This is a genomic window from Streptomyces nidicola, from assembly GCF_050106155.1.
In the GTDB taxonomy this organism is placed as follows: Bacteria; Actinomycetota; Actinomycetes; order Streptomycetales; family Streptomycetaceae; genus Streptomyces.
The window spans coordinates 7200757-7429574 of the sequence record NZ_JBNBPI010000001.1 but is presented as its reverse complement, the minus strand read 5'-3'; the positions used below and the strand labels follow the sequence as shown (position 1 = coordinate 7429574).

The window sequence follows — 228818 nt, the reverse complement described above, 5'->3', positions numbered from 1 at the left end:
TGGACCAGGGGCCCCACGCCCCGCACCGCGTCCTCGGGATCGGTGAGCGCCGGCTGCTCCTCGTACGCGATGTCGATCAGCGCCAGCGCCCTGCGGGCCGTCTCGGGGTGGTCGGCGGCCACGAGGGCCACCGGCTCCCCCTGGTAGCGGACGCGGTCTGCGGCGAGGACCGGCTGGTCGGAGACCTTCATACCGTACGTCGCCCGCCCCGGGACGTCCTCGTGGGTGAGCACCGCCAGTACCCCGGGCAGCCGCAGCGCCGCGGTCGTGTCGAGCCGGGCGATGCGGGCGCTCGGGTGCGGCGAGCGCAGGGTCGCGCCCCACACCATGCCCTCGGCCCGCAGGTCGGAGGAGTAGGCGAAGTCGCCCTTGACCTTCAGTCGGCCGTCGGGGCGCGCGGTGCTGGCGCCGACGCCGTCACGGACAGCGGTGGCGGTGCCGGTTGCGGTGCTCACGATCGTTCACTTCCCTTCTGGCTTGCGCTGAACGGGAGTCGATACGCGAACGCGGCCGTGGCCACGCCCGATGGAGCCGTGCTGCGGCGCTATTCGACGGGGCGTACGCGGCCGGGCTCGGAGGAGTCCGAGGGCCCCGGCGCGACGGCCTGCGAGAGGCGGATGCGGAGCTTGCGGATGTGGTCGCGGGCCGCGAGATCGGCGGCGTCCGGGTCGCCCGATGTCATCGCCTCGAAGATGCGGCGGTGTTCGGCGACGGCGAGCCGCGGTGCTTCCTGGCCGCGCCACAGCTGGTGCAGGGCGAGGTGGGCGCGGCCCTGGATGGTGTCGAGCGCCGCGGTGAGGTGGGGATTGGCGGCCACCTCGCGGATCATCCGGTGGTAGGCCATGTCCATCTCGATGTGCGTACGCTCGTCGACTCCGGTGCCGACCTCGCGCTCGTGCCGCTCAAGAAGGTCGCGCAGTTCGGCGACCCGGGAGGCGTCGAGCCGCTCGGTGGCCAGGCGGGCGGCGAGGCCCTCCATCACCTCACGGACGACGTACAGCTGCCGCACGTCCTCCACGTCCACTGTGGCGACCACGGCCCCCTTGTGCGGGACGTGCGTGGCGAGGCCGTCGTGGATGAGGCGCTGGACCGCCTCGCGCACCGGGCTGCGGCTGATGCTCAGCTGCGCGGCGAGGGCGGGCACGGAGAGCGCGTCACCGGGGCGCAGCCGGTTCGCCAGAACGGCGCCCTTCAGCTCCTCGTACGCCCGGTCCGCCAGGAGGCTGCCGGCCGCGACCGGATTGACCGCACGCTCTGCGCTCATCCCAACTCCCCCTCACTGCTTGGCCGTTGGAGATACATGTTGCATGTAATGTTCGGACGCGTCAATGGATCCGACAGCCTCCGAAGCCTTCTCCCGATGCTCACGCCGGCGCCCGAAGGGGACGCGCAGATGGTGGAAGAAGAGGTTCAGGAGCACCGCCGTGATCGTGCCGAGGATGATGCCGCTCTCGAAGAGCGCGTGCAGTTGCCGCCCGGGCATCTGCTCGGCGAACTGCGGGAACGCGGTGGGCAGAAAGCCGACACCCACGCTCGCGGCGACGAGGATCGTGTTGCGCTGGTCGGTCAGGTCGGCCTGGAAGAGGATCTGCACGCCGACGACCGCGATGGTGGAGAACAGCACGATCGTCGCGCCGCCGAGCACCGAGGCCGGCATCGCGGCGACGACCGCCCCGACCTTCGGTACGAGCCCGAGCACCATCATGATCACGCCGGAGGACGCGACGATCCACCGGGACCTGACCCTGGTCAGCCTGATCAGGCCGATGTTCTGCGAATAGACGGTGCTGGGAAAGGAGTTGAAGACCCCGGCGACCGCGGTGGCCAGGCCGTCGGCGCGCAGGGCGCGGGTCACGTGCCTGCCCTCGACCTTCCGGTCCACGATCTCGCCGACGGCGAAGAACTGCCCGATGGACTCGACCGCGATGATGACCATGACGAGGACGATCGAGAGCACCGCGACGACGTCGAACCGGGGCGCCCCGTAGTGCAGCGGGGCCGCCGTGCCCACCCAGGGCGTGGAGGCGATCCCCGAGAAGTCGGCGAACCCGGCGAACGCGGCCACGACCGTGCCGATGAACAGGCCGACCAGGACCGCCACCGTCGCGAGGAACCCCCGCGACAGCTTGTGCAGCAGCAGGATGACGACGAGCGTGACGGCGGCGAGCCCCAGGTGCTGCGGGGAGCCGAACGAGCCCTGGCTCGGGTCTCCCCCGCCCACCTGCCGCGCGGCGACGGCGAGCAGCGTGATCCCGACGATGGTCACGATCGTGCCGGTGACCAGCGGTGGGAAGAAGCGCACCAGCCTGCTGAAGACGGGCGCCACCACGAACAGCGCGAGCCCCGCCGCGATCACCGCCCCGAACACGGTCGGCAGGCCCGCCTTCGCCCCGCCCGCCGCGAGCCCCACGGACACCAGCGAGGGCACCGCGGTGGTGGACGTGCCCTGCACCACCGGCAGCCGGATGCCGATGCCCGGAAGGCCGGCGGACTGCAAGAGCGTGGCGAGGCCGCAGGTCAGCAGCGAGGCGTTGACGAGCAGGGCGATGTCGTCGCCCTTCATGCCGATGCCCTCGGCGACGAGCAGCGGCATCACGACGGCGCCCGCGTAGAAGGCGAGCACGTGCTGGAACCCGTAGACGACGAGGCGCCACGCCGCAGGCACGGAGTCGACCGCGTCCCTGCGAGGAGCCGCTGACGCGCCCGGCTCCCCCGTCCCGTCCTGAGTCCCGTCCTGAACTTCCTTCTCGGACATGTGCGTTACTCCCTCCACCCGGTGAGCCGGGTGTTGTCTCGTGCGCACTTACCGGGGCCGTGGACGGACGGCCGTGTCCTGTGGCTGTCTCAGTGCTGCCAGGGTGCGGTGAGCGGGCCGAAGCCGGCCCGGTGGACGAGGCGTTCGGCCCGTTCCTGGGCCTCCTCCAGCAGCGCCTCCTCGTCGACGAGGGTGCAGCGCCCCTCCTCGACGACGACGCGTCCGCCGACGACGGTCATCTCCACGTCGCCGCCGCGCGCGGAGTAGACGAGCGCGGCCACCGCGCGGTGCAGCGGGCGCAGGTGGGGGCGGTCGAGCGCCACCACGGCGAGGTCGGCGGGCGCGCCGGGCGCGAGCACCCCGGCGCCGTTGCCGACGTACCGGCCGCCTTCCCTGGTGGCGAGTTCCAGGGCCTCCTCGCAGCGCGCGACCGCCGGGTCGAGCGTGTCGAGGCGCTGGGCGAAGAGGGTCTGCTTCATGACCTCGAACATGTCCTGGCGGTGCCCCGCGCTCGGCCCGTCGGTGCCGAGCGCCACGACGGCCCCGGCGTCGCGCAGGCGGCGCAGCGGCATCACTCCGGAGGCGAGGTACGCGTTGGAGGCCGGGTTGTGGGCGACGGCGGCGCCGTGTTCCCCGACCGCCTTGGCCTCGGCGTCGTCGAGCCAGACGGCGTGCGCGAGGGTGGCGCGCTCGTCGAGCAGCCCTTCCGCGGCGAGCCAGCTCACGGGCCTGATCCCGTACGCGTCGAGGTAGCTCGCCGGGTCCTTGGCGCCCTCGCTGCAGTGCGTGTGCCACCGGACGCCGAACTCGTGGGCCAATCCGGCGGCGCCGCGCATCAGTTCCTGGTCGCCGTAGCTGAGGTTGAGCGGGGCGGGCCAGATCTCGACGGCGGATCCGGGCGGCCGGGCCCGCATGCAGTCCCGCGTGATGCCGAGTTCCTCGGCGACGGAGTAGCGGAACAGCTCGTCGGGCAGTCCGCGCGCGGCGGCGACGGCGGTCTTGTGCCCGATCATGCCGCGCGCGACGACACCGCGAAGCCCGGTCGCCTCGATCGCGTCCGCCACCGAGAGAACCGTTTCGGCGTCGGTCGGCGCGTAGTGGTTGTCGACGACCGTGGTGATGCCCGAGCGCAGCGCCTCCACCGCGCCGAGCGTCGCCGCGACCCGCGCGTCCTCGGCGTCCACGGCGATCGAGTACGGCCACATGAACTCGCACAGCCACGGCCAGATCGACTGCCCTTCGCCGAGCCCCCTGGCCAGCGCCTGGAAGAGGTGGCTGTGCCCGTCCACGAACCCCGGCAGCACCGCCCGGCCCCGGCAGTCCACCACCCGCGCGCCCCGCCACCCGGCCTCGATCTGCGCCGCCGGGCCCACCGCCACGATCCGGTCGCCCGTCACCGCGACGGCGCCGGGCTCGTACACGTTCCTGCCGTCGTCCACGGTGACCACGTGGCCTCCGGTGAACAAGAGGTCGCACTGCCGCACGGAGTCCATTGAGCCTCCAGGGTCCAGGGGGTCTCGGCCATCGGCCCGGCCATATTTCACATTGCATGCAACATATTCCGGCCACTGGAACTGTCAACCCCTCGCGCCCGTACGGGACTTACGCGACCAGGGGGACAGTCCGGGTGACGCTCAGTCCGCCAACTCGTACGCGTAGTCCGCCGTGAACGTCCCCGGCTCCCCCTTGCACCCGTCCGACTCCCCGGGCAGCTTCACCCACAGATACGCGTCGATCCCGGCCTCGCCGGTCCGCAGCGTCGGGGGCCGGCCCAGGGTGCGGCCGTCGGGGTCGCACCACTCGCCGTCGGCCGGGGCGCCGTTGCCGTTGCGGCTCGTGTCGATGACGGCGCCCAGGCCGCTCGGCCCGCCCATCGCGGCGAGCACCTTGCGGGCGTACGCGATCTCGTCCGACGTCCGGTGGAAGTTGGAGACGTTGGTGAACACTCCGTCGGACGACGCGGCCGATGCGGCGCCCGCCGCGCGAAGGCGCCCGGCCTGGGTGGCGGGCGGGTTCCAGGCGGAGTGTCCGGCGTCGTAGTAGACGCGGGCGCGCGGGTTCGCGGACTTGAGGGTCCGACCCGCGTGCGCCAACGCCTCGTAGCGGTCGGCCTGTTGGCCCTTGGAGAGGCACTCGGTCTGGGACAGCGCGTCGGGCTCCAGGATCACGATGACCTCGCGGGAGCCCAGTCCCCGCGCGAACCTCTCGATCCAGTCGCCGTACGCGTCCAGGTCGGGCGCCCCGCCCTCGGAGTGCCCGCCGCAGTCACGGTCGGGGACGGCGTAGGGCACGAGCACCGGCACCTGTCCCGCGCGCGCCCCGGCCGAGGTGACCGCGCGCACCCGTGCGGTGATCGTGGCGGGCGCGTAGTCGGCGAACCAGACGGCGGCCGGGCGGTTCGCTATCCGGGACTCGATGAGCGGGCGGCGCGGGTCGGAGCGGTTGGCCCGCACCCATTCGAGTACCTGAGAGTCGCCGTACCGGTACAGGCCGCTCGCGGCGGGCGGGGCGCTCGACGGCTCCGGCCGGGCGGGGGTCGCCTTCTTGGGCTTGGGCTTCGAACTCTTCGACGGTGAGGGCGAGTTGCTGGTCGCCGACGGGGTCGGAAGCGCGGGCAGCGGGCGCAGGCTGGGAGACCCACTCACCGTCGGGCGTGCCTCGTCGGCCTCGGCCCTGTCGCGGTCGAGGGCGGACATGAGGCCTGCCACGGTGCCGACCGCCACCACGGTCGAGGCCGCAGCGGCGAGTGCTCCGCGCACCGTCCTGCGGCGCTTCTGTGCCCGCCGTTCGGCCAGTCGCCGCGCGCGTAAGCCCGACACCGCACCCACCCTCCCCCTCCGGGTCCGCCGTTCCCTCGTTCTGGGGAAGCCCCCGGCCAGCCGACGTCCGCGTAAGGCTACGGCTGGGACGCTGCGTTCATGGCGCAGTTGGAGCGGTTCGCACAGGCCCGGGTCCCCGCTCAAGGGGTCGACATCGTGATCGCACGGATGCGCGCGCTCGGCGCGGATCTGCCACCGCGCGACGGCGTGGCCGTCTTCAACCGGGTCTATCTCTCCGTCACGGAGGAGGTCGGCCGGGCCATCGACGGAGGGCTCACCGGCGGCTTCCCTGACCGGGGAGCGGCGGTCACGCTGGACGTCCGGTTCGCCGAGCGCTATCTCGTGGCGGTCGACGCGGCGGCCCGCGGCGCGCGCCCGCCCGCCTGCTGGCGGCCCCTGTTCCAGCTCCGCCGACATCCTGGCGTACGCCCGTTGCAGTTCGCGCTCGCGGGCATCAATGCGCACATCGGGCACGACCTGGCGCTCGCCGTCGTGGACGCCTGTCGCACGCTGGGCTGCGAACCGGACGCACTGGAGGATGAGTTCGAGCGCGTGGGCGACCTCCTCGTCTCGCTGGAGGAGCGCATCCGCGAAGAGCTGATGCCGGGCCCCGACCTGCTCCAGGTCGCCGATCCGCTGACCCATCTGCTCGGCGCGTGGAGCCTGGAGCGCGCCCGCGACGGGGCGTGGGGAGCGGCCCGCGCCCTGTGGGCGCTGCGCGATCTGCCGTCCGTGGAGGCGGAGTTCGCGCACCGACTCGACGCGTCGGTGGGGCTGGTCGGCCGGATGCTGCTCACCCCGCTGCCCGACTGACCCGGCCGCCGCGCCGGGAACATCCGTACCGGGCAAGGACGTTGACACCACGACCCGCACTGGCGAGCAAAGGAGCACGCGCATGGCGACGACGACCCGACTCGGCCTCGGACTGCCCCAGATGAAGCAGTACGACATCGGCCGGGACGTCCCGGACGTGGCGCGCGCGGCGGAGGCCGTGGGCTACGAAAGCCTGTGGGTGTTCGAGCGGATCCTGTACCCCGAGCCCGCGACCCAGGGCCTGTACGGGGTTCCCGGTCTGCCCTGGCCGGATCAGTACCGCTCGGTCGCCGATCCGCTCGTCGCGCTCACCCTTGCGGCGTCCGCCACGTCCCGCGCGCGGCTCGGCACCAGCGTCCTCGTGGCGCCGCTGCACGTCCCCTTCCAACTCGCCCGCTCCCTCGCCTCGTTGGACGCGGCGAGCGGGGGCCGCGTCGTCGCGGGTCTCGGCACGGGCTGGTCGCACGACGAATACGCGGCGGCCGGCGTGGCGCCCTTCGAGCGGCGCGGCAAGGTGCTCGACGAGCTGATCGACGTGTGCCGCGCGGTGTGGGGCCCGGACCCGGTGTCGTACGAGGGTGAGCTGACGACGATCGCGCCGTCCGTGGTCGGCCCCAAGCCGGCCGGGCCGCTGCCGGTCCTGCTCCCGGCGAACAGCCCGCGGGCGGCCCGCCGCATGGTCGACAGGGCGGACGGCTGGATGCCCGCGGCGATGGGCGCCGAGGGCCTGAAGCAGCAGTGGGCCGACCTCCAGGCGCTCGCAGAGGAGCGCGGCCGCACCGCTCCCCTGCAGACCGTGCTGCGTGTCAACACGGTCCACACGCGCGAGCCGTACACCGGCGAGGACCGCAGGCCGTTCCAGGGCAGCGTCGACCAGATCGTCGAGGACCTGGTCGCGCACGACGAGGTGGGCCTGGAGGAGATCCTGATCGAGCTCCAGGGCCAGGCCCGGGACGCGGAGGAGCTCAAGGACGTCGCGGCGGAGCTGTACGAGAAGGCACGCGCCGCGGGCGTATGACGCCTGGTCAGTCCTCCGGGAGTGCCACCGGCGCGATCTCGTCGAACACATCGCCGGGGCCGGGGTTGGAGGCGTCCGTGCTGCCGCCCAGGTGGTGCATGACGCCCCACACCGCGTTCAGCGCGGTCTGCACAGCGCCCTCGGCCCACCCGGCCGTCCAAGAGATGTCGTCACCGGCGAGGAAGATGCCCCGCCGGTCCTCGGGCAGGGTCTCCTGCATGAAGTGCGTGAACAGGCGGCGCTGGTAGCGGTAGTGGCCGGGCAGGTTCGCCTTGAACGCGCCCATGAAGTACGGCTCGTTCTCCCAGGACACGGTCACCGGGTTGCCGATGATGTGCTTGCGGATGTCGACCTTCGGATAGATCTCGCCGAGCGACTTCAGCATCACTTCGAGGCGCTCGTTCGCCGACAGCGGCAGCCACTTGAGGCTGTCGTCGCACCAGGTGTAGGAGAGGCAGATCGTGGCGGGCTTGTCCGGCCCGTCGTCGAGCAGGTACGTACCGCGCGTCATCCGGTCGGTGAGCGTCATCGACATGACGTCACGCCCGGTGTCCTCATCCTTGTCCAGCCAGAACGGCCGGTCGACCGGCACGAACAGCTTCGAGCTCTCCATGTAGTGCGTGCGCTCGATCGCCGTCCAGTGGTCGATCGGGAACAGCTCGTCGTCGCAGTCCACCTTGGACAGCAGCATCCACGACTGCGCGGTGAAGATCGCCGTCTTGTACGTACGGATGTCGCCGTCGGCGTCCGTGACGGTGATGTGGTTGCCGGCGGTGCGGGACAGCCGGGTCACGGCCGGGCGCGGCTTGCCGTCCACGTGCAGGGTGGACAGCGAGGTCCCCTGCGCCCAGTGCACGATCTTCTCCGGCTCGCGCTCCCACAGGCGCAGCGGCAGCTGCTGCGAGCCGCCCTCGATGCCGCGGTGATGGTCGTCGGCCTCGGTGTAGACGACGCGCAGGATCTCCAGGATGGAGTTCGGGAAGTCGGTGTCCCAGCCACCCGTACCGAAGCCGACCTGGCCGAAGATCTCCCGGTGCCGGAAGGACTTGAACGCCTCGGACTCGCAGAGGAAACCGTAGAAGGTCTGGTTGTCGAGCTTCTCGACGAGCCTGCCCCAGATCTCGCGGATGCGCGGCACGTCGCGCTCGCGCATCGCCTGGTTCATGTCGGAGAAGTCGGCGCCCTCGTCGAGGCACTTGTTCCACGCCTCGGCGACGTCCCGGTACACCTGCGGCAGGTCGGCGATCGTCTCGGCGTAGTGGGACTCGCCCTTGAGGTCGACGACGGTCGAGGGCGTGGCCTCGGAGAGAGGGTTGGGGAACGCCCTCGTCTTCAGGTCGACCATGTCGATGTAGTGCTGCAGCGCCGTGGACGACGGCGGGAAGCGCATCGCGCCCATCTCGGCGGTCAGGTCCGAGGCCCCCGCCGGGGTGCCCTCGAAGCCGACCGTACGCAGCCGGCCGCCGATCTGGTCAGCCTCGTACACGACGGGCTTGAGGCCCATCTTCATCAGCTCGTACGCGGCGACGATGCCGGAGAGGCCGCCGCCGATGACCGCGACCTCGGTGCCGTGCTCGGTCGCGGGTATCTGGCCGAGGCCCGCCGGGTGGGCGAGGAAGTCGTCGTACGCGTACGGGAAGTCCGGCCCGAACATCGTGATGGGCGGCTGGCCCTCGGTGTGCTGGGCGGCGGTGGGCACCGTGGACGTCATGGGGTACGGACTCCTTGCGGGTACTGAAGTGCTGGGCAGGAAGCGGGAGTTGAGGCGGTGTCCCCCGGCCTCAGGAAGCGAGCGGGCCGTACAGCTCAGGACGGCGGTCGCTCAGATACGGGTTGGCCGCGCGGGAGGCGGCGAGGAAGTCGGGGTCGGCGTCGGCGAACACGAGCTCCTCGACACGCCCCGCGCGGGCGCGGGCCACCCCGTCCGGACCGGCGAGCGTGGAGAGCCCGACGAACTCGAACTCCCCTTCCGCGCCGACCCGGTTGACGTACGCGACGTACATCTGATTCTCGAAGGCGCGCACCGGCACGACCGATTCGGCGACGAACTGGAAGGGGTGCATCTGCGCCGTCGGCACGAGCAGCAGGTCGGTGCCGGCGAGGGCGTGGGCCCGTACGTTCTCCGGGAACTCGACGTCGTAGCAGATCATCAGGCCGACCCGCAGACCGTTCACCTCGGCCTGCACGACGGGCTGCTCGCCGGGCGTGAACTGCTCGCGCTCGAAGCAGCCGAAGAGGTGCGTCTTGCGGTAGTTCGCGAGGCGGGCGCCTTCGGCGGAGATCAGCTGTACGGAGTTGAAGACGGCGTCGCCCGCGCGCTCCGGGTAGCCGTAGGCGACAGCGACGCCGTGCCGGTGCGCGATCTCGGCGATCGCGTCGGCCGCGTCCCCGTCGGCGGGCTCGGCGAGCCGGGCCACGTCGTCCCCGATCGCGTACCCGGTCAGGAACATCTCCGAGGTCACGAGGATCCCGGCACCCGCGGCGGCGGCCCGGCCCGCGGCGGCGTCGAGAACCTTGAGGTTCGCGGCGGTCGAGCCGGGGTGTCCTGAGCTCTGGAGCAGGGCGGTGCGCATGCGTGTCCTCAACCGGTACGGGGAAGGCCTTGGGGTCACATAGAGTCTGCGGTCGCCCGTCGCCCCGGACAAGAAGCACCTGTTGCACGCTGCCGAGCTGTTCGTTGCGTGATTTTCCCGCCGAACGGCGATTCGTTGCGCGCCCGGTGTCCGCGACCCGCTACGCGGGCGATCCCGACGTGAAGCGCCGCATCAGCGGCGACAGCACCAGCACCGATTTCGTCCGCTCGACGAACGGCTCCCCCGCGATCCGCTCCAGGACCCGCTCGAAGTGCCGCATGTCGGAGGCGAAGACCTGCACGATCGCGTCCGCCTCACCGGTGACGGTGGAGGCGGACACGACCTCGGGATAGCGCTCCAGGCCCCGCCGGATCGCCTCCGGCGAGGTGTTGGAGCGGCAGTACATCTCGATGAACCCCTCGGTCTCCCAGCCGAGCGCGGCCGGATCGACGCGCACCGTGAACCCGGTGATCGCGCCGGTGGCCCGCAGCCGGTCCACGCGGCGCTTCACGGCGGGCGCGGACAGGCCGATCTGCTGGCCGATGTCGGCATAGGAGCGGCGGGCGTCCTCGGCGAGGGCGTGCACGATGCGTTCGTCGAGATCGTTCAGCAAGGCAGGAGGTTCACTTCTGTGCGGTTCAGTTCTCCGCGACTGCGGGGGCTGCGGGTGCGGCGAGACGGGAGCGGCGCACCCCGTAACTGAAGTAGAACACGAGACCGACGGCCATCCAGACACCGAAGACGATCCAGGTGATAGCGGACAGGCTGCCCATCATCCACACACAGAGCGCGAACCCGATGACCGGCAGGACCGGCGACAGCGGCACGCGGAACGTGCGCTTCATGTCGGGCCTGGTCCGGCGCAGCACGATCACGGCGATGTTGACCAGGGCGAAGGCGAAGAGCGTGCCGATGCTGGTGGCGTCGGCGAGCTGGCCGAGCGGGATCGCCGCGGCGAGGATGCCGCAGAACAGGGACACGATGATCGTGTTGGCGCGCGGCGCCCCGGTCTTCGGGTGCACCTTGGCGAACACCTTGGGCACGAGGCCGTCGCGGGACATCGCGAACAGCACGCGGGTCTGCCCGTAGAGCACGGTGAGCACGACGGACGCGATGGCGATGACGGCACCGGCGGCGAGCACCGTGCCCCAGAAGGGCTGCCCCGTGACGTCCTTCATGATCGCGGCGAGCGTCGCCTCGGAGTCGGTGAAGTGCGTCCAGCGGCGGGCGCCCACGGCGACCGCGGCCACGAGGACGTACAGCGCGGTGACGATGATCAGCGACAGCATGATGGCGCGCGGCAGGTCGCGCTGCGGGTTCTTCGCCTCCTCACCGGCGGTGGAGGCGGCGTCGAAGCCGATGTACGAGAAGAAGAGCGTGGCACCCGCGGCGCTCACGCCCGCCATGCCGAGCGGCATGAAGTCCTCGTAGTTGCCGGACTTGAAGCCCATGAAGCCGATGACACAGAAGAGGATCAGGGCCGCGATCTTCACGGCGACCATGATGGTGTTGGCCCGCGCGGACTCCTTGGCGCCGCCCAGCAGGAACACCATGGCGAGCAGCACCACGATGAGCGCGGGCAGGTTGAAGATCCCGCCGTCACCGGGCGGCGCGGACAGGGCGGCCGGGATGGTGACGCCTATCGTCCCGTCGAGCAGCTCGTTGAGGTACTCGCCCCAGCCGACGGCGACCGCGGCGACCGAGACCCCGTACTCCAGGACCAGACACCAGCCGCACACCCAGGCGAGAAGTTCGCCCATCGTTGCGTACGCATACGAGTAGGAGGAGCCGGCGACCGGGATGGTGCCGGCCAGTTCGGCGTACGAGAGCGCCGAGAAGAGCGCGGTGAGACCGGCGATCACGAAGGACAGCGTGACGGCGGGCCCCGCCTTGGGGACGGCCTCGCCGAGCACCACGAAGATGCCGGTGCCGAGCGTGGCGCCGATGCTGATCATGGTCAGCTGCCAGAGCCCGAGGGAGCGCCGCAGCGATCCGCCTTCGCCCTGGCCGCCCTCCGCGACCAGCAGATCTACCGGCTTGCGCCGCATCAGGCGGGCGCCGAGTCCCGCGGGCGCGGGAGCGGCTTGCGGGGTGCGCGGGGGTGCGCCGTGGTCGAGCACGGACTGGCTCCTTGATCGCTGCCGGGTGAGGTTGACCGCAGCGAGGGGGACGCGGCGGAGCACACCCGTCAAACGGGTCCCGCCGAGCAGGCCGAACCCCCGCCACGCAACGTACAGCGGATGACTCTAGAGGAGTTCTGTTCCCAGGAGTAATGCAGCAACCTTGCGCAGTCGCGCATGATCGTTGCGCTACCTTCCCGGACGCGGACGATCGTTGCGCGGTCCGTTTGGTCCGTTGCGTCGGGTGTGTTTGGTTCGGTCTCTCCATGAGGCGAAAACGACGAACCCCGCGCCCCTCCGAAGAGGGACGCGGGGTTCGCGATGCTTCGTGCTGCTCTAGCTCCAGCTGGCGTGCAGCGGCTTGCCCTCGGCGTAGCCGGCCGCGGACTGGATGCCGACGGTCGCCCGCTCCTCGAACTCGGCGAGCGAGTTGGCACCGGCGTACGTGCAGGAGGAGCGGACACCCGCGATGACCGAGTCGATCAGGTCCTCGACGCCCGGGCGCTCCGGGTCGAGGAACATCCGCGAGGTGGAGATGCCCTCCTCGAAGAGCGCCTTGCGGGCGCGGTCGTAGGCGGACTCGTCGCTCGTCCGGTTCTTCACGGCGCGGGCCGAGGCCATGCCGAAGGACTCCTTGTAGGCGCGGCCCTTGGCGTCGTGCTGGAGGTCGCCCGGGGACTCGTACGTACCGGCGAACCAGGAGCCGATCATCACGTTCGACGCACCGGCGGCGAGCGCCATGGCGACGTCGCGCGGGTGCCGCACGCCACCGTCGGCCCACACGTGCTTGCCGTACTTCTTGGCCTCGGCGGCGCACTCCAGGACGGCGGAGAACTGCGGCCGGCCGACGCCGGTCATCATGCGCGTGGTGCACATGGCGCCGGGTCCGACACCGACCTTGATGATGTCGGCGCCGGCCTCGATCAGGTCCTTGACGCCCTCGGCGGCCACGATGTTGCCCGCGACGATCGGCACCTGCGGGTCGAGCGCGCGGACCTTCTTGATCGCCTCGATCATCGACTCCTGGTGGCCGTGGGCCGTGTCGATGACGAGCGTGTCGGCGCCGGCGTCGAGCAGCTGCTTGGCCTTGCCCGCCACGTCGCCGTTGATGCCGACGGCGGCGGCGATGCGCAGCTTGCCGTTGGCATCGGTGGCCGGGGTGTACAGGGTCGCGCGCAGGGCTCCCGTGCGCGTCAGGATGCCGGCGAGACGGCCTTCCTTGTCGACGGCCGGGGCGTAGCGGCGGTTGGCGCCGTCCAGCTTGTTGAAGGCGTCGCGCGGGTCGATGTCCGCGTCGAGCAGCAGCAGGTCCTTGGACATGACCTCGGACAGCTGCGTGAAGCGGTCGACGCCGGTCAGGTCCTGGTCGGTGACGACACCGACGGGCCGCTGCTCGTCGTCCACGACGACACCGGCGTTGTGCGCGCGCTTGTTGAGCAGCGCGAGGGCGTCCGCGACGGTCTGCGTCGGCGCGAGGACGATCGGGGTGTCGAGCACCAGGTGGCGCGTCTTGACCCAGGAGATGACCTCGGTGACGACCTCGATCGGGATGTCCTGCGGAATGACGACAAGTCCACCGCGACGGGCGACGGTCTCGGCCATACGACGCCCGGCGATCGCGGTCATATTGGCGACGACCAGCGGGATCGTGGTGCCCGTGCCGTCCGGCGACGAAAGATCCACGGCCTGCCGGGAGCCGACCGCGCTCCGGCTCGGCACCATGAAGACGTCGTCGTACGTCAGGTCGTACGCGGGCTTGATGTCATTGAGGAAACGCACGTGCGGACATCCCAGTCGGTAGAAGGGGGCCCCAGAAGTCTGCTCCCGGGGCACAAAGCACGTACTTCATTTTCCCATGTCGGCCCGGGTCACGTCTTCGGGGCGAACATCCCAAGGCCGGACGGCCCAATTGGTCGATCACCCAAGATCGGCCGCTTCGACGCCACCCCTTGACAGCGGAAGTGCCCGAACGAAGACTGCGGAGTACGCAAACTACGTGCACGATATGGATGCCGCAGGCGGACAGTGCACGCGGACTGACAGAACACCGTCGGGCAGGCCGTCAATGGAGCGGTCGCCGCCAGGAAGGCACGTTCGATGTCGAAAGCTATGGATGTGAGCGACGAAGCCCCCGTCCCCACCGGCGCCGCGCAGGACTCACCCGGCGATCAGCAGCGCGGGGCCCGCCGCAGGGTGCTCGCCGCGGCCGGGGTCGGGCACTTCGTCGAGTGGTTCGACTTCGGCCTCTACGGCACGCTGGCCGTCGTGATCGGGAAGCACTTCTTCCCGTCCGACGATCCCCAGACCTCCCTGCTGGCCTCCTTCGCGGTGTTCGGCGCCAGCTTCGTCGTACGTCCCCTGGGTGGCCTGTTCTTCGGGCCGCTCGGCGACAGGATCGGCCGCCGGGCCGTGCTGTCCATGGTCGTGCTGCTCACCTCCGGCTCCACCTTCGTGATGGGGCTGCTGCCCACCTACTCGGCGATCGGGCTCATGGCGCCCGTGCTGCTGGTACTCGTCCGCCTCGTGCAGGGGTTCGCCGCCGGAGGCGAGAGCTCCGGTGCCACCGCGCTGCTCGCCGAGTACGCCACGCCCAAGCGCCGCGGCTACTTCTCCAGCTTCGTGGACACCTTCGGCTTCCTGGCCTTCGTCGCCGGTTCCGGTCTTGTCCTGCTGCTCACCAGCGTGCTGAGCGGGAACAGCATGGACACCTGGGGCTGGCGCCTGCCGTTCCTGCTCGCGGGCCCGCTCGGCCTGGTCGGCCTCTATATGCGGCGCAAGCTGGAGGACACCCCGGACTTCCGCAAGCTGGAGGAGACCGGCTCCGTCGAGAGCAGCCCGCTGCGCACCGCCCTGCGCACGGGTCGTGCGGCGATGCTCTTCTGCTGCGGCTTCGTGGTCATCAAGGCCGTCGGCCACTGGAGCCTGCAGAGCTTCATGCCCAGCTACCTGCAGTCGACGCTCGGCTTCTCCAGCACCGTCTCGTACGCCGTCACGACCGTCGGCCTGCTGGCGATCGCGATCGCCGTGCCTTTCATGGGGATGCTGTCGGACCGGGTGGGCCGCAAGCCCGTCATGCTCGTCGCCTGCGCGGGGATCGTGCTGCTCTCCTACCCGGCGTTCCTGCTCATGGCGCAGGGCGGCGCCTGGGGAGCGCTGGCAGCGATGCTCGTTCTCGGCTGTCTGATCGCCGCATTCGACGGGGCGTCCAGCGCGGCGATGGCGGAACTGTTCCCGACGTCGATCCGCTACGGCTCCATGGCCATCGCCTACAACCTGGCGGTCGCGGTCTTCGGCGGCGCCACCCCGTACTTCTCGACCTGGCTGATCGGCAGCACCGGCAACAACCTCGCGCCCGCCTTCTACATCTCGGTCTGCGCGCTGATCACCCTCATCACGGTCACCCGGGCACGGGAGACCGCGGGCACCTCGCTGCGCGACGTCTGAGCGAACAAGCCCTCTCCCCTCCTCGCCACAACGCCCCTCCCCGACAAGGACTGAACCCTCATGCACATCGCCGTCACCGGCGCCGCCGGCCGCGTCGGCCGGGCCGTCACCGCTCAACTCGTCCAGCGCGGACACCGGGTCACCGGCATCGACAGGGCCGAGCCCGCCGCACCGGTCCGTGGCGTCCGCTACGTCACCGCCGCGTTCTCCGAACTGGAACCCGGGGACGAACGCCTCGTCGGCATCGACGCCGTCGCCCACCTGGGCGCGATGATGTCGTGGCAGGACGCCGACGCGGCCGCGATGTTCGAGGCGAATGTCGTCGGCACCTTCCGGCTCATCGAAGCGGCGGCCCCGCACGGCGTACGCCGCCTCGTCCTGGCCAGCACCGGCGAGGTCTATCCGGAGAACGCCCCGGCCTACCTCCCGCTCGACGAGGCGCACCCCCGGCACGCGGCCACCCACTACGGGATGACCAAGGTGCTGAGCGAGGACCTGGCCGACTTCGCGGGCCGCAAGTACGGCATGGCGGTCACGACGCTGCGCTTCGCGCACACCCAGGACCCGGCCGAACTCCTCGACCCCGACAGCTTCTTCTCCGGCCCGCGGTTCTTCCTGCACCGCAGGCTGGAGAAGGAGCGGGCGGCCCAGAACACCGACGTGGTGCGGCAGTTGGAGGCGTGGGACGGCGGCGAGGCGCTGATCGCGCCCCGGCGGGCCGACGGCCGCCCCGTACGCATGGGAATTCTCGCCACCGAGGATCTCGCACACGGCGTCGTCCTCGCGCTGGAGGCCGACGCGTCCGTCGACGGCGTGTTCGGACTCGGCCCGGACGAGAGCACCGACCTGGCGGAGTTCGCCCGCGCCCTCGGCGAGGCGGCCGGACTGCCCGTCGTCGACGTGACCGTGCCGAACACCGCGGCCGACTACTGGACCCTCAACGCCCGGGCCCGCGAGCTCCTCGGGTTCCGACAGCGGATCGACACGGCCGCGATGATCGCGCAGGCCGTCGAGGCCCGTAAGCGGCGGCATGACGACGCCTGAGCACCGCTCGGCCCGCACCATCCGGACAACAGGGAACAACCTTCATGCGTGACGAACAGACCCAACACGACATCGCGGTGATCGGCGGCGGCCTCGCCGGCGTCTGCGCCGCCGTCTCCGCCGCCCGGCTCGGCCACCGCGTCGCCCTCGTGCACAACCGGCCCGTACTGGGCGGCAACAGCAGCAGTGAGGTACGGGTGTGGGTGTGCGGCGCCACCGCACACGGCGTGCACAGGTACGCCCGCGAGACCGGCATCATGGGCGAGCTCTACACCGAGAACCAGTACCGGAACCCGGAAGGCAATCCCTACTACTGGGACCAGGTCGTCCTGGACGCGGTGCTCGCCGAACCCCGCATCGACCTCTACCTCAACACCGACGTGCGCGAAGTTGAGGCCGAGGGCCCCGAGGACGAGCGTGCGGTCCGGTCCGTCACCGGCTGGATGATGGGCTCGGAGCGGCGGATCACCTTCCACGCGGAGCAGTTCCTCGACTGCACCGGAGACGGCCTCGTCGGCCACCTCGCCGGGGCCCGCCACCGCATCGGTCGGGAGGCGCGAGGCGAGTTCGACGAGCCGTGGGCCCCGCCGGAGGCGGACGGGGAGCTGCTCGGCTCGACGATCCTCTTCTACACGAAGGACGCGGGCCGCCCGGTCAAGTTCGTGCCGCCGTCCTACGCCAAGGACCTGTCGACCACGCCCATCCTGCGCAACCGCGTCCTGCGGACCGGGGACAACGGCTGCGACTACTGGTGGGTCGAATGGGGCGGCGAACTCGACACCGTCGAGGACAACGAGGCGATCCGCGACGAGCTGCACGCCGCCGTCATGGGCATCTGGGACCACATCAAGAACTCCGGCGAGTTCGACGCCGCCAACCTGACGCTGGAATGGGTCGGCAGCCTCCCAGGCAAGCGCGAGTACCGCCGCTTCGTCGGCGACCACGTCCTCACGCAGAACGACATCCTGAGCCAGCGCCAGTTCGAGGACCGGGTGGCGTTCGGCGGCTGGTCCGTCGACCTGCACCCCGTGCAAGGCATGTACGCGAACGAGCCGGGCGCCCGCCAGCGCTACGCGGACGGCGTCTTCCACATTCCGCTGCGCAGCCTGTACTCGGTCAACGTCCGCAATCTGTTCTTCGCCGGACGCAATATCTCCGCCACCCACATCGCCTTCGGCGCGACCCGGGTCATGGCGACGTGTGCCACGCTCGGCGAGGCCGCCGGAACCGCGGCCGCCCTGTGCGTGTCCGAGAAGACCGACCCGCGCACCCTGGCCACGGAGCGCACCGACCTGGTCCGGCGGGTGCTGCTGCGCCAGGACGCGTCCGTGATCGGCGTCCGCGACGCCGACCCGGCGGACCTCGCGCCGCGCGCCCGGCTCTCCGCCTCGAGCCACCTGCGGGCACTGGCGGCGGAGCCCACGGAGGGGCAGGCCGCGGAGCCGTACCCCCTCACGCGGGACGTGGGCCTGCTGCTGCCGGTCGACCCGTACCTGGAATCCGTGGATCTGCTGGCGTCCTCCGAGGCCGGCGGCGAGCTCACCGTGGAGCTCTGGGGCACCCGGCTGCCGGAGAACGGGGTGCCGCTCGACCACCTCGCGACCACGACGGTGACGGTGCCGGCCGGTGCCGCCACCTGGGTCACCGCACACCTCGACCACCGCCCGTCGGCGCCGGAAAACGTGGTCGTGATCGTCCGCCGGGCTCCCGAGGTCGCACTTCACCTGCTGCCGCAGCGCACCGACGGGGTGCTCGCCCTGCAGCGCAAGGCCGAGGGCGACGCCGCCGTCGACCACGACATCCCGGAGGAGGACGGCCAGTCGGTCATCGAGTGGTCGGCGCGGGAACTGCGCCGCCGCTCGTTCGCCTTCCGCGCCGCTCCGGCGACGACGGCGTTCGCACCGGACAAGACGGTGAACGGCTACCAACGCCCCTACGGGGGACCGCAGATGTGGTCCTCGGCCACGGCCGAGGACCCCGAGGACATGCACGAGCACCTGCAACTGACCTGGGACACCGAGCAGGACCTGCGGACCGTCCACCTGGTCCTCGACGACGATGTGGACGAATACCTGAACAACCTGCACCGCCACCGCACGCCCTTCGAGATCATGCCGGAGCTGGTGCGGGACTACCGGCTGCAGGCCCGTGCCGCGGACGGCGGGTGGCACACCCTCACGACGGTCACCGACAACCGGCGCCGCCATCGGGTGCACCGGTTCGAGAACGGGGAGCCGGTCCGTACGAGCGCGCTGCGTCTGCAGGTCGATGCCACGCACGGCGCCCCGCGCGCGCACGTCCACACGGTCCGCGTGTACGCCGACTGACCCGCTGTCTCCTGCGCACGAAAGCGGCCTGCGGCACCGAAGGTGAGCCGCAGGCCGCGTGCACGATGTGGACGTCAGTGGAAGTGATTCAGCGCGCCCCGAGTCCCTGGCTCACCGCGTCCGCCGCCTCGATGACCTGCCGTACCAGCGGCGCCCGGCTGTCCGGGGTCTCGCCGCCCGCGGGCAGGCCCAGCTCCGAGGCCGGTCCCCACAGCGAGATCGCGGCGACCACCTGGTCCTCGGCGTCACGCACCGGCGCGGCCAGCGAGGCCCGGCCCAGGGCGCGTTCCTCGGCCTCCACGGCGAACCCGTTGCGGCGCACCTCGTCGACGGCCGTGTCCAGGTCCTCGTGCTTGGTGAGGGTGAACTCGGTGTGCCCGGCCAGGGAATCGCCGAGCAGTTCGCGACGCTCCCGCGCGCCCATCCCGGCCAGCAGGCACTTGCCGATGCCGGTGGCATGCAGGGGGGCGGTGTGACCGGCCTGGGTCTGGGCCTTGGGCGTCTTGCCGCCCTCGAAGTTGCACAGGAACATCAGCTGGCCCCCGCGCCTTACGGCCACATTGGCACCGAGCCCGCTGGCCGCGGCCAGTTGCTGCAGGACCATGCGGGCGGCGCGGTGCACGGGGTGCCGGTTCACCGCGACAGCGGCGAGCGGCAGCGTGCCCAGGCCGAGCCGGTAGAGGTTGCTCACGGGGTCGCGCTCGACCAGATCGAGCTGTTCCAGGGTCGCGAGCAGCCGGGACGCCGTGGAAGCGCCGAGGCCCGCGGCCGCCGCGACGTCGGACACCCGCAGCTCCGGCCGCCCCTCCCCCAGGGCTCGCAGCACCGCCACCGCCCGCTCCACGCTCTGATTGGTCCCCGCATCCGCCGGCATCCGCGCCCTCCCTGTGCATGCTCTTTGCGCTCAGTGCACGACCCTACCGGGGATCGGGTCAGCGCAACGCCAGCAGGACGGTGAGCGCGGGCTCGGCGCCCCGGCGCCGGCCGACCGCGTCCTCGAACACGTCGAGCGCGGTCCGCCACACGTCGGGGCAGCGCCCCTCGAACGCCCGCCACTCGGAGACGACGACCACGAACCCCTTCTCGGACGCCGGCCACACTCCGGGATCGGACAGGCAGTCCGCCAACGCGTCCCAGTTCCGCCCGAACCACCCGGGCAGCTCCAGAGCGGCGGCGCACCGGTCCATGAAGCCGGTCTTGTCCGCGATCCCGTCGAGGTCGAGCGTGCGGAGGGTCCACTGGTCAAAGGAAGCGGGCAGCCCGCTCATCGAAGCACCGCCTTGAACGACTCGTAGTGGTCATCGGTGTAGTACGTCTCCCCGTCGCGGCCGGTGACGATACGCCGGGCGCCCCGGTCGTCCTCGCCCGGGGTGGGGACGGTGTACTCGTGGTAGTGGCCGCGCGGCTGCTTCGGCAGCTCACCCTCGAAGTTCCCGAAGACGCTGCCGTCCTTCTCGTACGGGAAGGGCCCGCCGGCGTCGATGAGGTCGAGCGTGCGCCGCGCCTCGGCGGGCAGCTCGGAGGCGGACACGGTGGCCATGCCCCGCGCCCAGGAGGGCGCGTCCCCGGACGACTCCCCAGCGCCCCCGCCACACCCCCCGACGAACAACACCAGACAGGCAAGCACCACACGGAGCAGAAGCCTCATACCCTGATGCTGCCATCAACCACGGACCGAGCCGATCAAGCCCCGCCGACGATTGAGGCGCGGGGCCCGGGGCAGAGCCCCGAGGCGTCGGCCCCGCCTCCGGCCTCACACCCCGTCGGGGTCCGCCCGCTGCAATGCCGGCTTGGGCGCGGACCCGGCCGCCAGCAAGAAGTCGGCCGCAGCCGTGTCCGTGACCAGGCTGGTCACGAGCCCCGACCGCAGCACCGCGTCGATGGCGGCAGCCTTCCGCTGGCCACCCGCGATCGCCACGACCTCCGGTATCCGCCGGAGGCGGTCCGCCTCGACGGTGATGCACCGCTCCCCGAGGTCCCGCCCGACCCGGCGGCCCTGCGCGTCGAAAAGGTGCGCGGACATCTCGGCGGCGACACCCAGGGACGCGTAGTGCGCGCGCTCCTCGTCGCTGAGCATGTCGTGCACGGTCGAGATGCCCGGCTCCCAGGAGCCGATGGACACGCACGCGACGGTGACCTTGTCGAAGTACTCGAAGGCGCGGGCGATCCCCGTCTGGTTGCGCAGCGCCGCCGCCGTCGCGGCGTCCGGCAGCAGCATCGGCGCGTAGATCGGGTGCGCGTCACCGCCCGACACCTGCGCCGCACGCCGCACGGCCTCCACGGAGCCGCGCTCCGCGGTCCCCGCGTCGTACACGCCCGTCAACTGCACCACGGTGCACGGCGGAAGCCGGTCGAGGGCGGCCGCCATGTGGATGGTGGAGCGGCCCCACGCGAGGCCGAGCACATCGCCCTCGGTGACCAGCTCGCCGAGCAGATCGGCGGCGACCTCGCCCAGGTTCTCCGGGTCGGAGGACTCGTCGATCTCGGCGGGCGACTCGACGACGACCGCGTGCCGCAGGCCGTAGCGGGCCCGCAGCGCGTCGGAGCGCTCCGCGTCCAGCTCGGCAGGGACCCGGATCTCGATGCGTACGAGATCCCGCTCGAGGGCGGTCTCGAGGACCCGCGCCACCTTGAAGCGGCTCACGCCGAACTCCTCGGCGATCTGGATCTTGGACTTGCCCTCGAGGTAGAAGCGACGGGCCATGGCCGCCGCCTGCACCAGCTCCGCGGGTCCCATCCGCAGGGCCGCCCGTCCCGCCGATGATGCGGACACGGCGTTCTCCTCACTTCTTTTACGTCACGAAACTTCTTTTACGTCATGAGATCGACTGCTGCTCACGAATCGGCTCACGGACCATCTGCCGTTCACAACCTGGATACGTCGTTCATCCTTGCAGATCCGACGCGGTTGATCAGCCCCGATGGACTCCGTTCACGTACCGGTGGCTCAGTGGTCGCACGCCCAGGCCGCGGACGCCGTGGCGCCTTCCGCCTGGGTGCGCAGTGCACGTACCGCCTCCGCCGGATCCTTCGCCCCGTAGACGGCCGAACCGGCTACGAAGACGTCGGCGCCCGCCTCGGCGCACCGCTCGATCGTCGCGGCGGACACTCCGCCGTCGACCTGCAGCCACAGCTCCAGACCGTGCTTCCCGATCAGCTCACGGGTGCGGCGGATCTTGGGCAGCATGATGTCCAGGAACGCCTGCCCGCCGAATCCCGGCTCAACCGTCATGATCAACAGCATGTCGAGTTCGGGGAGCAGGTCCTCGTACGGCTCGATCGGCGTCGCCGGCTTCAGGGCCATCGAGGCGCGGGCGCCCTTGGCGCGGATCTCACGCGCGAGCCGGACGGGGGCGGCGGCCGCCTCCGCGTGGAAGGTGACGGACCCGGCACCCGCTTCGACGTACTGAGGGGCCCAGCGATCGGGGTCCTCGATCATCAGATGGCAGTCCAGCGGGGTGTCCGTCGCCCGCGCCAGCGACTCTACGACCGGAACCCCGAGGGTCAGGTTCGGGACGAAGTGGTTGTCCATGACGTCGACATGGAGCCAATCGGCGCCTTCGGCGGCCTTTGCCTCGTCGGCAAGGCGGGCGAAGTCCGCGGACAGGATGCTGGGGTTGATCTGCACGGCCATGACCCAAGCGTGCCATGCCCGGCGCCGGTTGCCCGCCTCGGTCCGGACCAAGCCCCCAGACCGATACCGAGCCGTGCCCGCCCGTGCCATTGTGGGCGGCTCGCAGCGGGGGCCGGCGGTCGGCCCCCGGGAGTACCGCGCACGACGCAGCGGGGGACGCCATGGCGGACGTACGGAGCACGGTGAGCACGGCGCCCGGGCGCCGTGGAGTGGCGCGACTCGTGTGCGGGCGGCGCAGCAAGTGGCTGGTGCTCCTGCTGTGGCTCGTCGTCCTCGTGGGCAGCGCACCGCTCGCCCAGAAACTCACCGACGCACAGGACAACGACGCGCAGTCCTGGCTGCCCGGCTCCGCCGAGTCCACCCAAGTCCTCGACATCTCCAAGGACTTCAGGCCGGAGACCATCCCTGCAGTGGTGATCTACGCGCGCGAGGGCGGGCTCACCGTCGCGGACCGCGCCCGGATCGCCAAGGACGTCGCCCAGATCAAGCAGCTGAGCGCGCACGGGGTACGGGGCACGGAGACCCGCGGCCCCGTCCTCGACAAGCGGCCGGGCCCGTCGGCCGCCCAGGTCTACGTCCCGGTCACGATGGACGCCACGGGCTTCGAGCGGATCACCCCCGCCGTGGACTCCATCCGCGACGCGACCGGCACGTCCGTGGGCGATCTGAAGATCCACATCACGGGTCCCGGCGGCACGTCGGCGGACTTCTCCGAGGCCTTCTCGGGCATCGACTCGACGCTGCTGCTCTCGGCCCTCGGCATCGTCATCGTCATCCTGCTGTTCACGTACCGCAGCCCGTCCCTGCTGCTCGTACCGGTACTGAGCGTGGTGGCGGCACTCTTCACCGCGCAGGCGCTGATCTATCTCCTCGCGGAGAACGCGGGGCTCACCGTGAACGGGCAGAGCGCAGGCATCCTCACCGTCCTCGTGTTCGGCGCGGGGACGGACTACGCCCTGCTGCTCGTCGCCCGATACAGGGAAGAGCTCCGCCGCCACGAGGACCGGCACGAGGCGATGGCGCTCGCCCTGCACCGGGCGGGCCCGGCGGTCCTGGCCTCCGGCGCGACCGTGGTGCTCAGCATGCTGATGCTGCTCACCGCCGAGATGAACTCGACGCGGGGGCTCGGCCCGGTCGCCGCGATCGGGGTCGCCGTCGCCCTGCTCGCGATGCTGACCCTGTTCCCCGCCCTGCTCGTGATCTTCGGCCGCTGGATCTTCTGGCCGCTGATCCCGCACATGGGCAGCGCGGAGCCCACCGAGCGCGGCGTGTGGGCGCGCACCGGGCAGCGGATCGCGCGCCGCCCGCGCCTGATCTGGTGCGTGACGGCGGTGGCGCTCGCCCTGCTCTCGCTCGGCCTGATCCAGTTGAAGGCGGAGGGCATCAGCAACGCCGACTCGTTCACCGACAAACCCGACTCGATCGTGGGACAGGAGGTCTCGGCGGAGTACTTCCCCGCGGGCGCCGGCGACCCGCTCGTCATCGTCGCGGACCAGGGGCAGGGCCTGGAGGTGCGTCGCGCCGTCGCCGCTACGGACGGCGTCGTACGCGGCAGCATCGGCGTACCTCCGAACACGAAACCCCAGGCCGACGGCCGGGTCCTGTTCGAGGCGACGACGACCGCGCCCGCCGACAGCCAGGCCGCCAAGGACACCGTGGACCGGGTCCGCGAGGCGGTGCACGCCGTGGACGGGGCGGACGCCAAGGTGGGCGGCGGCACGGCGGCGCTGCTCGACATGGACCGGGCGACGGCGCACGACAACAAGCTGGTGATCCCACTCGTCCTGGTGGTCGTCCTGCTGATCCTGTGCCTGCTGCTACGGGCCCTGGTGGCACCCTTGTTGCTGATCGGGACGGTCGTCCTGTCCTTCGCGGCGGCCCTCGGCATCAGCGCGCTCGCCTTCCGCCACCTCTTCGACTACGCGGGCGAGTCGACGGACTTCCCGCTCTTCGTCTTCGTGTTCCTGGTGGCGCTCGGCATCGACTACAACATCTTCCTCACGACCCGCATCCGTGAGGAGGCCGCGCGCCAGGGCACACGCCCCGGCGTCGTCACGGGCCTGGCCGCGACCGGCGCGGTGATCACGTCGGCGGGCCTGGTCCTCGCGGGCACCTTCGCGGCCCTCGGCACGCTCCCCATGGTCGCCTTCGCGGAGATCGGCTTCGCGGTGGCGATCGGCGTGCTCCTGGACACATTCGTGGTCAGGTCCGTCCTGGTGACAGCCCTGTTCCTGGACGTGGGCCCAAAGGTCTGGTGGCCGCACAAGCTGTCCAAGGTGACCAAAAATAGCCCCGCCGGCGATTGAGGCGCGGGGCCCGGGGCAGAGCCCCGAGTCGTCAGCCCCGGTCACCCGCAACAAGACCTACGCGGTACGCCGAATCAACGCCAAATACATCGCGTCGGTCCCATGCAGATGCGGCCAGAGCTGCACATCCGGCCCCTCCCCGAGCCCCGGCACACCCTCCAACAGAGGCCGCGCATCAATGAGTTCGGCCCCGCCGACCCCCTTCAGCACGTCCTCGACGACCGCCCGCGTCTCCGCGAGATGCGGCGAGCACGTCGCGTACCCCACGACACCCCCGACCCGCACGGACTCGAGCGCCTTGCGCAGCAACCCCCGCTGCAGCGGAGCGAACCCCTCCAGGTCCTCGGGACGCCGCCGCCACCGCGCCTCCGGGCGCCGCCGCAGCGCGCCAAGTCCGGTGCAGGGCACGTCCATCAGGATCCGGTCGAACGTCCCGGGTCCCCACGGCGGCCGCGTGCCGTCCGCGGCGATCACCTGGTAGGGCCCCGGGTTCCCGGCCAGCGCCTTCGCGACGAGCCCGGCGCGGTGCGGCTGCTTCTCCGACGCGAGCAGCGTCGCGCCGCGCTCGGCGGCGAGCCCGGCGAGCATGGCCGCCTTGCCACCGGGACCCGCGCAACCGTCGAGCCACTTCTCGTCACGGCCCTCGACCGGAGCGTTCGCCAGCGCAATGGCCACCAGCTGGCTGCCCTCGTCCTGCACGCCGGCCCGCCCCGACTTCACGATGTCGAACGAGCCCGGCTCACCACCCTCGGCGAGCCGCACGGCGTACGGCGACCAGCGCCCCGGAAGCGCCGACTCCTCGCCCACCTCGGCGAGTACGGCCTCGGCGGTGGTCCGCCCGGGCCTCGCCACGAGCGTGACCTCGGGCCGCTCGTTGTCGGCCTCCAGCAGGTCCTCGATCCCGGCACGGCCACCGCCCAGCGAGTCCCACAAGGCGGAGACGACCCATCGCGGATGCGAATGCACCACGGCCAGATGGTCGTCGGGGTCCTCGTCGTACGGCGGCGCGACCCGCTCGACCCACGCGTCGAGATCGTGCTGCGAGACCTTCCGCAGCACGGCGTTGACGAACTTGGCCCGCCCGTCACCGAGCACGACGCGCGCCAGCTCGACCGACGCGGACACGGCGGCGTGCGTCGGGATCCGCGTCCCGAGCAGCTGATGCACGCCGAGGTTCAAGACGTCCAGAACGGGCGGATCGACCTCGCGCAGCGGCCGGTCGATACAGGCCGCCACGATCGCGTCGTACGTCCCCTGCCTGCGCAGCGTCCCGTACACGAGCTCGGTCGCGAGCGCCGCGTCGCGCCCGTCGAAGTCGCCCTTCTCGCGGGCCTTGCGCAGCAGCGGCGGCAGCACGAGGTTCGCGTACGCGTCCCGCTCGTCCACCGCGCGCAACGCCTCGAAGGCGAGGATGCGCACGGGGTCCTTCTTGGGACGACGGTGGGGCTTGCCGGGCTTACGAGGGGGCCGGCCGGGCTGGTCGCTCAAAGGTGCTCCGCTGCTGGGATCGTACGGGCGCTACGCACGGGTCGTACGCCGGGATGAACCCTCCCAGGGTACGTCCCGGCGCCGACAGCGGTCCTCGTGGGCCCGTCCGGCCCGGGCCCCGACCCGGCGTCAGCCCAGGGTCTCCCCCTCGGCGATCCGGGTGCCCCGCGCCCAGTCCGCCGCGGCCATCGGCTTCTTGCCCTGCGCCTGCACCCAGAGCAGCTCGACGGCGTGCGAACCGGTGCCTACGTAGAGGTTCTTCTTGCCGGCGCTGATCTCGCCCGGCGCCAGGTCGGTCCGGTCGGGCGCGAGGACGGCCGTGCGCACCTTGAGCCGCTCGCCGCGGAACTCGGTCCAGGCGCCCGGCGCGGGCGTGCAGCCACGGACGACCCGGTCGACCCGCAGGGCCGGCGCGCTCCAGTCGATCCGGGCGTCCTCCACGGTGATCTTCGGCGCGAGGGTGACGCCGTCGGCGGGCTGCGGCACGGCCTCGATCGTGCCGTCCTCGATCCCGTCCATCGTCGCGGAGAGCAGCCCGGCGCCCGCGAACGCGAGCCGCGTCAGCAGGTCGCCGCTGGTGTCGGTGGCACGGACCGCCTCGGTCACCGTCCCGTACACGGGCCCGGAGTCGAGCCCCTCCTCGATGAGGAACGTGGACGCGCCGGTGATCTCGTCACCCGCCATCACCGCGTGCTGCACGGGCGCGGCGCCCCGCCACGCGGGCAGCAGCGAGAAGTGCAGATTGACCCAGCCGTGGGCGGGCACGTCGAGCGCGGTCTTCGGGAGCAGCGCCCCGTACGCGACGACCGGGCAGCAGTCGGGAGCGATCTCCCGCAGCCTCGCCAGGAACTCCTCGTCGCGCGGCTTGGCCGGCTTGAGCACCTCGATGCCGGCCTCCTCGGCCCGCTGGGCGACCGGGCTCGCGACCAGTCGACGGCCGCGCCCCGCCGGTGCGTCGGGCCGGGTGACGACCGCGGCGACCTCGTGCCGGTCGGAGGCGATCAGGGCGTCCAGGGCGGGAACGGCGACCTCGGGGGTGCCTGCGAAGACGAGCTTCATCGGTGGCGTACAGCCTCTCGGGGCAGGGTCACGGGCAGCGCACCAGTCTATGGGCGCCGGGTGGCGGGCGCGTACGGGGCGCACGTCGTGACGTGCGCCCCTCGCATATGCGGATGCGCCCGAACAGCGTGACCCCACACCGGATGGCGCGTTGGTCAAGAAAGAGTTGACCAGTCATGGGCCGCAATCAGTCATCCGTCATCGCTCACTCGTCTTCGTCGGTGTCGCTTGACGCGAGCGTGGCCCGATCCTTTTTCATCGCCGGTTCGAGAGGCTTGTTCATGGCCGACCACGCAACCCACGACGCCCAGGCACGGGCCAGCCTGCATCTTCTTGTGCGGGACATCGAGCGGGTCCGCCGTCAGGTGGACGCACTGCGCACCCTCACCGCACAGCTGGGCAACGTCTACCGCCCGCGCCGCTCAGGCCCCTCCGCGGGGTTCGTCGTCTACGGGAGGGCGCCCGCCCCCACCGTCCGTCTCGCCCAGGAACTGCGCGACAGCGTCGAGACGTTGGTCACCGCAGCCGTGGACTTCGACCGTTCGCTGGGCTTCTCCTGGGACGCGGTGGGCTCCGCGCTCGGCGTCACCAAGCAGGCGGTCCACCGCAGGTACGGGGCGCGCAGGGCGGCCACCCAGGCGGCGGCCGAGGCCGAGCGCGGTGCGGAGGTCCCGGCGTCGCCGACGCCCGCCGTGCCGTCCCCGGCGGGGGCCACGCGTCCCGCCGTGCCGATGGGCGCGGGCCCGCTGTCGGCGGTCCCCGCCGCCCGCGCGCTGCCCGCCCAGCCGACCGCGAGCACCACGGGCCTGCGCGACGACGCGCGTCCCAGCGCCTTCCCCGGCCCGCGCCACGGCTGAGCCGCGACTGATCGCGGCGCCACATGCCGCTGCCTCCGCGTACGCCAGGTCGCGTACGGGGAGGCAGCGGCATGTGACTGCCACTTCGCTCGCGCCGCGCAACGGGGCGGACGGCGTCGACCGCCGCCCGCTCACCCGATGTCGAGCGGATCCACCCTGACCCGTACGGGCTCGCCCGCCCCCCGCGCCATCCGCGCCGCCTGCGCCTGCTTCAGGGCACGCGCGAGCACGGAGCCGCTGCCCGGCGGCACCCGCACCAGCACCCGCTCCCACTGCTCCCCGGCCGGCGGGCCCCCGCCCCGACGCCCGCCACCCGGTATCGCCTCGGGCACCGGCACGGGCCCCAACACCTCGGCGTCCCCCGGCAGTTCCACCGCCCCCATGAACCCGGCGACCGCCTCCGCCGTCCCCGTGACCGCCGCCATCCGTGACACGGGCGGAAACCCGAGCTCGGCCCGGTCCGCGAGCTCCCGCACCGCGTGCCCCACCGGGTCCCACCGCACCAGCGCCTGCACGGGCCGCAACGTCGGCTCGGCGACCACGACCACGGCGCCGCCCACCTCCTGCGGCCGCACCAGCGCGGACGCCGCGATCCACCGCCGCAGCGCCTCCTCCCCCGCCCGCAGATCGGCCCGCCCCAGCATCGCCCACCCGTCGAGCAGCAGCGCCGCCGCGTACCCGCCCTCGGCGACCGGCTCGGCCCCCGGCGTACTCACGACGAGCGCGGGCGTCCCCGGAACCGTGCCGAGCACCTGCTCACGCCCCGACGTCCGCACCGGCACCGTGGAGAACGCCCGCCCCAACTCCTCGGCGGTGCGCCGCGCCCCGACGACCTGCGCCCGCAACCGCGTCCCCCCGCACTCGGCGCACTGCCAGCGCCCCTCCTCGCGCCCGCACCACCCGCACGCGAGCACCCCGGTCGCCTCCCGCGCCTCCAACGGCCCCGCGCACTGCCGGCACCGGGCGGGCTCACGACACCGCTGACACGCGAGCCGCGGCACGTACCCCCGCCTCGGCACCTGCACCAGCACGGGCCCCTCGCGCAACGCGGTCCGCGCCACCTCCCACGCGAGACTCGGCAACCGGGCGGCCCGCGCCGCCTCGTCGCGCGCGACGTCCCGGTCCCCCACGGTGCGTACGAGCGGAGCGACCCGGCGTACGACGTCCCGCGGCGCGCTCACGGCGGCGGCCCAGCCGCTGCGCACCAGCTGGGCGGCCTCGACCGTGCAGCTCCAACTCCCCAGCAGGAACGCGCACTTGTCGCGCGTGGCCCGCAGCTCCAGGACCTCCCGCACATGCGGGAAGGGCGCGTGATCGTCGCTGTGGTGCTGGTCCCCGTCCTCCCACACGACGACGAGTCCCAGATCCCGTACGGGAGCGAACATGGCCGCCCGCGTCCCGACGACGGCCCGCACGGCCCCCCGCCGCACGGCGAGCCACTCGGAATACCGCCGCTGCTGCCCGGCATCGGCCGTCAGCAGAGCATGCTGCCCCTCCCCCAACTCCTCCCGCAGCGCGGCATCGACGCGCGCCGCGAGTCGCACGGTCGGCACGACGACCAGAGCCCCCCGCCCGGAAGCGAGCGTCGCCCGCACGGCCCGAGCGATCTCGTCGGCCCACTCGGGCCCGGGCAGCGCGGTCCACACGGCGCGCGGAGAGCCACCCGCGGCCAGCGAAGCCAGGAAGTCGGCCCCCCGCTCGTACCGCGCCCAGGAACCGGCCTCCGGAGCCGCCGGCGGCGCCGGAGGAGCAGCGAACTCCCGGGCCTCGGCCTTGGCATGCCGCGGCGGAATCGCGAGCTGAAGCACATCGGCGAGGCTCCCCGCATACCGGTCGGCGACGGCCCGGGTCAGTCCGAGCAACTCCGCATCGAGCACGGGCTCGGGCGACACGACCTGCGCGAGCGCGGCGAGCGGCCCCTGATATTCGGCCTCTGCCACCCGCTCGACAAGAAAACCGTCAATCAGCCCACCCCCTTCACGCCGGCCGTCCCGCACATTCCGGTTCCCCGCCCCGAAACGCACCCGCACCCGCACACCCGGCTGCGCGGCGGCGTCCAGCTCCTTCGGCACCGCGTACTCGAAGTACCGGTCGAGATGCAGCACCCCCTTGTCCACGAGCACCCGCGCCACCGGCAACTCCTCGGCCAGCGCCGCTCCCCGCCACGTCCGCGGCTTCGCCTTCGGCACCTTGGCAGCCCGCACGCTCTCCCGGATCAACGCAAGCTGCTCCGGCTCCCCGCCCTCGTCGCCCCTGTCGTTCTCGCTGCTCACACGTGCATTCCTACCAGAGGGGACTGACACCCGGCCCGCCCCGCGAAGGCCCGGGAACGCCGAAGGGCCCGGCCCTCCCCAAGGAGAACCGGGCCCTTCGGACCGATCAAAAAACCTGAGGCCTACAGGCCCGCGGCCTTGCGCAGCGCGTCCACGCGGTCGGTCTTCTCCCACGTGAAGTCGGGCAGCGCGCGCCCGAAGTGGCCGTACGCGGCCGTCTGGGAGTAGATCGGACGCAGCAGGTCGAGGTCGCGGATGATCGCGGCCGGGCGGAGGTCGAAGACCTCGGAGATCGCGGCCTCGATCTTGTCCGTGTCGATCGTCGCCGTACCGAAGGTCTCCACGAAGAGACCGACCGGCTCGGCCTTGCCGATCGCGTACGCGACCTGGACCTCGCAGCGCGCGGCGAGACCCGAGGCCACCACGTTCTTGGCGACCCAGCGCATCGCGTACGCGGCCGAGCGGTCGACCTTGGACGGGTCCTTGCCGGAGAAGGCGCCGCCACCGTGGCGGGCGTAGCCGCCGTAGGTGTCGATGATGATCTTGCGGCCGGTCAGACCGGCGTCGCCCATCGGGCCGCCGATCTCGAAGCGTCCGGTCGGGTTGACCAGCAGGCGGTAGTTCTCGGTCTCCAGCTTGATGCCGTCGTCGAGCAGCGCCTTCAGCTCCGGCTCCACCACGAACTCGCGGATGTCGGGGGCGAGGAGCGAGTCCAGGTCGATGTCGCTCGCGTGCTGCGAGGAGACCACGACCGTGTCCAGACGGACCGCCTTGTCGCCGTCGTACTCGATGGTGACCTGGGTCTTGCCGTCGGGGCGCAGGTAGGGGATCGTCCCGTTCTTGCGCACCTCGGAGAGGCGGCGCGAGAGGCGGTGCGCGAGGTGGATCGGGAGCGGCATGAGCTCCGGCGTCTCGTCGCACGCGTAGCCGAACATCAGGCCCTGGTCGCCCGCGCCCTGCTTGTCGAGCTCGTCCTCATCGCCTTCGACGCGCTTCTCGTACGCCGTGTCGACACCCTGCGCGATGTCGGGCGACTGCGAGCCGATGGAGACCGAGACGCCGCAGGAGGCGCCGTCGAAGCCCTTCTTCGACGAGTCGTAGCCGATCTCGAGGATCTTGTCGCGCACGAGCTGCGCGATCGGCGCGTACGCCTTCGTGGTCACCTCGCCGGCGACGTGCACGAGGCCAGTGGTGATCAGCGTCTCGACGGCGACGCGGGACGAGGGGTCCTCGCGCAGCAGCGCATCGAGAATGGTGTCGCTGATCTGGTCAGCGATCTTGTCGGGGTGACCCTCGGTCACGGACTCCGAGGTGAACAGGCGACGGGACACAACGCTCCCTGTGGTTGCAGCGGCTGCTGGCTGATCATTTGACGGTTGGTGCGGGGGGCTGCGCCCGGCACCGTCCGGGAACAGTTTATCGGTCGTACTCGGCCGCCGGGTCACGTGTCTCGCCCACTGGGAGTGCTGTGACCTGCGACACCGCATTCTGCGATACGACGATCGGTCTTCGGAAGGGTACTGCTCGCCCGAAATTGGCGTGTTTTCGGGCTTTCCTTGCGTCAGGAGTGCCGGATGTGAATTTCACGCACCGGTGCGGTTCCGCGCGTGTTACGCAAAGATTCAGCCGTTCGTCGCAGCTGCGAGACGGCGCGCCGTCTCGTCCCAGACGTGGTCGGCGAGCGCTTCCTTCGGGCCGTGGGGGACGGGCGTCTCGTGCCCGTCGGCGCCCAGGATCACGGCCTCGTTCTCCTCGGAGCCGAAGGTCTTGCGCTCCCCCACCTCGTTGACGACGAGCAGGTCGCAGCCCTTGCGGGCGAGCTTGGCGCGGCCGTTCGCGAGGACGTCGTCGGTCTCCGCCGCGAAGCCGACGACGATCTGGCCCGGTCGGGCCCGGTCGGCGGACAGCTCGGCGAGGATGTCCGGGTTGCGCACGAGGACGATCGGCGCCGGCTCCTCGCCGTCCTTCTTCTTGATCTTCCCGGTGGCGTACGCCTCCGGGCGGAAGTCGGCGACGGCCGCGGCCATGACCACCGCGTCGGCGTCGGCGGCCGCCTTGAGGGCCGCCTCGCGCAGCTGCACGGCCGTTCCTACGTGGACGACGTCGACGCCCGCCGGATCCGGCAGGTCCGCGTTCGCGGAGAGCAGCGTGACGCGGGCGCCGCGCGCCGCCGCCGTGCGGGCGAGCGCGTAGCCCTGCTTCCCGGAGGAGCGGTTGCCGAGGAAGCGGACCGGGTCGAGGGGCTCGCGGGTGCCGCCGGCGCTGACGACCACGTGGCGGCCGGCGAGGTCCTGCGGGGCGTCGCCGCGCGCGAGCACCCGGCGTGCGTACTCGAAGATCTCCGCCGGGTCGGGGAAGCGGCCCTTGCCGGTGTCGACGCCCGTGAGGCGGCCGACGGCCGGCTCGATGACGAGGGCGCCGCGGCGGCGCAGCGTGGCGACGTTCTCCTGGGTGGCCGGGTGCTCCCACATCTCGGTGTGCATCGCCGGGGCGAAGACGACCGGACATCGGGCGGTGAGGAGCGTGTTCGTCAGGAGGTCGTCGGCGAGCCCGTGGGCCGCCTTGGCGAGCATGTCGGCGGTGGCCGGCGCGACGATCACGAGGTCCGCGTGCTGGCCGATGCGTACGTGCGGCACCTCGTGGACCGAGTCCCAGACCTCTGTCGAGACCGGGTTGCCGGAGAGTGCCGACCAGGTCGCGGCGCCGACGAAGTGGAGCGCCGATTCGGTCGGCACGACGCGCACGTCGTGGCCGGACTCCGTCAGTCGACGCAGCAGCTCACACGCCTTGTAGGCGGCGATTCCGCCGCTGACCCCCAGAACGACCTTCGGCTTCGACGACACCGGTTCTCCCCTGACTCGAACACGTACGAACGAAAAGACGTACGACTCCATGACACACCACAGGCCCGACAGCTGTGCTGCCGGGCCTGAAGTACCGAAACTACGAGCTTTACTGAACCGGGCCCTCGATGGCCTCGGACGTCAGCAGACCCGCGTTGATCTCACGAAGAGCGATCGAGAGCGGCTTCTCGTGGACGTGCGTGTCCACCAGCGGGCCGACGTACTCGAGCAGGCCCTCACCGAGCTGCGAGTAGTACGCGTTGATCTGACGCGCGCGCTTGGCGGCGTAGATGACCAGGCTGTACTTCGAGTCGGTGGCCTCGAGGAGCTCATCAATCGGCGGGTTGATGATGCCCTCGGGCGCGGTGATGGTAGAGGACACTCTCTGCCTTCCGATGGGGTTAAAGATCAAAGAACTTTCATCAAGGCTAGCAGCTCACGGGCCACACCCTCGACGGAGGTATTGACAAGGGTGGTGTCGAACTCCGACTCGGCGGCGAGCTCCACCTTGGCTGCCGCGAGACGGCGCTCGATGACCTCCGGCGCCTCCGTACCGCGCCCGGTGAGCCGGCGGACCAGCTCTTCCCAGCTCGGAGGGGCCAGAAAGACCAGCTGCGCCTCGGGCATCGACTCCCGGACCAGGCGTGCACCCTGGAGGTCGATCTCGAGCAGCACCGGCTCCCCCGCCTCGAGGCGGTCGAGCACGGCCCGGCGCGGGGTGCCGTATCGGTTCCCCGCGAACTCGGCCCACTCGAGGAGCTCACCGTTGGCGATCAGCTTGTCCATTTCCTCGTCGGTGACGAAGAAGTACTGGACACCGTGCTGCTCGCCGGGGCGCGGCTTGCGGGTCGTGGCCGACACCGAGAGCCAGACCTCGGGGTGTTCCTTGCGCATATGGGCGACAACCGTGCTCTTGCCGACCCCCGAGGGGCCGGAGAGCACGGTCAGCCGCGGACGTTCACTCATGCAGCGATTATTCCAGTTGTTCCGGAGTGCCCGGACCAGCCCCGGGAATCACCCCGGGGCGGGCTCGGCCGCTCAGGCTCCGGTGCTGCCGAACTCGCGCTCCAGGGAGGCGATCTGGTTGGAACCGAGACCGCGCACCCGGCGGGATTCGGAGATCCCGAGCCGCTCCATGATCTGCTTGGCGCGGACCTTGCCCACGCCCGGCAGGGACTCCAGGAGGGCGGAGACCTTCATCTTTCCGATGACGTCGTTCTCCTGGCCCTGCTTGATGACCTCGTGGAGGGAGGCGCCGGAGTGCTTGAGTCGATTCTTGACCTCGGCCCGCTCCCGGCGAGCCGCGGCGGCCTTTTCGAGCGCGGCTGCGCGCTGTTCAGGGGTAAGGGGCGGAAGAGCCACGCCTACGTCACCTCGGATGTCGAACTGTCGGATACGGACCGGTGAGGAACCTAGTCGCCCCACACCTGGTGAGCAACGAACAACCCGCTGGCGTGCAGTTGACCGTTGACTCTCGACGGAGACTAGCGGGCATGGCCGCCAGAGTCAGCGAGAACAGACGAAAAGTCCTGGTCAGCCTCTGTCGAGCCGTACATTCTGGACAAATCGACCGCTAAACAGGACAGGATTCGGACGCAAAACCCAAGGTCGGCACGGAGTGCCACCTCTAAACCTCTCGCGTCAGGCCCCCGCGACGGCCTCGCGCACCTCGTCCGCGAACCGCACGGAGGCGTCCCGAAGGGCGGCGACCGAGGGCCCCGCCTTGAGAACTCCACGGCTCACATTCGGTACGACATTGCGCACGGCGGAGCCGAACACGGACGGGAGATCGGCCGCCGTGGCACCCTGCGCCCCGATGCCGGGGGCGAGGAGCGGGCCGTTGATGTCGAGCTCGTAGGAGGACAGATCGCCGAGCGTCGCGCCGACCACGGCTCCGAAGGAGCCCATGGGGTCCTCCCCCGCGTTCTCCTCGGCGAGGTGCGCGAGCATCGTCGCCCCTACGTTGCGCCCGTCGGCGCGGACCGCGTGCTGGACCTCGCCACCCTCGGGGTTCGAGGTGAGCGCGAGAACGAAGAGGCCCGCCCCGGACTCGCGCGCCAGGTCGACGGCCGGCTTCAGGGACCCGTAGCCGAGGTACGGCGAGACGGTCAGGGCGTCCACGAACAGCGGGGAGTCCTTGCGCAGGTAGGTCTCCGCGTACGCGGCCATGGTCGAGCCGATGTCGCCGCGCTTGGCGTCCATGACGACGAGGGTCCCGGCGGCGCGCAGGTCGGCGACCGCCTTCTCCAGGACCGCGACGCCCCGCGAGCCGAACCGCTCGAAGAACGCCATCTGCGGCTTCACCACGGCGACCGTGTCGGCCAGCGCCTCGACGCACGCGCGCGTGAAGGTCTCCAGGCCCGCGATGTCGTCGTTCAGGCCCCAGGAGGACAGCAGGGCGGCGTGCGGGTCGATGCCGACGCACAGCGGACCGCGCTCGTCCATGACGCGGCGCAGGCGTGCGCCGAAGGGGTCCATCGCACTCATGCGGAAGCCTTCTTCCTGACATCGGCGCCGATCGCGTCGGCGAGCGTGGCGTACGGGGAGTCGTTCAGGCGGGCGGCGAGTCCCTTGTGGATCGCGCGGGCATAGCAGGGGCCTTCGTAGATGAAGGCCGAGTAGCCCTGGACGAGCGTGGCACCGGCGAGGATGCGCTGCCAGGCGTCCTCGGCGTTCTCGATGCCCCCGACGCCCACGAGCGTGATCCGGTCGCCCACGCGCGCGTACAGGCGCCTCAGGACCTCCAGGGAACGCTCCTTGAGGGGCGCGCCGGACAGGCCGCCGGTCTCGTTCACGACGTCGCCCTTGGTGGCGAGGCCCTCGCGGGTGATCGTCGTGTTCGTGGCGATGATGCCGTCGAGGCCGAGCTCCACGGCCAGGTCGGCGACCGCGTCGATGTCCTCGTCGGCGAGGTCGGGCGCGATCTTCACGAGGAGGGGGACGCGGCGCGACTTCACGGTGCGGTCCGCCGCCTCGCGCACGGCGGTGAGCAGCGGCCGCAGCGCCTCGGTGGCCTGGAGGTTGCGCAGGCCCGGCGTGTTCGGCGAGGACACGTTCACGACGAGGTAGTCGGCGAACGCGGCGAGCCGCTCGGTCGACTTCACGTAGTCGGCGGCGGCCTCGGCCTCCGGCACGACCTTGGTCTTGCCGATGTTCACGCCGACCGTGGTCTTGAAGACGGGGTTGCGGGAGGCCAGGCGGGCCGCCACGGCCAGCGAACCCTCGTTGTTGAAGCCCATGCGGTTGATGAGCGCGCGGTCCTGCACGAGGCGGAACAGGCGCTTCTTGGGGTTGCCCGGCTGGGCCTCGCCCGTGACGGTGCCGATCTCGACGTGGTCGAAGCCGAGCATCGACATGCCGTCGATCGCGATGGCGTTCTTGTCGAAGCCGGCGGCCAGGCCGAAGGGGCCGTGCATACGAAGGCCCAGGGCTTCCGTACGCAGCTCCTTGTAGCGCGGCGCGAGATACGCGGCTACGAAGGTGCGCAGAACGGGCGTGCGGGCCGCGAGACGGATCCAGCGGAAGGCCAGGTAGTGGGCCTTCTCGGGGTCCATGCGCTTGAAGACGAGGTTGAAGAACAGCTTGTACATGCCTGAAGTCCTATAGGTCCTCATGAGGCGGTGGCCTCATGAAGAGGGGGACACCGTTGTGGTGTCCCCCTCTTGGGCTGCTGGAGCCTGTGCCGGGTCTTTTAGTCGCGGGCCGCCGTCAAGTGTTCCGCGTGTTCCTGCAGCGAGCGCACGCCCACGTCCCCGTGGCCCAGCGCCTCGATGCCCTGGACGGCCGCGGCGAGCGCCTGGACCGTGGTCAGGCACGGCACGGAGCGGGAGACCGCCGCCGTACGGATGTCGTAGCCGTCGAGGCGGCCGCCGGTGCCGTACGGGGTGTTGACGATCAGGTCGACGTCGCCGTCGTGGATCAGCTGGACGATCGTCTTCTCGCCGTTCGGGCCCTCGCCCTCGGACTGCTTGCGCACGACCGTGGCGTTGATGCCGTTGCGCTTGAGGACCTCGGCGGTGCCGGACGTGGCGAGCAGCTCGAAGCCGTGGGCGACCAGCTCGCGCGCCGGGAAGATCATCGAGCGCTTGTCGCGGTTGGCGACGGAGATGAACGCCCGGCCCTTCGTCGGCAGCGGACCGTAGGCGCCCGCCTGCGACTTGGCGTACGCCGTGCCGAAGACGGAGTCGATGCCCATGACCTCGCCGGTGGAGCGCATCTCCGGGCCGAGGACCGTGTCGACGCCGCGGCCGTGGATGTCGCGGAAGCGCGACCACGGCATGACGGCCTCCTTGACGGAGATCGGCGCGTCCATCGGCAGCGTGCCGCCGTCGCCGGTCTTCGGGAGCAGGCCCTCGGCGCGCAGCTCGGCGACGGTGGCGCCCAGCGAGATGCGGGCGGCGGCCTTCGCGAGCGGCACCGCGGTCGCCTTCGAGGTGAAGGGGACCGTGCGGGAGGCGCGCGGGTTGGCCTCCAGGACGTAGAGGATGTCCCCGGCCATGGCGAACTGGATGTTGATGAGGCCGCGGACGCCGACGCCCTTGGCGATGCCCTCCGTGGAGGCGCGCAGGCGCTTGATGTCGTAGCCGCCCAGCGTGATCGGGGGCAGGGCGCACGCCGAGTCGCCGGAGTGGATGCCGGCCTCCTCGATGTGCTCCATGACGCCGCCGAGGTAGAGCTCCTCGCCGTCGTAGAGCGCGTCGACGTCGATCTCGATCGCGTCGTCGAGGAAGCGGTCGACGAGGACCGGCCGCGAGGGGCTGATCTCCGTCGACTCCTCGATGTACGAGGAGAGGCGCTCCTCGTCGTAGACGATCTCCATGCCGCGGCCGCCGAGCACGTACGACGGGCGGACGAGGACCGGGTAGCCGATCTCGTCGGCGATCGTCTTCGCCTCCGCGAACGTCGTGGCGGTGCCGTGCTTCGGGGCCGGGAGACCTGCCTCCGCGAGCACGCGGCCGAAGGCGCCGCGGTCCTCGGCGGCGTGGATCGCCTCCGGGGGCGTGCCGACGACGGGCACTCCGTTGTCCTTGAGCGCCTGCGCGAGGCCCAGCGGGGTCTGGCCGCCGAGCTGCACGATGACGCCCGCGATCGGGCCCGCGAGCGACTCCGCGTGGACGATCTCCAGGACGTCCTCGAGGGTCAGCGGCTCGAAGTAGAGGCGGTCGGACGTGTCGTAGTCCGTGGAGACCGTCTCCGGGTTGCAGTTGACCATCACGGTCTCGTAGCCCGCGTCGCTGAGCGCGAAGGAGGCGTGGACGCAGGAGTAGTCGAACTCGATGCCCTGGCCGATGCGGTTCGGGCCGGAGCCGAGGATGATCACGGCGGGCTTCTCGCGCGGCGCGACCTCGCTCTCCTCGTCGTACGAGGAGTAGAAGTACGGCGTCTTGGCGGCGAACTCGGCGGCGCAGGTGTCGACCGTCTTGTAGACCGGGCGGACGCCGAGGGCGTGCCTGACCTCGCGGACGACGTCCTGGCGCAGGCCGCGGATCTCGGCGATCTGGCGGTCGGAGAAGCCGTGCCGCTTGGCCTCGGCGATCAGCTCGCGGGTCAGCTCGGGGGCGGCCGCGAGCTCGTCGGCGACCTCCTTGATGAGGAAGAGCTGGTCCACGAACCACGGGTCGATCTTCGTGTAGTCGAAGATCTCCTGGGGCGTGGCGCCGGCGCGGATCGCCTCCATGACGGTGTTGATGCGGCCGTCGGTCGGGCGGACGGCCTCTTCGAGGAGGGCGGTCTTGTCGCCGGTCTCGCCGACGAAGGAGAACTGCGAGCCCGCCTTCTCCAGCGAGCGCAGCGCCTTCTGGAACGCCTCGGTGAAGTTGCGGCCGATGGCCATGGCCTCGCCGACCGACTTCATGGTCGTGGTCAGCGTGGAGTCGGCGCTCGGGAACTTCTCGAAGGCGAAGCGCGGGGCCTTCACGACCACGTAGTCGAGCGTCGGCTCGAAGGAGGCCGGCGTCTTCTCGGTGATGTCGTTCGGGATCTCGTCCAGCGTGTAGCCCACGGCCAGCTTGGCGGCGATCTTCGCGATCGGGAAGCCGGTGGCCTTGGAGGCGAGGGCGGACGAGCGGGAGACGCGCGGGTTCATCTCGATGACGATGACGCGGCCGTCTTCGGGGTTGATCGCGAACTGGATGTTGCAGCCGCCGGTGTCGACGCCGACCTCGCGGATGATCGCGATGCCGATGTCGCGCAGCCGCTGGTACTCGCGGTCGGTGAGGGTCATCGACGGGGCGACGGTGATCGAGTCACCGGTGTGCACGCCCATCGGGTCGAAGTTCTCGATGGAGCAGACGACCACGACGTTGTCGTTCTTGTCGCGCATCAGCTCCAGCTCGTACTCCTTCCAGCCGAGGATGGACTCCTCCAGGAGCACCTCGGTGGTCGGGGAGAGCGTGAGGCCCTGACCGGCGATGCGGCGCAGCTCCTCCTCGTCGTGCGCGAAGCCGGAACCGGCGCCGCCCATGGTGAAGGAGGGGCGGACGACGACGGGGTAGCCGCCGAGCTCCTCGACGCCCTTCATGACGTCGTCCATGGAGTGGCAGATGTACGAGCGGGCGGACTCGCCGTGCCCGATCTTCTTCTTGACCTCTTCGACGACCTCCTTGAAGAGGTCGCGGTCCTCACCCTTGTTGATCGCCTCGACGTTGGCGCCGATCAGCTCGACGCCGTACTTCTCGAGGACGCCCTGGTCGTGCATCGAGATCGCGGTGTTGAGCGCGGTCTGGCCGCCGAGGGTGGGCAGGAGCGCGTCGGGGCGCTCCTTGGCGATGATCTTCTCGACGAACTCGGGGGTGATCGGCTCGACGTACGTGGCGTCGGCGATCTCCGGGTCGGTCATGATCGTCGCCGGGTTGGAGTTGACGAGGATGACCCGCAGGCCCTCCTTCTTCAGCACCCGGCAGGCCTGGGTGCCGGAGTAGTCGAACTCCGCGGCCTGGCCGATGACGATCGGGCCCGAGCCGATGACGAGTACGGACTTCAGGTCGTTGCGCTTAGGCACGGGCGGACTCCATCAGAGACACGAAGCGGTCGAACAGGTACGCGGCGTCGTGCGGACCGGCCGCCGCTTCGGGGTGGTACTGGACGGAGAAGCCCGGCTGGTCGAGCAGCTGGAGCCCCTCCACGACGTTGTCGTTGAGGCACACGTGGGAGACCTCGGCGCGGCCGAACTTGGTGTCGCTCACCTTGTCCAGCGGCGCGTCCACGGCGAAGCCGTGGTTGTGGGCGGTGACCTCGACCTTGCCGGTCGTGCGGTCCTGCACCGGCTGGTTGATGCCGCGGTGGCCGTACTTCAGCTTGAACGTGCCGAAGCCGAGGGCGCGGCCGAGGATCTGGTTGCCGAAGCAGATGCCGAACAGCGGCGTCTTGCGCTCCAGCACGGCGGTCATCAGCGCGACCGGGCCCTCTGCGGTGGCCGGGTCGCCCGGGCCGTTGGAGAAGAACACGCCGTCGGGGTTCACGGCGTACACGTCCTCGGGCGTCGCGGTGGCCGGCAGCACGTGCACCTCGATGCCGCGCTCGGCCATGCGGTGCGGGGTCATGCCCTTGATGCCGAGGTCGATGGCGGCGACGGTGAACTTCTTCTCACCGATGGCCTCGACGACGTACGCCTCCTTGGTGGCGACCTCTTCGTAGAGCGAGGCGCCCTTCATCTGGGGCTGCGCCTGGACCTTGGCGACGAGCTCGGCGTCGGCCGGGAGCGTCTCACCGGAGAAGATGCCGGAGCGCATGGAGCCGCTCTCGCGCAGGTGCCGGGTGAGGGCGCGGGTGTCGATGCCGGAGATTCCGACGATGTCCTGCGCGACCAGCTCGTCGTCCAGGCTGCGCTTGGCGCGCCAGTTGGACGGCACGCGCGCGGGGTCGCGCACGACGTAGCCGGAGACCCAGATGCGCTTCGACTCGTCGTCCTCGTCGTTCCAGCCCGTGTTGCCGATCTGCGGGGCGGTCGCGACCACGATCTGGCGGTCGTACGACGGGTCGGTGAGGGTCTCCTGGTAGCCGGTCATGCCGGTGGAGAACACGGCCTCGCCGAAGGTCTCCCCCACGGCCCCGTAGGCGCGGCCGCGGAACACCCGGCCGTCCTCCAGGACGAGCACGGCGGGAAGCACCTCTGTCCTCGTGGAGGGGCTCCCCTGCTTGGAGGTGGTCATCGTGCGGTGCCTTCCGTCGTGACGTTCGTGACGTGCGTGGTGTTCTTGTCGATCATGTTGTTGATTGCGGTGACCCACTCCGCCTGCTCGGCGGCGTGGTCGGAGCGGAATCCGGAGTCGATCAGCTTGTCGCCGTGCGCCCAGGTGACGATCAACAGGCCGCCCTCCGTGAGGACCTTGCCGGCGATGCCCTTGTCGAGCCGGGCCTCGCGCAGCGCGTCCGCGGGGACGAAGAAGTCGCTCGCTCCGGGGCGTACGGCGGTCAGGCCCTCGTCGGTGAGCGTCAGCTCCACGCGGCTGCGGGTGCCGAGGCCGTGCGCCACGATGCGGTCGAGCCACTGCCCTGCCGTGGTGGAGCCGTGGTAGCGGCCGCTCAGCTCCAGTTTCGCCGGGCCCTGCTCCGAAGGCGCGTCGGGAAGCGGCGGCAGGTCGCCCTGCAGGGTGCCGCGCCACTTCCAGCCCTGGCGCATCAGCCAGTAGACGAGCGCGATGAAGAGCAGCAGTCCGACGATCCAGCCGATCCGGTTCGGCCAGTCGGTGACCTCCGCCGACTTCTGTTCGGCGGCGAGGACGGCGAATGGTCCGGCGAGTGGTTGCAGAGGTGTCACGCGAGCTTCCCGTCGGCGAGGGTGGCCTTGCCCCGCAGCCAGGTGTGGGTGACGCGCCCCGGCAGCTCACGGCCCTCGTACGGGGTGTTGCGGCTGCGGGAGGCGAAGCCCGCGGGGTCCACGTCACCACGGTAGTCGGCGTCGACCAGAACCAGGTTCGCGGGCTCACCTGCCGAGACGGGACGTCCATGGCCGTGGGCCTGTCCGATCTCGGCGGGCTTCACCGACATCCGGTCGGCGACCCCGGCCCAGCTGAGCAGGCCCGTCTCGACCATCGTCTGCTGGACCACGCTGAGCGCGGTCTCCAGGCCCACCATGCCCATGGCGGCCGCGGCCCACTCGCAGTCCTTGTCCTCGTGCGGGTGCGGGGCGTGGTCGGTGGCGACGATGTCGATCGTGCCGTCGGCCAGCGCCTCGCGCAGCGCCATGACGTCCTTCTCGGTACGCAGCGGCGGGTTGACCTTGTAGACCGGGTTGTACGAGCGCACCATCTCGTCGGTGAGCAGGAGGTGGTGCGGGGTGACCTCGGCGGTGACGTCGATGCCGCGGGACTTGGCCCAGCGGATGATCTCGACGGAGCCCGCGGTCGACAGGTGGCAGATGTGCACGCGGGAGCCGACGTGCTCGGCGAGCAGGACGTCCCGGGCGATGATCGATTCCTCGGCCACCGCGGGCCAGCCGCCGAGGCCGAGCTCGGCGGAGACGGTGCCCTCGTTCATCTGGGCGCCCTCGGTGAGGCGCGGCTCCTGCGCGTGCTGCGCGACGACGCCGCCGAAGGCCTTCACGTACTCCAGGGCGCGGCGCATGATCACGGCGTCGTGGACGCACTTGCCGTCGTCGGAGAAGACGGTGACGCCGGCGGCGGACTCGTGCATGGCGCCCAGCTCGGCGAGCTTGACGCCCTCCAGGCCGACGGTGACGGCGCCGATGGGCTGCACGTCGCAGTATCCGTGCTCCTGGCCGAGCCGGTAGACCTGCTCGACGACGCCGGCGGTGTCGGCGACCGGGAACGTGTTGGCCATGGCGAACACGTTCGTGTAGCCACCGGAGGCGGCGGCCTGCGTGCCGGTCAGGACGGTCTCGGAGTCCTCGCGGCCGGGCTCGCGCAGGTGGGTGTGGAGGTCGACGAGGCCCGGGAGGAGCACCTTGCCCCCGGCCTCGACGACGGTCTCGACGCCGTCGGCGGACAGTCCGGTGCCGACCTCGGCGATCACGCCACCGTCGATCAGCACGTCCTGCGGCTCGCCGCCGAGCACCTTCGCACCACGGATCAGGGTCTTGCTCATGATTACTTGCTCTCCTCGGAACCAGTGGTGGGGCGGGTGTGGCTGACGGCGGGCTCGTTGCCGCCGAGAAGCAGGTACAGAACGGCCATCCGCGTGTGCACGCCGTTGGCGACCTGCTCGATGACCGTGCAGCGGTCGGAGTCGGCGACCTCGGCGGTGATCTCCATGCCGCGGACCATCGGGCCGGGGTGCATCACGATGGAGTGCTCCGGCATCCGCGCCATACGGTCGCCGTCGAGCCCGTAGCGGCGGGAGTACTCGCGTTCGGTCGGGAAGAACGCGGCGTTCATCCGCTCCCGCTGCACGCGCAGCATCATCACCGCGTCGGACTTGGTGAGCGTGGAGTCCAGGTCGTAACTGACCTCGCACGGCCAGGTCTCGACGCCGACCGGCACCAGGGTGGGCGGCGCGACGAGGGTGACCTCGGCGCCGAGCGTGTGCAGCAGGTCGACGTTCGAACGGGCGACGCGGCTGTGCAGCACGTCGCCGACGATCGTGACGCGCTTGCCGTCGAGCCCCTGGCCGATCCCGGCGTCCCGGCCGACGAGCCGGCGGCGCATCGTGAAGGCGTCGAGCAGCGCCTGCGTGGGGTGCTGGTGGGTGCCGTCACCGGCGTTGATCACCGGGGCGTCGATCCAGCCGGAGGTCGCGAGCCGGTACGGGGCGCCGGACGCGCCGTGCCGGATGACGACGGCGTCGACGCCCATGGCCTCGAGGGTCTGGGCGGTGTCCTTGAGGGACTCGCCCTTGGAGACGCTCGACCCCTTGGCGGCGAAGTTGATGACGTCGGCGGACAGGCGCTTCTCGGCGGCCTCGAACGAGATCCGCGTACGCGTCGAGTCCTCGAAGAACAGGTTGCAGATGGTCCGGCCGCGCAGCGCGGGCAGCTTCTTGATGGGCCGGTCGGCGACGCGGGCCATCTCCTCGGCGGTGTCGAGGATGTGCACGGCATCGTCGCGGGAGAGGTCGGCGGCCGAGATGAGGTGTCGCATCATCTGGGGTGCTCCGTAAGGCAGTTCAGGAGATTCAGGACATACGGGCGCGCGAGGGCACACCTGTCGGGCCGTCCGCGGGTGGGCGCACGGCGGGAAGGGGTGCTACTGCTCGGCCGCCTGGGCGTCCGGCTTGGCACCGAGCAGCACGGCGTCGCGGCCGTCCTCCTCGGCGAGCTGGACCTTGACCGTCTCCCGCAGCGACGTGGGGAGGTTCTTGCCGACGTAGTCGGCACGGATGGGCAGTTCGCGGTGGCCGCGGTCGACGAGGACGGCGAGCTGCACGGCACGCGGGCGCCCGATGTCGTTCAGGGCGTCGAGGGCGGCGCGGATGGTGCGGCCGGAGAAGAGCACGTCGTCGACGAGGACCACGAGGCGGCCGTCGATGCCGTCACCCGGGATCTCGGTGCGGGCGAGCGCGCGCGGCGGGTGCATGCGCAGGTCGTCGCGGTACATCGTGATGTCGAGCGAGCCGACGGGGATGGCGCGGCCGGTGATCTCTTCGAGCTTCTCGGCCAGCCGGCGGGCGAGGAAGACGCCTCGCGTGGGGATGCCCAGGAGAACCACGTCCTCGGCGCCCTTGGCGCGCTCGACGATCTCGTGGGCGATACGGGTCAGTACCCGCGCGATGTCAGGGCCTTCGAGTACGGGCCGGGCATCGGACTGCTGCGTGTCCATACGAAACGGACCCCCTTCTCCGCCTCACGGGACGGACCTTAAAGGACGTCGGATTTGCGTCGTCAACACTACCAGCCCCCACAACATCGCTGATCACCCGCCTGGAGGTGCGAGACCGCGGAATTCACGAGAAGGTCGGTACGGACCATTCGGCTTGACGCGGCCAAGTAACGCTGCGTAACCTCACAGTGAGTTACAGCCACGCGGCGCAGCCGCTTAGTGATGCAGTGTCCGGGGAGCTATATGTCCAGCGAATACGCCAAACAGCTCGGGGCGAAGCTCCGCGCGATCCGTACCCAGCAGGGCCTTTCCCTCCACGGTGTCGAGGAGAAGTCCCAGGGACGCTGGAAGGCGGTCGTGGTGGGGTCGTACGAGCGCGGCGACCGTGCCGTGACCGTGCAGCGTCTCGCCGAACTGGCGGACTTCTACGGCGTGCCGGTGCAGGAACTGTTGCCGGGCACCACCCCGGGTGGCGCCGCCGAGCCGCCGCCGAAGCTGCGCCTCGACCTGGAGCGTCTGGCCCACGTGCCGCCGGAGAAGGCGGGCCCGCTGCAGCGTTACGCCGCCACGATCCAGTCGCAGCGCGGTGACTACAACGGCAAGGTGCTCTCGATCCGCCAGGACGACCTGCGCACCCTCGCCGTCATCTACGACCAGTCGCCCTCGGTCCTGACCGAGCAGCTGATCAGCTGGGGCGTGCTCGACGCGGACGCGCGGCGCGCGGTGGCGCACGACGACGTCTGATCCGGACGCGCACAGAAGAAACGTCACAGCCCTGAGGGGGCGGAGCGATCGGGCTCCGCCCCCTCAGGCGTTTCGGGCCCGGAACACCGGGCCCCGCGCCGCGGGGCTCCGCCCCGGACCCCGCTGCCTCTCGTCCGACGGCGGGGCTGAAAACGCCCGGACAGCCGGAGCCTTCCCCTCACGTCCGGAACAGCCGTCCGATCACTTCGGGGAGCAGGCGCGCGCTCAGCCGCGGCGGGAGCGCCTGGAGCACCGCGAGCACGGGCGCCATCCGCTCCGGGAGCCGGCCGCCCTCCCCCACCCCGGCGAGCGCCAGCGCGATCTCGACCTCCTCCGATGTCAGCGCGTCCGGATCCAGCGTGGCCGCGGCCTCGACGACCTCGGGATCCACCCGAACGGGCCCCAGCTCACGGGCCCGTTCCACCGCTTTCTCCAGCTCGGCAAGGAGCAGCCGCGCCGTCTCCTGTTGCGCGACCGCCGCGGTCACCGTCAGATGCAGCGTGGCCGGCGAGGCCCCGAACGCCGGCTGCGGCTGCAGATACCAGCCGCTCCCCCGCAGCTCGTCCGCCACTACGAAGACATCGATGTCCGGGTCGTCGGAGGCCACGGCGATCAGGGACGCCTCGGGCCGCGCCGCGAGCCGCAGACCGTCGATCCGTTCGACACCGTCAGCGAGCGCGCGGGTCGTCCGGTGTACGCGCGTCGACAGCACCGCGTAACCTTCGGCGCCGACGCGCTCCGTCACCGCCCAGGCCGCCGCGAGGGGCCCGGCCGACTTGGTGCCCTGGAGCGTGGAGTTGACCACGGGGTAGCCGGGCCAGGCGGCGTGCGCGAACCACCCGTGGCGGCGCAGCCCTGCGTCACGGAACAGCAGCAGCGAGGCGCCCTTCGCCGTGTACGCGTATTTGTGCAGGTCGACGGAGAGCGACGTCACGCCGGGTACGGACAGGTCGAACTCCGGGACGGCCGGTACGTCCTGTCCCTGTCGCGCGGCGTGCCGCAGATGCCCGAGGTACCACCCGCCGATGCACGCGTCGACGTGGCACAGCACCCCGCGCCGCTCCGCCTCCTGCGCCACTTCGACGACCGGGTCGATGACTCCGTGCGCGTACGAGGGGGCGGAGACGACGACCAGGGCGGTGCGGTCGGAGATCGCCGAGGCCATGTCGGCCGGGCGCACCTTGAAGGTGTCCGGGTCGACGGGGACGCTCACCACGCGCAGGCCGAAGAGTTCGGCGGCCTTGTGGAAGGCGGCGTGCGCCGTCTGGGGCAGCACGAGTTCGGGCTCGGTCAACCCGCGCTCCCTGCGGGCGTACTGACGCGCCGTCAGGACGGCGAGCAGGCAGCTCTCGGTGCCGCCGCTGGTGAACGTGCCGGCGCTGCCGCCGAGCAGCGCGGTGCCGCGCCGCACCAGGTCGTTCTCCAGCTCCACGACGCTCGGGAACGCCGTCATGTCGAGCCCGTTGACCCCGGCGAAGGCGGCCTGCGCGGCGTTCGCGAGCTCGTCGAGGCCTTCGAGCCCGGAGTCGTAGACGTACGCCATGGTGCGCCCGCCGTGCACCGGCAGATCGCCCGCGCGCAGTGCGGTCAGCCGCGCCAGGATCGCGTCGTCGGTCGTCATACGCACTCCTCGTCTCGCCGAGCATCGCGCGGTGGCGAGGGAGCCGAACCCGTAGCCGAGGCGCACGCGCGCGGGGAGGCCTGTCGTGACATGACCAGAACCTAGTGAAGGTACCCGGAAACGCACCAGGCCCGGAGCAGAACATTGTTCATGTTCTGCTCCGGGCCCGCGGAACGGTGCTGCGCTCGGCGGCGGGGCTCAGGCCTCGTCGCGGCGCAGGGACGGCTTCAGGTCCTTGAAGCGACCCAACAGTCCGTTGATGAACGCCGGTGACTCGTCGGTGGAGAACTCCTTGGCCAGCTGTACGGCCTCGTCGATCACCACGGCGTCCGGGGTCCCGTCGACCCAGACCAGCTCATAGGCGCCGAGCCGCACGATGTTGCGGTCGACGACCGGCATCCGGTCAAGGGTCCACCCGACGGAGTACTGCGAGATGAGCTCGTCGATCCGGGACGCGTGCTTGGCGTACCCCTCGACCAGCTCCATCGTGTACTCGCTGACCGGGGGCTGCCGCGTGTCATTGCGGGAGTGCCGGATCCAGTCCGCGAGAACCGTCAGTACATCAACGGCGTCGCCGCGCTGGTCTGCCTCGAAGAGGATCTGAAAGGCGCGCTTGCGGGCCGTATTACGGGCAGCCACGGTTAGCTGTTCACCCGGCCGAGGTAGTCGCTGGAGCGGGTGTCGACCTTGATCTTCTCGCCCTGGGTGACGAAGAGCGGCACCTGGATCTGGTGGCCGGTCTCCAGGATGGCGGGCTTGGTGCCGCCGGTGGAGCGGTCGCCCTGGACGCCCGGCTCGGTCTCCTTGATGACCAGCTCGACGGCGGCCGGCAGCTCGACGAAGAGCACCTCGCCCTCGTGCTGGGCGACCGTGGCCTCGAAGCCCTCGATCAGGAAGTTGGCGGCGTCGCCGACGGCCTTGCGGTCGACGTGCAGCTGGTCGTACGTCTGCATGTCCATGAAGACGAAGTAGTCGCCGTCCATGTACGAGAACTGCATGTCGCGCTTGTCAATGGTGGCCGTGTCGACCTTGACGCCGGCGTTGAACGTCTTGTCGACGACCTTGCCGGACAGCACGTTCTTGAGCTTGGTGCGCACGAAGGCAGGGCCCTTGCCGGGCTTGACGTGCTGGAACTCGACGACGGACCAGAGCTGGCCCCCGTCGAGCTTGAGCACCAGGCCGTTCTTGAGGTCGTTCGTGGAAGCCACGGTTGCGGAATCTCCTGGACTGACGTGGACGACCCAGGGGCACGCGAGCAGCCTTTGCGGGCTAGAGCGCGAGCAGCTCCTTGGTCGTGATGGTGAGTAGCTCGGGTCCGCCGTCCGCCTCGGGGCGGACGACGAGCGTGTCATCGATCCGGACGCCGCCCCGACCCGGGAGGTGGACCCCCGGCTCGACGGTGACCGGCACACAAGTGTCCAGTTTACCCATGGCTGCGGGGGCCAACTGCGGGTCCTCGTCGATTTCGAGTCCCACACCGTGTCCGGTCAGCGGCGCGAGCCCGTCACCATACCCTGCCGCGTCCAGGACGTGGCGGGCGGCCCGGTCCACTTCGCGGCACTCGACGCCCGGCGCCAGGCTCTCCCGGGCGGCCCGCTGGGCGGCGAAGACGAGGTCGTACAGCTCGATCTGCCAGTCCGCGGGTGAGGTTCCGATGACGAACGTACGGCCGATCTCGCAGCGATAGCCGCGGTACGTCGCGCCCAGGCACACGGAGAGGAAGTCACCCTCCTCGACCCTGCGGTCGGTGGGCCGGTGGGCCACGCGCCCCGAGTTCGGGCCCGTGCCCACGGAGGTGGGGAAGGCGGCGCCGTCGGCACCGTGATCGACAAGTCGACGTTCCAGCTCGAGGGAGAGGTGCCGCTCCGTCCGGCCGACGAGGATGGATTCGAGCAGCTCACCGAGCGCCTGGTCGGCGATCTCTGCCGCTATCCGCAGACAGGAGATCTCGTCCTCGTCCTTGACGAGGCGGAGCTGCTCGACACCGCTGTTGAGGTCCAGCAGACGGAGGCGGGGCGCCACGGAACCGAGCGCGCGGTGCCGGGCCACCGTCAGGTGGTGCTCCTCGACGGCGAGCGAGTCGGCTCCGCGGGCCGCGGCCACGTCCGCGGCGGCGACGGCCGGGTCCCCTGCGGGCACGTCCAGGACCTGCACCCGCAGCGTCTCGTCCATCCGCCCGTCGACGGGTTCGTCGCCGGGCGCTCGCGCGCACAGCAGGAGGTCGTCGCCGCCGCCGAGGTCCCGGCCAAGCAGGAGGACGGCGCCCTTCGGTGCCGTTCCCGCCAGGTAGCGGACGTTGGCGGGCCGCGAGACGAGGGCGGCCGCGCTGCCGCCCGCCGTAGCGCGCTCTCTGAGCCGGTCCCGTCGGGCCGCGTGCACCTCTGCCATGACGCGAGCGTACGAGCGGGCCCTGGCGACGGCCGCCCAAGCGCGTCCGGACGGGTCCCTCCGGGGGTGGGGCGGGTGGGCGGGTGCCGGGAGCGCGTGGGCTGGTGCCGGGGGGGGCAGGTGGGCTGGTGCCGGGGGCGGGTGGTGCGCGGGGCGTAGGGGTTTGCCGGGGCGGGGCGCACGATGGGTGCGCCGAACAGGGGCCGGCGTTACCGGGGAGCGCGGTCGCCTGTCTGGTGCGCGGTACCGGGGGTTGGAGCCTTGCCGGGGTCCGTGGCTGCCTGATTGGTGCGCGGTGCCGGCGGTCGGGGCCTTGCCGGGATCCGTGGCTGCCTGATTGGTGCGCGGTGCCGGCGGTTGGGGCCTTGGCGGGATCCGTGGCTGCCTGATTGATGCGCGGTACCGGGGTTGGGGCCTTGCCGGGATCCGCGGCTGCCCGGACCGGGCACGGTGTCGAGGCTTGGGCGCCTTACGGGGCAACGTCTGCTGCGGTCATTGCACGGCGCCGCACCAGCTCTGGCTGCGCCGGCCCCCGCTCATCTCCCTCCCGCCCGCCCCCTCCGGGGGCTTCGGCCCGCCCGGGGCCGGCCTCGGTGCCGGGGCCCGGATCGCGTCAGGTACGGTCCCCGGGCCCGGCCCCCCCTCAGGCTTGGCGCCTGCCGTGACGCGGGCGCAGCGGCAGAGGACGGAGCTTCACCGGTGCCGACGCGCCACTGGATCGGTGCGCGGCGTCCCACCTCCCCGGCTGCGCCGATTCCCGGTCATCTCTCTTCTCCCCTGCCCCCACCGGGGGCTTCGGCGCACCCGGGCCTGGGCCGCTCTGCGCCGGAGCCCGCATCTGACGGGAGTGGGCCCCGGCCCTTCTCAGGGGGGCGCCCGCCGTGATGAGTACGTAGCACCGAGGGGCGGAGCTTCGCCGGGACCGGCACCCCACTGGGCCGGGCCCAGCGCCTCGCCGCCCCCGGCTGCGCCAATGCCCCCCCCCTCATCTCCCACCCCCATCCCCTCCGGGGCTCCAGACCACCCGCGCCTGGCCCGCTGCGCCGAGGTCGGCGTCCTGTACCGGGGCCGGGGCTTCCGTGTTCGTTGCGCGGCACCGGGCGCCGCCTTGCCCACCCTGCCGCCCCAGGCGGCAGATTGCCCAAGCCGGTGGCGGCCGAACGCCGGGGTGGGGAGCCGTGGTTGGCGGAGGTTACCCAAGGCGGGGCGGCGTCGACGGTGACAGGTGGGGAGACGTGGTGGCCGCAGATCACCCAAGGCGGTGGTGGCCGACCGCAACGGGTGGGAAGCCGTGGTTGGCGTCGGATAGCTCAGGCGGAGCCACGTCGACTGCGACGGGCGAGGAGCCGTGGCCGGCGTTGGATCGCCCCGGGCGGGGGGGTCGGACCCCGTCGGCCCGACGCCCCCGGAGGGGACGGGCGGGAGCCGGGCGATCGCCTACGGGTGGGCAATTTCAGCCCCTGCGGCGATTGAGCAGCGGGGGCCGGGGCGGAGCCCCGAGGCCGCAACGCCGGTACAGCAAAATCAGCCCCGCCTTACGAACCAGAGCCCGCCGGGGGCCGGGGCAGAGCCCCACGGCGTAGGCCGATCGACCGCAACAAGCAGAGAGCCCAGCGGGCGGCAAAACCGCTCACGCCACGGGCAACACCCCGCGGGGCCGACGCCCCTGGAGGGGGCGGGTGGGTGGGAGATAGGCGGAGGGAACCGGCACGGAGCACCGAAGAGCCTCGTCCGCCGGAAGGAACCGGCCTGGGACGCCGCAGGCCCTCGCCACCGGCACGGGGCACCGCAGACCCTCGCCAGGCGGAAGCAACCGGCACGGGGCACCGCAGACCCTCGTCAGCCGGAGGGAACCGGCACGGGGTACCGCAGGCCCTGGTCGGGCGGAAGGAACCCGCACGGGACGCCGCAACCCCTGGTCGGGCGGAAGGAACCCGCACGCGGCTACCGCAGGCCCTCGTCAGCCGGAAGGCACCGGCACCGGGTGCGCGCAGCCTCATCGGCCGGAAGGAACCCGCGCACGGGCACCGCCTACCCCGGCCCCGCAGAGCCCACCGCTATCAAGCCCGCCGCCCCCGCAGGCGGCCCCTACGACCCAGCCAACCCCGTAGGCCCCGCCGACCCGCAGAACCCACCCGCCCCGCCGCCGGGCCTACCACTTCGGTGGGCTCGTGATGGCTCGGGCCAGGACGTCGTCCAGGACCCGTGCCGTACCGGGCACGTCCAGTTGGGAGTTGTCGATGATCGGGAGGCCCGAGCCGTACCAGCCCGCCATCCGCCCGTGGATGCGGGCCACCTCCTCGTCGGTGAGACGCCGGTTGCCGCTGCGCCGGGAGTTGCGCTCCAGGACGATCTCCAGGCCGGGGAGGAGGACCACCGGAAGCAGCCCCGGCCCCACGTGCCGCTTCCAGCCGCCAAGGCCGACCACCGGCCGGTCCGGGAACACCGCATCGTCGAGGATGCAGGAGATTCCATTCGCCAAAAAGTTGCGCGCGGCGAAACCACAAGTGCGGCGGGCCAGCCGGTACTGCGCCTCGCTGTTGTCGTTCCAGCCGCTCTGCGGGTCCGCGAAGCCCGAGCGCACCCATTCCCGTACGTCGTCGAGGCTGATGTGGGCCGTCGGGACCCGCCGGCTCTCCGCCCAGTGCTTCGCGACGCTCGTCTTGCCCGCACCCGCGGGACCGATGAGCAACACGGCGAGCGTGGTCGAGGTCGCGTCGGCGGGCGCCTGCGCGGGCGGCGGGCTCGGCACCGCGACGGGGGCGCCGGTCGGGAGCTGCACATGGCCGGTGGTCTCACGCGGCGGCTGCTGCGGCGGATGCGCGGCCTGTGGTGGGCCCGGGGCCTGCGGCGCCTGGATGTGCGGCGGTTGAGCGGGCGGCGGGTGGTGCGGCGGCGCTCCGCTGAAGCCCGGCATGCCGGGCGGCTGGGGTGCGTGACTCGCCTGCGGCAAGGGGCCGGCCGGCATGTGCTCCGGCCGGTGGGGCGGCGGCAGCGGAGACCCCCCTGCTTGCTGCATCCGGTGCCACTCCATCTCGTACGACGGTCACTAGGGGCTGCCCGGCGGATCCTGCTGGAGTCGCGGGGTCTGGCACGCACATCTGCGGCGTTGTCGTCGGTCGCCAACGCTCCGCGTTGACGCCCTCCTCCGCCTTGCAGCTGCACGCACCAGACCCCGCTCACCGGAACCGAACATTCGCGGTCACCCGGGTCCAGCCCGATCCGCCGGGCAGCCCCTGGGCGCCGGCGAACGGGGCGCTACTGAACGGTACCGTCCCCGGCCGCCGTTGTGTGAACGGCCGGGGAGGTCATGACGTGCCCGAACGTGAACGGACCGCCCTATTCCGCCACTTCGCCGTACGCGGCGAGCAGAACCGCGGGGTCCGGCCCCTCCAGGACGGTGGGCCTGCCAAGGCCGTCGAGGACGATGAAGCGCAGCAGGTCGCCGCGGGACTTCTTGTCGACCTTCATCGTTTCGAGGAGCTTGGGCCACTGGTCGTAGCGGTAGGTCAGGGGCAGCCCGACCGATTCCAGGACCGTGCGGTGGCGGTCGGCCGTCGCGTCGTCCAACCGGCCTGCAAGGCGGCCGAGTTCGGCGGCGAAGAGCATGCCGACGGAGACGGCCGCGCCGTGCCGCCACTTGTAGCGCTCGTTCTTCTCGATGGCGTGCGCGAGCGTGTGCCCGTAGTTGAGGATCTCGCGCAGGCCCGACTCCTTGAGGTCGGAGGAGACGACCTCGGCCTTGACCCGGATCGCGCGCTCGATCAGCTCGGCGGTGTGCTTGCCCGTGGGCGTACGGGCCGACTCCGGGTCCTCCTCGACGAGTTCGAGGATCTTCTCGTCGGCGATGAAGCCGGCCTTGATGACCTCGGCGAGGCCGGACACGAAGTCGTGCACCGGGAGGGAGTCGAGGGCTGCCAGGTCGCACAGGACACCGGCCGGCGGGTGGAAGGCGCCCACCAGGTTCTTGCCCTCGGCGGTGTTGATGCCGGTCTTGCCGCCGACGGCCGCGTCCACCATGGCGAGCACGGTCGTCGGGATGGCGATCCAGCGGACGCCGCGCAGCCAGGTCGCGGCCACGAAACCGGCGAGGTCCGTGGTCGCGCCGCCGCCGACGCCGACGATCACGTCGGAGCGGGTGAATCCGGACTGACCGAGCGCCTTCCAGCAGTACGCGGCGACCTCGGCGGTCTTGGCCTCCTCGGCGTTCGGCACCTGGATGGCGATGGCCTCGAAGCCCTGGCCGGCCAGGTCGTCGCGGAGGGCCTCACCGGTCTCGGCGAGCGCCTCCGGGTGCACGATGGCGACACGCTTGACCTTGTCGCCGATCAACGAGCCCAGTTCACCCAGGAGTTGACGCCCCACCAGGACCTCGTACGGGTCCGTGCCGGCGGTGCCGCCGACGTGGATACGGGTCACATCCTCGCTCATGCCTGCTTCAACTCCAGTGCGTCGAGGACCGCTTCGGCGACCTCTTCGGGGGTGCGGCCGTCGGTGGCCACGACCACCTGGGCGACCTCGGTGTACAGATGCCGGCGCGCTTCCATCAACTCCCGCCATTGCTTACGGGGGTTGATGGCGAGCAGCGGCCGGGCCGCGTTCAGACCGGTCCGCTTGGCCGCTTCCTCGACGTCCATCGAGAGATAGACGACGGTCGGGTGGGCGGCCAGCAGGGCGCGGGTGTCGGCGTCGAGGATCGCGCCGCCGCCGAGCGAGAGCACGCCCTCGTGCTCGGCGAGCGCGGCCGCCACGGAGGCCTTCTCGAGGGCGCGGAAGTGCGCCTCGCCCTCGTCGACGAAGATCTCCGCGATGGTGCGGCCCTGTGCGGTGACGATGTCGTCGTCGGTGTCCCGGTAGGCGCAGCCGAGCCGCTCGGCGAGCAGCGCGCCCACCGTCGACTTGCCGACCCCCATCGGTCCGACGAGGACGACCTGCGGGCCGCTCACCGGATCTGGAGGTTGTCGAGGTACGAGGTGACGTTGCGCCGGGTCTCCGGCACGCTGTCGCCGCCGAACTTCTCCGCGACCGCGTCCGCGAGGACGAGCGCGACCATCGCCTCGGCGACGATGCCGGCGGCCGGCACGGCGGAGACGTCGGAGCGCTGGTGGTGGGCCTGCGTGGCCTCACCGGTGGCGACGTCCACGGTCTTGAGGGCGCGCGGCACGGTCGCGATCGGCTTCATCGCGGCGCGTACGCGCAGCAGCTCACCGGTGGAGAGGCCGCCCTCGGTGCCGCCCGCGTGGCCGGAGACGCGGCGGATGCCGTCGTCCGTCTTGACGATCTCGTCGTGCGCCTGCGAACCGGGCACGCGCGCCAGCTCGAAGCCGTCGCCGATCTCGACACCCTTGATGGCCTGGATGCCCATGAGCGCACCGGCGAGGCGGGCGTCGAGCTTGCGGTCCCAGTGCACGTGCGAGCCGAGGCCCACCGGCACGTCGTAGGCGAGGACCTCGACGACGCCGCCGAGCGTGTCGCCGTCCTTGTGGGCCTGGTCGACCTCGGCCACCATCTGCTTCGACGCGTCGGCGTCCAGGCAGCGCAGCGGGTCGGCGTCCAGCTTCTCGACGTCGGCCGGGGTCGGGTAGACGCCCTGCGGGGCCTTCACCGAGCACAGCTCGACGACGTGGCTGACGATCTCGATGCCGGCCGTCTCCTTGAGGTACGACCGGGCGACCGCGCCGAGCGCGACCCGGGCGGCCGTCTCGCGGGCGGAGGCGCGCTCCAGGATCGGGCGGGCCTCGTCGAAACCGTACTTCTGCATGCCCGCGAGGTCGGCGTGGCCGGGGCGCGGGCGGGTCAGCGGCGCGTTGCGCGCCATGTCCTTGAGGATCTCCGGGTCGACCGGGTCACCGGACATGACCTGTTCCCACTTGGGCCACTCGGTGTTGCCGACCATGATCGCGACCGGGGAGCCGAGGGTGAGTCCGTGCCGGACGCCACCGAGGAAGGTGACCTCGTCGCGCTCGAATTTCATCCGCGCGCCGCGGCCATAGCCGAGGCGCCGCCGGGCCAGGTGGTCCGCCACCATCTCCGTGGTGATCGGAACGCCGGCGGGAAGTCCCTCCAGCGTCGCGACGAGTGCGGGGCCGTGCGACTCCCCCGCGGTCAGCCAGCGCAACCTGCTCAACGGTGCTCCTCATGCTCGCGCTCTGTGTATGGGAACGATCCTCCCATGCCCGCCGAGCGCGACGTTTCCGGTGTCCGGGGTGCGGACGCCACAGGACGCGACATGAGACGCGAGCCACACGCCGAGCGCTCAGCCGAGCGCCTTCACGCCCGCCGCGCGCATGGCGGCGAGCACCGGGCGGGTGTCCCCGGTGAACTGCTCGAACTGGAAGACCGCCTGGTGCACGAGCAGGTCGAGCCCGCTGAGGATCGGGCCGCCGCGCCGCTCCCAGGCCGCTGCCAGCGGCGTGGGCCACGGATCGTAGAGGACGTCGAAGAGCGTGCCGACGCTTTCGGGTACCGCCTCGACCAAGTGATCCGTGCCGCCCTTCGGCGTCGTGGCGATCACCAGGGGCGCCTCGAAGGCCGCTGCCGCGTCGGCCCAGTCGGCCGTGCGCACCCGCACGTCCAGCCGCTCGCCCCAGCCGCGCATCTCCTCGGCCCGCTGCTCGCTGCGTACGTAGGTGACGACCTCGCCGGTGCAGATCCGGGAGAGCGCGGCGAGCGCGGAGGACGCGGTCGCGCCCGCGCCGAGGATCGCCGCCGACTCGACCTTCTCCACGCCGCGCTCGTGCAGCGCCGCGATCAGCCCCGGGATGTCGGTGTTGTCGCCGATCTTGCGGCCGTCCTCCTGGAGGACGACCGTGTTCACGGCCTCCACTGAGCGCGCGGTCTCGGTGATCTCGTCGAGCAGCGGGATCACCGCCCGCTTCAGCGGCATCGTCAGCGAGAGCCCGGCCCACTCGGGCCCGAGCCCGGCGAGGAAGCCCGGCAGCGCCGCCTCGTCGGTCTCGAACCGGTCGTACCTCCACGCGTCCAGACCCAGCTCCGCGTACGCCGCGTTGTGCAGCTGCGGCGAGAGGGAGTGGGCGATGGGCGAGCCCAGAACTGCCGCCCTGCACACGTCAGTTGACCTGGCTGGCATTGAACTTGTCCTTCAGCTTCTCGAACTCGGCGCCGGTCTTCGCGAACTCGGTCTTGTGCATGCCGTCCGTGGCCACGAAGTAGATCCAGCCGTCGTCCGTCGGGTTGAGCGTCGCCGCGAGGGCCACATCGCCGGGGTTGCCGATCGGACCGGGCGGGAGGCCCTTGCGCGTGTAGGTGTTGTACGGGTCCTTGTTGCTGTTGATCTCGGACTCGCCGATGTTGATGTTGCTCTGACCCTTGAGGTAGTTGAAGGTCGAGTCGAACTGCAGGAGCTGGTTGGTCTCCGTGTTCGACGTCTTGAGGCGGTTGTAGACGACCTCGGACATCTTGCGGAAGTCGTCGTGCGTCTTGCCCTCGGCCTGTACGAGGCTCGCGACGGTGAGCACCTGCCAGGGGTTCTTGAGGCCGAGCTTCTTGGCCTCGCCCTCCAGGTCCAGGGCCTCGTACTTGTTGTCGGCCCGGGAGACCATGTCCTTGAGGACCTCCTCGGGCTTCATGCCCTTGGCCGCCGCGTAGCTCGAGGGATAGAGGAAGCCCTCCAGCGGGTCCTTCACCTGGGGGCGGTTCAGCGCCCAGTCGGGCAGGCCGAGGTCCTTGTAGTCCTTCTTCGCGACCTTGGCCGTGGTGCCCTTGGCGACCTTGAGCTTCTTGTCGATGTTCGCGTAGACGGCCGCGTTGCGGGTGCCCTCGGGGATCGTGAGGTTGGCGCGGCTCGACGGGCTGAGCAACATGTCGACGGCGCTCGACGAGGACATCTGCTTCTCCATGACGTACGCGCCGTCCTGGATCGACTTGCCCTTGGGGTCCGCCGACTGGGCGGCGACGAACGCGTCGACGCTCTGCACGACGCCGGCGTCCTTCAGCTTCTGCCCGATCGTGTAACCGCCGGAGCCCTTCGGGATGACGACGGTGACCTGCTCGCCGTTCCCGTCGCCCGCGTAGTCGGGGGCCGCGCCGAAACGGTCCTGGTAGAACTGGTAGCCGAAATAGCCGACGCCGCCGACACCGGCCGCGAAGATCGCCGTGAGCACCAGGCACGCGCATCCGCTGCGCCGCTTCTTCGGCTTCTTGCCGCCGCGTCCGCGACGCCCGCCGCGGCCCTCGTCGTACTCGTCCTCGTCGTCGCCACCGCCGTTGAAGAACGCCTCTTCGCCCTGATCGGGTCCTGCGTCCCAGCCGGTCCCCGGGTCCTGGGGGCGGCGCCGGCCCGGCGGCTCCGGCGGCGGGTAGGCGCCGGGGGTGTTGTAGTAGTCCGGCTCCTCGCCGTTGTACGCGGCGTGCTGACCGGTGCCGTACGGGTCCGCGGGGTCGACGCCGTAGGGCGGCTGGCCCTGCGAGCCGGTGTCCCAGTCCCAGCCACCGTTCTGGCCCTGCTGTCCGCCGTACGACTGCTGGCCGTAGCCGGGATCCTGACCGTGGCCGGGGTCCTGCCCGTAGCCGGGGTCCTGGCCATGGCCGGGGTCCTGCCCGTAGCCGTAGCCCTGCTGACCGGACGTGTCCCAGTCACCGCCGTAGGCCTGCTGCGGGTCGTAACTCCCCTGGCCTCCGTAGGCAGCCTGGCCGTCACCGGCCTGCTGCCCCCATCCCTGGTCCCCGTACAGCGGGTCCGCGGGATGCCACGGTTCGGAGCCTTGGCCCCGGCCATACTCAGTCATCGGTCCCCTACAAGCCGCGAGGCGGGATGGGCCGCTGTCCGATCAGGAAGTCCCCTCAGGAAGCCTGATCAGGAAGGGCAACCGTTCCGCCTCTTGATGCTGTGCGGCGGCTATTCGAACACCGCCGGTCGCGCGGAACGTTACCGTATCGCGATCAGACAACCACTTCGACGCCCTCGCCGGGAGCGGTTCCTGACGCCCGTTCGGACTCCAGGGCCTGCTGGAGGATGATGACGGCGGCCGCCTGGTCGATGACAGAGCGGCCCTTTTTGGACTTAACACCGCTGGCGCGCAGTCCCTGGCTGGCCGTCACTGTGGTCATCCTCTCGTCGAGAAGTCTCACCGGAACGGGTGCCACGCCTCGGGCGAGTTCCTGGGCGAAGCCGCGGACCTTGGCGGCCGCCGGGCCCTCGCCCCCCTTGAGGGAGCGAGGGAGTCCGACGACGATCTCGATCGGCTCGTACTCCTCGACGATGGCCTTCAACCGCCGGTGGGCGGCCGGGACGTCGCGTCCCGGCACGGTCTCCACCGGAGTCGCGAGGATCCCGTCGGGGTCGCAGGAAGCGACCCCGATCCGGGCGTCCCCGACGTCGATCGCCAGACGGCGGCCTCGGCGCATCAGTTCGCGGTCTCCGCGACGAGGCGCTCGACGGCGTCGATGGCGTCGCCGATCGCGGCCGGGTTCTGGCCGCCGCCCTGCGCGACGTCCGGCTTGCCGCCGCCACCGCCGCCGAGGGTCTTGGCAGCCGTACGGACCAGGTCGCCGGCCTTGAGGCCGCGGTCGCGGGCGGCGTCGTTGGTGGCGATGACCGTGAGCGGCTTGCCGTTGGCCGTGGTGAAGAGCGCGACGACCGCGGGGCGGCCGCCCTGGATGCGGCCGCGCACGTCGAGCACCAGCTTGCGCAGGTCGTCAGCGGACGTGCCGTCCGGGACCTGGCCGGTGACGACGGCGACGCCACGCACGTCCTTGGCGCTCTCGGCGAGCCCGGCGGCGGCCTGGAGGACCTTCTCCGCGCGGAACTTCTCGATCTCCTTCTCGGCGTCCTTGAGCTTGCCGAGCATCGCGGAGACCTTGTCGGGCAGCTCCTCGGAGCGGCCCTTGATCAGCTCCTGGAGCTGGGCGACGACCGTGTGCTCCTTGGCGAGGAAGTTGTACGCGTCGACGCCGACGAGGGCCTCGATGCGGCGCACGCCGGAGCCGATGGAGGACTCGCCGAGCAGCTTCACCAGGCCGAGCTGGGCGGTGTTGTGCACGTGCGTGCCGCCGCAGAGCTCCTTGGAGAAGTCGCCCATGGTGACGACGCGGACGCGCTCGCCGTACTTCTCGCCGAACTCGGCGATGGCGCCCTGCTTCTTGGCTTCGTCGATCGACATGACCTCGGCGTGCACGTCGAGCTCGCGGGCAAGCACCTCGTTGATCTTCTGCTCGACGTCCGTCATCACGGCCGTGGGCACGGCGGACGGCGAACCGAAGTCGAAGCGGAAGCGGCCCGGCTGGTTCTCGGAGCCGGCCTGCGCGGCCGTCGGGCCGAGCGCGTCGCGCAGCGCCTGGTGGGTCAGGTGCGTGGCGGAGTGGGCGCGGGCGATGGCGCGGCGGCGGGTCACGTCGATGATCGCCTGGGCCGGGGCGCCGACGGTCACCTCGCCGACCTGGACGACGCCCTTGTGGACGTAGACGCCGGGAACCGGCTTCTGGCAGTCGCGGACCTCGACGACCGCGCCGTTGTCCAGCTTGATGCGGCCGGTGTCGCCGATCTGGCCACCGCCCTCGGCGTAGAACGGGGTGCGGTCGAGGACGACCTCCACCTCGTCGCCCTCGGTGGCGGCCGGCGAGGAGACGCCGTTCACCAGCAGGCCGACGACCGTCGACTCGCCCTGCGTGGCCGAGTAGCCGATGAAATCGGTGGCACCGGCGGCGTCGGCGATCTCGCGGTACGCGCCGGCGTTCACGTGGCCGGTCTTCTTGGCCTGGGCGTCCGCCTTGGCGCGCTCCCGCTGCTCCTTCATCAGGCGCCGGAAGCCGTCCTCGTCCACGGACAGGCCCTGCTCGGCGGCCATCTCCAGGGTGAGGTCGATCGGGAAGCCCCACGTGTCGTGCAGCAGGAACGCCTTGTCGCCGGCGAGGACCGACTTGCCGGCGGCCTTCGTCTCGGTGACAGCGGTGTCCAGGATGTTCGTGCCGCCCTTGAGGGCCTTGAGGAACGCGGCCTCCTCGGCGAGCGCGACCTGCTCGATGCGCTTGCGGTCCGAGATCAGCTCCGGGTACTGCAGGCCCATCGTGTCGATCACGACGTCGAGCAGCTCCTGCGCGACGGGGCCCGTGGCACCGAGGATGCGCATGTTGCGGATGGCGCGGCGCATGATGCGGCGCAGCACATAGCCGCGGCCCTCGTTGCCGGGCGTGACGCCGTCGCCGATGAGCATCGTCGACGTACGCATGTGGTCGGCGACGACGCGCAGCGAGACGTCCGAGTCGCGCTTGGCGCCGTAGGCGACGCCGGTCAGCTCGGTGGCCTTGTCGATGATGACGCGCAGGGTGTCCGTCTCGTACATGTTCTGTACGCCCTGGAGGATCATCGCGAGGCGCTCGAGGCCGAGACCCGTGTCGATGTTCTGCGAGGGCAGGTCGCCGAGGATCTCGAAGTCGTCCTTGCCGGTGCCCGGGCCGCGCTCGTACTGCATGAAGACCAGGTTCCAGATCTCCACGTAGCGCTCGTCGTTGACGGCCGGGCCGCCCTCTTCGCCGAACTCGGGGCCGCGGTCGTAATTGATCTCGGAGCACGGGCCGCAGGGACCCGGGACGCCCATGGACCAGAAGTTGTCCTTCTTGCCCAGGCGCTGGATGCGCTCCTTCGGTACGCCGACGACCTCGTGCCAGATGCGCTCGGCCTCGTCGTCGTCGAGGTAGACGGTGATCCAGAGCTTCTCGGGCTCCAGGCCGTAGCCACCGTCCGCCACGGAGCTGGTGAGCAGCTCCCAGGCGTACTTGATGGCGCCTTCCTTGAAGTAGTCCCCGAAGGAGAAGTTGCCGCACATCTGGAAGAACGTGCCGTGCCGGGTGGTCTTGCCGACCTCTTCGATGTCCGGCGTGCGCACGCACTTCTGGACCGAAGTGGCGCGCGGCGCGGGCGGCTTGACCTCACCCAGGAAGTAGGGCTTGAACGGGACCATGCCTGCGGGGACGAGCAGCAGAGTCGGGTCGTCCGCGATGAGCGACGCCGAGGGCACGACCTTGTGGCCACGCTCCTCGAAGAAGCTCAGCCAGCGGCGACGGATTTCAGCCGACTCCATCAGTGGTCCTCATTCCGATTGTTGATCGAGTACCGCGTGTTCTCGAGGTACTTGGGTTGCTTGAGTTGCTTGGTCTGCTTCGTGGCGAAGGTGTTCTGGATGACCGCGAAGCGGCTCTGCGGCAGCGGTTCGGGATCCGGCGCCTCGTTGATGCCGAGGGCGTCGCCCAGTTCGGCCTCGCGTTCGGCCATGTTGTCGCGGACGTCGAGAGCGAAGTCCTTGAGCTTGTGGCCGGCCTCGACCGCCTTGTTGGCGGCCTGGGCCGCGAGCGACTCCGGCGTCAGCTGCTTGAGCTTGCGGTTGACCTTCGTGGTGGCCCATACGCCGGCGGCTGCGCCCGCGGTGAACCAGAACGTACGGCGGAACATGTCTTCGGTCAGTCCCTCTTGTTCCGGTTGGCCCGCTTGGCGCGCCGCGCCTCGGGGAGCGGGCGCCCCACGATCACGGTACGGCGCGACTCCTTGGCGGGCGCGTCCTTGCCCCGGCCGCCGATGGCCCGGCGCACTCCGTAGCCGAACGCGGCCACCTTGACCAGCGGGCCGCCGAAGGTGGAGGCCACGGTGGAGGAGAGCGCCGACGCGTTCGACGTGACTTCCTGGACGTCCGAGGCGATCGAGTCGACGCGGTCGATCTGGGTCTGCGCGGAGCGCACCGCGGCGGAGGCGTCGGCGAGCAGCGGGACGGCCTGTTCGGTCACGTCCGCGACCAGCTTGGTGGTCGCCCTGAGCGTCTGGGCCAGCCTCACGAGCGCCACCGCGAGGAAGGAGACCAGGATCGCCCAGAAGACAGCCACCAGAATCCCGGCAACCTCTCCACCGGACACGTGGCACCGCTCCCTAGCTCGGTACGAAAGCTCTGTGCGAACACACTCCGTACGAACGCACAGCTTCTGAACATCAAAAAGTCGTCCCCCGAGCCTATCGCGCCCGACCCCGCGCTCCGTACCGCATTCGCGTCCCGAGCGGTGGACATTCGGGAGAGCGATTGTACGGACCGCGCACGCCTGAGTACGCTCTGTGCCCCATGCGACGCACTTCGCGCCCCACAGATGTCCCCGCCGGTCCCCCACAACCCGGCAACCTCCCCCACGAACTCAACCGTTTCGTAGGCCGCGGCACCGAACTCACGGCGCTGACGGCGGCGCTCGAGTCGGGCCGCCTGGTCACGGTCACCGGAGTCGGCGGCGTCGGCAAGTCCCGCTTCGCCGCCCACGCCGCCGCCCGGGTCCCGCGCTCCCTGTGTCCCGACGGGGTGTGGCGGGTGGAGCTGGCGACCGTGCGGCTGCCGGAGCTCGTCGAGTACACGCTCGCCGAGGCCCTCGGCCTCACCGATCACACCACGCGCGCGCCCCGCCAAATGCTGGTGGACCACCTCGCCGAGCGCCGGCTCGTCCTCGTGCTGGACGGGTTCGAACACCTCGTCGAGGCGTGCGCCTCCCTCATACGGGACCTGCTGCCCGCGGCGCCGGGGCTCCGGGTGATCGCGGTGGGCCGCAGACCGCTCGCCGTGGACGGGGAGCGGGTGTTCCCGCTGGCGCCGCTGCCGCCGGTCGACGCGGCGGAGCTGTTCGCGGACCGGGCCACGGCGCTGCTGCCCGGGTTCCGGCTGGACGGGCGGACGCTGGTGGACGTGCTGGAGGTGTGTCGCCACCTCGACTGTCTGCCGCTGGCGGTGGAGCTCGCGGCCGGGCGGCTGCGGGTGCTGTCGCCGCCGCAGCTGATGGAGCGGCTCGACGACCGGTTCCGGCTGTTGCGCGGTGGCGGCAGGGACGCGCTGCCGCGCCACCAGACGCTGCGCACCACGATCGGCTGGAGCCATGAACTGTGCACGCCGCAGGAGCGGTTGCTGTGGGCGCGCCTCTCGGTGTTCTCCGGCTCGTTCGACCTGGAGGCGGCGGAGTACGTGTGCGGTGGCGAGAGCCTGCCCGCGGACGACGTCGTCGACGTCCTCGACGAGCTGCTCGCGCAGTCCGTCGTCGTCCGCGAAGAGGCCGGGGTCGGGGTGCGCTACCGGATGCTCGACACGGTGCGCGCGTACGGGGCCGAGTGGCTGGACAACCTGGGCGACGGCCGCCGGATGCGGCGCAGGCACCGCGACTGGTACATGGGCCTGGCCACCTGGTGCGAGCTGGACTGGTTCTCGCCGCGGCAGGGCGAGGTGGCGACCCGGATCGAGGCGGAGCTGCCGAATCTGCGGGCGGCCCTCGAACACTGCCTGACCGAACCGGGCGAGACGCATCTGGGCCAGTACCTCGCGGGCACGCTCTGGTTCTACTGGGCCGGCTGCGGGCGGCTCTCCGAGGGGCGGCACTGGCTGGACCGCAGCGTCGGCCCGGACGCCGAGTTCGACGACGGTGACGTCCGCCCAGGACTCGCCGGCGAGGACACGGAGTACGGGGCCTCGCGCCTCAAGGCACTGTGGGTGCTCGGCTACGTCGCGATTCTGCAGGGCGACACGGTGCCCGCGCTCGCCGCGCTGCAGGAGTGTCACGAGGAGGCGGAGCGCGCCGGCGACGCCACGGCGCTCGCGTACGCGGTGCACCGCACCGGGTGCCTGGCCCTGGTCGCCGACGACCTGCCGCGCGCCGAGGACCTGCTGCGTACCGCGCTGACCAGCTACCGGGAGATCGGCGAGCTCAACAGCAACGTGCTGATGGGCCAGGTCGAGCTGGCGATGGCGCTCGCCTTCCAGGGCGACCTGGCGGAGGCCGTGGCACTGTGCGCGGACGTACGACAGGTGTGCGAGGACCACGGGGAGCGCTGGACCCTCGCGTACGCGCTCTATGTGCTGGCGTTCGCGCAGTGGACGGAGGGTGGTTACGCGCAGGCGCGCCGGCTGCTCGACGAGTGCCTGGCCATCGGCCACGAGTTCCACGATCTGCTGGGCACGGTGCTGTCGATGGAGCTGCTCGCCCTGATCACGGTCGAGGAGGGGGACGCCGCCGAGGCGGCGGTACTGCAAGGGGCGGCGGCCCGGATGTGGCCCTCCGTGGGGCTGCCGCTGTTCGGCTCGGCCCACTACAGCACGCCGCACAAGCGGTGCGAGACGCAGGCACGGCAGACGCTCGGCGACGCCCGATACGCCGAACTCGCGCGCTCGGGCGAGCAGTTGGAGCACGACGAGGCGGTGGCGCGCGCGCTGAGCAGCGGCCGGCGGCAGCGCCCGGCCACGGTGGTCCCGCATCCGGCCCGCCCCGCGGAACCGGCCCGGGGGAAACGCGAACCCGCCGCCTCGCACACCTGGAAGGGTGGCGAGACGGCGGGCTGAAACGCAGGTGAGACTACGTCCGCACTCCCCTGAGGGAGACTCCGGTGAGGGAGATCAGCGGGCGTAGTACTCGACGACGAGCTGCTCGTCGCAGATCACGGGGATCTCCTTGCGGTTCGGGTCACGGTCCAGGCGGAAGGCCAGGGCCTTCAGGTTCACCTGGAGGTAACGCGGGGTCTCGCCCTCGGGGGCGAAGCCACCCTCACGCGCGACCTGGAACAGCGGCTTGTTGCGGCTGCGCTCGCGGACCATGACGACGTCGTCCGGCTTCACGCGGAAGGACGGCTTGTCGACCTTCTGGCCGTTGACCTCGATGTGGCCGTGAACGACCATCTGACGGGCCTGGTAGATCGTGCGGGCGATGCCCGAACGGAGAACCAGGGCGTCGAGACGACGCTCGAGCTCGATGACGAGCGCCTCACCCGTCTTGCCCTCGACCTTCTTGGCGCGGTCGTAGGCGCGGGCGATCTGCTTCTCGCTCAGGTCGTACTGAGCGCGCAGACGCTGCTTCTCGAGCAGACGGACCTTGTAGTCCGAGTTCTGCTTGCGGCCGCGGCCGTGCTCGCCCGGCGGGTAGGGGCGGGCCTCGAAGTACTTGACGGCCTTCGGGGTCAGCGCGATGCCGAGGGCACGCGACTTCTTGACCTTGGGGCGGGACTGGTTCGGCATGAACCAAACACCTCGTGTTTCTGATGCGAATACGGCTTCACCAGGGTTCGGGGAGGTCGCAATCCGCAGCCCGGGAAACCCCACCGCTGTCCTTGCGGACGGCAGGGCAGCCGCTCCCAGGTCTGGGCACATACGTGCAGCACGCGAGTGGCCCACCGACCGGGCTCCGGGCCCTTGCGGGCCGGGCTGGTGGTGGGCTGCCCGCGACACCTTCGACGGTGCGCGACGCTCCTGGATCTCCTGTGCCGCGCGCGGAACGCACGGTTCGGGGGACCCGGCTTGATGTCCCGCTCTGGTGGTGCCGGTCTCCCTTTCGGGATCCCGGGCACGGGACACAGCACTTCGGGGCAGTCTACCGGATCAGTCGGACCCCTCGCCGCCAGGGCCCCCGAGCCGCTCGCGGACCCGCTCCACCACGTCCGCGTACCGGGCCTCCGCCCCGTAGCGCGTCGGCTGGTAGTAGCGGCGGCCCGCTATCGCGTCCGGCGCGTACTGCTGGGCGGCGATGCCGCCGGGCACATCGTGCGGATACACATAGCCCTGTGCGTGGCCCAGCTTGGCGGCGCCCTTGTAGTGCCCGTCACGCAGGTGCGGCGGCACGGGTCCTGCCAGGCCCTTGCGTACGTCCTCCATGGCGGCGCCGATCGCCGTCGTCGCCGCGTTCGACTTCGGGGCCAGGGCGAGGGCGATCGTCGCGTGGCTCAGGGTGAGCGCCGCCTCCGGGAAGCCGATCATCGCGACGGCCTGGGCGGCGGCGACGGCGGTCGGCAGCGCCGTCGGATCCGCGAGGCCGATGTCCTCGCTGGCGGAGATCATCAGACGGCGGGCGATGAAGCGGGGGTCCTCACCGGCCTCGATCATGCGGGCCAGGTAGTGCAGCGCCGCGTCCACGTCCGAGCCGCGGATGGACTTGATGAGGGCGCTCGCCACGTCGTAGTGCTGGTCCCCGTCCCGGTCATAAGTCACCGCGGCGCGGTTCACCGACTCCTCGACGCTTTCGAGGGTGATGGTCTCCTCGCCCTTGGCGATGGCCGCTCCGGCCGCCGCCTCCAGGGCGGTGAGCGCGCGCCGGGCGTCGCCGCCGGCCACCCGCAGGATGTGCTCCTCGGCATCCTTTGCGAGCGTCACCGCGCCGTCGAGACCGCGCTCCTCGGTGAGCGCACGCGCGAGCAGTCCGCGCAGGTCGTCGTCGGTGAGCGATTCGAGGGTGAGCAGCAGGGAGCGGGACAGCAGCGGGGAGATCACCGAGAAGTAGGGGTTCTCCGTGGTCGCCGCGATCAGCGTCACCCAGCGGTTCTCGACGGCGGGCAGCAGCGAGTCCTGCTGGGCCTTGCTGAAGCGGTGGATCTCGTCGAGGAAGAGGACCGTGTCCTTGCCGTGGGCGCCCAGCGCGCGGCGGGCGCCCTCGATGACGGCGCGTACTTCCTTGACGCCGGCGGTGATCGCGGACAGCTCCACGAACCGCTTGTTCGTCGCCTTGGACACCACGTACGCGAGCGTGGTCTTGCCGATGCCGGGCGGGCCCCAGAGGATCACCGAGGAGGCGCCCGCGGGTCCCGACCCGCCCTCGCCGACCAGTCGGCGCAGCGGCGAGCCCTGCTTGAGCAGGTGCTGCTGGCCGACGACCTCGTCGAGGACGCGCGGGCGCATCCGGACGGCCAGGGGGCTCGCGGACGGGTCCTTCTCCTGGCGCTCTTCGGCTGCGGCGGTGAACAGGTCGGCTTCCACGGTCAAAACCCTAAGTCACGCCACTGACAACGCCGCGGGCACGGGCCCCTCAGGCCCAGAGCGAGGAGCCCCAGCGCGTGAAGATCAGCACGGCGATGATGCCGATGTGCAGCACCGGCAGGGCCCAGGTGAAGTCCTCGAAGAACGTCCTGACCGGGCGCGGCGCCGGCAGGAACCCGTTGCGGATGTTGGAGGACGTGACGTACCAGAACATCAGGATCGTGGCGACCCAGGCCAGGCAGCACCACAGGCACAGCGCGTTGATCCGGTACAGGGACTGAAACTGGAGCCAGGTCACGAATCCGACGCCGAAGAGGCAGCCGAAGTTGAAGGTCAGCCAGTACCAGCGCGGGAACCGCGCGTTGGCCAGCAGGCTCATGCCGACGCCGATCACGATGGCGTAGGTGACGAGGCCGAGCCACGGGTTCGGGAAGCCGAAGGCCGTCGCCTGCTCGCTCTTCATGATGTTGCCGCAGGAGATGACCGGGTTCAGGGAGCAGCCCGGCGTGAAGTTCGGGTCCTCGGCCAGCTTGAGCTTGTCGAGCGTGATGATCCACGAGGCGAGCAGCCCGGCCGCTCCGGTGATCACCAGGAGCAGCCCGAAGGCTCGGCTGCCGCCGACGGAGCGCGGTGCGGGATCGGCCCCTGAGTCACGGGAGACGGTGTCGCTTGCTGTGGTCGTCTTGCTCATCACGCCGATCCGTAGGTGAGTACGCGAGTGGGTGTGCTGCGGTCGCCCTCATTCTGCCGCACCGGCCCCTGTGTCCACCGTTCGTTGGACATAAGCATGTACGCCCTCGGGGGCGAAAATGTTCGAGGCCCCGGAAGCGTGTTCCGGGGCCTCGAACATCAAGTGTGCGAAATCTGCCTACTTCAGCTTCGCGGTGAGCACGCCCACGATCTCGTCGACCGCGACGGCGTCCTGTTCGCCCGACTCCATGTCCTTGAGCTGCACGACACCCTCGGCCAGATCCCGCTCACCGGCGACGAGCGTGAACCGCGCGCCCGAGCGGTTGGCGTTCTTCATGGCGCCCTTGAGGCCCTTGCCGCCGAACGAGAAGTCCGCCGAGATCCCGGCCTTGCGCAGCTCGGTCACCTTGGCGAACAGCACGCGCCGCGCCTCGTCGCCGAGCGGCACCGCGAACACGCTGGTGGTGGCGGGCAGTTCGAGCGCGACGCCCTCCGCCTCCAGGGCCAGGACCGTACGGTCCACGCCGAGCGCCCAGCCGACCGACGGCAGCGAGGGGCCGCCGATCATCTCGGACAGGCCGTCGTAGCGGCCGCCGCCGCCGACCGCGGACTGCGAGCCGAGTCCGTCGTGGACAAACTCGAAGGTCGTACGGGTGTAGTAGTCCAGGCCGCGGACCAGCTTCTCGTCGTCCTCGAAGGCGACGCCCTCGGCGGTCAGCAGCTCGCGCACCTGCTCGTGGTACGCCTTGCAGGCGTCGCACAGGTAGTCGCGCAGCAGCGGCGCGTCCGTGAGCTGCTTCTGCACATCGGGCCGCTTGTCGTCGAGGACGCGCAGCGGGTTGATGTCGGCGCGGCGCAGCGTGTCCTCGTCGAGGTCGAGGCCGCGCAGGAACGTCTGCAGCGCCTCCCGGTAGACGGGACGGCACTCTTTGTCGCCGAGCGAGTTGAGCAGGATGCGGAAGTTGCGCAGGCCGAGCGAGCGGTACGCCTGGTCGGCCAGGATGATCAACTCGGCGTCCAGGGCCGGGTCCTCGGCGCCGATCGCCTCGGCGCCCACCTGGGAGAAGTGCCGGTAACGGCCCTTCTGGGGGCGCTCGTAGCGGTAGTACGAGCCCGAGTACCAGAGCTTGACCGGGAGGTTGCCCGCCTTGTGGAGGTTGGCCTCCAGGGCGGCGCGCAGCACAGAGGCGGTGCCCTCGGGGCGCAGCGCGAGCCTGTCGCCGCCCTTGGTCTCGAAGGCGTACATCTCCTTGGTGACGATGTCCGTGGACTCGCCGACACCGCGCGCGAAGAGCTCGACGTTCTCGAAGCCGGGCGTCTCGATGTAGCCGTAGCCGGAGTTCCGCAGCGGGGCGGAGATCGCCTCGCGGACCGCGAGATACGTCGCGGAGTCCGGCGGAAGCAGGTCGTAGGTGCCCTTGGGGGCCTGGAAGGTACTCACGGGAGGTTTCTCGTCACATTCCTCGTCGGGGAGCCTCGGTGGAGGATCCCTGGCCGGCGGCCACCTGCCGCAGATACGGGTTGGTGGCGCGCTCCTGGCCGATGGTCGTCTGGGAGCCGTGTCCGGACAGCACCACGGTCGAGTCGTCGAGCGGCAGGCACACACGGCCCAGCGATTCGAGCATGTCGTCCATGGAGCCACCGGGAAGGTCGGTGCGTCCGATGGAGCCGGCGAAGAGCAGATCGCCCGAGAAGAAGACGGACGGGATGTCCGCCTCCTCGGGCATCTGGAAGGTCACCGACCCCTTGGTATGGCCCGGCGCGTGCGCGACGCTGAAGTCGAGCCCCGCGAGCTTCAGCCGCGCGCCGTCGGACAGCTCCCGCACGTCGTCCGGCTCCCCCACGGACAGCTCGCCCATCAGCGGCATGCCGATGGAGCGGCCGATGCCCTTCTCCGGGTCGCTCATCATGTAGCGGTCGTCGGGGTGGATCCAGGCCGGGACGTCGTGCGCCCCGCAGACCGGGACGACCGAGGCGACATGGTCGATGTGCCCGTGCGTGAGGACGACCGCCACCGGCTTGAGGCGGTGCTTCTTGAGCGCTTCCTCGACACCCTGGGCGGCCTGGTGGCCGGGGTCGATGATCACGCACTCCTCACCCGCGGCGGGGGCAACCAGATAACAGTTGGTGCCCCAGGCCCCGGCGGGGAACCCGGCAATCAGCACGTTCGTCCTTCGTATGTCGTCGAAACGGAATGCGGCGGATCAGAGCCTACCGGCGCGGCCGATTCCACAGCGAACCCATATACGGTACGGGGCACTATCAGGGGCCCATGAAGGTCACGAGACGTACGAGGAGAAGACCCGGTGGTCAGCAAGGATCAGCGGCAGCGTCAGCTCGCCCGGGAGAAGTTCCTGCGCCAGCAGCAGCGGCGCGAGGCCGCTCGACGCAAGGCGCGCACCCGCAACACCGTGATCGCCTCCGTGCTCGCGGTGGCCGTCCTCGGCACGGGCGGCGCGTACGCCGCCGGGGCCTTCAGCGGTGACGGCAAGAAGGACACCTCGGCGGCGAAGGACAGCCCGTCGCCCTCGGCGAGCAAGAAGGCGTCCGAACCCAAGATGGCGATCGACAAGAAGGCCAAGTACGACATGGCCTTCAAGACGAGCGCCGGTGACATCACGATCGCCATGGACGCGGCGAAGACCCCGCACACCGTGAACTCGTTCAAGCACCTCGCGGACAAGGGCTTCTTCGACGGTACGAAGTGCCACCGCCTCACCACCAAGGGCATCTACGTCCTGCAGTGCGGCGACCCCGAGGGCACCGGCGCGGGCGGCCCCGGCTACACGCTCCCCGACGAGAACCTGGGCGGGCTCGGCAAGCCGGCCAAGGACGGCTCGGTGACCTACAAGGCGGGCACGGTCGCGATGGCGAACACCGGTCAGCCCGACTCCGGCGGCAGCCAGTTCTTCCTCGTCTACAAGGACAGCAAGCTGACGCCCACGTACACGCCCGTCGGCACGATGGACGCGAAGGGCCTCAAGGTCGTCAAGGACGTCGCGGCGAAGGGCGTCACCGGTGGCTCGGAGGACGGGGCGCCGAAGGAGGCCGTCAAGGTCAGCAAGGCGACGGTCAGCAAGAAGTAAGGCCAAAGGGCCACCCCACGCGCGTGCGGGCACGGAATTGAGCCGCGCTGAGTGCGGACAGTGGGGTGGCCGGTCGCCTAGATTGGCTTCGAGCGGCGCGGATTCGAGCCGCGTTGTGGAGGGCGGGCCGGGCCCGCCAGGAAACTGTGGACGATGCCCCGGGGCGGGACGCCCCGCGCAGGCATCATGTGGAGGAGGCGCTGTGAGCAGCGACCCGTGGGGCCGCGTCGACGAGACGGGGACCGTGTACGTGCGTACGGCCGACGGCAGCGAGCGAGAGGTCGGTTCGTGGAAGGCGGGGTCTCCTGACGAGGCCCTGGCCTACTTCAAGCGCAAGTACGACGGCCTGGTCGTCGAGATCGGGCTCCTCGAACGCCGGGTGAAGACGACCGACCTGTCGGCCAAGGACGCCATGACGGCGATCGAGCACCTGCGCGAGCAGGTCACGGACGCCCACGCGATCGGCGACCTGGAAGCGCTCGGCAAGCGGCTCGACAAGCTGGTGGAGAGCGTCGAGGCCCGCCGCGAGGAGCGCAAGGTCCAGAAGGCCAAGCAGTCCGACGAGGCGCGGCACTCCAAGGAGGCGCTGGTCGTCGAGGCGGAGGAGCTGGCCCAGTCCGAGCAGTGGCGGGCGGCCGGCGAGCGGCTGCGCGCCCTTGTGGACACCTGGAAGGGCCTGCCCCGCCTCGACCGCAAGTCGGACGACGAGCTGTGGCACCGCTTCTCGCACGCCCGCTCGGCGTTCTCCAAGCGCCGCAAGGCCCACTTCGCCTCGCTGGACGCGCAGCGCGAGGAGGCCCGCAAGACCAAGGAGAAGCTGGTCGCGGAGGCCGAGTCGCTGTCGAACTCGACGGACTGGGGCGCCACGGCGGCCCGCTACCGCGATCTGATGTCGGACTGGAAGGCCGCGGGCCGTGCGCAGCGCGAGCACGAGGACGACCTGTGGAACCGCTTCCGCGGCGCCCAGGACATCTTCTTCGCGGCCCGCAGCGCGGTGTTCGCCGAGCGCGACGCCGAGCAGGGCGAGAACCTCAAGCTCAAGGAGGCGCTCGCCGACGAGGCCGAGAAGCTGCTGCCGATCGAGGACCTGAAGACGGCTCGTGCCGCGTTCCGCTCGATCAACGAGCGGTGGGAGGCCATCGGTCACGTCCCGCGGGACGCCCGCCCGAAGGTCGAGGGCCGGATGCACACCGTGGAGCGTGCCCTCCAGGAGTCCGAGGAAGCGGAGTGGCGCCGTACGAACCCGGAGGCGCGGGCTCGTGCCGAGGGCCTCACCGGTCAGCTGCAGGCGGCGGTCGACAAGTTGAGCGGTCAGGTCGAGCAGGCGCGGGCGCAGGGCAACAACGCGAAGGCGGACAAGCTCCAGAAGGAGCTTGACGGGCGCCAGGCGTTGCTCGACCAGGCGGTCAAGGGGTTGCACGAGTTCGGAGGCTGACGCCGAACTTCACTTCTACGTAGAGGGGCCCGGCACCACGTGGTGCCGGGCCCCTCTACGTAGAAGCTCGGTTGATTACGGCCGCCGTGCCGACGTCACCCGGTACACGTCGTACACGCCCTCGACGCCCCGGACCGCCTTCAGGACATGGCCCAGGTGCTTCGGGTCGCCCATTTCGAACGTGAAGCGGGATGTGGCCACACGGTCGCGGGACGTCTGGACCGCCGCGGACAGGATGTTCACGTGCTGGTCCGACAGGACCCGGGTCACGTCGGACAGGAGCCGCGAGCGGTCGAGCGCCTCGACCTGTATGGCGACCAGGAAGACGGACGACTGCGTGGGCGCCCACTCGACCTCGAGGATGCGCTCCGGCTCGCGGGACAGCGAGTCCACGTTGACGCAGTCGCTGCGGTGAACCGATACGCCACTGCCGCGCGTGACGAAGCCGATGATCGGGTCACCGGGCACCGGCGTGCAGCAGCGCGCCAGCTTCACCCAGACGTCGTCGACGCCCTTGACCACGACGCCCGGGTCGGCGTTCGAACGGCGCTTGGATCGGCCGCGCGAGGGCGGTGCGCTCTCCGCGATGTCCTCGTTGGCCGCCTCCTCGCCGCCGAGGGCCTGCACGAGCTTCTGCACGACGGACTGCGCCGTGACGTGGCCCTCGCCGATGGCGGCGTACAGGGACGAGATGTCGGGGTAGCGCATCTCGTGCGCGAGCGTGACGAGCGAGTCGCCGGTGAGGATCCGCTGGATCGGCAGGTTCTGCTTGCGCATGGCACGCGCGATGGCGTCCTTGCCCTGCTCGATGGCCTCCTCACGACGCTCCTTGGAGAACCAGGCCCGGATCTTGTTGCGCGCACGCGGCGACTTCACGAAGCCGAGCCAGTCGCGGGACGGGCCCGCGCCCTGCGCCTTGGAGGTGAAGACCTCGACCAAGTCGCCGTTGTCCAGGGTGGATTCGAGGGGCACCAGGCGTCCGTTGACGCGTGCCCCTATGGTCCGGTGGCCGACCTCCGTGTGGACCGCGTACGAGAAGTCCACCGGCGTCGCCCCGGCCGGGAGCGCTATGACGTCGCCCTTCGGCGTGAAGACGAAGACCTCGTTGCGGGAGAGGTCGAAGCGCAGGGACTCCAGGAATTCCCCCGGGTCCTCCGTCTCCTTCTGCCAGTCGAGCAACTGGCGCAGCCAGGCCATGTCGTTGAGGTGGTCGTCCTTGCCCTTGCCGGACGACTTGGGCGCGTCGGTGCGCACCTTGGAGGCGCCCGCGACGGCCTCCTGCTTGTACTTCCAGTGCGCGGCGATGCCGTACTCGGCGCGGCGGTGCATGTCGAACGTACGGATCTGGAGCTCAACCGGCTTGCCGTTGGGGCCGATCACCGTCGTGTGCAGCGACTGGTACATGTTGAACTTGGGCATCGCGATGTAGTCCTTGAACCGCCCCGGAACCGGGTTCCAGCGGGCGTGGACGGTGCCCAGCGCCGCGTAGCAGTCGCGGACCGTGTCGACGAGGACGCGGATGCCCACCAGGTCGTAGATCTCCGCGAAGTCGCGGCCACGGACGATCATCTTCTGGTAGACGCTGTAGTAGTGCTTGGGGCGCCCTGTGACGGTCGCCTTGATGCGGGCGGCGCGCAGGTCGGACTGCACCTCGTCGGTCACTATGGCCAGGTACTCGTCGCGCTTGGGCGCGCGCTCGGCCACGAGCCGCACGATCTCGTCGTACATCTTGGGGTAGAGGATCGCGAACGCGAGGTCCTCCAGCTCCCACTTGATGGTGTTCATGCCCAGGCGGTGCGCCAGCGGAGCGTAGATCTCCAGCGTCTCGCGGGCCTTCTTCTCCTGCTTCTCGCGCTTGAGGTAGCGCATGGTGCGCATGTTGTGCAGGCGGTCGGCGAGCTTGATGACCAGGACACGCGGGTCCTTGGCCATCGCGACGACCATCTTGCGCACGGTCTCGGCCTGCGCGGCCTCGCCGAACTTGACCTTGTCCAGCTTCGTCACGCCGTCGACCAGCAGCGCCACCTGGTCGCCGAAGTCGCGCTTGAGGGTGTCCAGGCCGTACTCGGTGTCCTCGACCGTGTCGTGCAGCAGGCCCGCCATCAGCGTCGCCGGGTCCATGCCGAGCTCGGCGAGGATCGTCGTCACCGCGAGCGGGTGCGTGATGTACGGGTCGCCGCTCTTGCGCTTCTGGCCGCGGTGCCAGCGCTCGGCGACCTGGTAGGCGCGCTCGACCTGGCGCAGCGTGGACGTCTCGATCTTCGGGTCGTTGCTGCGCACTATCCGCAGCAGCGGCTCCAGGACCGGGTTGTACGGGTTCGAGCGCTGCACGCCGAGGCGCGCCAGGCGGGCGCGGACGCGGTTGGAAGAGCCGGAGCGCGCGGCCGGCTGGTTCGTGGCCGCGCGGATCGCCGGCGGTGGTGTGGGGCGCGGCTGGCCCGCGGGAGGCTTGGTGCGCGGCTGCTCGGCCGCCGTGCCGCTCGGCGGCGCAGGCTTCGCCGTCTTCGCGTCCTTCTCGGGCGTGCGGGAAGGAGCCGCGGCGGCAGTTGCCTGTTCGTCATGCGTGGCGGCGGAGAGTGGCTTGGCCTCGTCTGGCAACGGCGCTCCTCGTGCGCGACGGGTCCCCCGTTCAGGTCCCGGAGAGCCCATGGTATCGATCCGGCGTCCTCGGCTCGCCCCGGGCCGACGGGACGCCTTCGTACTGGTGAAACACCAGAGGCGGGCACCGGATTCCTCCGGGCCCGCCGCCAAGGCTGTGAACTGCGGCTTTACACCACGAGCAGGGCGTCGAGCGGCGCGCCCTGAAGCGCGGATTCGAGTCGCGCGCGACCCGGCAGAAAACCCAGCTCCATGAGGACGGCGCAGCCCGCGACCTCGGCGCCGGCGCGGCGGATCAGGTGCACCGCGGCCTCGGCGGTGCCGCCGGTGGCCAGCACGTCGTCGATCACCATGACGCGGTCGTCGGCGCCGAGGTCCTCGGCGTGCACCTCGATCTCGGCGGAGCCGTACTCCAGGTCGTACGACTGCGCGAGCGTCGCACCGGGGAGCTTGCCCGCCTTGCGTACGGGGATGAAACCGAGGCCCGCGCGGATCGCGACGGGGGCGCCCAGGATGAAGCCGCGCGCCTCCAGACCGACGATCTTCGTGGCCCCGTGGCGGACACAGAGCTCGGCGAGCGTGTCGGTGAGGGCCGTGAAGGCCGCCGGGTCCGCGAGCAGCGGGGTGATGTCCTTGAACAGGACACCGGGCTCCGGATAGTCCTGCACATCGCGGATGCGGCTGAGGAGCAGCTCCTTGATGTCGGTCATTTCTGCACCTCAGCGAGTATGTGAAGAGTTTTTCCTGGAGGTTCGACCGCTTTGCGGCGACCGCCAACCCTAGCAGTCGCCGCTGTGGGGAGACGCCAAGGGCGCCAGGGCCTCGAAGGCTCCTGGCGCCCTTGTGACGACCGTGTCGGTCCGGCTCAGCGGCGCTTGCCCGAGGGGCGGCCGCGGCCGCGGTTACGGGCCGGCTGGTTGCGCGGACCCGCGGCGGCGGGACCGGCGCCCGCGGGGGTGGCGTCCTGCGGCTCGGCCTCCGTCTCCAGCGAGCCGTCGGCCTGGTGGCCCACGACGGCGGTGTCGGCCTTCGCCGCGGCGGCTGCCCGCTTGGCGAGCACCCGCTTCTTCAGCGCCTTCATCTTCGGGTCGCGCTCCTTGAGGTCGGCGACCAGCGGAGTGGCGATGAAGATCGACGAGTACGCACCGGCAGCGAGGCCCACGAAGAGCGACAGCGAGATGTCGTTCAGCATGCCCGCGCCGAGGAAGCCGCCGCCGATGAACAGCAGACCGCCGACCGGGAGGAGCGCCACGACCGTGGTGTTGATCGAGCGGACCAGCGTGCTGTTGATCGACCGGTTGGCGACCTCGCTGTACGTCCAGCGGGTCTGCTTCTCGAGACCCTTCGTCTGTTCCTTGAGCGAGTCGAACACGACGACCGTGTCGTAGAGCGAATAACCAAGGATGGTCAACAGACCGATCACCGTGCCCTGCGTGACCTCGAAGCCCACCAGGGCGTAGATCCCGACGGTGATCGTGATGTCGTGGATGAGCGCGACGAGTGCCGCGAGCGCCATCCGCCACTCGAAGGCGATCGCCAGATAGATCACGACCAGGACCATGAAGATGGCCAGGCCCTGCCATGCCTTGTTGGCGATCGAGGCGCCCCAACTCGGGCCCACCAGGTCGGCGTTGATGTCGTCGGCCTTGATGTCCATGTCCTTGGACAGCTCGGCCTTGATCTGGTCCGACTTGGCGGTGTCGACGCCCGCGACCTGGATGCGCAGGCCGCCCGAGCCGAGCTCCTGGACGACCGCCGGGTGACCCGAGGCGTCCGCCGCGTACTCCTCGGCCTTCTGGGCCGAGACGCTGGTCTTGGGCGTCGTGAAGATCGCGCCGCCCTCGAACTCGATGCCCATGTTCAGGCCGCGCACCGTCAGACCGAGGATGGCCGTGATGGTGATCAGGATCGAGACGCCGTACCAGATCTTGCGCTTCCCGATGAAGTCGTACCCGACCTCACCGCGATACAGCTTGGCGCCGAGATTGCCCAGCTTCGACATCTCACGCCTCCTTCGGGTCGACAGGGCGGGTGGCGCGGCGGGTGCGACGCAGTGGGGGCTGCACGCCGAGGCGCTTCGGGTCGAGGCCAGACCACTTGTGCCCGCCCGTGAAGAACTTGGTGCGGGCCAGGAGCGTCATCAGCGGCTTCGTGAAGAGGAAGACCACGACGATGTCGAGCAGGGTGGTCAGGCCGAGCGTGAACGCGAAGCCCTGCACCTTGCCGACGGTCACGATGTAGAGCACCGCGGCCGCGAGGAACGACACGAAGTCGGAGACCAGGATGGTGCGCCGGGCCCGCGGCCAGGCGCGCTCCACGGCGGGACGCACGGTGCGTCCCTCTCTGATCTCGTCCCGGATCCGCTCGAAGTACACGATGAACGAGTCCGCGGTGATACCGATGGCCACGATGGCACCGCAGACGGCCGGCAGATTCAGCGCGAAGCCGATGGCCGGGCCGAGCAGCGTCATCAGGGTGTACGTGAGGATTCCGGAGGTGAGCAGCGAGGCCAGGGCGACGATCGACAGGCCCCGGTAGTAGACCACCAGGTAGATGATGACCAGCGCGAGGCCGATGGCGCCCGCGATCAGGCCGGCGTTGAGCTGCTCACCGCCGAGCGCGGCGGTCACCGAGGTGACGCTCTGCTCGTGGAAGGTCAGCGGCAGGGCGCCGTAGGACAGCACGTTCGCGAGGTCCTGGGCGGACTCCTGGGTGAAGGAGCCGGAGATCTCGGCGTTCTGGCTCAGGGTGGAGCTGACGCTGGGGGCGGAGACCACGTCGCCGTCGAGCACGATGGCGAACTGGTTCATCGGCGACTGCTGGCTCTTGAGCTTGCTGGTCGTCGCGGCGAACTTCTTCGAGCCCGCGCCCGTGAACTCCATGTTCACGACCCACTGGCCGTTCTGCTGGTTGATGGTCGCCTGGGACTTCTTGACGTCCTTGCCGCCCACCTCGGACGGGCCGAGGATGTACTTCTGCCACTGCCCCTGGCTCTGACCGCAGGCAATGATCGGGTCGGTGGACTTCGAGCCCTCGTTGATCTTGGTGCGGGCGGCCTTGTCCGTGCAGTCGAGCTGCATGAACTTCTTCTGCAGCGCGGTGGTCGCCGGGTCGGCGCTGGCGCCCGGGGTGGCCTGCGCGTCGCCGCCGCTCTTCGCGGAGGCGCTCGGCGTCGCGTCGGCCTTGAGGCTGTCGGTGACGGCGCGGCCCTGCGTCGTGGCGCTCGGGGTCGGCGTGGCCGTCGACTTGTCGGTCGCCTTGTCCGAGCCGGTGGCCTTGTCGGTCGCCTTGCCACCCGTCGAGGCGCTCGGGGACGGGGTGGCCGACTTGTCACCCTTGCCGGCCGGCTGGCCGGAGGTCATCGTGAGCACCGGACGGAAGTAGAGCTGCGCGGTCGTACCGACCTGCTCGCGGGCCTGCTTCTCGTTCGTCCCTCGCGGGATGTTGACGATGATGTTGCTCTTGCCCTGCGTCTGGACCTCGGCCTCGGAGACACCCATGCCGTTGACACGGCGGTTGATGATGTCCGCCGCCGTGTCCATGTTGGTCTTGTTGATCGCGTTGGGCTTGCCCGGCTCGTTCTTGGCCTCCAGCGTGATGCTGGTGCCGCCCGCGAGGTCGATGCCAAGGCGCGGGGTGAACGTGCCGGAGGCGAACATCCCCCCGACGAGCGCGACCATGATGATCACGATCAGGCCCAGGGCGCGCCCCGGCTTCGACTGGGCACCTGCCCCTCGGCTCTTCTTAGGTGTGGCCACCTTCTCGTACTCCCTCTCCATCCGCCCGGCATCGGGGTTGGGTGCCCGGACGGCCATGAAATGGTCGAGAGTCCGCGCGGGTCCCGCACGAACAGGAACCGCGGGGCACATCGAGCGGACGCCCCACGGTTCCGGCCGTACTACTTCGCGTCGGACTCGCCGTCGGTCTTCTTCACCTCGACGTCGTCGGCCTTCTCGGCCGGCTCGGCCTTCTCGGCCTCGGCAGCCTCGGCGGGCTCGTCCTTCTTGCCGAGGTCGATGCGCGAGTCGTCAGCGGCGGCGGTCTCGTCGGTCTCGGTGAGGGAGGACGCGTCGTCCGGCACGACGGCGTCGTTGGTCAGCTCGTCATCACCAACGACTTCCTCGCCGTGGACGATGCGGTTGTACTCGTCATCGGTGAGTACGGCGCCGATGGCGTTCTTCGCGAACATGAGGTGGACCCCGGGGCCGGCGTCGAGGAGGACCGCGTCGTCGTGGACCTCCTTGACCGTGGCGTACATGCCCCCGATCGTGCGGACGCCGGAACCGGGCTGCATCTCATTGCGCATGTCCGCGGCTTGCTTCTGCTTCTTCTTGGCAGACCGGGTCATCAGGAACATGGCCCCGATGAGCACAATGAACGGGAGGAGGGTCACAGGACTCACGGGTAGGAACTTCCTTCATTCGGCCGCGTCGAGATGCGGCCGCATCGATGATGGGGTATTACGCCGCTGTAAAGGCGACGTCGGCGGAGTCTAAGCGAGTCCGCACTGTGGGAACAACGCTCAGCATGGCACCGGGGTTCCAGCCCCGGCGAGCACGCGCGCCGTCATGCCCCGAAGAGGTCTTGTTGTCCGCCTGCCCCAGGTCTCCCTTGGGGTGCGGTGAGTCCGAGGTGGGCCCACGCGGCGGGAGTCGCCACGCGCCCCCTGGGGGTGCGCGCCAGGAGTCCCTCTCTGACGAGGAAGGGCTCGGCGACCTCTTCCACGGTCTCACGCTCCTCCCCCACGGCGACGGCGAGTGTCGAAAGTCCCACAGGCCCACCGCTGAACAGCTTGAGCAGGGCTTCGAGCACGGCGCGGTCCAGGCGGTCGAGGCCGCGGCCGTCCACCTCGTAGACGCCGAGGGCCGCGGACGCGATGTCCCTGTTGATCTGTCCGTCGGCCTTGACCTGCGCATAGTCACGGACGCGGCGCAGCAGTCGGTTGGCGATACGGGGCGTGCCGCGGGAGCGACCGGCGATCTCTGCGGCGCCCTCCGTGTCGATCTCCACATCGAGGAGGCTCGCCGAGCGATGGATCACCCGCTCGAGCTCAGGGGGGCCGTAGAACTCCATGTGCGCGGTGAAGCCGAAGCGGTCGCGCAGCGGCGGCGGCAGCAGCCCCGCGCGCGTGGTCGCGCCGACGAGGGTGAAGGGCGGCAGCTCCAGCGGGATGGCGGTGGCGCCCGGGCCCTTGCCGACGATGACGTCGACCCGGAAGTCCTCCATCGCCATGTAGAGCATCTCCTCGGCGGGCCGCGACATCCGGTGGATCTCGTCGAGGAAGAGGACCTCGCCCTCCTGGAGCGAGGAGAGGATCGCCGCGAGGTCGCCCGCGTGCTGGATCGCGGGGCCGGAGGTGATGCGGATCGGGGCGCCCATCTCGGCCGCGATGATCATGGAGAGGGTGGTCTTGCCGAGGCCGGGGGCGCCGGAGAGCAGGACGTGGTCGGCTGTGGCGCCGCGCGCGCGGGCGGCGCGCAGGACCAGGTCGAGCTGCTCCCTGACCTTCTCCTGGCCGATGAACTCGCCCAGGTCCTTGGGGCGCAGGGCCGCCTCTACGGCCTGGTCCTCGTGGTCGGCCGACGCACCGACGAGCCGGTCGGCCTGCGGCGTCGCAGCGTCTTCGGCGGTCTCGTCCCAGTTCATGTGTGGTGCCTCGCGTTACGGATTCGGAGGGGCGGTCGGCGTCGGGTGCCCGGTCGGGGCGGCGGGGCTAACGGGTGCGGTTGAGGGTCTGCAGGGCCGCCTTCAGGAGCTGGCCGACCTGCGGTGTGCCCTCCGCGGCCTCGGCCTGCGGGGCGACCGCGTCGACCGCCTCGTCGGCCTCGCGGGTGGCGTAGCCGAGGCCGATGAGCGCGGCGTGCAGCTGCTCGCGCCAGCCGTTGCTGACGGGCGCCCCGATGGCGGGGCCGCCCGTGCCGAGGGGCTCGCCGAGCCGGTCCTTCAGCTCCAGGAGCAGCTTCTGGGCGCCCTTCTTGCCGATGCCTGGGACGGCCGTGAGCGACTTCTCGTCACCCGTGGAGACGGCTCTGCGCAGCGCGTCCGGGCTGTGCACGGCGAGCATCGCCTGCGCCAGGCGCGGGCCGACGCCGCTCGCCGTCTGCAGCAGCTCGAACGTCTGCTTCTCGTCGTCGTCCGCGAAGCCGTACAGGGTGAGCGAGTCCTCGCGTACGACGAGGGAGGTGGCGAGCTTGGCCTGCTGGCCGATACGCAGCGTGGACAGCGTGTTCGGCGTGCACTGGAGGGCCATGCCGACACCGCCCACCTCGACCACCGCGGCGTCGGGGGCGAGGGCGGCGACGGGGCCGCTGACGAAGGCGATCATGCGGTACGGCCTTTCGGTGCGTGAGCTGCGTGGGACGGCTTGGCGGCCTTGGCCGCGTGCTGGGCCACGGCCTGCTGGAGTCTGTTCTGCGCGGGGGCCCGCCAGATGTGGCAGATGGCAAGGGCGAGTGCGTCGGCGGCGTCGGCCGGTTTGGGCGGGGCGTCGAGCCTCAGCAGGCGCGTCACCATGGCGCCCACCTGCGCCTTGTCGGCGCGGCCCGTGCCGGTGACGGCGGCCTTGACCTCGCTGGGCGTGTGCAGCGCCACGGGGATGCCGCGGCGCGAGGCGCACAGCATGGCGACGGCGCTGGCCTGGGCGGTGCCCATCACCGTACTGACGTTGTGCTGGCTGAACACCCGCTCCACGGCGAGGACTTCGGGCCGGTGCTCGTCGAGCCACTGCTCGATGCCCTGCTCGATGGCGACGAGGCGGTGGCCCAACTCGGCGTCCGCGGGCGTCCTTACGACACCGACGCCGCGCATCGTCAGCGGCCGTCCCGCGATCCCCTCGACCACGCCGACACCGCACCGGGTGAGACCCGGGTCCACCCCGAGAACGCGCACGCCTGCCCCCAACCTTCGATCGCCTGTTTGTGCAGGCTATCGGGTGCCACTGACAAAGCGGCGGGCCGACGGGGTGTGTCCCATCGGCCCGCCGCTGATGTCGCGTCAGGCGTCGACCTTCTCCATGACCTCGTCGGAGACGTCGAAGTTGGCGAAGACGTTCTGCACGTCGTCGCTGTCCTCGAGCGCGTCGATCAGCTTGAAGATCTTGCGCGCGCCCTCCTCGTCCAGCTCGACCTGCATGGTCGGGACGAAGTTGGCGTCCGCCGAGTCGTAGTCGATGCCGGCGTCCACGAGCGCGGTGCGGACCGCGACCAGGTCGGTGGCCTCGGAGAGCACCTCGAAGGACTCACCCAGGTCGTTGACCTCCTCGGCGCCCGCGTCGAGCACGGCGCCCAGGACGTCGTCCTCGGACAGGTCCGCCTTGGGGACGATCACGACGCCCTTGCGGTTGAAGAGGTACGCCACCGAGCCGGGGTCGGCCATGTTGCCGCCGTTGCGGGTCATGGCGACACGCACGTCGGAGGCGGCACGGTTGCGGTTGTCGGTGAGGCACTCGATGAGCACCGCGACACCGTTCGGCCCGTAGCCCTCGTACATGATCGTCTCGTAGTCGGCGCCGCCGGCCTCGAGGCCGCCGCCGCGCTTGACCGCGGAGTCGATGTTCTTGTTCGGGACCGACTGCTTCTTCGCCTTCTGGATGGCGTCGTACAGCGTCGGGTTGCCCTCGATGTCGGTGCCGCCCATGCGCGCGGCGACCTCGATGTTCTTGATCAGCTTCGCGAAGAGCTTGCCGCGCTTGGCATCGATCACGGCCTTCTTGTGCTTCGTCGTAGCCCATTTAGAGTGGCCGGACATCTGCCTGTCTCCTTCGCGTAACCAATTTACGAACGCCAGAGATCCTACAAGGAACCCGGAGCGTCCTTCGCCCGCACCATATCCACGAACAGGGCGTGGATCCGGTGGTCGCCCGTGAGTTCCGGGTGGAAGGACGTCGCGAGGGCGTCGCCCTGGCGCACGGCCACGATGTGCCCCTCGTGCTCCGCGAGCACCTCCACCTCGGCGCCCACGGACTCCACCCACGGAGCCCGGATGAAGACGCCCTCTACAGGATCGCCCTCGACGCCCTGGACGTCGACCGCCGCTTCGAAGGACTCGTTCTGCCGTCCGAAAGCGTTGCGCCGCACGATCATGTCGATGCCGCCGATGGTCTCCTGGCCCGAGCGCGGGTCGAGGATCTTGTCGGCGAGCATGATCAGGCCCGCGCACGTCCCGTAGATCGGCAGCCCGTCACGCACGCGCGCGCGAAGGGGCTCCATCAGACCGAAGAGGTTGGCCAGCTTCGACATGGTGGTCGACTCGCCGCCGGGGACGACGAGCCCGTCGACCTCGGCCAGTTCCTCGGGGCGCCGCACGGGCCTCGCCACGGCGTCGGCCGCGGCCAGGGCGACGAGGTGCTCCCGCACGTCGCCCTGGAGCGCGAGCACTCCGACCACGGGAGTGGTCATCACCAGCCCCGGTTCGCGTAGCGCTCGCCCTCGGGCAGCGTGTCGCAGTTGATGCCGACCATGGCCTCGCCGAGGTTGCGGGACGCCTCCGCGACGATCTTCGGGTCGTCGAAGAAGGTGGTGGCCTTCACGATGGCGGCGGCGCGCTTGGCCGGGTCGCCGGACTTGAAGATGCCCGAGCCGACGAAGACGCCCTCGGCGCCGAGCTGGCGCATCAGCGCGGCGTCGGCGGGGGTGGCGACGCCACCGGCGGAGAAGAGGACCACCGGCAGCTTGCCCAGCTCGGAGACCTCCTTGACCAGCTCGTACGGGGCGCGCAGGTCCTTGGCGGCGGCGTACAGCTCGTTGTTGTCGAAGCCGCGCAGCTTGGCGATCTCGTTCTTGATCTGGCGCAGGTGGCGCACGGCCTCCACGACGTTGCCGGTGCCGGCCTCGCCCTTGGAGCGGATCATCGCGGCGCCCTCGGCGATGCGGCGCAGGGCCTCGCCCAGGTTCGTGGCGCCACAGACGAACGGGGTCGTGAACGCGAACTTGTCGCTGTGGTTGACCTCGTCGGCCGGGGTCAGGACCTCGGACTCGTCGATGTAGTCGACGCCGAGCGACTGCAGCACCTGGGCCTCGACGAAGTGGCCGATGCGGGACTTGGCCATCACCGGGATCGAGACCGCGCCGATGATGCCCTCGATCATGTCGGGGTCGGACATCCGGGCCACGCCGCCGTCCTTGCGGATGTCGGCCGGCACCCGCTCCAGGGCCATCACCGCGACGGCGCCGGCGTCCTCGGCGATCTTCGCCTGCTCGGGCGTGACGACGTCCATGATGACGCCACCCTTGAGCTGCTCGGCCATGCCTCGCTTGACGCGGGCGGTGCCGGTGGCGGTGTTTTCAGAAGTGGACACGGGTGACCTCACTCGGTGAAGAAAGCTTTTGCAGCACCGAGGAAACCTCTGGGCAGCAGGCCACTACAAGGGCCAATGGACAGCCGGTGGCTCCTTTTGGCCTGGGATCCAGTGGATCTAGGGCTGATCCGAACGACTGGCCCTAGTTGGTGGCGCGGTCGGCCAGCGCCACCGGCGGCTCGTCGTCCATCTCGAAGGCCAGCGGGAACGGGGCGTGCCCGGCGAGCCGGAACCAGCGGACCGTGCGGTGGCGGCGCAGCGCGCGGGCGGCGCGTACGGCGTCGTTGTGGAAGCGGCGGGCCATGGGGACGCGGCGGACCGCCTGGGCGAGCTCCTCGGCGGCCTCCTCGCCGCCGGGGGCCTCGCGGACCACCTCGACCTGGTCGGGCTCGTTGAAGATCGCCCTGAGCGCCTGGCTGAGCTCGCTCTCCGCGACCTCGCGCTGATCCTCCTCGGCCTGGCGCGCGGCGTGCGCCGCCTCGTACAGCACGATCGACGCGGCCGGGTCGAGCACGCCCGACGTGGCCAGTTCCTGGGCGACCGAGGCACGGCGCAGGAGTTGGGCGTCGAGGGCGGCGCGGGCCGCGTCGATACGGGCGTGCAGGCGGTCGAGCCTTCCTGCGGTCCAGCTCAGGTAGAGCCCGATCGCGAAGAGGGCTACGGCGATCCAGATGAGGGTGACGGTCACGGGCGGCAAGGCTACCGGGGTCGGAGCGGGCGTCAGTCCCGCGCCAAGCCGAAGCGCGCCCTGAGGCCCGTCCGTTCGTCCGCCGCCACCGCGGCGGCGCCCTGGGTCACCGTCTCGTAGACCGAGAGGATGTCCGCGGCGACCGTGGACCAGTCGAAGCGGCGGACGTGCTTGCTGCCACGCGCGCGTAGTTCGGCGCGGCGCTCCGGGTCGCCCAGGAGGCGCAGGGCGGCGACGGAGAGGGTGTCCGCGTCCTCGTTGGTGAAGAGTTCGCCGGCGGCGCCCTGGTCGAGGACCTGGGCGAAGGCGTCCAGGTCGGAGGCGAGCACGGGCGCGCCCGCCGACATCGCCTCCACCAGGATGATGCCGAAGCTCTCGCCTCCGGTGTTGGGCGCGACGTACACGTCGACGCTCGCCAGGAGGCGCGCCTTGTCCTCGTCGCTGACCATGCCGAGGAACTCGACGCGGTCGCGCATCTCCTTGGGCAGTGAGGCCACCGCCTCGTCCTCGTCGCCGCGCCCCGCGACCAGGAGGCGGGTCTGCGGGCGCTCCGCGAGGATCTTGGGCAGCGCCTTCATGAGCACCGGAAGCCCCTTGCGGGGCTCGTCGATGCGGCCGATGAAGCCGATCGTGTCACCCTGCCACTCGGGCTTGGGCTCGGCGCGGGCGAAGAAGTCGACGTCGACACCGTTCGGGATGACGACCGCGTCGCCGCCCAGGTGCTCGACAAGAGTGCGGCGCGCGTACTCGCTCACCGCGATGCGCGCGCTGATCTTCTCCAGGGCGGGCTGCAGGATCGGATACGCGGCGATCATCGCGCGCGAGCGCGGGTTCGACGTGTGGAAGGTCGCGACGATCGGGCCCTGCGCGGCCCAGCACGTCAGGAGGCCGAGCGACGGGGACGCCGGTTCGTGGATGTGGATCACGTCGAACGTGCCGTCGTGCAGCCACCTGCGCACGCGCGCGGCGCTCAGGAAGCCGAAGTTGAGGCGCGCCACCGAGCCGTTGTACGGCACCGGAACCGCGCGGCCAGCCGACACGACGTACGGCGGCAGCGGGGTCTCGTCGTCCGCGGGCGCGAGGACGGACACCTCGTGCCCCAGGCGGATGAGGTGCTCCGCCAGATCGCGGATGTGGAACTGGACGCCGCCCGGCACGTCCCAGGAGTACGGGCAGACGATTCCGATCCTCACGCCGACCTCTCTTCGAAGCTGTCGAGGTCGGCAAGCCACAAGCGCTGCAGCATGTGCCAGTCCTCCGGATGGTCCGCGATCCCCGTGGCGAAGGCATCGGCCAGCGCCTGCGTCATGACAGACGTCTTCTCGGCCCGCGTACCTGTCTCCGGCACGTCGACGGGTGGGTGGACGCGACCCCGCATGACGGGCGAGTCGTCGTACCAGAGGGTGACCGGGAGCAGCAGCGCGCCGGTCTGCTGGGCGAGCATCGCGGGCCCCGCGGGCATCCGGGTCGTCTCGCCGAAGAACTTGACCTCCACACCGGAGGACGACAGATCCCGGTCCGCGACCAGGCAGACCAGGCCGCCCGCGCGCAGCCGCCGGGCGAGCGTCCCGAAGGCGGCGCCGCCCGTGTGGGGCAGCACCTCCATGCCGAGGCCCTCCCTGTAGGCGACGAAACGGTCGTACAGGGTCTCCGGCTTGAGCCGCTCGGCGACGGTCGTGAACGGGGTGTCCAGCTTGGTGGTGACCCAGGCGCCCGCCAGGTCGTAATTGCCCATGTGAGGCAGGGCGAGGACGACGCCCTTGCCCGCGTCCAGTCCCTCGGTGAGGTAGTGCAGGTCCTTGGCCGTGAAGCCCTCCTTGATGCGCTCCTTGCTCCACGCGGGGAGCCGGAAGGACTCCATCCAGTAGCGCAGGTACGAGCGCATGTTCTTCTTGGAGAGCTGTTGCAGGCGCTGTGGAGTGGCGTCGGGCACCACGCGCGCGAGGTTGGCCTCCAGGCGCTGCACGCCCTTGCCGCGCTTCTTCCAGGCGGCGTCGGCGATCGTGCGGCCGAGGCGCCGTGCCACCGGCTCGGGGAGCTTCTTGACGCCCGCCCAGCCGAGCCCGTAGAGCGCGTCGGTGATCCGCTCCTGCGTGCCGCTCACGAGGTGGCCCCCTCCTGGGCCGCCGCGTCGGCCTCCGCGGCCTCACGGCGCACCGTGACGACGCGCTGGATCAGCGTGACGAGGCTGCCGACGGCGACGATCCACAGGGCGACCGGCAGCAGGTACTGGATGCCGGGCACCCCGAACTTGTGCAGCCCGGCGAAGCCCGCGGCGACGAGCGAGATGACGAGCCGCTCGGCGCGCTCCACGAGACCGTTCACGGCGACGGGCAGGCCGATCGCTTCGCCACGCGCCTTCGTGTACGACACGACCTGGCCGCTGGCGAGGCAGAAGATCGACACGGCGCACAGGACGTTGTCGTCGCCCCCGCCCGCGTACCAGAGCGCGAGGCCGCCGAAGATGGCGCTGTCCGCGACACGGTCGAGCGTGGAGTCCAGGAAGGCGCCCCAGCGGCTGGAGCGGCCCAGCTGGCGCGCCATATTGCCGTCCACGAGGTCCGAGAAGACGAACAGCGTGATGACGACGGTTCCCCAGAAGAACTCGCCGCGCGGGTAGAAGACCAGCGCACCGGCCACGACTCCGGCGGTGCCCAGGAGCGTGACCGCGTCGGGGCTGACTCCGCGGCGGATGAGAAACGCGGCGAACGGTGTGAGGACACGCGTGAAGAATGCACGCGCGTACTTGTTCAGCATGGCCTTCCCGATGGTCGGTGGCCGCGCGGCCCCTCTGGCCACCGGCTGGCCCATCGTAGCCACGCACACGTGCGAACCGCCGACGGGCCGCTCGCGTGGGCGTGCGATCCGGTACGACGTATGGACGCACAGTGACCCGAGTGGAAAGCTCGAAGACACCGCGGGCGTCGCCGAAGCCGCCTCCGCACGCGGATTCGCGTGTCCGCGCCCATAGGCCGACAAGGACCTAGGACCACCTCACCGAGCAGCAAGCAACCGGGAGGCCAAGGCATGGGCGACAAGAGCAACGGACACCCCGGAGCCGCCGGCAGGGCAGCGACGGCCGACCATCCCGCGTCCGTACGGAATGTGGTGCTGGTCGGCCACAGCGGATCGGGCAAGACCACCCTGGTGGAGGCCCTCGCACTGACCGCGGGGGCGGTGAACAGGGCCGGGCGCGTCGAGGACGGCACCAGCGTCTCCGACTACGACGAGATCGAGCATCGCCAGCAGCGCTCGGTCCAGCTCTCGCTCGTCCCGTTGGAGTGGGACGGATTCAAGATCAATCTCCTGGACACCCCCGGCTACGCGGATTTCGTCGGGGAGTTGAGGGCCGGTCTGCGAGCTGCGGACGCGGCCCTTTTCATCGTTTCGGCGGCCGACGGGCCCGAGACGATGGCGGGCGCGACACGCATGGTGTGGGAGGAGTGCGCGGCGGTCGGCATGCCGCGGGCCATCGTGATCACGCATCTGGAGGCGGCGCGCGCCGACTTCGAGGACATGACGCGGACCTGCGCCGAGATCTTCGGCGGCGACGACCCGGACGCCGTGCTCCCGCTGTACCTGCCGCTGCGCGGCGAACAGGCGCCGGACGGGCACGCGCCCGTGACGGGCCTGGTCGGGCTGCTCTCGCAGCGCCTCTTCGACTACGCGTCGGGCGAACGCAAGGAGTCGGAACCGGGCGCCGACCAGGCCTCGTTGATCGAGGAGGCCCGCAACCGGCTCATCGAGGGGATCATCTCGGAGAGCGAGGACGAGACCCTCATGGACCGCTATCTCGGCGGTGAGGAGATCGACGTCAAGACGCTCATCGACGACCTGGAGCGGGCCGTCGCGCGCGGCGTCTTCCACCCGGTCCTCGCGGCGGCCCCGGCGGCGGAGGGCGCACGGCAGGGCATCGGCACCGTCGAACTCCTCGAGCTGATCACCGGCGGCTTCCCGACCCCTCTGGAGCGGGCCGCCCCCGATGTGCGCGGGCGCGACGGGAAGGAGCTCGACATCCACGCCTGCGACCCGGAAGGGCCGTTGGTGGCGGAGGTCGTGAAGACCGCGTCCGACCCCTACGTGGGGCGGGTCTCGCTCGTCCGCGTCTTCTCCGGCACCCTGCGGCCCGACGAGACGGTGCACGTGTCGGGCCACGGGCTCTCCGACCACGGGCACGAGACCCGGGCCCTGCACGAGGCGGACGAACGGATCGGCGCACTCTCGGCCCCCTTCGGGAAACAGCAGCGCACGCTGACCCACTGCATCGCCGGCGATCTGGCGTGCGTCGCGAAGCTGAGCCGGGCGGAGACCGGGGACACGCTCTCGGCGAAGGAGGCGCCGCTGCTCATGTCGCCGTGGGAGATGCCCGATCCGCTGCTGCCGCTGGCCATCCAGGCGCACAGCAAGGCCGACGAGGACAAGCTCTCGCAAGGTCTCTCACGCCTGGTCGCCGAGGACCCGACGATGCGCCTGGAACAGAACCAGGACACGCACCAGGTGGTGCTGTGGTGCCTCGGCGAGGCACACGCGGACGTGGCCCTGGAACGGCTGCGCAGCCGGTACGGGGTGCAGGTCGACGTCATCGCGCACAAGGTCTCCCTTCGGGAGACGTTCGCGGGCAAGTCGGCGGGGCGCGGCCGGCACGTGAAGCAGTCCGGTGGCCACGGCCAGTACGCGATCTGCGAGATCGAGGTGGAGCCGCTGCCCGGCGGCTCGGGCATCGAGTTCGTGGACAAGGTCGTCGGCGGCGCGGTGCCCCGGCAGTTCATCCCGTCCGTGGAGAAGGGCGTGCGGGCGCAGGCCGCGAAGGGCGTCGCGGCCGGATATCCGCTCATCGACGTGCGGGTGACGCTGCTCGACGGCAAGGCGCACTCGGTGGACTCGTCCGACGCGGCGTTCCAGACGGCGGGGGCGCTCGCGCTGCGCGAGGCGGCGGCCGATGCCCGGATCCATCTCCTGGAGCCGGTGGCCGAGGTCGAGATCCTCGTCGGCGACGACTATGTGGGAACCATGATGAGCGATCTGTCCGGGCGGCGCGGCCGCGTCGTCGGCACCGAACAGGCTTCGGGCGGGCGGACGTTGATCCGGGCCGAGGTGCCGGAGATCGAGATCGGCCGGTACGCGGTGGATCTGCGCTCGCTGTCGCACGGCACCGCGCGCTTCAGCCGTGCGTACGCCCGGCACGAGCCGATGCCCGCCCAGCTGAGCGAGCGGATCCGCGAACAGGCCCAGGACGTCCCGTAGTCGGGCCCGGACCGCGCACCGGCACCGGCTTCCCGTTCCTCGGGGCCGGTGTCGGTGGCGGCCGCTACGCTGGTCGAAGATCAGCCGGATCCGGCCGACGGCGCGCCCAACAGGTGTGCGGGGCGGGCAAGTCGGGAAAAGCCGCAGCGACGGCGTGCGGTGATGGGGGTGGCAGTGGCGGACACGATGAAGCCGGCTTCGGCCGACGGAGTATTCGACTTCCGACCGGGCGCGCAGATCCCGCTGCAGGGATCCGCGGGCCAGACCGCCGCGACGTTCGCCATCGCCTCGGCCGCGTACCGGGACGACCCGGCGGTGAAGATCGAGGAGACCAACAACGAGTGGCACAAGTCCCAGGTGAAGAGGGGGATGTGGTCACTGTTCGCGCCGAACCTCGGTGAGGCGTTCGCGCGTGCGGTGCAGGTGCGGATGCTGGGCGGCGCGCGCAAGCCGCTCATCCAGTCGTTCGGCACGGAACCGCAGGTCGTCGTGGAGCACTGCCTCGCGGCCAATCGGATCCGGCGCCAGCGCGACAGCCTGCTCACGCTGGTGACGGTGGTGTTCGGCTTCCTGTTCCTGCCCGGTTTCCTGCTGTGGGTGACCGCGTTCGAGATCCGCCGCAGGGACACCATCCGGGTGGCCGTGGCCGAGAAGGAGGTCAAGGAGGCCGAGGGCAAGGGCACCAAGGAGAAGCGCGAGGCGAAGAAGCGCGAGCGCGAGGCGCGCGGCCGGTCCGCCCTCACCATGGCGGTGCTCGCCGTCGTGTTCGTCGCCGTCGTCGTCGTGCTCGTCCGGCTTCCGTCCAGCAGCGGCTGGACCTGGTATCTGCGCGCCTCGTTCATCGCGCCCGTGATAGGCGGCTTCTGGGCGCGGCGGATCTGCGAGCGCACCGCGCACGACCTGCGGGACCGATGGGGCGGCCTGCTGTCCGGCGGCGGGATCGGCGCGAAGATCCCGGAGGCCGTTCCCGGCAGTCCCGGCGAGACCGCGGCCGAGCAACTGCGGCAGAATCTCGCCAAGTTGTCCGCCGAGCAGCAGTCGAACTCCGTGTTCTACGCGGGGCCCAAGGGCATTCTGGGCATGGGGACGCGCTGGGGCGGCTGGCAGTTGGCCGAGGACCTGGTGTCCAAGGAACCCGGCAAGGACATCCACCCGTTCCGCAGCTGGGACGTGATCCGCGCGATCCACGACCAGCTCCGCCTCCTGGAGCGCAAGCCCATCCACACCGGCGGCTTCCCCACGCCTTCGGTGAAGCACTGGATCGTCTCGCCGGTCGGTGAGAACGCGAAGAGCGTGACCCGCCCCTCGGGCGTGACCGTGGACGCGTTCGAGACCAGGACGCACGAGATAGAGCGGATCTGCAACGAGCAGCAGTTCGGCGGCGGCAGCCGCCACTATCTGGGCGTCCAGTTCACGCTCTGGGACGGCCAGTTGGTGATCACGATGCTGATCACGGTGACGGTGCTGCACCAGACGCTACGGATAGAGGTGACCGGGCACGCGCTCGGTCCGGTGCACTCCCTGTTCACGACGAAGCCAGAGCCGCGGAAGAAGGAGATCTCCAAGCCCATACGGTTCTGGGAGACCACGGAGAAGACGCTCCCGCTGATCACCTCGGACGAGGCGGTCCGGATCGCGGTCCGCGCCCCCTTCACCTGGTACCCGCCGCTCCTGGACCACCTCGGCGGCAAGCTCGTCCTGCCCGAGCCGTTCGGCCTGCGCCACGCCTGGGCGGACCAGCCGTGGCGGCACCGCTTCATGGCGGACGACGCGCTGCGCACGGCCACGCCCGTACTGCGCGTGGTGCACGCGGCGGCCATCAGAGTGCTCGACGAGAACGGCGTGGACACCGAGAAGTTCGGCGCCCGCTCGGGCTTCCTCAGCGGCGCGGTCCAAGACCCGTCACCGGGCAAGGCCGACACGTACGACGCGTAGGGACGCGCCGGCCCTGCGCCGACGGGGCCGGCCCTATTCGCTCGGCCAGGCCTTCGCCAGGGCGGTGCGGGTGTCGGCGAGCATCTGCGGCAGCACCTTGGTGTGGCCGACGACCGGCATGAAGTTCGTGTCACCGCCCCAGCGCGGAACGATGTGCTGGTGCAGATGGGCCGCGATGCCCGCGCCCGCGACCGCGCCCTGGTTCATGCCGATGTTGAAGCCGTGCGCGCCCGAGGCGGAGCGCAGCGCGGCCATGGCGCGCTTGGTGAAGTCGGCGAGCTCCGCGGTCTCGTTCAGATCGAGGTCGGTGTAGTCGGCGACGTGCCGGTAGGGCAGCACCATCATGTGCCCGCCGTTGTACGGGTACAGGTTGAGGATCGCGAAGACGTAGTTGCCGCGGGCCACGATCAGCGCGTCCTCGTCGGACTTGCCGGGAGCCGCGCAGAAGGGACAGCCGTCGTCGGCTCCGGGGCCGCTCGGTTTGCCCTCGCCCTGGATGTACGCGATGCGGTGCGGGGTCCACAGACGCCCGAATCCGTCCGGCTCACCCACTGGACCGACCTGCTGCTCCGGCTCACTCGTCATGCAATGCAGCATATTGCGTCACCTCACGGAGGCGTGTCGGCGGGTACCACCCCAGGTCGGCGCGGGCGATGCTGTCGGGATGACCGACACCCCACTCGCCCGCTGGGAGCGGCACAACGGCGCCGTCCTGGCGGCGGCCTCGCTCGTCTTCCTCGCCGCGTACGCGGTCCGGGTCCTCGGCCACGGGCTGCCCGGCGCCGTACGGACCCTGTGCCTGGCGCTCGCGCTCGCCGCGTGGGCGGTGTTCCTCGTGGACTACGTGGCCCGCCGGCACCTGAGCGGCCAGCGCTGGCCCCGCTTCATCCGCACGCACTGGCTGGACACGCTGGTCCTGCTGCTTCCGCTGCTGCGCCCGGTACGGATCGTGCAGGCCTACGAGACGGTGCAGCGCCGGCGGAACGAGCCACGCCTCTCGCTGCACGCGCGCGTGATCGCGTACGCGGGCCTGTCGGTGACGCTGCTCGGCTTCGCCGGGTCGCTGGCCCTGTACCACCAGGAGCACGCGGCGCCCGGCGCGGACATCCGTACGTACGGCGACGCGGTGTGGTTCACCTGCACGACGCTGTCGACCGTGGGCTACGGCGACCTGGCGCCGGTGACCCCGATCGGCCGGCTGGTGGCGGTGGGGGTGATGGTCTGCGGCCTTGCCCTGCTCGGCGCGGTGACCGGTTCGTTCTCCTCGTGGCTGCTGCAGGTGTTCGCGCGGGAAGGGGACCGGGAGACTGTGCGGGAAGGCGAAAGGCCCCCGGGGAACTCCCCGGAGGCCTCACACCGTACGGACTGAGGGATCAGACCTGTGCCCGCTCCTCGACGACCTTCACGATCTTCGCGATGGCCTCGTCGACCGGGATGCCGTTCTCCTGCGAGCCGTCGCGGTAACGGAAGGACACCGAACCGGCGTTCATGTCCTCGTCGCCCGCGATGACCATGAAGGGCACCTTGGCCTTCTGCTGGTTGCGGATCTTCTTCTGCATGCGGTCCGAGGACTTGTCGACCTCGACGCGCAGCCCCTGGGCGCGCGCCTTCTCGGCGAACTCCTCCAGGTACGTCACGTGGCCGTCACCGATCGGGATGCCGACGGCCTGGACCGGGGCGAGCCACGCCGGGAACGCGCCCGCGTAGTGCTCCAGGAGCACGCCGAAGAACCGCTCGATCGAACCGAAGAGGGCGCGGTGCAGCATGACGGGCTGCTGGCGCGAGCCGTCGGCCGCGGTGTACTCGAGGCCGAACCGCTTGGGCTGGTTGAAGTCGACCTGGAGGGTCGACATCTGCCAGGAGCGGCCGATGGCGTCCTTGGCCTGCACGGAGATCTTCGGGCCGTAGTACGCGGCGCCGCCCGGGTCGGGCACGAGCGGCAGGCCCTGCTTCTCGGCGGCGGAGCGCAGCGCCTCGGTGGCCTCGGCCCAGTCCTCGTCCGTGCCGATGAACTTGTCGGAGTCGTCGCGGGTGGACAGCTCCAGCTCGAACTCGGTCAGGCCGTAGTCGCGCAGCAGGTCGAGGACGAAGGTGAGGAGCTTGTCGAGCTCCTCCGCCATCTGCTCCTTGGTGCAGTAGATGTGCGAGTCGTCCTGGGTGAAGCCGCGCGAGCGGGTCAGGCCGTGCACGACGCCCGACTTCTCGTACCGGTACACGGTGCCGAACTCGAAGAGCCGCAGCGGCAGTTCACGGTAGGAACGCCCGCGGGACTTGAAGATCAGGTTGTGCATCGGGCAGTTCATCGCCTTGAGGCGGTAGTTCTGCTCGTCGAACTGGATGGGCGGGAACATGCCCTCCGCGTAGTGCGGGAGGTGACCCGAGGTCTCGAAGAGTGCTTCCTTCGAGATGTGCGGGGTGTTCACGAACTCGTAGCCGGAGGCCTCGTGGCGGCGCCGCGAGTAGTCCTCCATGACCTTGCGGATCACGCCGCCCTTGGGGTGGAAGACCGCGAGGCCCGGGCCCAGCTCGTCCGGGAAGGAGAACAGGTCGAGCTCGGCGCCGAGCTTCCTGTGGTCGCGCTTCTCGGCCTCGGCGAGGAACTCCAGGTACGCCTTCAGCTCGTCCTTCGACGGCCACGCGGTGCCGTAGATGCGCTGGAGCTGCGGGTTCTTCTCGCTGCCCCGCCAGTAGGCGGCGGCCGAGCGCATCAGCTTGAACGCGGGGATGACGCGGGTGGTCGGCAGGTGCGGGCCTCGGCAGAGGTCCTTCCAGCACAGCTCGCCGGTCTTGGCGTCGAGGTTGTCGTAGATGGTCAGCTCGCCGCCGCCCACCTCGGCGTCCGCGCCGTCGGCGGCCTGCGCCGCGTTGCCCTTGAGGCCGATGAGCTCCAGCTTGTACGGCTCGTCGGCCAGCTCGACCGCCGCGTCCGCGTCAGTGGTGACGCGGCGCGAGAAGCGCTGCCCCCGCTTCTGGATCTCCTGCATCTTCTTCTCGATGCGCTTGATGTCCTCGGGGGTGAACGGCTCCTTGACGTCGAAGTCGTAGTAGAAGCCGTCCTTGATGGGCGGGCCGATGCCGAGCTTGGCCTCGGGGAACAGCTCCTGCACGGCCTGCGCCATGACGTGCGCGGTCGAGTGCCGCAGGATGTTCAGACCGTCCTCGGAGGAGATCTCCACGGGCTCGACGGTCTCGCCGTCGACGACCTCGTACGCGAGGTCCTTCAGCTCACCGGCCACGCGGACCGCGACGATGCTGCGCTCGCCGGGGAAGAGCTCGGCGGCCGTAGTGCCCGTCGTCACCACGCGCTCTTCCCGCTCGGAATCGCGTTGGATGGCCACACGGACGTCAGACACCGGACTTCTCCTACCTGAAGATGGAACGCCGCGCCATTACCTGTGACGCGCGCAGCAACGATCGTACCGAGTCACCAGGGCCGCTCGCGAAACGGTTAACCGCGGGGCGGCCCGCAGGCCGGGCGAGTGTCAGTGCCGGGCTCTAGCGTGAGACGTATGACACTCGACTGGAACCCGCTCCTCGCCGACCAGCTCGACTGGCACTGGCGCCACCAGCTCCGCGACCGCCTGGCGGGGCTCACCGACGACGAGTACTTCTGGGAACCGGTGGCGGACTGCTGGAACGTGCGGCCGCGCGGTACCGGCACCGCCCCCATGCAGGTCGGCTCCGGCGAGCTCACGATCGACTTCGGGTACCCGGAGCCGGTTCCCGCGCCGGTGACGACGATCGCCTGGCGCCTCGGCCACATCCTGGTGGGCGTCCTCGGCGCGCGGAACGCGTCGCACTTCGGGGCGGCGCCCGTCGACTACGAGTCGTACGTGTATCCGGGGACGGCGGCGGACGCCCTCGACCGGCTCGACGCGGCGTACGCGCAGTGGTCCGACGGCGTGCGCAGCCTGGGCGAGGAGGGGCTAGCCCGCCCGTGCGGACCTGCGGAGGGCGAGTTCGCCAAGGATCCGATGGCGCGGCTCATCCTCCACATCAACCGCGAGATGCTGCACCACGGCGCGGAGATCGCCCTGCTCAGAGACCTGTACGCGCACCGCTCCAGCAGCTGACAGGCCCCGCTAGTCCTCCCCCGCGCAGGCCTCCTCGAAGAAGTCCAGGTTCTCCTGGAGCGACTTCATCATCCGGTCCCGCTCGGCCTCCTCCACCTGTACGGGTACGACTCCGGTCGCGCCGGTGAGGCGGCGGAATCCGCCCCGGCTCTCCAGCCGCCCGTGCACGCGGATCGGCAGGCCCACCAGGTGCGCGTGCCCCGCGATCCGGTACGCCTCCTCGTCCAGCGTCATTCGTACGTGCGGCACCTCGACGCCCGCGAGCACCCGCATCCGCACCGTGCCCGCGCCGCGCGGCCCCGTCCTGCGCATGCGGACGACGGTGCCGGTGACGCGGACGGAGACGGCGGGTTCGGCGTGCAGATAGCGGGCACCGGCCTCGCGCAGCACGTCGAGGTCGCCGGGTGAGAACTCGACGGGGGCGTCGCCGTCCGTGCACTCCTCGGGCACCCCGGCGGCGGGCGCCCAGGCCACGCCGACGCGCGCACCCTCGGTGCCGCGCACCAGCGCGACGAGCGCCTCGGTCAGCTCATGGCTGACGCCCGCCTCGATCGCGCCGTCGAACGCGTCCATGCCGCCGGTGGCCCGCCGGTAGTCGATGGCCTCGCGCACCGCGTACAGCGACTGGTGCAGCCGTACGGCGAGAGCCCGCCCCGTGGCCACGGGCACGAACGCGGTGAGACGGCGCCCGCCGGACGCCGTCTGCACCAGTACGTTCTCCAGGGCCGCGGCCGCGGGCCGCCGATGCCTGGCGCCGTAGTACCCGGCGCGGCCGCGCGCGGCGAGGGCGCCCGCGAGCATCATCTGCCGCGCCGCGCCCCGCAGTTGCTCCTCGGCGGGCCAGGACGAGGCGCCCGCGGGCCCGGCCGGGACATCGCGCGTCCAGCGGATCTCGTCGCTCGGCACGGCGAGCGAGACCAGCACCTCGCGCGCGGACGGCGTACCGCTCCGCTCCAGGGCGACGATCGCCTCGCCGAGCAGTTCCTCGCTGTCCGGGAAGGCCCGGCTCTCCGGCACGAGCAGGCTGGTCCGGCTCCCGGCCCCCGGCAGCGTCCAGCGCGCGTAACGCCCGGCGGCCCCGCCGCGCCGCCGCCAGCCGTGCCGGTCGAGCAGGGCGCCGAGCACCGCGGGGTCGACCTGCCCCGGCTCGGGTCCGACGAGGTCGACGGGGTGGCCGCCGCCCGCGCCGAGCGGGCGCAGGGGTTCCTCGATCGGGCGATGCTGCATCACACAACTCCCTTCGGCCCGGGCCGAGTTCGGACCGTCAGGGCCGTCCACCCGCGCCCACCCTGGCCATGATCTCGCAGAGCGCGCGGTCGTCGAAGATCCGCGCCGTCGGGACGCGCACGGTGGTTCTGCGCCGCCCGGTGACCGGGTGTCCGGCGAGGTTCATCCAGTAGCAGCAGTGCCGCAGGTCGAGCCGGTCGTGGGCGGCCCGCAGCCAGTCGTCCTGGGAGCGCGGCACGAGCATCACGACGAGGATCTTGTGCACCGAGACCGGGGTGCGGGCGAGCTTCTCCAGGTGCGCGTTGTCGAGCGTGAAGGCGAAGGAAGGGCCCGGCGGATCGGGCGCGACCTGGTACGTCGCCTTGAGCTGCACCTTGATGGTGACCTCGTCGTCGATCGCGTGCCCGGGCGAACTGTGGCTGACGTGCCAGTCGATGCCGTTGTCCGGAAAGGGCTGCGAGAGCGAGCACCCCGCGGCGGCGGCCACGGCATGCAGATAACCCACCTGCAGGGTCTCCATACAGGCGGTGGTGGCGAGTGTGCCGCGCGGCGGTGCGATCCGCTCGGGCAGCAGCCCGCCTCGTTCGGGCCGCGCGAGCGCCATGGGCCGACTGACCTTCCGGGAATGCGGGTTCGCGCCGACGGCACCCCGCTGAACTGCCATGACTCGTACCTGTGTTGTCACCGCTCGGCGTACGACGCAAACAGCGCGGGTATCACCGCTTGGGGCAGGGACAACACGTCGACGGGACGTCATCTGCCGCGCGGGAACCAGGAGTTGAGAGATCATGACGTGCTGGTACGAGGGTCCACTGGCCGCCTTCGACACCGAGACGACCGGCGTGGACGTGGAAAACGATCGCATTGTGTCCGCCGCGATCGTGGTGCAGGACGCGGCGGGAACGCGGCCACGGGTGTCGCGCTGGCTGGTGAACCCCGGGGTGCCGGTGCCGCCGGGTGCCACCGAGGTGCACGGGCTGACCGACGAGCACCTGCAGCTCAACGGGCGCTGGCCGGCGCCGGTGATGGAGGAGGTCGGGCGGGCGCTCGCCGAGCAGGCCGCGGCGGGCCGCCCGCTGGTCGTGATGAACGCCCCGTTCGATCTGACGCTGCTGGACCGCGAGTTGAAGCGGCACCGGGCCTCGTCGCTCTCCCACTACTTGGCGAGCGCGTCCCTGTGCGTGATCGACCCGCGCGTCCTGGACAAGCACCTGGACCGCTACCGCAAGGGCCGCCGCACGCTGACGGATCTGTGCGCGCACTACGACGTGGAGCTGGCGGAGGCGCACGACGCGGCGGCGGACGCGCAGGCGTCCCTCGACCTGGTGCGGGAGGTGGGCCGCAGGTTCGCTTCCCGCCTGGAGCGCCTCTCCCCCGCCGAGCTGCACACCTTGCAGGCGGTCTGGCACGCGGCGCAGGCCCGCGGTCTTCAGGCCTGGTTCGCCCGCAGCGGCAACCCGGAGACGGTGGACCCGGCGTGGCCCCTGCGCCCGGAACTTCCGGCGGCGGCCTGATCGTTCCCTCGTCGGGGCCCCGAAGGCAGAAACGACACCTCGCCCACCGGTTCCGTACCGGCACAACGAAAAACCGGTCCGTACCCGTACAACGAAAAACCGGCCCACCTGTACGGCGGACCGGTCATTCTCCGGGTGGGCGATACTGGGTTCGAACCAGTGACCTCTTCGGTGTGAACGAAGCGCTCTCCCACTGAGCTAATCGCCCGGGAACGCGTTGAACAATACAGGTCGCGGCGCCCTGTGTTCAAACCGGTCGCAGATGGGCGGCAAGACCCCGCCGCCCGCCGCGCATCATCCACGCGTGGTTGGCCAGGAACACCGGACGGCCCGGCAGCGCGAACCGGCGCATCAGCGGTTTGCTCACCTCGACCTCCTGGTTGTAGACGGCCCGGGTGCCGCCGCCGGGCAGCGGCGTCAGCGTCCAGCGCGCCCAGCCCTCCAGGTCCCCGGCCATCGCGATCTCCAGGACCCCCGCGGCCGGGTCACGGCGCGCCTCGCGGGCCGTGACGTGCAGCTCGTAGGGAAGAAAGGACCGGAAGACGGCGACGCCGCTGGTCGCGCTCCCGTCCAGCGGTGTCACCGAGCGGACCTGGGGCCACCACCGCGGATACTCCTCGGCCCGCTCGAGCACCGCGTACACGGCGCCCGGCGGGGCGGGCAGTTCCCACACGCTGCGAAAGCGGTAATGGTTCCAGTCCATGGCAGGAGTCTGCCGGGATCAGGGCATCTTGTCCCCGACCAGCGCCAGGTTCTCGATGGCGGCGAGTCCGTACAGGGCCGTGTCGTTGGTGTAGACCCAGTTCGCCTCGGTGCCCGCGACGAGTGTGACGGGCCCGTCGACCTTCTCGGCCTTCCAGGGCGACGCCTCGGTGTAGCCGTCGCTCTTGAAGAACTTCTCCCAGGCCCGCTTGGCGAGCTTGTCGTCGCCGGTGCGCACGGCGGCGTAGGCGTCGAGCCGGGAGTGGCCCTGGAAGAGGATGAGCGAGCCGAAGTCCGAGCCGTACCGCGCCTTCTGCTCCGCCTTCGTGGCGTTGAAGTAGCGGCAGTAGTCGTAGTACGCCTCCTCGAACTTCGGCATGTCGACCTGGTCGATCAGCTCCGCGCACAGCTCGTTGAGGCCGAAGACCGCCGACAGGTGGGAGACGCCGACGACGGGCTTGTCGGCGATGGCGAACTTGCCGGTGTCGAGGTCGTACAGGCCACTGCCCTGCACGAACCCGTTCGGCTGCGTGGCGATCGTCTCCATCGTCGACAGGACGCGCGCCTTGGCCTTCTCCCACTTCGGCCCGCGCCGCTCCCACTCGGTGAGCCAGGCGGAGACGAGGCCGCTCCAGTCGGTGCCGAAGCCGATGGACAGGGCGTGCGGGTCGGGCTTGTAGTCGGGGTCGGGGCGGACCTTGCGCTGCGGGTCGAGCACGAGGAACGTCTCGTCGGAGTCGACGTTGGCGTGCATGAGGTCGCCGACGCGCTCGTCGCCGGTGAGGAAGTAGTAGTAGCGGCGGTACGTGGTGTTGGCGATGCGCTGCTGCTTGGCGGAGTCGGCGTAGTGCTGGACGCCGTGCCGGGTGCCGAGCCCGGCCCATTTGCCGAGGTGGTAGACGTCGACCTCGCCGGTGTGCCGGGTCATGGCCTCGGCGAAGCGGAAGATGTCGGCGCGGCCGGAGCGCAGATACGCGAACCAGAGCCAGATGTCGGGCGACAGCTCGGAGTTGTCCCAGGCGTAGCCGCCGACGTCGTAGCGCCACTGGTGGCGCGCCGGGTCGTAGGAGTGCATCACATCGCCGTAGTCCCAGAAGCCGTACCAACGGCGCATCTCCACCTGGTCCTTGTAGTAGGTGAAGAGGAAGTCGAGGTGGTCCTCGATCTTGGCCTTGGCGGGGGTGGAGCGGTCGGGCTCGGAGTAGAGGCCGGGGCCGAGGACCTTCGCCTTGATCAGCTGCTTCGGCGGCGCGGCCAGCTGCGGCAGCACGCGCACGGCCTCGACCTGCTGGGCGAACGCCTCGGGCTTCGGTGTCGCGTCGTTCGCCCAGAACATCAGCTCGCTGGTGCGGGCGATGCCGTACGGGGTGCCGAACTCGGGCTCGTAGTCCTCGTACGTGATGTTGAGGCCTTCGAGCTGCTCCGCATACGTGTCCTGGCCCATGCCGTCGTGGTAGAAGCGCAGGTCCATGGGCTGCGCCTCGGGCGACCAGAGCCAGAGGGTGACCTCGGCCTCATCGGTCTGCGCACCCCGGATGTCGAGTCCGGCCGGGTGCTTCTCCCAAAAGTCACGGAGCCCGAAGGAGAGTCCGCCGCTCGCGCCGCCGACATAGCCGAATCCGCTGGCGCGCCGCCCGCCGCCGGCGCCGATCCAGCCGTGCCCCTTCTTCGTGCGCTTCTTGAGGGTGAAGCCGTCCGCGGACAGCTGGGAGAGGGAGTAGTCGCCCCACTCGGGGATGTACTGGAGGCGAGTGGTGACGCGCTGGTCCCAGGTCGAGGGGTCGGGCAGCTTCTCGCCGGCGAACTGCGCCGCCTGCACGGCCGCTCCCGGGTCGCGGCGCAGTCCGGTGATGCCCTGGACCGCCTCCCGCAGCATGCCGGTGCCCTCGCCGCCGATCCGGATGTGCCGGTCGTACGCCTTGTCGCGCATCGGCACGGTGAACCGGACGCCGAGCCCGCGGATGAAGTCGCCCGATGCCTTGCCGGGTTCCTGGGTGCCGTCGTACGTGATGGTGTGCACCATGCGGAACGATTCGGCGCCCGCGTAGAAGTAGAACCGGATGGAGAACGGGAGCCAACTCCGGCTGCCCTTGCGGTGCTTGCCGTCGATGCGGACGACGGCGCGGACCGGGCCGTCCTGCTCGACCTTCGTCTCCTCGATGACGGACTCGAACCGCTCGTACTTCTGCGTGCCCTGGTCGCCGTCCTCGATCTCGCCCTGGCGCAGGAGGACGAGGCGGCCGTCCTTGGCGATCTCGGTGGAGCCGCGGGTGACGGACTTGACCAGGCTCGATCCGCTCTTGCCGAGCTTGGCGACGACGACGCCGGTGTCGACGGTGACGACTCCCCCGCTCGCCTGGACGCTCACCTTCTTGTCGGGCGCGGTGGCGCTCCCGGCCGCGAGCTTCAGTTTGCCGTCGCCGGCACCAGGGCCCACCGCGTGCGCGGTCCACTTCAGTGAGCCGTCGGGCCACTGGGCGAGCGGCCAGGTCTGGACGGGGACCTGCTTGCCGTCCTCGGTGGTGAGGGCGAACTCCTGTCCCTTCTCGTGCACGCCCTTGGGCCAGGGCACGCCGACGGTGGAGCCGGGGGCCGCGCCGAGCCCGCCGTCCTCCAGCCAGCCGAGCGTGACCGGCTCGGCCTGTGCGGCTTCGGCGACCGAGGCGGGCGTCGCGGCCTTCGCCTCCTTGCCGCCGAGCGCCCAGCTGAACTGCGCGGCGGCGCCGGCGACCGCGGCGGCCTTGAGGAGGGACCTGCGGGGAATGGGGGACATCGTCGTTCCTTTCCGTGCATGCCAAACGTGTTGTACGAGAGGGGGGTTGGGGCAGATGGGGGCGGGTGGGGGTGTTACGTATAACGGGATCCCGTTATACGTATGACGGGCATCCGTTCTACGTATAACGCCGGGTCAGCGGGCGCGGCCGCGTTCCTCCACCGCGACCGCCGCCGCGGCGAGGATGCCGAGCACCGGGACGGCGAGCGGTGCGAGGAACTCCGCGCTGAGGAGCACGAGCGCGATCCCGCACACCAGGAGCAGGGACCCGCCGGGTGTCCGTACGGTGCGCCGGGCGGCGTCGCCGAGCAGGGACCGCCAGGACCGGCCCGGCTCCCAGACGGCGGCGGCCCGCAGCACGGTCACGGCACCCGCGATGAGCGCGAAGATGCCGACGGCCGCGGCGAGTTGACCGCCGGGGAGCCCGGCCCGCGCCATCCGCAGGTCGACCCAGACTGCGGCCCAGGCCGCCACCCCGGCGAGCCCGACGAGCCAGCCGCGGCGCGCCGCGACACGGACGTCGGCCGCGAACTCCCGCCAGCCGCCGCTCTGTTCACCGATCCGGCGCCGTAGGTGCCGGGCGCCGGCCGCGAAGGCGGCCGGTGCGGTGACGACGGGCACGGACGCGAGCGCGATCCACACCCCGGTGAGCAGGCACTCGGCGAAGACGGAGAACCCGACGCGCCGCCGCGACTCGACGCGCGGGCCGCTGCGCGCGACGCTGCGTGCGGGGGCCCTCACTTGAGCCCCGACGTGGCCATGCCGTCGATCAGATACCGCTGGAAGGCCATGAAGAAGGCGATCACCGGGATGAGCGCCATCATCGCCATGGCGATCTGACCGCCGTAGTCGGAGATGCCCTGCTGGTCGCGGAACATCATCAGGCCGAGCGAGACGGTGTATTTGGAGGGCTCGTTGAGGTAGATCAGCGGGCCCATGAAGTCGTTCCAGGCGTTGATGAACGTGAAGATGGCGCTGGTGATCAGGGCGGGCCGGCACAGCGGCAGCACGATCGACCAGTAGATCCGCAGATGGCCGCAGCCGTCGAGCCGCGCCGCCTCGTCCAGCTCCTTCGGCAGTCCGCGCATGAACTGCACCATGAGGAAGACGAAGAACGCCTCGGTCGCCAGGAACTTGCCCGCGAGGAGCGGCACGTACGTGTTGATGAGCTCCAGCTTCTGGAACATCACGTACTGCGGGATGAGCAGCACGTGGTACGGCAGCAGCAGCGTGCCGATCATCAGCGCGAAGAGCAGCTTCCGCCCGCGGAAGGGGATCTTCGCGAAGGCGTAGGCGGTGAGCGAGCTGGAGATGACGACGCCGACGACGGCCATGCCCGCGTAGAACAGCGAGTTGGTGAAGAACGTGCTGATGGAGATGCCCGCGATGCCGTCGGCGAGGCCCTTGACGTTGTCGAGGATCGGGTCGGCGGGGAAGAGGTCGAGCGAGCCGACGATCTTCTTGCCGGGCTTGAACGCGGCGCCGATCACCCAGACGACCGGATAGAGGACGACGCAGAGCACGGCGATCGCGAAGACGTGCCAGACGAGGGGTCCTGTGCGCTTGCGCGGGTTGGCGCCACTCTTCAACTCGGGGGTCAGGGTGGTCACTTGACGTCCTCCTCGTAGTGCACCCACTTCTTCTGGGACCAGAACAGGACGACGGTGACGAGCGCGACGGCCAGCAGCAGCATCCACGCCATGGCGGACGCGAAGCCCATCTGGGACTGCTGGAAGCCCTTTTGGTACAGGTAGCAGGTGTAGACGAGGGTGGCGTCGGCCGGTCCGCAGAACGTGTTGGAGACGACGTACGCGGAGCCGAAGATCTGGAACGAGTGGATCGACTCCAGCAGGACGTTGAAGAAGAGCACCGGGGAAATCATCGGCAGGGTGATGTTCCAGAACCGGCGCAGCGGTCCCGCCCCGTCGACGGCGGCGGCCTCGTACAGCTCCTTCGGCACCTGTTTGAGGCCGGCCAGGAAGATGACCATCGGGGCGCCGAACTGCCAGACGGTGAGCGCCACCAGCGAGTAGAGGATCATGTCCGGGTCGCCGATCCAGCCGCCGAGGTTCAGGCCGAGGGAGCCGAGCCCCTTGTCGACGACGGCGTTGTCGGAGAACAGCGCACGCCAGACGAAGCCGACCGAGACGCTGGCGCCGATCAGCGACGGCGCGTAGAACGCGGCCCGGTACAGGCCCTGGCCGCGTCGGCTCTGGTTGAGCAGCAGCGCGACGCCGAGCGCGAGCAGCAGCTTGAGCGGGGTGCCGATGACCACGTACTTGAGCGTGACCTGCACGGACTTCTGCCAGCGCGGGTCGTCGAACATGGCCGTGAAGTTGTCGAACCCGATCCACTTCGGCGCCGCGAACAGGTTGTAGTCCGTGAACGCGTAGTAGAGCGAGGCGATCATCGGCCCCGCCGTGAGCAGCAGGAACCCCGCGAGCCACGGCGACATGAACAGATAGCCGGCGAGATTGTCGCGCCGCCCCCGCCGCTTTTGTGCGACGGGTCGGACAACGTTCACCTCTTCGGCCAGGACTGTGGCGTCCTTGACGAGCGACATGGTGCTGTTTCCCCTCGGAAACGTAGGGGCTGTCAGGCCTGGAAGGCCGCTTCGGCCTCGCTGAAGAACTGCTTCACCGCAGCCGGAACCTTCTGCTTGGCGTTGGCGACGTCACCGGCGATGCGCAGGAACGCGGCCTCCACGACATCCGCGCCCGACGGATGCGGCGTGATCTTGCCGAGCACACCGGCCTTCTCGACCTCGTTCTCGTACGCGGCGATGCCCTTGTTGGCCTCGACGACCGCCTTGTCGGCCTCAGCGCCCGGCTTGTACGCGTCGAACTGCTCGTCGGTGGCGAGCACACCCATGTCGTAGCCCATGACCTTGCCGACCTCGGGGTCGTGGACCATGAAGTCGATGAACTTGGCGGCCTGCGCCTGGGCCTCGCACTTGGTGGAGATCGACAGCATCAGCGAGCCGAGGTACTGCCCGGTGTCCTTGCCGTCGGTGGTCGGGATCGGCGCGAGCGCGTAATCGGAGTCGCCCTCGCCCTCGTAGCGCACCGAGAAGTTGTCCCAGGTGAACTCGGCGCCCGCGAGCCCGGCCGAGAGCCCGGACTTCGGCTTGACCTGCTCGATCTTCTTGGGGTCCGCGACGATCCCGGACTTCACGCGCTTGTAGTAGTCCGACCACCACTGCGTCAGATCGTCCTGGGCGAAGCCGAGTTTGCCGTCCTTGAAGAACGCCTTGCCGTTCTGACGGAGATACAGGTCGTAGAGGTACATGACCCCCGCGTAGCCCGTGTCGCCCGCGATCTTCAGCTTGTCCTGGATGGTCTGGAGCGACTTGAAGTACTCGTCCCAGGTCCAGCCGAACTTCGGCTCCACGCCCGCCTTGTCCCAGGCCTTCTTGTCGATGACGAGCGACATGGTGTTGGCGCCGACCGGAACCGCGACCTGCTTGCCGCCGGAGACCTGGCCGGCCGTCTCGACGCCGCCGCGGAAGTTCTTCAGGCTCAGATTCCCGGCGTCCACCTGGGACTTGAGGTCGAGCAGAACTCCGCGCTTGTCGTACTTCGCAAGGAAGGCAACGGAGTTGAGGAATACATCCGGAGGATTTCCGCCCGAGGCCTGCGTCTGGAACTTCTCCCAGAATGCCTGGTAATCGGTGAATTCCGGCTTGATTTTGATCTTCGGATTCTTCTTCTCGAAGAGCGCGATCGCCTTCTTGATTTTCACGGCACGCGGTTCGCCGCCCCACCAGGCGAACCGCAGGGTCGCCGGACCGTCCGCGTTCCCCGCGTCTCCTGACCCACCGTCACCACCGCAGCCGGCCGCCGTCAGGCCGAGCGCCGCGACCGAAGCCCCGGTCGCCTTCAGCACGCCTCTTCGACCAAGATCCCTGTTCATAGGCACAGTTAGCCCCTCCACCCGTGCATTGAATCGTTTTAGGAAAGCGCTTGCCGAGCAAAAGTAGAGACGGGTGGGGGGTGCGTCAACAGTTCGGACAAAGATTTGGGCCGAAGCGCCTCGAACGCCCAGGTCAGCCACGAAAAACGCCGACGGCCCCGGAGACTCGATGTCTCCGGGGCCGTCGGTCCGGGTGGGCGATACTGGGTTCGAACCAGTGACCTCTTCGGTGTGAACGAAGCGCTCTCCCACTGAGCTAATCGCCCGGGCGCAGGAAGAACATTACCCCATGTCAGGGGGTGCCTGGGACCACTCTGCGCCGCCTGCGGTCACTGCTTGATGTTCCATGGCATCTCGAGCCCGAACTTCCATACGTAGACCCCGCCGAGCACGGCGATGATCACGACGCCGATCGTGGTCAGGATGATGTTCCGCCGCCGCACCTTCGGGTCGAGCGCCCGCTGCGTCGCCTCCGTGACCTTCCGCTTCGTCCAGCGCAGCACCAGTTGAGCCCAGACGAACTCGGTCGCCCAGATCGCCATACCGCCGAAGATCACCAGCCAGCCGGGCCCCGGCAGCGGCAGCATGATCACGCCGCCCACGACCACCGCGAGCCCCACGATGAAGACGCCGACCTGCCAGCTCAGATGCAGCGTCCGCCTGGCCTGGATGAACCCCGGCGCCCGCGACCCGAGCGGCTTTCCCTCGGCCGCCGCACCGTCATCGCCGGCCCCGGAGGCCGCATCGGCCGTCTCGGGTGCCTCGGGCTCCTTGGCCCCCTTGTCACTCCCCGTATTCATACGCTCAAACCTACCCGACTCTTTCGCGTCACCGGAATGGCCGTTCTCCCACAGATAAGACTCGGCCGTACGAGCTACCTAAAGACGCTCAAAACACTCAGAGGGGTTTACAACGGCACCGTAGGTGGCATGTCGATTTCGCCGACGTGCGAATCCCCGAGCGCACACTGAGCGAAAGGCCCTGGCGCTTATGAACACCACGGTCAGCTGCGAGCTGCACCTGCGCCTCGTTGTGTCGAGCGAGTCCTCACTGCCCGTTCCCGCAGGTCTGCGGTATGACACGGCCGATCCCTATGCCGTGCACGCCACCTTCCACACCGGAGCCGAGGAGACAGTCGAATGGGTGTTTGCCCGCGACCTCCTCGCCGAAGGCCTTCACCGGCCGACCGGCACCGGAGACGTCCGAGTCTGGCCGTCCCGTAGCCACGGTCAGGGCGTTGTCTGCATCGCCCTGAGCTCTCCCGAGGGCGAGGCTCTGCTCGAGGCCCCGGCGCGGGCTCTGGAGTCGTTCCTCAAGCGAACGGACGCCGCCGTGCCACCCGGCACGGAACACCGCCATTTCGACCTCGACCAGGAGCTGTCGCACATCCTCGCGGAAAACTAGCGCCGCGGAACGAGGAGGCCCGCGCCGGCACCCGGTCGGCGTGAGCAGCGCGAGAGCATGCCGTGCCGTCCACTCGGGGAACGGCACGGCTCAACGGTCGGGACAACCGCATACGGCATACACCGGCGCCGTCGCCGTGGGAGTTTCCACGGTGGCGGCGCAGGTGCGTTCCCGGCGGCCCGCAGGTACTAGGCTCGTGCGGCATCGGTGGGCGGGAGCCCTACCCCAGGCCAGGGAGCGAATCGTGCTGATCACCCACGACACCCGGTGCGCGCTCGACACCGTGGTCGATCTGGTGAACACGACACCGGACGGCGACGCGAAGGCGGACGGGCTCGCGAGTCTGGCCGCGCTGACGGATTTCGTACGAAGGAACGATGTCAGCGATGTCGGCGTGATCGCAGAAAATGATCTTCAGTCGGTGCGTGCTGTGCGTGACCGCTTCGCGGCCGTGTTCGCGGCGAGTGACCAGCGGGCGGCGGCGACGGTGATCAACGAACTGGTCGCGGAGGCGGGCACCACTCCCCGCCTCACGGACCACGACGGCTACGACTGGCACATGCACTACTTCGCGCCCGGCGCCTCCGTCGCCGACCACCTGGCGGCCGACTGCGGGATGGCGCTGGCGTTCTTCGTGGTCGCCGGGGAGCAGGAGCGGCTGCGGCGCTGCGAGGCGCCCGACTGTCGGTTCGCGTTCGTCGACCTGTCCCGCAACCGTTCGCGCCGCTACTGCGACAGCCGTACGTGCGGGAACCGGCTGCACGTCGCGGCGTACCGGGCGCGCCGCAAGGAAGCCACGGGCTGAATCCGTTCACAGCAGGAGCAGGTCGTGCAGCGCGGCCATCAGGAGCAGGCTGCCGATCACCCCCAGGAAGATCATCAGCGGGGGTTGGGAGAGCGCGAAGAGGCAGCCTCGCGGGCTCTCGGCCCGCTTCTCTGTCCGCTTCTCGGTTCGTACGGGCACGGGCGGCGCGGGCTCGCTGTGGGGCGCCTGCCCCTGGTCGGCGTCCAGCTGGTCGGGCAGCTGCGGTGTGTCCAGCATCTCGCCGAGATGATGACGCACTTACCGGGTGACGGGCACTCAACCGACCACTTTCGAGGGGTAGTTGGCGGGAACCCGTGACAGTGGGCCGCGTACGCCTGTTGGCGTCAGATGCCGTGCTTCTTGAGGATCGCCTCGATGTCGCTGAAGTCCTCCGAGGGCTCGGCCTTCGCCGGCTTCGGCTGCTTGGGCTGCGCCGCGGGCGTGGGGCGCCGGCTCTCGCCGAGCGAGGGTGCGGACGCCGCGGGGGCGATGGCGGCCTCGCGCTCCTTGGCGGGGCGGCCGGAGCGGCGCCGCTCGACGGCCCGCGTACCCATGAACATCAGCCAGGCGGCGCCGAGCACGCCGAAGCCGGCCCAGGCGGTCGGACTGAACGCCGTGTCCACGGCCCACTCGACCGCGCCCGTCATCACCAGGCCCAGCGGTACGAGGGCGTAGGCGGCGGTGCGGGCGGCTTTGAGGAACCGCTTGCGGAAGGCGAGAACCCCGGCGATGCCCAGGCCCGCCACGGCAACGGCGGAACACACGGTCTCGGCAATCATCCGGTCCTCCCGAGTTCGGACATCGTGGGGCGCTTCCCCCTTTCTCCCATCCTGCACCGCCCGGGGGTCCGCGGGCCACGCCCGGGGCCCACCTCGGCCACATCTGGGGGACATCTCGGGGTCGGGGCTCCTCCGCAGGTCCAGGTTGGGCCCGGCGGACGGTCCTGGAAGACTGGCCCCCATGAACGCCCCGAACCCCATCCTTGACGTGTGGTGCGAGCTGCAGTGCCCCGACTGCCGCTCGGCCCTGGACGACCTCCGCGCGCTGCGCGAGCGCTACGGCGACCGCGTCGAGCTGCGCCTGCGGCACTTCCCGCTCGAGAAGCACAAGCACTCCTTCGCCGGTGCGCAGGCCGCCGAGGAGGCGTTCGCGCAGGGCAAGGGGTGGCCGTACGTGGAGGCCGTGCTGGGCCGGGTCGAGGAGTTCGACCGCAAGGGCGAGCAGTTCCTCGTCGAGGTGGCGGGCGAACTCGGCCTGGACGCCGAGGAGTTCGACACCGCGCTCGTCGACGGCCGGCACATCCTGATCGTCGACGCCGATCAGGCCGAGGGCAAGGTCATCGGCGTGACGGGCACGCCCACGTACGAGATCGGCGGGGAGCTGCTGCACGGCGGCAAGAGCCAGGAGGGGCTGCGCGAGCGGATCGAGGAGATCGCGGACCGGCTGCTCGCCGAGCAGGGCTGAGCCTCCCGGGGGCCGTCACAGCAGCTGTTTGTAGAGGTAGTAGCCGGTCGGCTCGTAGCCGAGGGAGTCGTACAGGCACTGCGCGGTCGCGTTCCGCGCGAAGACGTTGAGGCCGATCCGGGTGGCGCCCGCGGCGATCGAGTCGGCCTCGGCGAGCAGCATCAGCGAGCGCCCGTGGCCTCGTCCCCGGTGCTCGGCCGACACCTCGACGTCGAAGACGAACGCACCGTCGGGGCGCTGCGCCACCCACAGCGTTCCGACCCGCTCGGCGTCGTGCTCGAGCACGCTGAGCAGGACGTCCGGGGTGGCGACGCCCTCCGGGAGCAGCGCGGCGTGATCGTGCTCGGCCTTCTGCCGCGCCTCCTCCTCGGTGGCGCCGCGCTCGACCCAGGTGCGCGCGTACCCCGCCTTGGTGTGCGCGAGCCACGGCCCGTACTCGGCCTCCGTCATGCGCCGCCCGACGCTGCCTCCGGGCAGGGCGGGCGGCTCTTCGGGCAGGGCCTTCGCCATGTTGCGGTTGCGCTCCACGTAGCCGAGGGCGCCCGCGAGGCGGAGCATGCCCTGTGCGTCGGCGGGGACGGTCAGTTCGACGCGGCGGCAGTTCCAGGAGCGGGCGACCTCCTCCGCGGCGAGCGCCGCGACGGTGCCGCGGCCGCGCCCCCGGTCCTTCTCGTCGATGCGCAGTTCGAGTATCTGGGCGACGGACGGGCCGAAGACCGGGTGCGTGGCGAGGCGCAGGGCGCCGACGGGGCGGCTGTTCACGCACACCGCGTAGTGGCGGGAGCGCGAGCCGTCGGGGGTGCGCTGGAGCGGCTCGGTCGGCCGCAGGGTCGTGGTCATCACGGGTGTTGTACCCGTACGCGCCCCCGACGCGACAACGGATTTACGGGTCCAGGCGCTCTGCTGCCCGCTCGTCCCACACCCGCATCGCCTTGGCCGTGACGGGGCCCGGTGCGTCGGACAGGTCCCGGTCGTCGACGCGGTGCACGGCCTGGATGTCGCGCAGCGTCGACGTCAGGAACACCTCGTCGGCCTCGGTGAGGACGGAGAGCGGCAGGTCGGTCTCCTTGGCGCCCGTCCATTCGATCGCGAGGGCGCGCGTGATGCCGGCGAGCGGGCCTGCCGCGAGCGGCGGCGTGTGGATCTCGCCGTCGAGGACGACGAAGACGTTGGAGCCCGTGCCCTCGCACAGCTGCCCCACCGTGTTCGCGAACAGGGCCTCGGACGCGCCGTGTTCGTGGGCGCGGGCCAGGGCGACGACGTTCTCCGCGTACGAGGTGGTCTTCAGGCCCGCGAGGGCGCCGCGCTCGTTACGGGTCCAGGGGACGGTGATCACGGCGGTGGTGTCGGGGCGCCGCTTGACCTCGCCGAGGGCGACGACGAGCGTGGTGCCCTGGTCGCCGCGGTCGGAGCCGAGCGGCGAGAGGCCGCCGGTGTAGGTGATACGCAGCCGGCCGAGGGCCATCGGGTTGGCCTCGAGGACGGCGGCGCAGGCGCGGCGCACCTCGTCGAGGTCGGGCTCGGGCAGGCCGAGCCCGCGGGCCGAGCGGGCGAGCCGGTCGAGGTGGCGGGTGAGCGCGAACGGCTTCCCTTCGACGGCCTTCACCGTCTCGAAGATGCCGTCACCCACGGTAAGCCCGTGGTCGAAGACGGAGACGCGCGCCGCCTCGGTGTCCTGCAGCCGGCCGTCGAGCCAGATCTTCACTACGTTCCCTCCAACTTGCCCGGACCGCTGTTCTTCATGAGTCCGTGTACCTTCCCGACGCTACCTCCAACAGCCGCGCCGCCTTGAGCTCGGTCTCCCGCCATTCCCGCTCCGGGTCCGAGCCCCAGGTGATCCCGGCGCCGGTGCCGAAGCGCAGGAAATCGCCGTCAGGGCCGCGGTCGATCCAGAACGTGCGGATCCCGACGGCCAGTTCCCCTCTCCCCCGGTCCGCGTCCACCCAGCCGATGCCCCCGCAGTAGGGGCCGCGCGGCGCCGTCTCCAGCGCGTCGATGATCCGCAGGGCGCTGGACTTCGGGGCGCCGGTGACGGAGCCGGGCGGGAACGCGGCGTCGAGCAGCTCGGGCCAGCCGGCCGCCTCGGGCAGCTCGCCGCGCACGGTGGAGACGAGGTGGACGAGGCCCGGGTGCTTCTCGACCACGCACAGTTCGGGCACGGTGACGCTGCCGGTGGCGCAGACGACGCCCAGGTCGTTGCGGACCAGGTCGACGATCATCACGTTCTCGGCGTGGTCCTTGTCGAGGAGGTCCGCCTCGGTGCGCCCGGTCCCCTTGATCGGCCCGGACTCGACGACCCGGCCGTCCCTGCGCAGGAACAGCTCGGGCGAGGCCGTCGCGACCTCCACGCCATGGTCCGGGAGCCGGATGGTGCCCGCGTACGGCGCCGGGTTCCCGCGCGCGAGGAGGGCGGTGAGGGCGTCCACGTCGGCGTCCGGGGAGATGGGCGCGGACAGCACGCGGCAGAGGTTGGCCTGGTAGACCTCGCCGGTCGCGATGTGCGCGCGGATGCGCCGCACTCCGTCCGTGTACGCGGCGTGGTCGAGCGACGACGTCCAGTCCGCAGGCGCAGGTCCGGGCCAGGAGCCGGGCCGCGGGGCGGGCACCGCTTCCTCGCGCACGCGCCCGAAGCGGGCGCAGACGAGACGGCCCTCGAAATCGGCGCAGACGGCCCAGAAGCCGGTGGAGTCGAGGGCAGCGGGATCGCTGGTGACGTCGCGCAGATCGGTCGCGACGAGCCCGCCGAAGCGGGCCAGAGCAGGGAGGTCGTGCACACCTTCGAGTCTATGGCTGGTGACGACGGGCCCACCTGAGCAGGACCTTCGTCGGTCGCACCGCAGCACGCTGCGCAAACGCGTTTTGGACCTCCCCCAGGAATCCGCTAGAGTTCAACACGTCGCCGGGACGCGCAAGCGGACCGGAAAGACACGCGAACGTAGCTCAGTTGGTAGAGCGCAACCTTGCCAAGGTTGAGGTCGCCGGTTCGAACCCGGTCGTTCGCTCAGGATGTGGGGGATCTTCCCGAACCCCTACGCTCCTGGTGGAGTGGCCGAGAGGCGAGGCAACGGCCTGCAAAGCCGTCTACACGGGTTCAAATCCCGTCTCCACCTCCAAGCGCGATTAGCTCAGCGGGAGAGCGCTTCCCTGACACGGAAGAGGTCACTGGTTCAATCCCAGTATCGCGCACTGAGGCCGCAAGGCTTCCATCCCGGACGATTAGCTCAGCGGGAGAGCGCTTCCCTGACACGGAAGAGGTCACTGGTTCAATCCCAGTATCGTCCACTGCCCCCTGTGGGTTCCCGCGCGATTAGCTCAGCGGGAGAGCGCTTCCCTGACACGGAAGAGGTCACTGGTTCAATCCCAGTATCGCGCACCAGCAAGAAGCCCCCGGTCCTCGTGACCGGGGGCTTCTTCGTGCGAACGGCTCTGTCGAACGGATCTGGGGCGAGCGGGGCGGCTCCTCTCGCGAAGAGCCGCGCGGCGCCTCAGGAGGAGAACAGCATCCGGCCGAAGCCGCGGTTGTGGTGACCGTGGTGGCCGTGGTGCCCACCGTGGTGACCGCCGTGCTGCGGGGCTCCCCATGCCGGGGCCGCCGGGGCCGGGTAGCCCTGCGGGGCGGGCGGGGGCGGCGGGGCCTGCTGCTGCCACTGCGACTCCAGGCGGGTCAGCGACTCCAGCTCGCCGTAGTCCAGGAATATCCCGCGGCACCCGCTGCACTGCTCGATCTGGACGCCATTGCGGTTGTACGTGTGCATCGGTGCGTGACACTTCGGACACTGCATGCTCGGCTCAACTCCTCGCCGTTCGGTGCTGCTTCGCCGGAACACTTCCCGGCTTCCGTCCCCCGCACCCTACTTGGCCGGTTCGTCCTCGAACTGCGGCGGCACCGAAGCCATTCGGGCGCAGGCGCCGACGACCGAGTCCTCCACCTCGTCGAGCGCGCGGCCCGCGTCGGTGGCCTTCGCGACGGCGAGCGCGGCGGTCTGCACGGTGAGGGCACGGGCCGGTACGTCCAGGGCGGGCCAGGGGTCGGGGACGCTCAGTTCCTTTGCGCCGCCTGTGCGTTGATACGCGCCGAGGAAGCGGGTCCAGTCCTCCGCGGAGAGCAGACCGCAGGCGAACCAGGCAGCGGGGCGGGCCAAGTCCCAGGCGGGGTCGCCGATTCCGAGGTCGTCGACGTCGATCAGCGTCCATGCGTCGGAGTCGGCGGCGTCGTCCGAGTCGGCGGGGTGGCGGACCAGCTGGCCGAGGTGCAGATCGCCGTGGCACAGAGCGCTCGCGTGCGCGTACGAGGCTTCGGCGCGGGCCCAGGGCGGCAGGGTGCGCCAGGCGTCGAGGATCGGCCCAGCAGCCCGGTGGCCAGGGGCCGAGGCCTGGAGGCGGGCCACGGCGCGGGCCGCCTTGAGCGGGCCGCGCATGGGCGGGAGCGCGGGCGGGAGTTCGTGCGCCGGCGTGCAGTGCAGGCGGGCGAGGAGGGCTCCCACGGCTTCCCAGGGGGCGTCTTCCGGGTGCTCCGGGTCCACGGGGGTGCCGTGCGGCCAGAACGTGACGAGCCGGTCGTCCAGGGCGACCGCCGTCGGACGCAGCGGGCCCAGCAGTACACCGGCCAGGGCCGGGTGGTCGGCCACGGCCAGGCGCAGGTCCAGCTCCGCCGGGTCGGTGTCGGGCGCGTGCGCCTTGGCGACGGTGTCGCCGTGCCGGACCACCGTGGCGTCGGGGCGGTCGGCGAGGGTCGTGGCGCCGCAGACGCAGGCGATCCCCGGCGGATGGGCCGCGTCCCGGGCCTCGGCCCTGAGCGCGGGAACGATGAGCGTGGTCACGGCCGCAGCCTACGGGTGCCGCGGGCACAAAATAATGCTGCGCGCAGCTCCCCAGCTGCGCGCAGCATTTGTGCCGTCCGCCGCACCCCCGTCCCCACGGGGTTTCATGGCCGGATGTCCCCGCCCGGACCGCTCATCCGGGCCTGGGAGCGCCGCTCAGCGCCCCAGCATCACGCCCACGGACGACGCCTGTGTGACCATCGCGTCCCAGCCGCCGAATACGACGACGAGCAGGGCCGCGAGAGGGAGGACCATGGCCGCGGCCACCAGCGGATGCCGGCGCTCGGTCGCGGGGCCACCGAAAAGACCCGCCCTGCGGGCCACTGTGCGGAACGCTGTCGTCCGCGGTGCCGTGTCCGCCATGGTCCTCTCCCCGGTCGAAATCTTGAGTTCTTGCGTCTTGAACCGCGTCTTGAGTTGTTGCTTCTTTGGCAAGCGGCGAGTGCCTGACCTCGGGGGACGAGTGCTGCACCCGCCGCTTGACCTCAAATCTATGAGTGGCGGGCGCCCGAGACGTCATGCCCTCGTACCGATTGCCGGGCCTCCCCGAGGATGACCACCTGCGGTCGGCGTACTCCCCTGGGTGGAGACGGAGACCTAGGCCTCGGGGTCATCCCCGAGGGGGCGGCCGATGCGGGCCTCGCGCTCGGCGGGCTCCTCGCGCGGGACCGGGTGTTCTACCAGGGCGAGCACCCTGGTGGCCATGAAGCGCGCGGTGCGCACCACGGATCCGGATCGGGTGACTTCGCTCACTTCCACCACCCCTCTGCGCACCGCCGTCTCCACCCTGCGGCCCGCCCGGCCCGCCGTCACCTCGTACGTACGCGTCGTGTCCCCGGCATCCACGACTATCTCGACCCGGTCACCCTTCATGGGTCCAATCCCCCTTTGACGCCGCCGTGTTGGCCCGCGGGCCCGCGGCAAGCCGCCCCGCTCCCGCGCTCCCTGACCACTCTTCAAGTTTCCCACCGGGCACTGACAATCGAATCGGCCGTGAGGGCGCGGCCTTTGCGCGCCGCCGTGCGCGAAAACGTAAGCTGTGGCTCGTCAGACGGACCGGGCAGCAGCGGGGATGAACATGGCGATGATGCGCCTCAGGCGCGAGGACCCGCGCGTCGTCGGCTCGTTCAGGCTTCACAGACGCCTCGGGGCCGGCGGGATGGGCGTGGTCTATCTCGGGTCCGACCGGCGTGGCCAGCGGGTCGCGCTCAAGGTGATCAGGCCGGATCTGGCGGAGGACCAGGAGTTCAGGTCGCGGTTCGCGCGCGAGGTGTCCGCCGCCCGGCGGATCCGCGGCGGCTGCACGGCCCGGCTCGTCGCCGCCGATCTGGAGGCGGAGCGGCCGTGGTTCGCGACGCAGTACGTGCCGGGTCCCTCGCTGCACGACAAGGTGGCCGAGGAAGGTCCGCTGGCCGCTTCGGACGTGGCCGCCGTGGGCGCCGCGCTGTCGGAGGGGCTCGTAGCCGTCCATGAGGCGGGCGTGGTCCACCGCGATCTCAAGCCGTCGAACATCCTGCTGTCCCCGAAGGGGCCGCGGATCATCGACTTCGGTATCGCGTGGGCGACCGGCGCCTCGACGCTGACGCACGTGGGCACCGCCGTCGGCTCCCCCGGTTTCCTCGCGCCCGAGCAGGTGCGGGGCGCCGCCGTGACCCCCGCGACCGATGTGTTCGCCCTTGGGGCCACGCTCGCCTACACGGCCATGGGCGACTCGCCCTTCGGGCACGGCAGTTCCGAGGTCATGCTCTACCGGGTGGTGCACGAGGAGGCGCAGCTGGCCGGGGTGCCGGACGCGCTCGCGCCGCTGCTGCGCGCGTGCCTCGCGAAGGACCCGGAGGAGCGGCCCAGCACGCTGCAATTGTCGCTGCGGCTCAAGGAGATCGCGGCCCGTGAGGCGCAGGGCATCGTCGCGGAGCCGCGCCCGCCCGCGCCGCGCACCGCCGAGCAGGACCGGCCGACCGGACGGCTCTCCGACACGTACGAGGGACAGCGCACCCAGCGGCGTACTCAGCCGGGCACGCCCACCTCGCGCCCCAGCAACGGCAGGAGCAACGGCTCGGCGCCCGCCCGGAACACGAACAGCCGTTCCAGCAACGGCCGGTCGGGGCCGCGCAGCGGTGCCGGGCGCCCGGCACCGCGCACGAACGGCACGGGCGGTGGCAAGAAGCTGCGGCCCGCGAACCCGCGGCTGCTGCGGCAGCGGCTCACCGTGTTCGTCGTCGTGACGCTGCTCGTGGCGCTGGCGATCGCGGCGGCGCAGGGCTGCCAGGGGCCGACGCGCGGCCTCGGTGACAGCGACGTACAGAAGACGACGTCCGCGCGGGCGCTGCCGCTTCCGCAGGGGCTTGCCGAGGAAGGCTGAGCGTCAGAGTTCGGGGCGGCCCGTCGCCACCGCGTAGAACGCGACGGCGGCCGCCGCGCCCACGTTGAGCGAGTCGACGCCGTGGGCCATCGGGATGCGGACCCATTCGTCGGCCGCCATCAGGGCCTTGGTCGACAGGCCTTCGCCCTCCGCGCCGAGCATCAGCGCGACGCGGTCCATGCGGTGCGGCGCCACCTCGTCCAGGGACTTGGCCTGCTCGGCAGGGGTCAGCGCGAGGAGTTCGAAGCCGGCGTCGCGGACCGTCTCCAGGGACTTCGGCCAGGCGTCCAGACGCGCGTACGGCACCGAGAAGACCGCGCCCATGGAGACCTTCACGGAGCGGCGGTAGAGCGGGTCGGCGCAGTCCGGTGAGAGCAGGACCGCGTCCATGCCGAGGGCGGCGGCGCTGCGGAAGATCGCGCCGATGTTGGTGTGGTCGTTGACCGACTCCATGACGACGACGCGGCGGGCGGTGGTGAGCAGCTCGTCGGCCGTGGGGAGCGGCTTGCGCTGCATGGACGCGAGGGCGCCGCGGTGCACGTGGTAGCCGGTGACCTGCTCGGCGAGGTCCGGCGCGACCGCGTAGACCGGGGCGGGGACCTCGTCGATCACGTCGCGCATGACGTCGACCCACTTCGCCGACAGCAGCATCGAGCGCATCTCGTACCCGGCGAGCTTGGCGCGCCGGATGACCTTCTCGCCCTCGGCGATGAACAGGCCCTCGGCCGGTTCGCGTTTGCGACGCAGTTCTACGTCGGTCAGGCCCGTGTAGTCGGACAGGCGCGGGTCGTCGGGATCATCGATGGTGATGAGCCCTCGAGATTCAGCTTCAGCCACGGGTCGATACTGCCTTGTTCTGGGTGTGGTGCCAACGGCTCGGAACGAGTTACGTTACCGCTGGTTACTTCTGTTGCTTCCGCGGGTTCTCGTTCACCACGTCGCCGATCACGATGACGGCCGGCGGCTTGACCCCCTCGGAGACGGCCCTTTCGCCGACCGTCGCGAGGGTGGCGTCGACGCGGCGCTGGGCCGCCGTCGTGCCTTCCTGCACGAGGGCGACGGGGGTCTGTGGAGCCTTGCCGTACGAGACGAGGGCCTCGGCGATCTTTGCGATCTTGTCGACTCCCATGAGGATCACGAGCGTGCCGGTCAGCTTCGCCATCGCCTCCCAGTCGACCAGGGAGCGCTCGTCGTCCGGTGCCACGTGGCCGCTGACGACGGTGAACTCGTGGGCGACGCCGCGGTGGGTGACCGGGATGCCGGCCGCGCCCGGGACGCTGATGGAGCTGGAGATGCCGGGGACGACCGTGACCGGGATGCCCTCGGCGGCCAGCGCCTGGGCCTCCTCCATGCCGCGGCCGAAGACGAACGGGTCGCCGCCCTTGAGGCGGACCACGGCCTTGCCCTGCTTGGCGTGGTCGATCAGGGCCTGGTTGATGGCCTCCTGGACCATCTGGCGGCCGTACGGGATCTTCGCGGCGTCGATCACCTCGACGTGCGGCGGGAGTTCGTCGAGGAGGTCGCGCGGGCCGAGGCGGTCGGCGATCACGACGTCGGCCTCGGCGAGGAGGCGGCGGCCGCGCACGGTGATCAGGTCCGGGTCGCCGGGGCCGCCGCCGACCAGGGCCACGCCCGGCTTGTGGTCGCGCTGCACGGCGACGGTGCCGTCGTGCAGGGCCTCGACGATCGCGTCGCGGACGGCGGCGGTACGGCGGGGGTCGCGGTCCGCGGCCGAGGTCGTCAGGACGGCGACGGTCACGCCGTCCGCGCGGCCCGTCGCCGGGGTCCAGGCGGTCGCCTCGTCGGCGTCGTCGGAGCGGACGCACCAGGTGCGGGTCTCCTCCGCCTCCCGCGAGGCGGCGTCGTTCGTCTCCCGGTCGCTGGTGGCGACCAGGGCGTACCACGTGTCGGCGAGGTCGCCCGCCTCGTAGCGGCGCCGGGTCCAGGTGATCTCACCGGCGTCCGCCATCGCCTCGACCGACGGGGTCGCGGAGGGGGAGATCAGGGTGATGTGCGCGCCCGCGGCGATCAGGGCGGGGAGCCTGCGCTGGGCCACCTGGCCGCCGCCCAGGACGACGACTCGGCGGCCGGTGAGGCGGAGGCCTACGGGGTAGGCGGGGTGGTCGGCGGCGGGCATGCGGTGTCCTCTGGCGTGCGGCGGGTTTGGTGTGAGCGTACGTCGTGGGCGTGACGAGGAGGTTTCCCCCACCCCGCCCCTTCCCGAAAGTCCTGCCGGACGGGCCGCCTCAATCGCCGGCGGGGCTTGAATTTCAAGCCCCGCCGGCGATTGAGGAGAAGTCCAGCCCCTCTGGGACGAGAGGCAGAGGGGTCCGGGGGCCTAGCCCCCGGTTTCGGGAAGGGGTGGGGTGGGGGGAGTTACTTCTCCGTGACGCCGGCCGAGTCGAATGTGGCGACCTCGTGCATGGCGCGGGCCGCGCTCTGGACGATCGGGAGGGCCAGGAGGGCGCCCGTGCCCTCGCCGAGGCGGAGGTCGAGGTCGACCAAGGGGCGCAGGCCCAGCTTGTTCAGGGCCGCTACGTGGCCGGGCTCCGCGCTGCGGTGGCCCGCGATGCAGGCCGCGAGGACCTCGGGGGCGATGGCACGGGCGACCAGGGCGGCCGCGCCGGCGCTGACACCGTCGAGAATGACCGGGGTGCGCAGCGACGCGCCGCCGAGGAGGAGGCCGACCATCGCCGCGTGCTCCAGGCCGCCGACCGCCGCGAGGACACCGAGCGGGTCGGCCGGGTCGGGCTTGTGCAGGTCCAGGGCGCGGCGCACGACCTCGACCTTGCGGGCGTGCGTCTCGTCGTTGATGCCGGTGCCGCGGCCGGTGACCTCGGAGGGGTCGACCTCGGTGTAGACCGAGATGAGGGCCGCGGACGCCGTCGTGTTCGCGATGCCCATCTCGCCGGTGAGCAGCGCCTTGTTGCCTGCCGCCACGAGGTCGCGGGCCGTCTCGATGCCGACCTCGATGGCCTCCTTGACCTCTTCGCGGGTCAAGGCGGGACCGGTCGTCATGTCGGCGGTGCCGGCGCGCACCTTGCGGGGCAACAGGCCGGGCGTGGCCGGGAGTTCACCGGCCACGCCGACGTCGATGACGCAGACCTCGGCGCCGACCTGGCTCGCGAACGCGTTGCAGACCGCGCCGCCGCCCAGGAAGTTGGCGACCATCTGGCCGGTGACCTCCTGCGGCCAGGGGGTGACCCCTTGCGCGTGTACTCCGTGGTCGCCCGCGAAGATCGCGACGGCGGCCGGTTCCGGGATCGGCGGCGGGCACACGCGGGACAGGCCGGACAGCTGGGCGGAGATGATCTCCAGCATGCCGAGCGCGCCCGGCGGCTTCGTCATCCGCTTCTGCCGTTCCCACGCCTCGCCGAGCGCCTTGGCGTCCAGCGGGCGGATGTTGGAGACGGTCTCCGCGAGCAGGTCGTGCGGGTCCTCGCCGGGCAGGGCGCGACGGCCGTACGTCTCCTCGTGCACGACCCACGACAGCGGGCGGCGCTTGGACCAGCCGGCCTGCATCAGCTCCGGCTCCTCCGGGAACTCGTCGACGTAGCCGACGCAGAGGTAGGCCACGACTTCGAGGTGCTCCGGCAGGCCGAGGGAGCGGACCATCTCGCGCTCGTCGAAGAAGCTGACCCAGCCGACTCCGAGGCCCTCGGCGCGGGCCGCGAGCCACAGGTTCTCGACCGCGAGCGCGGAGGAGTACGGGGCCATCTGCGGCTGCGTGTGCCGGCCCAGCGTGTGGCGGCCGCCGCGGGTCGGGTCGGCGGTGACGACGATGTTCACCGGGGTGTCGAGGATGGCCTCGATCTTCAGTTCCTTGAACTGCTTCGCGCGGCCCTTGGGCAGGGACTTGGCGTACGCGTCCTTCTGGCGCATGGCCAGTTCGTGCATCGCGCGGCGGGTGTCCGCGGAACGGATGACCACGAAGTCCCAGGGCTGCGAGTGGCCCACGGACGGCGCCGTGTGGGCCGCCTCCAGGACGCGCAGCAGCACCTCGTGCGGGATCGGGTCGCTGCGGAAGCCGTTGCGGATGTCGCGGCGCTCGCGCATCACGCGCAGCACCGCCTCGCGCTCGGTGTCGTCGTAGGCGGGAGCGGCGGGGTGCGCCTCGGCGGCCTCGGGCTCCGGCGTCAGGTGTTCGGGCTCGCCCGTCAGCTCGGCGGGCGCGACGGTCTGCTCCGCGGGGTCCTCGGGGTGGGCGGACTCGGGCAGCGGGATCGCGCTGGAGCCGCCTTCGCGCGGGGCGGGAACGCTCGCGGACTCCTCCGGGGAGGCGGCCCCCTGCGGGGGGATCTCGGCGGACTCGGGGCCCTGAACGGTGCCGGGGTGTGCGACGGCGGGCTCCGCGGTGTGCGCCGGGGTGGCCGACTCGTCGTCCGTGGGTGCCTGTTCGGCGGACTGCTGGTTGGCCATGGCGTGCGGGTCCTGCTGATCGGTGACGGCCTGGTGGGCCGCGATGAACTGGGGGTCGGCGGCGGCCTGCGGGTCGGCTGCCGCCTGGGCCTGCGGGTCGGCGGTGGCCTGGGGGTGGGCGATGCCCTGCTGGCCGGGGGCGGCTTGCTGGGCTGCCGCAGCGTGGTGGTCGGCGGGGACCTGCTGGTCGCCGACCGCCGACTGGGCACCGGCCTGACCGGCGGCAGCGTGACTGGCGGCGGCCTGCTGGTCGATGACGCCCGCGTGGTCGCCTGCGGCTTGCTGGGCGGCGGAGAGCTGCTGGTCGCCGACCGCCGACTGGGCGTCGGCAGCCTGACCGGCGGCAGACTGCGGGTCGACCACGGCTTGCTGGTCAACGGCGGCCTGCTCATCGCCCACCGCCGACCGGGCGTCGCCGGCCTGACCGGCCGCCGCCTGCGGGTCGACCATGACTTGCTGATCACCGGCAGCGTGCTCATCGCCCACCGCCGACTGGGCGTCGACAGCCTGACCGGCCGCCGCCTGCGGGTCGACCACGGCTTGCTGGTCAAAGGCGGCCTGCTCATCGCCCACCGCCAACTGCGCGTCGCCGGCAGCCTGCTGCCCGGTCGGCTGCGGTTCGGCCACGGCGTGCGGGTCCTGCGAGTCGGCCGCGACGTGGTGGGCGTCCAGGGCATCCTCACCCGGGGCTTCCTGGTCGGCAGCGGCCTGTTGGTCCGCCGTACCATGCGGGTCGTCGACGGCGTGCTGACCGGTGGCGGTCTGCTGGTCGGCCACGTCCCACTGGCCCGCCGCCTCCTGGTGACCCGCGACGTCCTGCTGGTCGGCCGCGCCCGGCGTGCCGGGAGCAGGCTGCTCGCCGGTGACGCCCTGCTGACCGATCGCGTCCTGCTGACCGGCGCCGCCCTGCTCACCGGCGCCCGGCTGCTGCTCGGCCGTGCCCTGCGCGTCGGCCACGCCTTCCTGACCAGCGCCTGCCTGCCTGCCCACAACGGCCTCCTGGCCGACGGCGCCCTGCTCGGCAGCGGCGTACTGGGCGGCAACGTCCTGCTGAGCGGCCCCGCCCTCGTGCTCGGCGGCGGCGTGCGGTCCCGCGGCGCCCTGCTCAGCAGCGTGCTGCGCGGCAGCGCTCTGCTGACCGGGGCCGGTCTCCTGGGCGCCGGCGCCCTGCTGCTCACCCACGGCCCCGAGTTCGACACCATCCTGCGGGCCGGGTCCGCCCGGCTGCCCGGCAACGTCCTGCTCCGTGGCGTACTGCCCGCCCTCGGAGCCGGGCTGCTGCGCGGCGACGTCCTGCGGCCCCACGGCACCCTGCGGACCGGCTGCCGTCTGGCGGCCGGTCGCTTCCTGCTGACCGGCGGCCACCGCCTGCGCTCCAGCGCCCTGCTGATCGGCCCCGACCGCATGCGCGGCAGCGGCCTGCTGGTCGGCGATGCTCAGTTGGCCTGACGCGGCGTACGCGGCGTACTGCTCGTCCACGTCGGCGTACTGCTCCGCGACGCCCTCCTGCCCCTCGGCGGGCGCCGCCTGCTCCTCCGGGAGCGGGGGGACCACCATCGCCTGCGGCGGGGTGGGGGCGAGGTGCGGGGTCGTGGGGACGATGCCGTCCACCGGGACGAACTGGCCGAGCGTCTGGTCCGCGGCGGGCTGCTGGGCGTAGCCGTGCGGGGCGTAGTCCTGCTGCTGCGGGTAGTCGTAGCCGCTCTGGCCCTGGTCGTGTCCGGCGTACGGGGCCTGGCCCGCGTACGCGCCGACCTGGGCGAACTCCTGGGCGTGCGCGGGCGTTTCGGGCTGCGCGTACTGCGGAGCGACCGTTTCTGCGGGTGCCGTCTGCTGCTGCGCCTGGGCCGGCTGCCACGGGGCCGCGCCCTGCGGCGGGATGTCCAGGTACTCCGGGCCGGTGGTGGGCGGGCCCGACTGGCGGGTCGGCATCGGGTTCTGCTGGGCGGGGCCGCGATCGGCGAGCGAGCGGACGGGGCTGCCGTTGGTGTCCGGGACGGCCGGTCCCATGTGCAGCGGACGCCGGGGCTGGGCCTGGGGCTGGGCGTACTGCTGGCCCTGGCCCTGGCTGTGGTCCGTGGGCTGCTGCCCCCAGGCGCCCTGCGAACCGGGCATCAGGAGGATCTCGTCGTCCTCGGCCGCGGCGTCGGTGGGATCGAGGTAGGTGTACGCGCCGGGTGCGGGAACGCCCGGCGGCTCCGCCGTGCCTGCGTCCTCCGGCAGCCCTTCGCCCGGAACCTGACCGGTGTCGGTCATGCCTACCCCTCGCCCATCGAATGAGAACTTCTTGGCCGCCCCCGGCCGTCCGCCGGAACTGCGAGCACCTTCATGCATCACTGTTTCGCTGTCCGGGGCGACGCGTCGACCGCCCGTCAACAAGAACGAGCGTGCGTGCCGCGCGGCACGAATCGCTCCGGACAACAGGCATTGTCCCGGTCGGACCGCGGCCACGGAACGTAGTTCGACCATGGCCTTCTGTGGACTGCGCCACGTTGCGCGTCCTCCGGTCGCTGCCGTACCACAAGCACCTCAAAAGTGGTGCGTTTTCGGGACATTGGCGTACGAAGAACCGAACGTCCCGGTGCGGTACAACGATCGGCCAGCCTACCGCGCGCGGCGCGCCGCCAGGGTCACGGGTGGCGGACGGGAAGCCGCCCGGAGAGGAGGAACCCCACGGTCCGCTCCTTCTCCGTCCAGGCGCGAGTGTCCAGTTCGACGGATTGCAGGAGGGCGCACTCGACGTCGTATCCGTGCTCCGTCAGGTCCCTGCCGATGAGTTCGGCGGCGTCGCGTGTCGCGGCGTGCGTGACGATGCGGGCGGGGCGCCGGTCCGCGACAGCCGAGACGACGGCCGCTCCCCCGCCCCCGACGCGTACGACGTCGGGCTCCGGGAGGTCTTCGAGGGCGTGCGGCGCGGTGCCGTGGACGATCTGGACCTGGATGCCGAAGCGGCGGGCGACGGCGAGGGTGCGGGCGCAGGCGTCGGCGTCCCGGTCGACGGCGATGACGGCGGCGCCGAACCGCCCGGCCTCCGTCGTGAACGCCCCGCTGCCGCAGCCGATGTCCCACACGAGGTCGCCCGCGCGCGGTCCCAGGCGGGCGAGTTGGGCGGCGCGCAGTTGTTCGGTCTCGCCCTCGCCGAACGGCCCCGCGTACTCCTCGGCGGGCAGCGCCCAGCCGCGCGGTCCCGCGTCGGGGTCGCCGCCGGCCAGCCAGTTGCCGCTCGCGGGGGCGCCGGTGACGGGCCCTCCGATGACGATGACGACATTGGGGTCGCGCCAGGCGTGGTCGGCGGCCTTGTCGGAGGTGACGACGGTGACCTGTTCGCGGTCGGTGCCGAGTTCCTCGCAGATGACGAAGGTGCGGTGGACGCCCTCAAGGAGCAGGCCGAGTTCGGCGGGTCCTGCGCCCGGTGAGGTGAGGACAGCGACCTTGGTGTGGGCGCGGCACACATTCACCGCGCGTCGCAGGGTGCGGCGGTGTGCGACGACCACCTGTGCGTCGTCCCAGGGCATGCCCGCGCGGGCGAACGCCTGGGCGACCGAGGACACGGCGGGCACGACCTCGACCTCGAGGCCGTACTGGGGCGCGCGCAGGGTGCGTACGACGCCGAAGAAGCCGGGGTCGCCGTCGGCGAGCACGACGGCCGTGCCGCGGTGGCCCGCGATGCGGCGGGCGGCGAGGGCCACGCTGCCGAGCCGGACACGCTCGGCGCGCTCGGGCACCTCGGGCAGCGCCAGGTGGTGCGCGGCGCCCGCCACGAGCGTGGCCGCGCCGAGTGCTGAGCGGGCCGCGTCCGTCAGCGGCGAACCGTCCCAGCCGATCACCGTGACCCGGTCGGCCATCGTCGTCAGTCTCCTGGGTGTGCTCGGGTACGTACGTGCCCATGCGGCACGGAGGTCGGGGGTGCCACCGGGATCGGGGCACCGTGAGCGTACCTGCCCGGCCCCGCGACCACCCGTGAGGTCAGTTCCAGTCCGAGAAGGCGGTGAAACCCCCGGCCTCCGCCAGTTGCTCGGTGACACCCTCCAGGTCCTCGGGCAGCAGGCTCCACACGATGAAGTCCGTGCGGGCCTCTGCCAGGCCGCCGTCCTCGGTGCGCGTACGCGCTATACAGGCGTTGCGCAGCACGCCCTCGCTGATGCAGCCGATCTTCTGGGCGACCTGCTGGGCCGCGGTGTTGTCGGCGGCGGTGCGCAGTTCGATGCGCTCCAGGCGCTGGTCGCGGAAGAGCCACTGGGCGGTGGCGAGCGCGGCCTCCGACGCGTAGCCCTCGCCGCGCGCCCAGGGGGCGACGATGTACGAGAGCTCGGTGGACCGCACATGCCAGTTGGTCTTGGTGAGGCGGATGGTGCCGACGAGCCGCTGGGTGAGGAACTCGGTGACGGCGAGGTCGAGTCCGGCGCCGCGCGCGCGCCGACTCGGCACGCCCTCGGCGATCCAGCGGCGGGCACCCTCCTCCGTGAACGGCTGCGGCACCGAGGTCCAGGCGGTGACCAGCTCGTCGTTCATCATCTCCGCGAGCGCGGGTACGTCGTCCTCGTCGAGCGGACGCAGCACCAAGCGCTCCGTGCTGATGGAGATCTCGGGGAAGGTGTTCGTCATGCGCCGCTCCGTAACCTTCGTTGGCCTTCTACCTTCGCGTCGGGCCTCGTGAACTGCCCAGCATGCAGCATGAAGGCACGTAACTGCACATGGGGGCCGCCCCTGTTACCAGGAGCGACCCCCATGGAAGGGCGGCGATCGGGTCCCTCAGACGGGGAGCACCGAACCCTTGTACTTGGTCTCGATGAACTTCTTGACCTCGGGTGAAGTCAGCAGCTTCGCCAGCTTCTTGACCCGCGGATCGTCCTCGTCGCCCTTCTTGACGGCGAGAATGTTGTTGTACGGGTTGTCCTGGACGGACTCCAGAAGGATGGCGTCCTTCTTGGGGTTCAGTCCCGCGTCCATCGCGAAGTTGTTGTTGACCGCGGCGACGTCGACGTCGTCCAACGAGCGCGGCAGCTGGGCCGCTTCGAGCTCCTTGAACTTCAGGCCCTTGGGGTTCTTCGCGACATCCTTGGGCGTCGCGTTCAGGCCCGCGCCCTTCTTGAGCCCGATCACGCCCTGGGAGGCGAGGAGTTCGAGCGCCCTGCCTTCATTGGTGATGTCGTTCGGCAGCGCGACGGTCGCCCCGGCGCGCAGCTTCGTGACGTCCTTCGTCTTCTTGGAGTAGAAGCCGAGCGGCGGCAGATAGACCTGGGTGACCGGCGTGAGCGTCGTGCCCTTGGACTTGTTGAAGTCCTTCAGGTACGGCGTGTGCTGGAACAGGTTGGCGTCGAGCTCGCCCTGCTGGAGCGCGGTGTTCGGCAGGACGTAGTCCGTGAACTCCTTGATCTCCAGGTCGAGTCCGGCCTTCTTGGCCAGCTTCTTCTGTACGTACGTGAGGACTTCGCCGGCCGGGGTGGGGGTGGCCCCGACGACCAGCTTCTGACTCGCGTCCGCCTTGTCGCTGCCGCAGGCCGTGAGGCCGAGGACGAGTGCCCCGGCGATCACGGCGGCGGGAATCGTGGACTTCAAGGGATTCGGCATCAGAAGGAGGGGAGCACCGAGCCCTTGTACTTGTCCTCGATGAACTTCTTCACCTCGGGCGACGTCAGGAGCTTCGCGAGCTTCTTGACGCGCGGGTCGTCCTGGTTGCCGTCCTTGATGGCGAGCACGTTGTTGTACTCGTTGTTCTTCGTGGACTCCAGGGCGAGGGCGTCCTTGGCCGGGTTGAGGTCGGCACCGATGGCGTAGTTGCCGTTGATCACCGCGGCGTCGACGTCCTTGAGGGAGCGCGGGGTCTGCGCCGCCTCGACCTCCTTGAACTGGAGGTCCTTCGGGTTCTTCGCCACGTCCTGCGGGGTCGCGGTGGACTCCGAGCCCTTCTTGAGGGTGATCAGGTCGTTGGCGGCGAGGAAGCGCAGGGCGCGGCTCTCGTTGTCGGCGTCGTTCGGGAGGGCGACGGTGCCGCCCTTCTTGATGCCGTCGAGCTTCTTGGCCTTCTGCGAGTAGAGGCCGAGCGGCTCCAGGTGGACGGTGGCGACCGACTTGAGGTGCGTGCCGTTCTTCTTGTTGAAGTCTTCCAGGTAGGGCGTGGTCTGGAAGTAGTTGGCGTCGACCGAACCGTCCTCGGTGGCGTTGTTCGGCGTGACGTAGTCGGTGAACTCCTTGACCTCGAGCTTGAGGCCTTCCTTCTTCGCCAGGTTCTTCTTTATGTAGTTCAGAATCTCGGCGTGCGGGACGGGAGTCGCGGCGACGACCAGCGGGTCGGAGGCCTTGGCCTTGGTGTCGGCCTTGTCGGAGCCGCAAGCGGTCAGACCCAGGGTGAGGGCGCCGGTGGCGAGGACAGCTGCGGTGATCTTGGTGGTGTTACGCACGAAAAGTGCCTTTCCATCAGTGGTGCAACCCGCCGGGTGGGGCGGGAATTCCGGGGTGGTCAGCGGGTCTTGGCCTCTGCGGCGGCCGGACCGCCGGGCAGGAGGCCGAGGAGCGCGCGGAAGCGGACCGGGTCGCCGCCCTTGCCCGCGCGGCGGTGCAGGACGCGTGCGCCGCTGTCGCCCGCGAACTGGATGAGCGAGATGACGACGGCGAGGATCGCCACCGTGATCCACATCAGGTTGGCCTCGAAGCGCTGGTAGCCGTAGCGGATCGCGATGTCGCCGAGGCCGCCGGCGCCGACCGTGCCCGCCATGGCCGAGTAGCCGATGAGCGCGACGATCGTCGTGGTGGTCGCCGAGATCAGCGAGGGCAGCGACTCGGGCACGAGGACCTTGCGTACGACGGTCCAGGTGTTGCCGCCCATGGACTGCACGGCCTCGATCAGGCCGCCGTCGACCTCGCGCACGGACGTCTCGACGAGCCGCGCGAAGAACGGGATGGCGCCGATGGCGAGCGGCACGATGGCGGCCTCGCGGCCGATGGTGGTGCCGACGACCGCGCGCGTGAAGCCCATCAGGGCGACCATCAGGATGATGAAGGGCATCGAGCGGACGATGTTCACGACCTGCCCGATGACCTTGTTCACGAACGCGTTCTGCAGCAGTCCGCCGCGGTCCGTGAGGACGAGGAGCACGCCGAGCGGAAGTCCGCCGACGATCGCGATCAGCGTGGACCAGCCGACCATGTAGAAGGTGTCCCAACACGCCTGGGACAGCAGCGGCTGCATCTCCGACCAGGTCACTTGGTGACACCTTCCTTCTGCAGAGCGGCGGGCGCGGCGCCCTGGATCTCGACCTGGAGGCCCTGTTCGCGCAGGAAGCCGATCGGCACGACGTTGTCGTCGTAGCGGCCGGGCAGTTCGATGCGCATGCGGCCGACCTGCTTGCCCGCGACGGTGTCCATCGCGGCGCCGAGGATCGAGATGTCGACGTTGTACGTGCGGGAGAGCTGCGAGATGACCGGCTGGGTCGTCGACTCGCCGTGGAAGGTGACGTCGATGACGGTGCGGTCGTCGCCGGAGGGCTCGCCGCTGACCGGGAAGAGCGCGGAGGCGAGCTCGGAGCCGGGGGTCGCGAGGAGCTCGCTGACGGTGCCGGACTCGACGATCCGCCCGCGCTCCATGAGGGCGGCGGAGTCGCAGACGGTCTTGACGACGTCCATCTCGTGCGTGATGAGCAGCACGGTCAGGCCGAGCTGCCGGTTGAGGTCGCGCAGGAGCTGGAGGATCGAGCGGGTGGTCTCCGGGTCGAGGGCGCTGGTCGCCTCGTCGGAGAGCAGCACCTTCGGGTCGCCGGCGAGCGCGCGGGCGATGCCGACGCGCTGCTTCTGGCCGCCGGAGAGCTGGGCGGGGTAGGACTTGGCCTTGTCGGCGAGGCCGACGAGGTCGAGCAGTTCCAGCGCCTTGGTGGAACGTTCCTTCCCCGACTTGCCGAGGATCTCCAGCGGCAGCTCGATGTTGTCCTGCACGGTGCGCGAGGACAGCAGGTTGAAGTGCTGGAAGACCATGCCGATACGGCTGCGCGCCTCGCGCAGTTCCTTGCCGGCGCGCGAGCCGCGGCCGACGAGGGCGGTGAGGTCCTGTCCTGCGACGGTCACGGTGCCGGAGGTCGGACGCTCCAGCAGGTTCACGCAGCGGATCAGCGAGGACTTGCCGGCGCCGGACTGTCCGATGACGCCGTACACCTCGCCTTCGCGCACGTGCAGATCGACGCCGTCGAGGGCGGTGACCTCTCGGCCGCGCGAGCGGTAGACCTTGGTGAGGCCCTTGGTGGTGATCACGTGGGTTTCCGTAGCTGTCGAGTGCGCGGCACGGGTGGCGCCGGGCACGGGGCATTCGTTCGGGAACTTTCGGAGTTTCCGGGCGCGCGACAGGTCTCACAGAGGCGGCTGAACCGGTGCGGAGAAGCTGTGCGCGGGGCAGGCCCGGTCACGTAGGCGGACGGTTTCTCCCTGCGGAGTCACTCCCTACGGAACAGGGCGCGCGGGTCTCGCTTCGGGGCGCGAGAACAGGCGGAGGTGGGGGCCCTCAGAAGGCGCACATTCGACACATACAAGCAGCACCGGGCGTCGTGGTCGCCTCGGTCGCAAGGGTGCGGCTGCTCGTCGTGGTCATGCGGGCAAGTAAAGCAGACGTGAGGACGCACCAGACCCCTGCTGTCCGCTATTCGGACAGCAGGGGCCGATGTTCCAGGTGGGGTCAGAGTTCGGCGGAGATCTCCACGCCCGCGTCCGTGACCTGCGCGGACACCGCGGAGAGGTCCTTCACCACGACGTCGGCGGAGAGCTCGTCCGCCTCGTGCGTTGTGGTCAACGCCACGGTCTTCATGCCGCCGGCGCGGCCCGCGGCGAGACCGGCCGGGGCGTCCTCGAAGACGACGCAGCGCTCCGGGTCCACGCCCAGCTTGCCCGCGGCGAGCAGGAACGGCTCGGGGTTGGGCTTGCCGTGCGTGATGTCGTCCGCCGCGATCAGCAGCGGCGTCCTGATCCCGACGGCCGCGAGGCGGGCCTCGGCGAGGCGGCGGGTGGCGGAGGTAACGACGGCCCAGCGCTCGTCGGGAAGCGAGGTGAGCAGGTCGAGCGTGCCGGGCAGGACGTGGGTGCCGCCGTTGGGCACGTCCTCGACCTCCAGCTCCTCGATGCGGGCGACGGCGCCCGGGACCTTCTCGGCGGGCAGCAGGTCGGCCGCGATCTCGGCGGCGGGGCGGCCGTGCAGCTCGACGGCCGCGAAGGCCTCGGCGGTGATCCCGTACTCCTCGGCCCAGCGGGTCCAGCAGCGGTACACCGACTCCATCGACGAGAGCAGGGTTCCGTCGTTGTCGAACAGCAGGGCTTCAGCGGTGATCTTCATGTTTCCCAAGGCTACGGGCGACCCCGGGGTCGAGCGCATCGGGTCTTTTGGCCCGTAATAGGCTCACGGCCATGCTTGATGTCCTGACCCTGGTGACGGGTCTCGCCGCGCTGGCGCTCGCGGCCTGGTGCGGTTACGCCGCGTATCGCGACCAGCCGACCAAGGACTGGCACTTCATCGGCATGGCCGTGGTGTCGGTGCTCACGCTGGTACAGCTGGTGGTCGGGATCGTGCAGCTCGCCCGTGGCGAGAAGCCGGACCAGGGCACGACGATCTTCGTCGCGTATCTGATCGGGGCGTTCGCCTGCGTTCCGGCGGCGGGCTTCATGTCGCTCGCCGAGCGGACCCGCTGGGGTTCGGTGACGGTCGCCGCGGGCGGCGTGGTGCTCGCCGTTCTCGAGGTGCGGCTCTTTGACATCTGGGGAGGCTGAGGTGGCTGTGACCGCTGAAGAGAAGGAAACCAAGCGGAGCCGCCTCATCAGCGGACCCGGCATGCTGCTCGTGTGGCTCTACGGCGTGATGGTCGTCGGGGCCGTGTCGCGCTCGGCGGTGCAGATCTCCACGGAGTTCGACAAGGCGCCGCTGGCGTACTCGCTGTCGGCGGTGGCGGGGCTCGTGTACGCCTTCATCACGTACTCGCTGGTGCGCGGCGGGGACACGGCGCGCAGGGCCGCGTTCGTGTGCTGCGCCCTGGAGTTGGCGGGCGTGCTGATCGTCGGTACGTGGACGCTGGTGGAGCCGTCCGCGTTCCCGGACGCGACCGTGTGGTCGGACTTCGGGGTCGGCTATCTGTTCATCCCGGTGCTGCTGCCGCTGAGCGCGATGTACTGGCTGCGCAAGGGTGTGCTGCAGCGGCAGCAGCCGGAGGGCTGACCCTCAGGCGCTCGCCGCGAACGCGTCCGCCGCGGCCCCCTGGCCCTCGGTGTCCTTCGCGAGCGTCACCAGCGTGAGGCGGTCGTCGACCCGCTGCGTGGACACGGCCGCGTAGCCGTGCTGGCGGTACAGGCGCAGGTTGTGGTCGCTGCGGTGGCCGGTGAACAGCTGGAAGCGCTTGGCGGCGCCCGTCGCGCCCAGCGCGGCCTCCACGGCGGAGAGCAGCCGGCCGCCCAGGCCGTGCCGCTGCATGCGCGGGTGGACGATCAGCTTGTTGATGTGCGCCGTGCCGTCGGCGTCGACGGTGCCGCGCACGGACGCCACCACCTCGTCGCCGAGGCGCGCCACGAGCACGGTGCCGCTGTCGAGTTCGGCCCTGATCGAGGTCAGGGACTGTGTGAGCGGCTCGATCGAGTAGTCCCCGTAGAGCTGCGCCTCACTCTGGTAGCAGAGGTACTGCAGCTTGAGGATCTGTTCGGCATCCGCTTCGGTCGCCGCAGAGATGGTCACGCTCATGCCCATGTGTGCATGCCTCCCGCTCACCTGTTCGCCGGTTGTCCTTCACCCTTTTCCCCGGCGGGCCGTGAACGCAACCTCGGAGGGCAGGATTCTGCGCAGGCATCCCAGACATCTGGAACGTTCCGGCCCAAGGCTGCCCTGTGAGATACCCAACTCGCCCGCGATTTCCCGGTACGTGAGGTCTTGCGGGGACAGCAGCGCGTCGATGAGGCGGCGGCAGCGGCCGGGCAGCCGGCGCACCGCACCGCGCAGCGCCCGGTCGCGTTCGCGGGCGAGCGCGCGGCGTTCGGGGTCGACGGCGGCCGGGTCGGCGGCGGGCCTCAGGCCGTACGGAAGTTCACGCAGTTCCGTACTCCGTTGGAGGCGGGCCTCGGCGCGGACCGCCTCGCGGAGCCAGGCGGCCGGGTCGTCCGGCGCGCCCCGGGTGCCGAGGTGTTCCAGGAGGCGGACCCAGACGGCCTGTTCGAGGTCGCCCGGGTCGTCGGCGGCGCCCGGGAGTTCGGCGCGGACCTCGGCCGCGAGGAGGGGGCGCAGGGGCTCGATCACGGTGTCGTACGTCATGTACGGCGGGACGGGGCCGCCCCGGCGGCCGGTTGCCGGGGCGGCCGGGTCTCACTCCAACCGGCGCCCGGGGATCACCCGTTGACGAAGTCCTCGCGGGCGAGGAGCGCCGTGTCGCAGTTGTCCGAGAAGATGCCGTCGATGCCGGTCTCGTAGTAGGCCTTGAAGGCGCCGAACGCGTCGCCGTACGCGTTGGGGTCGGTGCCCTTCTTGAAGTCGGCCGGCAGGAAGGTGTTCTCGTTGCGCATCGTGTACGGGTGCAGGACGAGGCCCGCCTTGTGCGCGTCCCTGACCAGGGTCGTGGGCGGGAGCAGCTTGCCGTTCGCGTCCTTCGGGATGATCAGGTCGAGGGTCGGGCCGATGCCGTTCGCGTACGTCGCGATCTCCGCGAGCCCCTTGGGCGTGATCAGGTCGGCGACGGTGCGCGGGTCGCCGCTGTCCACGAAGTCGTACGGGCGCGACTTCGCCGTGGACAGGAGGACGGCGAGCGGGTTGTCGACCAGCTTGTTCATGCGCTGGATGCTCGTCGGCTCGAAGGACTGGATGATGACGGGCGAGTTGCGCCTGTTCAGCTTGTGCGCCCGCAGCACCTTGGCGAGGCGCTCCTCCAGGGCGAGGTTCTGCTTGCGGAAGTAGGTGGGGTGCTTGAGCTCCGGGTAGATCCACACCTCGCGGCCGAGCTTCCTGCTCTGCTCGGCGCGCCAGCGCAGGACCTCCTCGAAGGTGGGGATCTCCCAGCGGCCGTCGTAGATCGTGTTGTGCTGGCGGGTGCCGGGGATGCGCTCCTTGGCCCGCAGTGTCTTCAGCTCGGCGAGCGTGAAGTCCTCGGTGAACCAGCCGGTGGTGGCCACGCCGTCGAGGCTCTTCGTCGTCTTGCGGTCGGCGAACTCGGGGTGTTCGGACACATTTGTCGTGCCCCCGATTTCCGGCTCGTGACGGCATACGAGATGCCCGTCCTTGGTCGGACAGAGGTCGCCGGCCTCGATGATGTGCGCGCCCATGTCGAGCGCCAGCTGGTACGAGCCGAGGGTGTGCTCCGGCCGGTAGCCACTGGTGCCGCGGTGCGCGATGACGGTGGGCACGGGGAGGCCCGCGAGGCCCTTGTTCATGTTATTCGCGCCACTTTCTCTGTCGGCGGCTCTCGCCGTTCCGGCCGCCCCGAGTGCCGTGACTCCCGCACCGAGGACCGCCGCGCCGAGCAGCGAGCGCCGGCCGAGCGCCGCGATGCCGCGTGGCTGCTGCTCCCCCTGTGCGGCCTGTGACTTCTCGTTCCCCTTGTTCCCCATGAAGCACTCCTCCCACCACGTACTGCCCAAGTACTGCCTTGCACCTGTCAAAGCGAGACCGATCGTAGGCGTGGGGAAGTGACGAGTGGGAGACCCTGGACGGAACGTCAGGGTGATGCGGCATGGCGTCCGCGCGTTGCCGGGGCATCAACGAGGCGCAAACTTCGGTCAACTCCGCGTATCCAGTCGGTGAACCCGATGTGCAACGGGTACTCGTCCGCGAGTATCGTCCTCACCTGCACAGACTCCTCGCTCCAATCCGGGTGTTCAGCACCACTTATTCCTTGACATCGGAGGGCTCGTTGTCCCGCTTCGCGCTCATCAAGGCAGTGCTCGGTCCGATCATGCGCCTGATGTTCCGCCTGCGTGTGGAAGGCGCCGAGAAGATCCCGGGGAACGGTCCCGTCATTCTGGCGGGCAACCACCTGACGTTCATCGACTCGATGCTGCTGCCGCTGGTCTGTGACCGGCAGGTCTTCTTCATCGGCAAGGACGAGTACGTCACCGGCAAGTCCCTCAAGGGCCGCCTCATGGCGTGGTTCTTCACCGGGGTCGGCATGATCCCGGTCGACCGCGACGGGGCGAACGGCGGTGTGGCCGCGCTGATGACGGGCCGTCGGATCCTGGAGGAGGGCAATATCTTCGGGATCTACCCCGAGGGCACGCGCTCCCCCGACGGCCGCCTGTACCGCGGCCGGACGGGTATCGCCCGTCTGACGCTGATGACGGGTGCGCCCGTCGTCCCCTTCGCCATGATCGGCACGGACAAGTTGCAGCCCGGGGGTGCGGGGATTCCGCGGCCGGGCAAGGTGACCGTGCGGTTCGGCGAGCCGATGGAGTTCTCCCGCTACGACGGGATGGGGCGTGACCGGTACGTCCTGCGGGCCGTGACGGACTCGGTCATGACCGAGGTGATGCGGCTGTCCGGCCAGGAGTACGTGGACATGTACGCCTCTAAGGCGAAGGCGGCGTAGTCCTTCTTACGGGTGCGTGGACCCGGCCGACCGGACATCTCCGGTCGACCGGGTTTTTTGCTGCGGTGGGGCGGGGGCCGTCCCGATAGGCGCGCCGCACCGGGGGTCCGATTGCCGCGGCGGGGCTGGGGCCGTCCCAATGGGCGCGCCACACCGGAGGCCGATTGCCGCGGCGGGGCCGAGCCCTGACTTCTCGACACGCCGCACCGGGGCGCCGCCTTGCCCACCCTGCCGCCCAAGGCGGCAGATTGCCCAAGTCGGCGACGGCCGACCGCTACGGGTGGGAAGCCGTGGTTGGGGGTTGCCGGAGGCGGTGGTGGGGTCGGTGGGGAGCCGGGCCGGGCGGCGGTTCGCCTCGGGCGGGGGGCGGCGCCCCGTCGGGCCGAAGCCCCCGGAGGGGGCGGGTGGGTGGGTGGGAGATGGGCGGGAGCCGGCGATCGCCTGTGGGCGGGAGCCGGCGATCGCCCGTGGGCGGGACAATTCGAGCCCTGCGGCGGGGGGGCCCTTCACGCCCCGCTCTGGGACGAGGCTCGCGGAGCCCCGGTCTTGTCAGCCCCGCCGGCGATTGAGGCGCGGGGTCCGGGGCGGAGCCCCGAGGCCGTAACGCCCGTTCGGCACGATCAGACCTGCCGGTAGCGGGGCCCCGAGGCCGTAGCCCCGGTTCGGCGCCGTCAGCCCCGCCGGCAGCGGGGCCGGGGTGGGGCCCCGAGGCCGTGGCGCCGGTTCGGCGCGATCGGGCCCGTCGGCAGCGGGACGGTTACTGTTCCAGGCGTTGGCCGCGGAGGAGGAACCACGCCGCCACCGACGTCGCCAACAGCACCACCGCGCCGACGCCCGCCGCCACCTGAAGGCCGTCCACGAAGGCGGACTGCGCACCGGCGAGAAGCGCCTCGCCCTGGGCCGCCGGGAGGCCCGCCGACGCCTCGACCGCCCCGCCGAGAGAGTCGTGCGCCGCCACCGCGACGCCCTCCGGCGTGCCCGCCGGAACCGTGAATCCCGAGTAGACGCCGGTCACGATCGAGCCGAGCAGCGCGATACCGAGCGCCGTACCGAGTTCGTACGCCGTCTCGGACACCGCCGACGCCGCACCCGCCTGCTCCTTGGGCACGCTGGACAGGATCACGTCGGCCGTCACCGTGAACGAGAAGCCCGCGCCGACACCGACGACGAGCAGCACCACGCCCAGCAACGGGTATCCGGTCGACTGGCTCAGCGTGGTGAGCGCGGCGAGGGCCAGGCCCACCGCCGCGAGCCCGCCCGCGACCACGGAACGTACCGAGAAGCGCCGCGCCACCGTACCGGCGACCAGGCCGGCCGCCACCGCCCCCACCGCGGCGGGGAGTTCGGCGAGGCCCGCCTCGAACGGCGCACGCCCCTGCACCAGTTGCAGGAACTGGGAGAGGAAGAAGACCAGGCCGGCCAGTCCCAGAATCGTCAACAGGTCGGCGAGGACCGCGCCCGAGAAGCCGCGGTGCCGGAACAGATGCATGTTCAACAGCGGTGCCGGAAGCGTGAGTTGGCGGCGGACGAACCACACCAGCGCCGCCACGCCGACCACCGCCGACGCCCCCACACCGAGGCCGAAGCCGTGCGCCGCCGCCTCCTTCACCGCGTACACGACGCCGATCATGCCGACGAGGGACAGCACCACGCTCAGCAGGTCCCACGGACCCGGCACCGGGTTCTTCGACTCGGGGATGAGCTTCACGCCGACGACCACCAGGATCGCCATCACGGGCAGGTTGATCAGAAAGACCGAACCCCACCAGAAGTGCTCGAGGAGGAACCCGCCGACGACAGGACCGACCGCCGCGCCCGCCGAGGCCATGGCACCCCAGATGCCGATGGCCAGCGAACGCTCGCGCGGGTCGTGGAAGATGTTGCGGATCAGCGCCAGCGTGGACGGCATCAGGGTCGCGCCCGCGACACCCAGCAGGGCGCGCGCCAGGATCATCAGCTCGGGCGTCGTCGCGTACGCGTTGAGCACCGAGACCGCGCCGAACGCGACCGCTCCCACAAGGAGCAGCTTCTTGCGGCCGATGCGGTCGCCGAGGCTGCCCATCGACACCAGCAGTCCGGCGATGACGAACGAGTAGACGTCACCGATCCAGAGCAGCTGCGTGCCGGAGGGCTTCAGGTCCTCGCTGATGTAAGGGGTCGCGAGGCCGAGGACGGTCGCGTCCACGGCGACGAGCAGCACGGCCAGCACGAGGACGGAGAGGGCGAGCCACCGCGCCGGACGCGAGGACTCCACCACCTCCGCCGCAGGGGTGCGCTGTGGTGTGCTGGTCATGGTTCCACTCTCCGAAGTGCGCCGCCGAGCAGCAGCTCGACGATCATGAATTGGAAGTCCTTCGCCGCGACGCGGCCGTCCTGTACGGCCCAGGCGCCGCTGCCGATGAGGCCGTAGAGCGCCTCGGTCAGCCAGGCGGGGGTCAGATCGATCCGGAACTCGCCGGTCTCCTGCCCGCGCCGGAACAGCGCCTCTATGCGGGAGTCCAAATGGGCCCAGCCCTCGTGCTGCTGCTCCCCCTCGAAGAGCTGGTTCTCCGTGACGAGGAAGGCGAGGAGCGGCGCCGACGGCTCGACCTCGCGAATCAGGCGCCGCAACGCGTCCGCGGCCGCTCCCTCGTCGAGCCGGGCACGGTCGAGCGCCGATTCGCACTCGGTGATGCCCAGCTCCTCCAGCGCGCGGACCAGCGCGTCCCGGCCCGCGAACTGGCGGTGCAGCGTCGCGCGGCTGATGCCGGCGGCCCGCGCCACCTCGTCCATGGTGGCCGTGGACTTACGGGTCAGCAGGGCGGCAGCGCTGTGCAGTACCTGAGCGCGATCGACTGTCATGAGACAAGAGTACGTCACATGAGACATGGATGTCTCATCAATACCGATGGGAACCGATGCCGGGGAAGGCCGTCACGCCTGGCCGGTACTCCAGTAGCCGGTGCCCTCACACAGTGTTACGACTGTCGGGACGTCCGACTCTCTGGAGGTACCGGCATGGGGTGCTGCATCTTCGCGGCGATGGCCGCCATCGGGCCACGGGTGGCCCTGGTCATCACGTGGCTGTTCACCAACCTCGTGGACCGCGCCTTCACGGGCGTTCTGCTGCCGCTCGCCGGCCTGATCCTGCTGCCGTGGACGACCTTGGGGTACGTCCTCGCGTACGCCCCCGTGGTCGGCGTCCGCGGGATCGGCTGGGTGGTCATCGTCTTCGGTCTGCTGCTGGACCTGTCGAGCTACGGGGGCGGGGCACGGGCCCGCCGCTGACGCGCCGCCCGCACACGTTCGCGTACACACCGAAGGGCCCGGCCCGTCCACGAATGGACGAACCGGGCCCTTCTCGGTGCCCGCGAGGGCCTACTTCTTCGCGTCGGCCCAGGTGCGCTGCACCGTCAGGTCCTGCTTGACCTCGGCGAGCTGGACGGCGACCGCGCTCGGCGCCGTGCCACCCCGGCCCGAGCGGGAGGCCAGGGCGCCCGGAACGTTGAGCACCGTGCGGACCTCGGGCTTGAGGTGCTCGGAGATCTTGGCGAACTGCTCGTCGGTGAGGCCGTCGAGCTCCTTGCCCTCGGACTCCGCGACCTTGACGCACTCGCCCGCGACATCGTGCGCGACACGGAACGGCACGCCCTGCTTCACGAGCCACTCGGCGATGTCCGTGGCGAGCGAGAAGCCGACCGGGGCCAGCTCCTCCATGCGCTCCCGGTTGACCGTGAGCGTGGCCATCATTCCGGTGAACGCCGGGAGCAGGAGCCGGAGTTGGTCGCAGGAGTCGAAGACCGGCTCCTTGTCCTCCTGGAGGTCACGGTTGTACGCGAGCGGCAGCGCCTTGAGCGTCGCCATCAGGCCCGTGAGGTTGCCGATGAGGCGGCCCGACTTGCCGCGCGCCAGCTCCGCGATGTCCGGGTTCTTCTTCTGCGGCATGATCGACGAGCCGGTGGAGAACGCGTCGTGGAGCGTGACGAAGGAGAACTCCTTCGTGTTCCACAGGATGATCTCCTCGGCGATCCGCGAGATGTTCACGCCGATCATCGCGGTGATGAAGGTGAACTCGGCGACGAAGTCACGGGAGGCCGTGCCGTCGATGGAGTTGGCGGAGCTGCCGTGCTCGAAGCCGAGGTCGCGCGCCACCGCCTCCGGGTCGAGGCCGAGGCTGCTGCCCGCGAGCGCGCCGGAGCCGTACGGCGAGACGGCCGTCCGCTCGTCCCACTGCCGCAGCCGCTCCGCGTCCCGGGACAGCGACTGGACGTGCGCCAGGACGTGGTGGGCGAAGAGCACCGGCTGGGCGTGCTGAAGGTGCGTACGGCCCGGCATCGCGACGTCGGGGTGCGCCTCCGCGAGGCCGACGAGGGCCTCCTGGAGGTCGGCGATCAGGCCGCCGATGGCACGGGCCTCGTCGCGCAGGTACATCCGGAAGAGCGTCGCCACCTGGTCGTTGCGCGAGCGGCCCGCGCGCAGCTTGCCGCCGAGGTCCGGGCCGAGGCGCTCGAGGAGGCCGCGCTCCAGGGCGGTGTGCACGTCCTCGTCGGCGATCGTGCCGACGAAGGAGCCGTCCGCGACGTCCGTCTCCAGCTGGTCGAGGCCGGCGATCATGCGGTTCAGCTCATCCTCGGTGAGCAGTCCCGCCTTGTTGAGCACGCGCGCGTGGGCACGGGAGCCCGCGATGTCGTACGGGGCGAGGCGCCAGTCGAAGTGGACGGAGGCGGAGAGTTTCGCCAGGGCCTCGGCCGGGCCGTCGGCGAACCGGCCGCCCCAGAGGCGGACATCGCCGGTGTTGCTGCTCACGTGCTCTGCTCCTCGGGCCGGTGGATCTGAATGCCGGTGCGTTTGTCGTTGTGCATGATTATGCAGGGTTCTGCATGATTCGTCAATCGTGCCCCGGACCGCCGACAGGGACTGTGGATAGGGACTGTCGATACGGTGCCACCGGTACGGAGGCCGCATGGCCGGTCGGCCGGAGGGGTACCCGGCAGCGTCATGATCAAGCGGCCCGATGTCCCGACGCACGCCCGCGCCCTGATCGGCATGGGTGTCGGCGCGCTCTCGCCCTCCCTCGCACCCGTCTTCATCGACCTCTCGGGCACGTCGCCGGGCACGGCCTCGTATCTGCGCTGCGCGCTGACCCTGCCGCTGCTCGCCCTGCTGTGCGCGCCGGAGCGGCGCAAGGAGGGCTCGCCGGGCGCGCGCCACCTCGTGCTCGCGGCGCTGGCAGGGGCGCTGTTCGCGGGCGACATGCTGCTGTGGACGGCGGCCATCGGGGAGGTCGGGGCCGGCCTGTCCACGGTCCTGGTCAATGTCCAGGTGGTGCTCGTGCCGCTGCTGGCGTGGCTGGTGGACGGGGAGCGGGTCGCGCGGCGCTTCCTGTTCCTGCTGCGCCGCGGCGGGCTCTCCGGGCAGATCCGGCAGACGTATCTCGTGGTCACGGCGTCGGCCGCCCTGGTCTCGTTGGGCGCCGGGGCGCTGTGGAGCGGTGTGACGTACGCGCCGGGGTGGGCGGCCCTCGGCTGGCTGGCCGGGGCCTCGCTGACCAGCGGCGTGATCGGGTGGCTGCTCGTCGCGGTGCACTCGCCGCGCCTGGCGAGCCACGTCGGCGCCGTGCTGCTTCTGCTCACTCCGGTCGGCGCGCTCGTCTTCGGGGCCGTCGCCCTCGGCGAGCGTCCCACGCCGCTCCAACTCGCCGGGTGCGCCCTCCTGTTGGCCAGCGGCTATTTCGCCGTACGGACACCCGCTACGAAGGAAGCGTGAACGGGGCATCATCCCGGTATGGGAAAAAGTCATGAACGCATAGCCGGGCGACTGCGCACGTTCATCGAGGAGCAGCCGGTCTTCTTCACCGCGACCGCCCCGCTCTCCGACGACGGGACGGTCAACCTCTCCCCCAAGGGCCTCAAGGGCTCCTTCGCCGTGCTCGACGAACGGACCGTCGCGTACCTGGACTTCGCGGGTTCCAACGCGGAGACCATCGCCCACCTGCGCGAGAACGGCCGGATCACGCTGATGTGGTGCGCGTTCCAGGGCCCGCCGAACATCGTCCGGGTGCACGGCCGCGGCGAGCCCGTGTTCCGCGACGACCCGCGCTTCGCCGAACTGGTCGGCCGCTTTCCGGACATCGACCCGACCCGCAACGGCCTGCGCGCGGTCATCGTCGTGCACGCCGAACACATCCGCGACACCTGCGGCTACACCGTGCCCTTCATGACGTACGACGAGGACCGCGACCTGCACGGCAGGCGCTTCGCGCGCGAGGACGACGCGGGGCTCGACGCGTACTTCCAGAAGAAGGAGTACATCGCGAAGAGCCTGGACGGACTGCCCGGGCTGCCGTTGCCGCTGCCGCCCGCTACGTTCTGACCCATGCGCCCTATTCGAGCAGGTATCGCCACCGCCGTCGCCGCCTGCGCCGCCCTCGGGGCGGCCCCCTCCACGCCCGCCTCCGCCGCCGACCCGCTGCCCGCCCGCATGGCGGACACGGGCGGCGGCCGTCAGCTGATCACCGCGCAGGCGCCCCGTACGTCCTCGACCACCGGCACCGTCACCTGGTGGGACCGGGGCGCGAACGGCCGCTGGGTGAAGGCCGGTTCGGCGCCCGCGCGGTTCGGGGCGAAGGGGCTCGTGGCCGGGAGCAAGCGCAAGCAGGGCACCAACACGACACCGACCGGCCTCTACGACCTGCCCTTCGCGTTCGGCGTCAAGGCGGCGCCCGAGGGGACCCGGACGACGTACCGACGCGTGCACCGCGACTCCTGGTGGTGCCAGGACAACGCCTCCCGCTCGTACAACCGCTGGACCGAACCGCGCCCCCGCGACTGCCGCGCCGCCGAGTCCGAGCGCCTCGCCGACTACGCGACGCAGTACGCGCACGCGCTCGTGGTCGCCTTCAACTACTACCGCCCCGTGCACGGCCGCGGCGCCGGAATCTTCCTGCACGTCAACGGGCGCGGGGCCACGGCCGGTTGCGTATCCGTACCGAAGGACGCCATGCGCCGGATCCTGACCTGGGCGGACCCCGGGCGGTCCCCGCACATCGCGATCGGGACGGCGGGCGGGGCGACGGCGATCACCCGGTACTGATACGGCAATCGTCCGGTACTGATACGTATACGGACATGGGCACCTATGCCGGTACCAGCTCTCGTGTAGGGACCACATAACGAGACGGGGTTGCGTGGATTCACCGCCGAGGCGTTGCATCGCCCGGTGCGAAGCGAAACCGAACACACGAGCCCCGTCCCCCCCACGACGAGCGGGGCCACCGACCGTGCCGCCCGGCTGGCGGTCACCGTCTTCCCCGTGCTCGTCCTCGTCGCGGGCGCCTGGGGGCTCGCCTCCCCCGGCACGTTCGCCGGCTGGGGCACCAACGTGCCCTACCTGCTGGGCGTCGTGATGTTCTGCATGGGCCTCACGATGACCCTCACGGACTTCAAGGGCGTCGCGCAGCGCCCGTGGGCCGTGGGACTCGGCCTCGTCGCGCACTACGTGATCATGCCGGGGCTCGGCTGGGCGATCGCCCACGCGCTCGGCCTGTCCCCGCAGTTGGCGGCCGGTGTCATCCTCGTCGGCTGCGCGCCCAGCGGCACCGCGTCCAACGTCGTGACGTATCTGGCGCGCGGCGACGTCGCCCTTTCCGTGTCGGTGGCGACCGTCTCCACGGTGCTCGCGCCGCTGATCACGCCGCCGCTGACGCTGCTGCTCGCGGGCGCGTATCTGCCGGTGGACGCCGGCTCGATGATGACGGACATCCTGAAGACCGTGCTGCTCCCGGTGATCGCGGGCCTGGTCGTACGTCTCGTGCTCGGCCGGTACGTCGACCGGCTGCTCAAGGTGCTGCCATGGCTGTCCGCGCTGACCATCGCCGTGATCGTGGCCGTGGTGGTGGCGGGCAGCGCCGACGCCATCAAGTCGGCCGCCGCCCTCGTCGTGGTCGCGGTGGTGCTGCACAACGGCCTCGGCCTCGCGCTCGGCTACGGCGCCGGAAAGCTCGGCCGGCTCGGCAAGCCCGCGTCGCGCGCCATGGCCTTCGAGGTCGGCATGCAGAACTCGGGCCTCGCGGCCTCCCTGGCCACGGCCCACTTCAGCCCGCTGGCCGCACTGCCCGCCGCCGTGTTCTCGGTCTGGCACAACGTGTCGGGCGCGCTGGTCGCGGCATGGATGTCGTACCGGGCGAGGGCGGCCGAGAAGAAGTAGCCCCCCACGCACACCCCCGAGAAGCCGACCGCGTCGACACCGGCCACGTCACCAAAAAGGTGACTGGACAGGTGTAGACAGGTCGGCTTCTTCGTGTCTACCTTCTAGACATGCCTGGACAGGTTCACAAGCATCACCGCGTCGCCCACGTCCTCGCCGAGGAGATCCGTACGGGCGTCCACGCCGACGGCAGCAAGCTGCCCGGTGAGCACGCACTGCGGGAGCGCTTCGGGGTCAGCCGGACGACCGTGCGGCAGGCCCTCGGCGTCCTCGGCGAGCAGGGGCTCATCGAGACGCACGCCGGGATCGGGTCGATCGTCACGTTCGACGGCGCCCCGCTCGACCAGCATCTCGGCTGGACCAGGGCGCTGGCCGCACAGGGCACCGAGCTGACGACGCAGACCCTGCGTTTCGAGCGGATACAGGATGCGGCGCTCGCCGCCGAACTCGGCCTGGAGAGCCCGGAGTTCATCGCCCTCGACCGCGTACGCCGGCTGTCCGACGGGCACGGTGTCTCGCTGGAGTTCAGCCGGGTGCCCGCCGTCGGGCCGCTGGCCGATCTGGTCGAGCGCGGGCTCGACGGCGGCTCCCTGGACCAGACGCTCGCCGCGGCGGGCCGGGTCCGTGCCTCCAGTGACGCACACATCGCCGTCGCCGGACTCGACGACGCCGACGCCACGGCCCTGCGCCGCTCCCCCGGCGATTCCTTCCTCCGCGTCGCCCAGGTGTTCCGCGACGCGGACGGGGGCGTGGTCGAACAGATCACCAGCCTGCTCGATCCGTCCCGGTTCCAACTGCACGTACGTACCGGCCGAGGAGGCCAACCGTGAGTACCACCCCCGATCCCGCCCTCTTCGACCGCGCCGCCGGCGCCTTCTACGGACTCGCGCTCGGCGACGCGCTCGGCATGCCGACCCAGGTCATGTCCCGTGAGGACGTCGTCCGCGTCTACGGCACGCTGAGCGGCTTCGAGCCCGCGCGGCCCGACAACCCGGTCAGCGCCGGGATGCCCGCCGGGTCCGTCACGGACGACACCGACCAGGCCGTCATCGTGGCGCGGCTGATCGTGGAGGGCGGCGGGCACGTGGACCCGCTGCGGTTCGCCGAGGAACTCCTGTCCTGGGAGCGGGAGATGAAGGCCAAGGGGTCGTTCGACCTGCTGGGCCCCTCGACCAAGGCGGCGCTCGACGCCGTGGACCGGGGCGCCGACCCCAAGGAGGCCGGAAAGCACGGCACGACGAACGGCTCGGCCATGCGCGTCGCGCCGGTCGGCATCGCCTACTCCTACGCACCTGACGACGCCGAGACCTTCCTGGACCGGGTCGTCGAGTCCTGCCAGGTCACGCACGACACGAACATCGGTATCGCGGGCGCGGCCGCGGTCGCCGCGGCCGTCTCCACCGGTGTCGCGGGCGGCACCCTCGACGATGTCTTCGACGCCGCGATCGCCGCCTCGGCGGCCGGTGCGAGGCGCGGGCACTGGGTCGCGGGCGCCAGCATCTCGGCGCGGATCGCCTCGGTGCGCGAGCTGGTCGCGGGCCTCGACGAGACCGCGGCGCTCGACCGTGTCGTCGCGCTCGTCGGCACCAGCGTCGCCAGCCAGGAGTCGGTCCCCGCGGCGTTCGCGGTGCTCGCGCTGACCGGCGGCGACCCGTGGCGCTCCACGCTCCTCGCGGCGAACCTCGGCGGCGACAGCGACACGATCGCCGCGATCGCCGGCGCGATCGCCGGTTCCCTGCACGGCCTCACCGCCCTGCCCGCCGACGCGGTACGCACCCTGCGCGAGGTCAACGGGCTCGAGCTTGAGCCGCTGACCCGGCAGTTGCTCACCTACCGGACCAACCACTGACGGACCTCACCCGCCTGTACCGAGACCCGTCCGCACCGAGCAAGAGCAAGGAGTTCCGCCATGGCCGATTCAACGAAGAACGACCGCGTCGGCACCGTGGAGACCCGGGGAATCGAACCGGTCCCCGACAGTGAGCGGCACGGCCACGCGAGCCAGATGTTCTGGACGTGGTTCGCCGCCAACATCTCGATCCTCGGGCTGCCGCTCGGCGCGACGCTCGTCGCCTTCCGCGGCCTGAACATCTGGCAGGCCGTGATCGTCGCGATCGTCGGCTCGGTGGGCTCCTTCGCGCTCGTCGGCGCCCTCAGCCTCGCCGGGAAGAAGGGCGGCGCGCCCGCCCTGACCCTGTCGCGCGCGGTGTTCGGCCAGCGCGGCAACCACGGGCCCACGCTGATCAGCTGGCTCAGCCGGGTCGGCTGGGAGACGATCACCACGACCACGGCGGCGTACGCGCTGCTCGCTCTGCTCAACACGCTCTTCGGCTTCGGCCAGGGCACCGTACTCACCCTGATCTGTCTGCTGGTCTTCATCGCCTGCACCCTGCTGATCAGCGGGCTCGGGCACGCCACGATCATGTGGATCAACAAGTGGGCGACGGTGGCCTTCGGGATCCTGAACCTGGTCGTGATGGGCTTCCTCGTCGCGACCGTCGACTGGTCGAAGGTCCTCGACGCCCCGGCAGGACCGCTCAGCGGTGTCATCGCGGGCATCGGCTTCATCGCCGCGGGCACCGGCATCGGCTGGGCCAACGCCGGTGCGGACTATGCCCGTTACCTGCCGCGGTCCATTCCGGGCGGGCGGCTCGTGCAGGCCTCCGCGTTCGGCGCGGGCATCCCGCTGGTGCTGCTGATCTCGCTGGGCTCGCTGCTCACGGCGGGCGATCCGACGCTCGCGACCTCGTCCGACCCGGTCGCGGCGATCAACGCGATGCTGCCGTCGTGGATGGCCGTGCCGTATCTGATCGCGGCGTTCGGCGGACTACTGATGTCCAATCACCTGTCCACGTACTCGGCCGGGTTGACGATGATCACGCTCGGTCTGCGGGTGCCGCGGGCCTGGGCGGTCTGCATAGATGTCGCCCTGATGTTCCTCGGCGGCGTCTACTTCATGCTGATCGCGGGCGACTTCTACGGCCCGTTCAGTACGTTCCTGACACTGCTCGCCGTGCCGATCTCGGCGTGGATCGGGGTCATCGTCGTCGACATGGCCCGCGGCCGGCAGTACGACACCGAGGCCGTGATGGACACGAGCCGCACCAGCCGCTACTGGTACACCGGCGGTTTCCATCTGCCCGCCGTCGTCGCGTGGGTGGCGGCGATCGTGGCCGGGCTGCTGTTCACCACGGCGTCGACCAGCGCGGACGACGTGTGGTTCAAGGGCCCGCTGGCCGGGTCCTGGCTCGGCGCCAACGGGCTCGGCTGGCTCGTCGCGATCGTCGTGGGCGGTGTGCTGTACGCGCTGCTCGGGCGCCGCACGAAGGTGACCCTCGACTCCCCCGACACCGATTCCGCCGCTTTCAAGGAGGCCACTCGATGACCGCCGACTCCCGTGTCGTTCTCGCCGGGAACGTCATCGCCGACCTCGTCATCGACGTACCCGCCCTTCCGGAGCGGGGTGGCGATGTCATCGGTACACGTACGGAGTTGTACGCGGGCGGCGGCTTCAACGCGCTCACTGCGGCGCGGCGGCTGGGTGCCGAAGCGGTGTACGCGGGGGTTCACGGCACCGGCCCCTACGGGGAGTTGGTGCGGGCCTCGCTCGCGTCCGAGGGCATCGGGACGGTGCTCGCGGCGCGGACGGACGGCGACACCGGGTTCTGTGTGGCCCTTGTCGACGGGGGCGGTGAGCGGACGTTCGTGACCAGTTTCGGCGTCGACGCGCGGATGACGCCGGACGAGGCGGCGGCGGTCGCCGGAGCCGTGCGCGGCGGTGACCTGGTGCAGGTGTCCGGGTACGGGCTCGTCATGGAGGTCAACGGGCCGTTGCTCGCGCAGGTGGTGGCGGGGCTCCCCGACGACGTGCGGGTCTGTTTCGATCCGGCGCCGCTGGTGGCGGACATTCCGGCCGAGGTCCTCGAGCCGGTTCTTGCCCGAACGGACTGGTTGAGCTGCAATGCGCGTGAGGCCGGGATCCTGGCCGGGGGTGCCGACCCGCGGGAGGCGGCGGAGGCCCTGCGGGGGCGGTTGCGGGATGGGGCGGGGGTGTTGGTGCGGGCCGACAAGGACGGGTGCTGGTTGGCTGCGCCGGGCTCGGGCGATGTGGTGCATGTACCTGGGTTCCCCGTTGATGCCGTGGACAGCAATGGGGCGGGGGATGCGCATGTGGGGGCGTTCTTGGCGTTGCTGGGGCGGGGCGTTGGTGCGGTGGATGCGGCGCGGGGGGCCAATGCGGCGGCGGCGTTGGCGGTGACGCGGAGGGGGCCGGCCACGGGGCCCACCGTGGAGGAGCTGGTGGCGTTTCTTGGGGAGGGGCCGGCGCGGGAGTTGGGGCTGGGCTGAGGGGTCTCTTTTCCCCAACCCGCCCCTTCCCGAAAACCGGGGCTCTGCCCCGGACCCCGCTCCTCAAACGCCGGAGGGGCTGGAAATAGCCAGCGCTGGGCGCTAGTGGTCGTTCTGGGCCACGCGGAGCATGTGGTCGGCCAGGGATTGGCCGCCGGCCGGGTCGCGGCTGATCAGCATCACCGTGTCGTCGCCCGCGATCGTGCCGAGGATGACGTGGAGTTCGGCCTGGTCGATGGCGGAGGCGAGGAACTGGGCCGCGCCCGGGGGCGTGCGCAGGACCACGAGGTTCGCCGAGGCCTCCGCCGAGATGAGCAGTTCGCCGGCCAGGCGGCGCATCCGCTCCTCCTTGGCCGATTCGCCGAGCGGGGCCTGCGGGGTGCGGAAGCCGCCCTCGCTGGGCACGGCGTAGATCAGCTCACCGCCGGTGTTGCGGATCTTGACCGCGCCCAGCTCGTCCAGGTCGCGGGAGAGCGTCGCCTGCGTGACCGTCAGCCCGTCGTCGGACAACAGCTTCGCCAACTGGCTCTGGGAGCGCACGGGTTGGCGGTTGAGGATGTCCACTATCCGGCGGTGCCGCGCGGCGCGGGTCTGCGGTACGGCCGCCGCCGCGTGCGCCAGGTTCGTGGCCGCAGATACGTCTCTCTCCGCTTTGCTGCTCATCGTCGTCCCATTCTCCTCAGGATCGCCCTTCCGCGTCGGCCGATGCCGTGTCCAGTGCGGCGGGCAGCGCCGCGAGGAACGCGTCCGCCTCGGCGTCGCTCAGGTTCAGCGGCGGCATGAGCCGGACGACGTCGGGTGCGGGCGCGTTCACCAGGAGGCCCGCGTCCTGGGCCGCCTGCTGCACCTGCGGTGCGCGGGGCCCGGTGAGCACGATACCCAGCAGCAGGCCTTCACCCCTGACATGGCCGACCAGCGGGTGGCCGAGGGCCTCGACGCCGGACTTGATGCGCTCACCGACCGCCTTGGTGTTCTGCAGGAGGCCCTCGCCCGCGATCGTGTCGAGGACCGCGAGGCCGGCCGCGCAGGCGACCGGGTTACCGCCGAACGTCGTGCCGTGCTGTCCGGGCTTGAGGAGCTTCGCCGTCTCGCCGAAGGCCACCGTCGCGCCGAGCGGGAGGCCGCCGCCGAGTCCCTTGGCGAGCGTGACGACGTCGGGCTCGATGCCCTCCTCCGCCTGGTACGCGAACCAGTGCCCGGTCCTGCCGACGCCGGTCTGCACCTCGTCGAGCACGAGCAGGGTGCCGGTGGCGCGGGTGATCTCGCGGGCCGCCTTGAGGTAGCCGGCGGGGGGTACGACCACGCCGTTCTCCCCCTGGATCGGTTCGATGATGACGAAGGCCGTCTCGTCCGTGACGGCCGCCTTGAGCGCTTCCACGTCTCCGTACGGGACGTGTGTGACGTCGCCGGGGAGCGGGGTGAAGCCGTCCTGCTTGCCGGCCTGGCCGGTCAGCGAGAGGGAGCCCATGGTGCGGCCGTGGAAGCCGCCGGTCGTGGCGACCATGTGCGTCCGGCCCGTGAGCCGGCCGATCTTGAACGCGCCCTCGTTGGCCTCGGCGCCCGAGTTGCAGAAGAAGACCGCGCCGTCCCGGCCGAAGAGCTGGAGGAGGCGCTCGGCGAGCGCGACGGGCGGCTCGGCGACGAAGAGGTTCGAGACGTGGCCGAGGGAGGCGATCTGCGTGGAGACCGCTTCGACGATCGCCGGGTGGGCGTGGCCGAGCGCGTTGACCGCGATGCCGCCGACGAAGTCCAGGTACTCCTTGCCGTCGGCGTCCCACAGCTTGGCGCCCGCGCCCTTGACCAGCGGCAGCCTCGGCGTGCCGTAGTTGTTCATCAGGGCGCCCTGCCAGCGCTCCGTCAACTCCTGGTTATCGGTCACGAGTTGTCCTCCCCCTCTTTGTCGACCTCTTTGTCGGCGATGACCATCGTGCCGATGCCTTCGTCGGTGAAGATCTCCAGCAGGATCGAGTGCTGGACCCGCCCGTCGATGACGCGGGCGGTGTGCACGCCGTTGCGCACGGCGTGCAGGCAGCCCTCCATCTTCGGGACCATGCCGCTCGCCAGCTCCGGGAGCAGCTTCTCGAGCTCGGTGGCGGTGAGCCGGCTGATGACCTCGTCGGAGTTCGGCCAGTCCTCGTAGAGGCCCTCGACGTCGGTCAGCACCATCAGCGTCTCGGCGTCCAGCGCAGCAGCGAGTGCCGCAGCCGCCGTATCAGCATTGACGTTGTAGACATGCGAATCGTCCTGGGAACGGGCGATCGAGGAGACGACCGGGATCCGGCCGTCGGCGAGCAGGGCCTCGATGGCGCCGGTGTCGATCTCGGTGATCTCGCCGACCCGGCCGATGTCGACCAGCTCGCCCTCGATGCGGGGCTGGTGCTTGGTGGCGGTGATGGTGTGCGCGTCCTCGCCGGTGATGCCGACGGCGAGCGGCCCGTGCTGGTTGAGCAGGCCGACCAGCTCGCGCTGCACCTGTCCGGCGAGCACCATCCGTACGACGTCCATGGCGTCCTCGGTGGTGACCCTGAGGCCCGCCTTGAACTCGCTGACGATGCCGTGCCGGTCCAGTGCCCTGCTGATCTGCGGGCCGCCGCCGTGCACCACGACGGGCTTGAGCCCCGCGTGGTGCAGGAAGACGACGTCCTGCGCGAAGGCGGCCTTCAGATCCTCGTCGACCATGGCGTTGCCGCCGAATTTGATGACGACCGTCTTGCCGTTGTGCCGGGTCAGCCAGGGCAGCGCCTCGATGAGCGTCTGGGCCTTGGGGAGCGCGGTGTGTTTCCGCGCGGTGGCCTGCTTGGTGTCGTTCGTCTCGCTCATGAGGAGTACGCGCTGTTCTCGTGGACGTAGTCGGCTGTCAGGTCGTTGGTCCAGATCGTCGCGGTTTCCGTGCCCGCGGCGAGGTCGGCGGTGACGACGACCTCGCGGTAGCGCATGTCGACCTTGTCGCGGTCCTCGCCGACGCCGCCGTTCTTGCAGACCCACACGCCGTTGATCGCGACGTTCAGCTCGTCCGGCTCGAAGGTGGCCTTCGTGGTGCCGATCGCGGAGAGGACGCGGCCCCAGTTGGGGTCCTCTCCGTGGATGGCGCACTTGAGGAGGTTGTTCCGGGCGATGGAGCGGCCCACCTCGACGGCCTCGTCCTCGCTCGCGGCGTTGATCACCTCGACCTTGATGTCCTTGCTGGCGCCCTCGGCGTCGCCGATGAGCTGCCGGCCCAGGTCGTCGCAGACGAGGCGGACGGCCTCGGCGAACTCCTCGTACTCCGGGGTGACTTCGGCGGCGCCGGAGGCGAGCAGCAGCACCGTGTCGTTCGTCGACATGCAGCCGTCTGAGTCGACCCGGTCGAAGGTGACGCGGGTGGCGTCGCGCAGCGCCTTGTCCAGGACCTCGCTGTCGAGCGCGGCGTCCGTGGTGAGGACGACCAGCATCGTGGCGAGGCCGGGGGCCAGCATGCCGGCGCCCTTCGCCATGCCGCCGACGGTCCAGCCCTCGCCCTGGTGCACCGCCGTCTTGTGCACGGAGTCGGTGGTCTTGATGGCGATGGCGGCCTTCTCGCCGCCGTGCTCGGAGAGCTGGGCCGCGGCCTTGCCCACGCCGGGCAGCACCTTGTCCATGGGCAGCAGCTCGCCGATGAGGCCCGTCGACGCGACGGCGACCTCCCCGGCGTTCACCTCCAAGACCTCGGCGACCTTCTCGGCCGTCGCGTGCGTGTCCTGGAAGCCCTTGGGGCCTGTGCAGGCGTTGGCGCCACCGGAGTTGAGGACGACGGCGGAGACGAGGCCGCCCTTGAGGACCTGCTCGGACCAGAGGACCGGGGCGGCCTTGACGCGGTTGGAGGTGAAGACGCCCGCGGCCGCCAGGCGGGGGCCGCGGTTGACCACGAGGGCCAGGTCCGGGTTCCCGCTGTCCTTGATTCCGGCGGCGATGCCCGCGGCCTGGAATCCCTTGGCTGCCGTCACACTCACGGCGCGACTCCGATCGTCGAGAGCCCGGTGGTCTCGTCGAGACCGAGGGCGATGTTCATGGACTGGACGGCACCGCCGGCGGTGCCCTTGGCCAGGTTGTCGATCGCGCTGATGACGATGACGCGGCCTGCCGCTTCGTCGTACGCGACCTGGATCTGCGCCGCGTTCGACCCGTAGACGGCCGCCGTCTGCGGCCACTGGCCCTCGGGCAGCAGGTGCACGAACGGCTCCTCGCCGTACGCCTTCTCGTACGCGGTCCGTACGGAGTCGGCGGTGACGCCGGGCTTCGCCTTGGCGCTGCACGTGGCGAGGATGCCGCGGGGCATCGGCGCGAGCGTCGGCGTGAAGGAGACGGAGACCCGCTCCCCCGCCGCGGCGCTGAAGTTCTGGATCATCTCGGGGGTGTGCCGGTGGCCGCCGCCCACCCCGTACGGCGACATGTTCCCCATGACCTCGCTGCCGAGCAGGTGCGGCTTGGCCGCCTTGCCCGCGCCCGAGGTGCCGGACGAGGCGACGATCACGGCCTCGCTCTCCACGAGCCCCGCCGCGTACGCGGGAACGAGGGCGAGGGAGACGGCCGTCGGGTAGCAACCGGGAACCGCGATGCGCTTGGACCCCTCCAGCGCTGCGCGGCCACCCGGCAGTTCGGGCAGGCCGTACGGCCACGTGCCGGCGTGCGGCGAGCCGTAGAACGTCTCCCAGTCGGCGGCGTCCTTCAGCCGGAAGTCGGCGCCCATGTCGACGACGAGGACGTCCGGGCCGAGCTGCTCGGCGACGGCGGCGGACTGCCCGTGCGGCAGCGCCAGGAAGACGACCTCGTGCCCGGCGAGCACCTCCGTCGTGGTCTCCTGGAGGACTCGGTCGGCGAGCGGGAAGAGGTGGGGCTGGAGCGCGCCCAGGCGCTGCCCCGCGTTCGAGTTGCCCGTCAGGGCGCCGATCTCCACCTCGGGGTGGCCGAGCAGCAGGCGCAGCACTTCGCCGCCCGCATATCCACTCGCTCCCGCCACTGCTGCGCGTACCGCCATGGAACCCTCCTCTTGGATGGCATGACTATACGTCGCTGTGCACGTTTATGCAACGAGTGGGGTGACCGGTGCCGGGCGGCCGTGGGAGGCGGTGCCCGCGGCTCAGCCGCGCTCCAGGCGTACGACGACGGGCGCACCGAAGGGGTCGCCGCTCTGCATGACCTCCACCTTTCCCGCGCCGATCCATTCGTCGGTGCCCGGGATCCGGTGGATCTCCTTCAGCCACAGCATCTGGTTCGAGGTCTTGCGGGCGCCGGTCGACAGGGGCAGCCGCTCGCGTTTGATCTTCACGCAGCGGTTGTCGCCGGTCAGGTACCAGTTGCCGTCGAGGAAGAGGCCGCCCTTTTCCTCGCCGACCGGGATCCGCAGCTCGCACCGGCCGGGGGCCGGGTCCTGGTCGGCCCACTTGGCGCCGTCCCAGCGCAGCCGGATGTGCTGCTCCTCCGGCTCGGGCTCGCCCTCGCCGTGGTTGAAGGAGTTGGCGCCGTACGCGCGCACTTCCCCGCCTTCGAGTGCGACGACCCGGCCCAGGCCCGCGCTGGGTTCGGGCGGGGTCGGCTCCTCGAAGCGGGCCTGCGGCGTGTCCACCGGTTTCCAGGACGTGCCGTCCCAGTGTGTGGAGGCGGGCTGGGCGTACGGCTCGCCGTGCACGGTCTCGGTGCCGGGCCCGGTGGAGCGGCTGCCGACCGCCCAGACGTCGTCGGGGCCCGCGACGGCCAGGTCGCCCACCGCGTACGGGAGCCGGGTCGTGGTCCAGCGCGTGCCGTCCCAGTGGGCGGCGGTCCGCTCGCCGGTGAGCGTCCAGATGTCGTCGGGGGACGTGGCGTCGAGGTCGCCCGCCGCTCCGGGCGGCGGGTTCGGCACCGGGGACCAGCGGGCGCCGTCCCACTGGGCCCACTTGACCGCCGCCGCGTCCGCCTGCGGAACGCCTTCCTGGCGCGGCATCGACCGCATCCACAGGCCCTTGTCGCCGATCTCTTCGAGCATCGGCGGGTAGCCCTCACCTGCGCCGAGCGCGTCGGGCAGGGGCTCGCGGCGCCACCGCTCGCCGTCGTAGTGCAGGAGCAGGGGCGCGTAGCTGCCGTCGTTCTCTGCGCCGGCGGCCCAGATGTCGTCCTCGGCGAGGACCGCGACGTCGGTCAGTTCGCCGTTGAAGTCCGCGATGTGCTCGAACTTCCAGGACAGTTCAGCCTTTTGGGCCTTCGACGGGGCCGGCGCCTTCGCCTGCCCGCCGGGCGCCCCGCACCCCGCGACGGCGAGCAAGGAAGCCACGAATGCGGCACACACCGCCGCCCCTCGGCGCCGGACCCGCGCTGCACCCATGACCGCTCCCCCTTTGTCGCCCGCCGGCCCGCCCGGCGCGCGGGCAGCGTACCCGGAGGTGCGGCGCTTGCCTTGGAGTGCGCTCCAGGTCATACCGTCGAGCACGTACGGCACCGGCGCCATCACACGCGCACGGCACCCGCACCATCACAGGAGGCAGCACCCCATGTCGAACCTTCCCACTCGCCGCCTGGGCGCGCTCACCGTCTCCGCGCAGGGCCTCGGCTGCATGGGCATGAGCCACGGCTTCGGCCCGTCCGACGACGAGCAGTCGATCGGCACGATCCACCGCGCCCTCGACCTCGGTGTCACCCTGCTCGACACCTCGGACTTCTACGGGTCCGGGCACAACGAGGAGCTGATCGGCCGCGCCCTCGCCGCGCCGGGACGCCGCGAACAGGCCGTCATCGCCACGAAGTTCGGCTTCGCCAACAAGCTCGGCGAGCCCACCGAGATCCGCGGCGACGCCGCCTACGTACGCCAGGCCTGCGAGGCCTCGCTGCGCCGGCTCGGCGTCGACCACATCGACCTGTACTACCTGCACCGCGTCGACCAGGACGTGCCCATCGAGGAGACCGTGGGCGCCATGGCGGAGCTGGTGAAGGAGGGCAAGGTGCGCCACCTGGGCCTCTCGGAGGCGGGTGCGGACACGCTGCGCAAGGCGTACGCGACGCATCCGATCGCTGCGCTGCAGAGCGAGTTCTCGCTGTGGACGCGCGACCTGGAGGCGGAGATCCTGCCGGTGTGCCGGGAGCTGGGCATCGGGCTCGTGCCGTTCTCGCCGCTGGGGCGGGGCTTCCTCACCGGTGCCTACAAGTCGACGGAGCAGTTCAAGGAGGGCGATCTGCGCCGCTCCCAGCCGCGCTTCACGGACGGGAACCTGGAGCGCAACCTCGCGATCGTCGCGCGCCTTGAGGAGCTGGCGGCCCAGAAGGGCGTCACGGCGGGGCAGTTGGCGCTCGCCTGGGTGCAGCACCAGGGCGACGACGTGGTGCCGATCCCCGGCACGCGCCGCCAGAAGTACCTGGAGGAGAACGTGGCGGCGGCGACGCTGGAGCTGTCGGCGGACGAGCTGGCCGCGATCGACGCGGCGGCTCCGGCGGGCGAGGTGGCCGGTGACCGCTATGACGCGGGCAGCATGAAGTTCGTGAACGGCTGAGCGGGTGGCTCACGTCCTGTGGCTGGGCGGCGCGCCCGGCGCCGGCAAGTCGACGGTCGCCGAGCGCCTCGCGCGGCGGCACGGCCTGCGTAGATACCACGCCGATACGCGCACGTGGGCCCACCGCGACCGGGCGCTCGCCGCGCACGACGAGGCTGCCGCCCGCTTCGAGACCCTGCCGCCCGACGAACGCTGGGCGAGACCCGTGGACGAACTCCTCGCGATGTCACTGCACCGCGAGCGCGGCCCGATGGTCGTCGACGACGTACGGGCGTTGCCCCCTGCCCCACTGGCGGTGGCCGAGGGCACGACGGTCACGCCCGGTGTCGCCCGGGCCCTCCCCGGCCGGGCCGCACTGTGGCTGCTGCCGACCCCCGAGCTGCTCGAAAAGCGGCTCGCGGAGCGCGAGTTGGGCCCCGGTCCGCTGGCCCTGTACCGCCGCCTGGCCCAGGAGATCGCGGAGGAGGTACGGGAGTCCGGCGCGCCCTTCCTGAGCGTCGACGGCACCACGGACACCACGGAGGAGGTCGCCCGCCTCTGGGCCGCCCCGCTCGCCGAGGGCCCGCACGCGGCGACGCCCGACGAGCGGCGCGCGCTGCTCCGCGAGGCCAACGAGGCCGTGGTCGCCCAGATCGCGGGGTACTTCCGCCGTCCGTGGGCGCGCGGTGAGCCGGGCGAGAAGGCGTTCTCCTGCGAGTGCGGGGACACCGGCTGTACCGCGAGGGTGACGCGCGCGGCGACGGGGCTTCCGGCTGCTCCCCTCCTTGCCGCCGGGCACCGCGCGCGCCAACTCCCCTCGGGGGCAGGCGGGTTCAGCCCTTCTTGATCCTCAGGAACGTCACCGAGTTCCCCGGAAACGTGTACGTGAACCTGTCGGCGACGCCGTCGAAGGTGGACGTCACCGGTTTCACGGGACGGTCGGTCGCCGTGTTCTCGGCGTCGGGCGCCGCGCTCAGCGTCGTCACCGCCGCCGAGTCCGCGACGTCGGCGCCGCCGAGGTCGACCTTCGTACGGGCCGCGGAGTCCTGCGCGTTGACGACCTTGACGATCAGGTCGCCGGTCTTCTTGTCCTCGGTGACGACCTGACGGAACGGCTCGGCCGGCTTGTCGTCCTTGAAGGAGCCCCACTCCTGGCCGTCGAGGTACAGCGTCACCTGGCGGCCGCGCACCTTGATGTCGACGTCGTAGGCGCGGCCGGTCTCGATCGATCCCGCCTTGGACATGAGCGTCGACTTGCCGCCGTTCACGGCCTGTTCGACGGCGGACTGCGTGTTGTTCCAGCCGCCCAGGTTCCACCAGTAGTAGTTCCCGGTGTCCTTGACGCCGAAGGCGACGAGGAAGCCCTCCTTGCCGGACTTCTTGGTGGCCTTCACATGCAGGTCGTAGTTCTGCCAGCTCGGGTCGCCCGCCGTGACCAGGGTGTTCTCTGCGGCCTCGTCGGACTGCACGTACTGACCGTCCTGGACGCTCCAACTCCCGCTGCCTGTACCGGTCCACTGCGCCGCGTCACCGCTGAAGTCGTCGCTCAGCAGCGTCTTCCCGTCGGCGCCCGTGACCTTGACGTCGTCGTACGCGGCGCTGGTCGCCCAGGTGGAGAGCCCCACGGCGCCGGTGATCGGCTCCTGGGTCGACGGGGTGGCGGTGGCCTTCGAGGGGACGACGCGGTCGCCGACGTTGCGCATGAAGAGCTTCTGCACCTCGTAGTCGGCCGAACCCCATGACTTCTGGTCGTCGAACCAGATCATGTCGGGCTTCCACTGCACGGTGTCCGTGCGCGCGAACAGCGGGGCGTAAGAAGCGAGTTCGACCACGTCCGCGTTGCGTTCGAGGCCCGTCATGTAGGAGGCCTCGGACATGGCGTTGGACCACTGGTTGCCGAGCGAGGCGTACTCGCCGAGGAAGACCTTGGGGCCCTGCCGGTCGTAGGAGTCGTAGCGGTCGTTGTTCTGGAGGAACCACTGCGGGCTGTTGTAGTAGTGCTCGTCGACCATGTCGACCTTGGTGTCCTTGTTCAGCTTCCAGGCCTCGTCGAAGACCGAACCGCTGTCGTCCGGACCCGAGTTGGAGATGATCGTGACGTCCGGGTACTTGGCCTCGATGGCGGCGCGGAACTGCTTGAAGCGCGCGAAGAACTCCTTCGGCAGGTTCTCCTCGTTGCCGACTTCGAGGTGCGTGAGGTGGAACGGCTTCGGGTGGCCCATCTCGGCGCGGAGCTTGCCCCACTTGCTGCTCGTCGGGCCGTTGGCGAACTCGATGAGGTCGAGCGTGTCCTGGATGTGCCGCTTCAGGAGCGCGTCGTCGTCGGTGGCCTTGTTCTGGCCGCAGCCGGTGACGAGGGCCGGGACGACGGGCAGCGGCATCGCGCCGATGTCCTCGGCGAACTGGAAGTACTCGTAGTAACCGAGGCCGTAACTCTGGTTGTAGCCCCAGAAGTTGGAGTTGGTGGCGCGCTGCTCGACCGGGCCGACCGTGTCCTTCCACTGGTACGAACGCTTGCGCTCGTAGCCGGAGGCCTCGTCGTACCCCTTCATGGAGCCGGTGTTGACGAGGCAGCCACCGGGGAAGCGCACGAAGCCGGGCTTGAGGTCGGCGACCTTCTGGGCGAGGTCCTTGCGCAGGCCGTTCTGGCGTCCCTTGTAGGTGTCGCGCGGGAACAGCGACACCATGTCGAGCGCGGCGTCCTTGGTGGTGGCGACGGAGAGGCGGCCCGTGGTGGTGTCCTGGCGCGGCGTGAACGTCGCCTTGTACTGGGCCCAGCCGCCGCGCGTCCGTAGCTTGCGCGGCGTGGCGAGGGCGCCGTCGGCGTCGCCGAGGGTCACGGTGAGCTCGGAGTCGCCGCGTGCCCAGACCGAGAAGTCGTACGTGGCGCCCTTCTTGAGGGTGTAGCCGGTGCCGTATCCGGAGTTGGTGGCGCTCGAACCGGCTGACAGGGAGAGGTAGTTGCGGTTGCGGGCGTTCAGCCGCCCGTCGTCGTCGGCGACCTTCGCCGTGCCGCTCGCCTTCCAGGCGGTGAGCGGGGTGTACGCGGCGTTGTCGGCGGTGGAGTACTCGAAGGATCTGTTCTGTACGAGCTCGGCGTAGAGCCCGCCGTCGGCGGCCCGGTTGATGTCCTCGAAGAAGACGCCGTACATCGTGTCGTCGATGGCCGCGCCCGAACGGCTCGGGTCGACGGTGACGGAGTAGTCGGTGGGGTCGGCCTTCGTATCGGCGCCGGCGGCTCTCACATCGGCCCCGGCGGCCGATGACGGCAGTACGGCCGTGCCCACCAGCAGGGAGCCCACCGCCGCCCCGAGCCCCAGTCTCCAGCCTCTGCGTCGTCCACGCGTCATGCGCACTCCCTCGGATTGTTCGGGATTTCGTACGGCGTCCTAAACTGCGAACGGCAACATAGGAAGCAGCGGTACGCGCGTCAACGGTTCGCGCAGAGGTGAGCGGGAGTGGTGTGCGTGACGAGTGAACTCTGGCCGGTTTCCGACGTGCTGGCGTTCCTGGCGGGGCGCTGGCGGGTCGAGCGGACGGTGCGGGATCTCGCGGCGGACGCGACGGGGACGTTCAGCGGGACAACCGGCTTCACGGCCGAAGGGGACGGCCTGCTGCACTTCGAGTCCGGGACGTTCGAGTGGCACGGGGTCGCCCGGCCCGCCGAGCGCACGCTCCGCTACCTGCCGGGCGAGGAGGCCGGTACCGCAGTCGTGCACTTCTCCGACGGACGGTTCTTCCACGACCTGGACCTGCGGACCGGCCACCACGTCGCCGACCACCCGTGCTCGGCCGATCTCTACCGTGGCGAGTTCACCGTGTACGACGCGGATCGGTGGCGGACCGTGTGGCGCGTAAAGGGGCCCGCCAAGGATCTGCTGCTCACGACGGACTACCGCCGCGAGGGCCCGCTTTAGACGAAGTACAACGCCATCCACTGGTCCGGGTGCTCCAAGGGCTTGAAGCCCACCTCCTCGTACACGCCGTGCGCGTCCTGCGTCGCCAGGAGGACGCGGCGGATGCCCAGTGGCTTCAGGTGGTCGCGGACCGCCGTCACCATCGCCTTGCCGATGCCCTTGCCGCGTACCGAGCGGTCGACGTACACGTCGCAGAGCCAGGCGAACGTGGCCTCGTCCGTGACCACGCGCGCGTAGGCGACCTGTTCGCCCGAAGCGGCGTCGTACACACCGAAGTTGAGGGAGCCGACGAGCGCCTTGTCCTGCTGGGCGCGCGGGCGGCCGAGTGCCCAGTACGCGTCCTCGGAGAGCCACGCGTGGACGCGGTCGGTGTCGATGCGGGCGGGGTCCGTGGATATCTCGTAGCCGTCGGGCAGTGGGCTGTTCATGCGGGGATCCTCACAGGTCGGACGCGGGTGCGTCGAGCGGATTCGGGGGCAGGAGCTCCGCGCAGGCCGTCTTCAGGCGGCGTACGCCCTCGGTGATCTCGGCGCTCGTCGCGACGCCCACGAAGCTCAGCCGGATGTGCGGCGCCGGGGGTTCGGCCGAGAAGTACGGGCGGCCGGGGGCCACCGCGACGCCCGCGCGCAGGGCGCCCGCGACCAGCGCCGTCTCGTCGCTGCCCTCCGGCAGCCGCAGCCACAGGTGGTAGCCGCCGGCCGGGATGTGCGTGAGGTCGAGCGCGGGGAGCTCCGTGGTGATCGCGGCCGCCAGGATGTCGCGGCGCCCCCTCAACTCCCCGGCCAGGGTGCGCAGATGGCGCGGCCAGGCCGGGGAGCCGACGAGTTCGAGCGTGGCCTCCTGGAGGGGCCGCGGGACGAAGAGGTGGTCGACGACCTGGATCGCGCGCAGCCGTTCGAGGACGGGCCCGCGTGCGGCGAGGCAGCCGATGCGCAGGCTCGGCGACGTCGCCTTGGTGAGCGAGCAGACGTGCACGACGACGCCGTCGGGGTCGTCGGACGCGAGCGGCCGGGGCAGCGGTCCCGCGTCCTCGTGGACGAGGCGGCGCACGAAGTCGTCCTCGACGATGAACGCCCCGGCCTCCCGCGCGATCCGCAGCACCTCGGGGCGCCGGTCGGCGGAGAGCACCGCCCCCGTCGGGTTCTGGAACAGCGGCTGGCACACGAAGAGTCTGGCGCCGGTCACCCGGAAGGCCTGCGCGAGAAGTTCGGGGCGCACCCCGTCCCGGTCCACAGGGACCGGCACCGGCCGCAGGCCCGCCGCCCGCGCGATCGCCAACATGCCGGGATACGTGGGCGATTCGACGAGGACGGGGGCGCCGGGCGGCGCGAGTGCGCGCAGCGCGGTGGTGAGCGCCGACTGCCCGCCGAACGTGATCAGTACGTCCGAGGCGGAGACCGCCCCGCCGATGCCGCGCGCGAACCACTCACGCAGTTCGGGCAGGCCGTCGACGGGCGGCTTGGCCCAGGCCCCGGGGCGCCGTCCGGCGCGCGCGAGGGCGGCGGACATGGCGGCGCCCGGTTGCAGGACCGGGTGCAGATAGCCGGTGTTGAGCTCGATGACGCCGGGTGGCGGCGGCGAGAGCGTCACGAGGACGCCCGCCGCGTCGACCGCGCGCGGCACGACCTCCGTCGCCGCGTCGGCGCTCAGCGCGACCTCCTGCCAGGAGGTGTCGCCGACGGGCCCGGCCGAGGCCCGCGCCTCGGCCCGGTAGGCGCCGGCGCCGGGGCGGGTGACGACGAGGCCCTCGGCGGCGAGCCGGGCGAGCGCGCGGGAGACCGTCACCGGGCTCACCTTGAAGCGGTCGACGAGGACGCGGCTCGACGGCAGCTTTTCACCCGGCGAGTAGCGGTTCAGCTCGGATCGGAGCTGTTTCGCCAGTTCACCCACGCTGCTACTCTGTTGCATGAGTGCACAGAATAGCGCTATCGAGCCGGACCGGGTAGCAGTTGCCGAACGATCGGCCGCCGCGACGAGCGCCGCCACCGCAGCAGCCCCGCCCGCGCCCCCGGCCCGGCCGGGCAGGCTCGCCGGAACGCTGCTCGCCGCCATCGGCGTCACGTCCTTCTCGCTCACCTTCCCCGCCACGGCCTGGGGCCTCGAGGGCTTCGGCCCCTACTCGCTGATCAGCGTGCGCTGCGCCCTGGCCGCACTCGTCGCGGGCGCCTGCCTGCTGGCCCTGCGCGTCCGCGTCCCCGAGCGGCGGCACTGGGCGGGCCTCGCCGTCGTCGCCGCCGGAGTGGTGGTCGGCTTCCCGCTGCTCACCACGCTCGCGCTGGAGACGGCGACGACCGCGCACTCCGCGGTGGTCGTCGGCCTGCTGCCGCTGACCACGGCCGTCTTCTCGTCGATACGCACCGGGACCCGGCCCTCGCGCACGTTCTGGATCGCCGCGTGCGTGGGCGCGGCCGCGGTCATCGCCTTCACGGTGCAGCAGAGCGGCGGCGCCCTCACCCGGGCCGACCTGTTCCTGTTCGGGGCGCTGCTGATCTGCGCGGCGGGCTACACCGAGGGCGGCCGGCTCGCGTCCGTACTGCCGGGCTGGCAGGTCATCGCGTGGGCGCTCGTCCTGTGCCTGCCCCTCGCCGTGGCGGGCGCGGCGATCTCCCTCCCGTACGAGCCGGTGCACCTGACCGGGCACGCCGTGGCGGGGCTGCTGTGGGTGGCGGTCGGCTCGCAGTTCCTCGGCCTGGTCGTCTGGTACAGGGGCATGGCGCTGATCGGTATCCCGAAGGCGAGCCAACTCCAGCTCGCGCAGCCGCTGTTGACCCTCGCCTGGTCGGTCGCCCTGCTCGGCGAGACGCTGCCGGTCGCGGCGCCCCTCACCGCGGTGGCGGTCCTGCTGTGCATCGCGGCCACCCAACGCGCGCGTGGCTGAGGGCGGGTCCAAGTTCCGTGCGCCGCCGTACACTTGCCGCAACGCAACGGCACGTTACGGCACGTTGAGGAGGTCACTCCTGATGCGCGCAACCGTAGGGGACCAGCTCCTGGTGCACGGCCGGATCGTCGGGCAGCACGACCGGGTGGCACAGATCATCGAAGTGCTCGGCGCGGACGGCGATCCACCGTTCCGCGTGCGGTTCGAGGACGGCCACGAGGCGATCATGTCGCCGGGCCCGGACGCGGTCGTCCGGCACCCGGCCACAAAGAAGGCCTGACTCGGGCGTAGCGCCTGTCGGTCAGCTGTAGTGGTCCGCCACCACGCGGGCCATCGCGCCGTTCCTGTCCTGCCCGACCTCCTTGGCCGAGAAGTAGACGTGCCCGCGCACCTCCGGGAAGCGATCCGCGTACGTGAGGTGGCGGGACAGCTCGGCGGGGTCCTGCCAGGCGGCGGGCTGCGCCGGATCGCCCGCCTTGTAGAGCGCCTCGCCTATGTAGAGGCGCACGCCCGTGCCCCGTACGACCCGGGCCCACCACGGCACGAGCTTCGCGTAGTCGGCGGCCGCGAAGCCGATGTTCCAGTACACCTGCGGCACCACGTAGTCGATCCACCGCTCGCGCACCCACTTACGGGTGTCCGCGTGCAGGTCGTCGTAGGTCTGCACACCGGCCGTGGTGTCCGAACCCTTCGGATCGGTGGCCTTGTTGCGCCACACCCCGAAGGGGCTGATGCCGAACCGGGTCCGCGGCCGGGTCTTCCTGATGCGCGCCGCCATCTCCCGGATCAGCCGGTCGATGTTGTCGCGGCGCCAGGCCGCCCGGTCCGGGAAGCCGCCGCCGTACGTGGCGTAGGCCGCATCGTCGTCGAAGGTCTGTCCCGCGACGGGATACGGGTAGAAGTAGTCGTCGAAGTGCACGGCGTCGACGGGGTACTTCTCGACCGCGTCCAGCATCGCGTCCACGACGAAACGGCGGACCTCCGGCAGACCGGGGTTGTAGTAGAGCTTGCCGCCGTAGGGGACCACCCACTCGGGATGCAGGCGGGCCGGGTGCGTGGGGATCAGCCGACTCGGGTCCGTGTGGTTGGCGATCCGGTACGGGTTGCACCAGGCGTGCAGCTCCAGGCCCCGCGCGTGCGCCTCCGCCACCGCCGTGCCCAGCGGGTCCCAGCCGGGGTCCTGCCCCTGCGTTCCGGTGAGGACGGCGGACCACGGTTCGTGATCGGACGGCCACAGGGCGTCGGCGGTCGGCCGGATCTGGAAGATCACGGCGTTGAGCCGGCGGCGAACGGCCGTGTCCAGGTGCGCGATCAGTTCGGCGCGCTGCTCGGCGGCGCTCAGACCCGCCCGCGAGGGCCAGTCCCGGTTGGCCACCGTGGCCAGCCACATGCCCCGCAGCTCCCGCCGCAGCGGCCGCGCGGGCGCCGAGGCGGCCGCGTCCGCCGCCGTCGCCGCGGTCAGCGCGAGGACCGCCCCGAGCGTGAAACCGCGCCGCGAAATACGTGAGATACGTCCCATAGGTTCCCCCCAACCTCGTGTGACACGGTGTTGACGGCATGAACAGCCGTTAACCCGGGCTCCACCCCACTCATGTCTACGGGGTAACGTGCGGATCCGGAAGCCCCCGGAGAGACACGCTGCACCTGGCGTCGATGATCCCCGGAAGAAGAGCGAAAGGCACGAGGTGACGGACCCCTTGAGTGACATCCAACGCGTCGGCGTGGTGGGTTGCGGCCAGATGGGCGCCGGAATCGCGGAGGTCTGCGCCCGTGCGGGACTCGACGTGAAGGTGGCCGAGACCACCGGCGAGGCCCTGGAGTACGGGCGCACGCGACTGCTGAGCTCCCTCTCGAAGGCGGCCTCGCGCGGCAAGATCACCGAGGAGGAGCTGGCCGAGACGCAGGAGCGCCTCACGTTCACCACGGACCTGGGCGAGTTCTCCGACCGTGACCTCGTCATCGAGGCGGTCGTCGAGAACGAGCAGGTGAAGACGGAGATCTTCCAGGTCCTCGACCAGGTCGTGACCCGGTCCGACGCGATCCTGGCGTCGAACACCTCCTCCATCCCGCTGGTGAAGCTGGCGGTGGCGACGTCCCGCCCGGACCACGTGGTCGGCATCCACTTCTTCAACCCGGCGCCGGTGCAGAAGCTCGTCGAGCTGATCCCGGCGCTCACCACGTCCGAGGGCACGATCAGCCGCGCCCAGGTCATGGTGGAGAAGGTCCTCGGCAAGCACGCGATCCGTGCCCAGGACCGCTCGGGCTTCGTGGTGAACGCGCTGCTCGTGCCGTATCTGCTCTCCTCCATCCGGATGTTCGAGTCGGGCATCGCGAGCCGCGAGGACATCGACAACGGGATGGAGCTCGGCTGCGCCCACCCGATGGGCCCGCTCAAGCTCTCCGACCTGATCGGCCTCGACACCATCGTCTCCATCGCGGACTCGATGTACGACGAGTACAAGGAGCCGCTGTACGCCGCTCCCCCGCTGCTGCAGCGGATGGTCGACGCGGGCCGGCTCGGCCGCAAGAGCGGTTCGGGCTTCTACACCTACGCCTGACCACGCAGCGTAATCCGCGAGTGGGCCCTGTGTTCGTCGGAACACAGGGCCCACTGCGTTCGCACGGGGAGTGCGCGACTGACCCGCATATGCCGCTCGCACACGCTCCCGCCGCGCCCACCAGGCGAGTTGACTTCCGGTCTGTACATCAGTGAAGACACGACTGATGCCGCGATCGAGGAAGGAGCCAACTCGTGACCACCGACCCGGATAATCCCGTGGTCCCGGAAGAACTCGCAGAGTTACGACGGGTTTTCGAGGTTCAACTGACCCGCATCGACGGTCAACTGGCCCTGCACACACACCGCGACGACCAGACCGCCAAGGATCAGGACGACCTCAGCACCCGGCTCAGCGCGCTCGAGAACACCCGCTGGCCGCTGCCCACGGTGGCCGCACTGACCTCGGTCGGCGCGCTGGCCATCACGGTGTGGCAGGCCCTCGGCCACTAGCCTCCGAAGGCTAGCCGAGGTTTTGGTGGTGCAGGAGAAGTAGTGCCGCCGCCATGTTGGCGGCCGGGACCTCTCCGCGAGCGATCATGTCGGGGACGAGTTTGAGCGGGACCCATTCCCTGCGGTCCGACTCGAAATCGTCCTGGGGGTGGCCGATGTACGTTCCCTCGTCGGTCCAGTAGATGTGGTGCCGGGCGTCCGTGAGGCCGTTGGACGGTTCGACGCTCATCAGGTGCCGCAGCGGTCCCGGCCGCCAGCCGGTCTCCTCCTCCAATTCCCTTGCCGCCGCGTACGCGATGTCCTCCCCGTCCTCGACGACACCCGCGGCGAGTTCCCAGCCCCAGCTGTCGGTGATGAAGCGGTGCCGCCACAGCAGGAGCACTTCGTGCGCCTCATTGACGATCGTGGCGACGGCCACGGGGCGCAGCCGTATCACGAAGTGATCGAGGTGCCGGCCGTCCGGCAGAGCGACGTCTGCCAGGTTGACGCTGAACCATCGGTTTGCATACACAGTTTGTTCGTTCTGTTTCGTCCACTGCACGGTTCTGCCACCTTCCGCCGAGTTGCTGGCAATATCGCAGCAGTGGCGTCCGCGGGCTCCCCGCGTAAAGGCTCACAGTGGTACGCGCAACGCTCCATCGATGAGTTCGGCGGCCTCGGCCGTACCTGCGCATGCGCTGCGCACGAGGTGTTCGCGGACGGCCCGGAGTCTGTCGCGCAAGCGCTGCGACTCCATGCCCCGAGCGGTCTCGGCCATTTCCACGGCGGTGGCCACGGCCTGTTCCGCGTTCCCCTGTCTGAGCTGGATCTGGCTGAGCACGGCGAGCCGGTGCACCCGGCCCCGATCGTGCGCGGGAGTGTGCACCGCCTCCTGCGCGTGCTCCTTGGCGGCCGCGTAGTCCCCGAGACTCAACAGCGCCTCCGCCACCTGTACGTTGACGAATCCCGGCTGCACGTAACCCGTCTCGTCCGGCTCGTGCCCGCGCCGGATGCGATCGGCGGCGGACTCGGCACGCCGGATGCACTCCAGGGCGCTCGTGCCGTCACCGAGGTGTGCGTACGCCTTCGCCTGCATCGCGTACAGATCGGAGGCGAGCGCGGGCGTGATGTGCCGCCCCGCGGCGCGCAGCGCGGCCTCCGCGAAGGCGACGGCCTGCCGGTGGTCGCGCATGTGCAGCGACTGGTTCACGAGCAGTGCGATGACATACGCGCCGAGCCCCCTGTCGCCGCTGGCCTTCGCGAGCCGCAGCGCCTGGTGGAAATAGCGCTGCGCGAGCCCGTGCGCATCGGAGTCGTACGCGCAGATGCCCGCGATGGCCACCAACCCGCCCGTGGCGCGGTGCAGTTGGCGTCCTGTGTCGTCGGTGTAGCTGCCGCGCAGCAGGGGCGCCGCCTCGGTGTTGAGGAAGCCGACGATGCGGCTGCGCGTCGCGATGCCGCCCGCCTTGCGGTACATCTGCTCGTAGTGGGCGCGGGCCGAGCGCATCATCTCCAGGTCGGCGACGCTGACCGGGTGGCGGCCGCCGCGCGAGACGTCGTTGTCCTCGGGCGGGTTCTCCCACTCCCACACCGGCATCACCGCCGGCGTGCCGGTGACGGCGGGCGCGTCCAGGATGTGCCGGCGCTGCTGCTCGTCGGAGCGCCACAGAGCGGTGGCCCGCTCCACGAAGCCGGACAACGTCGTCACGTGCGCGGTGGCGGGCTCGCAGGAGATGCCGAGGCCGATGTCGTCGAGAGTGACGTGCCGCTGGAGCCGCGCCGCCAGCACCTCGCAGATCAGGTCGGGCACCTGGCCGCGCGGCCGCTGGCCCTTCAGCCAGCGGGCTACCGCCGTGTGTTCGTAGCGGAGGGCGAGGCCACGCGCCTTGCCCACCTGGTTCACATGAGCCGCGAGTCCCGCATGGGAAATCCCGGCCTCGTCGAGAATCGCGTCGAGCAGGGTGTTGGGCTGCATCGAGAGCCTCCGTCGCCCGGCATTGGCCCGGTGCCGCCAGCCTAGTCGAGCAGCGTTCACACGGGGTGTGATCGGAATGCCCAAGTCCGTGGCGTGTGCGCGCTGTTGTGGCTGGTTGGCACCCGCTTGACTGAACTGCCTCGCAAGAGGCCGGCCGGGCCGTCGGCTCCCCCTCGTACAGCGCGGCGGCCCGAACCCCGCGTCGTCCGCCCGCTCGCCTGCCCGACACACTCCGCGACGGGCGGACGACGCGGCCCCCGGCCTCGTACCCTCGGGCCCGCGTACGGTGGTGAACGGCCGGGAGGTCAGAGCACCTTGTGGGCGGCGCGCACGACGGGTCCGCTGTGCTGGGCGGGCACCCGGCTCCGGTCGTTGCGCAGCACGAGCAGCGCGGCGTCGTCGCAGAGCCGGCCGTCGACGTGGCACAGGAGACGGCTGTAGACGGCGTGGATGACGGCCTGGGGTGTGATGGGGCCGCGGCGCAGGGCCCCGTCGAGCGTGGAGCGCAGCGGGAAGAACCGGCCGCGGTGATCGCGGGCGTCCTCGATGCCGTCGGTGTGCAGCAGGAGCCCCTCGCCGGGCCTGATCCGCCCGCAGCGCACGGCCGGCAGCTCGGCGGGCAGCGGGAACGGGCCGAGCGGCGGCATCGGATCGCCGCCGCTCATCGGCTCCACGCAGCGCACGGCTCCGGGACGCAGCAGATACGGCCACGGGTGACCGCAGTTGAGGGCGTGCACCGCGCCGTCCCGCCGGATCTCCAGGAGCAGCACCGTCACGAACTCCTCCGCGACCGGGTTCTCCGGCTCCCCTCCCCCGGCGGCGGGATGCTCCTCCCGGGCGCGCTGACGCAGGTAGCGGGCGTGCGCGCGCTCCAACCGCCGCAGCAGCGCCCCGAGTTCGTCCTCGTCGTGCGCGGCCTCGCGAAAGCTCCCGAGGACGGCGCCGACGGTGCCGAGCGCCGCGATCCCGTGCCCTCGTACGTCGCCCATGACCACGCGGACGCCGTGGTCGGTGGCGACGACGTCGTACAGGTCGCCGCCGATGCTGGCGCCGCGGTCGGCGGACAGCTGTCCTGCGGCGAGCGCGAGACCGTCGATCCGGGACGGCAGCGGGCGCAGCAGCGCGGACTGCGCGGCGTCCGCGACGGCCCGCGCCTCGCTCAACTCCCGCATCAGGGTGTGCCGCACGCGCAATATCAGCCCCGTGCCGACGGCGAAGAAGACGGCGCTCGTCGCGATCCGCGCACCTAAGCCGTCCAACTGCGCGAGCGGACAGACGAACTTGTACGTCATGGCGACCGCGCCCCACACGGTCGGCAGGCCCAGCATCAACGTGCGCCGGGCGCGCCTCGGTCCGAGTCCCGTGGGCGCCTTGGTCTTGATACGGATCATGCCGACGGCCCCCTAGGGTCTGTCGTTTGGATCAAGCCGGGCTCGCGGGGCCCGGCACGCACGCTCGCGGCGTTGTCGTCGGTCGCCGACGCTCCGCGTCGACTCCCTCCTCCGCCTTGCGATCGCACGCACCGGACCCCGCTCCCTGACCCGGCCTGATCCAAACGACAGACCCTGGGCCCACTGCAGCGCGCTCGCCGGTCGGCCCGGCGACCGCAACGATTCTGTCCACCGCCTGCCCGTTCGGGACCGGGTCATCGAGAATCCTCACCCGAATGAGTGAGGGGTGCACCCGGTCTCCCGGATGCACCCCTCAAGTGCGGCTTTGCGCGCTGTCACGCGCCGACGCCGTTGCGCGCCTGCGTAGTTCAGGCGCCGCGCAGCACCGCGCCCGTACGCTCGGCGGCGAGCGCCACCGCCGCGTCGCGGGCGGCCGACGCCTCGTCGGCCTTCAACGTGCGGTCGCCGGCCCGGAAGCCCAGCGCGTAGGCGAGCGACTTCTTGTCGTCGCCGAGCTGCTCCGCGCTCTCGTACACGTCGAACAGGCGGATGGACTCCAGGAGTTCACCCGCGCCCTCGCGCAGCGCCTTCTCGACCTCGGCGGCCGGAACCGTCTTGTCGACGACCAGCGCGACGTCCTGCGTGGCGACGGGGAACGTGGAGATCCGCGGCGCCTCGATCAGGCCGGTGCCGGCCCGCTCCAGGACGTCGAGGTCCAGCTCCGCCGCGCAGGTGCGCTCGGGCAGGCTCAGCGCCTTGACGACGCGCGGGTGCAGCTCACCGGCGTGGCCGACGAGCGTCTCCGTGCCGTCGATGTCGACGTACAGGGCGGCGCAGCGGCCGGGGTGCCACGGCTCGTGCCGGTCGGCGCGGACCGTGAGCTCCGCGTGCGCCTCGCGGGCGAGGGTGCGCGCGGCCTCGATGGCGTCGGCCCAGTCGGCCGGTCGGCCCTTGCCCCACCAGCCGGCCTGCTCGCGGGCGCCCGCGAGGACGACGGCGGCATGACGCGGCTGCGCGGGCAGCGCGGCGTTCAGACCGGCGATCTCCTCGTCGGTCGGGCGGCGGTCGACGGGGAGGCGGACCGGGGCGATCTCCTCGCCGGTCGGCCGGAACACCAGGCCGGTCTCGAAGAGCGCCAGGTCGTGGCTGCCGCGGCCGTCGTTGCGGCGCAGGGCGTTCAGCAGCCCCGGCAGCAGCGTCGTACGGAGCGCGGGCTCCTCGTCGTTGAGCGGGTTGATCAGCTTGACGACCTTGCGGCGGGCGTCGTCCGCCTCCAGGCCGAGCTGGTCGAAGACGCCCTCGCTCAGGAACGGGTAGTTGAGCGCCTCGACGTACCCGGCACCGGCCAGCGCGCGGCCGACACGGCGGTGCAGGCGCTGGCGCGCGGTCAGGCCACGGCCCGCCGGGGGCTTCGGCAGCGTGGAGGGCAGGTTCTCGTAGCCCTCCAGGCGGATGACCTCTTCGGCGAGGTCGTTCGGGTCCACGAGGTCGGGGCGCCAGGACGGCACGGTGACCGTCAGGACGTCCTGCCCGTACGCGTCGCAGCCGACCTGCTGGAGGCGGCGCACCACGGTCTCGCGGCCGTACGTCACGCCCGCCACCTTGTCCGGGTGGTCGGCCGGGACGGTGATGGTGTGCGGCCCGGACGGGGCGACCACCTCGGTGACACCCGGCTCGGCCTTGCCGCCCGCGAGCAGCACGAGCAGGTCGACGGCGCGCTGGGCGGCGGCGGACGCGGCCTCCGGGTCGACGCCGCGCTCGAAGCGCTTGGACGCCTCGGAGGACAGCTTGTGGCGGCGCGCGGTGCGGGCGATGGAGACGGCGTCGAAGTGCGCGGCCTCGATGACGACGTCGGTGGTACCGGCGTCCTCCGCGTGGTCCGCGATCTCCGTGTTGGCGCCGCCCATCACGCCGGCGAGGCCGATCGGGCCGCGCTCGTCGGTGATGACCAGGTCCTCGGCGTCGAGCTTGCGCTTGGTGCCGTCGAGGGTGGTGAGCTGCTCGCCCTGCTCGGCGCGGCGGACGCCGATCGCGCCCTGCACGAGGGAGCGGTCGTAGGCGTGCAGCGGCTGGCCGAGCTCCATCATCACGTAGTTCGTGACGTCGACGGCGAGCGAGATCGGGCGCATGCCGACCTTCTGCAGACGGCGCTGGAGCCAGATCGGGGAGCGGTAATCGGGCGACAGACCGGCGACGGTGCGCGCGGTGAAGCGGTCGCAGCCGAGACGGTCGGCGATCTGCACCGGGTAGCCGTCCGCGTTCGGCGTCGGCACGTCGAGGAGGGCCGGGTCGCGCAGCGGCAGACCGTAGGCGATGGCGGTCTCGCGGGCGACGCCGCGGATGGACAGGCAGTCGCCGCGGTTGGCGGTGACCGCGATGTCCAGCACCTCGTCGACCAGCTCGAGCAGCTCGATGGCGTCGGTGCCGACCTCGTGCTCCGGCGGCAGCACGATGATGCCGTGCGTGCCGTCGTCGCCCATGCCGAGCTCGTCGGTGGAGCAGATCATGCCGTGCGAGGTCTTGCCGTACGTCTTGCGCGCGGCGATCGCGAAGTCGCCGGGCAGCACGGCGCCCGGCAGGACCACGACGACCTTGTCGCCGACGGCGAAGTTCCGGGCGCCGCAGACGATCTCCTGCGGCTCACCGGTGCCGTTGGCCTGCCCGACGTCGACGGTGCAGAAGCGGATGGGCTTCTTGAAGCCCTCCAGCTCCTCGATGGTCTTGACCTGACCGACGACGAGGGGGCCCTTGAGGCCTGCGCCGAGCTGCTCGACCGTCTCGACCTCAAGGCCGGCGGACACGAGCTTGGCCTGTACGTCGCGGCCGGTCTCGGAGGCGGGGAGGTCGACGTACTCCCGCAGCCAGGAAAGCGGGATACGCATCAGATCTCCATCCCGAACGGCCGGGTGAAGCGGACGTCACCCTCGACCATGTCTCGCATGTCTTCGACGTTGTGGCGGAACATCAGCATCCGTTCGATGCCGAACCCGAAGGCGAATCCGCTGTACTTCTCGGGGTCCACACCGCAGGCGACGAGCACCTTCGGGTTGACCATGCCGCAGCCGCCCAGCTCGATCCAGCCCTCGGAGGAGCAGGTGCGGCAGGGGCGGTCGGCGTTGCCGACGGACTCGCCGCGGCACACGTAGCAGACCATGTCCATCTCGGCGGACGGCTCGGTGAACGGGAAGAAGTTCGGGCGCAGCCGCGTCTTCATCTCCTTGCCGAACAGTGCCTGGACCATGTGGTCGAGGGTGCCCTTGAGGTCCGCCATGGTGAGGCCCTCGTCGATGGCGATCAGCTCGACCTGGTTGAAGACGGGGGTGTGCGTGGCGTCCAGCTCGTCGGAGCGGTACACGCGGCCGGGGCAGATCACGTAGACCGGCGGCTCCCGGTCCAGCATCGAGCGGATCTGCACGGGCGAGGTGTGCGTACGCAGCACGAGCCCGGCCTCGGCATCATCCCCGGCGCCTCGCGCCTCTTGGGCGCCCTGGACGAAGAAGGTGTCCTGGGTGCCGCGGGCGGGGTGGTCCGGGCCGATGTTGAGCGCGTCGAAGTTGAACCACTCGGCCTCGATCTCCGGGCCCTCGGCGACCTCGTAGCCCATGGCCACGAAGACGTCCTCGATGCGCTCGGAGAGCGTGGTCAGCGGGTGCCGGGCGCCGGCCTGCGCGCGGTCGTGGGGCAGCGTGACATCCACGGCCTCCTCGACCAGGACGCGCGCGTCGCGCTCGGCCTCCAGCTCGGCCTGGCGGGCGGCGAGGCCCCGGCCGACGGCGGCGCGGGCCTGCCCGACGAGCTTGCCCGCCGCGGCCTTGGCCTGCGGCGGCAGCGCACCGATCTCGCGGTTGGCGAGCGCCAGCGGCGAGGTGCCGCCGGTGTGCGCGACCTTGGCCTCCTGGAGCGCCTCGAGCGAGTCCGCGGCGGCGAAGGCGTCGAGCGCCTCCTTCTGGACGCGCTCGATCTCTTCCGGTTTCAGTGCCTCGACCTCGACAGGGTCGTACGACTTGTTCGGTGCCGACATCTCTTCCCGTGCTTCCGATTGGCGTGGCTGATGGTCCCGCAGACGCGTTCGACGGCCGTCGAGTGGCGGGGACGCAAACGTGCCAAAGGACGAGTCTAACGGGGGTGAGGTGTGCGGATGCGCCCGTGGTGCCCGGCCGGTCAGCTGGTGAGATACGCCGGCGTCGCCACGGGCAACGTAAATCGGAACTCGGCGCCGCCGCCGGGCGCCCGGCCGACGGTGATCGACCCGCCGTGGGCCTCGACGATGCCCTTGACGATGTAGAGCCCGAGGCCCGTGCCGCCGCGCTTGCTGCCCCGCCAGAAGCGGGTGAAGACGCGGTTCATGGACTCCTCCGGGATGCCGGGGCCCTCGTCGCTCACGGTGACCGACGTGCCGGTGGGCCGGGTTGGCTCGACGTCAATGGTGACGGTTCCCTCGCCATGACGCACGGCGTTTTCCAGCAAGTTGCTCAGGACCTGGTCGACCTTGTCCGGGTCGGCCCACGGGTCGGGCAGCGGATGCTTGACGCGCAGCAGGAACCGGTCGGCCGACTGCCCCGCGGCGACGTGCGCCTGGATGTGCCGGGAGACGGCGGCCGCGATGTCGACGGGCTGCCGCCGCAGTTCGAGCCGCCCGGAGTCGATCCGGGAGATGTCGAGCAGCTCGGCGATGAGCCGGGTCACCCGGTTCGCATCGGCGTCGACCGTCTCCAGCATCAGCCGCTTCTGCTCGTCGGTGAAACGCTCCCACTTGGCGAGCAGCGTCGCGGTGAAGCCCTTCACCGAGGTCAGCGGGGAGCGCAGCTCGTGGGCGACGGTGGCGATCAGCTCGGCGTGGCTGCGTTCGGTACGCCGCCGGGCCTCGGTGTCCCGCAGCGACACGACGACGCGGCGCACGGGCCCCTTCGGCCGGACCCGTACGTAACGCGCGGTGACCAGGACCTCCCGGCCGCCCGGCAGCAGCAGGTTCCGCTCGGGCTGTCCGCCCCGGATGGCGAGGCCGCCGTACGGATCGGTGAGCTGCCACCAGCGCCGGCCCTCGAGGTCCTCCAACGGGAGGACCCGCTCCAGCGGCGCGTCCAGCGCGGTGCCCGCGCGGACCGCGGTGATGCGCTCCGCGGCGGCGTTGAAGCAGATGACGCGGCCGCGCTCGTCCGCGACGACGAGGCCGTCGGGCAGGTCGTCGGGGTGGATACCGAGAGCGGCGAGCTCGTCGGGCCCGGACGCGGCGGGACCGGCCAGTCCGCGCGATCCGCTGCCATTGACGACGCTCATCTCCCGCGCTCCCCCTCCCGGCGGTCGATCCGGAAGAGTCACCCTACTAGCCGGGAGTGACGGAACGGCACCCTCCGGGGGCACGCTGCGCACGCGCGGAGGCGTACAGGCAAACGGCGGCCGCCGTCGCGAGGTTGAGGCTCTCGGCCTTGCCGTGGATGGGCACGCGCACGACGGCGTCGGCGAGTGCGCGGGTCTCCTCCGGCAGGCCCCAGGCCTCGTTGCCGAACACCCAGGCGGTCGCGGCGCCCATGGTCCCCTGGTCCAGCTCGGCGTCGAGGTCGTCCTCGCCCGCTCCGTCGGCGGCGAGAATTCGAACGCCCGCCTCCTTGAGCCCGGCGACGGCCTCCTCGACGGGTACGCCCACGGCGACGGGCAAGTGGAAGAGCGAGCCGACGGAGGCCCGCACCGCCTTGGGGTTGTACAGGTCCACGGAGGCGTCGGTCAGCACGACGGCCTCAGCGCCCGCGGCGTCGGCGCACCGGAGCACGGTCCCGGCGTTCCCGGGGTCACGCACATGCGCGAGGACGGCGACGAGCTTGGGCCGCGCGGCGAGGATCTCCTCGAACGGCGTGTCCAGGAACCGGCACACCCCCACGAGGCCCTGCGGGGTGACGGTGGTGGAGATGTCGGCGATGACGTCCTCTTCGGCGAGGTGCACCCGGGCGCCCGCGTCCCTGGCCTCCCCGACGATGTCGGCGTAGCGCTCGGCGGCGTCCACGGTCGCGAACATCTCGACGAGCCCACCGTGCGCGGCGGCCTCCCGCACCGCCTGCGGCCCCTCGGCCAGGAACAGCCGCTCCTTCCCCCGGAAATTCCGCTTGGCCAGCCGCCGAGCGGCGCTCACGCGGGGCGACTTGGGGGAGATCAACTCGGGCGTTGCGACCATGCGGGGAACCTTCGGGATGGTGACGGGGTTGGGGCCTGCCCCACGGGCACGCGGCACCGGGGGCCGCCTTGCCCACCCTGCCGCCCCAGGCGGCAGATTGCCCAAGGCGGGAGCGGCACTATCAGCCCCGTGGCGGGTGGGCATTTCAAGCCCCTGCGGCGATTGAGCAGCGGGGTCCGGGGCGGAGCCCCGTGGCGTGGGGACGGACGCCCCGAACAACGTGGGACCCGCAAGCCACACGGCTTGCGGGTCCCACGTCACATACGGCTCAGCGGAGCGTTCACGCAGCCTTGGGCGCGTTCACGTCGGCCGGCAGCGCCTTCTGCGCAACCTCGACGAGGGCGGCGAACGCGTTGATGTCGTTCACGGCCAGCTCGGCCAGCATCTTGCGGTCCACCTCGATGTTGGCGGCCTTCAGACCCTGGATGAGGCGGTTGTACGTCATGCCGTTCTGGCGGGCAGCGGCGTTGATGCGCTGGATCCACAGCTGACGGAAGTCGCCCTTGCGCTTCTTGCGGTCGTTGTAGTTGTAGACGAGGGAGTGGGTGACCTGCTCCTTCGCCTTGCGGTACAGGCGCGAACGCTGACCGCGGTAGCCGCTGGCCTGCTCGAGGATCGCCCGACGCTTCTTGTGCGCGTTCACCGCGCGCTTGACGCGTGCCACTGTTAACTCCTTGTAGCGGGGCCGGGGTTGTTGTCACCCGGCCCGAATTCGAATGGGTCCCGGTCTAGCCGACGTACAGGGCGTGAAGACGCCCGTACATCACTTGCCGAGAAGCTTCTTGATCTTCGCGGCGTCGCCCGGGGCCATCTCGGCGTTGCCGGTGAGGCGACGCGTCACGCGGGACGACTTGTGCTCGAGCAGGTGGCGCTTGCCGGCGCGCTCGCGCATCACCTTGCCGGAGCCGGTGATCTTGAAGCGCTTGCTGGCACCGCTGTGCGACTTGTTCTTCGGCATGGCGCCGTTCTCTCCTCGTCAGTGGCGCTCCCGGCCGGTCCGTGCGTGGCGCGAACCGGCCGTGATGGAACGTCAGTTGTGTCAGTTGGTATCCGTGGCGCACGGGCTGTGCGCGGCACGGATCATGCCTCGGCCGGAGCCTCGGCGGGGGTTTCCGCGGGTGCCTCGGCGACGTCCTCGTCGGCCTGGTCCTCGGCAACGTTCTGCGACTTGCCGGGGTTGGCCTTCGCGTCGGCCTTACGGGCGGCCTGCGCCTCGCGGGCCTCGGCCATCGCCTCGGTCTTCTTCTTGTGCGGACCGAGGACCATGATCATGTTTCGGCCGTCCTGCTTCGGGTTCGACTCGATGAACCCGAGGTCCTGGACGTCGTTCGCGAGACGCTGCAGCAGCCGGAAGCCGAGCTCCGGACGGGACTGCTCGCGACCACGGAACATGATCGTGATCTTGACCTTGTCGCCCTGCTTGAGGAACCGGACGACGTGACCCTTCTTGGTGTCATAGTCGTGCGGGTCGATCTTCGGCCGGAGCTTCATCTCCTTGATGACCGTGTGCGCCTGGTTCTTGCGCGCCTCACGGGCCTTCATGGCCGACTCGTACTTGAACTTCCCGTAGTCCATGAGCTTGCATACGGGCGGACGGGCGTTCGCCGCCACCTCGACCAGGTCGAGGTCGTACTCCTGAGCAAGCTCAAGGGCCTTGGCAAGCGGAACAATCCCGACCTGCTCGCCGCTGGGACCGACAAGTCGCACTTCGGGAACGCGAATCCGGTCGTTGATGCGGGGCTCGGCGCTGATGGATCCTCCTCGGTAGCACCACACGACGGCCTGGCGGACCGCCGCGTACGTTTTGACGTAAGTACCAACCGCGCCGAAACACAAAAAATGCCCCGGACGGTACACAGGCAGGGCTCCAAGAATTACCGGAGCACCACCACGGTGGACCGCGGGGCGCAGACTCGGACGGTTCCGTCGTCCGTACGGAACGACGGTGACCGTCTGACCGGTGACCCACCGCCCTGGTCGGGCGGTCAGGTGGGAGATCGGAGCCTCCACTTGTGGGCCGGTCACTTCATCCGCGAGGACGTGTGTCCGGCCGGTCGTTACACAAGGTTAGCAGGACTTGGGGGGTGCGCCCAATCGGGTGCGCGCGACATATCGTGGGGCCCATGAGTGACGCGACCCCCGCAACCGACAACCCCGACTACGACGCGCTGACCCGCGACATCGCCGAGGTGCCCGCCGTAGAAGTCATCGTGACGGTCGCGGTGAACCTGATGAGCGCCGCCGCGGTGAAGCTCGGCCTCACCGAGGAGGGCGACGCCCACAAGGACCTCGACGAGGCGCGGAAGCTGATCCACGCCCTGGCCGGCCTGCTCGACGGCAGCGCCACGGAGATCAGCTCCTTCCACGCCGCCCCGCTGAAGGACGGCCTGAAGTCGCTGCAGCTCGCGTTCCGCGAGGCCTCGGTCGTACCGGACGAGCCGGGCAAGGGCCCGGGCGAGAAGTACACGGGCGCCGTGTACGGCTGAACATCAAAGGGCTACGTACTACGTACGTAGCCGAAATCACTGACGTACGTAGAGGGGCTCGCCCGGCGGCGTCGCCTCGGTCGGCAGGAGCGCCAGATCGAGGCCGCGCACCAGGCGGGCCCTCAGTGTTTCGTCGGCGGCGATGCGGCCGGCGAGGGCCTGGGCCGTGGCCTGGACGTCGGCGTCCGCGTCGAGGACCAGGGCCAGGGTGCCGTCCGCCTGGCCGGGACCCAGGTAGGCGCGGGCCACGGCCGGCTCGGCGGCGACCGCCGTGCGCGCGGCCTCCCTGACGGCGGGGTCGGCGAGCGGGTCGGCGTCGGTGCGGCCCTCCGCGAGGGCGTACAGGGCCGGGCCCGTCAGCTCGTACGGGACGGGTCCCGCGACGTCGAGGACGACGGTGTCGGCCTTCTCGTGGGCGGCGGCCTGGAGCGCCTGGTGCAGCGGGACGGCCACCGGGCGGGCCTCGGGGTCCCACAGGGCGAGCGACTCGGTCGAGGTGAAAGCGGGGAGCGCCTTGCGGCCCGCCGCCTTCAGGGTCGGGACCGCCATGTCGCTCGTCTTCTCGCGGCGAAGCCCGTTCTCGTCCTCCTCCACCTCGCCGAGCACCGCGACGATCGGGACGAGCAGCCGGGTGTCCTTGAGCGCCGCAAGGACCGGGCCGTGGGCCGTGCGGTCCCGCGACCACGCGGCCAGGGCCTCGGTCAGGTGCGGGTCCGCCGTACCGTCGTCGTCGGAGAAGCCGGGGTCGGGAATGTTCTTGTTCGCCACGTTCACCGAGCCTACCGAGCGGCCGGGGACGGATTCTCAGCGGACCCTGAGCCGCGACTCATGGTCCGCACAGGGTGGCCGCGGAGCATCGCGGCATGTCCCACCGCTCCCGTCCGTCCCGTCCGGCCCTTCGGCGACCCCGCGTCTACGCCGCCGTCACCTCGGTGGTGCTCGCCGCCGCGATCGCCGGCACTACGGTCTATGCGCAGACGCAGCCGCACACCGCGGCCGCCCTCGTCTCGCACGCCGCCTCGGCGTCGAAGGAGAGTGCAACCGTGGACAGGGACGCCGAGCTGGCCGAGGCGGTGAAGGCGGCCGCTCAGGGGCACGAGGGCGAGGTCTCCGTCACCGTCCTGAACGAGACCGACGGGACGAGCGCCTCGTACGCGTCGGGGGACGGAACGTACGACACCGCGAGCATCGTGAAGGTCGACGTGCTCGCCACGCTGCTGCTGCGGGCACAGGACGAGGGGCGGGCGCTGACCGCGCAGGAGCGGACGTACGCCACCGCGATGATCGAGAGCAGCGACAACGACGCGACGACCGCGCTCTGGAACGAGCTGGACGGGGCCGACGGGCTCGACGCGGCGAACGAGCGGCTCGGGCTCACCGGGACCAGCGGTGGCGACGGCTCGCTGTGGGGGCTCACGCAGACCACATCGGACGATCAACTCGCCCTGCTCAAGCAGGTGTTCGGGGTCGGCGACGATCTCGCACTGAGCAAGGAATCGCGGTCGTACGTCCAGGAGCTCATGGGGAACGTGGAGAGCGATCAGGCGTGGGGCGTGTCCGCGGCAGGGGACGGCGACGCCGCGCTGAAGAACGGGTGGCTCCAGCGCAGCACCACGGGGCTGTGGGACATCAACAGCATCGGGCGGGTCACCGTGGACGGGCAGCGGTACCTGGTGGCCGTCGTCTCCCACGGCAGCGCCACCAAGGCCGCGGGCATCGATCTCGTCGAGGACGTGGCGAAGGCCGCCGTGCCGGTGGTCAGCGGCGGCGCGTGAGGCGGTGGCCGCGCCACAGGTAGCCGGCCGCGCCGAGCAGCAGCACCCCGACGGTGCCCGCGAGCACGCCCACCCAGGTGGAGAGGGAACCGCTGGAGTCGTCGTCGGGTCCCGGGCCGAAGTACTTCTCGCCGTACGAGGCCGGGGTCAGGCGCTGCGGCTTCAGCTTCGCGCCGGCGGTGATCGCGGCGGCCGGGTCGACGAGGCCGAAGCCGCGGGAGTCGTCGCGGCCACCGGAGGGCGGATCGTCGGCCGTGTCCTCCATGAGCTTCTTGATCTGCGCGGGGCTCAGGCCGGGGTGGGCGCCGCGGACCAGGGCGACGGCTCCTGACACGAACGCGGAGGCGGCGCTCGTCCCCCACGCCGAGTAGTACTTGCGGTCGGGGTCGGCCGTGACGATGCCCCGGCCCGGCGCGGCGACGGAGGCGTACCAGCGGCGGGTGGAGAACGAGGCGCGGGCGCCGGTCGAGTCGACGGCCGTGGCGGTGATGACGCCGGGGTACGCGGCCGGGTAGGAGGCGTGGTCGCCCTCCTCGCCGCCGTTGCCCGCGGAGGCGACGACGGAGACGCCCTTCTTCAGCGCGTACTGGACGGCAGCGTCCTCGCTCGCCTCGGGGTGGGCGGTGTTCGAGTCGTCGCCGAGGGACAGGTTGATGACGTCGGCGCCGTGGTCGGCGGCCCAGCGGATGCCCTCGGAGAGCGCGTTGCCACGGCTCTCCCTGGCCTTGGCGCGGGACGGGTCGCCGTCCTCCAGGATCACCCGGACCGGCAGGATCTTCGCCTCGGGTGCCACGCCCATGACGCCGTCGCCGTCGTCCTTGCCGTGCCCGTGGCCCGCGATGATCCCGGCCATCGCGGTGCCGTGCCGGGCCCAGGGGCGGTCGCCGCGCTCGGCGCCGAAGCCGATGAGGTCCTTGCCGGGCAGCACGCTGCCCTTGAGGTCCGGGTGCTCGTCGTCGACGCCCGTGTCCAGGACGGCCACCGTGATGCCCTTGCCCCGGGTCGTCCTCCAGGCCTCGTCGGTGTGCAGCGCGGTGAGGCCCCACTGCTGGGAGCGGACCGAGTCGGCGTGGGCGGCGGTGGCGGGGAGCAGCGCGAGGGTGGCCGCGGTGCCGATCGCGGCGATCGTGTGCTGACGCTTCATGGCTGCTACTGCTCCGTGTCCCGGTCCGCGGCCTTCTTGACCGTCTTGCGCAGGTCGCGTTCGATCCGGTCGGCGACGCCCTGCGCGTCGTGGCCGAGTCCCGCCTGGGCGGGGGCGCTGGTGGCACCGGACTTCATGGCGTCGGCGGCGGGTTGCGGCTCGCTGACGGTGCGGCCGTCGGCGAAGCCGGAGACCGCGTAGACGACGACGGGGGCGTCGGTCAGGATGTTGATCGCCCAGGAGGCGCGCTGGCGGTCGCCGAAGCCGGCGGCGAGGGTGCCCTTGGCGGCGTAGGGCCGGGGCATGAGGTCGTCGCGACGGTCCAGGCCCTGCTCCATGAAGCGGGAGCGCAGCGCCTGGGTGGCCTCCGCGTCGGCCTTGGTGAACATCAGGCCGACCGTGGTGACGCCGCTCTGTGTGGCGTCGGTGTACGTGGCGCGCAGCAGGCGCAGGCAGCCGGCCGGGCGCAGCGCCTTGTGCAGCAGCGGGTCGAAGGCGTCCGCGCAGGTCGTGTCGGGGGCGACCGCTATCCGCGTCCAGGTGCGGTCGGCGCGGCCGGGGCCCGCGCCTTCGCCCTTGAGCGTGCGCGGGAACAGCTGGTCGACGGGGACGCCGTGCCAGAGCTGGCCCGCCTCGCGGTACGCGGTCTGCACGGAGGGCGGGCCGCTGTCGCCGCCGGTGAGCAGGGAGCCCGTCGTGGCGCCGCCGATCAGGCCGAGGCCGAGCACGAGACAGGCGGCGATGGCCGCGGTCCGCGGTTTGAGGCGGGAGCGGATGGGGCGCAGGAGCGTGGTGCTGTCGTCGTAGTGCTCCGGGCGCGCGAACCGAACGAAGGGCCGTCCGGCGGTGTCCGGGCGGGGGGTGAGGTCGACGGCGCCGACCGGGCGGCGCGGCGGCTGGGGCGGCGCCGGGGGTATGGGCGGCGGTCCGGGCGTGCCGGGCGGCGGTCCAGCCGTGCCGGGAGCCGCCACCGGCGCGGGCGGCACGGGGCGCAGCCGGGTGGTGGATTCGACCGGGGTCTCCTTCGGCGCACCGGGAGCCGCGGCGGGCGGGGCCGGGGTGCCGGGAGACACGGAGGGAGGCGGGGGCGGCGCGGCGGGCGCGGGCGGCGGGCCGGGGACACGCGCGGGCGGCAACGGCGCGCCGGAGTCCTTGGCCGGCGGCAACGGCACACCGGAGTCCTTGGCCGGCGGCAACGGCGCGCCCGAACTCCTGGCGGGCGGCAGGGGCGCACCGGAGCTCTTGGCGGGCGACGGCGGCGCACCGGTGCCCCTGGCGGGCGGCGGAGCATCGGAGCCCTTGGCCGGCGGCAGCGGCGCGCCCGAGCTCTTGGCAGGCGGCAGCGGCGCGCCGGAGCTCTTGGTGGGGTCGGCGGGCGGCGGGCCGTCCGGGAGGCGGGACGACGGGGCCGGGGGCGGCGGGGTGGCGGGCGACGACGGCGACGAGGCGGTCGGGGCCGGCTGTGGGGGCGTGGAGGGCAACGGTGGGGCCGTGGGGGGAAGTTGGGTGGAGGGGGGCGGCGTCGTGGGGCGCGGAGGGACGCGTCGGGCTTCCGTACTCATGCCTCCCCCGTCTTCTCAAGCCAACGTGCGCGTCACTCTAACGGGCCCGGCCAGGTCAACGCGTACTCCGCACACGGGATCGACCGATCCATCACCATCCGTCCCCCTACCCTGCGGTAATCCTGTCTGGCAGGCTTCGGCCATGACACCGCGCGCCGCCGATCGGGCCCGGTACGACCGGGCCACCGCTCATCTCGACGCCCCACTGGCGATCGTGGACCTGGACGCGTTCGACGCCAACGCCGACGACCTGGTGCGCCGGGCCGCCGGAAAGCCGATCCGCGTCGCCAGCAAGTCCGTGCGCTCCCGCGCCCTGTTGGAACGGGTGCTGGCGAGGCCGGGCTTCGCCGGGATCATGTCGTTCACCCTCGCCGAGTCGCTGTGGCTCGCGCGGTCCGGGTTCGACGACGTGCTTCTCGCCTATCCCTCGGCCGACCGCTCCGGCTTCGCGGAACTCGCGCACGACCCGAAGCTGGCGGCGGCCGTGACCGTGATGGTCGACGACCCGGCCCAGTTGCGCCTCATCGAGGGCGCGCGGGACGGGGGCCAGGAGGAGATCCGGGTCTGCGTGGAGCTGGACACCTCGTGGCGGACGCTCGGCGGCCGGGTCCGGGTCGGCGCGCTCAGGTCACCCCTGCGTACGCCCTCCCAACTCGCCGACCTGGCCCGCGTCGTGACCCGCCGCCCCGGCTTCCGGCTCGCGGGGATCATGGCGTACGAGGGTCATGTGGCGGGCGTCGGGGACTCGCTCGCCGGGCGGCCGGTGCGCTCGCGGGCGATCCGTCTCATGCAGGCCGCGGCGCGCAAGGAGCTGGCGGTGCGGCGGGCGGAAGTGGTGCGCGCGGTGCGGTCCGTGGCGCCCGACCTGGAGTTCGTGAACGGGGGCGGCACGGGGAGCGTGCAGCACACGGCGGCGGAGGCGGCCGTGACCGAGATCGCCGCGGGGTCCGGCCTCTACGTCCCGCGGCTCTTCGACAACTACACGTCGTTCACGGGGCGTCCGGCCGCGCTGTTCGCGCAGCCCGTGGTGCGCAGGCCGGGCGTCGGTGTCGTCACCGTGCTCGGCGGCGGCTATCCGGCCTCGGGCGCGGCGGGCGCCGACCGGCTGCCGGTGCCGTATCTGCCGGAGGGGCTGCGCTACGACGCGCAGGAGGGCCCCGGCGAAGTACAGACGCCGCTGCTGGGCTCCGCCGCCGACGATCTGCTCATCGGGGACAAGGTGTGGTTCCGGCACGCGAAGGCCGGGGAGCTGTGCGAGCGGTTCGAGACGCTGCACCTGGTGTCGGGCGACCGCGTCGTGGAGACGGTGCCGACGTACCGGGGCGAGGGCTACGCGTTCTTGTAGCCCTCACCCCGTACTCCTATCCGTGGATGGAGTCGACCTGGTCGGGGACGACCGAACCGTCGTCCCTGAGCAGCGGACCGAAGCCGCCCTCCGGCTTGTTGTACCCGGCCGTGGAGCACGGGTACGTGCCCGTCTTCTGCGGCAGCGGCTCGATGAACATCGGGTTGGCGACCCAGCGTCCGTCGGCGTTGTCGTAGGCCCGGCACATGATCTCGGGCTTGTTGCGGTTGAGGACGAGGTGCGCGCCGGTCGCGTCGCCGACGAAGGTCACGTCGGTGTCGGCGTCACCGCCGCCGAGCGCGATGCGCTTGTCCCAGCGCTGCTTCTCCCAGGCCGACTTCCCCTTGACGTGGAAGATGTCCTGGTTGATCCAGCACCGCTTGCCGTCGATGTACGGGATGGCCTCGCCCTGGTTCACCCCGACGCCGCCGCAGCCCTCGTTGTACGTGGTGATGCGGCCCTCGCGGTCGAGGATCGAGCGGATCGCGATGGTGTGCTTGCGGTCGATGCCGACGCCCCGCGACCACACCTCGGTCACCGGCTCGGACCCGGCGGACACGATGTAGACGTCGAAGCCGGCCCGCTGCAACGTACGGATCAGGTCGCGCTGCTGCTCGTAATAGCGCACGTAGCCGGGGATGGTGTGCGTGCCCAGCTTCTGCGTGGAGCCGACGGGCGCGGCGAGCGCCTCGGCGCGGGCCGCGGCGGCGTACGCCTCCAGTTCGGGGACGGTGTGGCCCGCGAACAGCTGTGGCACCCAGGCGTACTGGGGCACGGTGCGGCGGTGGTTCCACTCGCCCGCGAAGGCGGCGGCGCCGCTCATCGTCTTGCCGGACTCACGGATGTTGAAGATCTCGTCCGTGCAGTCGGTGTCCGTGGAGGTGGGCAGCGGGGCGCCGACCGGGACGTCCGTGCCGCAGGCGGCGGTGAGCGCCTTGTCGGCGTCGTCGGTCATCCACTTGCTGGTCTTCTTCCAGCTCACGGGCCGCAGGATCTTGTCGTGCTTGAGCGACCAGGCGATGGTCGCGTCGGTGACGTCGTTCTTGGCGACGGTGTTGTCCCAGTCAAAGGCGGCGACGGGACGCGGGCCCTTGTGTCCGCCGCAGATTCCCCGTTCGTCGATCATGCGCTGGAGCTTGGCCCGGTTCTGGCCGTACCAGGGCAGTTTCGTCGACAGCTGGGGGCACTTCGCGGCGGAGCCGGCGGGCTGTGCGGACGTGGCGGCGGCCGCAGGAGTGGTCAGGCCCGCGGCCGCCATGAGGGCGGCGGCCGCGACCGAGGTCCACGCGGCAACATGTCTGTTACGCATGTGAGTGGACCGTACACGCGTGAGCGTCTTGCTCACAGGCTTCTCACACGGGTGTCACGTACGCGCCGGAGATCCCGCCGTCGACCAGGAAGTCGGTGGCGTTCACGAACGCCGCGTCGTCGCTGGCGAGGAAGGCGACGGCCGCCGCGATCTCCGTCGCCTCAGCGAACCGGCCGACCGGAATGTGCACGAGCCTGCGCGCCGCCCGCTCCGGATCCTTGGCGAACAGCTCCTGAAGCAGCGGGGTGTTGACCGGGCCGGGACACAGGGCGTTGACCCGGATGCCCTCCCTCGCGAACTGCACGCCGAGCTCGCGGGACATGGCGAGGACGCCTCCCTTGGACGCGGTGTACGAGATCTGCGAGGTGGCGGCGCCCATCCGGGCCACGAACGACGCCGTGTTGATGATGGAGCCCCGGCCCTGGCGCCGCATGTACGGGATGGCCGCCTTGCAGCACAGGTACACGGAGGTCAGGTTGACGTCCTGGACCCGCTTCCAGGCCTCAAGGCCGGTGTCGAGGATCGAGTCGTCGTCCGGCGGCGAGATGCCCGCGTTGTTGAAGGCGATGTCGACACTGCCGTAGGTGTCGTACGCGGTCTTGAACAGCGCCTCGACCTGCTCGGCGTCGGTGACGTCGACCTTCACGAAGGTTCCGCCGACGTCCTCGGCCGCCTTCTTGCCCGCGCTCTCGTCGATGTCTCCGCAGACGACGTGCGCGCCCTCGGAGGCGAGCCGGCGCGCGGTGGCGAGGCCGATGCCGCTGCCTGCGCCGGTGATGACGGCGGTGCGGCCGACGAGGCGGCGGCAGATGATGTCTTCGCTCATAAGGTGTTCAGGCCTCCGTGCTGATGAAGACGTTCTTGGTCTCGGTGAACGCGGCGAGGGCGTCGGGGCCGAGTTCACGGCCGAACCCGGACTGCTTGTAGCCGCCGAACGGGGTCGAATGGCGCACGCTGGCATGCGAGTTGACGGACAGGTTGCCGGCGCGGACGGCCCCGGACACCCGCAGGGCGCGGCCCACGTCGCGGGTCCAGATCGAACCGGAGAGGCCGTAATCGGTGGCGTTGGCGAGGCGCACGGCGTCCGCCTCGTCCTCGAAGGGGAGGACGACGGCGACCGGGCCGAAGACCTCCTCGACGGCGGCGGGCGCGTCGGGGGCGGTGCCGGTGAGGACCGTGGGCGGGAACCAGAAGCCGGGGCCCTGCGGGGCTCCGCCCCTGATCGCGGGCTCGCACAGCGGGACGTAGGAACGCACCCGCTCCAGCTGCACCTTGGAGATGAGCGGCCCCATCTGCGTCTTCTCGTCGGACGGGTCGCCGACCACGACCGACTCCACGGCCGGGGCGAGCAGCTCCAGATACCGCTCGTACACGGACCGCTGTACGAGGATGCGGGTGCGGGCGCAGCAGTCCTGGCCCGAGTTGTCGAGGAACGACATGGGGGTGGCGAGGGCCGCGGCCTCGACGTCCGCGTCGGCGAAGACGATGTTCGGGCTCTTGCCGCCGAGTTCGAGGGTCACGCGTTTGACGCGCTCCGCGCACTTGGCCATGACCTGCTTGCCGACGCGGGCGGAGCCGGTGAACACGATCTTGGCCACGCCCGGATGCTCGACGAGGGCGTCCCCGGCGACAGGCCCCTCCCCCGGCAGCACCTGGAAGAGTCCCTCGGGAAGCCCTGCCTCCAGGGCGAGTTCGGCGAGCCGCAGGGCGGTCAGCGGGGTCGTCTCGGCGGGCTTGAGGAGCACGGCGTTGCCCGCCGCGAGGGCCGGGGCCGCGCCCCAGGCGGCGATCGGCATGGGGAAGTTCCACGGCGCGATGACACCGACGACGCCGAGCGGTTCGAGGAGGGTGACGTCGAGGCCGCCCGCCACCGGGATCTGACGTCCGGTCAGCCGCTCGACGCCCCCGGCCGCGTACTCCAGCAGATCGCGTACGTTGCCGGCCTCCCAGCGTGCGTTGCCGATGAGGTGCCCGGCCTCCCGCACCTCCAACTCGGCGAGTTCTTCGAGGTGTTGGTCGACGGTGGCGGCGAAGCGGCGCAGCAGGCGGGCCCGGTCGGCGGGGGCGGCCGCCGCCCAGGCGCGCTGCGCGCCGGTGGCGCGGACGACGGCGGTGTCGACGTCCTCACGGGTGGCGGACTCGACGGTGGCCACGAGTTCTTCCGTGGCCGGGTTCAGTACGTGCAGCAAAGCGCTCCCTTTCACAGCCTCTCGAATCCCCGGCGGAGTTCCCAGTCGGTCACTGCGGCGTCGTACGCGTCCAGCTCGACGCGCGCCATGTTGCGGTAGTGGGCGACGACCTCGTCCCCGAAGGCGGCCTTGGCGACGGGGCTGTTCTCCCAGAGGTCGGCGGCCTCGCGCAGGGTGGAGGGGACGTGCTCGTAGTCGGCGGTATAGGCGTTGCCCGCGCAGGCCTCGGGGAGTTCGAGCTTCTGCTCCACCCCGTACAGGCCCGCCGCCACGAGCCCGGCCACCGCGAGATACGGGTTGACGTCCCCGCCGGGGAGCCGGTTCTCGAAGCGGGTCGAGCGGCCGTGGCCGACGACGCGCAACGAGCAGGTGCGGTTGTCGTGGCCCCAGGCGACGGCGGTCGGCGCGAAGGAGCCGGGCTGGAACCGCTTGTAGGAGTTGATGTTGGGGGCGTACAGCAGGGAGAAATCGCGCAGGGCGGCGAGCTGCCCGGCGAGGAAGTGCCGCATGAGCTCGGACATGCCGTGCCCGTCGGCCCCGGCCATGACATTGACGCCATCGGCATCGGCGAGCGACAGATGGATATGGCAGGAGTTCCCCTCCCGCTCGTTGTACTTCGCCATGAAGGTGAGCGAGCAGCCCTCCTGCGCGGCGATCTCCTTGGCGCCGGTCTTGTAGATCGCGTGCTGGTCGCAGGTGGTGAGGGCCTCGTCGTAGCGGAACGCGATCTCGTGCTGCCCGGGGTTGCACTCCCCCTTGGCGGACTCGACGGTCAGACCCGCGCCCGCCATCTCGTTGCGGATGCGGCGCAGCAGCGGCTCGATGCGCCCGGTGCCGAGGACGGAGTAGTCGATGTTGTACTGGTTGGCAGGGGTCAGGCCCCGGTAATTGGCGTCCCAGGCCTGCTCGTACGTGTCCTTGAAGACGATGAACTCGAGTTCGGTGCCGACCTGGGCGGTGAGCCCCAGCTCGGCGAGGCGCTCCAGCTGGCGGCGCAGGATCTGCCGGGGAGCGGCGACGACCGGGGAGCCGTCGTCCCAGGCGAGGTCGGCGGTGAGCATGGCGGTGCCCGCGTTCCAGGGGACGCGGCGCAGGGTGGACAGGTCGGGATGCATGGCGAAGTCGCCGTATCCACGCTCCCAGGAGGACATGGCGTAGCCGTCGACGGTGTTCATGTCGGTGTCGACGGCGAGCAGGTAGTTGCAGCCCTCCGTGCCGTGCTCGAGGACCTCGTCGAGAAAGAAGCGGGCGGCGAAGCGCTTGCCCTGGAGGCGGCCCTGCATGTCGGGAAACGCCAGGACCACGGTGTCGATCTCTCCGCTTCTGACGAGGGCGTGCAGCTCCTCCACGGTCAGCGGGGACGGTCGGTCTGCCACGGGAAGATCCTCCTCAGGTGAACCGGAACCACAACGTAATCGCCGGGCCGCCACCTGGGAAGCAGCCACGGGGCACGCCGAGAGGACACTGCCCCGATGGCGCTGCCCGCATGCTGAACGCCCCGGTGGCGTGTGCCGTGATCTCGTACGCTCGGGTGCTCGGTACGTACGGCATCGGGGAACGGCATCGGGGAGCGCGACACCATGGTGAGCAGGCCGCTGATCGGCATCAGCACCTACCTTGAGGACAAGGCCAGTTGGGGCATCTGGGAGCTGCCCGCGGCGCTGCTGCCCATCGGCTACCCCCGGCTCGTGCAGCGATCCGGCGGGCTCGCCGCGATGACACCCCCGGACGACCCGAGGCACGCGCCGTCAGTGGTGGCCCGGCTCGACGGGGTGATCGTGGCGGGCGGCCCCGATGTGGACCCGTCGCGGTACGGCGCGGAGCGCGATCCGCGCACGGGACCGGCGGCCACGGAGCGGGACACGTGGGAACTCGCCCTGATCCGGGCGGCGTTGACGTCCGGCACGCCGCTGCTCGGCATCTGCCGCGGCATGCAGCTCCTCAACGTGGCCCTCGGCGGCACGCTCACGCAGCACATCGAGGGCCACGTGAAGGAGACGGGCGTCTTCGGCACCCACACCGTCACGCCGGTGCCGGGCACCCGCTACGGCGAGCTGGCCCCGGACCCCACCGAGGTCCCGACCTACCACCACCAGGCGGTCGACCGCCTCGGCAGGGGCCTGGTCGCCTCGGCCCACGCGGACGACGGCACGGTGGAGGCGGTCGAACTCCCCGGCATGTCCTGGGTGATGGGCGTGCAGTGGCACCCCGAGATGGGCGAGGACGCCCGTGTCACGGAAGGCCTGGTACGGGCCGCGGGCACGCCGCACGGCTTCTGAGCCGGGTCAGCAGCCAGGCCAGGGCGGCGTCGCCCTGCGCGCGCTGGAAGGGCCGCAGGGTGGGCAGACCGGGCGGCGCCGGCCGGGCCGCGTGCTCCAGGAAGAACCCGGCGAGCGCGGCGAGCGTCCGGGTGACACCTTCCGGGTCGGCCGCGCGCCCCAACGGATGCCCCGTGAAGACCCCCTCCGGATCGGGCCCACCCTGCGCCCGTACGCACGGCAGCATGATCAGCAGATCGAACCAGGGCGCGGCGCGCAGAGCATGCGGCCAGTCCACGAAAACGACACCGCCCGGTGTGAGCAACATGTTGTCGGCCCGCAGATCGGCGTGCGCGAGCGTGTCACCGGACGCGAACGTGCCCCAGGGAGCGGCCAGTTCGGCGAGCCACTCGACATGACGTACGGCCCACGGATCGATCCCCGCGTCCGCCACCCGCCCCTCGTCGAGCAGCACCCGCCACCCGTTGAAGCCCGCACCGAGCTCGTCACCGACGACGCGGGCGGGGAACGGAGCGGGCGTAAGAACCCGAGCGAGCTCACCCACGGCTTCCAGAACCCTCCCCAACTCCCCTTCCCGCCATGGCACATGAGGCTGCCGCCCGGCCACGTCCTCGAAGGCGAGGGCGACCCAGGTCCCGTCGTCGTACGCACCGAGCAGCCGCGGAGCGGGCACCTCGGCCGGCAGCGCGGCTGCGTTCCGCGCCTCCCGCCGATGAAACCGGGGACTGACAGCATTCACCTCACCACTGACAGCCTTGACGAACGCCCGCCGCCCATCATCAAGCACGACCCGCACAGCGACCCCGGGCGAAAACCCCCCACCCTGCGTCAGGGCCTCCACGACACGAGCCCCGAGCACCTCCTCGACACCACGCCGAACAGAACCGGGGAGCGCACTCCACGGAGCACGCACACCGGCGGCAGAGGGCACTGACTCCATCCCCCGATACTCCCGCCACGGCCCACCCCACGGCCACCCGATTTCGCCACGTCTCGCCCGCCGCCGAGTGACCACATCAAACGGTTTCGACGGCAAGTGAGCCCCTCAAGCAGTCTCGACGGCGAGCGACCCCATCAAGCGGCTTCGGCGGCGAGTGCCCCATTCAAGCCCCTGCGGCGATTGAGCAGCGGGGTCCGGGGCAGCGCCCCGATCTTTCCAGCCCCGCTCTGCGGACGAGAGCCAACGGGTCATGGGACAGAGCCCCAAATCAAGCCCCGCCGGCGTTTGAGGCGCGGGGCCCGGGGCAGCGCCCCGATCCTTTCAGCCCCGCCGGCGATTGAGGCGCGGGGCCCGGGGCGGAGCCCCGATCCTTTCAGCCCCGCCGACGATGGCGGCACGAAGCCCGGGGCAGCGCCCCGATCCTTTCAGCCCCGCCGACGATGGCGGCACGAAGCCCGGGGCAGAGCCCCGATCTTTCAAGCCCCGCCGACGATGGCAGCACGAAGCCCGGGGCAGAGCCCCGATCCTTCAAGCCCCGCCGGCGATTGAGGCGCGGGGTCCGGGGCGGAGCCCCGTGACCGCAACCCCGTCGCAGCCCCGCCACACCGCCCGCCACACCCACCCGCCGCCTCACCCAGAACGGGTCAGCGACAGCAGGTCACGCGCGGGCCCCACCGGACGGTGACCCGTCGGCCACACCGCCCGCAGCTCCCGCCTCAACTCCGCCCCCTCCAAGGGAATCTCCACGAGCCGCCGCGCCGCCAGCTCCTCCCCCACCGCCAACTCGCTCAGCACGGAGGGCCCCGCCCCGCTCACCGCCGCCGACTTCACCGCGGTCGTCGAGGACAACTCGATCAACGGCCGCGCCAACCCGCCCAGCGCCGCGTCAAGGACCTGCCGCGTCCCCGACCCCTCCTCCCGCAGAATGAGCGGCGTAGCGGCCAGCTCCCCCGCGGCCAGCGGCTTGCGGCGACGCGCCCACGGATGTCCCGGCGCCGTCACCACGACCAGCCGGTCGTGCGCGATGACCGCCGAGTCAAGACCCGCCGGGACCGTGCGCCCCTCCACGAACCCGAGGTCCGCCTCACCGCCGAGCAGCCGCTCCGCCACCGCCGTCGAGTTCCCCGCGAGCAACGACACCGCCGTGTCGGGCCGCTCGGCGCGCAGCGCGATCAGCCACCTCGGCAGCAGATACTCGGCGATCGTCATGCTCGCCGCCACCCGCAGCCGCGAATCGCGCCGGTCCCGCAGCGCGGACGCCCCCGCGTCGAACTGCTCGGCCGCCTCCACGATGGGCCGCGCCCAGTCCGTGACGAGCGCCCCACTGTCGGTGAGCCGGGAACCGCGCGGCGAGCGGTCGACGAGGGCAAGCCCGAGCTGCCGCTCCATCGACCGGATCCGGCTGCTCGCGGCGGGCTGCGTGATGCCGAGGGCACGGGCGGCCGCACCGAGACTGCCGAGGCGGGCCACCGCCAGGAGCAGTTGCAGCGCGCCGAGTTCGGGCACGCGGTGCGCGAGCCCCGCGTCCGGCGCCTGCTCCGTGATACCTGTCTGCTGCTCCTGGCTCATAAGCCCAGGTTATGCGCTCATAGCGGGGTCATCCCTACTCGGGGTCGTCGACCCACGGGACCGTAGAACCATGGTCACCGCCGCCCACCCCGCACCCCGTCCCCTCCCCCTTCCCCTGACCGGCGCCCGCGCCGCCGTCCGGCAGCTCGGCCCCAACTGGTACGCCGCGGTCATGGGCACCGCGATCATCGCCAACGCCGGCGCCACGCTGCCCGTGCATTTCACGGGCCTGCGCACCGCACTCACGGCCGTGTGGGCCCTGTCGTTCGTGCTGCTCCTCGTCCTCCTCGGCGCCCGCGCGCTGCACTGGACGCACCACCGGGACCGGGCCAGGGAACAGTTGCTCGACCCGACGGCCGCACCGTTCTACGGCTGCCTCTCGATGGCGCTCCTCGCGGTGGGCGCGGGCACGATCCTCGTGGGACAGGACTGGATCGGCCTCGAAGCGGCCGTCGCCGTGGACACCGTGCTGTTCACTGCGGGCACCGTCATCGGGCTCGCCGCGGCGGTCACCATCCCGTATCTGATGGTGGTCCGCCATCGCATCGCCGCCGACGAGGCCTCGCCGGTGTGGCTGCTGCCGGTCGTCGCGCCGATGGTGTCCGCGGCCGTGGGCCCTCTGCTGCTGCCGCACCTGCCGGCGGGGCAGGCGCAGCAGACCCTGTTGTTCGGCTGCTACGCCATGTTCGGACTGAGCCTGCTCGCGACCCTGGTCATGCTGCCGGTGATCTTCGCGCGGCTCGTCACGGCGGGCCCGCTGCCGCTGCTGCTGACCCCGACGCTGTTCCTCGTACTGGGTCCGCTGGGCCAGTCGACGACGGCCGCCAACAAGTTCGCCGACGTCGCGGGCGGCGTGCTCCCCGCCTCGTACGCGCATGGTTTCACCGCGTTCGCCGTCCTGTACGGGGTTCCGGTGATGGGCTTCGCCCTGATGTGGCTGGCGCTCGCCCTCGCGATGGCCCTGCGGGCGCGCCGCCGGGGCATGGGTTTCGCGATGACGTGGTGGGCGTTCACCTTCCCCGTCGGCACCTGCGTGACCGGCGCGGAGGGCCTGGGAAAGCACACGGGCCTCGCCGTGTTCGACGGCCTCTCGGTCGTCCTCTACGTGGGGTTGGTGGCGGTCTGGGCGGTCGCCGCGGTCCACACGGCTCGCGGCCTGCTCAGCGGACGGCTGCTCGCAGCGCCGCGCTGAGCTCCCCCGCGGCCTGCGCCAACGACGGCCCGTACCAGGTGAGATGGCGCCCGGAGACCAGTGCGGTCGCCCCCTCGAAGCACTCCGGGCCGTCGTCCGCCGTGAAGCGGTACGGCTCGTCCGGGAGGATCACGACGTCCGGCTTCCGCGCGCGCAGTTCGTCGAGCGGGACGCGCGGATAGCGCTCGGCGTGGCCCGCGTACACGTTGTCGACGCCGAGCCGGGCCAGGAGATCGCCCGCGAAGGTGTCCCGGCCGAGCACCATCCACGGCCGCCGCCAGATCGGCACGACGGCCGTCAACCGGCGCCCGGGAACGGGCAGTCGGTCCCACGCCGCCTCCGCCTCGTCCAGCCACCGCGGCCGCGCCACCGCCCCGCACGCCCGCAGCATCCGGTCCAACTCACGTACGGCCTGCGGCAGTTCACGTACCTCGGTGACCAGCACCTCGACGCCCGCCGCCCGCAGATCGGCGAGGTCGCCCGGCCGATTCTCCTCCTCGTTGGCGACGACCAGATCCGGCCGCAGCGCGACGACCGCCCGCACGTCGGGGTTCTTGGTGCCGCCGATCCGGGCCACGTCGAGGTCCGCCGGATGGGTGCACCAGTCGGTCGCGCCGACGAGCATCCCGGGCAGCGTCACGGCGACCGCCTCCGTCAGGGACGGCACGAGCGACACGACACGCACGGCGGGCCTACTTCGGGCCCGGCTCGTCGACCGCGTCGATGTGCTCGGCGACCGCCACGACGACCACCCGCGCGTCCGGCACGGTCGCCCGCCACCGGTGCCGCACGCCACCGGTCAGGTACAGCGTGTCACCGCGGACGAGCCGGTACGCGCGCCCCTCCGCCTCGACCTCGACGGCGCCCTCCGTCACATGCATCAGCACGTCGTTGCGGAGCTGGAACTCGCGGCCCGGGTCGTGGTCCCCGACGAACTCCTGGGCGTGCATCTGGTGGTGGCCGCGGACCAGGGACCGTACGACGAAGTCCGCGCCCTCCGGATGGTCGGACACATCCGTGTCGTCCGCGCGCACCAGGTCCACGGTGCGGGCCGGGTCGGCGGCGGCGAGCAGCTCGACCGCTGTGGTGCCCAGCGCGTCGGCGACCTTCTCCAGGGAGCGGCGGCTGGGCCGCGCCCGCTCGTTCTCGACCTGGCTGAGGAACGGCACCGACAGACCGCTGCGCCCGGCGACGGCCGACAGCGTCAGTTCGAGGGAGCGGCGGCGGCGCCGGACGGCCGCGCCCACGCGAAGTGATTCCTTGTGTTCGTCCATGACTTCCGCTCCCTCCCGCCGGTCGCCCTGTGCGATTCCCTGTTCATGAATCCGGTACTTCATGCGCCCGGTTCTTCATGTGCCCGATTCGTTTGAATGCACCCTACGCATGTTCACCCCGCGGTTTCATGTGAGCGCCACAAACGCCGTGTGGGGCGGGCCCCCTCTCGGGAACCCGCCCCACACGATCGGTCACGCCTCAGGCGGTGGTCAGGAAGCGGTCATCCGCTTCTCGACGTCCTGGTGCGTCTCGAGCCACTTGGAGACGGCCTGCTCCTCGTGCCCCTGACCCTGCTTCTTGATCTCGGACTCGAGACTCGCCAGCTCGTCCTCGCTCATCTTGAAGTTCTTGAACCACTTCGTGAGCTGCGGGTACTTGCTGGGGAAGTCCTTGTTGGAGATGGTCCGGATCTTGTCGCCCGGGCCCCAGGCCTTCTTCGTGTCCTTGAGCTTGGTCAGCTTGTAGTCGCTGTACGCCCAGTGCGGGGACCAGAGCACGACCGCGATCGGCTCCTTCTTGGCGTACGCGCGCTTGAGCTGCGCCAGCATCGCCGGCGTGGAGCCGTCGACGACCTTGTACTCCTTGTCCAGGCCGTAGGCCGGGAGCACGTCCTTCTTGAGCAGGCTCATCTCGCCGGTACCGGCCTCGATACCGATGATCTTGCCGTCGAACTTGGACGCCTTGCCCTTCAGGTCCTCGTAGGACTTGATGCCCTTCACGTAGGACGGAACGGAGACCTCGAGGGAGGTCGGGCTGTACCAGCTGCCCAGGTCCTTGAGGTTGTTCTTGTTCTTGTCCCAGTAGTTGGACTGCGCGTGCGGGAGCCAGGCGTCGAAGTTGACGTCCAGGTCGCCGCTGGCGAGGCCGGTGTAGACCGGGCCGACGTCCATCTGCTTCAGGTTGAGCTTGTAGCCCTTCTTCTCCAGAACGTGCTTCCAGAGGTGCGTGACCGCGATGTCCTCGTCCCAGGGGAACCAGGCCACGTTCACCGGGCGCTTGGCCTCGGCCGGAGCGCCCTGCTTGACCGGGGCGACCTTGTTGACGAAGCCGGGGTTCTTCTTCAGCCACGCCTTGACGGCGTCCTGTTGCTTGCCCTTGCCGACCTTGTTGATCTCGGCCTCAAGACTCGTGAGCTGCTTCTCGCTCATCTTGAAGTTCTTGACCCACTTGTTGACCTCGGGGAACTCCTTGCCGAAGCCCTTGCGGGCCAGCGAGTGCACCCCGTCACCCTTGCCCCAGGCACCCTTCGGGTCCTTGAGCTTGGTGAGCTTGTAGTCGTTGTACGCCCAGTGCGGCGACCACAGCGGCACGACGATCGGCTTCTTCGCCGCGTAGGCACGCTTCAGCTGCGCCAGCATCGCCGGCGTCGAGCTGTCGACGACCTTGTACTCCTTGTCGAGGCCGTAGGCCTTGAGCACCTTGCTCTTCAGCAGGGCCATCTCACCGGCGCTGGCCTCGATGCCGGTGATCTTGCCACCGAACTTGTCCGCCTGGCCCTTCAAGTCCTCCATGGACTTGATGTCCTTCATGTAGGACGGCACGGCCAGTTCGAGCGAGGTGGGGCCGTACCAGGAGCCCAGGTCCTCGAGGTCCTTGCCGTACTTCTTCCAGTACTGGGCGTGCGTCGTCGGCAGCCACGAGTCGGTCTGGAAGTCGACACTGCCGTCGGCGAGCGACGTGTAGAGGGGGCCTGCGTCGAACTGCTTGGTCTCGACGTCGAAGCCGCGCTGCTCGAGGATCTCCTTCCACAGGAACGTGGAGGCGACGCCCTCGTCCCACGGGATGTAGCCGATGGAGATCTTCTTGCCCTGGCCCACGTTCGTGGACGTGGCGGTCGGAGAGGCCCCGCCGCTGTTCTGGCCGAACATGCCCATGCCGCCCGCGACCAGCGCGAGGACGACGACACCGACCACGGCGACCGCCGGGCGGGGGCGATACGACCAGATCTTCAGGCCGTGCGCGGACCGCAGCTTCGCCAGCGCGCGGCGGCCCAGCGGGGAGACCTGCTGGCCGAGCGAGCTGGTCATGCGGTCCAGGTAGACCGCGAGGATCACGATCGAGATACCGGCCTCGGCGCCCAGGCCGACGTTCAGCTGGCCGATGGCCTCGTTGACCGCGCCACCGAGACCGCCGGTACCGACCATGCCCGCGATGGCGGCCATCGACAGGCCCAGCATGATGACCTGGTTGACGCCCGCCATGATCGTCGGCAGGGCCAGCGGCAGCTGCACGCGCCACAGCGTGTTGCTGGGCTTGGTGCCGAACGCGTCGGCGGCCTCCACCAGCTCCTTGTCGACCTGCCGGATGCCCAGCTCGGTCATGCGCACGCCCGGCGGCACCGCGAAGATCAGCGTCGCGACGATACCGGCCGGGGCACCCGAGCCGAAGAACAGGATGGCGGGGATCAGGTAGACCATCGCCGGCAGCGTCTGCATCAGGTCCAGGACCGGACGGAACAGATTGCTGACCCGGCTCGAACGCGCCGCCCAGATACCGAGCGGCACACCGATGATGAGCGCGATGATCGTCGACACGAGGACGAGCGACAGCGTGAGCATCGCGTCGTCCCACAGCTCCAGGTTCTGGATGAACCAGAACCCGATGAAGGTCAGTACACCGCCGAGCGTGCCGCGCAGCCAGAACGCGATGACGGCGAAGATGCCGGCCAGCAGGAGCGGCTCGGGCGCCTGAAGAACGTCGCTCAGGCCGTTGTAGACACCGTTGAAGATGCTCTCGAAGAAGCCGAACAGCCAGTCGAGATGGGTCAGCATCCACTGGACGATGCTGTTGACCCAGTCACCAAAGGGGATCCTAGGCACCGGCATTCACCTTCTCCGCCGGCTCGTCGCCCTCGCCACGCGGCGACGGGACGGCGTCCTTCTTGTCCTTCGTGAGGCCGGTCGCCTCACCGTCCGTACCGTTCTCGACGGTCTTCATCGGCTCGCCGAGCACGGCCAGCAGCCGCTCGCGCGGGACGACGCCCTGGAGTTCGCCCTCGTCGTCGACGACGGCGACGGGTATCTCGCTCGTCGAGCATGGCGTGAACAGGTCGATGATCGGCGCGTCCTGGTGGATCTTCGCCGGGGCGTCGGCCATGTCGTAGCCGTCTTCGGCGTCGGCCATGATCGCCCGCGCGCTCAGCACACGGGAGCGGTCCACGTCCTGCGTGAAGGAGGCCACGTAATCGTTGGCCGGCGTGACGAGAATGTCCTCGGCCGAACCGATCTGGACGATACGACCGTCACGCATCACCGCGATGTTGTCGCCCAGCCGCATCGCCTCGTTGAGGTCGTGCGTGATGAAGACGATCGTCTTCTTCAACGTCTTCTGCAGCTCAAGCAGCTGATCCTGCATGTCGCGCCGGATCAGCGGGTCGAGCGCGCTGAAGGACTCGTCCATCAGCAGCAGATCGGCATCGGTGGCGAGCGCGCGGGCCAGGCCCACACGCTGCTGCATACCGCCGGACAGCTCGTCGGGGAAGGACTTCTCCCACCCCTCCAGACCCGCCAGGCGCAGCGCCTCGATCGCCCGCTCCTCGCGCTCGGCGCGCGGAACGCCCTGCACCTCCAGGCCGTAGCCCGCGTTCTCCATCACGGAGCGGTGCGGGAACAGCGCGAAGTGCTGGAACACCATGCTGATCTTGTGCGAGCGGACCTCGCGCAGCTCCTTGGGAGCCAGCGCCGTCAGGTCCTGCCCGTCGAAGCGCACGTGTCCCGCGGTGGGCTCCAGGAGTCCGTTCAGCATCCGCAGGAGCGTGGACTTACCGGATCCCGACAGACCCATGACGACGAAGATCTGGCCGGACTCCACCGTGAACGACGCGTCGATCACGGCGGCGGTGGTTCCTTCGGCGCGCAGCTCCTCACGGTCTGCACCGCTGCGGAGCTTCTCCACAGCCTCATCGGGTCGTCTGCCGAACACCTTGTACAGGTCTTCGGCTTCAAGCCTGGACACATACACCTCTCGGGTCGAAACAACACGGCCCGCCTCCCCCGCCGGCGGGCCGTAGAGCGATACGGATCTGTCCGCTTGACCGGTCGACCCCAATAGTTGAAGTACGTACCGGCACCGCTCCGTGGCGGCGCCTGCCCCCGTTTATCTCAAACAAACCGGGGAGTTACCCAGTTCACAGTGACTTCACTCATGTTGATCGTGTACTTACGGTCGGTGACTGTCAGTGGGGTGCGGCATGATGCGAACGTGACCCAGACGACATCCACGGCAGGATCGGCCGACCGGCGCCTGATGCTGCTCGACACCGCATCTCTGTACTTCCGGGCCTACTTCGGAGTGCCCGACTCGGTGAAGGCCCCGGACGGCACCCCGGTGAACGCCGTGCGCGGGCTGCTCGAATTCATCACCCGCCTCGTGCACGACCACCACCCCACCGATCTGGTGGCGTGCATGGACGCGGACTGGCGCCCCCAGTGGCGCGTCGACCTCATCCCCTCGTACAAGGCGCACCGAGTCGCCGAGGAGACGGCGGCGGGCTCGCCGGACGAGGAGGAGATCCCCGACACCCTCTCCCCGCAGGTCCCGATCATCGAGGCCGTGCTCGACGCGGTGGGCATCGCGCGCGTGGGCGTGGAGGGGTACGAGGCGGACGACGTGATCGGTACGTTCACGGGGCGGGCCGAGGGTCCTGTCGACATCGTCACCGGCGACCGCGACCTCTTCCAGCTGGTCGACGACAAGCTGGAGCGCCGCGTGCTGTACCCACTGAAGGGCGTCGGCACGCTCCAGGTGACGGACGAGGACCTGCTCCGCGAGAAGTACGGAGTGGACGGCTCCGGCTATGCGGACATGGCGCTGATGCGCGGCGACCCGAGCGACGGTCTGCCCGGCGTGCCCGGCATCGGCGAGAAGACGGCGGCGAAGCTGCTCGCGCAGTACGGAGACCTGGCCGGGATCATGGCGGCGGTCGACGACCCCAAGTCGAAGCTGACGCCGACGCAGCGCAGGCGGCTCGACGAGGCCCGCCCGTATCTGGCGGTGGCGCCGACGGTGGTGCTCGTCGCCGGGGACGTACCACTGCCGGAGGTGGACACGGCCCTGCCGCGTGAGCCGCACGATGCCGCGGCCCTCGACGAGTTGGCGGCCCGGTGGGGCTTGGGAGGTTCTTTGCAGCGCCTCCTCACCACCCTCTCAGAATGAGGTGTTAGCTTAGGTATACCTAACTAACTGTGAATCCAGGGAGACCGCCCATGGCCGAGCGCCCCGCACGCCCGCCCCGCAAGGCCCGCTCCGCGCAGGTCGTGCGCGCCGAGAGCATCACGCCCCACATGCGACGGGTGGTGCTCGGCGGTGAGGGGCTCGCGGACTTCCCGCAAGAGCTCGAACACACCGACCACTACGTGAAGTTGCTCTTCGCCCCGGCCGGGGTGACCTACGAAGAGCCCTTCGACATGGCCAGGATCCGCGAGGAGCTGCCCCGCGACCAGTGGCCCGTGACGCGTACGTACACGGTGCGCTCCTGGGACCCGAAGACCCTTGAGCTGACGCTCGACTTCGTGGTGCACGGCGACCAGGGCCTGGCCGGGCCCTGGGCCGCGGGCGTCGAAGGCGGCGAGACCATCCACCTGATGGGCCCCGGCGGCGCCTACCACCCCGACACCACGGCGGACTGGCACCTCATCGCCGGCGACGAGAGCGCCCTGCCGGCGATCGCCGCCGCCCTCGAAGCGCTGCCCGAGGGCTCTCGGGCGCACGCCTTCATCGAGGTCGAGGGCCCCGAGGAGGAGCAGAAGATCGACTCCCCCGTCGAGGTCACCTGGCTGCACCGCGCGGGCCGCCCGGTCGGGCAGGCGCTCATCGCCGCGGTGACCGGGCTCGACTTCCCCGAGGGCCGCCCGCACGTGTTCGTGCACGGCGAGGCGGGCTTCGTGAAGGAGCTGCGCCGGCACCTGCGGATCGACCGCGCGATCCCGCGCGAGGACCTGTCGATCTCCGGCTACTGGCGCCTCGGGCACAACGAGGACGGCTGGCAGGCCTCGAAGCGCGACTGGAACGCGCAGGTGGAGGCCGAGCAGGAGGCCTGATCCGGCGCCCCGGCCGCCGTACCCTTTCCCTCTGTGAGAAGACGCAAGCGCCCCGCCCCGCCGCCCTCCCCGCTCCCGCAGCGCGAAGGCATCGACGCCGTCCGCGTACGGATGCCGGAGGGCGGCCCGGGGCGCACCGTCCGGGACCACCTCGTGCACCGGCTGCCCGCCGCGGACACGGTGATCGACCGGATGATCGCGCAGGGCGCGTTCGTGACCGCGGACGGGCGTCCGGTCACCGCCGACAGCCCCTACGAGGTGGGCGGCACCGTGTGGTTCCACCGGGAGCTCGCGCCCGAGGTCCCCGTGCCGTTCCCCGTCGAGGTCGTGTACCGCGACGAGCACATCGTGGTCGCCGACAAGCCGCACTTCCTCGCCACGACGCCGCGCGGCAGCCATGTCACCGAGACCGTGCTCGCCCGGCTCCGCCGCGACCTCGGCATCGAGCGGCTGAGCCCGGCCCACCGCCTCGACCGCCTCACGGCCGGGCTCGTCCTGTTCGTGGTGCGCCCCGAGGAGCGCGGCCACTACCAGACCCTGTTCCGCGACCGCCGGGTCACCAAGGAGTACGAGGCCGTGGCCGCGTACGACCCGCGGGTGGAGCTCCCCGTGACCCTGCGCGGCCGGATCGAGAAGGTGCCCGGACGGCTCGCCGCGTTCGAGGTGCCGGGCGGTGAGCCGAACGCCGAGAGCCGCATCGAACTCGCCGAGCGCAAAGGGGACTTGGCGCTGTACCGCCTCACCCCGCACACCGGCCGCACGCACCAACTGCGCGTCCACATGAACCGCGTCGGCCTGCCCATCCTGGGCGACCCGCTCTTCCCGGAGGTCGCCGACCGGGCGGCGGACGACGACTTCCGGCGCCCCCTCCAACTCCTCTCCCGGACCCTGGAGTTCACGGACCCGGTGAGCGGCCTCGAGCACCGCTTCGTGAGCCGGAGGGAACTCACGGCCTGGACCTCGTACGAGGAGTGGGAGCAGGGGCCGGGTTAGGCGACCGGCTCCTTCACCGCGCCGGCCGGCCCCTTCACCGGGCTCACCGGATCACTCGCCGCGCCACCAGCGCAGGAAGCGCTGCCAGGCGCCGAGCTTGGCCGGCTCCTGCCGGTGTGGATGGGTGTGCGGGTGCGGCGGCTGCGCGGCAGGGGCGGGAGCGGCCGACGCGGCGGGCACGGCCTCGGGCATGGCGGCAGACGGCGGCATCGCGGCCGGCGGCGTCACGGGCGGCAGGTCCGAAGAGATCTTCCAGTCCGGCCGTTGCGAAGGCAGCTTGCCCGGCTGGGACTTCACGTCCTGCGGCGGACGCGGCGTGAAGTCCACCGGCAGCTCCACCAGATGCCGCCCCATGATCGTCGAGACCCACCGCAAATCGCTCTCGGGGATTTCGAGTTCGGCATCGGGCAGGCGCATCAGGAACGCGTCGACCCCGATCTCCGCCAGGGCGCGCCCGATGTCCTGCCCGGGGCACTCGTGCGGGCCGCCGCCGAACGCGAGGTGCGAGCGGTTGCCCTGCATATGAGCGCCGGGTTCGGGACGCACCCTCGGGTCCGCATTGCCCGGCTGGATGCCGAAGATCAAGCCGTCCCCGGCGCGGATGCGCTGCCCGCCCAGCTCCGTGTCCGCCTTGGCGAAGTAGCCGACGTTGGCACTGAACGGCGGCTCGTCCCACAGTGACTGCTCGACCGCCTCCGGCACGGTCATCTGCCCGCCGTTGAGTCGCGCGCGGAACCGGGGGTCGGTGAGCACCACGCGCAGCACGTTCACCATGAGGTTGGCCGAACCCTCGTACGTGGCGATGAGGATGAGCCGCAGAGTCTGCGCGACCTCGTCGTCGGAGAGCGCGGAGGGGGAGGTGATGAGGGTGCTGGTGAAGTCGTCCTCGAGCGGCTCGGCGCGGCGCCGCACGGCGAGGTCCATCAGGATCCCCATCAGGTACTCGTTGCACGCGATGGCCGTCTCGCCGCCCTTGAGCAGATCCCGGGTGGCCTGCACGATGCGCTCGCTGTAGGCCTCGGGGGCGCCGAGCAGCTCCAGCATCACCATCATCGGGAGATGCTCGGCGAACTCGCTGACGACCTCGCAGCGGCCGCGCTCGGAGAACCGGTTGATGATCTCCTGCGTGGCCCGGTTGATGGCGCGGCGCAGATCACGGTGCTCGACGGTCTCGACGGCGTCGTTGACCGCGCTGCGCAGCCGCAGATGCTCGGCGCCCTCCTCCATGGCGCACATGGGCTGCCAGGTGAAGACCGGGGCGAGCGGGTGCGTGGGCCCCGCGGTGCCGTCCTTGACGGCGGTCCAGTTCCGGGAGTCCCGGTTGAACAGGGCCGTGGTGCTCACCATCTGGAGGTTCTCGCTGTGCCCGAGCACCGCCCACATGGGGACGTCCTCGTGGATGAGCGCCGGTGCGACCGGGCCGTACTCGGCGCGGAGCTTCTCGTAGACACCGGCGAGGTCGGCGTCGGCCTCGGGTCCGTAGAGCCGGCGAAGGCCGTCGGGGCCGAAGGCGTGTGCGGGGCAGCCGGGCGGCGGCGCGAGCGCGGAGTCTCCGGGGGCGTCGAATCCGGCTGGTGACTGCGGGGGTTGGGAGGGTGACGTCACGGGTTCGCTCCGGTCGGTGTGGTCAACAGGAATTCGGTCGAGCGGCACTCAGGCGTGGTGGAGCGCCATCTCGTGCAGGAATCGCATCAGCGTGAGCAGCACCTCGCGGCTCGACGCCCTGCGGCGTACGTCGCACTCGACGATGGGGACGTGGGGGTCCAGGTCGAGGGCCTTGCGCAGCTCCTCCGTGGGGTAGCGCGGCCCGTCGGGGAACGTGTTGTTGGCGATCACGAACGGCACTCCGCGCTCCTCGAGCCGCCCGATCACATCGAAGCTGACTTCGAGGCGGCGGGTGTCGACGAGGACGACGGCGCCGAGCGCGCCCTCGAACAGGCCGTTCCACAGGAACCAGAACCGCTCCTGCCCCGGCGTGCCGAAGAGGTACAGGACGAGTTCCTCGGTGATGCCGATCCGGCCGAAGTCCATGGCCACGGTCGTGGCGGTCTTGGTCTCCGAACCGTAGTTGTCGTCGACGCCGATGCCCGCCTGCGTCATCGTCTCTTCGGTGGTGAGCGGCCGGATCTCGCTGACGGAGCCGACCATGGTGGTCTTGCCGACGCCGAACCCGCCCACGATGACGATCTTGACGGCGGACGTGACGGTGTCGGGCAGTCGTTCCTCGGCCCGGGGCCCCGGAATGTGCACGCTCATCGCGGTGTCGCTCCCGGCCGTACTGTCAGAGCTTCTGTAGTCCATGCATCACCGCTTCGAGAAGGGAACGGTCCGCGACCGCGCCTCGGATCACCGGCGCGCGCGCCTGCACCAGCTCGGCCGCGAGGAGTTCGCCGAGCAGCACGGTGACCACGCTGAACGGCAGTTGGAGGTAGGCCGAGATCTCAGCCGTCGACAGGGGCGTCTTGCACAGGCGGATGACGGCGGCCTGCTCGGGCGGCGAGGCCGGCGGCGGATCGCCGCGCGCCACGATCAGGGACACCAGGTCGAGCGGCGCGCGGTCGCTTCCGTCGGTGCCGCCCGTGATGACGTAGAGACGCTCGGGGTCGGGCTTTCCGTCGCTCTGCTGCGCCCGCCGCTCCCGCTTCGGCGGCGGTTCCCTGAACGGGGGTTCGGGAGGACGGTGCGTCATACGGTCTGGCCGTTGCGCCGTGGCGGGCTCGTCAGATGCGCGCCGATCCGGATGACGAGATCGCGCATCTGGTGGCTGACGAGGCCCGCGTCGACGAACTGGTCGGCGAGCACGGCGAGATACGCGCCCTTACCCGCGGCCATCAGATAGAAGAAGCCGCCGTCGACCTCGATGATGACCATGTTCATCTTGCCGCTGCTCTCCGGGATCTCCGTGGCGACGGCGGAGGCCAGGGACTGAAGTCCCGCGCAGGCGGCGGCGATCCGGTCGGCGGCGTCGGGGTCACCTCCGTAGCGGGCGATGCGCAGCCCGTCCGAGGAGAGCACGACCACCTGCTTCACATTGGGCACGCACTCGGCGAGCTCCTTGAGCATCCAGTCGAAATTGGCCCTTTGCTGGATCACTGGTGGTCTCCCTCGTCGACCTGCTGGTTGTACGCGTCGTCATGCGGCTTGGCCGAACCCTCCGGGTCCTGCGCGGTCTGCCCCACCGCGTCGGCCGCCTCGGCCTGGCCCCCCTCGGGCTTCAGTCCGTTCATGAACGCCTCGACCCACAGGCCGGGTTCGGGCTGTTCGGCCCCGTCGTGCCGGTCCGGCTGCCCGGTCGGGGCGGCGGCCGGTGCCGGGCTCCCGTACGCCGCCGGGGCGGGCTCCGCCGCGGGCGGCGGCGTCGAGAGGTCCGGGTTGCGCGGCGTCACGATGATCTGGTCCTCGATGACCTTCGTGTCGTACTTCCTGCGCCGCTGCGGCAGGCCGTTGGCCCGCCATTCCGTGACCACGGGAACGTCGTCCTCCATCGCGGCGACGAGCGGAGCGGAAGGGCGCGGGCCCGTGACGGGACGCGGTCCCGTGGTGGGGCGCCGCGTCTTCTTCAGCCGCGGCTCCTCCTTGACCGGCAGGCCCTTGTGGTCGACGCGCGGCACGGCGGAGGCGCCGATGCCGTGGGCGAGGCCCGGGGCGTGCTGGGTGCTCATCATGGCGCGCGGCACGACGAGCACCGCGCGCACGCCGCCGTACGCGGACTGGCGCAGCGAGATCTGCATGTCGTACATCGCGCAGAGCCGGCCCACGATCGCGAGACCGAGCCGCGGGTTCTCGCCGAGGTCGTTGAGGTCGTAGCCGGCCTTGGCCTTGTCCAGCATCGCCTCGGTCTTGCGGCGCTGGTCCTCGCTGAGGCTGACGCCGCCGTCCTCGATCTCGATGGCGACGCCGGTCTGCACCTCGACCGCGGTGACGTGCACGCGGGTCGTCGGCGGCGAGTAGCGGGTCGCGTTGTCGAGGAGCTCGGCGCAGGCGTGGATGACGGGCTCGACCGAGACGCCCCTGATGGCCACATCGCAGATGGCGTGCAGGTCGATGCGCGGGTACTCGAGGATGCGCGACATGGCGCCGCGCAGCACGCTGTAGAGCTTGACGGGCTTGGGCCACTGCCGCCCGGGGCGGGCGCCGCCGAGGACGGTGACGGAGTCGGCGAGGCGGCCGATCAGGGCCGTGCCGTGGTCGACGCGCAGCAGGTCGTCGAAGACCTCGGGGTTGCGGCCGTGGTCCTCCTCCATCTCGCGGAGTTCCTCGGCCTGCTTGTGCACGATGGCCTGGACGCGGCGGGCGACGGAGACGAAGGCGCGCTGCGCGGCGTCCCGCATCGTGATCTCTCGGTCGATCTCCTTGAGGGCCACGCTCATCAAGTCCCGCTCGCCGGGCGTGACATCACGGAAGGCGGGCTCGGTGTCGCAGGTGTTGCGGACGGCGTCGTGCGGCCTGTCGCCGGCGTGCATCCGGTACAGCGCGTGCGGGAAGACCTCCTTGGCCACCCGCATCGTGCGGTGCTCCTGAGCGGCTATATGGGCTTCCAACTCGGCTACGTGCCGGGTGTATTGGGCGCGCTGTGCCCGGTTCACGCGGCCGCGGCGGACGGCCTCGGCGGAGACGGCGAGCACGAGGAGCATGCCGAGCACGCCGCACAGGGCGACGGCCAACCGGGCGGGCTCCGCGACCAGGGCGGCGGCTGCTCCGGTGGCGGCCGCCATGACCATGGCGGGCAGCAACAGCACGCGCAGATAGGGGACTTCTCGGCCACCGGGAGGCGATTGAACACTCACCATGTATGCCCTCTGAACGGTCGGGTCTGGGAACGTCGGAGATTCGGGATGGTTCGTCACGCTTCAATTGCGCCGCATCAGGGAGCTTCGGCGCAGAAGGGAACAAGCGGCCGAATCCATCTCAACTCGGTGCGCTGTGAGCGAGCTTAGTCCGACCGGATCATCGCCGGGTCATATTCAGCAAGGCCCTGAAATCGGCCCCACGACAGGAATACACTCGCTCCATTTACACGCTCGGTCGCGATTCGCACACGTGGAGCAATGACGTCCGCGCACGCGAACGCACAGTTCCCCGCGCCCCCCTTGAGGGACGCGGGGAACTGTGTGAAACCCCGTCAGGTCTTGGCCGTCGCGCTAGCCGACGGACGAGTAGGCCACGACTCCCCTGCGCACGGCGTCCACGGCCTTTCGCGCGTTGCGCCCGACCGTGGAGCCCTCCGTCGGTGCGGCCGCCGCGATCTGCCCCAGCACGTCGATGACCTGCTTGCACCAGCGCACGAAGTCGCCGGCCGGCATCTCGGCCTCCCGCAGCACCTCGTCGAGGCCCTTGCCGGACGCCCACTGGTACGCGATCCAGGCGAAGCCAAGGTCGGGCTCGCGCTGGCCGACGCCCTCCGCCTGGTTGATCCGGAACTCCTCCTCCAGGGCGTCGAGCCGCCCCCAGATCCGCACCATCTCGCCGAGCGCCGCCTTGGCCCTGCCCGCGGGCAGCTTGGGCGCGAGCGCGTCGTCCGCGACCCGCGCCTCGAACACCAACGCCGAGACGCACGCCGCGAGTTCGGCCGGGTTCAGGTCCTCCCAGACGCCGTCCCGCAGGCACTCACTGGCGAGCAGGTCCAGCTCGCCGTAGAGACGGGCCAGCCGCTTGCCGTGCTCGGTCACCTCGTCGCCGCGCAGATAGTCCATTTCGGTGAGGAGCTTGACGATACGGTCGAAGGTCCGCGCGATCGTGTTCGTGCGCCCCTCGATCCGCCGCTCCAGCTGCCCGGTGTCCCGCTTGAGGCGGTAGTAGCGCTCGGCCCACCGCGCGTGGTCCTCGCGGTCGGAGCAGCCGTGGCACGGATGCGCCCGCAGCTCGGTCCGCAGGCGCGAGATCTCCCGGTCGTCCGCGGCCTGCGCGCGCCCCTTCTTCTTGTGCCTGTCCGGCACGATGTGGCCGGCCTTGGTGCGCAGCGCGGAGGCGAGGTCGCGCCGGGACTGCGGCGAACGCGGGTTGAACGACTTCGGGATGCGCATCCGCTCCAGCGCCTCCACGGGCACCGGGAAGTCGATCGAGGCCAGCCGCTTGACCTGCCGCTCGGCGGTCAGCACCAGCGGTCTCGGCCCGTCGTGGTGCTCGAAACCGCGATGCCCGTTGGACCGGCCCGCCGGCAGGCCCGGGTCGAGCACGAGCGCGAGGCCCGCGAACTTCCCCGTCGGCACGTGGATGACGTCACCGGGCTTCAGCTTCTCCAGGGCGGCCGCCGCCTGCGCGCGACGCTGCGCGGCGCCCTGCTTGGCCAACTCGGTCTCGCGGTCCTTGAGTTCGCGCCGCAGCCGGGCGTACTCCTCGAAGTCGCCGAGGTGGCAGGTCATGGACTCCTTGTAGCCCTCGAGCCCCTCCTCGTTCCTCTGCACCTGCCGCGAGATGCCCACGACCGAGCGGTCCGCCTGGAACTGGGCGAAGGAGGTCTCGAGCAGCTCCCTCGACCGGTGGCGGCCGAACTGCTCCACCAGGTTCACCGCCATGTTGTACGACGGCCGGAAGCTCGACTTGAGCGGGTACGTGCGCGTGCCCGCGAGGCCCGCCAGGTACTCGGGGCTGAAGCCGCGCTGCCACAGCACCACGGCGTGCCCCTCGACATCGATGCCACGCCGCCCGGCGCGCCCCGTGAGCTGCGTGTACTCGCCGGGCGTGATGTCCGCGTGCTGCTCGCCGTTCCACTTGACGAGCTTCTCCAACACGACCGACCTGGCAGGCATGTTGATGCCGAGCGCGAGCGTCTCCGTCGCGAACACGGCCTTCACCAGGCCGCGCACGAACAGCTCCTCGACGACCTCCTTGAAGGTCGGCAGCATGCCCGCGTGGTGCGCGGCGATACCGCGCTCGAGGCCTTCGAGCCACTCGAAGTAGCCGAGGACGTGCAGATCCTCATCCGGAATGGCCGCCGTGCGCTCCTCGACTATCGAACGGACCTCGGCCCGCGCGTCCTCGTCGTTGAGCCTGAGGCCCGCGTACAGGCACTGCTGGACTGCGGCCTCGCAGGCGGCCCGGCTGAAGATGAACGTGATGGCGGGCAGCAGCCCCTCGTTGTCGAGGCGCTCGATGACCTCGGGGCGGCCCGGCGTCCAGATCCGGGAGCGCTGCCTGCGCTCCCGCTCCCTGTCGGCCTCGCGCATGTGGCGGCCGCGTCTGCGGTCCTGGTACGAGGGGCGGCTGGCCTCCATGCGCGCCATCCGCGTCAGGTCCGGGTTGACGGCCTTCTTGCTGCCCTCGCCCTCCTCGAAGAGGTCGTACATCCGGCGCCCGGCGAGCACGTGCTGGAACAGCGGCACGGGCCGGTGCTCGGAGACGATCACCTCGGTGTCGCCGCGCACGGTGTCGAGCCAGTCGCCGAACTCCTCCGCGTTCGACACCGTCGCCGACAGGGAGACGAGGGTCACGGACTCCTGGAGGTGAATGATCACCTCTTCCCAGACGGCGCCACGGAAGCGGTCGGAGAGGTAGTGCACCTCGTCCATGACCACGTAGCCGAGACCGAGGAGCGACTGCGAGCCCGCGTACAGCATGTTGCGCAGCACTTCGGTGGTCATCACGACCACCGGCGCGTCACTGTTCACACTGTTGTCGCCCGTGAGCAGGCCGACCTTGTCCGCGCCGTAGCGCTTCGAGAGGTCCTGGTACTTCTGGTTCGACAGCGCCTTGATGGGGGTCGTGTAGAAACACTTCTTGCCCTGCTGAAGGGCGAGGTGGACGGCGAACTCGCCGACGATCGTCTTGCCGGAGCCGGTGGGCGCCGCGACCAGGACGCCCTTGCCCGCCTCCAGCGCCTGGCACGCCTCGATCTGGAAGGGGTCGAGGCCGAAGTCGTACATCTCGCGGAAGTCCGCGAGCGCGGTGGCCTGCTCGGCGGCCCGCTGACGGGCTGCCGCATACCGCTCGGCCGGTGAGAGGTCCTCTGTCATCGTGCTTTCCAGCCTACCGACGACCACTGACATCGGACGATCATTATCCGGTAAGGCCTCCGGTCAGGCCCCGGTGAGGATCCGCACCGCCCCCGGCACGCACTGCGCGACCAGCGGCAACGCGCCGACCGGCTCCCCGTCCGCGTAGCCCGTGGTGCCCGCGGCGGCCAGCTCGACACGCGCGGCCCGGTACACACTGACCGCCGGGTGGTCGAGGTGGGTCCCCTTGTAGACCCGCGGGAACACCTTCAGCAGGGTCGTGCGGGAGCAGTCCCCGACCACGGTGACGTCGAACAGCCCGTCGCTCATGTCGGCCTCCGCGCAGATCCGCATGCCGCCTCCGTACGAGGTCCCGTTGCCGACGGCGATCAAGGTCGCCGCGACTTCCCGTACGGAGCCGTCGTCGAGGGTCAGCTTGAACGGCACGGCCTTGAAGGTGGCCAGTTCCAGCGCGATCGCCAGGTCGTACTTGAAGCGGCCGAGCGGGAGCCGCATCCGGTTGCCGCGGTCGTTGACGCGGGAGTCGAAGCCGGAGGCGAGCACGGTACCGAACCAGTGGTCACCGATCCGGCCGAGGTCGATCTCGCGGGTCCCCGAGCCCTTCAGAGCGTCGGCGACGAGTCTCCCGGCCGTGGCCGGGTCCCGTATCGGAAGGCCGAGCGCACGGGCGAAGTCGTTGCCGGTGCCGACGGCGACGATCCCGAGCGGTGTGCCGGTCCCCGCGACGGCCTGCAGCGCGAGGTTCACGAGGCCGTCCCCGCCGACGGCCACCAGCGCCCCGGTCCCCTCCGCCACCGCTTCACGCGCGCGTGCGAGGGCGTCGTCGGCGTCCTCGCCGACGACGGTGCGCACCTGGAAACCGGCTGCCCGCAAAGCGGAAGCGGCCGGCTGCGCAGCATGTGCGCCCCGGCCGCGTCCCGCGGTGGGATTGACGAAGAGGGTGATCTCACGGCTCACGGGCGGACACTAACAAGTGCCCCGCCCCGAACTGGAGTTACCTCAGGTCACATCGTCGTAACCGTTGACCCGCTCCGGTCGCGACGCCCCGTCGGATGTCGCCTGCTCCGGGAGCGCCCGGCTCGCCGGGACGGACTCGATCTCGCCGATGTCCTCGGGCGTCAGGTCGAGCTCGGAGGCCTCGTCGTCAGCGGGCCCCGCGGCCTCGCTCAGCCGCCTGCGCCGGTCGTTGAGGAGCGAGAAGCACACTGCTCCGAAGTAGAGGACCCAGATGGGACCGGCGAGCGCCAGCATGGTCAGCGGGTCCGTGCTCGGCGTCGCGACGGCGGCGAACACCGTGATGCCCATGATCATCGCGCGCCACCAGCCGAGCATCCGCCTGCCGGTGATCGCCCCGATCAGGTTGAGGAAGATGAGCAGCAGCGGCAGCTCGAAGGCGAGGCCGAAGACGAGCACCATGCGCAGCACGAGGTCGAGCAGGTCGTCGAGCGGCAGCAGGTTCTGGGCGTTGCCCGGAGTGAACTCGATGAGGACCTTCGCCGTCGTCGGCAGCACCGAGTAGGCGAAGTAGGCGCCGGCGATGAAGAGGGGGGCACCCGTGCCCACGAACGCGTACGCGTACTTCTTCTCGTGCCGGTGCAGTCCGGGCGCCACGAAGCCCCAGAGCTGGAACAGCCAGACCGGGGAGGCGGCCACGACACCAGCCATCAGCGACACCTTCAGCGCCAGCGTGAAGGGGGTGAGCAGACCGTTGAGCGTGATCTGGGCGCAGGGCTTGTCCGACGTCGACCTGGCCAGCTCGGAGAACGACTGCTCACAGCCGACCGAGTCGAGGATCGGCCTGGTGATCAGGTTGATGATGTCGTTGTAGAAGAACGCGGCTACGACGGTGATCGCGACGATGGCCAGGAGCGCCTTCGCGAGCCGGTTGCGGAGCTCACGCAGGTGCTCCGCGAGCGGCATCCGCCCCTCGGGATCCTTCTCCTCTTTGCGGGCAGACTTGAGCAACCCACGTCCTCATCTCGTGCGGCAGGCCGCCATGGCAGGGGCGGCCTTCGATCAGCTCTTGGTCGTCTGGTTCGTCTGCTCGTTCACGGGACGCGAGCTGTCCACGTCACCGGGGGCCGCCTTGATGGTGCGCTGCGCCGGAGGCGTGGAGGCGTCCTGCGGCGGGTCCGAGGGCGCGGCCGACTTGTCGCCGCCCTCGCTCTTCATGGCCTTGGCCTCGCTCTTGAGGATGCGGGCCGACTTGCCCAGCGAACGTGCCATGTCGGGAAGCTTCTTCGCGCCGAACAGCAGAATGACCACTACGAGGATCAGGATGATCTCGGGTGCACCGAGCCTTCCGAACATATCCGTTTACCTTCTCACTGAGGCGGCAGGGGCGGGGCTGCCGGTACCGATCGGACCTCGGACTGTTGTCCGACCACCGTGCTGGCAGCGATCGTATCCCGTGGGGGTAAACACGAGGCAATGCCCGTGCGTCCTCCCAATTGCGGACCGCGCCTCACTACCGGACCGCCAAAGGGAGCGTACCCGCCGACCCCGACAACGGGACAGGCCGCGGCGGTAAAGCGCTTTCCGCGCTCGCTTTCCACGCTCCCGCCAAGTGCACCGACGGAGCGTCAGACCATGTCGCCGCCGGCCTTCGCGACACCCACGGCGGCCCGCTCCAGATCCTCCGCCGCGTTGTTGATCCGCTGCGTGGTGTCGGCCACTTGACGACTGAGGCGCTGCGCCTCGACGAAGACCCGCACCGCGAGGACCGCCAGCACGGCGAGCCCCACGAAACCCACAGCAACCGCCAGCATCGCCCAGAACATGCGCCGAGCCTAGACGGTCTGGTGGAGGCGCAGCGTGCGCACCCCGCCACCGGTGAGGAGTTCGATGATGCGCTCACCGGCGGGCTTGCGCACCGAGGTCTCGCACTCGGGGCAGGTGAACGAGTAGAACGTGGTGCGGCTGCTGGCCCCGATCGCCAACCGGATCGCCGAGGCGGCCAGTTCGAAGCGGGCGCGGCAGTCGGGGCAGGCGGCCCGGAAGACGATGGGCGCCACTGTGGTCGCCGTGGCGGGCATTTCGGCAATGTCAGTGAAACCGGCCACACCAGTCATGTCACACACCTCACACCATTTGTCCGTTGTGCACCGTACGTCGTGATACGTCGCCGGGGATCCGGGGGCGCGTCCAACTCCCTCACGCCGCCCCGTCGTACGCCAGCAGCGCCTCGCGCGCCGCGGCCCGCGCACTGGTCGCCAGCTCGGCGGGCGCCACGATGTGCCCGTCCCTGCCGAGCCGCAGCGCGAGCCTGCGCAGCGAGGACGGGTCCGGCGTGCGCAGCGTGATCCGCAGCCCACCGTCCGGCAACTCCTCGGCGCTGTCGTGCGGGTAGTACTCGGCGACCCAGCGCCCGCCGGGCCCGACCTCGACAACCACCTCGGGGTCCTCGGCCGCGGGCTGCACAAGCCCCTCGGACAGGTCCCGCAGTTCGACCTCCGGCGGCGCCGACGGCTCGTCCAGGACCTTGATCTCGGCGACCCGGTCGAGCCGGAACGTCCGCCGCGCCTCCGACCGACGACACCACGCCTCTACGTAGGTGTGGCCCACGCTCACGAGCCGGATCGGGTCGATCTCCCGCTCGGTGACCTCGTCACGCGCGGGCGAGTAGTAGCGGATCCACAGCCGGCGCCGCTCCGAGATCGCCCGGTCGACGTCCGCGAAGACGCCGCCCTCCGACTCGAAGGTGACGCTCAGACGCGCGCTCGCACCGGCCACCTCACCGGCCGCGGTCTCCAGCTTCGCGGTCGCCCGCAGCAGCGCGAGCCGGTCGCTCTCCCGCAGCCCCGGCAGCGTCGCCACCGCGCGGGCGGCCACGAGCAGCGCGGTCGCCTCGTCCGCGGCGATCCGCAGCGGCTCCGCGACATCGTCCGGGTTGTGCCACCAGATGCGGTCGCCGTCGGTGTCGATGTCGAGCAGATCGCCGCCGCGGAAGCTCGTCCCGCACAGCGGCAGCACGTCCAGGTCGGAGATCAGCTCGTCCTCGGTGATGCCGAAGGCCCGCGCGACGTCCTCCACGCGCGCGCCGGGGCGCTCACGCAGATACGTCACCAGGGACAACATCCGCCGGGTCTGGTCAATGGCGTTGGAAGCCATGCTTGTACGTACTCCCCCTCAGCCCTTGGCCACGGCGCGCAGCCGGTCCACGACATCGGCCCGCAGCTCGGCGGGCTCCAGCACCACCACGTCCGGACCGAACTCCACCAGCCAGGCGTCGAGCCCGTGCCCGTACGGGATCTCCACCTCGTCCCAGCCGTCGCCGAGCTCACGCACGGAGGCGGCCTTCGAGCGCAGCGGGAAACCGGCACCCGCCCGGAGCTTGATCAGCGCGGAGCGGTCGGCGGTCTCCCCCGCCCAGCTCGCGACGGTCTCCCGCACGGTCACCACATCCGGCACCGGCACCTTGAACTGTCCCGCCCGCGAGCGCACCTTGCCGGTGATCCGGGACAGCCGGAAGACCCGCTCGGCCTGCCGGTCGCGGTCCCAGCCCGCGAGGTACCAGTGGCCGCGCCAGCACTCCAGGGCCCACGGCTCCACGTGCCGCTGCCCGGGCCGCGCGGCCGTGGCCTTGCGGTAGTCGAAGACCACGGGGCGCCGGTCGCGGCAGGCCAGCATCAGCGGCTCGAAGGACGCCTCGTGCGCCGGGATCCGCGGTTCGAGCGCGCCATGGCTCTCGTACGGGTCCACGTCCTCGGGCATCCCGGCCGCGCGCAGCTTCTGCAGGGCGCCGCTCGCGGCACCGGCGAGGCGGGCCTGCTGCCAGACCTTCGCGGCGAGGCCGAGGGCGGCGGCCTCCTCGGCGTCGAGCGTGACGGGCGGCAGGCGGTTGCTGTCGCGGCCGGCCAGATAGCCGACCTCGCCGTCCAGGTTCTCCACGGTCTCGATGACCAGGCCGAGTTCGCGCAGATCGTCCTTGTCGCGCTCGAACATCCGGTTGAAGGAATCATCGCTGCCCGCTTCGAGGTAGGCCTCGATGGAGCCGCGCAGCTCACGCTTGCTGAGCGGACGCCGCGTCCCGAGCAGACACAGCGCCAGATTCATCAGCCGCTCGGCCTTGGCAATCGCCATCGACGCCCTTTCCTGAAGGTGACTCCCGACGGACGACCGTACCGCTCGGGCGTGTCCTGGCAAAAGCCGAAGGCCCATGCCAGGCGGCATGGGCCTTCGGTTGACCGCTTGCGGTCGGAGTGCGACCGGCTCAGACGCCCATCAGGTCACACACGAAGATCAGCGTCTCGCCGGGGGCGATGCGGCCGCCACCGGCGCCACGGTCCCCGTACGCGAGGTGCGCCGGGATGGTCAGCCGACGACGACCGCCGACCTTCATGCCCTGCACGCCCTTGTCCCAGCCCGCGATGACCTGACCGGCACCCAGCTGGAACTCCAGCGGGTTGCCCCGGTTCCAGGAGGCGTCGAACTCCTCGCCGGTGGAGAAGGACACGCCCACGTAGTGGACCTTCACGAAGTCGCCGGCCTTGGCCTCGGCGCCGTCGCCCTCCCAGAGGTCCTCGATCTGGAGGTCCGTCGGCGCGTCACCGATCGGGAAGTCGACCTCGGGCTTGTCGATGTTCACGTGAAGTGCTCCTGCTTGTTGACTGCTCTGCAACCGGGACAGTCTGCCATCTTCACCGGCGCGCTGCGCGACGGCTCAGTGGGCGGCTCAGTGCGCGGCGAGGATGTCGACCGTGAAGACCAGCGTCGAGTTGGCCGGCAGCGTCTTGCCCTGCGCCTTCTTGCCGTACGCCTGGTCCGGCGGGATCACCAGCAGGACGCGGTCACCGACGTGCTTGCCGACGAGGCCCTTGTCCCAGCCCTTGATGACCTGCCCGGCGCCGATCGGCGTCGTGAACGGCTGGCCGCTCTTCCAGGACGAGTCGAACAGCTCGGCCTTCTTCTTGCCCTCGTTGACCTTCCAGGCGGCACCGCTGTACTGCATGGTGACCGTCTGGCCCTTCTTGACCTCGGCGCCCTTGCCCTGGATCAGGACCTTGTCGACCAGGTCCTTCGGCGGGTCGCTCTTCGGGATCGAGATCGTCGCCGGCTCTTCCTTGTCGGCCTGGATCTGCGGCAGGTTCGACGGGATCGAGGCCTGCTTGCCCGCGGCCTTCTTCGGGATGACCTTGCCGACGTCCAGGGCGAAGACGAGCGTGTCCGAGCCCTTGATGCCCACCTGCTGGTTGCCCTGGCTGCCGAAGCCCGCGGCCGGCGGCGCCACGACGAGGACCCGGCTGCCCTCCTTCTGCCCGAGCACGGCCTGCGAGAACGCCGGAAGCTGACCCTCCGCGCCCGCGGTCACCATCTGGTCGCCACCGCCCTGCGAGCCGTACGTGGAACCGAGGTCCTTGCCGCCCTTCCAGACCTTGCCGGTGAAGTTCATCGACACCAGGTCGTTCTTCTTCACCGTCGCGCCGTCGCCCTCGGACACGTTGTGCACGACGAACTTGTCGCTCGGGTCACCCTTGGGCAGCGAGATCTTGGCCTGCTTGCCGTACGCGCCCGAGACCTTCGGCATCGGGTTCGCGCTGTCGACCGCCTTCGGCACCGCGGCCGCCTGCGGCGAGGAGGACGAGTCCGCCTTGTCCGCCGAATCCTTGCTGTCGTCGCTTCCGCAGGCCGTCGCGGTCAGCGCCAGTGCCGGCACGATCAGTAGAGCTGCAAGTCGGCGTCGCACAGTGGTCCTCAAGTCGCTCGAATATGGTCCGGCCACTCTAGGCCTTCGCCCCGACATTCCAAGGGACGGCCAGGGGCCTCGTACGAATGATTCGTACGAGGCCCCTGGCCGGATTGCTCAGCGTGTGCGCATACCTACCGGCGATCACATACCGGCGATCAACTTCTCCACCCGGTCGTCCACACTGCGGAACGGGTCCTTGCACAGCACCGTGCGCTGCGCCTGATCGTTCAACTTCAGATGCACCCAGTCGACCGTGAAGTCACGGCGCTGCTCCTGGGCACGGCGAATGAAGTCACCGCGCAACCTCGCGCGCGTGGTCTGCGGCGGCACCGACTTGCCCTCGAAGATCTTCAGATCGTTGCAGATCCGCTTGGCCTGGCCCTTCTTCTCCAGGAGGTAGTAGAGACCGCGCTGCCGGTGGATGTCGTGATACGCGAGGTCTATCTGCGCGACCCTCGGGTGCGACATCGTCATGTTGTGCTTCGCGCGATAACGCTCGATGAGCTTGTACTTCATGACCCAGTCGATCTCGGTGCCCACCCGGTCCAGGTCCTCGGACTCGATGGCGTCGAGCGTGCGACCCCACAGCTCCAGAACCTGCTCCACGGTGCCGCTGCGGATGCCCCTGCGCTCGCAGAAGTCCACGGCCTTCTCGTAGTACTCGCGCTGCACCTCGAGAGCCGAGGCCTCACGGCCGCTGGCGAGCCGCACCTTGCGGCGACCCGTGATGTCGTGACTCACCTCGCGGATCGCCCGGATCGGGTTCTCCAGGGTGAGGTCGCGCATCACCGTGCCCGCCTCGATCATGCGCAGCACGAGGTCGGTGGCGCCGACCTTCAACAGCATCGTCGTCTCCGACATGTTCGAGTCGCCGACGATGACGTGCAGCCGGCGATAACGCTCGGCGTCCGCGTGCGGTTCGTCCCTGGTGTTGATGATCGGCCGGGAACGCGTCGTCGCGGAGCTGACGCCCTCCCAGATGTGCTCGGCACGCTGGCTCACGCAGTACACGGCACCGCGCGGAGTCTGCAGCACCTTGCCCGCGCCGCACAGCAACTGCCTGGTGACCAGGAAGGGGATGAGAATGTCCGCGAGCCGCGAGAACTCCCCGTGCCGCGCCACCAAGTAGTTCTCATGGCAGCCGTAGGAGTTACCCGCCGAGTCGGTGTTGTTCTTGAACAGGTATACGTCGCCTGCGATTCCCTCCTCGTGCAGGCGGCGTTCGGCGTCGACGAGCAGGCCTTCCAGAATGCGCTCGCCCGCCTTGTCGTGCGTGACCAACTCGGTCACGTTGTCGCATTCGGGAGTTGCGTATTCCGGATGCGACCCGACATCGAGGTAAAGGCGGGCGCCGTTCCGCAGAAAGACATTGCTGCTGCGGCCCCATGACACGACACGGCGGAAGAGGTACCGCGCCACCTCGTCAGGAGACAGGCGGCGCTGTCCCCTGAACGTACACGTGACGCCGTACTCGTTCTCCAGCCCGAAAATGCGGCGGTCCATGACTGAACATTACGCCCGATCCCCCGAGCTGAAACGGGGTTCGACGGCACGGTTTGGATCATTTTCCGACGAGCGCGCGACACGCCCGGACGTGCGCGGCTCCCCCAGGACCCGAGCCGTTGAAAGCAGGACGACCAGTGCGAGCGTGCCAGTGACGGCCGGAACGGCGAACCCCCACCGCGTACCGGCCCACTCGACGACCGGGCCCGCCACGGCCGTTCCCACGCTGGAGCCGACCATGAACGTCGTCACGAGCCACGAGAACGCCTCCGTCACCGTGCCGGTCGGCGCATGCCGGTCCACGACGATGAACGCGCACGCGATGCACGGCGCCAGGAACACCCCCGCCACCGCCGTCAGGGCCACCATCGCGACCGGCCCCGGCATCAGCACCAACGGCACGTAGAACAACGCCAGCAGAGCCACCAGCCACCGAAGTCGCCGCTCCGGAGCGCCACTCCACTGACGCGCCCCGTAGACGCTGCCGCCCACCAGCGCACCCAACCCGATCGCCGCCATCAACCAGCCGTACACGGCGTCGCCGCCCCGACCCTCCGCGTACGACATCGCCGCCACGGTGATCGAACCGAGCGCCGTCCCGATGAACAGGAAGGCGACGAGCAGCACCAGCAGCCCCGACGAACGCAACGCCCCCAGCCAGTGCGCCTCGCGCGGAGCCGAACGCCACGCGCGCGAAGGCTTCGACAGCACCACGGAGAGCGCACCGAGCACACCGATCACATTGAGCACCACGAGCGCGGCCTGCGCCGACCACAGCGACACGCACAACGTCACCAGCAACGGCCCGACGGTGAACATGACTTCCTGCGCGATCGCGTCCATCGCGTACGCCGTGTGCACCTGCTCCTCGCGCGCCAACACACTGGGCCACAGCGCCCGCAGGCCACCCTCCAGCGGCGGCGTGAGCAGTCCGGCCAGAGCCATCGCCGCGTACGCCAACGGCAGCGAGTCCATCCCCACGAACGCGAAGACCGTCATGGCGAGACCCGACAGAACCGCCGCCGGCAACTGCACCCTCGGCTGGCCCCGCAGATCGACGAGGCGCCCGAGGAGCGGCTGCCCGATCGCGTTCGCCACCCCGTACACCGCCGCGAGCGCGCCCGCCAGGCTGTACGTGCCGCCCTCGGCCCGGATGAACAGCACGACGGCGATCGGGGCCGTCGCATTCGGCAGCCTGCCCACCAGGGTCCCCGTGAGCAGCCGCATCGCGTGCCGCGCCCTGAGGATCTCCGCATACCCCGCGGCCATCGCCCGCCCCCACCCTGAAGTTTTACGTATAACGTCCCGGCGTTATACGTACCACGTGCCCGGCGGACAGAGCCACCCGCTAACGTCGAGCACCCTGGACGACACCTACGGAGGCACCAGTGACCAGCGGCCAGGACGGCACCACGACCGCCCGCCCCACCAGCAGGGACGTCGCCCGCGCGGCCGGCGTCTCCCAGGCCGCCGTCTCGCTCGTCATGGGCGGCAAATGGCGCGGCCGAGTCTCCGAGACCACCGCCGAACGCGTACGCACCGCCGCGGAGCGACTCGACTACCGGCCCAACCTCGCGGCCCGCAACCTCCGCACCGGCCGCACCCGCACCGCCCTCCTCGTCGTCCCCGCACTCACCAACGAGTTCTTCGCCGGGGTCTACACAGGAGCCGCCCGCGTCGCCGTACAACACGACTTCGGCGTCGTCCTCTACCCCTCACCCGACGGCATCGGCCCCGCCCGCGACCCCTTCCCCTCCGCCCGCGCCGCGCTCGACGGCATCCTCGCCTCCTCCATGGCCGCCGACGCCCTCACCGCCCTGCGCGGCGACGACACCCCACCCATCCCCCTCGTCATGCTCGACAGCGATCCCACGGGCAGCCCCGGCGCCACCACCGTCAACCTCGACCTCGCCGACGGCATCCGGCAGATCACCGACCACCTCATCGCCCACGGCCACCGCAACTTCCTGCACCTCGCCTCCGCCGTCCAGTCCTGGACCTTCGACGTCCGCGCCCGCGAACTCGCCGCCCGCACCGCACAGTTGCCGGACACCACCGTGCGCACCGTCCGCTCCGCCCTCACCGTCGAAGACGCCGTCACCGCCACCGAAACGGCCCTGCGCACCTCCGGCCTCGTCGAACCCACCGCCATCGTCTGCGACGACGACAAACTCGCCGCCGGCGCCTACAAAGCCGCCCGCCGCCTCGGCCTGCGCGTCCCCGACGACCTCTCCATCACCGGCTTCGACGACCTCACCCTCGCCACCGCCATCGAACCCGAACTCACCACCGTGCGCCTGCCCGCCGAGGAAGTCGGCGCACACGGCATGCGCGCACTCCTCGCCGTCCTCGACCACCGGGAAGCCGACACCACCCCGCTCCCCGTCGAACTCATCGTGCGCGGCTCCACAGGACCGGCCGCACCCCGCCCCTGACACACATGTGCCCCGACCGGTTCGACAACCGGCCGGGGCACACGACGCGCTACGCGCTCCTACTTGTCCTCAGAAGGCCCCTCGTCATCGGACACCGCATCCGACTCGGCCTCCGTCGTCGCGGCAGCCCCCTCGGCCGTGAGCAGCCGCTCCAACTGCCGCCCCACGATCCGCTTGAACTTCCGCTGCTGCGGCCGCGTACGGTCCAGGACCGCCACCTCAAGACGCTCCGCGGGAATCTCCCGCTCGCCCCCATTGGTGTCCCGCGACAACGCCGTCACCGCCAGCTTCAACGCCTCCGACAGCGTCATACCGTCACGGTGCTGCTGATCCAGATAATTGCTGATCTGCTCCGCGCTGCCACCGACCGCCACCGAGCCGTGCTCATCGACGATCGACCCGTCATGCGGAAGCCGGTAGATCTGGTCACCCTCAGCCGACTGACCGACCTCGGCGACCACCAACTCCACCTCGTACGGCTTCTCCCCCGCGCTGGAGAAGATCGTGCCCAACGTCTGCGCGTACACATTCGCCAGACCACGAGCCGTCACATCATCACGGTCGTACGTGTAACCCCGCAGATCCGCGTAGCGCACGCCACCGATCCGAAGGTTCTCGTACTCGTTGTACTTACCGGCGGCCGCGAAGCCGATCCGGTCATAGATCTCGCTGAACTTGTGCAGAGCACGGGACGGGTTCTCGCCGACGAACACGATGCCATCGGCGTACTGCAGCACGACAAGGCTGCGACCGCGAGCGATGCCCTTGCGCGCGTACTCCGCGCGGTCGGCCATCGCCTGCTGGGGTGAGACATAGAACGGCGTCGACACCGGCTATCCGTCCCTTTCTGTCAGTGGCTCGATGAGTAGGCAACCAAGAGAGCGTCGGCCGGCTAGAGCAGAGCGGCCCGCGGACCGTCCGGCCGCTCCATACGCCGCTCCAGGATCGACCGGGCGATACCCGAGGACTCGTCGTCCGACAGCCGCCGGAAACCCTCGTCCGAGATCACCGTGACGATCGGGAAGATCCGCCGCGCCATGTCGGGACCACCCGTCGCCGAGTCGTCGTCCGCCGCGTCGTACAGAGCCTGCACGACCAGCGTCGTCGCCTCCTCCTCCGACAGGTCGTCGCGGTAGAGCTTCTTCATCGCCCCACGCGCGAACACCGAACCGGAACCGGTCGCCGCGAAACCATGCTCCTCACTGCGGCCACCCGTGACGTCGTACGAGAAGATCCGACCCCTCTCACGATCCACGTCGTAACCCGCGAACAGCGGCACCACAGCCAGCCCCTGCATGGCCATGCCGAGGTTGGACCGGATCATGGTGGAAAGACGGTTCGCCTTGCCCTCCAGAGACAGCTGCGCACCCTCGACCTTCTCGAAGTGCTCCAGCTCCAACTGGAAGAGCTTCACCATCTCGACGGCCAGACCGGCCGTGCCGGCGATACCGACGGCCGAGTACTCGTCCGCCGGGAAGACCTTCTCGATGTCGCGCTGCGCGATCACATTCCCCATCGTGGCCCGCCGGTCACCGGCGAGCACGACGCCGCCAGGGAACGTGGTGGCCACGATGGTCGTGCCGTGCGGGGCCTCGATGACGCCCTGCGTCGGCGGCAACTGCCGGTTGCCCGGCAGGATTTCGGGCTGGTGCTCCGACAGGAAGTCCATGAACGACGACGATCCAGGCGTCAGGAAGGCAGCCGGTAGACGCCCGGTGCTACGAGGGTTGGCTTCCACGCGTTTCCTTCCAAGTAGGCGGTGGCCCGACGTGTGGTGTCGGGATCGTCTCCCAACTTGCCGATGGCCGAATTGCAGTTGAAGCACAGTACGCCTCGGACCCTACCCGTCTCGTGGCAGTGATCCACATGTACTGCCGGGGCATTCAGGCAGATCACGCAGATCCCCATCTGCGAGGCGATCATCTCGTCGCGCTGCGCTTCGGTGAGGTTGTAGTTGCGCTTGAGGTGGTCCTGCCGACCCTGGATCGCCCGGCACGCCTTGCATTTGGTCGACAACCCATCAGACGCGCTCGCGTTGCGGTGCCAGTCAGCGTGCGGCTTGATCTCACCGCACGTGCGACACAGCTTGTGCCCGTCCGGAACGTCCACCTTGACGCGAACGGACTTGCCGCGGGCTTCCTGGCGGCGCCGATAATGCGCAGCGCTGTACTCCGCGACGCATTCCCGGCACCACACCTGAAGGCCGTCCTGACGGTTCTTGTCGGCCGCGAACGAGACCAGTGGCAGCATCCGAGTGCACTTTGTGCACCGCTTGCCAGTCGCGCCCGACATGTCCGTTACTGTCCACCTTTCTGCACAAATGACCGAACGAAGTCCTCGGCGTTCTCCTCGAGTACGTCGTCGATCTCGTCCAGAACCGAGTCGACGTCATCGCTCAGCTTCTCCTGGCGCTCCTTGAGGTCCTCGGTCGACTGCTCGTCGACCTGCTGCTCCTCGACCTCCTCGGTGGAGCGCGTCGCCTTCTGCTGTCCGCCGCCGGTGTCCTTGGTTGCCATGTCCAGCTCACCCCGCTCGGTTCGACATCCACGCCGTGGACGACGTGGTTCGCCTCAGGTCGTTCGTGATCAGAACCCTACGCGTCGGCTCTGACATCGGCCCCGCACTTTCCTCAACGTGCGGGGCCCACCTCTGTGATTCCCCTGCCACCGACTTTTCAGCCCCGGATCGGTGATTGATCATCGGCGGATCGGGCGCCGGTCACTGCCCGGACAGCACCCGGACCAGGTCCTCGGCCGTGCGGCACCTGTCAAGGAGCTCCTTCACGTGGTTACGCGTTCCGCGAAGGGGTTCCAGGGTCGGGACGCGCTGGAGCGAGTCCCGGCCCGGGAGGTCGAAGATGACCGAGTCCCAGGAGGCCGCCGCGACGTCGTCCGCGTACTGCTCGAGGCAGCGCCCACGGAAGTACGCCCGGGTGTCCTCGGGCGGCTTCGTACGGGCGTTCTCGACCGCCGGCTCGTCCAGGAGGCGCTTCATCTTGCCGCGCGCCGCCAGACGGTTGTAGAGGCCCTTCTCGGCGCGTACGTCGGCGTACTGGAGGTCGAGCAGGTGCAGCTTGGCGGCGTCCCATTCGAGGTTGTCGCGGCGCCGGTAGCCCTGCATGAGTTCGAGCTTGGTGACCCAGTCGAGCTCGCCGGACAGGCTCATGGGGTCGGACTCCAGGCGCCCGAGGACGTCCTCCCAGCGGGCCAGGACGTCCTTGGTCTGGTCGTCCGCGTCGGCGCCGAAGCGCTCCTCCACGTACTTCCTGGCGAGTTCGAAGTACTCCATCTGGAGCTGGACCGCGGTGAGTGTGCGGCCGCTACGGAGCGTGATCAGGTGCTGGAGGGACGAGTCGTGGGAGACCTGGTGGAGGGTGCGGACCGGCTGGTCCACGGCCAGGTCGACCGCGATGAAACCGTCTTCGATCATGGACAGAACGAGTGACGTCGTGCCGAGCTTGAGGTAGGTGGAGATCTCCGAGAGGTTGGCGTCGCCGATGATCACGTGCAGGCGGCGGTATTTCTCGGCGTCCGAATGCGGCTCGTCGCGCGTGTTGATGATCGGGCGCTTGAGGGTGGTCTCGAGGCCCACCTCGACCTCGAAGTAGTCGGCGCGCTGGCTGAGCTGGAACCCGTGCTCGTGCCCGTCCTGGCCGATGCCGACGCGGCCGGCCCCGGTCACGACCTGGCGCGAGACGAAGAACGGGGTCAGGTGGCGCACGATGTCCGAGAAGGGGGTCTCCCGCTTCATCAGGTAGTTCTCGTGCGTCCCGTAGGAGGCGCCCTTGTTGTCGGTGTTGTTCTTGTAGAGGTGGATGGGCTGGGCGCCGGGGAGCTGGGCCGCCCGGTCGGCGGCCTCGGCCATGATGCGCTCGCCGGCCTTGTCCCAGAGCACGGCGTCCCAGGGGTTGGTGACCTCGGGTGAGCTGTATTCGGGGTGAGCGTGGTCGACATAGAGGCGCGCGCCGTTGGTAAGGATGACGTTGGCCAGGCCGATGTCCTCGTCGGTGAGCTGGCTGGAGTCGGCGGCCTCGCGGGCGAGGTCGAAGCCTCGGGCGTCGCGCAGCGGGTTCTCTTCCTCGAAGTCCCAGCGGGCCCTGCGGGCCCGGTGCATCGCCGCCGCGTAGGCGTTGACGATCTGGGACGAGGTGAGCATGGCATTGGCGTTGGGGTGGCCGGGGACGGAGATCCCGTATTCCGTCTCGATGCCCATTACTCGCCGTACGGTCATGCGGCCCTCCTTGCCCGGCAGCGCCCTCGGTCGGGGGCGCCGCTCAAGTACCGCTGGTTCTCCGGTGCGTGTGCGGTGCCCGTCCCCGCACTGCGCGACTCGGCGGCATAGCAGAGCCTAGAACGCCTTTGCGCTGGTGGGGAGATCATTTGCGTCATTGGATTCGCTCCGCTTTCGAGCGGGTGGTCGCGTGGTCGGTTCCTGTCGTGTGCCGCGAAGTGCTGCCGCAAAACAGTCGGCTGCGGGTACCCGCTCGGGGCACCCGCAGCCGCCCTGTCTTTTACAGGTACTGACCGGTGTTCGCCACCGTGTCGATGGAGCGTCCGGTGTCCGCGCCCTGCTTTCCGGTGACGAGCGTGCGGATGTAGACGATCCGCTCGCCCTTCTTGCCGGAGATTCGGGCCCAGTCGTCCGGGTTGGTGGTGTTGGGCAGGTCCTCGTTCTCCTTGAACTCGTCGATGCAAGCCTGCAGGAGGTGGGAGACCCTGAGTCCCTTCTGGTTCTGCTCGAGGAAGGCCTTGATGGCCATCTTCTTGGCGCGGCCGACGATGTTTTCGATCATTGCGCCGGAGTTGAAGTCCTTGAAGTAGAGGACTTCCTTGTCGCCGTTTGCGTACGTCACTTCGAGGAAGCGGTTTTCCTCGGTTTCGGCGTACATCTGCTCCACGGCCGTCTGGATCATGGCGTGGACGGTGGCTGCCCGGTCGCTGCTGTGCTCGTCGAGGTCGTCGAGGTGCAGCGGGAGGCGTTGGGTGAGGTACTTGCCGAAGATGTCCTTGGCCGCTTCGGCGTCCGGGCGCTCGATCTTGATCTTCACGTCGAGTCGTCCGGGCCGCAGGATGGCCGGGTCGATCATGTCCTCACGGTTCGAGGCGCCGATCACGACCACGTTCTGCAGGCCCTCGACGCCGTCGATCTCGGCGAGCAGCTGCGGGACGATGGTGTTCTCCACGTCCGAGCTGACGCCGGAGCCACGGGTGCGGAAGAGGGACTCCATCTCGTCGAAGAAGACGATGACGGGTGTGCCCTCGCTGGCCTTCTCACGAGCGCGCTGGAAGACGAGGCGGATCTGCCGCTCGGTCTCGCCGACGTACTTGTTGAGGAGTTCGGGGCCCTTGATGTTGAGGAAGTAGCTCTTGCCCTGGGCCACTCCGGTCACTTCCGCGACCTTCTTGGCGAGGGAGTTGGCCACTGCCTTGGCGATCAGGGTCTTACCGCATCCGGGAGGCCCGTACAGCAGGACGCCCTTGGGCGGCCGCAGTTCGTGCTCCCTGTAGAGGTCCGGGTAGAGGTAGGGGAGCTCGACCGCGTCGCGGATCAGTTCGATCTGGTTGCCCAGGCCGCCGATCTGCTCGTAGCCGATGTCCGGGACCTCTTCGAGGACGAGTTCCTCTACTTCGCTCTTCGGTACGACTTCGTAGACATAGCCGGATCGGGGTTCGAGCAGTAGGGCGTCGCCGGGGCGGATGGTGACGTCCAGCAACGGCTCGGCGAGCCGTACCACCCGTTCCTCGTCGGTGTGCCCGACCACGAGGGCTCGATCGCCGTCCTCGAGGATTTCCTTGAGGGTGACGATGTCGCCGACGCTCTCGAACTCCATGGCCTCGACCACGTTGAGCGCTTCGTTGAGCATGAGTTCCTGGCCGCGTCGGAGCTCTTCGAGTTCGACGCTTGGACTCACGTTCACGCGGAGTTTGCGGCCGCCGGTGAAGATGTCGGCGGTGCCGTCCTCGTTTGCCGAGAGGAAGACTCCGAAGCCTGCCGGTGGTTGTGCGAGCCGGTCGACTTCTTCCTTGAGGGCCACGATTTGGTCGCGTGCCTCACGGAGTGTGCCTGCGAGCCGCTCGTTCTGGGCGGACACGCCGGCGAGGTTGGTCTGCAGTTCGACGATCCGCTCTTCGAGAATCCTCGTGTGCCGCGGAGAGTCGGCGAGCTTGCGCCGCAGGACGGCGATTTCCTGCTCGAGATAGGCAACCTGCCCGGCAGGGTCCTCGGACCCTCGTCCCGGGCGGATGCCGCGGTTGATGTCGTCGTCGTGGGCTGCCACGGTCCTCACCTCCTCCAAGGGGAGCTGGACGCTTCCAGACCCTACCTGGGCGGGTGTCGATTGAAACCCCTAGATCAAAAAGACGATGGGGTGTGTCCGATCTTCACCCTTGCGCTCTCCCTCACGCCAGGGGAATACCCACCCAACAACATCGGAAAGCGGCCGGTTGTAGGGTCGAAGCGTTCAACACCCGTCAGGCTTGGCCCGACTTGCTCCTCCGAAGGGGCTTTTCGGGGGCCGCGACGCAGGAAACGGCAGGAGACATGACCGTGCGGCAAGAGGCCGGATCCGGTACCGACAGCAGCGTTCCGCTGGAGGTGTGGATCGACCAGGATCTGTGCACCGGGGACGGGATCTGCGCGCAGTACGCTCCGGAGGTCTTCGAGCTGGACATCGACGGTCTCGCGTACGTGAAGAGCGTGGACGACGAGCTGTTGCAGGACGTGGGCGCGTCAACGCCCGTGCCGCTTCCGCTTTTCACGGATGTGGTGGCGTCGGCGAAGGAGTGTCCGGGCGACTGCATTCATGTGCGCCGGGTTTCGGACAGGGTCGAGGTCTACGGTCCTGACGCTGAGTAAAAATTTGATAGCTCTGCGTAAACATGCGGGCCCCGTCCGCCGGTGATCCGGCGGACGGGGCCCGTTGCGTGCGGTGTCAGGCGGCGCGGGCCTCGGGGGGCGTGGAGCGGACGAACGCCCCGTTCTGCCACTGCCACTTGGCCTTCTCGTGGACGTCCGGGCGGTATCGGGGCACGGAGTCCGAGGAGTAGCCGTCCAGGTCGGCGAGGACCGATCCGTCCTGTATGGCGAGCATGGTCGCCGAGTAGTTGTCCTTCGGCGTGACGAGCGTGGCGACGACGCGGGGCTTGGTGCCTGCGGGCTGTGTGACGACGTAGATGCCGCTGGGCGGGGTGCCGACGCCGGCGTCGCAGCGGACGACGGCGACCGTCTCGGGGCGTCCGTCGCCGTCGAGGTCCCCGGTGGCCTTCTTGACGACGGCGGTCTTGACGGGCCCGCAGTCGAGCGGGAAGTGCACGGCGGCGGGGTCGGGCGGGGCCACGGCCGCGGGCCTGCTCGCGGGTGACTTGTGGTCGGCCTGGGCCGCGGTGGCGGAGTCGGGCTTGAGGAAGCCGGAGACCGCGACGACCGCGGCGAGGGCGGCCGCGGTGGCCAGCCAGTGGATGGGGCGTGTGGTGGTGTGCGCCAGTTCCGGGACGGCGGATTGCTGCACGAGGAGCGTCTCCTGTGAGGGCTGTGCCGGTGGGGGTGGCCAGCATCGTGCCATACGTCACAGTGCGCGGGAACGGTGGGGTCCGTTCTTTCTCTCGGTGATATCTGGTCCTGTTGCTGCCGTTACGCCAACGAACAAGCGCCGCCGCCGAGTTCCCGTGGGTGCGGGGGAACTCGGCGGCGGCGCTTTCGCGTTGTGCGGTTGTACGTTTTCGGTGACTGGGCCCCGGTGGCTCAGCGGCCTCGGTTGCCGCCTGCGGCGTTGGGGCCGTCGTAGTCCTCGCCGTAGGCGCCCTTGGCGGGGCGGCGGCGGCGCATGGGCGGCTCGACGCCGTCCGCGAGGCGGCGGGCGGTGAGCAGGAAGCCGGTGTGGCCGATCATCCGGTGGTCGGGGCGGACGGCGAGGCCCTCCACGTGCCAGTTGCGGATCATCGACTCCCAGGAGGTCGGCTCGTTGAAGCAGCCGATCTCGCGGATGGACTCGACGGTGCGGGCGAGCTGCGTGGTGGTGGCCACGTAGCAGCACAGGATGCCGCCGGGGACGAGCGCCTTCTTGACGACGTCCAGGCACTCCCAGGGGGCGAGCATGTCGAGGATGACGCGGTCGACGTCACCGTCGGACAGGTTGTCCTGGAGGTCGCCGACGGTGAGCTGCCAGGCGGGGTGCGGGCCGCCGAAGTAGCGCTCCACATTGCCCTTGGCGATCTCTGCGAAGTCCTCGCGGCGCTCGTAGGAGTGCAGCATGCCCTGGTCGCCGATGGCGCGCAGCAGGAAGCTGCTGAGCGAGCCGGAGCCCACGCCCGCTTCCACGACGCGGGCGCCGGGGAAGATGTCGGCGAAGGCGAGGATCTGCCCCGCGTCCTTGGGGTAGACCACGGCGGCGCCGCGGGGCATGGACAGGACGTAGTCGGGGAGCAGGGGGCGCAGCGCGAGGTAGGCGACGTTTCCGGTGGTGCGGACAACGCTGCCCTCGGGTGCGCCGATCAGCTCGTCGTGCGGGAAGGAACCCTTGTGGGTGTGGAAGTTCTTTCCCTCTTCGAGCGTGAACGTGTAGTGGCGGCCCTTGGGGTCGGTCAGCTGTACCTGGTCCCCGACCGTGAAGGGCCCGCGCCTGCGGGCGGCACCGGTCGGTTCGGACATGCGAACAGCCTACCGGGCTTGACGGGGGACGCCGACCACGCGGGTTGTGCGATGTCTACGAAGGGCGGGCCATGGCCTTGACGAAGGCGCGTTCCACGTCGGCCGCGGAGAGGACTCCGTAGATGGCGCCGTTCTCCTCGACCACGAGGTATTCGGTGGCGGGGGTCTCGCGGAGGGTGTCGAGGAGTTCTTCGCCGGCGAGTTCGGCGGAGACGCGCATGCCGTCGGTGAGGTCCTGGGCGAGGCCGCTGACGGGGACCCAGGGGCGTCGGTGTTCGGGGATGCCGACGATGGCCGCCTCGCGGACGAGGGAGTGGGGGTCGCCGTCGGCGTCGACGACGACGAGGGCGCGGGCGCCCGCCTCGTTGGCCCGGCGCAGGGCTTCGGAGAGCGGGGTCTCGCCCTCGACGGGGACGGCGCGGCGGGTGAGGGTGCGGGCGCGCAGGTCCGGGAGGTGTTCGCGCAGCCGTGCCATGCGCAGGCTGTTGCCGGCGCCGGTCCAGATGATCGCGGCGAGGATGGCGGCGAGCAGCGCGTCCATGAGGGTGTCCATGCCGCCGGACTCCTCGGCGCCTTCGCCGAGGGCGCCGGACTGGGTGAGCAGCGGCAGGCCGATGAGGACGGTGACGGCGAGGGCGCGGCCGACCCAGGCGGCGGCGATGGTGCCGCTCATGGGCTTGCCGGTG

Annotated in this window: 209 protein-coding genes and 7 tRNA genes (2 of these 216 only partly in view); 54 read left to right on the top strand and 162 right to left on the bottom strand. The window is 70.7% G+C overall.

Features of this window, described 5'->3' with window-relative positions:
• The 5 genes from ACOKM3_RS33600 to ACOKM3_RS33580 all read right to left on the bottom strand — a co-directional run.
• Positions 1–455, bottom strand: partial view of a molybdopterin cofactor-binding domain-containing protein gene (locus tag ACOKM3_RS33600; protein WP_426904997.1) — the start only. 1789 nt of this gene lie to the left of the window's left edge; 455 of the gene's 2244 nt are visible here — the first part of the coding sequence; its start codon is at positions 453–455; the stop codon falls past the left edge of the window.
• Between the two features lie 89 nt (positions 456–544).
• Positions 545–1264, bottom strand: a complete 720-nt coding sequence (locus ACOKM3_RS33595; RefSeq protein ID WP_426904996.1) for a GntR family transcriptional regulator — start codon at positions 1262–1264, stop codon at positions 545–547.
• A 12-nt stretch (positions 1265–1276) separates the two neighbouring features.
• Positions 1277–2755, bottom strand: coding sequence for a nucleobase:cation symporter-2 family protein (locus ACOKM3_RS33590; protein WP_426904995.1), 1479 nt, complete (start codon positions 2753–2755; stop codon positions 1277–1279).
• Positions 2756–2844: 89 nt separating this feature from the next.
• The gene (locus ACOKM3_RS33585) at positions 2845–4248 is read right to left on the bottom strand and encodes an amidohydrolase family protein (RefSeq protein WP_426904994.1); all 1404 of its coding nucleotides are present in this window, start codon (positions 4246–4248) and stop codon (positions 2845–2847) included.
• A 141-nt stretch (positions 4249–4389) separates the two neighbouring features.
• A complete protein-coding gene (locus tag ACOKM3_RS33580) occupies positions 4390–5574 on the bottom strand; it encodes a glycoside hydrolase family 6 protein (protein ID WP_426904993.1) in 1185 nt (394 codons plus the stop codon).
• Between the two features lie 99 nt (positions 5575–5673).
• On the opposite strand from ACOKM3_RS33580, the gene ACOKM3_RS33575 reads away from it, so the two are divergent.
• Positions 5674–6387 carry a DUF5995 family protein gene (locus ACOKM3_RS33575; RefSeq protein ID WP_426904992.1) on the top strand — a complete coding sequence of 238 codons (714 nt, stop codon included), beginning with the start codon at positions 5674–5676 and terminating at the stop codon, positions 6385–6387.
• An 82-nt stretch (positions 6388–6469) separates the two neighbouring features.
• The gene (locus ACOKM3_RS33570; protein ID WP_426904991.1) at positions 6470–7405 is read left to right on the top strand and encodes an LLM class F420-dependent oxidoreductase; all 936 of its coding nucleotides are present in this window, start codon (positions 6470–6472) and stop codon (positions 7403–7405) included.
• Positions 7406–7412: 7 nt separating this feature from the next.
• Here the strand turns inward: ACOKM3_RS33570 and ACOKM3_RS33565 are convergent, their stop codons facing one another.
• From ACOKM3_RS33565 to ACOKM3_RS33545, 5 genes are all read right to left on the bottom strand, one after another.
• Positions 7413–9116, bottom strand: coding sequence for a flavin monoamine oxidase family protein (locus tag ACOKM3_RS33565; RefSeq protein WP_426904990.1), 1704 nt, complete (start codon positions 9114–9116; stop codon positions 7413–7415).
• A gap of 70 nt (positions 9117–9186) precedes the next feature.
• On the bottom strand, positions 9187–9978 hold the full coding sequence (locus tag ACOKM3_RS33560; RefSeq protein ID WP_426904989.1) for a carbon-nitrogen hydrolase family protein: 792 nt from the start codon (positions 9976–9978) through the stop codon (positions 9187–9189).
• A gap of 160 nt (positions 9979–10138) precedes the next feature.
• The gene (locus ACOKM3_RS33555; RefSeq protein WP_266721849.1) at positions 10139–10591 is read right to left on the bottom strand and encodes an Lrp/AsnC family transcriptional regulator; all 453 of its coding nucleotides are present in this window, start codon (positions 10589–10591) and stop codon (positions 10139–10141) included.
• 25 nt (positions 10592–10616) lie between these two features.
• Positions 10617–12098, bottom strand: coding sequence for an amino acid permease (locus tag ACOKM3_RS33550; RefSeq protein WP_426904988.1), 1482 nt, complete (start codon positions 12096–12098; stop codon positions 10617–10619).
• Positions 12099–12434: 336 nt separating this feature from the next.
• Positions 12435–13877 carry a GuaB1 family IMP dehydrogenase-related protein gene (locus ACOKM3_RS33545; protein ID WP_426904987.1) on the bottom strand — a complete coding sequence of 481 codons (1443 nt, stop codon included), beginning with the start codon at positions 13875–13877 and terminating at the stop codon, positions 12435–12437.
• A gap of 336 nt (positions 13878–14213) precedes the next feature.
• Here ACOKM3_RS33545 and ACOKM3_RS33540 point away from each other — a divergent pair, with 336 nt between their 5' ends.
• The 3 genes from ACOKM3_RS33540 to ACOKM3_RS33530 are packed head-to-tail and all read left to right on the top strand — an operon-like array spanning position 14214 to position 18913.
• Positions 14214–15542, top strand: coding sequence for an MFS transporter (locus ACOKM3_RS33540; protein WP_426904986.1), 1329 nt, complete (start codon positions 14214–14216; stop codon positions 15540–15542).
• Between the two features lie 60 nt (positions 15543–15602).
• Positions 15603–16586, top strand: coding sequence for an NAD-dependent epimerase/dehydratase family protein (locus ACOKM3_RS33535; protein WP_426904985.1), 984 nt, complete (start codon positions 15603–15605; stop codon positions 16584–16586).
• A 44-nt stretch (positions 16587–16630) separates the two neighbouring features.
• Positions 16631–18913, top strand: coding sequence for an FAD-dependent oxidoreductase (locus ACOKM3_RS33530; RefSeq protein ID WP_426904984.1), 2283 nt, complete (start codon positions 16631–16633; stop codon positions 18911–18913).
• A gap of 88 nt (positions 18914–19001) precedes the next feature.
• Here ACOKM3_RS33530 and ACOKM3_RS33525 read toward each other — a convergent pair whose 3' ends face one another.
• From ACOKM3_RS33525 to rpe, 5 genes are all read right to left on the bottom strand, one after another.
• Positions 19002–19787 (bottom strand): IclR family transcriptional regulator, encoded by a 786-nt coding sequence (locus ACOKM3_RS33525; RefSeq protein WP_426904983.1) that lies wholly within the window; start codon positions 19785–19787, stop codon positions 19002–19004.
• 58 nt (positions 19788–19845) lie between these two features.
• Positions 19846–20181, bottom strand: coding sequence for a barstar family protein (locus ACOKM3_RS33520; protein WP_426904982.1), 336 nt, complete (start codon positions 20179–20181; stop codon positions 19846–19848).
• On the bottom strand, positions 20178–20561 hold the full coding sequence (locus ACOKM3_RS33515) for a guanyl-specific ribonuclease (protein ID WP_426904981.1): 384 nt from the start codon (positions 20559–20561) through the stop codon (positions 20178–20180). Before ACOKM3_RS33515 ends, ACOKM3_RS33520 begins: the two co-directional genes overlap by 4 nt.
• A 105-nt stretch (positions 20562–20666) precedes the next feature.
• Entirely contained in the window at positions 20667–21650 is a 984-nt protein-coding gene (locus ACOKM3_RS33510) for a sugar-binding transcriptional regulator (RefSeq protein ID WP_425841928.1), read from the bottom strand.
• 210 nt (positions 21651–21860) lie between these two features.
• Complete coding sequence (gene rpe, locus ACOKM3_RS33505; protein ID WP_385763103.1) at positions 21861–22547, bottom strand: ribulose-phosphate 3-epimerase; 687 nt, start codon at positions 22545–22547, stop codon at positions 21861–21863.
• A 182-nt stretch (positions 22548–22729) separates the two neighbouring features.
• Here rpe and ACOKM3_RS33500 point away from each other — a divergent pair, with 182 nt between their 5' ends.
• A complete protein-coding gene (locus ACOKM3_RS33500) occupies positions 22730–24853 on the top strand; it encodes an MMPL family transporter (RefSeq protein ID WP_426904980.1) in 2124 nt (707 codons plus the stop codon).
• A 57-nt stretch (positions 24854–24910) separates the two neighbouring features.
• Here the strand turns inward: ACOKM3_RS33500 and ACOKM3_RS33495 are convergent, their stop codons facing one another.
• Both ACOKM3_RS33495 and fmt read right to left on the bottom strand, forming a co-directional pair.
• Positions 24911–26341 carry an RsmB/NOP family class I SAM-dependent RNA methyltransferase gene (locus ACOKM3_RS33495; protein WP_426904979.1) on the bottom strand — a complete coding sequence of 477 codons (1431 nt, stop codon included), beginning with the start codon at positions 26339–26341 and terminating at the stop codon, positions 24911–24913.
• A 129-nt stretch (positions 26342–26470) separates the two neighbouring features.
• Positions 26471–27400: a methionyl-tRNA formyltransferase gene (gene fmt / locus ACOKM3_RS33490; protein WP_426904978.1), complete on the bottom strand. Its 930-nt coding sequence runs from the start codon at positions 27398–27400 to the stop codon at positions 26471–26473.
• A 281-nt stretch (positions 27401–27681) separates the two neighbouring features.
• On the opposite strand from fmt, the gene ACOKM3_RS33485 reads away from it, so the two are divergent.
• Complete coding sequence (locus tag ACOKM3_RS33485; RefSeq protein WP_426904977.1) at positions 27682–28257, top strand: hypothetical protein; 576 nt, start codon at positions 27682–27684, stop codon at positions 28255–28257.
• A gap of 131 nt (positions 28258–28388) precedes the next feature.
• On the opposite strand, the gene ACOKM3_RS33480 is transcribed toward ACOKM3_RS33485, so the two are convergent.
• From ACOKM3_RS33480 to pyrR, 14 genes are all read right to left on the bottom strand, one after another.
• On the bottom strand, positions 28389–30530 hold the full coding sequence (locus ACOKM3_RS33480) for a primosomal protein N' (protein ID WP_426904976.1): 2142 nt from the start codon (positions 30528–30530) through the stop codon (positions 28389–28391).
• 122 nt (positions 30531–30652) lie between these two features.
• Positions 30653–31861 (bottom strand): methionine adenosyltransferase, encoded by a 1209-nt coding sequence (gene metK, locus ACOKM3_RS33475; RefSeq protein ID WP_426904975.1) that lies wholly within the window; start codon positions 31859–31861, stop codon positions 30653–30655.
• A 291-nt stretch (positions 31862–32152) separates the two neighbouring features.
• Entirely contained in the window at positions 32153–33424 is a 1272-nt protein-coding gene (coaBC, locus tag ACOKM3_RS33470) for a bifunctional phosphopantothenoylcysteine decarboxylase/phosphopantothenate--cysteine ligase CoaBC (protein ID WP_426904974.1), read from the bottom strand.
• Between the two features lie 58 nt (positions 33425–33482).
• Complete coding sequence (rpoZ, locus tag ACOKM3_RS33465; protein WP_385763087.1) at positions 33483–33755, bottom strand: DNA-directed RNA polymerase subunit omega; 273 nt, start codon at positions 33753–33755, stop codon at positions 33483–33485.
• Positions 33756–33781: 26 nt separating this feature from the next.
• Positions 33782–34339 carry a guanylate kinase gene (gene gmk, locus ACOKM3_RS33460; RefSeq protein WP_426904973.1) on the bottom strand — a complete coding sequence of 186 codons (558 nt, stop codon included), beginning with the start codon at positions 34337–34339 and terminating at the stop codon, positions 33782–33784.
• 72 nt (positions 34340–34411) lie between these two features.
• Positions 34412–34735, bottom strand: a complete 324-nt coding sequence (locus ACOKM3_RS33455) for an integration host factor (RefSeq protein WP_026246651.1) — start codon at positions 34733–34735, stop codon at positions 34412–34414.
• Between the two features lie 279 nt (positions 34736–35014).
• Positions 35015–35860 (bottom strand): orotidine-5'-phosphate decarboxylase, encoded by an 846-nt coding sequence (pyrF, locus tag ACOKM3_RS33450; protein ID WP_426904972.1) that lies wholly within the window; start codon positions 35858–35860, stop codon positions 35015–35017.
• On the bottom strand, positions 35857–36963 hold the full coding sequence (locus tag ACOKM3_RS33445) for a quinone-dependent dihydroorotate dehydrogenase (protein ID WP_426904971.1): 1107 nt from the start codon (positions 36961–36963) through the stop codon (positions 35857–35859). Before ACOKM3_RS33445 ends, pyrF begins: the two co-directional genes overlap by 4 nt.
• Positions 36964–37064: 101 nt before the next feature.
• On the bottom strand, positions 37065–40373 hold the full coding sequence (gene carB, locus ACOKM3_RS33440) for a carbamoyl-phosphate synthase large subunit (protein WP_426904970.1): 3309 nt from the start codon (positions 40371–40373) through the stop codon (positions 37065–37067).
• The gene (gene carA, locus ACOKM3_RS33435; RefSeq protein ID WP_426904969.1) at positions 40366–41523 is read right to left on the bottom strand and encodes a glutamine-hydrolyzing carbamoyl-phosphate synthase small subunit; all 1158 of its coding nucleotides are present in this window, start codon (positions 41521–41523) and stop codon (positions 40366–40368) included. Before carA ends, carB begins: the two co-directional genes overlap by 8 nt.
• Positions 41520–42131, bottom strand: coding sequence for a PH-like domain-containing protein (locus ACOKM3_RS33430; protein ID WP_426904968.1), 612 nt, complete (start codon positions 42129–42131; stop codon positions 41520–41522). Before ACOKM3_RS33430 ends, carA begins: the two co-directional genes overlap by 4 nt.
• Positions 42128–43417, bottom strand: coding sequence for a dihydroorotase (locus tag ACOKM3_RS33425; protein ID WP_426904967.1), 1290 nt, complete (start codon positions 43415–43417; stop codon positions 42128–42130). Before ACOKM3_RS33425 ends, ACOKM3_RS33430 begins: the two co-directional genes overlap by 4 nt.
• A gap of 2 nt (positions 43418–43419) precedes the next feature.
• Positions 43420–44412: an aspartate carbamoyltransferase catalytic subunit gene (locus ACOKM3_RS33420; RefSeq protein WP_426904966.1), complete on the bottom strand. Its 993-nt coding sequence runs from the start codon at positions 44410–44412 to the stop codon at positions 43420–43422.
• Positions 44413–44514: 102 nt separating this feature from the next.
• Positions 44515–45087 (bottom strand): bifunctional pyr operon transcriptional regulator/uracil phosphoribosyltransferase PyrR, encoded by a 573-nt coding sequence (gene pyrR / locus ACOKM3_RS33415; RefSeq protein ID WP_266721807.1) that lies wholly within the window; start codon positions 45085–45087, stop codon positions 44515–44517.
• Positions 45088–45330: 243 nt separating this feature from the next.
• Here pyrR and bldD point away from each other — a divergent pair, with 243 nt between their 5' ends.
• On the top strand, positions 45331–45831 hold the full coding sequence (gene bldD / locus ACOKM3_RS33410) for a transcriptional regulator BldD (RefSeq protein ID WP_266721805.1): 501 nt from the start codon (positions 45331–45333) through the stop codon (positions 45829–45831).
• Positions 45832–46009: 178 nt separating this feature from the next.
• Here bldD and ACOKM3_RS33405 read toward each other — a convergent pair whose 3' ends face one another.
• From ACOKM3_RS33405 to ACOKM3_RS33340, 14 genes are all read right to left on the bottom strand, one after another.
• Complete coding sequence (locus ACOKM3_RS33405) at positions 46010–47452, bottom strand: pyridoxal phosphate-dependent decarboxylase family protein (protein WP_426904965.1); 1443 nt, start codon at positions 47450–47452, stop codon at positions 46010–46012.
• Positions 47453–47650: 198 nt separating this feature from the next.
• Entirely contained in the window at positions 47651–48091 is a 441-nt protein-coding gene (nusB, locus tag ACOKM3_RS33400; RefSeq protein ID WP_426904964.1) for a transcription antitermination factor NusB, read from the bottom strand.
• 2 nt (positions 48092–48093) lie between these two features.
• The gene (gene efp, locus ACOKM3_RS33395) at positions 48094–48660 is read right to left on the bottom strand and encodes an elongation factor P (protein WP_385763064.1); all 567 of its coding nucleotides are present in this window, start codon (positions 48658–48660) and stop codon (positions 48094–48096) included.
• 61 nt (positions 48661–48721) lie between these two features.
• On the bottom strand, positions 48722–49840 hold the full coding sequence (locus ACOKM3_RS33390; RefSeq protein ID WP_426904963.1) for a M24 family metallopeptidase: 1119 nt from the start codon (positions 49838–49840) through the stop codon (positions 48722–48724).
• 2152 nt (positions 49841–51992) lie between these two features.
• Positions 51993–52859 carry a Pro-rich N-terminal domain-containing protein gene (locus ACOKM3_RS33385; RefSeq protein ID WP_426904962.1) on the bottom strand — a complete coding sequence of 289 codons (867 nt, stop codon included), beginning with the start codon at positions 52857–52859 and terminating at the stop codon, positions 51993–51995.
• A gap of 320 nt (positions 52860–53179) precedes the next feature.
• On the bottom strand, positions 53180–54271 hold the full coding sequence (aroB, locus tag ACOKM3_RS33380; RefSeq protein WP_426904961.1) for a 3-dehydroquinate synthase: 1092 nt from the start codon (positions 54269–54271) through the stop codon (positions 53180–53182).
• A complete protein-coding gene (locus ACOKM3_RS33375) occupies positions 54268–54786 on the bottom strand; it encodes a shikimate kinase (RefSeq protein WP_426904960.1) in 519 nt (172 codons plus the stop codon). Before ACOKM3_RS33375 ends, aroB begins: the two co-directional genes overlap by 4 nt.
• Positions 54783–55967: a chorismate synthase gene (gene aroC, locus ACOKM3_RS33370; RefSeq protein WP_385763055.1), complete on the bottom strand. Its 1185-nt coding sequence runs from the start codon at positions 55965–55967 to the stop codon at positions 54783–54785. Before aroC ends, ACOKM3_RS33375 begins: the two co-directional genes overlap by 4 nt.
• Positions 55968–56096: 129 nt before the next feature.
• Positions 56097–56930, bottom strand: a complete 834-nt coding sequence (locus ACOKM3_RS33365; protein WP_426904959.1) for a shikimate dehydrogenase — start codon at positions 56928–56930, stop codon at positions 56097–56099.
• Positions 56911–58587, bottom strand: a complete 1677-nt coding sequence (gene mltG, locus ACOKM3_RS33360; protein ID WP_426904958.1) for an endolytic transglycosylase MltG — start codon at positions 58585–58587, stop codon at positions 56911–56913. The genes ACOKM3_RS33365 and mltG overlap by 20 nt, the downstream gene beginning before the upstream one ends.
• A gap of 154 nt (positions 58588–58741) precedes the next feature.
• Complete coding sequence (gene ruvX, locus ACOKM3_RS33355; protein WP_266721783.1) at positions 58742–59206, bottom strand: Holliday junction resolvase RuvX; 465 nt, start codon at positions 59204–59206, stop codon at positions 58742–58744.
• A complete protein-coding gene (alaS, locus tag ACOKM3_RS33350) occupies positions 59206–61878 on the bottom strand; it encodes an alanine--tRNA ligase (protein WP_426904957.1) in 2673 nt (890 codons plus the stop codon). The genes ruvX and alaS overlap by 1 nt, the downstream gene beginning before the upstream one ends.
• Positions 61878–62246, bottom strand: a complete 369-nt coding sequence (locus ACOKM3_RS33345; protein WP_266721779.1) for a DUF6167 family protein — start codon at positions 62244–62246, stop codon at positions 61878–61880. Before ACOKM3_RS33345 ends, alaS begins: the two co-directional genes overlap by 1 nt.
• Before the next feature lie 8 nt (positions 62247–62254).
• On the bottom strand, positions 62255–62701 hold the full coding sequence (locus tag ACOKM3_RS33340; protein ID WP_267071119.1) for a DUF948 domain-containing protein: 447 nt from the start codon (positions 62699–62701) through the stop codon (positions 62255–62257).
• A gap of 200 nt (positions 62702–62901) precedes the next feature.
• Between ACOKM3_RS33340 and ACOKM3_RS33335 the strand changes: the two genes are divergently transcribed.
• Positions 62902–65145, top strand: coding sequence for an ATP-binding protein (locus ACOKM3_RS33335; protein ID WP_426904956.1), 2244 nt, complete (start codon positions 62902–62904; stop codon positions 65143–65145).
• 54 nt (positions 65146–65199) lie between these two features.
• Here the strand turns inward: ACOKM3_RS33335 and rpsD are convergent, their stop codons facing one another.
• From rpsD to ACOKM3_RS33310, 5 genes are all read right to left on the bottom strand, one after another.
• Positions 65200–65814: a 30S ribosomal protein S4 gene (rpsD, locus tag ACOKM3_RS33330; RefSeq protein WP_327664298.1), complete on the bottom strand. Its 615-nt coding sequence runs from the start codon at positions 65812–65814 to the stop codon at positions 65200–65202.
• 360 nt (positions 65815–66174) lie between these two features.
• Positions 66175–67542 carry a replication-associated recombination protein A gene (locus ACOKM3_RS33325; RefSeq protein ID WP_426904955.1) on the bottom strand — a complete coding sequence of 456 codons (1368 nt, stop codon included), beginning with the start codon at positions 67540–67542 and terminating at the stop codon, positions 66175–66177.
• A 49-nt stretch (positions 67543–67591) separates the two neighbouring features.
• Positions 67592–68233: a vitamin K epoxide reductase family protein gene (locus ACOKM3_RS33320; protein ID WP_426904954.1), complete on the bottom strand. Its 642-nt coding sequence runs from the start codon at positions 68231–68233 to the stop codon at positions 67592–67594.
• Between the two features lie 177 nt (positions 68234–68410).
• Entirely contained in the window at positions 68411–69673 is a 1263-nt protein-coding gene (hisS, locus tag ACOKM3_RS33315; protein WP_426904953.1) for a histidine--tRNA ligase, read from the bottom strand.
• 13 nt (positions 69674–69686) lie between these two features.
• Entirely contained in the window at positions 69687–70397 is a 711-nt protein-coding gene (locus tag ACOKM3_RS33310) for an MBL fold metallo-hydrolase (RefSeq protein WP_426904952.1), read from the bottom strand.
• Positions 70398–70538: 141 nt separating this feature from the next.
• On the opposite strand from ACOKM3_RS33310, the gene ACOKM3_RS33305 reads away from it, so the two are divergent.
• Entirely contained in the window at positions 70539–71318 is a 780-nt protein-coding gene (locus tag ACOKM3_RS33305; protein WP_426904951.1) for a peptidylprolyl isomerase, read from the top strand.
• A gap of 202 nt (positions 71319–71520) precedes the next feature.
• Positions 71521–72753, top strand: a complete 1233-nt coding sequence (locus ACOKM3_RS33300) for a DUF349 domain-containing protein (protein WP_426904950.1) — start codon at positions 71521–71523, stop codon at positions 72751–72753.
• A 75-nt stretch (positions 72754–72828) separates the two neighbouring features.
• Here the strand turns inward: ACOKM3_RS33300 and ACOKM3_RS33295 are convergent, their stop codons facing one another.
• The 15 genes from ACOKM3_RS33295 to pgsA all read right to left on the bottom strand — a co-directional run bounded on the left by ACOKM3_RS33295 (position 72829) and on the right by pgsA (position 88145).
• Positions 72829–75351, bottom strand: coding sequence for a RelA/SpoT family protein (locus ACOKM3_RS33295; RefSeq protein ID WP_426904949.1), 2523 nt, complete (start codon positions 75349–75351; stop codon positions 72829–72831).
• Between the two features lie 170 nt (positions 75352–75521).
• The gene (locus ACOKM3_RS33290) at positions 75522–76061 is read right to left on the bottom strand and encodes an adenine phosphoribosyltransferase (RefSeq protein ID WP_426904948.1); all 540 of its coding nucleotides are present in this window, start codon (positions 76059–76061) and stop codon (positions 75522–75524) included.
• 155 nt (positions 76062–76216) lie between these two features.
• Positions 76217–77353: a protein translocase subunit SecF gene (gene secF, locus ACOKM3_RS33285; RefSeq protein WP_426904947.1), complete on the bottom strand. Its 1137-nt coding sequence runs from the start codon at positions 77351–77353 to the stop codon at positions 76217–76219.
• Position 77354: 1 nt separating this feature from the next.
• A complete protein-coding gene (gene secD / locus ACOKM3_RS33280) occupies positions 77355–79109 on the bottom strand; it encodes a protein translocase subunit SecD (RefSeq protein WP_426906963.1) in 1755 nt (584 codons plus the stop codon).
• Positions 79110–79249: 140 nt separating this feature from the next.
• Positions 79250–79753 (bottom strand): preprotein translocase subunit YajC, encoded by a 504-nt coding sequence (gene yajC / locus ACOKM3_RS33275; RefSeq protein ID WP_426904946.1) that lies wholly within the window; start codon positions 79751–79753, stop codon positions 79250–79252.
• A gap of 164 nt (positions 79754–79917) precedes the next feature.
• The gene (gene ruvB / locus ACOKM3_RS33270; RefSeq protein ID WP_426904945.1) at positions 79918–80997 is read right to left on the bottom strand and encodes a Holliday junction branch migration DNA helicase RuvB; all 1080 of its coding nucleotides are present in this window, start codon (positions 80995–80997) and stop codon (positions 79918–79920) included.
• A gap of 67 nt (positions 80998–81064) precedes the next feature.
• Positions 81065–81676: a Holliday junction branch migration protein RuvA gene (ruvA, locus tag ACOKM3_RS33265; RefSeq protein WP_426904944.1), complete on the bottom strand. Its 612-nt coding sequence runs from the start codon at positions 81674–81676 to the stop codon at positions 81065–81067.
• Positions 81673–82239, bottom strand: coding sequence for a crossover junction endodeoxyribonuclease RuvC (ruvC, locus tag ACOKM3_RS33260; protein ID WP_426904943.1), 567 nt, complete (start codon positions 82237–82239; stop codon positions 81673–81675). The genes ruvA and ruvC overlap by 4 nt, the downstream gene beginning before the upstream one ends.
• Before the next feature lie 105 nt (positions 82240–82344).
• Complete coding sequence (locus ACOKM3_RS33255) at positions 82345–83097, bottom strand: YebC/PmpR family DNA-binding transcriptional regulator (protein ID WP_426904942.1); 753 nt, start codon at positions 83095–83097, stop codon at positions 82345–82347.
• Between the two features lie 44 nt (positions 83098–83141).
• Positions 83142–83747, bottom strand: a complete 606-nt coding sequence (gene pdxT, locus ACOKM3_RS33250) for a pyridoxal 5'-phosphate synthase glutaminase subunit PdxT (RefSeq protein ID WP_426904941.1) — start codon at positions 83745–83747, stop codon at positions 83142–83144.
• Entirely contained in the window at positions 83747–84646 is a 900-nt protein-coding gene (gene pdxS / locus ACOKM3_RS33245) for a pyridoxal 5'-phosphate synthase lyase subunit PdxS (protein WP_266721743.1), read from the bottom strand. Before pdxS ends, pdxT begins: the two co-directional genes overlap by 1 nt.
• Positions 84647–84788: 142 nt before the next feature.
• A complete protein-coding gene (locus ACOKM3_RS33240) occupies positions 84789–85334 on the bottom strand; it encodes a LemA family protein (RefSeq protein WP_426904940.1) in 546 nt (181 codons plus the stop codon).
• Positions 85335–85366: 32 nt separating this feature from the next.
• Positions 85367–86527 (bottom strand): glycosyltransferase family 4 protein, encoded by a 1161-nt coding sequence (locus ACOKM3_RS33235; protein ID WP_426904939.1) that lies wholly within the window; start codon positions 86525–86527, stop codon positions 85367–85369.
• On the bottom strand, positions 86524–87438 hold the full coding sequence (locus ACOKM3_RS33230) for a phosphatidylinositol mannoside acyltransferase (protein ID WP_426904938.1): 915 nt from the start codon (positions 87436–87438) through the stop codon (positions 86524–86526). The genes ACOKM3_RS33235 and ACOKM3_RS33230 overlap by 4 nt, the downstream gene beginning before the upstream one ends.
• Entirely contained in the window at positions 87435–88145 is a 711-nt protein-coding gene (gene pgsA / locus ACOKM3_RS33225) for a phosphatidylinositol phosphate synthase (protein ID WP_426906962.1), read from the bottom strand. The genes ACOKM3_RS33230 and pgsA overlap by 4 nt, the downstream gene beginning before the upstream one ends.
• A 216-nt stretch (positions 88146–88361) precedes the next feature.
• Here pgsA and ACOKM3_RS33220 point away from each other — a divergent pair, with 216 nt between their 5' ends.
• Entirely contained in the window at positions 88362–90578 is a 2217-nt protein-coding gene (locus ACOKM3_RS33220; protein WP_426904937.1) for an elongation factor G-like protein EF-G2, read from the top strand.
• 186 nt (positions 90579–90764) lie between these two features.
• Positions 90765–92513, top strand: coding sequence for a hypothetical protein (locus tag ACOKM3_RS33215; RefSeq protein ID WP_426906961.1), 1749 nt, complete (start codon positions 90765–90767; stop codon positions 92511–92513).
• 33 nt (positions 92514–92546) lie between these two features.
• Here the strand turns inward: ACOKM3_RS33215 and ACOKM3_RS33210 are convergent, their stop codons facing one another.
• Positions 92547–93110, bottom strand: a complete 564-nt coding sequence (locus tag ACOKM3_RS33210; protein ID WP_426904936.1) for an HIT family protein — start codon at positions 93108–93110, stop codon at positions 92547–92549.
• A 67-nt stretch (positions 93111–93177) separates the two neighbouring features.
• On the opposite strand from ACOKM3_RS33210, the gene ACOKM3_RS33205 reads away from it, so the two are divergent.
• Positions 93178–93882: a potassium channel family protein gene (locus tag ACOKM3_RS33205; RefSeq protein ID WP_426904935.1), complete on the top strand. Its 705-nt coding sequence runs from the start codon at positions 93178–93180 to the stop codon at positions 93880–93882.
• 4 nt (positions 93883–93886) lie between these two features.
• On the opposite strand, the gene thrS is transcribed toward ACOKM3_RS33205, so the two are convergent.
• Entirely contained in the window at positions 93887–95866 is a 1980-nt protein-coding gene (gene thrS, locus ACOKM3_RS33200) for a threonine--tRNA ligase (protein WP_426904934.1), read from the bottom strand.
• A gap of 156 nt (positions 95867–96022) precedes the next feature.
• On the opposite strand from thrS, the gene ACOKM3_RS33195 reads away from it, so the two are divergent.
• On the top strand, positions 96023–96586 hold the full coding sequence (locus ACOKM3_RS33195; RefSeq protein ID WP_426904933.1) for a DinB family protein: 564 nt from the start codon (positions 96023–96025) through the stop codon (positions 96584–96586).
• 9 nt (positions 96587–96595) lie between these two features.
• Here ACOKM3_RS33195 and ACOKM3_RS33190 read toward each other — a convergent pair whose 3' ends face one another.
• Together ACOKM3_RS33190 and ACOKM3_RS33185 are read right to left on the bottom strand one after the other, a co-directional pair.
• Complete coding sequence (locus tag ACOKM3_RS33190) at positions 96596–97813, bottom strand: hypothetical protein (RefSeq protein WP_426904932.1); 1218 nt, start codon at positions 97811–97813, stop codon at positions 96596–96598.
• 37 nt (positions 97814–97850) lie between these two features.
• Entirely contained in the window at positions 97851–98417 is a 567-nt protein-coding gene (locus tag ACOKM3_RS33185) for a DUF4365 domain-containing protein (RefSeq protein WP_266725606.1), read from the bottom strand.
• A gap of 184 nt (positions 98418–98601) precedes the next feature.
• On the opposite strand from ACOKM3_RS33185, the gene ACOKM3_RS33180 reads away from it, so the two are divergent.
• Positions 98602–99327 (top strand): 3'-5' exonuclease, encoded by a 726-nt coding sequence (locus tag ACOKM3_RS33180; RefSeq protein WP_426904931.1) that lies wholly within the window; start codon positions 98602–98604, stop codon positions 99325–99327.
• A gap of 136 nt (positions 99328–99463) precedes the next feature.
• Here ACOKM3_RS33180 and ACOKM3_RS33175 read toward each other — a convergent pair.
• The 9 genes from ACOKM3_RS33175 to ACOKM3_RS33135 form a co-directional block, all read right to left on the bottom strand.
• Positions 99464–99535: transfer RNA gene (locus tag ACOKM3_RS33175), tRNA-Val, on the bottom strand.
• A gap of 39 nt (positions 99536–99574) precedes the next feature.
• Complete coding sequence (locus ACOKM3_RS33170) at positions 99575–100030, bottom strand: SRPBCC family protein (RefSeq protein WP_426904930.1); 456 nt, start codon at positions 100028–100030, stop codon at positions 99575–99577.
• An 18-nt stretch (positions 100031–100048) separates the two neighbouring features.
• Positions 100049–102802, bottom strand: a complete 2754-nt coding sequence (locus ACOKM3_RS33165; protein ID WP_426904929.1) for an exo-rhamnogalacturonan lyase family protein — start codon at positions 102800–102802, stop codon at positions 100049–100051.
• Between the two features lie 135 nt (positions 102803–102937).
• Positions 102938–103543: a hypothetical protein gene (locus ACOKM3_RS33160; RefSeq protein ID WP_426904928.1), complete on the bottom strand. Its 606-nt coding sequence runs from the start codon at positions 103541–103543 to the stop codon at positions 102938–102940.
• Complete coding sequence (locus ACOKM3_RS33155; RefSeq protein ID WP_426904927.1) at positions 103540–104412, bottom strand: carbohydrate ABC transporter permease; 873 nt, start codon at positions 104410–104412, stop codon at positions 103540–103542. Before ACOKM3_RS33155 ends, ACOKM3_RS33160 begins: the two co-directional genes overlap by 4 nt.
• Positions 104409–105365, bottom strand: a complete 957-nt coding sequence (locus tag ACOKM3_RS33150; RefSeq protein ID WP_426904926.1) for a carbohydrate ABC transporter permease — start codon at positions 105363–105365, stop codon at positions 104409–104411. The genes ACOKM3_RS33155 and ACOKM3_RS33150 overlap by 4 nt, the downstream gene beginning before the upstream one ends.
• A gap of 32 nt (positions 105366–105397) precedes the next feature.
• Positions 105398–106687, bottom strand: coding sequence for an ABC transporter substrate-binding protein (locus ACOKM3_RS33145; RefSeq protein ID WP_426904925.1), 1290 nt, complete (start codon positions 106685–106687; stop codon positions 105398–105400).
• A 221-nt stretch (positions 106688–106908) separates the two neighbouring features.
• A tRNA-Val gene (locus tag ACOKM3_RS33140) sits at positions 106909–106980 on the bottom strand.
• Positions 106981–107043: 63 nt separating this feature from the next.
• Positions 107044–107514, bottom strand: coding sequence for a TIGR02611 family protein (locus ACOKM3_RS33135; protein ID WP_426904924.1), 471 nt, complete (start codon positions 107512–107514; stop codon positions 107044–107046).
• A 190-nt stretch (positions 107515–107704) separates the two neighbouring features.
• Between ACOKM3_RS33135 and ACOKM3_RS33130 the strand changes: the two genes are divergently transcribed.
• Complete coding sequence (locus ACOKM3_RS33130) at positions 107705–108118, top strand: SsgA family sporulation/cell division regulator (protein ID WP_010351314.1); 414 nt, start codon at positions 107705–107707, stop codon at positions 108116–108118.
• Positions 108119–108362: 244 nt separating this feature from the next.
• Positions 108363–108923, top strand: a complete 561-nt coding sequence (locus ACOKM3_RS33125) for a CGNR zinc finger domain-containing protein (protein WP_426904923.1) — start codon at positions 108363–108365, stop codon at positions 108921–108923.
• A 6-nt stretch (positions 108924–108929) separates the two neighbouring features.
• Here the strand turns inward: ACOKM3_RS33125 and ACOKM3_RS33120 are convergent, their stop codons facing one another.
• Both ACOKM3_RS33120 and ACOKM3_RS33115 read right to left on the bottom strand, forming a co-directional pair.
• Complete coding sequence (locus ACOKM3_RS33120) at positions 108930–109160, bottom strand: hypothetical protein (protein ID WP_327664270.1); 231 nt, start codon at positions 109158–109160, stop codon at positions 108930–108932.
• Positions 109161–109267: 107 nt separating this feature from the next.
• Entirely contained in the window at positions 109268–109702 is a 435-nt protein-coding gene (locus ACOKM3_RS33115) for a hypothetical protein (RefSeq protein WP_426904922.1), read from the bottom strand.
• 181 nt (positions 109703–109883) lie between these two features.
• Between ACOKM3_RS33115 and ACOKM3_RS33110 the strand changes: the two genes are divergently transcribed.
• Positions 109884–110387, top strand: a complete 504-nt coding sequence (locus tag ACOKM3_RS33110) for a DsbA family protein (RefSeq protein WP_385762962.1) — start codon at positions 109884–109886, stop codon at positions 110385–110387.
• A 15-nt stretch (positions 110388–110402) separates the two neighbouring features.
• Here the strand turns inward: ACOKM3_RS33110 and ACOKM3_RS33105 are convergent, their stop codons facing one another.
• Genes ACOKM3_RS33105 through ACOKM3_RS33095 form a run of 3 tightly spaced genes read right to left on the bottom strand, consistent with a single transcriptional unit; the run spans position 110403 to position 113161 of the window.
• Positions 110403–111227 carry a GNAT family N-acetyltransferase gene (locus ACOKM3_RS33105; protein ID WP_426904921.1) on the bottom strand — a complete coding sequence of 275 codons (825 nt, stop codon included), beginning with the start codon at positions 111225–111227 and terminating at the stop codon, positions 110403–110405.
• Between the two features lie 43 nt (positions 111228–111270).
• Positions 111271–112092, bottom strand: coding sequence for an aminotransferase class IV (locus tag ACOKM3_RS33100; RefSeq protein ID WP_426904920.1), 822 nt, complete (start codon positions 112090–112092; stop codon positions 111271–111273).
• Positions 112093–112126: 34 nt separating this feature from the next.
• On the bottom strand, positions 112127–113161 hold the full coding sequence (locus tag ACOKM3_RS33095; RefSeq protein WP_426904919.1) for a chorismate-binding protein: 1035 nt from the start codon (positions 113159–113161) through the stop codon (positions 112127–112129).
• A gap of 155 nt (positions 113162–113316) precedes the next feature.
• On the opposite strand from ACOKM3_RS33095, the gene ACOKM3_RS33090 reads away from it, so the two are divergent.
• The 5 genes from ACOKM3_RS33090 (at position 113317) to ACOKM3_RS33070 (ending at position 113763) form a co-directional block, all read left to right on the top strand.
• Positions 113317–113389, top strand: a tRNA-Gly gene (locus tag ACOKM3_RS33090).
• 37 nt (positions 113390–113426) lie between these two features.
• Positions 113427–113500: transfer RNA gene (locus ACOKM3_RS33085), tRNA-Cys, on the top strand.
• A 1-nt stretch (position 113501) separates the two neighbouring features.
• Positions 113502–113573 (top strand) — tRNA-Val (locus ACOKM3_RS33080).
• A gap of 24 nt (positions 113574–113597) precedes the next feature.
• Positions 113598–113669, top strand: a tRNA-Val gene (locus tag ACOKM3_RS33075).
• Positions 113670–113688: 19 nt separating this feature from the next.
• Positions 113689–113763 (top strand) — tRNA-Val (locus ACOKM3_RS33070).
• Positions 113764–113872: 109 nt separating this feature from the next.
• On the opposite strand, the gene ACOKM3_RS33065 is transcribed toward ACOKM3_RS33070, so the two are convergent.
• From ACOKM3_RS33065 to ACOKM3_RS33050, 4 genes are all read right to left on the bottom strand, one after another.
• A complete protein-coding gene (locus ACOKM3_RS33065) occupies positions 113873–114169 on the bottom strand; it encodes a TFIIB-type zinc ribbon-containing protein (protein ID WP_426904918.1) in 297 nt (98 codons plus the stop codon).
• A 69-nt stretch (positions 114170–114238) separates the two neighbouring features.
• Complete coding sequence (locus tag ACOKM3_RS33060) at positions 114239–115207, bottom strand: aminoglycoside phosphotransferase family protein (protein WP_426904917.1); 969 nt, start codon at positions 115205–115207, stop codon at positions 114239–114241.
• A gap of 156 nt (positions 115208–115363) precedes the next feature.
• Positions 115364–115570 carry a hypothetical protein gene (locus tag ACOKM3_RS33055; RefSeq protein WP_426904916.1) on the bottom strand — a complete coding sequence of 69 codons (207 nt, stop codon included), beginning with the start codon at positions 115568–115570 and terminating at the stop codon, positions 115364–115366.
• Positions 115571–115804: 234 nt separating this feature from the next.
• Entirely contained in the window at positions 115805–116080 is a 276-nt protein-coding gene (locus ACOKM3_RS33050) for a hypothetical protein (protein WP_266721685.1), read from the bottom strand.
• 199 nt (positions 116081–116279) lie between these two features.
• Here ACOKM3_RS33050 and ACOKM3_RS33045 point away from each other — a divergent pair, with 199 nt between their 5' ends.
• Positions 116280–117569, top strand: coding sequence for a serine/threonine-protein kinase (locus ACOKM3_RS33045; protein ID WP_426906960.1), 1290 nt, complete (start codon positions 116280–116282; stop codon positions 117567–117569).
• A gap of 3 nt (positions 117570–117572) precedes the next feature.
• Here the strand turns inward: ACOKM3_RS33045 and ACOKM3_RS33040 are convergent, their stop codons facing one another.
• The 10 genes from ACOKM3_RS33040 to ACOKM3_RS32995 form a co-directional block, all read right to left on the bottom strand.
• Entirely contained in the window at positions 117573–118406 is an 834-nt protein-coding gene (locus ACOKM3_RS33040; RefSeq protein ID WP_426904915.1) for a TrmH family RNA methyltransferase, read from the bottom strand.
• A gap of 64 nt (positions 118407–118470) precedes the next feature.
• Positions 118471–119706: a uroporphyrinogen-III C-methyltransferase gene (cobA, locus tag ACOKM3_RS33035; protein ID WP_426904914.1), complete on the bottom strand. Its 1236-nt coding sequence runs from the start codon at positions 119704–119706 to the stop codon at positions 118471–118473.
• 239 nt (positions 119707–119945) lie between these two features.
• Positions 119946–124244, bottom strand: coding sequence for a nicotinate-nucleotide--dimethylbenzimidazole phosphoribosyltransferase (gene cobT / locus ACOKM3_RS33030; RefSeq protein WP_426904913.1), 4299 nt, complete (start codon positions 124242–124244; stop codon positions 119946–119948).
• Positions 124245–124618: 374 nt separating this feature from the next.
• The gene (gene cbiE / locus ACOKM3_RS33025; protein WP_426904912.1) at positions 124619–125833 is read right to left on the bottom strand and encodes a precorrin-6y C5,15-methyltransferase (decarboxylating) subunit CbiE; all 1215 of its coding nucleotides are present in this window, start codon (positions 125831–125833) and stop codon (positions 124619–124621) included.
• 121 nt (positions 125834–125954) lie between these two features.
• Positions 125955–126593, bottom strand: a complete 639-nt coding sequence (locus tag ACOKM3_RS33020) for a GNAT family N-acetyltransferase (protein ID WP_426904911.1) — start codon at positions 126591–126593, stop codon at positions 125955–125957.
• Between the two features lie 147 nt (positions 126594–126740).
• A complete protein-coding gene (locus ACOKM3_RS33015) occupies positions 126741–127559 on the bottom strand; it encodes a MetQ/NlpA family ABC transporter substrate-binding protein (protein WP_426904910.1) in 819 nt (272 codons plus the stop codon).
• A complete protein-coding gene (locus ACOKM3_RS33010; protein WP_426904909.1) occupies positions 127559–128389 on the bottom strand; it encodes a MetQ/NlpA family ABC transporter substrate-binding protein in 831 nt (276 codons plus the stop codon). The genes ACOKM3_RS33015 and ACOKM3_RS33010 overlap by 1 nt, the downstream gene beginning before the upstream one ends.
• 59 nt (positions 128390–128448) lie before the next feature.
• Positions 128449–129192 carry a methionine ABC transporter permease gene (locus ACOKM3_RS33005; RefSeq protein ID WP_426904908.1) on the bottom strand — a complete coding sequence of 248 codons (744 nt, stop codon included), beginning with the start codon at positions 129190–129192 and terminating at the stop codon, positions 128449–128451.
• Positions 129189–130229, bottom strand: a complete 1041-nt coding sequence (locus ACOKM3_RS33000) for a methionine ABC transporter ATP-binding protein (RefSeq protein ID WP_426904907.1) — start codon at positions 130227–130229, stop codon at positions 129189–129191. Before ACOKM3_RS33000 ends, ACOKM3_RS33005 begins: the two co-directional genes overlap by 4 nt.
• Before the next feature lie 418 nt (positions 130230–130647).
• A complete protein-coding gene (locus ACOKM3_RS32995) occupies positions 130648–131298 on the bottom strand; it encodes an HAD-IA family hydrolase (RefSeq protein WP_426904906.1) in 651 nt (216 codons plus the stop codon).
• Between the two features lie 71 nt (positions 131299–131369).
• On the opposite strand from ACOKM3_RS32995, the gene ACOKM3_RS32990 reads away from it, so the two are divergent.
• Both ACOKM3_RS32990 and ACOKM3_RS32985 read left to right on the top strand, forming a co-directional pair.
• Positions 131370–131729 carry a hypothetical protein gene (locus ACOKM3_RS32990; protein ID WP_426904905.1) on the top strand — a complete coding sequence of 120 codons (360 nt, stop codon included), beginning with the start codon at positions 131370–131372 and terminating at the stop codon, positions 131727–131729.
• On the top strand, positions 131710–132171 hold the full coding sequence (locus ACOKM3_RS32985; RefSeq protein ID WP_426904904.1) for a hypothetical protein: 462 nt from the start codon (positions 131710–131712) through the stop codon (positions 132169–132171). The genes ACOKM3_RS32990 and ACOKM3_RS32985 overlap by 20 nt, the downstream gene beginning before the upstream one ends.
• Positions 132172–132174: 3 nt before the next feature.
• Here ACOKM3_RS32985 and ACOKM3_RS32980 read toward each other — a convergent pair whose 3' ends face one another.
• From ACOKM3_RS32980 to ACOKM3_RS32970, 3 genes are all read right to left on the bottom strand, one after another.
• Positions 132175–132693 (bottom strand): GNAT family N-acetyltransferase, encoded by a 519-nt coding sequence (locus tag ACOKM3_RS32980; protein WP_426904903.1) that lies wholly within the window; start codon positions 132691–132693, stop codon positions 132175–132177.
• A gap of 39 nt (positions 132694–132732) precedes the next feature.
• The gene (locus ACOKM3_RS32975; RefSeq protein WP_426904902.1) at positions 132733–133251 is read right to left on the bottom strand and encodes an RNA polymerase sigma factor; all 519 of its coding nucleotides are present in this window, start codon (positions 133249–133251) and stop codon (positions 132733–132735) included.
• Between the two features lie 74 nt (positions 133252–133325).
• Positions 133326–134537 (bottom strand): glycerophosphodiester phosphodiesterase, encoded by a 1212-nt coding sequence (locus ACOKM3_RS32970; protein ID WP_426904901.1) that lies wholly within the window; start codon positions 134535–134537, stop codon positions 133326–133328.
• 284 nt (positions 134538–134821) lie between these two features.
• On the opposite strand from ACOKM3_RS32970, the gene ACOKM3_RS32965 reads away from it, so the two are divergent.
• On the top strand, positions 134822–135511 hold the full coding sequence (locus tag ACOKM3_RS32965; RefSeq protein WP_327664252.1) for a lysophospholipid acyltransferase family protein: 690 nt from the start codon (positions 134822–134824) through the stop codon (positions 135509–135511).
• Between the two features lie 757 nt (positions 135512–136268).
• Here the strand turns inward: ACOKM3_RS32965 and ACOKM3_RS32960 are convergent.
• Both ACOKM3_RS32960 and ACOKM3_RS32955 read right to left on the bottom strand, forming a co-directional pair.
• Positions 136269–137804, bottom strand: a complete 1536-nt coding sequence (locus tag ACOKM3_RS32960) for an MFS transporter (protein WP_426904900.1) — start codon at positions 137802–137804, stop codon at positions 136269–136271.
• Positions 137801–138352, bottom strand: coding sequence for a TetR/AcrR family transcriptional regulator (locus ACOKM3_RS32955; protein ID WP_426904899.1), 552 nt, complete (start codon positions 138350–138352; stop codon positions 137801–137803). Before ACOKM3_RS32955 ends, ACOKM3_RS32960 begins: the two co-directional genes overlap by 4 nt.
• Before the next feature lie 156 nt (positions 138353–138508).
• Here ACOKM3_RS32955 and ACOKM3_RS32950 point away from each other — a divergent pair, with 156 nt between their 5' ends.
• On the top strand, positions 138509–138778 hold the full coding sequence (locus ACOKM3_RS32950) for a hypothetical protein (protein WP_426904898.1): 270 nt from the start codon (positions 138509–138511) through the stop codon (positions 138776–138778).
• Between the two features lie 90 nt (positions 138779–138868).
• Here ACOKM3_RS32950 and argH read toward each other — a convergent pair whose 3' ends face one another.
• Positions 138869–140296, bottom strand: coding sequence for an argininosuccinate lyase (argH, locus tag ACOKM3_RS32945; protein ID WP_426904897.1), 1428 nt, complete (start codon positions 140294–140296; stop codon positions 138869–138871).
• Between the two features lie 192 nt (positions 140297–140488).
• Between argH and ACOKM3_RS32940 the strand changes: the two genes are divergently transcribed.
• The 8 genes from ACOKM3_RS32940 (at position 140489) to ACOKM3_RS32905 (ending at position 148042) form a co-directional block, all read left to right on the top strand.
• Complete coding sequence (locus ACOKM3_RS32940) at positions 140489–141256, top strand: EamA family transporter (protein ID WP_426904896.1); 768 nt, start codon at positions 140489–140491, stop codon at positions 141254–141256.
• Between the two features lie 18 nt (positions 141257–141274).
• Positions 141275–141862 (top strand): pyridoxamine 5'-phosphate oxidase family protein, encoded by a 588-nt coding sequence (locus tag ACOKM3_RS32935; protein ID WP_426904895.1) that lies wholly within the window; start codon positions 141275–141277, stop codon positions 141860–141862.
• Between the two features lie 3 nt (positions 141863–141865).
• Positions 141866–142582, top strand: a complete 717-nt coding sequence (locus tag ACOKM3_RS32930; protein WP_426904894.1) for a L,D-transpeptidase family protein — start codon at positions 141866–141868, stop codon at positions 142580–142582.
• A gap of 126 nt (positions 142583–142708) precedes the next feature.
• Positions 142709–143695 (top strand): bile acid:sodium symporter family protein, encoded by a 987-nt coding sequence (locus ACOKM3_RS32925; RefSeq protein ID WP_426904893.1) that lies wholly within the window; start codon positions 142709–142711, stop codon positions 143693–143695.
• Positions 143696–143805: 110 nt separating this feature from the next.
• A complete protein-coding gene (locus tag ACOKM3_RS32920) occupies positions 143806–144525 on the top strand; it encodes a GntR family transcriptional regulator (protein ID WP_426904892.1) in 720 nt (239 codons plus the stop codon).
• A complete protein-coding gene (locus tag ACOKM3_RS32915) occupies positions 144522–145544 on the top strand; it encodes an ADP-ribosylglycohydrolase family protein (RefSeq protein ID WP_426904891.1) in 1023 nt (340 codons plus the stop codon). Before ACOKM3_RS32920 ends, ACOKM3_RS32915 begins: the two co-directional genes overlap by 4 nt.
• Before the next feature lie 60 nt (positions 145545–145604).
• Complete coding sequence (locus ACOKM3_RS32910) at positions 145605–147080, top strand: purine-cytosine permease family protein (protein ID WP_426904890.1); 1476 nt, start codon at positions 145605–145607, stop codon at positions 147078–147080.
• Positions 147077–148042 carry a PfkB family carbohydrate kinase gene (locus ACOKM3_RS32905; RefSeq protein ID WP_426904889.1) on the top strand — a complete coding sequence of 322 codons (966 nt, stop codon included), beginning with the start codon at positions 147077–147079 and terminating at the stop codon, positions 148040–148042. Before ACOKM3_RS32910 ends, ACOKM3_RS32905 begins: the two co-directional genes overlap by 4 nt.
• A 102-nt stretch (positions 148043–148144) precedes the next feature.
• On the opposite strand, the gene ACOKM3_RS32900 is transcribed toward ACOKM3_RS32905, so the two are convergent.
• The 6 genes from ACOKM3_RS32900 to ACOKM3_RS32875 all read right to left on the bottom strand — a co-directional run bounded on the left by ACOKM3_RS32900 (position 148145) and on the right by ACOKM3_RS32875 (position 154307).
• Positions 148145–148705 (bottom strand): arginine repressor, encoded by a 561-nt coding sequence (locus tag ACOKM3_RS32900; RefSeq protein WP_327664242.1) that lies wholly within the window; start codon positions 148703–148705, stop codon positions 148145–148147.
• A 16-nt stretch (positions 148706–148721) separates the two neighbouring features.
• Positions 148722–149921: an acetylornithine transaminase gene (locus tag ACOKM3_RS32895; RefSeq protein ID WP_426904888.1), complete on the bottom strand. Its 1200-nt coding sequence runs from the start codon at positions 149919–149921 to the stop codon at positions 148722–148724.
• On the bottom strand, positions 149918–150862 hold the full coding sequence (gene argB / locus ACOKM3_RS32890; protein ID WP_426904887.1) for an acetylglutamate kinase: 945 nt from the start codon (positions 150860–150862) through the stop codon (positions 149918–149920). Before argB ends, ACOKM3_RS32895 begins: the two co-directional genes overlap by 4 nt.
• Entirely contained in the window at positions 150859–152010 is a 1152-nt protein-coding gene (gene argJ, locus ACOKM3_RS32885; protein ID WP_426904886.1) for a bifunctional glutamate N-acetyltransferase/amino-acid acetyltransferase ArgJ, read from the bottom strand. Before argJ ends, argB begins: the two co-directional genes overlap by 4 nt.
• On the bottom strand, positions 152007–153035 hold the full coding sequence (argC, locus tag ACOKM3_RS32880) for an N-acetyl-gamma-glutamyl-phosphate reductase (RefSeq protein WP_426904885.1): 1029 nt from the start codon (positions 153033–153035) through the stop codon (positions 152007–152009). The genes argJ and argC overlap by 4 nt, the downstream gene beginning before the upstream one ends.
• Before the next feature lie 102 nt (positions 153036–153137).
• The gene (locus ACOKM3_RS32875) at positions 153138–154307 is read right to left on the bottom strand and encodes a hypothetical protein (RefSeq protein ID WP_426904884.1); all 1170 of its coding nucleotides are present in this window, start codon (positions 154305–154307) and stop codon (positions 153138–153140) included.
• 217 nt (positions 154308–154524) lie between these two features.
• Here ACOKM3_RS32875 and ACOKM3_RS32870 point away from each other — a divergent pair, with 217 nt between their 5' ends.
• On the top strand, positions 154525–155517 hold the full coding sequence (locus ACOKM3_RS32870) for an aldo/keto reductase (RefSeq protein ID WP_426904883.1): 993 nt from the start codon (positions 154525–154527) through the stop codon (positions 155515–155517).
• 4 nt (positions 155518–155521) lie between these two features.
• Positions 155522–156343 carry an AAA family ATPase gene (locus ACOKM3_RS32865; RefSeq protein WP_426904882.1) on the top strand — a complete coding sequence of 274 codons (822 nt, stop codon included), beginning with the start codon at positions 155522–155524 and terminating at the stop codon, positions 156341–156343.
• Here ACOKM3_RS32865 and ACOKM3_RS32860 read toward each other — a convergent pair.
• The gene (locus ACOKM3_RS32860; RefSeq protein WP_426904881.1) at positions 156330–158846 is read right to left on the bottom strand and encodes an alpha-L-arabinofuranosidase C-terminal domain-containing protein; all 2517 of its coding nucleotides are present in this window, start codon (positions 158844–158846) and stop codon (positions 156330–156332) included. The two genes, ACOKM3_RS32865 and ACOKM3_RS32860, sit on opposite strands and share 14 nt — an antisense overlap.
• Before the next feature lie 117 nt (positions 158847–158963).
• Here ACOKM3_RS32860 and ACOKM3_RS32855 point away from each other — a divergent pair, with 117 nt between their 5' ends.
• Positions 158964–159413: a DUF6314 family protein gene (locus tag ACOKM3_RS32855; RefSeq protein ID WP_426904880.1), complete on the top strand. Its 450-nt coding sequence runs from the start codon at positions 158964–158966 to the stop codon at positions 159411–159413.
• Here the strand turns inward: ACOKM3_RS32855 and ACOKM3_RS32850 are convergent.
• Entirely contained in the window at positions 159410–159841 is a 432-nt protein-coding gene (locus ACOKM3_RS32850; protein WP_426904879.1) for a GNAT family N-acetyltransferase, read from the bottom strand. The genes ACOKM3_RS32855 and ACOKM3_RS32850 overlap by 4 nt on opposite strands.
• Before the next feature lie 10 nt (positions 159842–159851).
• Positions 159852–161321 (bottom strand): aminotransferase-like domain-containing protein, encoded by a 1470-nt coding sequence (locus ACOKM3_RS32845; RefSeq protein ID WP_426904878.1) that lies wholly within the window; start codon positions 161319–161321, stop codon positions 159852–159854.
• On the opposite strand from ACOKM3_RS32845, the gene ACOKM3_RS32840 reads away from it, so the two are divergent.
• Together ACOKM3_RS32840 and ACOKM3_RS32835 are read left to right on the top strand one after the other, a co-directional pair.
• Positions 161320–162291: a DMT family transporter gene (locus ACOKM3_RS32840; protein ID WP_426904877.1), complete on the top strand. Its 972-nt coding sequence runs from the start codon at positions 161320–161322 to the stop codon at positions 162289–162291. The two genes, ACOKM3_RS32845 and ACOKM3_RS32840, sit on opposite strands and share 2 nt — an antisense overlap.
• A gap of 82 nt (positions 162292–162373) precedes the next feature.
• On the top strand, positions 162374–162571 hold the full coding sequence (locus ACOKM3_RS32835) for a DUF1918 domain-containing protein (RefSeq protein WP_426904876.1): 198 nt from the start codon (positions 162374–162376) through the stop codon (positions 162569–162571).
• Between the two features lie 21 nt (positions 162572–162592).
• Here ACOKM3_RS32835 and ACOKM3_RS32830 read toward each other — a convergent pair whose 3' ends face one another.
• Positions 162593–163801: a glycoside hydrolase family 10 protein gene (locus ACOKM3_RS32830; protein ID WP_426906959.1), complete on the bottom strand. Its 1209-nt coding sequence runs from the start codon at positions 163799–163801 to the stop codon at positions 162593–162595.
• Between the two features lie 187 nt (positions 163802–163988).
• On the opposite strand from ACOKM3_RS32830, the gene ACOKM3_RS32825 reads away from it, so the two are divergent.
• Both ACOKM3_RS32825 and ACOKM3_RS32820 read left to right on the top strand, forming a co-directional pair.
• Complete coding sequence (locus ACOKM3_RS32825) at positions 163989–164849, top strand: 3-hydroxybutyryl-CoA dehydrogenase (protein WP_426904875.1); 861 nt, start codon at positions 163989–163991, stop codon at positions 164847–164849.
• Between the two features lie 194 nt (positions 164850–165043).
• On the top strand, positions 165044–165301 hold the full coding sequence (locus ACOKM3_RS32820) for a hypothetical protein (RefSeq protein ID WP_266721604.1): 258 nt from the start codon (positions 165044–165046) through the stop codon (positions 165299–165301).
• Between the two features lie 10 nt (positions 165302–165311).
• On the opposite strand, the gene ACOKM3_RS32815 is transcribed toward ACOKM3_RS32820, so the two are convergent.
• The 10 genes from ACOKM3_RS32815 to infC all read right to left on the bottom strand — a co-directional run bounded on the left by ACOKM3_RS32815 (position 165312) and on the right by infC (position 176588).
• Positions 165312–165842 (bottom strand): NUDIX hydrolase, encoded by a 531-nt coding sequence (locus ACOKM3_RS32815; RefSeq protein ID WP_426904874.1) that lies wholly within the window; start codon positions 165840–165842, stop codon positions 165312–165314.
• Positions 165843–165914: 72 nt separating this feature from the next.
• A complete protein-coding gene (locus ACOKM3_RS32810; RefSeq protein WP_426904873.1) occupies positions 165915–167255 on the bottom strand; it encodes a tetratricopeptide repeat protein in 1341 nt (446 codons plus the stop codon).
• A 305-nt stretch (positions 167256–167560) separates the two neighbouring features.
• Positions 167561–168646 (bottom strand): PP2C family protein-serine/threonine phosphatase, encoded by a 1086-nt coding sequence (locus ACOKM3_RS32805; RefSeq protein ID WP_426904872.1) that lies wholly within the window; start codon positions 168644–168646, stop codon positions 167561–167563.
• Positions 168647–169014: 368 nt separating this feature from the next.
• Positions 169015–171528, bottom strand: coding sequence for a phenylalanine--tRNA ligase subunit beta (pheT, locus tag ACOKM3_RS32800; protein ID WP_426904871.1), 2514 nt, complete (start codon positions 171526–171528; stop codon positions 169015–169017).
• A complete protein-coding gene (pheS, locus tag ACOKM3_RS32795) occupies positions 171528–172667 on the bottom strand; it encodes a phenylalanine--tRNA ligase subunit alpha (protein WP_426904870.1) in 1140 nt (379 codons plus the stop codon). The genes pheT and pheS overlap by 1 nt, the downstream gene beginning before the upstream one ends.
• A gap of 140 nt (positions 172668–172807) precedes the next feature.
• The gene (locus ACOKM3_RS32790; protein ID WP_426904869.1) at positions 172808–173923 is read right to left on the bottom strand and encodes a sensor histidine kinase; all 1116 of its coding nucleotides are present in this window, start codon (positions 173921–173923) and stop codon (positions 172808–172810) included.
• Positions 173924–173969: 46 nt separating this feature from the next.
• Entirely contained in the window at positions 173970–174812 is an 843-nt protein-coding gene (locus tag ACOKM3_RS32785) for a TrmH family RNA methyltransferase (RefSeq protein ID WP_426904868.1), read from the bottom strand.
• A gap of 280 nt (positions 174813–175092) precedes the next feature.
• Entirely contained in the window at positions 175093–175476 is a 384-nt protein-coding gene (rplT, locus tag ACOKM3_RS32780; protein WP_266721589.1) for a 50S ribosomal protein L20, read from the bottom strand.
• A 99-nt stretch (positions 175477–175575) separates the two neighbouring features.
• Positions 175576–175770, bottom strand: a complete 195-nt coding sequence (rpmI, locus tag ACOKM3_RS32775) for a 50S ribosomal protein L35 (protein ID WP_266721587.1) — start codon at positions 175768–175770, stop codon at positions 175576–175578.
• Positions 175771–175892: 122 nt separating this feature from the next.
• Complete coding sequence (gene infC, locus ACOKM3_RS32770; protein ID WP_426904867.1) at positions 175893–176588, bottom strand: translation initiation factor IF-3; 696 nt, start codon at positions 176586–176588, stop codon at positions 175893–175895.
• 347 nt (positions 176589–176935) lie between these two features.
• On the opposite strand from infC, the gene ACOKM3_RS32765 reads away from it, so the two are divergent.
• Positions 176936–177298, top strand: a complete 363-nt coding sequence (locus ACOKM3_RS32765; RefSeq protein WP_426904866.1) for a DUF1844 domain-containing protein — start codon at positions 176936–176938, stop codon at positions 177296–177298.
• Between the two features lie 36 nt (positions 177299–177334).
• On the opposite strand, the gene ACOKM3_RS32760 is transcribed toward ACOKM3_RS32765, so the two are convergent.
• The gene (locus ACOKM3_RS32760) at positions 177335–178066 is read right to left on the bottom strand and encodes an SseB family protein (RefSeq protein ID WP_426904865.1); all 732 of its coding nucleotides are present in this window, start codon (positions 178064–178066) and stop codon (positions 177335–177337) included.
• A 95-nt stretch (positions 178067–178161) separates the two neighbouring features.
• On the opposite strand from ACOKM3_RS32760, the gene ACOKM3_RS32755 reads away from it, so the two are divergent.
• Positions 178162–179073, top strand: a complete 912-nt coding sequence (locus ACOKM3_RS32755) for a serine hydrolase (RefSeq protein ID WP_426904864.1) — start codon at positions 178162–178164, stop codon at positions 179071–179073.
• Here the strand turns inward: ACOKM3_RS32755 and mycP are convergent.
• Positions 179057–180217, bottom strand: a complete 1161-nt coding sequence (gene mycP / locus ACOKM3_RS32750; RefSeq protein ID WP_426904863.1) for a type VII secretion-associated serine protease mycosin — start codon at positions 180215–180217, stop codon at positions 179057–179059. The two genes, ACOKM3_RS32755 and mycP, sit on opposite strands and share 17 nt — an antisense overlap.
• 5 nt (positions 180218–180222) lie before the next feature.
• The gene (locus tag ACOKM3_RS32745; protein WP_426904862.1) at positions 180223–181698 is read right to left on the bottom strand and encodes a hypothetical protein; all 1476 of its coding nucleotides are present in this window, start codon (positions 181696–181698) and stop codon (positions 180223–180225) included.
• 223 nt (positions 181699–181921) lie between these two features.
• On the opposite strand from ACOKM3_RS32745, the gene ACOKM3_RS32740 reads away from it, so the two are divergent.
• Positions 181922–183124: an amino acid deaminase/aldolase gene (locus ACOKM3_RS32740; protein ID WP_426904861.1), complete on the top strand. Its 1203-nt coding sequence runs from the start codon at positions 181922–181924 to the stop codon at positions 183122–183124.
• 16 nt (positions 183125–183140) lie between these two features.
• Here the strand turns inward: ACOKM3_RS32740 and ACOKM3_RS32735 are convergent, their stop codons facing one another.
• The 4 genes from ACOKM3_RS32735 to ACOKM3_RS32720 are packed head-to-tail and all read right to left on the bottom strand — an operon-like array spanning position 183141 to position 187998.
• Positions 183141–184433, bottom strand: a complete 1293-nt coding sequence (locus ACOKM3_RS32735) for an HAD family hydrolase (RefSeq protein ID WP_426904860.1) — start codon at positions 184431–184433, stop codon at positions 183141–183143.
• A gap of 43 nt (positions 184434–184476) precedes the next feature.
• Positions 184477–185259 carry a 3-oxoacyl-ACP reductase gene (locus ACOKM3_RS32730; RefSeq protein WP_426904859.1) on the bottom strand — a complete coding sequence of 261 codons (783 nt, stop codon included), beginning with the start codon at positions 185257–185259 and terminating at the stop codon, positions 184477–184479.
• A gap of 7 nt (positions 185260–185266) precedes the next feature.
• Positions 185267–186622: an aldehyde dehydrogenase family protein gene (locus ACOKM3_RS32725; RefSeq protein ID WP_426904858.1), complete on the bottom strand. Its 1356-nt coding sequence runs from the start codon at positions 186620–186622 to the stop codon at positions 185267–185269.
• Between the two features lie 11 nt (positions 186623–186633).
• Positions 186634–187998, bottom strand: coding sequence for a glutamine synthetase family protein (locus ACOKM3_RS32720; protein WP_426904857.1), 1365 nt, complete (start codon positions 187996–187998; stop codon positions 186634–186636).
• Between the two features lie 204 nt (positions 187999–188202).
• Here ACOKM3_RS32720 and ACOKM3_RS32715 point away from each other — a divergent pair, with 204 nt between their 5' ends.
• Entirely contained in the window at positions 188203–188901 is a 699-nt protein-coding gene (locus ACOKM3_RS32715; protein WP_426904856.1) for a gamma-glutamyl-gamma-aminobutyrate hydrolase family protein, read from the top strand.
• Here ACOKM3_RS32715 and ACOKM3_RS32710 read toward each other — a convergent pair.
• Both ACOKM3_RS32710 and ACOKM3_RS32705 read right to left on the bottom strand, forming a co-directional pair.
• Positions 188855–189841 carry an aminoglycoside phosphotransferase family protein gene (locus tag ACOKM3_RS32710; RefSeq protein WP_426904855.1) on the bottom strand — a complete coding sequence of 329 codons (987 nt, stop codon included), beginning with the start codon at positions 189839–189841 and terminating at the stop codon, positions 188855–188857. The two genes, ACOKM3_RS32715 and ACOKM3_RS32710, sit on opposite strands and share 47 nt — an antisense overlap.
• 630 nt (positions 189842–190471) lie before the next feature.
• A complete protein-coding gene (locus ACOKM3_RS32705; protein WP_426904854.1) occupies positions 190472–191410 on the bottom strand; it encodes a LysR family transcriptional regulator in 939 nt (312 codons plus the stop codon).
• A gap of 70 nt (positions 191411–191480) precedes the next feature.
• On the opposite strand from ACOKM3_RS32705, the gene ACOKM3_RS32700 reads away from it, so the two are divergent.
• On the top strand, positions 191481–192602 hold the full coding sequence (locus ACOKM3_RS32700) for a TDT family transporter (protein ID WP_426904853.1): 1122 nt from the start codon (positions 191481–191483) through the stop codon (positions 192600–192602).
• On the opposite strand, the gene ACOKM3_RS32695 is transcribed toward ACOKM3_RS32700, so the two are convergent.
• From ACOKM3_RS32695 to ACOKM3_RS32680, 4 genes are all read right to left on the bottom strand, one after another.
• On the bottom strand, positions 192571–193287 hold the full coding sequence (locus ACOKM3_RS32695; protein ID WP_426904852.1) for a helical backbone metal receptor: 717 nt from the start codon (positions 193285–193287) through the stop codon (positions 192571–192573). The genes ACOKM3_RS32700 and ACOKM3_RS32695 overlap by 32 nt on opposite strands.
• A 7-nt stretch (positions 193288–193294) precedes the next feature.
• Complete coding sequence (locus ACOKM3_RS32690; RefSeq protein WP_426904851.1) at positions 193295–193876, bottom strand: helix-turn-helix domain-containing protein; 582 nt, start codon at positions 193874–193876, stop codon at positions 193295–193297.
• Positions 193877–194086: 210 nt separating this feature from the next.
• Positions 194087–196696: an ABC transporter permease/substrate binding protein gene (locus ACOKM3_RS32685; protein WP_426904850.1), complete on the bottom strand. Its 2610-nt coding sequence runs from the start codon at positions 196694–196696 to the stop codon at positions 194087–194089.
• Positions 196689–197831, bottom strand: a complete 1143-nt coding sequence (locus tag ACOKM3_RS32680) for a quaternary amine ABC transporter ATP-binding protein (RefSeq protein ID WP_426904849.1) — start codon at positions 197829–197831, stop codon at positions 196689–196691. The genes ACOKM3_RS32685 and ACOKM3_RS32680 overlap by 8 nt, the downstream gene beginning before the upstream one ends.
• Positions 197832–198122: 291 nt before the next feature.
• Between ACOKM3_RS32680 and ACOKM3_RS32675 the strand changes: the two genes are divergently transcribed.
• From ACOKM3_RS32675 to ACOKM3_RS32665, 3 genes are read left to right on the top strand one after another with little or no spacing between them, the layout of a single operon-like run.
• Positions 198123–199031 carry a 5'-3' exonuclease gene (locus tag ACOKM3_RS32675; protein WP_426906958.1) on the top strand — a complete coding sequence of 303 codons (909 nt, stop codon included), beginning with the start codon at positions 198123–198125 and terminating at the stop codon, positions 199029–199031.
• 50 nt (positions 199032–199081) lie between these two features.
• Positions 199082–199915 carry a siderophore-interacting protein gene (locus tag ACOKM3_RS32670; protein ID WP_426904848.1) on the top strand — a complete coding sequence of 278 codons (834 nt, stop codon included), beginning with the start codon at positions 199082–199084 and terminating at the stop codon, positions 199913–199915.
• A gap of 33 nt (positions 199916–199948) precedes the next feature.
• On the top strand, positions 199949–200908 hold the full coding sequence (locus tag ACOKM3_RS32665) for a pseudouridine synthase (protein ID WP_426904847.1): 960 nt from the start codon (positions 199949–199951) through the stop codon (positions 200906–200908).
• A 51-nt stretch (positions 200909–200959) separates the two neighbouring features.
• Here the strand turns inward: ACOKM3_RS32665 and ACOKM3_RS32660 are convergent, their stop codons facing one another.
• The 17 genes from ACOKM3_RS32660 to ACOKM3_RS32580 form a co-directional block, all read right to left on the bottom strand.
• Positions 200960–202513, bottom strand: a complete 1554-nt coding sequence (locus ACOKM3_RS32660; RefSeq protein WP_426904846.1) for a cytochrome P450 family protein — start codon at positions 202511–202513, stop codon at positions 200960–200962.
• A 48-nt stretch (positions 202514–202561) separates the two neighbouring features.
• Positions 202562–203209, bottom strand: coding sequence for a GTP-binding protein (locus ACOKM3_RS32655; protein WP_267071060.1), 648 nt, complete (start codon positions 203207–203209; stop codon positions 202562–202564).
• On the bottom strand, positions 203190–203597 hold the full coding sequence (locus ACOKM3_RS32650) for a DUF742 domain-containing protein (protein WP_426904845.1): 408 nt from the start codon (positions 203595–203597) through the stop codon (positions 203190–203192). The genes ACOKM3_RS32655 and ACOKM3_RS32650 overlap by 20 nt, the downstream gene beginning before the upstream one ends.
• A complete protein-coding gene (locus ACOKM3_RS32645) occupies positions 203594–204001 on the bottom strand; it encodes a roadblock/LC7 domain-containing protein (RefSeq protein ID WP_266721521.1) in 408 nt (135 codons plus the stop codon). The genes ACOKM3_RS32650 and ACOKM3_RS32645 overlap by 4 nt, the downstream gene beginning before the upstream one ends.
• Positions 203998–205698 (bottom strand): ATP-binding protein, encoded by a 1701-nt coding sequence (locus tag ACOKM3_RS32640; protein ID WP_426904844.1) that lies wholly within the window; start codon positions 205696–205698, stop codon positions 203998–204000. Before ACOKM3_RS32640 ends, ACOKM3_RS32645 begins: the two co-directional genes overlap by 4 nt.
• A 351-nt stretch (positions 205699–206049) precedes the next feature.
• Entirely contained in the window at positions 206050–208860 is a 2811-nt protein-coding gene (locus tag ACOKM3_RS32635; RefSeq protein WP_426904843.1) for a DEAD/DEAH box helicase, read from the bottom strand.
• Between the two features lie 63 nt (positions 208861–208923).
• Entirely contained in the window at positions 208924–209817 is an 894-nt protein-coding gene (locus ACOKM3_RS32630; protein ID WP_426904842.1) for a diacylglycerol kinase, read from the bottom strand.
• A gap of 42 nt (positions 209818–209859) precedes the next feature.
• A complete protein-coding gene (gene tatC, locus ACOKM3_RS32625; protein WP_426904841.1) occupies positions 209860–210825 on the bottom strand; it encodes a twin-arginine translocase subunit TatC in 966 nt (321 codons plus the stop codon).
• A 51-nt stretch (positions 210826–210876) separates the two neighbouring features.
• A complete protein-coding gene (gene tatA / locus ACOKM3_RS32620; RefSeq protein ID WP_327664193.1) occupies positions 210877–211170 on the bottom strand; it encodes a Sec-independent protein translocase subunit TatA in 294 nt (97 codons plus the stop codon).
• Positions 211171–211442: 272 nt separating this feature from the next.
• Positions 211443–211640, bottom strand: a complete 198-nt coding sequence (locus ACOKM3_RS32615) for a G protein-coupled receptor family protein (protein WP_426904840.1) — start codon at positions 211638–211640, stop codon at positions 211443–211445.
• 9 nt (positions 211641–211649) lie between these two features.
• Positions 211650–211895 carry a hypothetical protein gene (locus ACOKM3_RS32610; RefSeq protein WP_426904839.1) on the bottom strand — a complete coding sequence of 82 codons (246 nt, stop codon included), beginning with the start codon at positions 211893–211895 and terminating at the stop codon, positions 211650–211652.
• 118 nt (positions 211896–212013) lie between these two features.
• Complete coding sequence (locus ACOKM3_RS32605; protein ID WP_426904838.1) at positions 212014–212970, bottom strand: helix-turn-helix transcriptional regulator; 957 nt, start codon at positions 212968–212970, stop codon at positions 212014–212016.
• Between the two features lie 18 nt (positions 212971–212988).
• Entirely contained in the window at positions 212989–213942 is a 954-nt protein-coding gene (locus ACOKM3_RS32600; protein WP_426904837.1) for a helix-turn-helix transcriptional regulator, read from the bottom strand.
• A gap of 130 nt (positions 213943–214072) precedes the next feature.
• Positions 214073–214447, bottom strand: a complete 375-nt coding sequence (locus ACOKM3_RS32595; RefSeq protein WP_327664190.1) for an FKBP-type peptidyl-prolyl cis-trans isomerase — start codon at positions 214445–214447, stop codon at positions 214073–214075.
• An 87-nt stretch (positions 214448–214534) separates the two neighbouring features.
• Positions 214535–215545, bottom strand: a complete 1011-nt coding sequence (locus ACOKM3_RS32590) for an FKBP-type peptidyl-prolyl cis-trans isomerase (protein WP_426904836.1) — start codon at positions 215543–215545, stop codon at positions 214535–214537.
• A 144-nt stretch (positions 215546–215689) separates the two neighbouring features.
• Positions 215690–217051 carry a Pup--protein ligase gene (pafA, locus tag ACOKM3_RS32585; protein WP_385759633.1) on the bottom strand — a complete coding sequence of 454 codons (1362 nt, stop codon included), beginning with the start codon at positions 217049–217051 and terminating at the stop codon, positions 215690–215692.
• 9 nt (positions 217052–217060) lie between these two features.
• Entirely contained in the window at positions 217061–218320 is a 1260-nt protein-coding gene (locus ACOKM3_RS32580; protein WP_426904835.1) for an MFS transporter, read from the bottom strand.
• A 119-nt stretch (positions 218321–218439) separates the two neighbouring features.
• Between ACOKM3_RS32580 and ACOKM3_RS32575 the strand changes: the two genes are divergently transcribed.
• Positions 218440–219486 (top strand): LacI family DNA-binding transcriptional regulator, encoded by a 1047-nt coding sequence (locus ACOKM3_RS32575; protein ID WP_426904834.1) that lies wholly within the window; start codon positions 218440–218442, stop codon positions 219484–219486.
• 59 nt (positions 219487–219545) lie between these two features.
• Here ACOKM3_RS32575 and prcA read toward each other — a convergent pair whose 3' ends face one another.
• The 6 genes from prcA to arc form a co-directional block, all read right to left on the bottom strand.
• On the bottom strand, positions 219546–220316 hold the full coding sequence (prcA, locus tag ACOKM3_RS32570) for a proteasome subunit alpha (protein WP_426904833.1): 771 nt from the start codon (positions 220314–220316) through the stop codon (positions 219546–219548).
• Between the two features lie 62 nt (positions 220317–220378).
• A complete protein-coding gene (prcB, locus tag ACOKM3_RS32565; RefSeq protein ID WP_426904832.1) occupies positions 220379–221224 on the bottom strand; it encodes a proteasome subunit beta in 846 nt (281 codons plus the stop codon).
• Positions 221176–221736: an endonuclease VII domain-containing protein gene (locus ACOKM3_RS32560; RefSeq protein WP_426904831.1), complete on the bottom strand. Its 561-nt coding sequence runs from the start codon at positions 221734–221736 to the stop codon at positions 221176–221178. Before ACOKM3_RS32560 ends, prcB begins: the two co-directional genes overlap by 49 nt.
• 47 nt (positions 221737–221783) lie before the next feature.
• Positions 221784–222002, bottom strand: coding sequence for a ubiquitin-like protein Pup (locus ACOKM3_RS32555; protein ID WP_385759617.1), 219 nt, complete (start codon positions 222000–222002; stop codon positions 221784–221786).
• A gap of 202 nt (positions 222003–222204) precedes the next feature.
• Positions 222205–223716, bottom strand: a complete 1512-nt coding sequence (gene dop / locus ACOKM3_RS32550) for a depupylase/deamidase Dop (protein WP_426904830.1) — start codon at positions 223714–223716, stop codon at positions 222205–222207.
• A 280-nt stretch (positions 223717–223996) separates the two neighbouring features.
• Complete coding sequence (gene arc / locus ACOKM3_RS32545; RefSeq protein ID WP_403848352.1) at positions 223997–225763, bottom strand: proteasome ATPase; 1767 nt, start codon at positions 225761–225763, stop codon at positions 223997–223999.
• A 263-nt stretch (positions 225764–226026) separates the two neighbouring features.
• Between arc and ACOKM3_RS32540 the strand changes: the two genes are divergently transcribed.
• Positions 226027–226341, top strand: a complete 315-nt coding sequence (locus ACOKM3_RS32540) for a ferredoxin (protein WP_426904829.1) — start codon at positions 226027–226029, stop codon at positions 226339–226341.
• A 76-nt stretch (positions 226342–226417) separates the two neighbouring features.
• Here the strand turns inward: ACOKM3_RS32540 and ACOKM3_RS32535 are convergent, their stop codons facing one another.
• The 3 genes from ACOKM3_RS32535 to ACOKM3_RS32525 all read right to left on the bottom strand — a co-directional run.
• Positions 226418–226993 carry a hypothetical protein gene (locus ACOKM3_RS32535; RefSeq protein WP_426904828.1) on the bottom strand — a complete coding sequence of 192 codons (576 nt, stop codon included), beginning with the start codon at positions 226991–226993 and terminating at the stop codon, positions 226418–226420.
• 233 nt (positions 226994–227226) lie between these two features.
• Positions 227227–228132, bottom strand: coding sequence for a tRNA (adenine-N1)-methyltransferase (locus ACOKM3_RS32530; protein WP_266721490.1), 906 nt, complete (start codon positions 228130–228132; stop codon positions 227227–227229).
• Between the two features lie 55 nt (positions 228133–228187).
• Positions 228188–228818, bottom strand: the 3' end of a protein-coding gene (locus ACOKM3_RS32525) for a site-2 protease family protein (RefSeq protein ID WP_426904827.1). Its footprint extends 1043 nt past the window's final position; the window shows 631 of its 1674 coding nt (coding positions 1044–1674); the start codon falls outside the window, past its right edge; it ends in the stop codon at positions 228188–228190.

Coding starts and splice junctions, on each gene's coding strand:
- ACOKM3_RS33595 (WP_426904996.1), bottom strand. CDS start 1,264: ATGAGCGCAGAGCGTGCGGTCAATCCGGTCGCGGCCGGCAGCCTCCTG.
- ACOKM3_RS33590 (WP_426904995.1), bottom strand. CDS start 2,755: ATGTCCGAGAAGGAAGTTCAGGACGGGACTCAGGACGGGACGGGGGAG.
- ACOKM3_RS33585 (WP_426904994.1), bottom strand. CDS start 4,248: ATGGACTCCGTGCGGCAGTGCGACCTCTTGTTCACCGGAGGCCACGTG.
- ACOKM3_RS33575 (WP_426904992.1), top strand. CDS start 5,674: ATGGCGCAGTTGGAGCGGTTCGCACAGGCCCGGGTCCCCGCTCAAGGG.
- ACOKM3_RS33570 (WP_426904991.1), top strand. CDS start 6,470: ATGGCGACGACGACCCGACTCGGCCTCGGACTGCCCCAGATGAAGCAG.
- ACOKM3_RS33565 (WP_426904990.1), bottom strand. CDS start 9,116: ATGACGTCCACGGTGCCCACCGCCGCCCAGCACACCGAGGGCCAGCCG.
- ACOKM3_RS33560 (WP_426904989.1), bottom strand. CDS start 9,978: ATGCGCACCGCCCTGCTCCAGAGCTCAGGACACCCCGGCTCGACCGCC.
- ACOKM3_RS33535 (WP_426904985.1), top strand. CDS start 15,603: ATGCACATCGCCGTCACCGGCGCCGCCGGCCGCGTCGGCCGGGCCGTC.
- ACOKM3_RS33530 (WP_426904984.1), top strand. CDS start 16,631: ATGCGTGACGAACAGACCCAACACGACATCGCGGTGATCGGCGGCGGC.
- ACOKM3_RS33525 (WP_426904983.1), bottom strand. CDS start 19,787: ATGCCGGCGGATGCGGGGACCAATCAGAGCGTGGAGCGGGCGGTGGCG.
- ACOKM3_RS33520 (WP_426904982.1), bottom strand. CDS start 20,181: ATGAGCGGGCTGCCCGCTTCCTTTGACCAGTGGACCCTCCGCACGCTC.
- ACOKM3_RS33515 (WP_426904981.1), bottom strand. CDS start 20,561: ATGAGGCTTCTGCTCCGTGTGGTGCTTGCCTGTCTGGTGTTGTTCGTC.
- ACOKM3_RS33510 (WP_425841928.1), bottom strand. CDS start 21,650: ATGGGACCCGCGGAGCTGGTGCAGGCGGCGGCCATGGCCCGTCGCTTC.
- rpe (WP_385763103.1), bottom strand. CDS start 22,547: ATGGCCGTGCAGATCAACCCCAGCATCCTGTCCGCGGACTTCGCCCGC.
- fmt (WP_426904978.1), bottom strand. CDS start 27,400: ATGAAGCTCGTCTTCGCAGGCACCCCCGAGGTCGCCGTTCCCGCCCTG.
- ACOKM3_RS33485 (WP_426904977.1), top strand. CDS start 27,682: ATGGCCGACCACGCAACCCACGACGCCCAGGCACGGGCCAGCCTGCAT.
- coaBC (WP_426904974.1), bottom strand. CDS start 33,424: ATGGAGTCGTACGTCTTTTCGTTCGTACGTGTTCGAGTCAGGGGAGAA.
- gmk (WP_426904973.1), bottom strand. CDS start 34,339: ATGAGTGAACGTCCGCGGCTGACCGTGCTCTCCGGCCCCTCGGGGGTC.
- pyrF (WP_426904972.1), bottom strand. CDS start 35,860: ATGAGTGCGATGGACCCCTTCGGCGCACGCCTGCGCCGCGTCATGGAC.
- ACOKM3_RS33445 (WP_426904971.1), bottom strand. CDS start 36,963: ATGTACAAGCTGTTCTTCAACCTCGTCTTCAAGCGCATGGACCCCGAG.
- carA (WP_426904969.1), bottom strand. CDS start 41,523: ATGACCACCTCCAAGCAGGGGAGCCCCTCCACGAGGACAGAGGTGCTT.
- ACOKM3_RS33425 (WP_426904967.1), bottom strand. CDS start 43,417: ATGAGCAAGACCCTGATCCGTGGTGCGAAGGTGCTCGGCGGCGAGCCG.
- ACOKM3_RS33420 (WP_426904966.1), bottom strand. CDS start 44,412: ATGATGCGACACCTCATCTCGGCCGCCGACCTCTCCCGCGACGATGCC.
- pyrR (WP_266721807.1), bottom strand. CDS start 45,087: ATGGACACGCAGCAGTCCGATGCCCGGCCCGTACTCGAAGGCCCTGAC.
- bldD (WP_266721805.1), top strand. CDS start 45,331: ATGTCCAGCGAATACGCCAAACAGCTCGGGGCGAAGCTCCGCGCGATC.
- ACOKM3_RS33405 (WP_426904965.1), bottom strand. CDS start 47,452: ATGACGACCGACGACGCGATCCTGGCGCGGCTGACCGCACTGCGCGCG.
- ACOKM3_RS33390 (WP_426904963.1), bottom strand. CDS start 49,840: ATGGCAGAGGTGCACGCGGCCCGACGGGACCGGCTCAGAGAGCGCGCT.
- ACOKM3_RS33385 (WP_426904962.1), bottom strand. CDS start 52,859: ATGCAGCAAGCAGGGGGGTCTCCGCTGCCGCCGCCCCACCGGCCGGAG.
- aroB (WP_426904961.1), bottom strand. CDS start 54,271: ATGAGCGAGGATGTGACCCGTATCCACGTCGGCGGCACCGCCGGCACG.
- ACOKM3_RS33365 (WP_426904959.1), bottom strand. CDS start 56,930: ATGCCAGCCAGGTCAACTGACGTGTGCAGGGCGGCAGTTCTGGGCTCG.
- mltG (WP_426904958.1), bottom strand. CDS start 58,587: ATGACTGAGTATGGCCGGGGCCAAGGCTCCGAACCGTGGCATCCCGCG.
- ruvX (WP_266721783.1), bottom strand. CDS start 59,206: ATGCGCCGAGGCCGCCGTCTGGCGATCGACGTCGGGGACGCCCGGATC.
- alaS (WP_426904957.1), bottom strand. CDS start 61,878: ATGGAGTCGGCTGAAATCCGTCGCCGCTGGCTGAGCTTCTTCGAGGAG.
- ACOKM3_RS33345 (WP_266721779.1), bottom strand. CDS start 62,246: ATGTTCCGCCGTACGTTCTGGTTCACCGCGGGCGCAGCCGCCGGCGTA.
- ACOKM3_RS33335 (WP_426904956.1), top strand. CDS start 62,902: ATGCGACGCACTTCGCGCCCCACAGATGTCCCCGCCGGTCCCCCACAA.
- rpsD (WP_327664298.1), bottom strand. CDS start 65,814: ATGCCGAACCAGTCCCGCCCCAAGGTCAAGAAGTCGCGTGCCCTCGGC.
- ACOKM3_RS33320 (WP_426904954.1), bottom strand. CDS start 68,233: ATGAGCAAGACGACCACAGCAAGCGACACCGTCTCCCGTGACTCAGGG.
- ACOKM3_RS33290 (WP_426904948.1), bottom strand. CDS start 76,061: ATGACCGACATCAAGGAGCTGCTCCTCAGCCGCATCCGCGATGTGCAG.
- secF (WP_426904947.1), bottom strand. CDS start 77,353: ATGTCGAAGCTGGGCAATCTCGGCGCCAAGCTGTATCGCGGTGAGGTC.
- ruvB (WP_426904945.1), bottom strand. CDS start 80,997: ATGAACTGGGACGAGACCGCCGAAGACGCTGCGACGCCGCAGGCCGAC.
- ruvA (WP_426904944.1), bottom strand. CDS start 81,676: ATGATCGCCTTCGTCAGCGGCCCCGTCGCCGCCCTCGCCCCCGACGCC.
- ACOKM3_RS33255 (WP_426904942.1), bottom strand. CDS start 83,097: ATGTCCGGCCACTCTAAATGGGCTACGACGAAGCACAAGAAGGCCGTG.
- pdxT (WP_426904941.1), bottom strand. CDS start 83,747: ATGACCACTCCCGTGGTCGGAGTGCTCGCGCTCCAGGGCGACGTGCGG.
- pgsA (WP_426906962.1), bottom strand. CDS start 88,145: ATGGGCCAGCCGGTGGCCAGAGGGGCCGCGCGGCCACCGACCATCGGG.
- ACOKM3_RS33220 (WP_426904937.1), top strand. CDS start 88,362: ATGGGCGACAAGAGCAACGGACACCCCGGAGCCGCCGGCAGGGCAGCG.
- ACOKM3_RS33215 (WP_426906961.1), top strand. CDS start 90,765: ATGAAGCCGGCTTCGGCCGACGGAGTATTCGACTTCCGACCGGGCGCG.
- ACOKM3_RS33210 (WP_426904936.1), bottom strand. CDS start 93,110: ATGCTGCATTGCATGACGAGTGAGCCGGAGCAGCAGGTCGGTCCAGTG.
- ACOKM3_RS33205 (WP_426904935.1), top strand. CDS start 93,178: ATGACCGACACCCCACTCGCCCGCTGGGAGCGGCACAACGGCGCCGTC.
- ACOKM3_RS33195 (WP_426904933.1), top strand. CDS start 96,023: ATGACACTCGACTGGAACCCGCTCCTCGCCGACCAGCTCGACTGGCAC.
- ACOKM3_RS33190 (WP_426904932.1), bottom strand. CDS start 97,813: ATGCAGCATCGCCCGATCGAGGAACCCCTGCGCCCGCTCGGCGCGGGC.
- ACOKM3_RS33185 (WP_266725606.1), bottom strand. CDS start 98,417: ATGGCGCTCGCGCGGCCCGAACGAGGCGGGCTGCTGCCCGAGCGGATC.
- ACOKM3_RS33180 (WP_426904931.1), top strand. CDS start 98,602: ATGACGTGCTGGTACGAGGGTCCACTGGCCGCCTTCGACACCGAGACG.
- ACOKM3_RS33170 (WP_426904930.1), bottom strand. CDS start 100,030: ATGGACTGGAACCATTACCGCTTTCGCAGCGTGTGGGAACTGCCCGCC.
- ACOKM3_RS33165 (WP_426904929.1), bottom strand. CDS start 102,802: ATGTCCCCCATTCCCCGCAGGTCCCTCCTCAAGGCCGCCGCGGTCGCC.
- ACOKM3_RS33150 (WP_426904926.1), bottom strand. CDS start 105,365: ATGTCGCTCGTCAAGGACGCCACAGTCCTGGCCGAAGAGGTGAACGTT.
- ACOKM3_RS33135 (WP_426904924.1), bottom strand. CDS start 107,514: ATGAATACGGGGAGTGACAAGGGGGCCAAGGAGCCCGAGGCACCCGAG.
- ACOKM3_RS33130 (WP_010351314.1), top strand. CDS start 107,705: ATGAACACCACGGTCAGCTGCGAGCTGCACCTGCGCCTCGTTGTGTCG.
- ACOKM3_RS33120 (WP_327664270.1), bottom strand. CDS start 109,160: ATGCTGGACACACCGCAGCTGCCCGACCAGCTGGACGCCGACCAGGGG.
- ACOKM3_RS33115 (WP_426904922.1), bottom strand. CDS start 109,702: ATGATTGCCGAGACCGTGTGTTCCGCCGTTGCCGTGGCGGGCCTGGGC.
- ACOKM3_RS33110 (WP_385762962.1), top strand. CDS start 109,884: ATGAACGCCCCGAACCCCATCCTTGACGTGTGGTGCGAGCTGCAGTGC.
- ACOKM3_RS33105 (WP_426904921.1), bottom strand. CDS start 111,227: ATGACCACGACCCTGCGGCCGACCGAGCCGCTCCAGCGCACCCCCGAC.
- ACOKM3_RS33065 (WP_426904918.1), bottom strand. CDS start 114,169: ATGCAGTGTCCGAAGTGTCACGCACCGATGCACACGTACAACCGCAAT.
- ACOKM3_RS33055 (WP_426904916.1), bottom strand. CDS start 115,570: ATGGCGGACACGGCACCGCGGACGACAGCGTTCCGCACAGTGGCCCGC.
- ACOKM3_RS33050 (WP_266721685.1), bottom strand. CDS start 116,080: ATGAAGGGTGACCGGGTCGAGATAGTCGTGGATGCCGGGGACACGACG.
- ACOKM3_RS33045 (WP_426906960.1), top strand. CDS start 116,280: ATGAACATGGCGATGATGCGCCTCAGGCGCGAGGACCCGCGCGTCGTC.
- cobA (WP_426904914.1), bottom strand. CDS start 119,706: ATGCCCGCCGCCGACCACCCCGCCTACCCCGTAGGCCTCCGCCTCACC.
- cobT (WP_426904913.1), bottom strand. CDS start 124,244: ATGACCGACACCGGTCAGGTTCCGGGCGAAGGGCTGCCGGAGGACGCA.
- cbiE (WP_426904912.1), bottom strand. CDS start 125,833: ATGGCCGACCGGGTCACGGTGATCGGCTGGGACGGTTCGCCGCTGACG.
- ACOKM3_RS33020 (WP_426904911.1), bottom strand. CDS start 126,593: ATGACGAACACCTTCCCCGAGATCTCCATCAGCACGGAGCGCTTGGTG.
- ACOKM3_RS33015 (WP_426904910.1), bottom strand. CDS start 127,559: ATGCCGAATCCCTTGAAGTCCACGATTCCCGCCGCCGTGATCGCCGGG.
- ACOKM3_RS32995 (WP_426904906.1), bottom strand. CDS start 131,298: ATGAAGATCACCGCTGAAGCCCTGCTGTTCGACAACGACGGAACCCTG.
- ACOKM3_RS32990 (WP_426904905.1), top strand. CDS start 131,370: ATGCTTGATGTCCTGACCCTGGTGACGGGTCTCGCCGCGCTGGCGCTC.
- ACOKM3_RS32980 (WP_426904903.1), bottom strand. CDS start 132,693: ATGGGCATGAGCGTGACCATCTCTGCGGCGACCGAAGCGGATGCCGAA.
- ACOKM3_RS32975 (WP_426904902.1), bottom strand. CDS start 133,251: ATGACGTACGACACCGTGATCGAGCCCCTGCGCCCCCTCCTCGCGGCC.
- ACOKM3_RS32970 (WP_426904901.1), bottom strand. CDS start 134,537: ATGGGGAACAAGGGGAACGAGAAGTCACAGGCCGCACAGGGGGAGCAG.
- ACOKM3_RS32960 (WP_426904900.1), bottom strand. CDS start 137,804: ATGACCAGCACACCACAGCGCACCCCTGCGGCGGAGGTGGTGGAGTCC.
- ACOKM3_RS32955 (WP_426904899.1), bottom strand. CDS start 138,352: ATGACAGTCGATCGCGCTCAGGTACTGCACAGCGCTGCCGCCCTGCTG.
- ACOKM3_RS32950 (WP_426904898.1), top strand. CDS start 138,509: ATGGGGTGCTGCATCTTCGCGGCGATGGCCGCCATCGGGCCACGGGTG.
- ACOKM3_RS32940 (WP_426904896.1), top strand. CDS start 140,489: ATGATCAAGCGGCCCGATGTCCCGACGCACGCCCGCGCCCTGATCGGC.
- ACOKM3_RS32935 (WP_426904895.1), top strand. CDS start 141,275: ATGGGAAAAAGTCATGAACGCATAGCCGGGCGACTGCGCACGTTCATC.
- ACOKM3_RS32930 (WP_426904894.1), top strand. CDS start 141,866: ATGCGCCCTATTCGAGCAGGTATCGCCACCGCCGTCGCCGCCTGCGCC.
- ACOKM3_RS32920 (WP_426904892.1), top strand. CDS start 143,806: ATGCCTGGACAGGTTCACAAGCATCACCGCGTCGCCCACGTCCTCGCC.
- ACOKM3_RS32910 (WP_426904890.1), top strand. CDS start 145,605: ATGGCCGATTCAACGAAGAACGACCGCGTCGGCACCGTGGAGACCCGG.
- ACOKM3_RS32905 (WP_426904889.1), top strand. CDS start 147,077: ATGACCGCCGACTCCCGTGTCGTTCTCGCCGGGAACGTCATCGCCGAC.
- ACOKM3_RS32900 (WP_327664242.1), bottom strand. CDS start 148,705: ATGAGCAGCAAAGCGGAGAGAGACGTATCTGCGGCCACGAACCTGGCG.
- argB (WP_426904887.1), bottom strand. CDS start 150,862: ATGAGCGAGACGAACGACACCAAGCAGGCCACCGCGCGGAAACACACC.
- argC (WP_426904885.1), bottom strand. CDS start 153,035: ATGGCGGTACGCGCAGCAGTGGCGGGAGCGAGTGGATATGCGGGCGGC.
- ACOKM3_RS32870 (WP_426904883.1), top strand. CDS start 154,525: ATGTCGAACCTTCCCACTCGCCGCCTGGGCGCGCTCACCGTCTCCGCG.
- ACOKM3_RS32860 (WP_426904881.1), bottom strand. CDS start 158,846: ATGACGCGTGGACGACGCAGAGGCTGGAGACTGGGGCTCGGGGCGGCG.
- ACOKM3_RS32850 (WP_426904879.1), bottom strand. CDS start 159,841: ATGAACAGCCCACTGCCCGACGGCTACGAGATATCCACGGACCCCGCC.
- ACOKM3_RS32840 (WP_426904877.1), top strand. CDS start 161,320: ATGAGTGCACAGAATAGCGCTATCGAGCCGGACCGGGTAGCAGTTGCC.
- ACOKM3_RS32845 (WP_426904878.1), bottom strand. CDS start 161,321: ATGCAACAGAGTAGCAGCGTGGGTGAACTGGCGAAACAGCTCCGATCC.
- ACOKM3_RS32835 (WP_426904876.1), top strand. CDS start 162,374: ATGCGCGCAACCGTAGGGGACCAGCTCCTGGTGCACGGCCGGATCGTC.
- ACOKM3_RS32810 (WP_426904873.1), bottom strand. CDS start 167,255: ATGCAGCCCAACACCCTGCTCGACGCGATTCTCGACGAGGCCGGGATT.
- ACOKM3_RS32805 (WP_426904872.1), bottom strand. CDS start 168,646: ATGATCCGTATCAAGACCAAGGCGCCCACGGGACTCGGACCGAGGCGC.
- pheT (WP_426904871.1), bottom strand. CDS start 171,528: ATGCGTATCCCGCTTTCCTGGCTGCGGGAGTACGTCGACCTCCCCGCC.
- pheS (WP_426904870.1), bottom strand. CDS start 172,667: ATGTCGGCACCGAACAAGTCGTACGACCCTGTCGAGGTCGAGGCACTG.
- ACOKM3_RS32790 (WP_426904869.1), bottom strand. CDS start 173,923: ATGAGCGTCGTCAATGGCAGCGGATCGCGCGGACTGGCCGGTCCCGCC.
- ACOKM3_RS32785 (WP_426904868.1), bottom strand. CDS start 174,812: ATGGTCGCAACGCCCGAGTTGATCTCCCCCAAGTCGCCCCGCGTGAGC.
- rpmI (WP_266721587.1), bottom strand. CDS start 175,770: ATGCCGAAGAACAAGTCGCACAGCGGTGCCAGCAAGCGCTTCAAGATC.
- ACOKM3_RS32765 (WP_426904866.1), top strand. CDS start 176,936: ATGAGTGACGCGACCCCCGCAACCGACAACCCCGACTACGACGCGCTG.
- ACOKM3_RS32755 (WP_426904864.1), top strand. CDS start 178,162: ATGTCCCACCGCTCCCGTCCGTCCCGTCCGGCCCTTCGGCGACCCCGC.
- mycP (WP_426904863.1), bottom strand. CDS start 180,217: ATGAAGCGTCAGCACACGATCGCCGCGATCGGCACCGCGGCCACCCTC.
- ACOKM3_RS32740 (WP_426904861.1), top strand. CDS start 181,922: ATGACACCGCGCGCCGCCGATCGGGCCCGGTACGACCGGGCCACCGCT.
- ACOKM3_RS32735 (WP_426904860.1), bottom strand. CDS start 184,433: ATGCGTAACAGACATGTTGCCGCGTGGACCTCGGTCGCGGCCGCCGCC.
- ACOKM3_RS32730 (WP_426904859.1), bottom strand. CDS start 185,259: ATGAGCGAAGACATCATCTGCCGCCGCCTCGTCGGCCGCACCGCCGTC.
- ACOKM3_RS32715 (WP_426904856.1), top strand. CDS start 188,203: ATGGTGAGCAGGCCGCTGATCGGCATCAGCACCTACCTTGAGGACAAG.
- ACOKM3_RS32710 (WP_426904855.1), bottom strand. CDS start 189,841: ATGGAGTCAGTGCCCTCTGCCGCCGGTGTGCGTGCTCCGTGGAGTGCG.
- ACOKM3_RS32705 (WP_426904854.1), bottom strand. CDS start 191,410: ATGAGCCAGGAGCAGCAGACAGGTATCACGGAGCAGGCGCCGGACGCG.
- ACOKM3_RS32700 (WP_426904853.1), top strand. CDS start 191,481: ATGGTCACCGCCGCCCACCCCGCACCCCGTCCCCTCCCCCTTCCCCTG.
- ACOKM3_RS32690 (WP_426904851.1), bottom strand. CDS start 193,876: ATGGACGAACACAAGGAATCACTTCGCGTGGGCGCGGCCGTCCGGCGC.
- ACOKM3_RS32675 (WP_426906958.1), top strand. CDS start 198,123: ATGCTGCTCGACACCGCATCTCTGTACTTCCGGGCCTACTTCGGAGTG.
- ACOKM3_RS32670 (WP_426904848.1), top strand. CDS start 199,082: ATGGCCGAGCGCCCCGCACGCCCGCCCCGCAAGGCCCGCTCCGCGCAG.
- ACOKM3_RS32655 (WP_267071060.1), bottom strand. CDS start 203,209: ATGGACTACAGAAGCTCTGACAGTACGGCCGGGAGCGACACCGCGATG.
- ACOKM3_RS32650 (WP_426904845.1), bottom strand. CDS start 203,597: ATGACGCACCGTCCTCCCGAACCCCCGTTCAGGGAACCGCCGCCGAAG.
- ACOKM3_RS32640 (WP_426904844.1), bottom strand. CDS start 205,698: ATGGTGAGTGTTCAATCGCCTCCCGGTGGCCGAGAAGTCCCCTATCTG.
- ACOKM3_RS32635 (WP_426904843.1), bottom strand. CDS start 208,860: ATGACAGAGGACCTCTCACCGGCCGAGCGGTATGCGGCAGCCCGTCAG.
- tatA (WP_327664193.1), bottom strand. CDS start 211,170: ATGTTCGGAAGGCTCGGTGCACCCGAGATCATCCTGATCCTCGTAGTG.
- ACOKM3_RS32615 (WP_426904840.1), bottom strand. CDS start 211,640: ATGTTCTGGGCGATGCTGGCGGTTGCTGTGGGTTTCGTGGGGCTCGCC.
- ACOKM3_RS32610 (WP_426904839.1), bottom strand. CDS start 211,895: ATGCCCGCCACGGCGACCACAGTGGCGCCCATCGTCTTCCGGGCCGCC.
- ACOKM3_RS32605 (WP_426904838.1), bottom strand. CDS start 212,970: ATGGCTTCCAACGCCATTGACCAGACCCGGCGGATGTTGTCCCTGGTG.
- ACOKM3_RS32600 (WP_426904837.1), bottom strand. CDS start 213,942: ATGGCGATTGCCAAGGCCGAGCGGCTGATGAATCTGGCGCTGTGTCTG.
- pafA (WP_385759633.1), bottom strand. CDS start 217,051: ATGGACCGCCGCATTTTCGGGCTGGAGAACGAGTACGGCGTCACGTGT.
- ACOKM3_RS32580 (WP_426904835.1), bottom strand. CDS start 218,320: ATGGCCGCGGGGTATGCGGAGATCCTCAGGGCGCGGCACGCGATGCGG.
- ACOKM3_RS32560 (WP_426904831.1), bottom strand. CDS start 221,736: ATGCTGCCACTGGTCTCGTTCGCGGCCGACAAGAACCGTCAGGACGGC.
- ACOKM3_RS32555 (WP_385759617.1), bottom strand. CDS start 222,002: ATGGCAACCAAGGACACCGGCGGCGGACAGCAGAAGGCGACGCGCTCC.
- dop (WP_426904830.1), bottom strand. CDS start 223,716: ATGACCGTACGGCGAGTAATGGGCATCGAGACGGAATACGGGATCTCC.
- ACOKM3_RS32540 (WP_426904829.1), top strand. CDS start 226,027: ATGACCGTGCGGCAAGAGGCCGGATCCGGTACCGACAGCAGCGTTCCG.
- ACOKM3_RS32530 (WP_266721490.1), bottom strand. CDS start 228,132: ATGTCCGAACCGACCGGTGCCGCCCGCAGGCGCGGGCCCTTCACGGTC.